Genomic DNA, 230,686 nt, shown 5'->3' with positions numbered 1-230,686 from the left:
AAAAATTCATGCCCTTTTCTCACAGAAATATATGGCTGATTCTTTTGCTCAAATTGGGCGTAAAGCGATTGATAAAGTCCTTTTTCATCTTCGAAAACGAGTACATGGTCAGCAAAAGGCTGAGCTGGACCGATATTCTCCTTAGCCCAAATGCGTTTAAAAAACCAATCTGGGAGTGTTTGTTCATTTTCAGAAGCAAGATCCAGTGCCTGTTCAATGTCACGGAAGCCTCCATCTTTTAGTGCTGCACCTAACTGGGCACGCTGGATTTTCCCACTCTCCGTCTTCGGAAATTGATCTTTTTTCACCGGAATGATGTGATCAGGCTCTATGCCGATTTTTCGAATGATGGCCTCTCTAATCTGTTGAATCATCGTGATTTGTTCCTCTATTGAATCCCTTTGTGAGACAAAAAAGACGGCAAGCGTGTCGTTGCTTGATTCTGGATTATAAATGCCGTATGCAGCGGCAAAGGTGACTTCAACCCCGTCCACCTCTTCTACAACCGCTTCAATTTCGTAATTTAAATAGTTTGCGCCGTTGATAACAATGATGTCTTTTTCTCGACCTGTCAGAACGAGACGCCCTTCGTGAATAAAGCCTAAATCCCCCGTGTGAAACCAGCCGTTTTCCGCAAATACTTCTTGATTGGCTTCTTCATTTTGATAGTAGCCCATCATAATTGTTGGGCTCTTCACCTGCAAGCGCCCAACCTGATCTTCTGGCAGCACCTCGTGATGCTCATCTACAATTCGAATCCATACAGACGGAATCGGTGTGCCGACTTCTGTAAACGTCATCTTGTTCGGATGATCGTGCGTCACATATACGATCTCACTTGTTAATGAATTTTGATCAATCGTCAGCTGCCCATCCTGTTCACCGTTCCGCATAAATTTCTTTGACTGAACAATGGCTGAGGATGTTTCTGACATGCCGTAAGCAGGTACCATCGCATGACGGCTTAATCTGTGCTGACCCATGATGTGCATGAAGCGCTGTGTGACTTTCGGGACAACTGCTTCGGCTGCATTCATGATATAAGTCAGAGTAGACAGGTCCCAGCTCCCTTTACGAATGTCCTCCTCATATTCATTCATCATGGCAAAAGCAAAGTTTGGCGCCCATGTTCTTGTCACACCGTAAGTTTCTACCCAATCCAGCCACACCATCGACCGCTCGATAAATTGATCGATGGAAGGACTAATCTGCTGGCAGCCAAGGTAGACGTCATGTACATGAAACATGACAATTCCACCAACATGATCAAGCGGCATCCAGTTAAGCGACACATCCTCATGTGTAAAGCCGTTTACCTGCTCAAAAGCCATAATTCTAGATAAAATGCTTTGATGATGATGACGGATACACTTTGGTACACCCGTACTCCCTGAAGACAGCAGCTGCAGCACAGGCTCATCCGGCTCAGGCTCATAATGCTGTTCATCTGGTTCATACGCCAGCAATGCTTCAATTGTTAAGATAGGCATGTTCTTTGCTTTAAATGTCTCACGCAGCCCAGCAATGTCCTCAGCACTTGCTTCATTCGTAATAATGAAAGGTTCGTTTTGCAGCTGAAACACGCCCTTCAGCTTATTTACACCTTGATTCATTTCATCATAAACAGGCGGCACAGAGACCGGGGTCGGAATGATTCCTCCGAGAATACAGCCCCAGAACACCGTGATAAAATCTTGATGATCTTTCAATTGAAGTAACACTTGATCACCGTTTGTCAGTCCTGCTGCCCTTAAACCGGACAGAACCCGTTCAGCGCTTGTTAGTAATTCAGGATAGGTTTGGGTCAACGTACGCCCGTCTTCTTTCAAATAAGTCACCCCGCGGTCTGGTGACATAAAAGCTGCTCGAATCAGCACCTCTGTCAGTGTGACAGGTGTGCCTGGCTTTTTGATCACATCTCCGCCATACACAAGTGCGGGCGGCTTCTCATGTACAGATGATTGCTTTGTCTCGCTCGCTTCCTTCTTCGAAAGCGATCCGTTCCCTTGAGTATGCTGTCGATTAGGAAACAGGTCATCTAAGTGATAGGGCGTTTGTTTTTCTGACTGACTTTCAATGAAAGCGGCCGCTTCCTCTACTCCATCTATAGCTTTGGTGCGCTCTTCTATCTTTCTTAATTCCTCTTGATCTATGATTTCAATTGAAAGCAGTGCCTCTGTGTCGACTGCTCCACTTTCTGTCTTTGGCAAAGAAGGTAATAAGACAAGAGCAGCTGGCACTTCATGAGGGTGAAGTGGACCTTTCATCAGGTCCTCCCTTGTCAGCGAAGGGTCCTTCGCCTGTGCAAATAGCACAAGCGATAGACTGCCTTCTTGATTTTTCTTCGGAATGATGGCACATTCCTTAAGCGGAAAATGAAGCATCATGACTTGCTCTAATGCTTTGAGATCCATCCGTTTTCCGTTGATTCTGACGATATGATTTGCTGCATGTCCTTTTCGTCTACTCACTAACATCGTTCTTCTCCTCCTACATCCAATCCAAAATCTGAATCTTATTTTTTTCAGTCCAAACGCCGACATCACCTGTCGGATAGAGGTATTCGCCAGTTTGATGTTTGAATGGATGCGGAATTTTATGCGTCTCCATCCAATCAGCAAGCTCCCCGCAAAGTGCTTTGATATCCTTTGCGCCGATAAAAATATCTCCAGGGAATCCTATCGGCATGAGCTGATGCTCTTCGCTCAGGACATATATTTCCGTCTCACAGGAAGGATCATGCACACCTGAATAGACCTCTTCTTGATCTAGGTACAGCACACTGACTTGTGCGTTTTTCGCCCAATCGGTGATCATCCGCTCTTTTTCTTCATTCGTCACGATTGTGAAGGAAGAAAGGGGTGTCTCCATTTGTTCTGTCATCGCTTCAAGTGTGTGGATCAGCTGCTGCATCAACGATTGTATTTGCTTTTCTGTATATTGATTGAGGCGATATGTGACCCGAAGCTCCAGCGTATCTCCCGGAACTGCCACAAGGGTCAGGTCATAGTTCGTTTCTTCATGACTCGCAATGTCTACAATACGCACTCCGTATGGCTCGATAGATTCAATCGGATAGTTTTCAAACACGACAATGCTGTTAAACAATGAATCTCCATTCGGGATGTGGGTCAGCTGCTGAATATCTGGCAGTACGGTATATTCGAATTCCCGCATCTGAAAAACTGTGTCCTGCGTATGTGCCAGCAGCTTGGAAATGGTCCACTCTGGCGTGATCGGCAAACGGAGCGGCAATGTGTTAATAAAGAGCCCTGTCATGCTTTCAACCTGTGGTAAATCCGCCGGCCGTCCTGATACTGTCACTCCGAACACGACATCATCAGATCCTGAATGAAGATGCAAAAGCAGCCCCCATGCTGTCTGAATCAGGGTGCTCATTGTCACCTTCTGCTTGCCTGTCATCTTTTCGAGTTTCTCCTGCATCTCGGGCGTTAGTTTGATACTTAGCTGATCAACACCTGCATCTTCATCTGAAGCATGCCCATCGTCTCCTGGAAGTGGCGTAGTCTCCTCTACTCCTGACATATAATGTTTCCAGAACGCTAGCGCCTTCTCTTGATCCTGCTTTTGCAGCCACTCGATAAAATCTTTATATGGACGGACAGCAGGAAGATCCACCTCCCGTTCATCCACAAGAGAGCGGTACAAAGAAAAGGATTCTTCAATAAAGCTGAACAAGCTCCAGCCATCGATTAAAATATGATGAAAGCTAAAAACAAACGTGCATGTGTTTTCATCACGATGGAATAAGGCAATACGAATCAGCGGTTCATCCATATCTTCTAGTTTGAAATCCTTTAAACGATCTGTTTGCAAATATTGCTGGATGGCTTCCTTCTGATCCGTTTCACTCAGGTGGCGCACATCGTGCTGAGTGAGATGAATGCTGCCTTCTGATTGAATCAACTGAACAGGCTCCTTTAGCCCTTCCCAAGCAAATGTTGTCCGCAAAATCGAATGACGTTCCACAAGCAGATTCCAGGCTTTTTCATAGGCTGCGCCGTCCGTTAAGCCTTCGAGCGTCATATGCACTTGACCAAAGTACGCCTGTGACGCTTGATCTAATAGAGCATGAAACAGCATCCCTTGCTGCATTGGAGATAGTGGATACACATCCACTACATTGTCTGGGAGATCATCGATTTGCTTTTGCGTCAGCTGAACCATTGGAAAATCAGATGGCGTAAAACCGCCTTTTGTCTCTACACAATGCGTCAGAATATCCTCCATTTTTTCTTTGAACCGTTCAGGTAACAGACGCACCTCTTCATACTGAAGCAGTTCACGATTGATCATAAAATTCATCTGAAGCTGACCGTTCACAACATATCCGTACACATCGATCAAATGCTGTCTTTCTGCTTTTGGATCATGTACATGTCCATTTCGTTCATCAGCTATATAAAGGTGTGTCTCACCGTCTATTTGATCTAACTGTCCAAGGTAATTAAAGCTCATCTGCGGCGCTGCCTTTTTGAGTAAACGAGTTGCTGTCATGTATTGAAGCAAGCCATAGCCGATTCCCTTTTGCGGCACAGCTCTTAAGGTTTCTTTGACATCTTTGATTTGTCTCTCAACATCGGTTTGAATAAAAGGAATAAAAATAGGATAAGAGCTTGTAAACCATCCGACTGTTCGTGACAAATCCATTTGTTCAAATAAATCCTCGCGTCCGTGCCCTTCTAACGTAATAAGTAGTGGCTTTCCAACGGCTTGCGTGAGTCCTGATAAAAGTAAATCGTTTACCTCTGTTCGGTACGCTTGAGATGCCTGTCTTAGTAAAATATCTGTTTGATCCTTCGTCAATTGAATAGACAGGATCTCTGCATGTTCTTCTATATTGAAAAGCGCAGGTGTTTGAAAAGGAGAACCCTCTTCCTCTTGACTGATGATATTTTGCCAAAAAGGAACCTGCTCTTGTAATTGATCGGTTTGTGCATATTCATAAAGAGCCTCTGCCCACTGCTGATAGGACGCAGTTTTCTTTGCAAGCGCGATTTCCTGCCCTGCCGCAAGCTGCTTCAGTCCATTTAATAGGTCTTCCTGTATGATGCGCCATGAGATTCCATCCATCACAAGATGATGGGCAGCGATAAAGAGTTCAGACATACCATCACTTATGTGAAAAAGAACGGCTTTGATGACTTCCCCTCGCTCTAATGACAACGTTCCTTGACAAGCGGCGGTCTCCATACGGATTTGTTCCAGCGCTTCCTCTTGAGAAACACTCGTTAGATCAAAGAAGGTGACACAAGGCGTGATGCCAGGCGCAAGAATGGTTTGAATCCACGAGCCATCTGCTGCTTTTGTATAAATCGCTCTCAGCATATCGTGATGATCGACAATTTTTGAGAGAACCTGTGTCAGCTGCTTGAGCTGTATGGATTGCTTGAATTCCATATGGGCAGATAAATTCCAGTAATCTTGGTTTATCAATGATTGCTCAAAGAACCATGATTGGATCGGAAGTAGACGAACTGCTCCTGTGACAGGCGACTGATCATAGAACGCAGCAGCATCTGACTTTTTCATAGCAAGTGCCAGCTGTGAAATCGTCTGTTTTTCAAATACATCTCTCGGCTGAATGACGTAGCCTTCCTGTGCTAAGCGCGCCACCATTTGTATGACAATAATCGAATCTCCGCCAAGCTCAAAGTAGTTATCATGTACGCCAATCGAAGGAGTGCCGAGCAGCTGAGTCCACACTTTTTCCAGTACACGTTCTTCCTCACTGAGTGCCTTGTCAGCCGGTTTGTCCACTTCTTCCTGTCTCCACTCTGGCGGCGGGAGACGTTTTTGGTCTACCTTGCCATTTGCCGTGAGCGGGAGTTCCTCCAGCTCTATTAATAGGCTTGGCACCATATAATCTGGCAGTATTTCTTTTAATTGATGGCGAATGTCTTGCGTGGTCACGCTGCCCTTTTGGACAAAATAACCGATCAACCGCTTGTGGCCACTCTCATGCTGATGCGGAATGACTGCACATTCTATGATGTCTTCAAAGCGCAGCATAGCGGCTTCAATTTCCCCGCATTCGACGCGGTGTCCGCGAATTTTCACCTGATGATCGATTCTTCCTAGGCAGTCGATGATGCCGTTTGGCAGCCAGCGGCCCAGATCGCCAGTTTTATATAAACGCGCTCCTTCTTGGAAAGGATGCGGGATAAATGATTGTGATGTTTTTTCTTCATCTCCAAGGTAACCGAGTGCAAGCCCTGTACCGCCTACATAGATCTCTCCAATGACACCTTGTGGAACCGGCTGCAGCTGGTCGTCTAGTACATAAGCTTGTGAATACGCAATTGGCTGACCGATAGGAACCGCCACCTGCCCCTCATCCACTGCCCGAATGTGATGCACACAGGAGAACGTCGTATTCTCAGTTGGTCCATAGCCGTTTAAAAGGCCTTCAGGTAAATACGGCAGCGCTTTACGGATATGAGCAGCTGACAAAGCATCACCACCGACCAATAAGGCATTGAATCCAGATAAAGCTTCTGGATGTTCCTCTGTTAATCGGTTAAACAGCGGCACTGTCAGAAATCCTGTTGTGATCTTGTAAGATGTCAGCGTGTCAGCCAGCGTATCCATTGATAAAATCGTATTTCGATCGGTCAGTATCAGCCTTCCTCCGTTGAGCAGGGCTCCCCATATTTCATACGTAAAGGCATCAAAGGAAAAGCTAGCGATTTGTAAAATACGCGTATGTTCGTCAAGGGTGACATAATCTGTTTCACATACAAGCCGGATGACCGCTTCATGCGGAATCAAAACCCCTTTTGGCTGTCCAGTTGACCCTGATGTGTAATTGATATAAGCGAGTCCATCAGGTTTTAAGGCAGCAGGTTTGAGTTCTCCCTCTGATAAAAACTCTTCATATCCCTGATCAAGACAAATGAGCTCGGTTTGACTGATTGAGACTTGTTTCAGCCATTCATTTTTTGTTAGTAACAGCTGAATACCTGTATCCCTCAGCATATAATCAATTCGTGCATCTGGATATTCAGGATCAATTGGGACATAGGCCCCGCCTGCTTTCACAATCGCCAGCACCCCAAAAATCATTTCAGGCGACCTGTCGATCAGCAGCCCTACTGGTTCATGCGGCTTCACTCCTCGCTGTTGCAGATAAGCGGCAAGCCGATCGACTTTTTCTTGTAACTCCTGATACGTCCACTGGTCTTCCCCAGATTCGAGGGCGATCGCATGAGGTGTCTTTTTCACCTGTGCTTCAAACCGTTCTGTGATGAGAAGCGGGCCTGCTGGTTGTTCTGTTTTTCCGCTCCATTCATAGAGCAGCTGCTGCTTCTCTTTCTCTGGCAGATAATTCATTTGTCTGATCGGCTGTGCTGGATTTTCACAAATACACATAAGCAGCTGTTTGTAGTAACGAAGGAACCGTTCCATCGTGTCGTCAGAAAATAAGTCTGCATCATACTCTAGTTTTAATTGAAGACCTTCCGCCCCTTCAAAAACAAACAGGGATAGATCAAACTTGGCCGTATCGTTATCTTCAATGGCTAAAACGGATGTCGCCTCACCCATCGGTGAAGCTTCAAGAGGCAGGTTTTGCAGAACGAACATGACCTGAAACAGCGGCTGCTTCCCAGCCTCACGAACAATATTCAGTTCATCTACGACCATCTCAAACGGCACATCCTGATGTGCATAGGCGCCCATTGTTGTTTCCTTCACTCGCTCTAATAGCTCTGTGAAAGCCGGATTCCCGCTATGATCGATTCGAAGTGCCAGCGTATTCACGAAAAATCCGATGAGCTGCTCCATCTCCGTCCGATTTCTCCCGGCAATGACGGATCCAATGACAAACTCATCCTGTGAAGACAATCGATGCAGCAAGGTAGAGAAAGCCGAAAGTAATGTCATATAAAGGGTGCTGTCTGTTTTCTTAGAAAGAACAGCCAGCTGTTCAGATAACGGCTTCGACAAGCGGAATTTTTTCGTTTTTCCCCTATAGGATTGAACGGCCGGACGCGTGTAGTCATACGGCAGCATCAACTCTTCCACAGGTACCGCAAATTGCTCCTTCCAATAGGAAAGTTGCTTCTGAAGTGTTTCTCCCGTCAAATACTCCTTCTGCCATAGTGCGTAATCTGCATATTGAATCGGCAGTGGTGAGAGATCAGGCTCCCTCCCCTCGATCATCGCTGTATACCATTCGGATAGCTCCCTTGCGGCAATGCCAATCGACCAGCCATCTGACACGATGTGGTGAATGGACATCAGCAGCAAATGATCTGTTTCTGACAGCCGAATTAATTTCGCGCGAAAAAGTGCATCTTGCTCTAAGCGGAAAGGTGTGCCAGCTTCTCTTTTCGCCCATTCAGCCGCTTTTTGTTCTTTTTCTTCCTGTGATACCAGTTCTGATACATCTACCACCTCAAGCGCTGGAAGAGTCATATGCTCATGTATGATCTGTACCGGTTCATCGCCGTTCATCGCAAAGGATGTTCTGAGCGATTCATGCCTTTGCATCATTTGCTGCAGGCTGTGCTGAAGCACCTTTACATCTAAAGGTCCATTCATCCGAAAGGAAATCGTATTATTGTATAATGGCAGATCGGGCTGTAATTGATAGAGAAACCACTGTCTTTGCTGAGCATAGGACATTGGAAGCTCCTGCCCCTTTTCTATTTTCCGTATCGGAATCGCTTCATCGGCTCTGGCATTTAAATCAATCCAGTCAGCTAACTCTCCAAGTCTCGTATGCTCAAAAAGAACGGCGAGCGGCACGTCAAATCCCGTTTTCTGCCTAACAGCTGACAGCATTTGCGTTGCCTTGAGCGAATGACCTCCGAGTAGAAAGAAATGATCACCACAGCTGATGTTTGAAACATCAAGCAGTTCGGACCAAATGCGCGCCAAGAGTTTTTCCGTCTCAGTTTGAGGTGCTCTGTCCTCTGAACCCTGTCCACTTTCCTTTATTAATTCATTGAAATGCACTTCGTCCGGCATCCCATCCTCTGTTTCTTTCCAGTATTCTTCAGGATAGAGATGTACGGAACATTCCCCAGATAGACGAGACTGTATACACGTATAAATGGACTGATACAGCCTTTCTTCAATAGCCGTTGTTTGATCAGTCTTGAAAAAGACATATACGGCCTGTTCTGTTTGAATATCCCCCTGTATCATTTCTTGAATATCCTGCTTCGATCGATCCAACCCGATATAAATGAGGGGAGCATCTGTCATCAAGCATGCAAGCATTGTTTGAATGCCTTCCCGCTTTGGAATCGGGAGGTAGCCTCTTTCTTTTAGCATGCCTTTGATTATTGAGCCTTCACTCATTCCCGTCTCATCCCACATACTAAAGCTAAAGCAATACGGCTTTACTGTAGAGGTGAGCCTCTGATAATGAGCAAATTGTTCAACGAACTCATTGGCCGCGCAATAAGCGCCAACGGTCATCCCGCCCTTTAACGTTCGAGCTGACGAGCTAGAAAGGAATAAGACATTCTGCCGTTTAGAAGCTGCTTCATGTAGCGCAATCGTGCCATATACCTTCGCTTCGTACATCGCATGTAATGACACAGACGTCATGTCACGAAGCAGCTCTTCTTGAATGATGCCAGCGAAATGAATAACGCCATGCAGCCTTTTGCCTAAAGCTGCCTCCTGTTTTGAGATCAAGGCTTCTATGGCTTTTGCGTCAGTGATGTCCACCTTTTCATAAAGAACTGTGCCGCCGCGCTTTTCCGCTAATTTCTCAAGTGAAATCAATACGTCTTGCTGCTCCACAGATAAAGCCTCTCTCGCCTTTCTTCCAACCAGCACAAGATGCGCTTGATAGGATGTCAGCAGGTGCTCACTCAGCAACCGCCCAATGCCGCCAAGCCCGCCTGTTATCACGTAAAGCCCGGATGATTCAAACGGCGGCTTCTTCCTCCTTTGTTCTTTTTCCAGATGAAGCGGCGTTAAAAGAGGAGTATAACGAACACCTTCGCGATAAGCGGCGATATGATGGCTTGTGTCATGTGTAAGCTCTGTCATAATCGATGATGCATGAGAACGACCAGCAGCTGATTCTGCTAGAGAAAAATCAAGACACCGCACCTTGATAAACGGCCATTCATGCTGAACAGCTGTCATCAATCCTGCTGTCGTTGCTTTCTCCACATCATGTGTTTGATCTTCCGGCAAATTCATCGCATGAGCAGAGACAAAGGTGATCTCTACTGGCTCCTCATAGGCAGCGATCGCTTTTGTTACATATAATGCACTCATGCTGCCAGTTTTCTGCGCTTCTTTTGCCAACGCTGCATGAAGTGTGTCTTCTTGAGTTGTGTAGTTCCAAAGGTGAATGATTTGTTTCACCGAAACGCCATACGAACGGAGCGTCTCAAAGAGTTGTTCGTAGTCAGACGGCCGATTCGGGTGGATGATGAAGTGTGTATGTGTGAGTTGTGTGAATGCTTGACCCGGTTCAACCGTAATAAAGGTTTGTTCATTGCTTGAAGGGGATCTCAATTGATCTGCCAGCCCTAAAGTATCTGCAAAGATCACCGTGTTCCCTAATGTTTGTTTTTTAGCTTCATGGAGCGGAGCAGGGATCCACTTCTTTTGTAAACTCCAATCAGGCAAGGTGTGTTCATTTTCAAGCCTGATGTCCAGCTCCTTGATGATTTCATCGAATTCGCCTTCCTGCCATCGCTTCTTAAGCTGTGCCCTCTCTATTTTTCCAGAGCTTGTTTTCGGAAAGGCATGCTTCTGGACAGGGATCACACGCGATGCAGATAGACCCATTTTTGTTGCAATATGGGATTTAATATTTTGACTTGCCCTCATGATATAAGAAGGTTCATACAGCTTCGGTGTAAAAAAGAGAATCAGCTCGTCGGATGCAGATGCTTCCATCCTAGCGGAACAAGCGGCTACAAAGCTCGTTTCGACGCCGGGTACTTCCTCTGCAATGACTTCAATTTCATAGTTGTGATAATTTTTCCCGTTGATGATGATCATGTCTTTTTCTCTACCGGTTAATGTCAGCCTTCCTTCGTGCAGGAAACCTAAATCCCCCGTGTGGAACCAGCCGTCTGTTTGAAAAACTTCTTGATTCGCTTCGTCATTCTTGTAATAGCCCTTCATTGTCGTCGGCCCTTTAATTTGCACACTGCCAATATGATCTTCGGGAAGAAGCTCATGCTGATGGTTAACGATACGAATCGTAATACCCGGAATTGGTCTTCCCAGCTCTGTAAAGCTGACGGTTCCTGTCTCCCGTGCCTCCGCTGGTCTTAGCTGCTCTGTGAGTGATGTTTCCTCAAAGGTTAGAACCCCGCTGCTTTCATCTCCCCGCTCTATCGCAAAAGAGAAGACAACGGCTGAAGAGATTTCAGACATGCCGAATGCTGGTCTAATGACGTCTCCCTTTAAGCCATGTGGAGCCAACAAGTGTAAAAATCGTTGAATCGTCTTCGGTACGACCGCTTCTGCCCCATTGATCATACAGGTCATAGCAGAAAGATCCCAAGATCCTGACGAGATGTCTTTCTCATAATCATTGATCATCGCAAATGCGAAGTTAGGCGCCCATGTCTTCGTTGCACGGTAGCGGTCCATCCAGTCAAGCCAGCGCAGCGGCTGAGCGATAAAATCATCTGTTCTTGCCCGAACCTGCTCACAGCCCGTGTACACATTGACAAGGTGAAACATCACAATACCGCCAATATGATCTAAAGGCATCCAGTCTAACGACACATCCTCTTGTGTAAACCCGTTGGCTGCCACTGTTCCTTTGACATTCGCCAGCACGCTTCGATGAGAATGTTCTACGCATTTGGGCATCCCTGTGCTTCCAGACGTTAAGATAAAAAAGACTGAATCATCCGGTGACGCTGGATAAGCTTCTCTATCTCTTTCTAAAGAAAGCATCGGCTCAACGGCTGCGACACGTAACTTGTCTGTATGCCACAATAAAGCTAAGCCTTGCACCTCATCAACCAGCGAGTCATCTGTTAAAATGAGCGGATGCTCCAGCAGGTTCCACGCATGATGAAGCTTCTTCACGGAGGCATTCATTTCCCGATAGGTCGGTGCGGCGGACACTAGTGTTGGAACAAATCCGCCTAACACACACGCCCAAAAGGCTGTTACCATCGCATGATTGGATGAAAACTGAAAGAATACAGGATCACCCGGTTCAAGTCCTAACGCCCTCAAACCTGTCAGAACCCGCTCGGCGTCCTCCTTTAACTGCGCGTAGGATTGTGTGAGTTCATTTTCACTATTGACGATATAAGTCAGACCATTTTTCGTTTTTGCCGCCTCTGTTAAGGCGTCCTGCAAGGTTTGGGCTCCTGCCTTAACATCTAGATCCCCTCCATAGGAAAGGGCGGGCGGCATGTCCGTTAAAGCAGGGGAAGCCGTTTGCGTCTGTATCGATTCAGCTGCGGCCTCCTGCTCCATGTGATTGTCGAGAAATAAATGAGAGAGGTGATATGGCCGCGGTCGAATGGTTTTTTCACGAGAAAAAACAGCGAAGCGTTCGATTTCGTTGGTTTGTAAAATCGTTCTCTGTACATCTTGTAAAATCGTATCCATTGATTCATGTACATTTGATTTATTTATAATTGATGGTTTCATATGAGTTCCTTTCCTTTTTTGTCAGGCAGGGCTGCCAATATGCACCCCTGCCTGAACTAAAGTTTACAAAACGGCTTCTCTATTTTTTTGATTCACGATCTTTTGGATCAGCTGGGCATTTTGGGCTGCACACTCTTTGTTTTTGAACATGTCAGCGTGTTGACCGTAGCCTTGATAATAGCGATAAGCACCGGTCGTCGCCTTTTCCCAATGATCCATCCAGTCTGGAATCTCAATTTGCTCTTTTGATTGGATGAAATCAATATCTGCTTGTATCTTTCCTTGATTCACCCCCTTAACAAATGTTTCATAATAAGCCCGCGTTTTTTGAGCAAGCGCTTCTTGAACGAGCTCTTCTTGGGCAAGTTCACTTTGCTTTGATTGATGAACAATCGCTGCGATATCGTCCTCGATGGATCGTCCTTCTAAATCACTTTCTCCAATTTTCTTATAGGAATCGATCATGATGACCTTTTCCACCGTCCGCCCTGCTTGTTCAAGCGTTTGAACGAGATCAAAGGCCAGATAGCACCCGCCAGAGTAACCCATCAAAGTCAGCGGCCCTTCAGGCTGAAGGTGCTGAATATGCTGAACGTATTGCGTCATGCGGTGATCAGCTTCAATAAAATCAAAGGCGATCAAACGAACGCTATCGAGCGTTTTGGCGGCTTCCTGATAGATAAAGCCATAGCCCGGTAATGGCGGAAGAGCAAAGACTGTTGGCGTTTGAGATTCATTGAATACAAGATAGCCGGCAGCTTCATGATCCTGCTGTTGAATATAACGGCTGATGGCTTCAATTGTAGGTGTCTCAAACAACAAGTGAATAGGCACCTGAACATCGAATTCCTTCGACACCTTTGATAAAAGCGACATCGCTTTTAAAGAATGTCCTCCAAGCTCAAAGAAATGGTCATCTGTACTGATATCATCTCGTTCAAGCACTTCACGCCACATGACAAGCAGCTTTTGTTCTACCTCATTTGCCGGAAGCTTCACATGGCGGTTTCCTTGAGGCGCTTCTGGCTTTGGCAGCTGACGTTTATCAACTTTTCCATTTGGTGTCAGCGGCATTTTCTCAAGTCTGATCAGCTCATGAGGCTGCATGTAAGCCGGAAGTTTCTCCTTCAGCCCTGACTTGATCACATCAACTTTGTCCTTCCACTTCTCCTCACATGTCATATAGGCGAGCAGTCTTGTATGCTGCGAGCCATGCTGATCCGTTATAAGGGCAGCTTGCTTTACGCCTGGATGCATGAGAAGGTGGGCTTCGATTTCTGTCAGCTCAATTCGGTGGCCGCGAATTTTCACTTGATCGTCCACTCTGCCTGCATACTCAATCAGACCATCTGCTCGAAAATAAGCCAAATCTCCCGTACGATACAGCCTTTCTCCCGCAGCAAATGGATGTGTGATAAAGGCTTCTTTTGTCAGATCAGTTCGATTCAAATACCCCTTCGCAAGCCCTTTGCCGCTGAGACAAAGTTCTCCAACCATTCCAATCGGCTGAAGCTGTCCTTGCTGGCTCAATATATAAGCACCCGTTTGGTTAATCGGCTTTCCGATTGGAATAGAATGCGCTTCTATCGGCGGAGCTTCATCTACAGGGTAATAGGTCGCAAAAACGGTTGATTCGGTTGGGCCGTAGACATTGATTAGTCTGCCTTTTCCCATGACAGCAAAGGCTTTTCTCACATGCTGTACAGATGCACGCTCCCCTCCGAACAACACCTTGCGCACACTGTGCATCCAATCGGTTTCTTCATCAACGAGAAGATTAAATAAAGCAGTTGGAACAAACATGACAGAAATGCTTTCTCTTTTAATGAGCTCCGTCAGCTCATGCATATCTAAAATGGTGTCTTTTTTCGGCAGGACAAGCTTTGCCCCATTTAAAAGCGCACCATATACATCAAAGGTAAAGCCATCAAATACGCTGTTGGATAGCGACAGCAGTGTATCTGTTTCTGAAATGGTTAAGTAGTTCGTATTTTTGACTACCCGGGCAATATTGGAATGGGTTGTCATGATGCCTTTTGGCTGACCCGTTGTGCCTGATGTATACATGATATATGCCGTATCGTGTAAACCTGCTTCTAGCGGCAGATTCTCTGAGCTCATAAGTGAAATTTCCTGATCATCTGCAAACAGATACGTACCAGTAAACCCGAGTCCCTTCGCCTGACCAATAAAGGATGAGTGAGTCAGGAGATGCGTCGCTCCGCTGTCTTTAAGCATGTATTGAATGCGGCTTTCTGGATAATCAGGATCAATTGGCACATAGGCTGCGCCTGCTTTTAAAACAGCAAGCAGACTGACAATGAGTTCAGGTGTTCGATCGGCTAAAATGGCGATGACCGTTCGATGTTCAGTCCCATTTTTTTGCAAATGCCTTGCCAATCGATTGGCCTGTTCATTCAGCTCGGCATATGTCATCGTTTGCTCTTCTGCTGATAGTGCCACTGCATTTGGCTGTTTGCCCACATTATGCTCAAACCATTTCGATAAATATAATTGGTCATGCTCAAGCTCAGGTGCATTCCATTCCTCAAGAATCAGATGTTTTTCCTGCTTCGTGACGAGCGGGAGTGTATGAACCGATTGATCGGGATGCTTGACCGCCTCATTTAACAATAGACTGAGCTGTTCCTTTAACTTATGAACAAATTGAGGATCAAACGCTCTTTTGTTAAAGGCCAGCTTCAATAGTAATTCTTCTCCAGGCGATGCGAGCAGATTGAGATCATAGTTTGATTTTTCATAGACATTCATGTTCTCCACCGTGAACCCTAACCGTGCCTCTTGCTCGTCCTTCTTTGCGGCTGGGACATTTTCAAACACGACAATATGATCAATGAGCTGCTGCTGACCTGTCTTTGCCTGAATATCATAAATGGGAATATATTGGTGCGGCTCGGCTGCCAGAGACTTCTGCTGTGTTTCTGACAGGAGTGCACGAAATGTCATGTAATCTGTCAGCTGAATTCTTCTTGGGATGACATTGATGAACAATCCAACCATCCTGTCAACGCCAGCCAAGTCTGCCGGGCGTCCTGACACAACTGTTCCAAACAGCACATCATTTGACCGCTGATACCTGCTCAGCAGAACCGACCAAACGGATTGAAGCGCACTGCTTAACGTCGCATTTTGCTGCAACGCTAACTCTGACAAAGCAGCCGTTTCTTCTTTGCTCATGGACCATTCAATTTCGCCTAATTCATGTTCATTCGTTTGTTTTCGCTGTTCTTTAAAGGTTGATTGTCCATCAAACCCTGCTAATGATTGCTGCCAATATTGAAGTGATGCTTGTTTATCTTGTTTTTCCAGCCACTTTATATATTCTTTATATGGTTTGACCGGTTCTAGCTTATAAGGAACGTCATGTAAAAGTGCATGGTAAATCGCAAACAACTCCTGCACCACAAGTCCAAAGCACCAGCCATCCAGAAGGATATGATGATAGCTCCATATCCAGCGATAGCTGGCAGAACCCGTTTGGAAAACAGATGCCCGCATGAGAGAATCCTTCGAGAGGTCAAATCCTCTCAGCTGATCCTGTTGTTTGAATTTCTCGATACGTTCAAGCTGTTCGTCTTCAGAAAGATCTTGCAAGTCCACAACATCAAGTGTAAAAGGACGCTCCTTTAGCACAACTTGGACAGGGCGCTTTACTTTTTCGTGGAGAAACACGGTACGAAAAATATCGTACCGCTCCACGATGATATTCATGCTTTTCTCAAGTAGGTCATGATGCAGTGTGCCCTTAACGTTCATATCCATTTGCTCTACATAGAAGCCCTTTTCTTGATGATGGAGGGTATGAAACAGCATTCCTTCTTGCATCGGTGACAGATAATACATGTCTTGAACTTGATCCCTTTTAAATTGACTCATCTATTTCATCCTCCCTTCCTATTTTTATGACTGATCTCGTGTGTTGTTAAGTCAATTTCTCCTCAAGCATGTCAAAAATGTCGTCCATTTCATCCATTTCAAGGTCAGCCGCAGAGAAGTCACTTGGCGTAAATTCCCGTTCGTGCTGCGCTAAGCAATGGGTGATGATGGATTGGATTTTTTCCTTCAACAATGCCATGAACTGCTGTATCGTCTGTTCTTCATATTCACTTGCACAATAGGAGCAAGACAAAATGAATCGATTGTGTTGAACAAGACCACTAAGGTTCAGCTTATAAACAGCTTCCGAATCAGGGCTTGCTTGTCGTCCCATATCATGGATGGACGGCCCAAAGAGTTCTGTCGTCACTTCCTGATCAATCTGTCCAAGATAGTTCAAGCTGATTTCAGGATGTACGTGGTGTCCTGACGGTTCAGTGGCTGTCATGTATTTTAAAATCCCATAGCCAATCCCTTTATTTGGCACACGGCGCAGCATTTCTTTCGTTTCTTTAATAGCTTCAGCTATGGTCTGATCTGGCTTCGCTTCAAGAACAACTGGATACATACTCGTAAACCAGCCAATTGTGCGAGAGACATCCAGCCCTGATAAAATATCCTCTCTTCCATGACCTTCAAGCTGCACATGTACATGGGACTCACCTGTCCACTCTTGAACAGCAAGACCAAGAGCACATAAAAGAATATCGTTCATTTCCGTTGTGTACGGCAGATGAATATCGGTCAAAAGATGCTCAGTTTCTGTTTCTGTCAGCTGCATTTGAACCGATTTGGTTTCGGCAACTCTTCTTTTCGTCACTTCATGATCAACAGGTAATGCGGTTAATGGTTTGCTTTCAATTTCTGCCCAATACTCCCGCTGACTTTTTAATGGCTGTGACTGTGCATAACGTTCAATGGCCTCTGCCCATTCTTTAAAGGAATGAGTTTTCAGCGGCAGGACAAGGGCTTGTCCCTGAGATGCCTGCCGATATAGAGACATAAAGTCCTCTAGTAAAATTCGGCATGAGACACCGTCAATAACTAAATGGTGTGTCACGATGAGTAAATGATCGCCATCTTCCGCATGGAAACAAATCACTTTCATCAATGGACCTGTTTCGAGGTTCAGCTGACGCTGATACTCATTGGCAAATGTGGAAATTGCCTTTTTCACATCGTGCTCTTTTGAGACATCATGAGAAATAATCGCTATCGGTTCCGGTAGCTCCCGCTGGTTGTATTGCAGGATGCCGCTATGTTCCTGCTTGTATACCATACGCAGTGCATCATGATGTGAAATTAATTTTTGCATGACTTGTTCTGTAATGGAAAGGTCAAATCCATTTGGCGCATGAAGCATCATCGAGAGATTCCAATGGTGCTGATCGCTGAATGCTCGTTCAAAGAAATAGCGCTGAATTGGTGTTAAAATGACTTCTCCTTCGACAGATGATTGGTCGGCTGTCATTTGATCAGCTTCTTCGATATATGGGCGCAGCTCTGCAATCGTCGGGTACTGGAATAGAAGTTTCATATCGAGCTTCCAGCCTGCTTGCGTGAGTCTGCTTGCCATTTGGATGCCTTTAATCGAATCTCCGCCAAGGAAAAAGAAGTGATCGTGAATGCCGACCTGGCTGACGCCAAGGACATCTTCCCAAATGCCGCAAAGAAGTGTCTCAACTTCGTCTCTTGGTGCTTCGTATACCGTTTGGTTCGCTTCGATATCAGGAGCTGGCAATGCTTTCAGATCAACTTTTCCATTTGCCGTCATTGGAATTTGGTCTAGCTTGATGATCCATGATGGCACCATGTATTCAGGCAGTGTGCGTTTTAGGCTTTCTTTCAGGGCTGTTGTTTCTTCAGCCGCGATGACATAAGCGATGAGTGCATCTTGATCACTCGCATCTTTGACCGTTGTCACGACGGCTTCTTTCACCGAATCCAGCGTTAGGAGCTGGGCTTCAATTTCTGACAGCTCAATACGGAAGCCGCGGATGTTGACCTGATGGTCTATTCTGCCGAGATAGATCAGCTCTCCATCCTCTGTCCATTTCACTAAATCGCCTGTACAGTACATGCGCTCGCCTGGATAGAATGGATCTGGGACAAATCGTTTGTCTGTTTCCTCTGGAAGATTCCAGTAGCCTCTTGCCAGTCCTTTTCCTGCAATCACGAGCTCACCCGGTACGCCTGGCGGCGACAGGTCATATGACGAACCCATAATGTAAAAACGAGTATTGGCAATCGCTGTTCCAATCGGAAGCGTGCCTTGTTCTGGATCGATGACTCCACTTGTCGCTACAACTGTATTTTCAGTTGGACCGTAGTTATTGACGAGTTCATATGGTACTGGCTTCACCTGTTTCAGCTTGTCTCCACCTGTTAGTAAATAGCGCAGAGAATGGTTGTCCATTGACATAAACTGCTCGCATAACTGCGTTGGCAGGAAGGCAATGGTGATCCCTTCTTCATTAAAATACGCATTAAGCTTGATCATATCGAGGCGAATTGCTTCGTCGATAATGTGCAGCTCTGCGCCGGCGATCCACGTCGGGAACATCTCCCAAATGGAGGCGTCAAAGCCAAAGCCGGCATATTTCGCAGTTCGATCCTCGTGCGTCACTTGGAACGCATCATTATGCCAGAATGCAAGATTCACAAGAGACTGGTGCTCGACCATGACACCCTTCGGCTGTCCCGTCGTCCCAGACGTGTAAATCATGTAGGCAAGATCCGTTGGTTTGATCTGAACCTGAATCTCGTGAGCTTCTCCCTCTACCGCATCTTCTATGAACAGGACATGACCTGTGAATGAAGGTGGTGCAGTAAGTCCTTTCTGCATCAGAAGTACCTCTGCCCCGCAGTCTTCCAGCATGTACGCGATACGCTGCGTTGGATAATCCGCATCAATTGGAACGAATGCCGCACCTGCCTTGAGGACACCAAGGACAGCGGCTGTCATGTCAAGAGATGGGCGGGTGAGAATGCCGACGCGGTCTCCTGGTTTTGTGCCGCTGGCGATGAGCCTTGAAGCGACTACATTCGCCCGGCTGTTCAACTCTTTATACGTCCAGCTCGTTCCGCAGAATGTTGCCGCTTTTTGATGCGGTGCTCCTTGTGCCTTCGCCTCAATCAGGGCATGAACAGTTTGATCTGATGGAACATCAAGGTCTGGTCCTGACCATTCATTGATCAGCTCTCGTTTTTCCTCTTCAGTTATGAGAGATATCGCTGAAATCGGCTGATTCAGCTTAGTCACCATATCGTCTATGATTTTTTCAATATATCGGCTCCAGCGCTGAATGGTGCTCTTTTTAAACAGAGCCGCTGCATACTCAAAGCGCAAGCCCACTTGATCATTTTCTTCAAATACACCAAGCGTTATATCAAATTTTGCATGAACGGTATCTTGCTGCTTTTGTGACAGCTTGATTCCATTCAAATCCGGTAACGTCAGGTCACGGTCATCTGTAGTCAGCATGACACTAAACAATGGATTGCGGCTCGGGTCTTTCGGAAGATCTAACTGAGCCACCAATTCCTCAAACGGGAATTCTTGATGTTCATAGGCTGATAGGCTGCGATCTTTCATTTTTTCAAGCAGCTGTGCTGTCGTTTCTTCTGGCTGCACTTCGTTTCGAAGAGCAAGCGTATTGACAAACATGCCTGGAACTCGTTCGATTGAAGCATGCGTACGTCCTGCGGTTACAGCGCCTATGACGATATCTGTCTGCCCAGTTAATTTGGAAAGGAAAATGGCAAATGCCGTTTGCATCACCATGTTCAAGCTCACACCTTTTTCCGCCATGAGCGTTTTGATGGATTGCACCTTTTCAGCAGACAACCATCTATCGACTCGCCCTCCTTCAAATGACTGAACTTGAGGACGCGGAAAATCAAGGGGCAGCGCTAAGTCTTCTGGCGGCTGTGCATATTGCTCCAGCCAATAGTGCCGCTGTTTCTCAAGCAGCGCCTGCTGATTTTCTTCCTGCTGCCATACCGCAAAATCCTTGTAATGCAGCTGAACTGGCGGTAACGTCTTTTTCTCATACAGCTCTGCCAGTTCTTGAATGAGCAGGCTACGTGTGACACCATCTGCAATGATATGGTGCATATCCATCATGAATACATATTTCTCATCAGAAAGCTTCGCCACTTTTGCCCTCATTAATGGTGCTTGATGTAATGAGAATGGTGTAATGAATGACTCGATGACAGACTGCTCCTGATCGCCCTCGATTTCATCAACCTCTAATGTAAACGGCACTTGGCGATAGACTTTTTGAACGGGTACGCCGTCAATTTCTACAAACGCTGTCCGCAACGATTCATGTCTGTCGATCAAGGCTTGAAGCGCTGCTTCTAGCTGCTTCACATCAAGGCTGCCTTCCATCATTAAAACGGCTGGCATATGATAAGTGACTGCTTCTGGATGCAGCTGCTGCAGTACATACATCCGCTTTTGAGCAGAAGAGACGGGATAGAAATCTTGCTTTTCCGCCGGCTCAATGGATGTAACCACCGAAGAATCCGTTTCGTCCAAGTAGGCAGCCATCGCTCGTATGGTTGGTTTTTCAAAAAGGACTTTGAGCGGCACATGCTTGTTCAGCTTTGCTTGCACCTTCGAAATGAGCACCATGCCCTTGAGGGAATGACCTCCTAATTCAAAGAAGTGGTCAAGAACACCCATTTGTTCCACCCCAAGAACTTCTGACCAAATGTCACACAGCGTCCGCTCAAGTTCCGTTTCTGGTGCCACATGCGCCGTACGGTTCATATGCACTTCATGCGGAAGCGGCAAAGACTTCGCATCCACCTTTCCATTTTGGGTAAGTGGAATGTGATCGACTTTCACAAAGTACGTTGGAATCATATAATCCGGCAGTGTCTCCGCAAGATTTTCTCTAAACGTCAATGTTCCAATGTGTTCAGGCGCTGTGTAATAGAGTACAAGCTCCGGCAAACCGGACAGGTGCAGAACTTTCACATAGACTTCTTGAATAGATGCCAGAGCACGTGCGGCATGCTCAATTTCCTGTTTCTCAATGCGATAGCCGCGGATTTTCACTTGATCATCGACTCTTCCAAGAAACTCAATATCTCCATTTGCATGCTGTCTGACCAAATCCCCTGTTCGATACATTCTCTCTTGAGGGTCATATGGATTTTCAAGAAAACGTTCCGCTGTTAACTCAGGCTGATTCAAATATCCTCTCGACACGCCTTCCCCAGATATATAAAGCTCTCCCGGCGCGCCATAAGGGACAAGACGCTGCTGCTGATTGCAAACAAGTGCTCTAGTGTGTGCAATTGGCTGCCCGATCAAAGATCGTTCCTTCAGAGCGTCCAGCTCTTGCGGTGTGATCAGCTTGGTCACTGTACCAATGGTAGTCTCAGTCGGACCGTAATGGTTCATTACTGCCACGCATGGATGCTGCTCCATAAATGTTTCAACATCCTCAGGAATGATCGATTCTCCTCCAAGTACCACTAGGCGTAAAGCGTTAAATGAATGTTCCTTAGAATCTGCCATCATATGAAATAAGGATGGTGTCATTTTGATATAAGTCAGCTCTTGTTCATCAATAAAACGCATCAGACGTACAGGGTCTGTATACACCTCTTCACGAGGAACATAGAGTGTCCCCCCTGCTTTTAAAACAGGGAAAATGCTTGTGTAACCAAGATCATATGCATAAGAAGAAAGCAGTGCTGTCCGATCACATTCTTGCAATGTCACCTCATTTGTCAGCCAGTTGACATAGTGTGATAGATTACGATGCGTGAGCTGTACTCCCTTCGGCTTCCCTGTTGTCCCAGATGTGTAAATCACATAAGCGAGCTGATCGACCGATACTTCTGGCAGTTCTAGTGAATAGCTTTGTTGCACTGCTTGTTCAACCTGCACCACTTGAATCGACTTGCGATTTTGATAGGAATCAGCAAGAGACCTATTTGTCACGATGACTTGTGCACCTGAATCCTCTAATGTGTAGCGGATTCGTTCAGCCGGAAAAGCTGGATCAATCGGGACAAACGCTCCTCCTGCTTTCATCACACCAAGCATGGAGACGATCACATAGACAGAGCGGTCAAGAATCAGTGCCACAGTTTTTTCTTTATCTACGCCTCGTTTCTTAAGTTCACAGCCAAGTGCATGTGACATGTCTTCCAGCTCACGGTAGGTGAGTTTTCTTTGATCATCCATGACGGCGATAGCATCCGGTGTTTCCTTAGCCTGACGTGAAAATTGGACATGGAATGGCTCATGACGATTCGTTGGCCCTTCGGCTTTTTTCTCCAGACGCTCTATTTGTTCATGCTGATCCAGTATACGGAGCAAGCCGATCTGTTCCTCTGGATGGCGAACCGCCTCACGAATAATCGCTAGGAGGTGAGTTCCGAACCGGCGGACGGTCTCTTCTTTAAATAATGCCGCTGCATAGTCAAAGCTCAGTTTTAATGCTCCCTCGCGTTCAAATGCTTCTAAAGATAAATCAAATTTGACCGAGTGATGCTGAATGGCATAAGGCGAAATGTGCAGATCGCCGAGCTTTAGCGCTGGAACCTCCATGTTCTGCATGTTAAATGACACGCTAAAAAGCGGGCTGCGAGTTGTATCACGGTCTAATGGAAGATGTGCAATTAACTCTTCGAGTGGATAGCTTTGATGTGCAAAAGCGTCAACACTTGTTTCTTTTATTTCTTCAAGCAGCTGCAAAAATGTTTTGGTTTGTTCTGGTTTTCCGCGCATTGCAATGGTGTTGATAAACATCCCCGGCATGTCCTGGATATCAGGGTGTGTCCGTCCAGCAACAGGCGAACCCACAATGATATCTTCCTGACCGCTATAGGAGGCAAGCAGCACTTGAAAGGCAGATAACAAGAACATATACATGGTCGTATCGGTTTTCTGAAGCAGTTCATGAATGCGCTGAGTCGTTGCTTGATCACAGCCAAACATGAATCGTTCTCCCGAAAAATCACGTTCTGCTGGACGCGGATAATCAGTTGGTAGCTCTAAAACCGGTAAATCTCCTTCAAATTGCTTCAGCCAATATGCTTCATGCTCCTTCAGTTTCTCCGTTTCTTCTTCACTTAGCTGCCAGACAGCGTAATCTTTATAATGAATGGCTCTTTCAGCAAGAGCTTCTCCATCATAGGCCTTCGCCAAATCTTGAATGAACGTCTTCATGGAGCTGCCATCTGTAATGAGATGATGTGCTTCCAAAACAAGAAGATGACGATTCTCACTGACCTTTAGCAGCTGAGCTCGTAAAAGAGGTGCCGCTGTTAAATCAAATGGCGATTGACGTTCAGCAAGAAATGCCTCAGCCTCTTCTTCCTTGATGTCATGAACAGGAAGGTCAAATGCAGACCATTCATGCACCCTTTGGACAATGTCTTCTCCATTCATATGAAAACTCGTTCTTAAGATTTCATGCGTTTGGATTAACTGATTAAATGCTGATTTGAGCCGCTCATATTCGAGTGTTCCTTCAAGCGTTAAGACGATCGGAATATGATAATTCGTGCTGTCAGGTTCAAGTGTCTGCAAAATGTATAAACGGCGCTGAGCTGGTGATACCGGATATTCGCCCGCCTGCTCTGCTGGTAAAATAGGATGTCCGGCATCTTCTTGACCATCCTGATCGATGTAAGCCGCTAATGAGCGAATCGTCGGCTTCTCAAAAATCATTTGAATCGGCACTTCCTTTTGAAGCGCTTCTTGAACCTTCGCAGACATCATCATCGCCTTGAGCGAGTGCCCGCCAGCCATGAAGAAATGCTCGTCTATCCCAATCGTTTTTCCAAGAAGCTCCTCCCAAATGTCAGCTAGTACCTTTTCTGTCTCGGTCTCAGGCGGCATGATTTTGATCTCTTCGCGATGCACTTCGTTCGGCTTTGGTAAAGCTTTTCGATCTACCTTCCCGTTCGTTGTCAGTGCAAAGGTATCCAGCTTCATCACATAGTGCGGCACCATATAAGCTGGCAGCTTTTGATTGAATACATCTCGCACCTCTTCTTCTGTGAGTCTCCCTGTGAAGTAGGCGATGATTTCCTTTTCTTCTGAAGAAAGCTGCTGAACAAGTACAACCGCATCATCGATACCCGTTTCTTGGCGAAGCACCGTTTCAATTTCTCCAAGCTCAATACGGAAGCCTCGAATTTTCACCTGATCATCTGCACGGCCAAGGAATTCGATCTGACCATCCGCACCATATCTAGCCAAGTCACCTGTTCGATACATCCGTCCTGACGGTTTAAAAGGATCTGCCATGAATACTTGATCAGTCAAATCTGGACGTTTGATGTACCCTCTTGAAACACCGTCCCCGCCTACATACAGCTCTCCTGGCGCTCCAATTGGCTGAAGTCTCTGATAGTCATCTAAAATATAAGCTGACGTATGATTGATCGGCTGACCAATTGGGATCGGACCCGTTTCATCTCCTCTTACTTCGTAAATGGTCGAGATGGTTGTATTTTCTGTTGGACCATAGACATTCAGTAAGGTAAGTGATGGATGATGCTTTTTCACAAGCTCCGCACTTTTCTCATTGATCACATCACCGCCGGTGAATAATGTTTTTAACCCTTTGAACATTTGCGGCCGCTGCTGAGCGAGCTGATTAAATAAACCAGTCGTTAAAAAGAGCGCCGTGATTTGATGTGTTTGGATAAATTGTTCGAATCGGTGTATATCCAATAAAGTATCACGGTCAACAGGATAAAGCGTCGCCCCATTCAGAAGCGTAGTGAAGATTTCAAGGGTAATCGCATCGAAGCTGACAGCTCCTGTATGCGCCATACGATCCGACGTGTTCAAGCCCAATTTCTCCTGAGAGCATGCTAACCTCACAATATGCTGATGCTCAATTTGCACTCCTTTGGGCCGTCCAGTTGATCCCGATGTGAACATGATATATGCCAATTGGGATGGAGACGTCTCGACTGATAACTCCGCTTGTGAGTGATGAGTCATGCCGGTCACATGAATTGCTTTGATGCTTTCATCAACCGGCGGCTGGCTGTCAGCATAGAGCAAAATGGCTGCGCCACTGTCTTCAAGCATCCAACGGATTCTCTCCTCAGGCTGAGCTGGATCAATCGGCACATAGGCAGCCCCTGCGTGTAAAATGGCTAAAATGGCGATCACCGCATCTGCCGATCGGTTCATATACACCGCGACAGCATCCTCCGGCTGAACGCCGTTTTCTACAAGGCTGCTGGCTAAACGACGAATTTCTTGTCCAAGCTCTTCGTATGTGAATGTTCGCTCGCCTTCGACTAATGCCAGGTGGTTTGGCTGCGCTTTGATACGTTCATTGAGCAGCTCGGGAATGGACAGGTGCTTCGGATAATCTCTCTCCGTCTGATTCCACGCTGCAATCTGCTGCTCTTCTTCTTCTGTGATACATGTCACTTCATGAAGATACATGTCAGGATTTTGAATGATTTGCTTTATGAGATTGGTCAGATGTTTCGATATATTTTCAATGACTTTTTCTTCAAACGCCACCGCATTGTATTTGATTTTCAATGTCCACGTTTCACCCGGATAGACAAGAAGATTCAGATCGAAATTCGTTTGTTCAAATCCGTCCTTTACATCAATGGCAAAACCGAGACGTGCAGACATGGTGTCACCAGACAGCTCCTGATCTAAAGGATAGTTTTCAAACCCAACCAAATGATCAAAGAGCTTTCCTCCAGCAGCTGTTTTCTGCTGAATGTCATAAAGCGGCATAAAATCATAGTTTTCCGCTTCCAGTGCATGCTGCTGAACCTTTTGAAACAGCTGTTTGAAGGTCTGTTCCTGATCCAATGTCACCCGAACAGGTATCGTATTGATAAACAGCCCTGCCATTCGCTCAATTCCAGACACACTTGGAGGTCTGCCCGATACGACTGTTCCGAATGTGACATCATCTGCTGCATGATAGGTGCTTAAAAGAACGGACCAGACAGCCTGAAAAAGGTTCGGTGCTGTCACTTGGCATTGTCTTGCCGCATCTTGAATGGCTTGTACCGTTTGTGCATCCCATGTAAACGTCCATTCCTGATGGTCATATTGTCCGTTCGCCTCTTTTTGCTGCAGCAGCCCTTGGTGCTGAACAGCGCCATCCAGCCGCTCCTTCCAATAGTCTTCCGCTTCTTGTTTGTTTTGCTTTCCAAGCCACTGGATATAGTCCGCATAAGGCTTACCTTGTGAGCGATCCGGGGTTCGGCCGTTCCGATAAGATTCATAGTAATGAAACAGTTTTTTCATCAAAACACCCATGGACCAACCATCCATGATGATGTGATGGTTGCTCCAAATCAGGTGCCAGTTTGTTTCATTTAATTGAAAAACAGCGACTTTCAACAACAGATCATTCGTTAAGTGAAATCCTTGCTTTCTCACTTGCTTTTTATATTGATCCAATACCTTTTTCTGCTCTTGATCATTCAGATGAGATAGATCTTCTCTATACACATCTAAATGACGTTCAGCCAGTACAACCTGACGAGGCTTTTGTAATTGCTGATAGACAAAGGCTGTACGCAGAATGTCATATGTCCGTACGAGTTCATTGAGGCTCTTTTCAAAAAGATCGAGATCAAAATCTCCGCTTATTCCAAGCTCAAGCTGTGTGAAATAAGAGGAGGAATCAGGGTCTAGCATGGCATGATACAGCATGCCCTCTTGCATTGGTGTTAAAGGATATACCTTTTGAATTTTCTGCTTGCTCATAAGTCCACCTCTTCATTTTGCTTAAAATAGATCCATTAGCTTTTCAAGTTCATCCATGGTAAGATCCTCATCCCCCACATCACTAGGTGTGATCTGACTCTCATCCTGTGATAGACAATGTGAGATCAATGTCTTCACATTCTTTTCTAGGAGTTCCTTGAACTGTTCCATCGTCCGCTCTTCGAATTCAAGGTGATGATAGGAAATCGTCACATGGAGCATTGCTTGTTCTACGAAACCAACAATATCTAGCGCATGAGGTTTCTCGGATTCAGGGCTCAGCGATTGTCCTGCATGCCATGCAGAGCGTCTCATTTCACCGCCACCGATCTGTTCATCAAACTGGCCAAGATAGTTAAAGCTGATATCTGGTGTGACTTGAAAATCAATATCGTCCTTCATCTTGTCAGGCGTTAAGTATTTTAAAACGCCATAGCCGATCCCCTTGTTCGGAATGTGTCTGAGTTCCTCTTTTAAATGCTTGATTTGATAAGAAAGATCGTCTGCATGCGACATATCCAGTAACACAGGATACATGCTAGTAAACCAGCCGATCGTCCTTGATACATTAACCGCAGGGAGGATGTCCTCTCTCCCGTGCCCTTCAAGATGAATAAAGTGCCTGTCTTCACCTGTCCACTCTTTCATGGACAATCCTAATGCCGTCAGCAAAATATCATTGATTTCTGTTTGGTAGGCTTCATGTACATCCGTCAGCAGCCTGTGCGTTTCCTCTTCAGACAATGTAAAACGAATGGTCTCTGTATGAAGCATTCGTTGATCCTCCGTGACATGATCCTTTTGAAGCGGAGGAACGGAATGCGCAAGTACCTTTTTCCAATACGCTCTTTCCGATAGCAGCTCATCTGACACAGCGTATTCAGTCAGCTTCTGGGCATATTCTTGGAAGGAGTGTGTTTTTTCAGGGAGGATAAGAGTTTCCCCGCGCTTCGACTGTTCATAAAGAGCCATGAAATCTTCAAGGAAAATGCGCCATGATACCCCATCAATGACAAGATGGTGTATAGCAAGCAATAAATGATCCCCTTGATCCGTTCGGAAAATAGCAGATCTCACTAAAGGCCCGTCTGCTAGCGATATACTCGCCTGCACTTCATTTGCCAGCTTTTCTACCTGCCTGATTTGCTGCGACAGCTCTCCTTTTACTTCCACCACGTCAATTGCCACATTGTTTTCCTCGATTCCTCGATGACGCTGGATGACGCGCCCTTCTTCGAGCGGATACACCAGTCGCAAGGCATCATGATGAATCATGAGCTGTTCCAGTACTTGCTGAACGACTTCCTCATCCAAACCATTTGGTGCTTGGAGCATAACCGATTGGTTCCAATGATGCTGATTCGTAAAGTTTCGTTCAAAGAACCAGCGTTGAATCGGTGTTAAAATGACTTCTCCTTCGACAGGTGATTGGTCGGCTGTGAGAAGATCGGCTTCCTCGATATATGGGCGGAGCTCCGCAATCGTCGGGTACTGGAATAGAAGTTTCATATCGAGCTTCCAGCCTGCTTGCGTGAGTCTGCTTGCCATTTGGATGCCTTTAATCGAATCTCCGCCAAGGAAGAAGAAGTGATCGTGAATGCCGACTTGGCTGACGCCAAGGACATCTTCCCAAATGCCGCAAAGCAGCGTTTCAACTTCGTCTCTTGGAGCTTCGTATATCGTTTGGTTCGCTTCGATATCAGGAGCTGGCAATGCTTTCAGATCAACTTTTCCATTTGCCGTCATTGGAAATTGGTCTAGCTTGATGATCCATGATGGCACCATGTATTCTGGCAACGTTCGTTTTAGGCTTTCTTTCAGGGCTGTTGTTTCTTCAGCCGTGATGACATAAGCGATAAGTGCATCTTGATCACTCGCATCTTTGACCGTTGTCACGACGGCTTCTTTCACCGAATCCAGCGTCAGAAGCTGGGCTTCAATTTCTGACAGCTCAATACGGAAGCCGCGGATGTTGACCTGATGGTCTATTCTGCCGAGATAGATCAGCTCGCCACCCTCTGTCCATTTCACTAAATCGCCTGTGCGGTACATGCGCTCGCCTGGATAAAATGGATCTGGGACAAATCGTTTATCTGTTTCCTCTGGAAGATTCCAGTAGCCTCTTGCCAGTCCTTTTCCTGCAATCACGAGCTCACCCGGTACGCCTGGCGGCGACAGGTCATATAACGAACCCATGATGTAAAAACGAGTATTCGCAATGGCTGTTCCAATCGGAATCGTGCTTTGATCTGGGTCGATGACTCCACTTGTCGCTACAACCGTATTTTCAGTTGGACCGTAGTTATTGACGAGTTGATATGGTACTGGCTTCACCTGTTTCAGCTTGTCTCCACCTGTTAGTAAATAGCGTAGAGAATGGTTGTCCATTGACATAAACTGCTCGCATAACTGCGTTGGCAGGAAGGCAATGGAGATGCCTTCTTCATTGAAATACGCATTGAGCTTGATCATATCGAGGCGAATTGCTTCGTCGATAATGTGCAGCTCTGCGCCGGCGATCCACGTCGGGAACATCTCCCAAATGGAGGCGTCAAAGCCAAAGCCGGCATATTTCGCAGTTCGATCTTCGTGCGTCACTTGGAACGCATCATTATGCCAAAATGCAAGATTCACAAGAGACTGGTGTTCGACCATGACACCCTTCGGCTGTCCCGTTGTCCCAGACGTGTAAATCATATAAGCGAGATCTGTCGGCTTCACATGAATCTGAATCTCGTGAGCTTCTCCCTCTACCGCATCTTCTATGAACAGGATATGACCTGTGAATGAAGGTGGTGCAGTAAGTCCTTTCTGCATCAGAAGTACCTCTGCCCCGCAGTCTTCCAGCATGTATGCAATACGCTGCGCTGGATAATCTGCATCAATCGGAACAAATGCCGCACCTGACTTGAGGACACCAAGGACAGCGGCTGTCATGTCAAGAGATGGACGGGTGAGAATGCCAACGCGGTCTCCTGGTTTTGTGCCGCTGGCGATGAGCCTTGAAGCGACTACATTCGCCCGGCTATTCAGCTCTTTATACGTCCAGCTCGTTCCGCAGAATGTCGCCGCTTTTTGATGCGGTGCTCCTTGTGCCTTCGCCTCAATCAGGGCATGAACGGTTTGATCTGACGGGACGTCTAGGACAGGTCCTGACCATTCGTTCAGCTGTTTTTGCTGCTGCTGCGGTGACAATAATTTCATTTGATCTAAAGATTGATCTGGCGCTGACACCATTTGTTCCAGCAAATGAAGGAAATATTCTTTCCACTTTTCAATTGACGTCTTTTGAAAGATAGAACAATTAAAATCAAACACGAGCTCAATTTGATCTGCGGATTCGTTTCCAGTTAAGGTCAAATCAAATTTGGCGATATTCTCCTCAAATGGCTGTGGAACAACGTGAAGCCCATCCATCGATAAATCACGAATATCCGCATTTTCCATTGAGAAGACCACATCAAAAATTGGATGACGGCTTGTGTCTCGAACCGTTTGCACCTGATCTACCAATTCTTCAAATGGGTACAGCTGATGCTCGTTTGCCTCTAACACAAGCTGATGGACATTTGACGCAAATTCAGCAGCAGTCTGATGTCCTGCTGGTCTTGTTCTAAGTGCCAGCGTGTTCACAAACATGCCAATCACAGATTGAATATCAGGATGGGTTCTACCCACAACCGGAGAACCAATGATGATATCCTCTTGTCTTGAAAGCTTGCTTAAAAGAATACTGTAGCCAGCAAGCAGGACTGTATAGGTCGTACTGTTGAGCGTTCTAACGAGTTCGTCCAATTTTGATTTAAGCGAACCTTCAATTGTAAATGAGACACGATCTCCAGCGAATGTTTGCACTTTTGGCCTTGGCAGGTCTTCCGGCAGTGCCAGTACAGGCAGCTCTCCTTGTAATTGATCCAGCCAGAATGCCTCTTCATCTGCTTTTTGCGCAGCAGATGCCTCACTTTTTGACCAAACTGCATAATCCTTATATTGAACAGGCAATTCCTCTAGTTTGTCTCCTCGATACAGGGCTGAAAGCTCCTCAATTAAAATGCCAACAGACGCCCCATCTGAAATGATATGATGCATATCAATCAGTAAATAATGGACATTTACGGAGACGGAAACTAGACCTATTCTGAGTAAAGGCGCTTTTTCTACATCAAATGGCCTGATAAAGTCATTCATCAATTGCTGTATGTCTCGGCCGTTCTGTTCAATTTTTTCAATGTTTATTGAGACATTTGTTTCAATACGTTGAACAGGTTCATTCTGAACAAAATCAAAGCTCGTTCGGAACGCTTCATGACGTTGGACTAGCTGATCAATTGCCTTTTCAAATCGTTTTTCATCAAAGACGCCTTCTAGCTTTAAGGCAGCCGGCATATGGTAGCTTTGCTCCGCATCAGTCATTTTCTCCAAAACAAACAGTCTTTTTTGAGCAGATGTCACTGGATAATAGGCCGCCTCTTTGGCAACTTCCACTCGCTTGATCTCCGTTTGATCCGCTTGATCTACCGCAAGCGCGAACGCTTCTAATGTTGGGGATTCAAATAAAGATTTCAAAGTGAGCTCCACCTGCATCTCTTCATACAACCTGTTCAGCATTTTCATGCCGCGCAGCGAATGGCCCCCGCATTCAAAGAAATGATCGTGTTTGCCGATTCGCGGTACTTCAAGAACTTCCTCCCAAATGTTCGCCAGCAGACGCTCTGTTTCTGATTGAGGAGAGGTGTATTCATTTGCCCCTTGCTCACTAAGATCAGGTGCCGGCAGCGCCCGCCTATCGACCTTGCCGTTATTTGTTAAAGGAAGCTCCTCTAATTGCATGAAAAATGCCGGCAGCATATACACGGGCAGTTCACGTCCTGCTTGCTCGCGCAAATCAGTTAATGAGACAGATCCTTCTGCTGTGAAATACGCACATAACGTGTCATTCGGAGCAGCAATCACGATAGCTTCCTTCACCTGAGGATGCTGCAGCAGTTGATGTTCAATTTCCCCAAGCTCGATACGCTGTCCGCGAATCTTCACTTGATGATCGATCCGTCCAATGAATTCAATATCTCCATTTGACAGCCAGCGTGCAAGATCGCCCGTTTTATACATGATCTCTCCAGGGCGGAAAGGATTTTTGACAAACTTTTCGCTCGTTAGTTCTGGCTGCTTATAATATCCTTTCACAAGTCCATCACCAGCGACACATAGCTCTCCTGCCACGCCCGGCGGCTGTACATGTCCAAATTCATCTACAATATAAACAGCCGTTTGACTCACTGGCTTTCCGATTGGGATGGATAACGCCTTCTTCTCAATGTGGTTCACAGGATAATATGTGGTGAAAATTGTGCTCTCAGAAGGGCCGTACATATGAACAAGCTTGTCTTTCCCCACTGTCTCAAGTGCAGTCACCACATGAGGCACGGAAGCACGTTCCCCGCCAAACAGCACTTTTCTTACGTTCTTCAGGCTGTCTTTTTTCATATCGATGAGTAAGTGAAAAAGAGCTGTAGTGATCATTAAAATACTGACTTTTTCCTTCTCAATCGCTCCAGAAAGCTCATTCATGTTTAAAATATGGTCCTTTGGCAGAACAATGAGTTTTGCTCCGTTCAATAAAGCACCAAACACATCAAACATAAAAGCATCAAATACATAGTTTGAGATGCTCATCACCGTATCTTCATGGTGAATGGTGAGATAATTCGATTGCTTCACCGTTCTCAAAATGTTCCGGTGTGTCACCATATTTCCTTTAGGTTTACCGGTTGTACCAGATGTATAGGTCAAATTCGCCAAGTCCTCAGGTAAAATATGAGCATCTATTGGGCTGTCTGACTGCTGAGCAATCGCTTGATTTTCTGTTTCTATGATGATTCCCTCAAATGCAGTGAGCACCGAGCGATGGCGCAGCACTTGATGTGTCAATAAGAATTGTGCACCGCTGTCTGTTAAAAAGTGCTTCACGCGCTCATCAGGGAAATCGGGATCAATTGGTACATAGACGCCCCCCGCCTTAAGCACAGCTAGAACAGAGAGCACCATTTCATTGGATCGTTCAAAGAATAAGGCTGCTTTCATTCCTTTTTCAAAACCATTTTTACGCAAATAATGTGCCAGCTGATTCACTCGGTCATTCAGCTCTTGATAAGAAAGGACCACATCTTCACATTGCAATGCAGGCTGATGACCAAGCTGCTGCACCTGTGCTTCAAACTGCGTCACAATGGTTTCTTCTGCTGGATAAGGCGCAGGTAACGGATTCCACCTATTTAGCTGAGCTTCTGCTTCTTGTTCAGACAATAATCGATAGGATTGGATAGCTTCCTGCGGCGTTTGAACCATCTGTTCCAGCAGATAAACATAATGTTTGAGCATCTGCTCTGCTGTACTTCGTTTAAATAGCGCCGTACTGTAATCGAGTACAAAGGATAAACCTTCATCTGACTCCATCGCTTGCAGTGTTAAATCAAACTTTGCAATATGGAAATTGGTTTCTTCGACTTCGACCAGCATGTCTCCAATATGCTGTGCTGTTGAATGACCCGGCGCAAGTGTAAAGACGGTATCAAACAATGGATGACGGCTAAAATCTCTTGGTACATTCAGTTTTTCAAGCAGCCGCTCAAACGGATATTGCTGATGCTCAAATGCCTGCATCGTCTTTTCCTTTACTTGCTCAATCAACTGAGACATGGTTCCATTCGGATCTACCTCTGACCGCAAAGCAAGTGTCTGGACAAACATACCGATCATGTCATTCAAATCTGTATGCACACGCCCTGCTGCCGGTGTTCCGACCACAAATTCCTTTTGACCCGTATATTTCGCAATCAATGTATAGTAAGCAGAAAGCAGCACCGTATACAGTGTCGTGTGATGGTTTGCTGCAATCTCCTGTAATTGATTCTTTAACGCCTCATCGATTTCTTTGATGACACGATCACCTGCGAAAGACTGGACAGCTGGACGCTGATAATCGGTCAGCAGCTGTAAAGCAGGGATATCCCCCGAAAATTCTTGCAGCCAGAATGCCTCTTCTTTTTGAAAGTCTTGGTGCTGTTGCCAAACAGCATAATCTTGATATTGAAGCTTCAATGGTTCTTTCACCGATCCCTCGTAAGCATCTGACAGCTCACGCAGTATTAAATCGATCGAAAGACCATCTGAAATCAGATGATGCATATCGAAAAAGAGCAAATGCTCCTGATCATGCAATGACTGCAATCCTATTCGAAGAAGTGGCGCACACTCAAGATCAAAAGGTCTGACAAAGTGCTGCATGTTTTCTTCCATCGTACCGCCTGTCAGCTGTTCTATTTCAAAGAAAACGGATGAAGCGATCCGCTGACGAGGGACACCTTTTATCGTATGAAAAGAAGTACGCAGCATATCATGACGTGAGATCAGTCTGTCAAAGGCTTCAGTCAGCTTCTCAAGCTGCAGAGCTCCTTTTAACCTCACAACAGCAGGCATATGATAGGCAGTGCTTTGCTCCAATTGACTCACCATATAGACGCGCTGCTGTGGAGGCGATAATGGATAATGATCTACAGCCGGCGCTTTTGGTATCTCCGTTGCTGTAGACTTTTCTGCTTGCTCAATATAAGTAGCAAGAGCAGCAATCGTCTGCTGTTCAAATAAAACAGAGAGCGGCACATCCACTTGAAAATCTCGCTGAACCTTTGTAAGTACAGTCATCGCTTTGAGCGAATGCCCGCCTCGATCGAAGAAAGAATCATATACACCGATTTGTTCTTGATCAAGAATGTCTTCCCACAAATGAACAAGCTTCGTTTCTATATCGTTTCTAGGTGCCGTATAAACAGCATGAACCGCTCTATCACCTTTTAAGGCAGCAAGTGCACGACGGTCGACTTTGCCGCTGACTGTGAGTGGAAAAGCATCGAGTTCTTTGAAATAAAGCGGCATCATGTAAGCTGGGAGCTGATGTTTGATAGCCGCTTGCAGCATGTCAACAGACACACCATCATGACGAGCTTGATAGTAAGCACTTAACGCCTTTTCCCCATCCGCTTCATCAACTACTAGCACGACAGCCTTATCAATTCCATCTACCTGCTCCATCACCGCTTCAATCTCACCTGTTTCTATGCGGTAACCCCTTATTTTCACTTGATCGTCCATTCTGCCAAGATAATCAATCGTGCCATCTGGAAGCCATCTGACTAGATCCCCTGTTCGATACATCCGCTCATTCGGAGAAAACGGATCTGCCGTGAATACCTTCTTCGTCAATTCAGGCTGATTCACATAGCCTCGCCCAACACCTATACCGGCAATGCAAAGTTCTCCTGCAGCCCCTGGCACCTGTAATTGATCATGTTCATTTAAAATATAAATACGATGATGACCAAGCGGTTTTCCAATCGACACATAGCGCTGTTCAGTTGATTCGCTCAGCTCACTGAGATTCAGGCGATGAACTGCCGCATCCACACACGTCTCAGTTGGACCATACACATTCCATAGAGTAAAATCAGGCTGACTCATACGAACCGCTTCGATAAGTGAACGTGCTGCTTTCGCAGGCAGCGCTTCTCCCCCAATCAACATGTGCGTCAATGACAGACCGTCCAAATCCGCTGCAAGTAAAAGCTGCACATGCGCCGGAGTTCCATCTGCCGCTTCAATTTGATGTTTTCTGTAATAAGCCGCTAGCTGCATGCCATTTCTCGTCGTTTCTCGAGGGATGATATGAAGCGTATGTCCAAATAAAAGGGCAGCAAATATTTGTTTCACCGATGCATCGAAATGGAATGGGGCTAGAAGCGCCATTTGAAGCTCATTCGCCCCTTGATACATCTCATGATGCAAAGCATGGACCAAATGATGAAGCTGAAGATGCTCAATCATGACGCCCTTCGGCTTTCCAGTCGTACCCGATGTATAAATCATGTAGGCTAAATCTTCGGGCGCCGTCTGATCGAGAAGCTCAGGCAGCCGTCCATCATCTAATAATAGTTGCTGCTGCACGATCAATTTTTCCGAGAGGGCTGGGTACTCTTGAATGAACGATTCCTCTGTTAACACGATAGAAGCACCTGAATCCTCCACAATAAATTGAATGCGCTCCTCAGGTAATGCTGGATCTATTGGTACATATGCCCCGCCAGCCTTTAGTATGCCGAAGACTGCTACCATGGCATCTACCTTCCGCTCCATCAAAACAGCAACAGGCACATCACGTGAGATACCTTTCATTTGTAGAAAACGTGCAAGCTTTTCTGCCTGTTGTTGCAGCTCTCCATAAGTAATTGTTCCATTTTCTGCTACAACGGCTGTTCGATCTGCATATTTGTTGGCTGTCTCATCAAACATGTGATGAACCGGTTTTGCTGCTGGTCTTTCAAACGGTTCTCCCTCAGATAATTGCAGCAGTTCCTCTTGTTCACCTGCTGAAAGTAAAGGCAGTGTCCCGATCAGCTGATCAGGCTGAGTGACCGCCGCTTCTAGTAAAATCAAGAATCGATCAAACATCTTACTCATTTCTTCTTCTGTGAATACATCTGTACGGTAATCCAAATCAATGGTCAATGTATCAGTATCCCAGCGGTCTTTCACATGTATTGAAATATCATTCATTCCGCTCCCGCTAAAAATCGGTTCAGTAATGAACGACAGGTTCTCTTTTTTCTGCCACTGCATGACCTGATATTCTAAAGAAATATCAAAAAGGCGTCCTGTAAATCCTTCTCTTTCCCGCAAATCATTCATGAGCAAATTGTAAGGGTATTTTTGGTGTCGCAAGATCTTCATTTGATCTGCCATGACCTGCTTTACGAAATCAACAAACGATTGCGACCCTTGAACAGATGCACGCATTGGAATCGTCGATACAAACATCCCAATCATCTTTTTTTCTTTGGCATTCGTCCGGTTACCCATAAAGGTTCCAAGAACGACATCCTCCATACCGCTAAAACGATGTAAGTAAATATAGACAGTGGACATAAACATCGAAAGCATACTGACTTTCTGTTCTTCACAAAAGACACGAAGCTTCTCCTTTAAAGAATCTGGAACATCCCCTGAAAATCGCTCCGCATGTAAACTCATCTCATATCCCTTATGCGGTTTTAAAGATGCGAAGTCTGGAATATGAGCAAATTGCTCATTCCAAAAAGCTTGATCTTTTTGAAAACGTTTAGAAGATTCATAGGTCTGCTCACTCATAATGTGATCAACGAAGGAAATCTCCTCAACTGGCGAGATGTCTACTCCTTGCAGCATGTCATGATATAAATCAATAATGCGATTTCCCATTAAAATGATAGAAATCCCATCCGCGACAATATGATGTGCTTTACAGAACAGCCAGCACTCTTGATCACTGATTTGAAATACCGTAAATTCAATCAAGGGGCTGTCAATCAATGGCATCGGCTCACGAATTTGCTCGTTCGCCCAAGCCCTTACTTCCTCTTCACTCCAGCCCTTTTCCATTCGAATCGGCTGTTTTTCATAAGGTTTGATATATTGAACAGGCTCCTCCTCTTCATCTCGATACACGAGTCTCAGCCGAAGAGAGTCAGTTTGTCGAATGTACGCTTGAAGCACATCGACGACCAAAGAAGGATTGAGACCAGATGCTGATCTCAACCTGGCGAATCCACCCAAATTAGAAATACTTGTACCTGGATAAAATCTTTCCGTGTAGAATACTCGCTTTTGCGCATGTGTTAAGGGGTAATAAACTGTATTCATTTTCATCCTCCGCCTCTTCTATGTTTTCTCCACCAATTTCACACTGCACCCTCTATATCAAAAGAACCAAGTCTATTTCATTAAAATAGACGCTTTAACAGAAAAGGAGCCCACCCCGAATAAAACGGAGGGACTCCCATTTTGATTCGGTAGCCTGCCGACCTTAGCAAAAAAAGAATCATTTACCTTAGGACATGGCTTTGCGTCTCTATGTTTCCATAGATTTGCCTTTTTCTTCTTTTAGATATTTTCTATTTACGTCCACTTTATATGAAAATATTGTTTTTTTCACCGAAAAATGGGTGTAAAGATTCATGCGTTATACCGAAGGGTTTACATGATAATTGACGATATTTACCGAAAATAACTAATAATAGTTGCGTTCAACCGAAAATAATCGACTAAATACCGCAAAAATTTCATATTTTCCCTTAAATATTGAAAATATGGCCGAAAATCTAGGATAGAGGTCTCCTTTCGTTTCCCGCAAATTCTTAAATCTTAAGAACTACATTCCCTAAAAAAATGAATTTTTTTACTGTAAAAACAACAAAAAAAAGAGCTGCCATTTCAAATGACAACTCCTTGTTTCTTCATTATATTTACATCACCTTAGACAGACCAATCGTTTTCTCAATAATGAGCAGCGCAATGATAGAAATGATAATAAATATGACAGATATCGCATTGACACTTGGATCAAAGGTCTGCTCAATGTAATTAAAGGTCCTGACCGGAATTGTGATGGTTTGAGGTGAGGAAACGAACAAACTGATCGATATTTCCCCAAATGACGTCACAGCTGAAAACACTCCGCCTGCAATGATTCCCGGCTTAATCAAAGGCAATGTGACTCGAAAAAACGTGCGAATGGGTCCTGCGCCAAGATTCATTGAAGCCAGCTCAAGACGCGGATCTAAATTCGAAACACTCACACCTACCGTTCGAACCACATAGGGAAAACCAATGATGACGTGACCAATGACGAGCGCCCACAAAGACCCTGTAAAGCCCATAGCCGTAAACAAGTAAAGCATAGCAATCCCTAACACCACTTGAGGAATCATGAGAGGTGACAGAATGAAAGCTTGGACAGCTTCCTTTCCCTTAAAGGAAAGCCTTGCTAAAGCATACGAAGCCATTGTCCCTAAAAGAACCGTGAGAGGCGTCACGATGAATAGCAGAATCACACTGATCCGAAGCGATTCCATCCATTCTGGATTTGACACGACCTCATGAAACCAACGAACAGAGAACGAAGTCGGTGGAAATTCAGGAAAGGCATTTGGACTAAAAGCAGATAGGACGATTACAAGAACAGGAATGGTTAAAAAAAGATAAACCAATGACCCAGCAGTCCAAATCAGGATAGAAAGCAAGCGGTCACCTATTGACTTTTTACGCATGCATCCTCGCCTCCCAACGCTTCAATAAATAGCTTAATAGACTGACCACCACAAGCACACAAACCAATAATGTAAAGGACATAGCTGCAGCAAGAGGCAGGTTATACACCTGCATCACCTGCTGATAAATTGACAGCGGCAGCAGCGGCTGCATCCGTCCGCCGACTAACAGCGGAGTGATATAGCTTCCTGCTGCCAGTGAGAAGACGATGATCGCGCCTGTCACCATGCCTGGAATGGTCAGTGGTAAGGTGACATGAAAAAAGGTTCGAATCCGGCCAGCTCCAAGACTCATAGAAGCCGGTTTTAAGTGACGATCCATATCGGTTAAACTTGTTGCGATCGGCAGTACTGCAAATGGCAGCATGACTTGGACATAGGCAATAATGACCGCATTCATATTCCACAGCATCGAGAGCGGCTTCTCAATCACATGTAAATCTAGTAACATACCATTGATCAGACCATTTTGCGAAAGAAGAACAATCCATGCAAACGTCCGAATCACAACACTTGTCAAAAGCGGCGACACAAGTAAGATATAGAAAAATGCCCGCAGACGCGGATTAGGTGCCTTGACGAGCACGTATGCTGCTGGGTATGCCATCAATAAACAAATCACCGTTGTCTGTAAAGCCACCCACACAGTACTTCCAATCGCCTTTACATATGCATCTGTCGTGAACACATGAATATATTGAGAAAAGCTATACGTTTGTAATGTATTCATCATCGAATCGACATCGCGAAAACTGAGAACGAGCATCATCACAAGCGGAGCTAGTAAAAATACAACAAGAAACAAACAGGCTGGCAGCAGCATAAACCAATGAAATCGTTGATTCTTTTTCTTGATTCGCATCACGTATGCACCTTCGAATCTAAGAAAACGATATCTTCAGGCTGCCAATGGATATGGACGGTTTCTCCAACTTCAGGCAGCTCGGGAAATGCAGCATCAGAAGCATGGACAATGATTTCACCATTTTCAAGCCCCACAACCAAACGTAATGAATGTCCAATATAACTCACATCTGACAGCACGCCAGATACATGGTTTGGCTGAACTTCCTCCTGCTCAGAAGAGATGCTGATTCTTTCAGGACGCAGCATAAGCAGTTGCTTTTCCCTTTTCTCTTGATGTGCCGCAGCCTGCAGCTGAAGATGCTGACCGTTTGAATGGGTTACATGCGGAACCGTAAATGCAGCATCAGCTTCATTGTACACGGCCTCAAAGATATTCACCTGTCCGATGAATTCAGCTACAAATCGATTGTTTGGCTGGCGGTACACCTCTAAAGGCGTCCCAATCTGCTGAATTCTACCCTCTCCTAAAATTCCAACTCGATCAGAAAGGCTTAAGGCCTCCTCTTGATCATGTGTCACAAGAATGGTTGTAATCCCAACATTTCTTTGAATATTTCGCAGCTCTGTCTGCATGTTTTTTCTTAGTTTGGCATCTAGGTTGCTGAGCGGTTCATCAAGAAGGAGAACAGACGGCTGAATCGCCAGCGCTCTTGCTATCGCTACCCGCTGCTGCTGACCACCGCTTAATTGGTGGGGCATCCGTTTCGCAAATGCCTCTAATTGAACAAGAGACAAGCTTTCCATCACTTTCTCTTTGATTTCCGCCTTCTTTTTCTTTTGAACCTTAAGCCCGTACGCCACATTATCAAATACAGTCAGATGCGGAAAGAGTGCATAGCTTTGAAAGACCATACCTGTTTTTCTTTGGTAAGGCGGCAAAGCTGTCACATCCTGATCACCAATATAGACGACGCCTTTTGTTGGTTCTAAAAAACCGCCAATGATGTTTAATAACGTTGATTTCCCGCAGCCGCTAGGACCGAGAAGGGAGAAAAACTCTCCCTCATTCACAGTAAGACTGACATCGTTGAGAGCAATCTGCTCACCGAAGTGCTGACTGATGTGTTCTAAATGAATTCCACTCATGCGATCACCTATTTTCCTCCGCCTAATACTTCGTTCCATCGATTTGTCCAATTGCCCAGCTCAGAGGTTGCTGTTTCATAATCTACCCAAGTCAGCTTGCTGTAATAATTTTCTCCAACTTTCACTTTCCCCTTAATCTTGTCATTGTACTTCACATCAGAATTCGACATGCCATAATAAGATTTTTCCGAGAAAGCCTCCTGAGCTTCTTTTCCACTCAAGTAGTTTAATAGTTTGTATGCCGCTTCTTCGTGCTGACTTCCTTTCGTTAAAGCCCAGCTCGCTACAGCTGCAACAGCGCCTTCTTTCGGATATGAGAAACCAATATCCATTCCTTCTTCTTCAAGTGCAAATACTCGCCCATCCCAATAGGGAACAGCTGCGACATCCCCACGTTCTAACAAGGTTTGAATCGATCCTGGGTTATCCGGAAAAGCAGCGACATGACCTTTTAATTGCGCGAGACTTTTAAATGCTTTATCAATATCCTTAGGATTTGATTCTGTCCCCCCTTGTGCATGAACAAGTGCAGAGAAAAATTGCAAACCAGCTGAATAAGTCGGAGATGAAATGGCTACCTTCCCTTTCAACTGACTGCTCCATAGGTCTGTCCAGCTGTTTGGTTCCTGCTTGACGAGATCTTTTCTATAAGCAATTCCAAGCTGCCCCATACTAAAGCCTGCTGCATATTGTTTTCCATTCACAGTAAGCTTCTTTTGGACAGAACGGTAAAGCTTTTTGACGTTCGGCGCTTGATCTTCATCGATAGGCGCAAGAACGTTTGCTGCAATACCTCTTTGAATCGTGTCAGGCTGTAAGATTAGTAAGTCATATGGTGGATTTTTCCCATTTGACGCTTTTAATTTTGTAAACCATTCAGAATCCGCTCCAGAGACGGTCTGCACTTTAATTCCCGTATCTTTTTCAAACTTTTCAAGGATTGGTTTGATATTCTTTTCCCAATCGCCTCCATATACGCCAACAATCACAGTCTGCTGCTGTTTGCCTTGATCCTTTCCATTTCCACCACAAGCGGTCAGCAGTACAACGATGGATAGGATGCCTGCAACAATAGCGATTAATCTTCTTTTCATGATTCATTTCCCCCTTTTTGTCCATTCATTTGACGAAGTGCTTGAGTAATATCTTCCTTTGTTAACGGCTCATTTCTATGACTGAAATATTGATGAACTGCATGTTTATAGTGCGTACGTTCATTAGCCGGATAGGAACGCAGCTGAACGGCTAGCTCACTGCTGGCTTCGTCCGTCCATACTTTCTCATAAGCTGCTCTTTGTTCTCCGAAATCCCACACGTCATTAGCTGCAGGATCACCAGCCTTTTCACGCACCTTGCTCGTCTGCTCCTCATCAATCTTCCATTCATTTTGCTCTAAATACACTTGAACACCATATTGCTGCAGCGCTCTTTCTTCACTTAATAGACCAGCTTCCACTTCCTGAAGGACTTTTTCTTTCTTTCTGGCAAATGGATTCCCCCAGCCGCCTCCACTTGGTGAAATCAATTGAACGATATCGCCTTTTTCAAGTCGCAGAACATCTATTTTGGGCTGGTCTTGTTTCTCACCATTAGCTGTGATCAGCTTGACCTCACCAACCGCTCCTGCTCGGCCGCCCATTAAACCCCAAGGCTGAAACTTCATCCGTTCCATTCCTCGTGCTGTCACCATCGATTCAGGCTTCATCATTTCAAATTCCAAACCAATCGCATGTCCGCCTCGATTTTCACCAGCTCCACCTGTATTCGGCAGAAGCTCATATCGGTGAACATGAATATCAATATGCTGTTCCAAACTCTCAATTGGGGTATTCTTCAAAAAGCCTGACGAATGATCAATACCGTCAACTCCATCAGTACCATTTTGAGCACCGCCGCCTCCGCCTAATGGTTCGACAACGGACATTTTCCTGCCACCCGTTTGATCATCAGGTACAGAGAGAACCACAATGGCAGATTGACCTGCACCTGCTGCCGGTACTGCTTCAGGCAGCAGCTTACCAATCGCACCTAGCACGACATTGTACAGCCTCATCGTAATCGAATGACGAATCCCGACAGAGGCTGGATATTCTGGATGCACCAGCGTTCCTTTAGGAGAGATCACATCGATTGGATACGTTATTCCACCATTAATCGGTATAAAAGGATCCTTACTAATGATGTAATTAATCAACCCTTGATAAAGAAAGGAATGCTTCTGACCATTGGTAACAAGGTTAAAGGCTGTTTTTACTTGCGGGTCACACTCAGAAAAATCGAGCGTCAGCCGTTTGCCTTTGATCGTTAGCTTGATTTTCAACCGAATAGGGACGTCTGAAATCATATCATCATCTAAATAATCAGCAAATTCACTCGTTCCATCCGGTATAGCTTCAATGACCTTTCCAGCACGATCCTCGGCTTGCTTCAGCAAGTCTATCATTCCTTGTTTCACTTCGTTTTTTCCAAATTTCTCAATCATTTCTTTTAACCGAATATCTGCTGTATTCACTGCAGCAATCATCGCATTGATATCACCATCGTTTAGATGACTAGCGCGGCTGTTAGCTCTCAAAAAAGTACGTACGACCTGATTCTCTTTCCCACCTTCATAAATTTTTACTGGCGGAATTCTTAATCCTTCTTGATGAACATCCGTTGCTGTCGGTGAAATACTCGAAGGCACAAGGCCACCCACATCACTGACATGAACAAAAGACCAAGCATAGCTTACGATTTCACCATCTACAAAAATCGGCTTAATGATATGGACATCTGGCAGGTGAGTCGCCAAACCATCTGTCGTATAAGGATCATTAGTGATGATAATGTCTCCTGGCTGCATCTGTCCGCTTTCTTCAATTGCTTTTTTTAGACTCAGCCCTAAAAAGATCGTCACACCCACTGTCTTCGGATAAACAAAGAAATCTCCAGAAGGTGTGGCTAGTGCTGTCGCAAAGTCAGCAGATTCTTTGACGAAGGTCGTAAACGACGTCCGTTCAATGACATGCCCCATACCTGATGCAATCGCATTAAAATAACTGCGCATCATCTCAAGCTTTGCTGGGTCAGTTCTCATGTAAAGCCGCCTCCTTTGAAATCACTAAGTTACCTGATGGATCAATACTGCCTGTCCAGTTTGGCAAAATTAATGTTGTCGTATCATCCTGCTCAATCACGGCAGGCCCATTTACAATAGAACCTACTGACAGCGTATCCCGATTATAAACCGATGCTTCGTATTCTTTTTCTTCTATAAAAATTCGTCTATATTCATTTGGTTTCAAAGACTGTCCCATGCTTTCTTGAACAGGTGAAAAAGGCAGCGGAGGCGTCTCACCTATGACTCGAACGCGTAAATGAGTAAACTCGATTTTTGCCTGATCATCCCTATGACCATATTGACGCTGATGCAATTTGTGAAAGGCTTCAATAAGTTGGTGGATGTCTTGTTCTTGCTTTAACCAATCAATCGATAATGGCAATTCAATCTCAAATGCCTGCCCTTGATATCGTGCGTCTGCTAATAAGAGAATGGATGTCTGATTGATATGCTGAATGTTCTGCTGGCTGACCCAATCAGTCGCTTTTCGTGACAGCTTCTCATAATCTTGTTTTAGTTGGTTGATCGAATAGTCTTGTAAACATATTTTCTTCGACAGCACCGCATCATGGATAAAATCAGCTGTTAAAGCACCTAACGCACATAATGTACCAGGACTTGGAGGAACAACTACATTTTTCGCATGAATTTCTCTTGCAAGGAAATTCGCCACAACCGGTCCTGCTCCGCCAAACGCCAGCAAACTAAAATCTCTAGGGTCAAATCCTTGCTGCTCCATCACATTGCTTAATTCTGTGTACATATTGGCTACGGCTACTTGAATGAGCTGGTCAGCCGCCTCTTCAAGCGTTTTGTTGAGCTGATCAGCAATTGGCTGAAAGGCCTTTTTCGCCGCAGACAGTTGTAAATGTAAATGTCCTCCGGCAAAACGTTCTTGATTGAGATAACCGCATATGAGAAACGCATCAGTTAAAGCTGCTTTTTCTCCCTTTCCATACGAAGCTGGTCCCGGGTTTGAGCCAACTGATTCCGGCCCCGCTTTGAGAAGTCCGCCCTGATCAATCCATGCTACCGAACCTCCTCCTGCTCCTATTGAATACATCGCAACAGATGGAAGAATGATTGGGAAGCCTGAAAGCTGATTGGATTGAGCCATTGTAGGCTGTCCATTTTGAATGATTGAGATATCTGCACTCGTCCCCCCAACATCAAAAGTGATCAGATTGGGTTCACTCGCTGATGCTGCAATTCTCGCCGCACCGATGACACCAGCTGCCGGACCAGAAAAGAGAGTCTTAACAGGCGAGGTTGCCGCACTTTCTGCATCCATTAAACCACCATTTGATTGTGTAATGTATGGAGAAATTGGTACACCTTCTTCCTTCAAACGGCTTTTCAATGTTTGCAAATACTGTTTCACCTTTGGCTGAATGTACAAATTAACAACAGACATCACTGTACGCTCGTATTCCCTCATTTGAGGCCATAATTCAGATGAGGTAAGGACTTCTAACTGTGGATAATGATGATTGATATAGGCTTTTGCCTGTAATTCATGAACTGGGTTTTGATAACTATGTAAAAATGAAATGACGATACCTGCTAGCTTTTTAGATATAACATGCTGGACCGCATCATCTAATTGCTGCAGATGGAGAGGTTTTTTGATCGTACCATCGTGTATCAACCTTTCAGAGATTGGATATACATGCTTCCGTGGTATCAATGGTTCTGGCAAACGAGAATTGAAGTCATAAGGAACGGGTAGTCGTAAACGTTGAAGTGACAATATATCTTGAAATCCTTCTGTCACAAAAAGGGCTAAATCTGCTCCTTTTCGCTGTAATAATGTATTCAGACCGATTGTCATTCCGTGAACGAGGTATTGGATGTTGGATAAATCAACACCTCTTTTTTTTAGAAGATTTAACCCATTGATAATTCCTTGGGCTGGGTCATCAGTCACTGTAGGCGTTTTGAGTTCAGTCAGCTCCCCTGTTGCTTCATTTATCAGCGATAAATCAGTAAATGTTCCGCCTATGTCTATTCCGAGCCGGTATGAGACATCCGCCATTTGTACTTCCCTCCTACAATGTAATTAGAATCATATTTTGATAAATTACGACATTTTTTGATATTTGACTCCATATTATTAAAGCAGATCGGTCTAGTCAATTTTATTTTTTTGAAATTTCTGTGTGTTAAATTCTTGAAATTAGCCAAAAAAGCAGTGATAAAGCCATTTTGGATGAGCATATTCGTTTTCTGACCCACAAAATTAAAATTTTTATGAATTTCTACAAAAATGAAAAGCAAGAAATCAGGTAAAAACTGTTTTTTGAATTTTAAAAGACGTTTTTTCAAAACCAGGAGAAATTGGTAAGTAATTCTGCTATACTTCTGTTTACAAAATACGCAAACAAGAAAGAGAGCCAGCATCTATGAAACTTCTTAAAATGATTCTCTTGCTTTTATTGATTGTCATTGGTGTAGCAACAGGCTATATCCAGCTAGAGCAAGGGAAACAAGAGACAGCGAATTCATCTTATGACAAAACCATTCATTTTCCATCAGACCGCTATCCAGAAACAGCCAAGCACATAGAAGAAGCCATTGATGAAGGTCATTCGTCCATTTGTACAATTGACCGTAAACATAGTGATGAGCAGAGAGATCGATCACTACATGGCATTCCAACAAAGCGCGGGTATGATCGGGACGAATGGCCAATGGCGATGTGCAAAGAAGGAGGCAGTGGAGCTTCTGTCAAATATGTACGCCCTTCTGATAATAGAGGCGCAGGCTCGTGGGTTAGTCATCAATTATCGGATGATCCTGACGGCACAAGAATTCAATTTATCATCGATTAGCCGCCTTTCCCTTTTCTATATTAAAAAAACTTTCACATGACTGCTTGCAGGTATTTTAAACACTTTTTTCATGCCGATAATCCTTAAGGAGGGATATCCTACCTTATACCTAAAGGAGTCAAAAATCATGAAGAAAAAGGGAAAACTGAGGCTAGGCGCCAAAATTTTGCTGATCTTTTTAAGTGTCCTCATCATCTTTTCTGCGGTTGTTGGTTATGTTGTGAATCGCGAAATGACAGAAAATATTAAGCAAATGGCAACTGAAAAAGCAAAAGGTGACTTAAAACTAGGCTACGCCTACCTAAATGAAAAAGTGTCAGGCTCGTGGCAGATTAAAGAAGACAAGCTATTCAAAGGAAATACGCAAATCAATGATCATGACACATTGGTTGACCAATTAGCCGAATATACCGGTGATACCATCACGATTTTTCAAGGAAATACCCGTGTTGCTACGAATGTCATGTTAAACGGGAAACGAGCTGTAGGTACTGAAGTCTCTCCTGAAGTGAAGACCACTGTTTTAGACAAAGGAGAAAATTATTACGGGACAGCAAATGTTGCTGGGAAAGACTATCAAACGGCTTATATGCCAATCAAAAATGAAGCAGGCGAAACAATTGGTATTTTTTATACTGGCGCTAATCAAAGCATGATTTCACAAATGCTTCAGTCATTCTATATACAATTTGTCATCGTCCTTTTGTTAAGTCTGATCGTTTCAGTCATCATTATTTCTATTTTCACTAAGCGGATTCAGGTACGTCTCAAGCATTTGGCTTCTGCCATTAAGAGTGCAGGCGAAGGTCATTTAACCATCAATGTGACGGATACTGCCGGAGATGAATTGTCTGATCTGGCTGGACATTTCAATAAGATGCGTGAAAAACTAAATCAAACCATTCTAAATGTCATGAACACGTCTGAATTAGTGGCCACATCCTCTGAACAGCTGTCAGCTAGCGCAGAAGAAACGAGTGCAGCATCAGAAAAAATCACCCACACGATCCAAGAAGTGGCACAATCTTCAGAAGAACAGTCCGCTCAAATGACAGCTAGTGAGCACAAGATGATTCAAGTATCAAACGAGCTGGCAAACATCACTGAAAATGCCGGACAAATGGCTTCAAGAAGTCACTTCGCACAAGAAATTGCCCAAAAAGGTGTACACAATATCGGTGAAGTTCATTCACAAATGACATCTATTGCAAAATCAATTGAAGAAAACGGTACAGCAATTCAAGCATTGGAAACACGTTCAGCTGAAATTGATCATATTTCCAAAGTCATTACAGATATCGCCAGCCAGACAAACCTGCTAGCTCTTAATGCAGCAATTGAAGCAGCACGGGCAGGTGAGCATGGAAAAGGGTTTGCTGTTGTCGCAGACGAAGTGAGAAAGCTCGCTGAAGAATCTCAAGCATCATCAAACATGATTTCCCATCTCATTTCTGAAATACAAAAAGAGATGACTCATTCGACGAATGCCATCAAACAAGTAAGAGAAGAAGCAGCTCAAGGGGCTGTCCTTATCTCTCATACAGAAGAATCTTTTCATGATATCCAGCAGTCCATGAGAGAAATGGCAGATGGCATTAAGCATTTATCGAGTGCATCACAAAAAATCGCAGCTTATACTAACGATGCGAAACAGTCTTTTGCGTCTATTACAGAAGGCGTTAAACGAACGAGTGAACATTCACAGCAAGTAGCAGGTTTAACAGAAGAACAATTTGCTGCAATGGAAGAAGTAACAGCTTCATCAGAAGCACTTGCCCATTTAGCAGGAGATTTAAAAGCAATGGTCTCGCAATTTCACATCTAGATCCCACAACAAATAGCGCAAGACGGCTGCAATCGTCTTGCTGCCTAACTTTCTCCTCAAGAATGACTCTTTCAACCATTTACGTTTCAACGAAAATCCATGAATAAAGGAGTTTTTTATATGAATCTCTTAAATCAAACCTATTCTCTATCTATCTCCTACCACCAAATCACGGTATACACCGGAAGCGAAACACCACCTATCATTGATTGGACAGATGAGGACATTCTTCAAGGATTCGCAACTGGAGATCAAGGAGTTTCCTTTGAAGGAATCAATAATGGAAAGGCGTCTATTATTGTGACATTAAATAGCGATGAGCCCCAAGTCTCTATTGATAGAGCTATAACAGTGCCCTTTACGCATACAAGGGATCAAGTTTATATCACAAGCGTCATGGCTCATGTACTGTCTTTCCCCATTCCAAAAGGAGACTATCAGCTTACCTGCTATACCTCACAGCAGCCTGATCAAGATGTTTATTATGTAAATTTCCAAACAGTGTAGATTACGACTGATCGTATAAATCAAGCCACTTTTCCGCATAGTCTACCGATTCTCTCACTGGCAATAAATATGAACTGGCAAGTCCGATTTGATTGTGCTGATGGAGGCCTCCTGATTGCAGAAAATCACGGCCAATCTGTTCAAATAGTTCTTCTCTTGTGATGATATCTTGGTACTCTTTCCATACTCTCCACCCATTTTCTAAAATAGGGGCTCCTCTTGTCATGAGGTCCTGCTGGGGGATTCGGTATTCAGCTAGATGAAAAGCTGTCATGCTTTCAAATGTTGTACCAAGCAGCAGCACTTGAGCATGAAGATCATACATGCGACCAAGAGGCGAATGCTCTCCTAATCCAAAGGAAAGTGCATGGTGTTTCAGAATTTCATGTTTTCTTTTCCCCCAGGCTGTGAATGAAAAATGGGGATGGTTGCTTCTCGCCACGCCTGGGTATTTCCAAAATGTTTCCGCTACCTTTCCCATTGCTGTTGGCGTCGTGTAAGCTGGATCAAATGCAGGCATTGTTTCTTTGATCGATTTCCACCATGAATAAGGAACAGGCGGATCAATCCAATCGGCAGGATCAGAAAGCTCTAACGTTTGTGCCGGCATAATGAGTGTCCCCTCTTCTGTTAAGGTTTCCATCAATGCTTGTATGACGGCTACAGCGCCTCCGTTTACCCAGCCGATGGATGATAAAGATGAGTGAACACATAAAATCATGCCCTTTTTCACACCAAGTTGTTCCAAGTCTGCTTTGATTGTTTCCTTTGTCATCGGTTCAGCTTGATTTTCGATTAATTTTTGCATCGTTCCTTTTCCTCCTGCGTCTCTTCGATTATTGATGAATGAGACGTTTAACCGCAATAGACAGTTTGTAATTTGCGTAATTTGTCAGCTCCGTTAAAAACTGATCAAGCTCATCATGACTCGAGAAATGTCCTTCAGCCATATAACAGCCCTCACCACTTATTTTGAACAAATTCTTGATTTCTTCCTTTTCATAAAGAAACGACAGAAGTGGTTCATGATGATGACTCCGGGTATAGAGCTGCAAAAATGTTTGAATCGTCTTTTGCGTCTGCCAATCAATTGAAATGGTATATGCTTCGATCACGCCTTCTTCTTCTAGCTTTAACACCCGATTTGCAACAGCTTGGCCGGTTAAATGAACTTTTTCACCTAGAGCTTTCATCGTTAATCGGCTATTCTTTGATAGTTCTTTTAAAATATTCATATCTGTTTGGTCTAGCATTGGCTCACCTCTTTCAAAAATCAAGCCCTTCCGATAAAAGACTTTCATGATCCTCTGTCACATAGAACTCTTTTAATATACTGTAAACTTAATCAGAAAAAAAGGAGGCCTTTTTATGAAAATTACACTCATTCGCAATGCTACTTTATACCTTCACTATGGTCATTCAACTTTTTTAATCGATCCCTTTTTGGCAGCAAAAGGAACATATCCACCGTTCCCTCATACAGCCAATCAACATTTGAACAACCCTATTGTGGAGCTTCCTGTAAATATAGATTTAGACAGTCTGTTACACCCAGATGCTGTCTTACTCTCTCATTTACATGTGGACCACTTTGACGACGAGGCCAAAAGGAAATTAGCTCAAGATGGGCCAATTTATACTCAATCGGAGAAGGATCGAAAAGAAGTTGAAGAAGCTGGATTTCAGCATGTCACATGCATTGAAGATGAAATGGACATTTGCGGCGTTCATATTAAACGTACAGGTGGACAGCATGGGACGGGAGAAACGGCGAAGCGAATGGGGCAGGTGAGCGGTTTTGTTTTCTCTCACCCTGATGAACCTACCCTTTATATTGCAGGTGATACCATTTGGTGTGATGAACCGAAAGAGGTTGTGAATACATGCAAGCCAGACGTCATTGTGGTCAATAGCGGAGCTGCTCAATTTTTAGAAGGCGATCCGATTACCATGACTAAGGAAGAAATTTTAGACATTCACCGTTCTCAGCCAAAAGCTCAAATTGTCGCCTGTCATCTTGAAGCTGTGAATCATTGCTTGTTAACAAGAGCTGCTTTGGAAGCTTACATTCAAGAGCATCATGCAGATCAAGCCATTTTTGTCCCTCAAGATGGGGAAAGTCTCACCTTCTGATCACAATAAAAAACCGGCACCTCGCTGCCGGTTTTATCATTATTATGGGCGATGGTGCTGTGGTTTTTTCAGCAATGGAACAAATCCGTTCTTTTTCAAATGATTGTAATGCTCATCCATTCGTTTCGTGATGTGTGTGCCTTGTTCCTTTGTTAACACGCCATACTGTACATATTTCTCAATGACTGCTTTTCGTTTAGAAAGAATTTGCTGCTCAAGGATTTCAATTTGTTTTTGTTGTTCTGCTGTTAATTTCACTTGGTGTGTCACCGGGCGCTTTTCCATTTGAGGTGTTTCTCCATGAGCCGTTTCTATCTGAAAACCAAATAACAGCATCATCGACAAGATGATCAAACCACTTATTTTTTTCATCATTGTTGTTCCCTCCTTTATTCGCCTTTATTTTGCGCTCATTTTCCTTTTTTATACATTATTTTAACACGCTAATTGCTTATAATATTCTTACTTTTTCACTTTTCTTCTGAAAACGTTGTCCTATCAGAAAAAGCGTGCTATGTTTTGTTTTGTATAAAAAATAGAGGAGGATTCTTAAATGAGTCGTTTTTATCATAAAAAATCTATATGGATCATGCTTGTTGTATCTGCTTGCATCCTTATCATGTCTGCTTGCAGTCAATCAGGCTCATCTCAATCTGGAGACACAAAGTGGGATGAGATTAAAAAGAAAGGAAAAATCGTGGTTGCAACTTCAGGCACCCTTTATCCAACTTCTTATCATGATACTTCTAATGGCAAGGATCGATTAACTGGCTATGAAGTAGAAGTTGTCAAAGAAGCGTTTAAACGTCTTGATGTGAAAGTAGAATTTAAAGAAATGGGTTATGACGGGATGCTGAGCGCCATTAATTCTGGTCAAGTGGATGCCGCTGCAAATGATATCGACATCACAGATGACAGAAAAGACAAGTTTGCCTTTTCAACCCCTTATAAGTATTCCTACGGAACGGCTATCGTACGGAAAGATGATTTATCTGGCATTAAAACTTTAAAAGATTTAAAAGGAAAGAAAGCAGCAGGTGCTGCCACGACGATTTACATGGATGTCGCTCGTAAGTACGGTGCAAAGGAAGTCATTTATGATAATGCGACAAACGAGCAATACTTAAAGGATGTTGCAAACGGCCGAACAGATGTCATTTTAAATGATTATTACTTGCAGACACTGGCTCTTGCTGCATTTCCTAAATTAAATATTACGATTCACCCTGACTTGAAATACATGCCGAATGAACAAGGATTTGTCATGAAGAAGGACAACAAAGAGCTTCAAAAAGAATTGAATCGTGTATTAAGCGACATGAAAAAAGACGGAACAATGAAAAAGATTTCTGAGAAATTCTTTAATCATGCAGACGTCTCAAAGAAAATTGATGCTGATGTCGAAGATGTCGACATTTCCAAATAAGGAGCCGCAATCGTGGGAGATATTCATTTAGAATATATATTTAATCCTGCACTGGCAAAGGCGTCATTTCCGTTTGTCATGAAAGGCATCTGGCTGACGCTGCTCATTTCCTTTGTGAGCATGTTTTTTGGTACCATTCTTGGTTTTTTTATCGCTCTTGCCAGGATGGCGAATTCATGGGTTCTTAAGCTGCCTGCACGGCTGTATATCTCATTCATGCGAGGCGTGCCCATTCTGGTGATTTTGTTTATTCTTTATTTTGGGTTCCCTTATATCGGCATTGAGTTTACAGCAGTCACTGCCGCCATTATTGGGTTCAGCTTCAATAGTGCTGCCTATATTGCAGAAATTAATCGGGCGGCCCTCTCCTCTGTTCCAAGTGGACAGGTGGAAGCCGCTAAATCATTAGGTCTCAGCTATTGGCAAACGATGCGCGGTGTCATTTTGCCTCAATCCGTCCGCATCGCCTTGCCGCCATTGACCAATGTCATGCTTGATTTAATCAAAGCTTCCTCACTGGCAGCGATGATTACTGTACCAGAGCTCTTCCAGCAAGCAAAAATTGTAGGCGGACGAGAATTTGATTATATGACCATGTATATTTTGGTCGCACTCATTTACTGGGGCATTTGCAGTGTCGTCTCATTGCTTCAGGACTTTTTAGAAAAACGCTATGCGAAATATCTGTAGCAAAAAAAGAGCGGATCTCATGGATCTGCTCTTTTCAGCATGATAGAAAACCTTTGCAGCCCTAAGCACCGGAGCGCAGACCTGCGGGCGAATGCGAGGGTTTGTTCTACACGATAATTAATGAATAAGCCATAACCACACATATAATCCGAGTAAAGTGAGGATCAAGGTTGGGATGGTCAGGATGATTCCGGCTTTCATGTAAGCCCCCCAAGAGATATGAACGCCTTTTTTCTTTAAGACATGAAGCCACAGCAATGTCGCCAATGAGCCGATTGGGGTCATTTTCGGTCCAAGGTTGGAGCCGATAACATTGGCATAAATCAGCCCGTCTCTCATGACACCTGCTGTATCTGTATGTCCAATGGCAATCGCATCAATTAAAACAGTCGGCAGATTGTTCATCACAGAGGACAGCACTGCGGCAAGTACACCCATAAACATCGTTCCTGCAAGCAAGCCATGTGATGCCCCTTGCTCGATCCATGCCGCCAATATTTCAGTAAGGCCAACATTTTTCAATCCATATACGACGACATACATACCGATCGAGAAAAACACAATGGACCACGGCGCTTCTTTGATCACTCGCTTTGTCGCCACTTGCGGACTTCTTCTCGCCAGCCACAAGAAAGCAAGGGCAATCCCGCCTACAATAATAGACACTGGAACACCGATCAGCTCGCCCGCAAAATAACCAACAAGCAGACAGCCGAGCACATACCAAGACAAACGGAACATACGGATATCTCGAATAGCTGATGCCGGCTCTTTCGCCTGTGACAGATCGTAGGTTTTTGGGATAAGTTTTCGGTAAAACACATACAGAACCAGCATGCTCGCTCCAAGCGACACAAGGTTTGGCACGAACATATTCGCTGTATATTCTAGAAAACCAATATGAAAATAGTCGGCTGATACGATATTGACCAGGTTACTAATGACAAATGGCAAGGAGGTTGTATCTGCAATAAAGCCGCTTGCCATCACAAAAGGTAGCACCATGCGCTCATCCAGCTTCAACGCTCTCACGACAGATAAGACGATTGGGGTCAAAATCAGTGCCGCTCCATCGTTTGCAAAAAAAGCAGCCACAACAGCGCCGAGCAATGTTAAATAAATAAACATGCGGACACCGTTGCCTCTTGCAGCTTTTGCCATATGCAGTGCAGCCCACTCAAAAAAACCGATCTCATCTAAAATTAACGAAATGATAATAATACCAATAAAAGCAAAGGTGGCGTTCCATACAATTTGCGTAACTTCCCATACATCGCCTAGATGAACGACGCCAAAGGCAAGCGCAAGAATGGCACCCCCACATGCTGACCATCCTATGGTGACACGTCCTGGCTGCCAAATGACAAGGACGAGGGTCATGATGAAAATCAAAATGGCTAAGGTGACTGAACCCAAAGGTGGCCCCCCTTTCATTTTTCTCATAAAATCTTTATCTATCATACAACGAAATACATCAGTTGTATGCCATTTTCGCATTTCACATGAAAATCCGCAGGTGATCCGTGCACCTGCGGATTCCATCATATATTATTGAACTTTTTTCATCAGCATCAATTCAATAAATAACTCACATCGCTGGCTAAAATGACTTAAGTCGATCGACGTCATGTCAAAAATTTGTTTCATTCGATAGTTTAATGTATTTTGATGAATAAACAACTGCTCCGCTGCTGGCTTTAACTTGCAGTTATTCAATAAGTAGACTTCAAGCGTTTTTAAAAACGAAGTTTGACTTTCGCGGTCTTTTTCCTTCAAACGTAACAAATCTGGATTGAAGTCGTTTTTCTTTTTTTGATGGCTGTAAATGGAGTCTAAAAACCGGAAGACCCCTAAATTCTCATAATCATATGGAATCAGGTCTTGTCCTCCAACAATTTTCACTGCCTTGACGACTTCTATCGCTTCAAATCGACTTGTACTCATTTTCATGACATCACGATACTCTCTTCCCATTCCGATATACAAAGGGGAGGGATGTGCATGCGTTTTCGATTGCAGATGTGCGATGACATCAGCGGCAGTCGCTTTCGGTGAGTGCCGATCTGACAGGCTGCCTAATATAACCACGATATCTGCTTGAACCGAATAGACGTGATTCACTTTATCCTCTAGCTGCAAATACGTTCGAATGACATCCTTCACATCTTCTGCCGTCTCACTTTTGTTATCGGCAGCGTGCACGACCATAACGGTAAATACGGCTGGCAGTGGAATGCTTAAGTTCTCAGCCTCCCATTTCAGCTCTTCTTCTGTATAAAAATGATCATCCATGACCTTTTTGAAAAACTCTTCAATCTTGCCTTCCTTTTTCTCAAGCTGTTTCTTATTCTTATAAATCACTTTTCCAACCTGAAAGGAAGCCTCGTGTAAAAATTGCAGCTCTTCCTGAGTGAGGGAATCCTCAATGTCCTGCACCCAAATAAAGCCTACTACCTCTTGTTTATGCTTGGCGCTCACAGCCACCCGCCGATTAAATCCAAGCTCGTCATGACCGCTCACATAAAAAGGCTTTGATTCCGCGAAAAGTCGCTCGATTACCCCTGTTTTCTTTAACCAATCGACCACAGATCCCGGGCATTCCTTTGAGAAAATCGTTTGCTGATTGACTGGGTCAAACTGCTGAATGCTGTAAGAATTATAAGCAAGGAGCTGACACTCTGTGCTTTCTAAAATGACTGGCTTCTTTAAATATCCGCTAATAAATGCAATTAATTTATCGACATCAAAAAATGTATGAAGCTTTTCTAATATCTCTTCCATCCCGATTGCTCCCTGATTAAGTGATACATTTATCATACTTCTTTCCAGTCAGATTTGTATAGAAACAAGTCGCAGACAGTCAAAAAAAGCATGAACCCATCAGTTCAGGTTCATGCTTTTTCCATATTAAAACATTTCACTAATCGTTTTTGCCTGCATGTGCAGAGCTAGGTAATCTGGACCGCCTGCTTTTGAATCCGTTCCTGACATTTTGAAGCCGCCGAATGGGTGGTAACCAACGATGGCCCCTGTGCAGTTACGGTTAAAGTAAAGGTTCCCCACATGGAACTCCTGCTTCGCACGGTTGATGTGATCACGATTATTCGTAATGACAGCACCTGTTAAACCGTATTCTGTGTTATTGGCTACCTCAAGTGCTTCATCAAAGCTTGAGACTTTCGAGAAAGCCAACACTGGTCCAAAGATTTCTTCTTGCATTAAACGAGAAGTCGGCTCAAGATCTGCAAAAATGGTCGGGTGGATAAAGTATCCTTCTGAATCATCACTCGTTCCGCCAGTGACTAAGCGGCCTTCCTGTTTGCCAACCTCGATATAATCCGTGATCTTGTCAAAGGACGCTTGATCAATGACAGGTCCCATGTAGACATCCGCAGAAAGCGGATTGGCTGTTGTTTTTGTTTCTGTGATTTCCTTCACTCGCTCAACCACTTGGTCATACAGCTTCTCGTGGACGACAGCCCGCGATCCAGCTGAACATTTCTGACCTGAAAACCCGAAGGCTGATGTGAAAATGGCATTAGCCGCTAATTCAACATCTGCATCCGCATCGACAACTACTGTATCCTTACCGCCCATTTCAGCAATGACACGTTTTAAATGCTGCTGGCCTGGCTGCACTTTTGCCGCGCGTTCAAAGATACGTGTCCCTACTTCTCTTGATCCAGTGAATGTAATCAGACTTGTTTTCGGATGATCTACTAAGTAATCCCCAACTTCTGCTCCGCTTCCTGGTACAAAGTTGACAACACCCTTTGGAAGTCCTGCTTGCTCAAGCTCTTCCACAAAACGGGCTGCAATGACAGGCGTCGCACTTGCTGGTTTTAAAACAACTGTATTCCCAGTGACGATTGGCGCTACTGTTGTTCCGGCCATGATGGCAAATAAGAAGTTCCACGGCGGAATGACGAGTGTCACGCCAGTTGGTGTGTACACATATTGATTGCGTTCCCCTTCGCGGCTGTTCACTGGTTTGCCTTTCGCCAGCTCCAGCATTTGACGAGCGTAATACTCTAGGAAATCAATCGCTTCTGCTGTATCTGCATCTGCTTCATTCCAAGGCTTTCCTGCTTCTTTTACAAGAAGGGCTGAATACTCGTGCTTTTTACGACGAATGCTTGCCGCAGCACGGAATAATACGCCTGCTCTTTCTTCAGGAGACGTATAGCGCCATGTTTCAAATGCTTTCGCTGCTGCTTGAACCGCTTGTTCTGCCTCTTCCTTCCCGGCCTTTGATACAGTTCCAACCACTTCATCCTTTTTCGCTGGATTGATTGAAACAATCTTGTCCTTCGTTTCAATTCTTTCTCCATTAATCACGAGCGGATAGGTTTGACCAAGTGATTCTGTTACTTTAGCTAATGCTTGTTCAAACGCTTTGCGGTTTTCTTCCTGGCTAAAATCCGTGAATGGTTCATGCTTGTAAGGTGTTGTCATTTTTGTCACGCTCCCGTTTCAAATTATTTTTTCGTCATTCCTTTTAAAGCAAAGGCAATGTTTGCCGGCCGTTCTGCAAGACGTCTCATGTAGTAGCCATACCACTCTCGTCCATACGGAGTATAGACCCTCATTTGATAGCCTTCTTTCACAAGTGCTTGCTGCGTTTCTGATCTCATGCCGTACAGCATTTGAAATTCGAACTGACTTGTCTGTATATTGTGTTTTTTCACAATATTTTTCGTGAACTCAATCATTCGATCGTCATGTGTCGCAATGGCTGTATAGTTCCCTGAGAGCAATTGCTTTTCGATCAGCTTTTGATAATTCTGATCGACGTCTTTTTTGTTTGGATACGCCACTTCGGCGGATTCCTTATAGGCACCCTTTACAAGTCTTAAAAATGGTTGCAGCTTATTTAGGTCATCAAGATCCTTTTCTGTTCTGTACAAATACGCCTGCAAGACCGTACTGACATACTCATATTGAGATTTCATCTCTTTAAAAATGTCCAGCGTTTTTTGACAGCGCTGTTCATCCTCCATATCAATTGTCACCATGATACGGTGTTTCTCTGCCGTATCTAAAATCCTTTTCATATTGCGATACACAAGGTCATCGTCAATATCCAGGCCAAGTGATGTCATTTTGAGTGACACGTGAGAATTGAGTCCCGCCTCTGCAATCCGCTGAATGGTTTGAATACACTCAATCGTCCGTTCATTTGCAATTTCTTCCTTTGTGACAAACTCACCAAGGTGATCAACTGTCACAGCCATTCCTTGGTCATTTAATCGCTTGATCACAGGGATCGCACTCTCAAAGTCCTTCCCTCCGATGATTTTCTTAGATGCAACAGCACTTCCCCAATTACGAGCAATATGGTTCAAGAGACTGCTCTTTGACAAAAACAAGAAGAAATTTCTTGTGACCGACTCCATAAAGGGCACCTCCCACTCTTTGTAAGCTATGTCTTTATTGTAAGGCTCATAAGCTGTCCGCTACAATATTTGAAGATGACAAAAATTCTGACTTTTTTTGTGGTTTTATCACAATAACAGATAAAAAAGAGCCTGCCGCGATCCGGCTGGCTCTTCCCTGCTTACGCCCACACCTCATCAAGGGTAGACTGCAGCAGCTCATTTAATTCTTGCATCAGGTTGTCTTTCGGCTGATTGTAGCTTTTCACCAATTCATCAAATCGCGCGAGCTCTTTGTCGATAAATGGATGGACATAAGCGAGGCGGTTCTCTACATCCATTTCTTCGCCGTCCATTTTACGTTTGAGCAGCTCATGGATTTCCGCTAAAAGCGGTCCTTCCTCCATTAGTTCCTCGAGCAGTTCATGAAAGTCCATCGGCGGAACCGTCCGGTAGCGTTCAATCCACTGACAGGCAAGCAGCGGACGAAGCACATAGAAATACTTCTTGATTCTTACCTGCTCTCCTCGTAAATGCCTGCTTTCATTCCGCTTCGCCATATTGAGGTAATGATACATCAATGCTGCAGGATAAAACGCTTGATCTTTTAATTCTCTTAGCTGCTTTGCCAACGAGAAGGATTCAGCATAGATGATGTCAGAAGACAGCCATTCCATGATGGACGGATTCGATTTATTGAATAAGCGAAGTGCCTTTCTAAGCTCCCAGCCGCTGATATCAAGCATGTCATCAATCGGCCGTTCAATGACATCACGATGCTCTTCCATCGCCCAATACCATTCTTTTCGAGGCACATATAAAAAACGAACATCGTAGTCACTATCAGTCGAAGGGAATCCCCATGCTCTGCTGCCTGATTCGACCGCGAGGCAAATCTTGACGTCATACGTTTCTTCGATGATTTTCAGCTCTTCCTTGATTCTCTCTCTCATCAACCATCAACTCTTTCTATAGAAATCTGCATGACTTCATCACGATTTGGTAAAATACGAATAAGACATATATGAAAAAGGAGTTGGATCTCATGTCTATATCTCGCATCATGAAATGGATCACCGGGATTTTTGAAGCCTGTCTTGCCATCCCTGTCATCGGAGGACTATTTATTATTAGCAATGGCTATTCACCGCTCATGGTCATGCTTATTCTGCATATTATCACACTCGTCTTATCGAAGCGAGACCAAGGACCAATGATTGGCAGCATCATTGGGATTATCACATCCTGCCTCGCCTGGATTCCGATACTCGGATTCATCCTGCATATCATCACAGCTCTTGCCCTCATTATCACAGCGTTAGTGCCTGATGAAAAAACGAGGCAGAATACGAGTTATTAAAAAAGAGGCCCTCCTAGAGCGGCCTCTTTGTTCTTTTATTTGAGCAAATGCTTTTGTAAGAAGGCGAGCTTCTCTGTTTGAAACGCCGGGATAAATTCGTGTCCAAAATAGCGATATATCTTCAGGTCTTTTTCTGTTTCTAAATGGTTGTATGCCGCAAACACAGTAGATGGCGGGGTTATTTTGTCAATCAGCCCGATCGCCATCAATGTTGGCTGTTTCACCCATCCAGCTAAATTGATTAAATCAAAATAGCTTAATGTCTCAAATGCCTTTTCCTCCACTTCTGGATCACTGTTTCTTCGAAAGTATGAATTGATTTCTAAATAAGGCTGCTCCAATGCAACGTCCACTGCACGCTCGAAGTTCGATAAATAAGGGTAATCTGCTGCTACGACCTTCGGAATGTCTGAAAGGGCTGCGGCGGCTACCGCTAATGCACCTCCTTGGCTTCCACCAATCACGCCGATTCGGTGTTCATCTACTTCGGGGAAGGATTGAACCACTTCAAGTGCACGGACGGCATCTAAATAAACGCCGCGATAATAGTAAGTCTCCTTGGATAAAATACCTTTTGTCATCCATCCCAAAGCGTGACCGCCTGGTGTCACTGACGTATCTTCACTGCCGCCTTGACCGCGGACGAGCATACCAAATGTCGCATAGCCATGCAGCGCCCAGTTGACAATGTCGTGAATGCCGCCATCATAGCTGGCATTATAGCCATGAAAACGAACGAGCGCTGGATGCGGACCTGATTGATCTGGTACCGCGTACCAGCCTTCAATTCGAGAATGCCCAAAGCTTTGATACGTCAGGCGGTACACCTTGACCCCTTTCACTGGATAGTCATAAGGTTCAAGCGCTGGATCTGCCTTCACTTGACGCAGTTCTTCAAGCGATGCCTTCCAAAAGTCTGAGAAATCAGGACGTGCTGTTTTCTTTGGTTTATATTTTTTTAGATCTTCTAATGATAAATCGAACAATTGCATATCCTACTATTCCCCTTTGTTTTATTAGTTATATATATCATACCACTCATTTCTTGATTGAGAAAGTCATTTAACAAAACCTTCTGACATTTCTATTGGCAAAGATGATGGAAACCTTTATGATAAAGAAACTGACCATAAAGACTAGATGTTCTCAGACAGAATCATCCTTTACTATATATTCATGAAGATGATCGATCGTTCATGAATTTTCACATGACATATAGCGAAAAAAGGAGGAATCCCTATGAAAATCGCCCTTGTCCAAATGGACGTACAAATTGGAGAACCTGAAGTGAATTTTAAAAAAGCAGAAGCGTTTTTAGAAGAAGCGGTCCGCGAGCAGCCGGATCTGATCATTTTACCCGAAATGTGGAATACCGGCTACGCCCTTGAACAAGCCGATCAACTTGCGGATGTAAACGGTGAACGCACAAAACAACTTTTCTCTTCCTTTGCCCACAAGCACCAAGTATATCTCATCGCAGGCAGTGTCTTAAATAAGCGAACAGAAGATGAAAACATCACCAACACGATGTATGTCTTTAACCGCCAAGGTGAGCTTCTGTTAGATTATGATAAAATTCACTTGTTCCGTCTAATGGATGAGCACAACTATTTAACCGCTGGTGATCAGCTTGGTTTATTTGACTATAGTGAAGATGTGAAAATTGGCGCGATGATCTGCTATGACCTCCGCTTCCCGCAGCTTTCTAGAACACTTGTGAACAAAGGGGCGAAGATCCTCGTCAATACAGCGCAATGGCCGTCAGCCAGAGTGGATCATTGGCGCAGCCTGCTCATTGCAAGAGCGATTGAAAACCAGTCATTTATGATTGCTGTAAACAGAACAGGCACAAGCAGAGACACAGAATTCCCTGGACACTCCATGGTGATTGACCCACTCGGCCGCATACTGCTTGAAACACGCGATGACGAAGACATTTATTATGCGGAAATTGATCTTCAGCTAGTGGATGAAGTCAGGCAGCAAATTCCGGTGATGACGGATCAGCGTCTGGACTTATATTAAAAAGCAGGGTGCTCCCCTGCTTTCAGCGTGTAGACAAACCCTCGCATTCTTTGTCAGGTCTGCGCGCCGGTACTCACGAATGTCCAATTCGCTCTGTTCCGGTGCTCGTCCTTCCTAGACTGCAAAGGTTTTCTATCACGCTGAAAAGAAGACAAAGGGCTAAAATCTAGATCATTTTAGCCCTTTGTCACCAATCTTAAAGCAGGGTGCTCCCCTGCTTTTTGCGTTTAATTAAACGTTTGTTTAAGCTTTCCCTTGATTCTGATATAGGTCCATGAAGGCTTGAGCGGCTTTCGTTAAATACCTTTCTTCCACATATGCAAACACAAGTGTGCGGGTTGGGCATGAATCAATGTTTAAATAAGTGACTTGGTTCCTATCCTCTTGTGCCACCATTTTCGGCACAACGGTCACCCCTAGTTCGTTTTTGACCAATGCCTGTGCTGTTTGAATATGACTTGTTTCAAAAGCCACTTTTGGCTGAAAACCGTGATGAAGACACAGTTCTGTGACCACTTGCCGAAAACCGTATCCCTCTTTCAACAAAATAAATGGGATACCTTCAAGAAGCCGAAAGGGAACGATTTCGTGACCGGTCTCTTTTTGCCCTGCCTGCTCAATGATCTCGTTCAATGCCTCTGATAACCAGGGCTGAGCAGCTTGCGGAACTGCAAGAAGGAGCGGCTCTGTCAGCATTTGTTTCGTTTTCAATGATTCGTGCTCGACAGGCATCGATAAAATAGCCAAATCCAGCTTTCCAGCCAATAGAAGTTTTTCGAGCTCACGCGGAGACTCTTCTATAAGTTGAACGTGAACATGAGGATACGTTTGACAAAAGGTTTTTAATAAACCGGGCAAGACATATACCCCTGTCACTGCTGGCGCTCCAATGTTCAGCTCTTTCCCGATTTCATAAGCTGCTTCTCCCATTTCACGCAGCAAATCATCTCTTTCCTTCAAAATATTCTCAGCCCTTTTAATGAATCGTCTCCCTTGAGGTGTGGGCGTTACTTGTCCATATTTTCGAATAAATAGTGGTGTGTCTAATTCCTCTTCCAGCTTCTTTATTTGCTGGCTTAGAGAAGGCTGTGCAATATGAAGTTGATCCGCTGCTTTTGTAAAACTTTGCTGCCGGTACACTTCTATGACATATTCCATCATTCGTATATCCACTTTCATCACCTCATAGGTTTTAACTATTCATGCCATATCTTTTATGTCTTAGACAAATAACAGAAGGAATTCTACGATAAAGAGACCACAAAGGGGGAAAAGAAATGAATCCATATGCTAAAGCAGAGAACCAATTCTCACAAAATGCCGAGAACTATCGAGATTCACCTATATTTGCAGCCGGAGAAGAGCTGGAATGGATGAAAACAGCAGCAAATGCGACGGGACATGAGCATTTACTTGATATTGGCTGTGCGGCAGGACATACCGTTTTTTCCTTTTCAGACGTCATCTCTAAAGGAATCGGTATTGATGTCACACAAAAGATGATCGAGGTTGCTGAAGCACTTGCTGAAGAACGCCAGCTGACCCACATTACTTTTGAGCAGGCAGCCGCAGAAGCATTGCCCTTCTCTGATGAATCATTTGATTTAGTGACGTGCCGATTTGCCGCTCACCATTTTCCAGACCTTCCGGCAGCCATGTCTGAAATCAGCCGAGTCTTAAAAAAAGGCGGCCAATTTCTGCTCGTCGATCATTATGCACCTGAAAACACTGCACAGGATTCATTTATTAATCACTTAAATAGACTGAGAGATCCCTCTCATGTGCGAGAAAGCTCGTTATCAGAATGGAAAGAGCTTTTCGTAGCAAACCAATTGACTCAAAACGAGATTCGTTACTGGGATCTGCACATTGATTATCAGGACTGGATTATACGTGGACGCACACCAGAGAACGTTCAAAAGGAGATCGTTTCCCACCTTCAAGCCGCAGACCCTGACACAAAGCAGCTGTTTCAGCTTCAATTCGATGCACAGCATCAGCCCATTTCTTTCTGTTTAAAAGCTGCATTGCTTCAAGGAATCAAGCATTAAACTGATAGAAAAAAGTCTACCCTAAACGGTAGACTTTTTTTATTTCGAATATAAATCCCAGCCAAGCTTGAGTGTGTCCACAATATAATTGGCGACTTCCTCAGCCTCTAAATGATCTGTTTCCACTCTGGAGTTATGAAGAGAATAAATTTCCCGGCGTTCTTCAAACAGCTCTTTCATCTCATCAAGCGTCCGGTTGTGAAGAACAGGGCGGTTTTCGATTAAAATATCCAGCCGCTGCTTCCAATTCTCCCAAGACAGGTCAAGGAAAAGAACGGTACAATGCTTCAAGCAGGCGCGTTTGATTTCTTCCTGTTTGAATGCACCGCCTCCAAGGGAGACGATCTTAAGCTGTGTATGTTCACATAAATCGACGATATAATCCTTTTCAGCCTGCCTGAAGAATGCTTCTCCTTTTTGCTGAAACATCTCTGGAATCGTCATGTTGTACTTTTTCTCAATCTCCTGATCGACATCAATAAAATCTCTATATAGCTTTTTGGCAACCAGCTGCCCAATGGTTGTTTTTCCAACACCCATAAAGCCAATGAGGACAATATTCCGCTGTCTTACAGGAATTTCTCTATTGATTTTCATGGTCGTGACACGTCCTCCCTACGACAAGGAATGCTACATAATGTTTCTATTATATGATAAATGGAGCGCGAAAAGATAGACCATCTTAAAAATTGTGTTTAACGACGTAGCCGAGCTGTTCAGAGAGCCTCTGTGCTTGTTCTTTCACTTTTTGCTGCAACTGGGGAATGACTTCTTCAGTAAACCGATGGGTTGGACCAGATATGGATAAACAAGCTTTCACTTCCCCATGAATATTAAAGATTGGTGCCGCTACTGCCGCAGATCCTACCTCTCGTTCATCGATACTGCAAGAAGTATACGTGTCAAGAATATGTTTACGTTCCTTTTTCCAGTCGTCTCCCATCACATGATCAGCCTCAGCCGCAAATACTTTTTGTTGAAATTCTTCACTTTGAAATGCCAATAATACCTTTCCGCCTGCACCTGCGTATAATGGCAGCTTCTCACCAATCTTGACAAGATGCCGAATCGATTGCAGCCCTTCCGCTTGTTCAATACAAACCCTGCTTGTTGAATCGAGTACATACAGGTTGACGGTTTCCTTTGTTTCATCACGAAGTGCGTACATGAGTGGTTTAGCCAGTTCTCTCAATTGAATGGACTTCCCTGCAATGTACCCGAGGAGATAAAGCCTTTGACCCAATCGGTATTTCATTGTTTCTTGATTCTTTTCCACAAAATGATTCATTTCAAGTGCCTTGAGCAGTCTCGTTGTCGTAGACATTGCTAAATTCATCTCTTTTGAAATATCCGTTAGCGTCAGCTCTTGACGTTCTTCACTAAAACAAGAAAGAATATCCAAAGCGCGCTGAACCGTACGCAGTCCTGATTCTTCTTTTGACTTCTTATCAGCCATGTTCACTTTCTCCTTTTCCTCTTTGATTTCTTATCGACATAAACGATCGATTTTGCTATAATCCATTTTAAATGTTCCACTAAAAGAAAACAAATTCTACTAGACGGAATAAAATCAATTGAAGATGTTTGATGGAGGAGATATTTGAATGTACCTGGTCGTTTTTACACTTCTGATTAGCTTATATATTGTTCATCAACTATTTCCTGCTCCCATACTCTCCTACTTTGTTGGTCTGCTGGCCGCTATCTCGCTCACCATTTCTTTTAAGAAAGCCAGTGGGCTTTATTTGAAAACAGGTGCTGTGTTTCTCATCATTGGTTTGTTCTTATTCTTCTTATCCGGCCAGCCATTGCATACGTTTGTTCTTCACTTTCATTCCATGCTAGGCCTGCTTTCTTTATTTTTCATGCTGCCTTTTATTCATTCTCTCATACATGTTGGACATTTCGATACACAATTAAATAAACTGCTCACACTGCATACAACGAGTCCAAACCAGCTTTATCGCAAGAGTTCATTTGTCACTCATATTCTTGGCATGTTTTTAAATATCGCGACGATCCCCTTACTATATACATCACTCAAACCGTCGCTGGAATCCCTAAAAAAACAGGTGCAGCAACATCTTTATACACGCAACCTCTTAAGGTCATATGCATTATGTTTAAGCTGGAGTCCTGTTGAAGTGCTAGTCAGCGTCACCATTGATGCAACCAAACTAAAATATTATCAAATTGCACCCATTACTTTTGGTTTAATGATCGTGGTGCTGGCGGCAGATTGGATGCTTTTTTCTCGGCAAAGCAAACGATTACCAAACATCATTCAGTCAGCACAAACAAACTCCAACCCTCATCGAATTAAGCGAAAAACCCTTCAGCTCGCTTTCATGCTGCTGAGTTTTATGACAGCCGTCTCACTTGTCGATGCATGGATTGGAAAAGGCTATTTATTTGCTGTTGTGCTGACAATTATTCCATTTGCTCTATTATTCTCATCTGTTATCAAAAAAAGAAAACAGTATATAGCTGTCTCTGTGCCACATTGGAAAGAAAGAACCAATCAGCTCTCCAACTATATGTGTCTATTTTTAAGTGCCGGCTTCTTTGTCGATATGCTGCTTGCCACAAACAGTATGCAGCCGATTCAAGCATTTATTGTCAGTATAGCAGACCATGCCATTTGGGTTTATTGTGTCATCGGGTTGTATTTTCTGATCACCGCTCTTTGCGGTTTTCACCCGCTCGTCTCGCTTGCTTTATTAGTCAGCATGATGACACCTGTCATTCATGAACTGCCTGCTCTTCCCATCGCCATCATGCTGATCGTTGCTGGCACATCCACTGTTATGTTTAGCCCTTTTAATGTTTCTGTCTCCTTATTGGCAGATTTGATGAAGGTCAACCCTTACCGTATCACTCGGTGGAATATATGGTTTGCTGGCTTTTATATCAGCATGGGTATCGCATGTGCAACAGTTATCACCGTTATTTTTTATTCATAAAAAAAGAGAACTCGTCTTGATATGAGTTCTCTTTTGCTTTCCCACTACGGTTTTAATTGGATACGTTCAATTTTACCTACAATGAAAATGTACGACAATGCCCCGCCTAATGCGACTAAACTGACGAATAAAATTCCCCCGTTGTAAGAGCCTGTCGCCGACACGATGAATCCGATAATCAGCGGAGTGATGATCCCAGCTAAATTAGCAAAAAAGTTAAATACGCCGCCAGCAAGCCCAACCATTTCCCTCGGTGCCACCTCGGACAGCATCGTCCAAGAGATATTAGACAGTCCTTGCGCAAATGAAGCGATGGATAAAATGGTCAGCACAAGCGGGATATTCGTTGTAAAGTTTGCTAAAACAATGGTACTCGTCATCAGCAAGCCAACCACTACCGGCAGCTTTCTCGCTACATTCACTGATACGCCCTTTTTAAGCAGCCAATCAGACACATAACCTCCAAACAAGACCCCAAAAAATGCAGCAATATAAGGAAGAGAAGCAGCAAAACCTACCTTGAGAAATGCCATGTTTTTCGCCTCTGCCAAATAGGTCGGAAACCACGTTAAAAAGAAAAAAAGTGTAGACGCAACAGAGAATTGGCCAATATAGAGCCCGATCAACTTACGATATTTCAGAAGGGCTGCAAAGTCTGCCCATTTCAGCTTCTCCTGTGATGCGACTGTCAGCCCTTCGCCTTGCCGGATTAATTCTAACTCATCTTCATTTATCTTCGGATGCTCTTTCGGTTCGTGATAATACTTGTACCAAAAGAAAGCAAATATGATACCGAGCGCACCTGCCGTAATAAAGACGGTTCTCCAATCGAAAGTCGTCATGATCCAAAAAAGAAGAGGTGTCGCAAATGCAAGACCCACATACTCTCCAGCTGTGTATACTCCTGTTGCAAAAGCCCGTTCCCGCCTTGGAAACCATGTAGTGACAATACGATTATTTGCAGGAAATGCGGGAGATTCTGTAATTCCAATAAACAAACGGCAGCCGAATAAAAAGGCAAAGCTATTCGCAAACGCCTGTAAGCCTGTAAAAATAGACCAGGTAACGAGTGATATCCCATACGTTACCTTTGAGCCAAATTTATCGAGAATAAAACCGCCTGGTATTTGCATCGCTGTATATGTCCAGCTAAATGCCGAAAAAATCAGACCTAATAAGGCAGGATTTAATTGCAATGAAGATTGAATAGCAGGCGCAACAATAGACACACTGGCTCGATCAATATAATTAATAGCGGTAATAAAAAACAACAGAATCAATATGCCAAAACGGGCTTTCGTTGGTTTCACATATGCGGGCTGCAATTCATTCCCCTTCAATTCTGAATGCACTTTCATAACCATCCTCCTTTGTTTCCGCAGCGTGCGGTTCGGTTGAACGTCTTAAATAACCCCTTTTTCTTCTAACTGCTTACACTCTTCTTTTGTTAGGCCAAGCATATTTGTTAAAATCTCATAATTATGTTCGCCTAAATCAGGTGCAATGTGACGGATACTTCCAGGTGTTTTTTCAAACTTCGGAATGATCCCAGGCACCTTCACTTTTCCAAGTCGAGGGTGATGCACTTCGACGATATTCTCTCTTGCTTTAAATTGTGGATGTTCAAAAATATCCCGAATACTTAAGATCGGGCTCACAGGGACACCGTGAGTATCTAGAATTTCTAATACGTCATCCCTTGTTTTCGACGCGATCCATTGCGAAACAATTGCATCCATTTCTTTGTTATGCTTCAGCCTGGATGCATTAACCGCGAATTTTTCATTCTCTAATAAATCTAATCGATTCATCGCCTCAGCCAATCGATTGAAGGTCGAATCTGTACTTGTCACAAGAACCAAATAATGCCCATCCTTTGTCTCATAGGTACCAGCAGGGCTTGAATGACCGCTTAGCCCCGGTGAACGCTCACGCACCTTCCCAAGCTTGTCATATTCTGCAACCAAAAACTCTAACATACGAAACACAGATTCATAGAGGGCCAAATCCACCATTTGCCCCGTTCCTTCTGGATGTGTATCCCTGTAATACATCGCTGTCACAGTAGCAAATGCCACATAGATGCCAGCAATATAATCAGTTAGAGAAAATGAAGGGCTGACTGGATGCCGGTCTGGAAACCCTTGAATATATGTAAAGCCACTAAACGCCGTCGCTGGCGTTCCAAATCCGGCCTTGTCCTTAAACGGGCCCGTTTGACCATAACCCGATACACGAATCATAATTAAACGAGGGTTGATTTCTTTTAACACATCGTACCCAACGCCCCATTTTTCGAGTGTTCCAGGACGGAAATTTTCGATCAGTACATCGACCTGAGCTGCAAGCTTTTTAAAAATGTCTTTTGCTTCGTCTTTGTGCAGATCCAGTGTAAGGGATTTCTTATTCCGTGAGAGACCTGACCATCTAAGTGGTTCCCCATCTGCAAAAGGGCCGACATGCCGCAGCGTATCGCCTTTACCAGGAATCTCGACTTTGATGACTTCTGCTCCAAAATCCCCTAGAAGCACCCCGCCATAGGGTGCAGCGATCATTGTAGAGACGTCTAATATTTTTATTCCTTCGAGCGGTGTATTCATATTCATTGCTTGACTCCCTTTCATTCAAGTGATGAAGGGCTAAAATCATTTCTAATTTAGCCCTTTTCATCTTTCTGATTGACCCGTAAGGCCCTGATGATTCAAAAGCAGGGCTCACCGGTGCAGGTTTTTAATCCTTCGGAAGCTGCCCTTGCGGCGTGTAGAGCCAAATGAGCCATAAAGGTTCATCGCCTGTATTCACATGCTGGTGCGGGACACCGTCAGGAATGAACATAAAATCATTTTGTTTAAAGGGCTGCCTTTCTCCATCACAAATGACTTCGCCGGACCCTTTAATCACAAAATCAAATTCCTCTGAACCCGGGTGATTGTGCACTGAACTTGCTTCCCCTGGTTCAAAAATGGTGAGACCCGCCATCATATGTTCTGATCCAACGGTATCTGGTGTAATCGTTTGAAATACCTTTCGAATCATTTGCTCCTCTGGACGATCTAAGCCTAACCATAATGGGTTCCCATCTTGAAACGGATTCAATACTTTAATTTTCATTGTTGATTCCTCCCTAGTAATGTTTAGTTCACACTGACATGTGAGCGTTTTGTATTTGGTGAATAAATGTCATTAATATTCCAATGTCCATCCGTAGGAACAGGATCATTTTTCATCGCTACATCAATGACGCAAGGCTCTTGAGAGGCAATGGCTTCAGCCAAGGCTTCTTTGAATTCAGACGCAGAAGTGATTTTAATCCCCTTCATTCCATAACCTCTCGCAATGGCAGCAAAATCCGGAGAATAGCTTTCTCCACCTTTTCTAAAAACAGTGCCGTACGTCGTTTCATAGTGCGCCATTTGCAAGCCGGCTATTGTGCCAAACGCACTGTTATTCATCACAATCCACACAACAGGAATATTTTCTTCAACGGCTGTTGCGAGAACGGATGGATTTTGACCGAATCCGCCGTCTCCAACGAGTGACACAACGACACGGTCAGGTTGGGCAATCTTTGCTCCAAGTGCAGCGGGAGCGCCAAATCCCATCGTCGCAAAACCACCTGGCGTTAAAATGGTCCCAGGAGTCAATACAGGAAATTGCTGTCCTACCCCATTTTTATTCCAGCCAACATCGGTTGTAATGAAAGCATCTGACGGCAATACTTCCCGCACTTCCTGCAAAATACGCTGCGGTTTCATTGGGAAAGACTCGTCTTGAATATTCGTCAAATTGCTCTTTTGAAATTCCTCACGATATGCCGCAATGTCCTTTTTCAGTTCAGGGCGATCGATACCTTCTGGCAGCCTTTCTTTCGCCACGCGATTGAGTACGGTCAGTGCCTGCTTGAGATCGGCTACCGCTCCAATTTCAACAGGGTAGTTCCGGCCAATTTCATTCGGATCAATGTCAATATGAATGAGCTTGGTTGATTGGAAATTGAACGTATACTCCGATTCCCACGAGCTCGCATCAGCTTCAGCAAAACGGGTGCCTAAAGCCAATATATAGTCCGCCTCTTTGCACTGATCATTAATAAATTTTGTCCCCCAAAATCCTGTCATTCCAAGGGTCATTGGGTGATCATCCGGCATGGCTCCTTTCCCCATCAAAGAGTGAGCAACAGGGATACTTAGATGGTCAGAAAATGCCTTTAATTCTTCAGCTGCATCAGCTAGTAAAATGCCTCCCCCTACATATAAGAGCGGCCTTTCTGCCTGCAGCAATCGGTCTAATATCCGATTGGCCGTTTGATCATCAATAGAAGGTTTTTCAATGGTGTGTGTATGATGGTTCATTTGTTCAAACAGGGACACATCTAGGTCTTTTGAGAACACGTCCATCGGAACAGAAATAAGCACCGGGCCAGGTCGGCCGCTTTCAGCTAACTGAAATGCTTTTGATAAAATCTCTGGAAATAATTCTGGAATATCGACTCGCCATGCTCTTTTCACAAACGGCCGGTAAATTTCGTATTGAGAGGCATCGGAATGAAGATTAATCTCTTGGTGTGGGTGCTTTCCGTAGTAATGACTTGGAACATCTCCTGCAATGACAACCATCGGAATGGAATCAAGTGCTGCATTCGCCACACCTGTTGCCGCATTGGTGAGTCCAGGACCTAGGTGACTGAGAACAACAGCCGTCTGTTTCTTTGCTCGCGCATAACCATCTGCTGCATGTGCTGCTATCTGTTCATGCCTGACATTTACAAATTGAATCGAGCTTTTTTCAAGCGCTGATAAAAAAGCAATATTCGTATGACCACAGAGACCGAAAATATGCTCGACTCCCCGATTTTCTAAGTACTGAATAACCTGTGTAGAAATATTCTTCTTCATGTTTCTCTCCTCTCACGTTGCAGCTATGAATCTGCTACTCACTTATTCTTTGAAAACACAATAGATAGAACATTGCTCAAATCCTGTATCGCGACTTGCCCGGGAGCTGAGCTTTCTTTCCCTACAGCAAAGGTCATGACAGATCCAAAAAGTCCGCCAACCATTCTTGTAAAAGCCCCGTATTCCCCCATTGCCATCGAAATCACGGGAATTGACAGCTGCTTTTTCGCATAGCTGGTCGCTGAGAGCAGTGTTAATGCATCGTCATAGGTATGCGGCATCACTGCGATCTTTGCGATGTCGGCGCCGACTGATTCTGCATTGACGAGTAGCTGCACGAGACGATCTATCTCAGGGGTGCGATAGAAATCGTGATACGACACAATCAAGGTGACGCCATTTCTTTTAGCTGCCTGACTGACTTGCTGTATATGTGCCACATCCTGCATCAATTCATAATCAACGGCATCCACAAGCTGTGTGGAACAAAGCTCGGCAAGCAAAGAAACTTTCTCAGTTTCGGAGAGTGATATACTTTCGCCGCCCTCCTTTTCAGAGCGAATGGTGAATAAAAATGGGATGCCCTTTGCCTTTTCTACCATTCCCTTAAGGGTTTCTATCACTTGTTCCTTGTCATGAAGGTGATGAAAAAAATCTGCCCGCCACTCGATCACATCAGGCTTCTTCTCTGTTAACACCTCGACCTCATGAAACAATTCTTCCTTTGTATGTCCGATGAGCGGCGTACAAATCATTGGTTGACCGCCTGTCTGCACACTTTTTACTTTTTGCTGAAATGCATTCACATCCCTCCGCCCCTTTCACAGACCATTTGGGAGCACGACCATTTTGGTTTCGGTCATCTCCTCGATGGCGAAACGCGGACCCTCTCTTCCAAGACCACTTCGCTTAATCCCACCATAAGGCCAATGATCCAGTCTAAAATTCGATGTCCCATTGATGACAACACCGCCAGTTTCAAGCTCTTTTGCTGCGTGTAATGCCACATCCAGCTGATTCGTAAAGATCCCTGCCTGCAACCCATATCGACTATCATTTGCTTTTTTGATTGCCTCCTCCAGCTCCTCATAAGGGAGAACGCTGACAACTGGGCCGAACACTTCCTCACAGACAACCTTGGCCTGTTTCGGAGGGTTTAACAAAATAGCCGGTGTGATGCTCGCTCCTTTTCTTTTTCCCCCATATAAAAGCTCAGCACCCATGCTCTCTGCCTCTTGTATCCAAGCCTCAACACGCTGCGCGGCCTGGACATCAACCATACAGCCGATATCACTCTCACTAGACAGCGGATCTCCAACGACAAGCTGCTCTACTTTTTGCTTTAATCCCTCAGTAAACAACGGCATGATTTCCTGGTGGACATAAATTCTTTGAACAGAAATACAGCTTTGACCGGAATTACTAAAGCCTGTTTTGGCACAAAGGGATGCGGCTTGTTCAATATCTGCATCGTGATGAACAATCGTCGCGCCATTCCCTCCAAGTTCGAGCAGTACCTTTTTTAATCCCGCAGAGGTTGTAATATGTTCGCCTCCGGCAGCCCCGCCGGTAAAAGAGATGAGATTCGTTCTTTCATCAGTGACTAACTGTTTCCCAGCCTCGACCCCGCCAATCACAAGCTGCAAACCAGCCTCAGGAAATCCTGCTTCGAGAAGAAGTTTGACAAACGCTGTGGCAACAGCTGATGTTTGCGGTGCGGGCTTCAAAATTATGACATTCCCTCCCGCAAAGGCCGGACCGACTTTGTGACAAATTAAGTTGAGCGGTGCATTAAAAGGGGTAATTGCCAGTACAACTCCGACTGGTACTTTAAATGTCATGGCCATTGCTCCCTGTCCACGCGATGATACATTGCCAGGAATGGTCTCACCTATTAATCGATTCGCTTCTTCCGCCGACTGCGCCAGCGTCTCGATTGATCGCGAAACTTCATCTCTTGTATTTTTAAGTGGTTTGCCTAGTTCTAGCGAAATCAGTTTTGCAAAATGGTCTTTTTGTTCTTCAAGTAAGGTGGCTGCTTTTGTTAGAAGCTTTGAGCGTTCGATTGCCGATATTCCCGCTATTTGTTTTTTAGCATGCTGCGCACTAGAAAGTGCCTGTTCTATGTCTTCTGATGAGGCGAGATAGGATGTACCGATCCTTTCTCCTGAGTAAGGATTGATGATATCAGTTTTGACACGATCGGTATCCAGCCACTCGCCGTTTATATATGACAACGCTTTGAAACCACTCAAATTTTTTCTCCCTCCTTCAAGTGCCGCGTTCCATGCCCTGCATAACGAACCAATCTTTCTTCATTCGGACAAGGTCCCTTCACGAGGGCTCCCTTTGTCAGCTCCTCATATGCATGCGCCACGATGCCCATTCCTCTGGATAAGGAAAAAATGCCTTTTGCTGCTTCTGCCGGAATGTTTAATTCACATTGGATGGCAGCAGATACACCATCTATATTCATCGTGATTTTCTTCCCTTTCAGCTGTTCAAGCTCATGTCTAATCGCTTCGGCTAACCGTAAATATGTCCCGCTGATAAGACCTTGCTGGACATATGTGTGACTCAGCTCATATAGACGCCTCACCCTCGGATCATCATCATGAAGCTGATGTCCGATTCCCGGGATTTTTTCCTTGCGAGTTAACCATGTTTGGCACACTTGCTTTGCCGCAGACTGTACATCCTTTTGATCATCGTAGATCGCTTTGGCTTCGTATAACATACGCATGGCCTTCTCTCCGGCTCCGCCATGAATGTCACCTAATAGATTCACCCCTGTTGCAACAGAGGAATTAAACGAAATACCGCAAGTCACCGCCATTCTGGCTGCTGCAATAGATGGCGCCCTTGGTCCATGGTCCGCACCTGCGACAAGAACACTTTCAAAAAGAGCTGCTTTTGAATCATCCAATAATTCACCAACAAGCAGTAAATAGAGCATTTGTGGATACGACAATTCACCAATCAGTTCTTCAATCGGATATCCTCGAAGTTCAATTGAATTTTTTTGAATATGACTAATCTCAGTCTCCCACCAAGCGCCTCCCTCTTTGTAAATTTCCAGTGCACTTCGATTTTTCATTGTGTCCATCATTCCTTTAGCTTCTTATTTGGAGGTGAACCACCCCTTTATTCCATTCAGTGGAATCTAATTTCACTTTTCGGAATGTGGTTTCATTGTAAGCGCATTCTTTTTCTTCGTCAATCATTTTTTCTGAAAATACTGTCAATAGAAACGGAATTAAGTGAATCGAACTAATTATGCTTGCTTTTTTTGATCAAAAAAACCGATATTTAGTGAAATGGACTTAAGTATATCGTTCTACTAATTTAATGAAATTTTGGTTATTTTGTCAAACCCACTTGAAATTCGACATAAAAAAACCTCTCCATCTGGAGAGGTCTCTGATTATTGACAAAGGGCTAAAATGATCTTTATTTTAGCCCTTTGTCTTCTTTTCAGCGTGATAGAAAACCTTTGCAGCCCTAGGAAGGACGAGTACCGGCGCGGAGCGAATGTGACATTCGTGAGTACCGGCGCGCAGACCTGACACCGAATGCGAGGGTTTGCCTACACGCTGAAACCTCTCCATCTTCTGGAGAGGTCTCTTTTTTATTTCCACCAATCATCAAACATGGAAGCGGGTACTTGGCGTTTATGCTCTGATTGAACATAGCGCTTTTCAATCGCTTCTGCTGCTTGATCTGACACTGGTTTGCCTTCTAAGTAATCATCAATTTCATTGTACGTAATGCCGAGTTCTGTTTCATCCGTTTGCTGAGGTTTGTCGTCCAGCAGATCGGCTGTTGGTTTCTTTAAATACAGGCGTTCCGGTGCTTCTAGCGCTTCGAGTAGCGCCCGGCCTTGGCGTTTTGTCAAGCCTGTGAGCGGAAGAACATCTGCACCGCCATCACCATACTTCGTGAAGAAGCCGGTTACTGCTTCAGCTGCATGATCTGTACCGATGACAAGCAATCCTTCCTCACCGCCGACAGCATATTGCGCGATCATTCTCATACGTGCTTTGACATTCCCTTTATTAAAGTCAGACAATGGGCCGCCTGTTTCTTTTTGATATTGATCACTGAATGCTGATACGGCAGGTGCAATATCATATTTCCACGACTTGTCTGGCTGAATAAATGATAGAGCAAGCTGTGCATCATCTTCATCCTGCTGCACACCATGCGGAAGGCGTACCGCAATAAAGACAGCATCCTCTTTTCCTTCTTGACGAAGCTCACTGACAGCAAGCTGTGCAAGACGTCCGGCAAGCGTTGAATCCTGCCCGCCGCTAATGCCGAGTACAAATCCTTTTGCCCCGGTTTTTTTCAAGTATTCCTTTAGAAATCCAACCCGTTTTTCGATCTCCTGCTTTGGGTCAATTGAGGGCTGCACATGCAACTCTTGGCTGATCTTTTTCTGCAAACTCATACACTTTTCCTCCTAAGCATCCTCTACATGAAGAGAACAGGTTTTACACACAATTCATTGATTTAACAACGTTTTTTGAATCTCCATTATACCATGTTTTCATCAAGAACATTTTGTTAGACGTTCCCCTATTTCTTAGATATCAAACATTCACAAGTGAAAAAGACCATGTCTTTATGGACTGGTCCTTTTCTTTTTTAATCGATTTCTACCCGTATAGATGTACAGCTTGAACCATTACACTTCCCAATATCAGCAGGACAAGCGGACACGGCCACAATGAGATCCATTTCAGCCCTCAGGCGAATGTAGTCACCTGGCAGCGATTTTGGCAGCTCGACAGACAGCTTTCCTTTTTCATCAATGACTGTATTCATAAAGGCATTAAAAGGATAGTACATATCCTCCTTTGGAATTCCAAAAGGCTCAAAGGCCGTCCGCAAATTGTCGTAGCATGTATGCATGACCTCTAAGTGCGTCCGTCCGTATAAAAGCTGATACATCTCTTGCCGGCAGGCGGGCATGTATAAATCATGGCATTCTACTGTATCTTCAATGATAGTAAACATCGGTTTATATAAATTAGAATAGAGCTTATCGCCTTTTTTTACTTTGGACGAGAACAAACTGTCCATCGTCGCACCTTGGTCAAATTTTTCATAAAAATCCTTTTCATGATAGGCCATTACATCTGCTACTTGCTGGCCTTCAATATCAACCACTCGCATACATTGGCCTTTCCCTAAACGAAAGCCGAGTCTACCCTTTGGCAAAATGACGTATTCTCCGTTCATCACATGCACTCCTTTCCATGACAGTATGCCCAAAATGTCCCCTTGATCATGTATAAAAAAAAGACGCGGTCACAAGCTAATGTCATTGAAATAGAAAGGTGTTGCACTTGCATTGAAAGAAGAACAATCTTTATCTTGGTGGCAGCTTTCTCTCATCGGAGTCGGCTGTACAATTGGCACTGGGTTCTTCCTTGGTTCCAGCATCGCCATTACAAAATCCGGTTATTCCGTCTGCATCTCCTTTTTGCTTGCTGCGGTCGGAACGTATCTCGTTTTTAAACATTTGGCTGCGATGACAGCCGATAATCCTGATAAAGGGTCATTTTGTTCCTATGCTCGTAAAGCATATGGACGCTGGGCAGGGTTTAGCAATGGCTGGGTGTATTGGTTTGCAGAAATGCTGATTACAGGAAGTCAGTTAACGGCCATTTCTCTATTTACCCGTCACTGGTTTCCTTCTGTTCCGCTTTGGGTGTTTTCTGCAATTTATTCCGCTCTTGCCCTGCTCGTCATTATCATTGGGCTTTCTTCTTTTCAAAAGACAGAAAATGTTCTTGCGGTACTGAAAACAGCGGCGATTTTTCTGTTTATGATTCTTGCGGTGCTTGTATTATTCGGCATTTTGACAGAACATAAACCGACCCTTCATCTGCCTAATAAGGATCACGAATGGATGCCTCTTGGTCCGCTTGGTCTTTGGAATGGTTTGATTTATGCGTTTTATGCTTTTGGGGGGATTGAAGTCATGGGGCTGATGGCGGTTCATTTAAAGGACCCGAAGGATGCGGCAAAGGCTGGGCGTGTCATGCTGATCATTCTAGCAGTCATCTATATCGTCTCAATCGGACTTGCTCTCTTGCTTGTCCCAGTGACAGCCTTTAATGAGAACAGCAGTCCATTTATTACTTCATTAGAGCCGTTTCATTTATCGATCTTTCTTCATATCTTTAATGGCATTTTTATCATTGCCGGTTTTTCGACATTGGTTGCCTCTCTCTATGCAGTCACAACGCTGCTCGGCACAATGTCAGAGCATCAGGATGCACCTGCTTGCTTTAAACAAAAAGATCCATCGCATGTGAGATGGTCTTCGATTATCTTAACTGCTGCTGGCTTAATTGTCTCGATTTTGCTAGCACTCTTTTTGTCCAAACACATCTACGAGCATCTCACAACAGCAGCCGGTCTTACTTTGCTGTATACATGGATCTTTATTCTGTTCTCAAGTAAAAAGCTATCCAAGCCATCCACTCGCCAAACGTGTGAAATGATTCTTGCGCTGCTCTTAATTGGAGCCGCCGTTTCAGGCACATTAACAGAGACAAGCGGACGACCTGGCTTTTTTATCAGCCTTGGGATCATTGCAGTGATTGCCGTCATGGTGCTATTTATGAGGAAAAAGTGGAAGCAGGATCAGACCGCATCATAATTTCATCATGTTTTTTAATGCAGTAAATGGACATTTGGCGGAGGCTGGTTTCTCCGCCTCTTCATCTGGGAGAAAGTACTGCTTCCATTCATGATTGGTCGGATCTCCGTACCATTTTAATGATGGATGAACACTGACCTCATCATATGCTTTGAGCCGCTTGCGAACGAGCTGGCTCATTTTTTGTCCAAACTTGGTCGATCCATTCAATTTCTCAAACACCCATCTAGGCTGAAATGCCATCATGACATAAGGGAAGTGGCGGCTTTTTCTGAGCTTGTGAGCAGGTGTGGAACATAAAATAAAATACGCTTCCCCATGGAAGCAATACTCCCACTCATGATGATGAGTATCTAGCGGAATCTCCTCAGGCCATGGTTCTTCATCTTTATGATGCAGCCGTTGAAGCAGCGACCAAAACTGCTGCTCAAACTCTTCCAGTGAACTTCCCTTTAAATCCTGCGGTGTTTCAAAAAAGCAGATAAATGAAGCATATTGACCGGTTTCTTTCGCACAGCCTTTGTATTCTCTAAGCAGCTGGGCTAATTCATCCACTGCTTCCTCTTCCCTCGGGTCACCAACAAACCCATAGCGTAAATGATCGAGAAAAAATCCCTGTCTCCCGGGTACACAAGGGAATGTATCTGCTTCATCTCCGACCATCTCGCCAAATTGTGTGAAAGCATCCTGCTTCCATTCTTCTAGTGATCGTAGATTTTGATCAAGGCAACTTTTTGCATACAGCTGGGCCATTTCCTTCCACCTCGTTTTAGCGTCTTCTCCACAGCCTATGAGGTGGAAATGGCTGTGGTGACTGTCCTTCCACGACTTTCCTTGCGCATGACAAGATGGGGTCTCCATTCAAATTGAGTAGGTATTTGTTTCTTTTATTCTATTATGTAGATGAACCTAGCGTTAGTTAATAGAGCGCCTTTCGTTATTTCTACGATCGGCTCTTCATCAAAAAGACGGAATCCAGCACCCAATAAATAAGGGCTGCGCAGAAGCTAAACAAATAAACTTTATAGCTGATGAACACAACAAGTCCATAATCAATCCATAAAGCCAAAGCCGAGCAAACCACCCATGCCGCAATAAAATAAATCAATAAATCACGGCTTCGAAATCTTTTAGGATGCCGGTGTAAAACAATCTGAATTGGTACAGCAAAAATGACATAAGCAAGCAAAATGAACAGACTGGTCATCTCCACATAACTGAAGCCCACTTCAGGCGGCATAAATAAAAACGTATAAACGAATGTTGCTGTGATGACTGATAAAATCAACATACACAAATAATTAAATACTGGCAGAAACATACGCATAGCAGAAGCTCCTTCAATCCATTTTCTATTCCACATTATTCAAGAATGTGTTATGTCTGTCAATCCTTACAAAAAAACAGACTGAATGTATCAGTCTGCTTCAGATTACTGACAAAGGGCTAAAATGATTTTTTATTTTAGTCCTTTGTCTTCTTTTCAGCGTGATAGAAAACCTTTGCAGCCCTAGAAAGGACGAGCATCGGAGCGGAGCGAATTTGACATTCGTGAGCACCGGCGCGCAGGACTGACACCGAATGCGAGGGTTTGTCTACACGCTGAAACAGACTGAATGTGTCAGTCTGTTTTTCTACCCAATCAACGCCATAATCCCTTGATACCCAAAATAGACGCCAAAACCAAGTAAAGATAGACCTGCAAGAACGGATAAGCCATGTAACACACGTTCACTTAAATAACGCCTAAACGAACTAGCTAGCAGTGCCATGCTGAAATCCCAGATCAGCATGCCGATAAAAATAGCCATACTATACATGAGCATTTGGGAAGCTCCATACTTTTCGATCGTATTGGCTAAAATGCTGCCATAGATGCCAAGCCAAAACAAAATACTGAGCGGATTAGATAGAGAAATGAAAAATCCGGTCATGAACGAATGGCCAATTGATGTGTTACCGCTGTCCTTTTTCGGACTCTCCTGCAAATTGATTTTACGCAGACTTTCAATGCCGGTATAGGTCAGAACGAAAAAGCCGAACAGCCACAAAAAGGTTTTTACAAGAGGTGCAGTCAAAAGCTGGGCTACACCAAAATAGATGAGAAGCATATAGACAATATCCGCAGCCATAGCCCCCACACCAAAAATCCAAGCATGCCAAAATCCACTTTTAATGCCTCTGTCGATTTGGGCTGCATTGACTGGCCCAACAGGCGCTGAAAGTGACAACCCTAAAAAGATATAACCAAAAAACACCGCCACATAGACGTCCTCCTTTTGATGCTGACTTGTACATGTTATTCAAACTTTCTGCGTTTTAGTACAAGTCCTTTGTCATCATTTCAGGCGGACCTTGGGGAGCGGCTTGATCATGTGCTTAGCGATCTGCTTTCAGTTCCGTCTGCTGCGCGTGTACCGTTTCTTTTTTCTTAGAACGATTCATTTGAATCGCAGCTGCAAACAGAAGAACAGCTAAGAAAGCAAATACAAAGACGGCACTTGCCGCTCCTGCCCATTCCAGACTAAATCCAATCAAAAAGGACAAGCAGGCTCCGCCTAAGCTCGCGGCTGCAATAAAATAACTCGTCGCCTCATCGATGGCATTTTCAATCATTAAGGCAGATGCTGTCAGTGCGATTGGGAACATGCCAGCTGCGCAAAGCCCGATGAAAAAGATGAGGATCAGCTGCGCAGTAATGTGGGTTGTTAGAGCGAATATCACAAGCAGCAAAATCATCAGTGATGCGCTTAGCTTTAAAAAACGCAGCGGGTGCAGCTGATCAGCTTTTCTCGCAATCACAGTCCTGCCAATGACGATCGCTGTCCAGAAAGTAGAGACCGCAAAGAGGCCCCAATTTTCTCCCCCCTTTTCCAGCATGATCGACGGCAAAAAGTTCGCAAAGTTCGTTTCAATCCCTGCGTAGAAAAAGGCAAAACAAATCATAATGACCACGATCATTCGATTATTTCGATCAAGAAGCAAGGACGGTTTCCTCATCCCTCCTGTGGAAGGAGCATCCATCTGTCCATGAGGCAGTTTGTTCATAAAAACAAGCCATAGCATGAGGAAAAATGTCAGCGCACCCACCTGAAATAAAAACACATACTGCCATGTCTGCTCTGTGACAGTCAGCAAAATCACTAGCGGAAATAACAGTGCACCTAATCCAAAAAAGACCTCCATGATACTGATTCGCTTAGCACTATTAGCCATCGAAATGACATACGCTCCGGCTGTTGTCTCAAGACTGCCTGCGCCGCTCCCAAGAAAAAAACCTGCCAGCACAAGCGTCGTCCAGCCTGGCACCAACAGCCCCAGCAGAAGTGACCCAATCATCAGCAAAAGACCCATCGTCAGCACAGCGCCATAGCCTTTTTTTCTCACTAGAATGGGGGATAGCAGAACACCTGTCAAAAAACCAATAAATTGAAAAAAAATTAAAGATGATAATTCCCCGGGACCCTTATCATAACTCGACAGCAAATAAGGCGTTAAGCTGCCAAAGAACACATGAATGGTCCCAATAAAAAAATAAAAGACACAGCCAAAATAAAATACCTTTTTCATCTTTTCACTTCCTCTAAAAAGGAGCGGAGTCATGACATCCTCCGCTCCACCTCTTTAATATGCCTGAGCAGAGACAACTGCCTCTTCCCTCTCAAAGCATGTATTGAGCGCAGCCTGCGCGCGATAACCATCTTCAAAATCAGCGACCTTCATATGAGTTGGGTATGGATCAGTATTCACCCAATGCATCAGCTGATCGCGGAATGTATCGGACCATCCGTAAAATTCATTCGGCGGATCTGTCAGCAAGGTTTGCGGCATTTGATGACGCTCCGCACACAATCCATCACTGATCTCATATTCGTTTTTCATGTTCGTATGGTATTTGAATACCTTGTCATGACCAACGACTTCTACACTAAATCCACATTCCTCAGGCTGCGTACTTTTGGATGTCACCAAATGAAAGAACACTTGATTCTCCATCTGCCCGAAAATTTCGGTATGATCATCCACCTGTACCTTTTTCTCTTCTTTTTCCTTTACACGTGTCAGCATCTTGGTGTTAAGTGATTCTTTCTTCATTTCACTGCCAAATAAGTACCACAGCATATCAATCAAATGAATGCCAAGATCTCCTAGCGCACCGCTCGTACGCAGACTTTCGCCGCTGTCTCTCCATGAAAATGTCTTTCTTCTGAGGGCACTGTTTTTCTTAAAATGAGTTCTGACGGTCAAAATACGGCCTAATTCTCCGTTGGCAATCAAGTTCTTCAATATATTCACAAAGGATAAATAACGATAGTTAAAGCCCATACTGGCTTGAACTTGGAACTGTTTGGCTGTCTCTACCATTTCCTTCGCTTCCTTCAGCGACACAGCCATCGGTTTTTCACATAAAATCGGCTGTCCTGCTCTTAGCGACTGAAGGGCATGGTCCTTATGACAAAAATTAGGGGAAGCAATGATCAACCCATCAGATGCATCTGCAAGTGTCTCGATACTTGAATACACACGTCCGCCGTACTGTTTAATGAATCCCTGTGCGACCGACTCATGCAAATCATAGACACCGGATAATTCTGCACCTTTGATCGTTGATAATGCTCTTGCATGTGCTTTTGCAATATTCCCTGCTCCAACAATTCCAATTTTCTTCATGAATGTGCCTCCTCATGTTTATACATCACTGTTTTCAGAGTTTCATAGATTCCTTTTGCATACCCATGATGACAAATTTGGTGATGGTGCCGTTTGGCTTCGCCTGTCGCATTTTGGACAAGGAAACCGTGCGTGACGGATTGAAGCATCCGCAAATCGTTCCCACTATCACCAAACGCAAAGCCTTGATCTTTCGATAGATCATATTGGTTCAGCATAAAGCGGACAATTTCATCCTTCCCTGTTCCTACTGGTAAAAAATCGACATCATAGCAATCCGCAGGATCTCCTGCAAGCGGGTTGCATTTGTTGATGTTGACCGCCACACCCCGCTCTTTAGCCAGTGTTTGGATAAATGATAGATGATGAAGATCCGTCCGTTCATCCTGCTCCTGATAATAGAAATTCTTTTTATACCCTGAGCTGCCCAGCTGCGTTTGCGGTCTAAGAGAAATGCCCTTTTCTCGGACAGTTTCCAGGATGTCTTCGATTTTTTCATCTGAAAAGCCCTGTGCATCCAGCCGCTTCATCCACTCTGCATCTGGCTGTCCAAAATGAACATCCGACGTATATACAATCTCAGTCCCTAAGTTCGACGCAATGAAATGCGGGAATTGATGAAACCCGCCTTTTTCCATTTTGCTCGTGACAGAATCGAGGCTGCTTCCCGTCACCCAGCCCAGCAAAAGCTGTCCCGCTTCACTCTTTTCTGCTACAAAGGCTTCCAGCCGCTTGACATCCTCTCTCTGCTCCTCTGTCATTTCGTGAGAATAATACGTTTCATCAAAATCACAGAAGACGATCCACTGCGGATTCTTCGGCTGATTCAGTAGTTTTTTATTGAATGGAAGACTTGATAACATGATGAACCCCCTCGATGACCTTCTCCTGATCTTGCAGCGGCATTCCTGGGTAAAGCGGCAGGTGAAGTAATTGCTGCGCTGCCTTTTCCGTGTGCGGTAGTATTGTTTGTCTATACTTTTGAGAAACAAGATTTGTTTGATGCTGATGCGATAGGATCGGGTAATAGACATCCGTCTCTATGCCCATTTCCAGCAATTTCGCTGCAAGTTCATCTCGGTCTCCCTTCAGTACTCTAATCGGGAATAGATGCCATACATGGTCATCCGTCAGCTTCGGAAGCTTCATGTATCCTTCATCCTCAAGCGTTTGCAGCTGGTCAATATATCGCTTGGCTAAGTAAAAACGTTTAAAGTTTTGCAGTCCTAAATACTTCATTCGTTCGAGTCCGATCGCTGCCTGCAAATTATCAATTTTGGAATTAAAGCCGTAGTCACTGCGTTTGACATTTTTCTTTCCAGATTCAAAGCCGTGATAGCTGATCTCCATGCATTTTTCCGCTAAGGCCTCATCGTTTGTAGCGATGGCGCCTGCCTTTCCGCAGACCCCAAGGTTTTTGTATGGATTAAAGCTGAGAACAAGTCCATCTCCATAAGCACCAAGGCCACTGCTGCCAATCGCTTGACAGCCATCTTCAATGATTTTCAAACCATGCTGTTTCGCAATCGCCGAAATAGCCTTCATATCCGCTTGCTTTCCATATAAATGAACCGGTAGAATGCATACCGTTTTATCTGTGATATGCTTCTCTATTTCACTCGCTGCGAGGCAGTAGGTTTCTGGATCAATATCGGCATAAACCGGAACAGCCCCAATGGCAAGCACTGCATTTTCTGTTGCAGCAAAGCTGTTGGCTGGCAAAATTACCTCGTCTCCCGGATGGACGCCTGCTGATATGAGACTGATCATCAAGGCATCTGTTCCGCTTGACGTGGCTATGACATATTTTTTCCCTAAGTACGCAGCAATCGCCTTTTCAAAGGTCGGAATATATGGCCCTGAAGTAAAACGGCCAGAGCTCAATACTTCCTTCAACACCAGCATAATATCATCGATTTCATCCTCTGAAATCAGTTTATCAACTGGCAGAAACGGTATCTTTTTTTCCTTATTTTGTTTATAATGGAAGAGAATTTTTTCCAAACCTGTGCGTTCTATATCTTGCTCAAGAAACGTCACTAGCTTTTCATTTGCTAGATGCTTTTCAACTGAATCGGCCTTTACTTGAACACCTTGATTGATCATATCCAGCAAAGGAAGATAATCCTTGCTTTTACCTGATATCTTCGTCAATATTTGCATTCCATTCCCTCCAATTAATCAATTCCTTTTGTTAATATTTAACTTGTTTCACATTGTAAATGATGTTATCGATTTCAGAACAATAACTTTGTGTAAAGGATTTGTTAATATGTGTACAATTTATGAAATTGCTAAACGCTGCGGGGTTTCAACCACCACCGTTTCCAGAGTGCTAAACCATCACCCATATGTGTCAGAAGAAAAGCGGCAGCTCATCTTACAGGTGATGAAAGAAATGGAATATACACCGAGTTCAGCAGCCCGCACACTAAGGTCACATCAGACAAAAACCATTGCTGTGTCTGTCCCAGCTGTGGACCATCCTTTTTTTGCACAATTGATTAAAGGCATTTCAAAAGAAGCCCTTGATCAAGGATATAAAGCCATCGTGCTTCAGACGTTTTATCAAGAGGCATTAGAGCTTGAAGGACTTCAATTATTAAAAAGAAGAGAAGTAGATGGGGTTATATTGGGGGCGTTAGAAAATACATGGGAGAAAATTGAGCCATTTTTAACGAACGGCCCCATTGTCATGGCAAATGAATATCATCAAACAGCAAATATCCCGATTATTGGATACGATGAACGGGAAGCCGCCTATAAAGCGGTCGACTACTTGATTCGGTCGGGGCGAAAATCGATTGGGTTTTGCTTTGATACAGAAAGCAGTGAAGCGCAGAAACAAAGAAAACAGGGCTATCTTGATGCACTCTCTGCTCACGGTTTACCGCTGCAAGATGATTGGCTGTTTGGAGAGGCTTTTACGATTGAAGACGGCTTTCGCTTAATGGAGGTCATTCATCACATGACGGATTCGCCTGATGCCATTTTCACCGGTAATGATCAAGTTGCAGCAGGGCTCATTAAACAGGCCATTTCATATGGCTATCAAATCCCCGAGGATCTAGCGGTCATCGGCTATGACAACCAAGACATATGCGAAGTGACAGCTCCAACGATCACCACGATTGACATACCGATCGTAGAGCTTGGCCAGCGGTCAGTACAGCAAATGATCGCACTTCTGCAAGACCAAAAACCATTACAGCGCGAACATATCCAGCTGCCTACCCAGCTCGTGACAAGAGAATCTACATAAAGAAAAAGACTGAGAGAAATCTCAGTCTTTTTTATACCTATATATCAACCTATAAAAATTGAGCAAGAATGAATGTCCATATACATACAATGCCGAGCAGAATGAAGCTGTACTTCACGGTCTTTTTGAAGAGCTCAGATTCTTTCCCTGTTTCTCCAACAGCTGCTGTAGCGATAGCGATAGATTGTGGAGAAATTAATTTCGCCATCACACCACCAGTCGTGTTCGCCCCAATTAACAAACCTGCCTGTGAGCCGATTTGAGAAGCAGTGACCGCTTGAAGGTTACCGAATAAGGCGTTGTTACTCACGACAGACCCCGTAATAAACACACCGATCCAGCCCAGCACTGGGCTGACAAGCGGGAACAAATCGCCTGTTTTGGCAAGAGCAAGTCCAATCGCAGAACTTAGTCCAGCAAAGTTCGCCAGGTTGGCAAAGCCCATCACAAAACAAATGGTAAGAACGGGGAGCCAAAGCTCTTTCACCGCTGCTTTTAAGCAGGCAGCGCCTTCTGTTAATGTAATATGTCTGCTAAACAGCCCTGTCAGCATCACCGCAATCAGAATGGCAGTACCCGTTGCACTGATGACATCAATTTTAAAGATCGCATCAATAGGTGTTTCCGTTTGTGCAATTGGTGGTAATTTCACAATTTGCTGATGTAAAAATGGCATTTTCACTAAAATGGTCGTCCAGTTAAGCGGTCCTCCTACAGCAAACAATGCTTTAAATGCTGGCAGGCTCCATATCGTAATAACAGCAGTTAAAATATAGAACGGAGACCATGCTTTCAGTATTTCAACGCCGCGATACGTTTGTTTCTGTTCAATATCTGGCGCTCCTTCTTCTCGATAAATGTGTTTTGGCTGCCATTTCCGAAGAAATAAAGCCAAAATACCCATACTTGCTAAGGCAGAAATAATATTGGCAAGCTCAGGACCCATCGTCACCATTGTAACAGCTTGCAAAATGGTATAGGTTCCACTCACAACAAGCAAGGCTGGCAGAGTTTCTTTGATTCCTTTGAATCCATCTACAATCAGAATGAGTAGGAACGGAATACAGAATGAAATAAACGGAATCGTATATACAAGGGTTTGAGATAACGCAAGCGGCGTCATATTGCCCATTTGCGCCCCTGTAATCACTGGGATTCCTACAGCACCAAATGCACCAGATGCAGCATTGGCAATTAAGCAGAGCATCGCAGCTTTCAGCGGTTTAAACCCAAGCTCTGTTAAGAGAGCGGCACTGATCGCAATCGGTACACCAAACCCAGCAGCACCTTCTAAAAATGCGTTAAAGCTAAAACCTATTAATAAGAGCTGAAGACGTTGATCTTGAGAGATTCCTGCAATACTAGAACGAATGACATCGAACTTACCAGATTTCACGGCAATTTTATAGAGCCATACCGCCATGATCACGATATATCCAATCGGCCACAGCCCATTAGATATACCGAGCAGCACAGCAGATAATGCCTTTTCAACTGGCATATGGAAGAAGAAAACAGCTGTTACAAAACTGACGATTAAGGTAAAACAAGCGGCTAAAACACCTTTTAACTTAAAAACGGTTAATGCAAGTAGGAAAAACAAGATTGGGAGCATTGCCACCAATGCACTGACGAATTCATTACCAAACGGATCATATATTTGCTGCCACATAGTGATTCATCCTTTTCTGCTCAGATAGGTTGCTTTTGATTGATTAAAAATGAGGAGCCAAAATCTCTTTTAACACATTCACACTGTGTGCAAATTTTTCTTTCTCTGTATCATCCAGAGCAAGCTCCATCACTTCTGTTGCACCATTTCGATTCACAAGGGCGGGTACACCAATGTAGACATCTTCTGCTCCGTACTCACCATCCAAGTAAGTGCTGACCGTTAAGATGCTGTTTTCATTGTGCAGGATCGCTCTTGTAATGCGGGCTAAACTCATTGCCACGCCGTAGTAAGTGGCGCCTTTTTTCTCAATGATTTGGTAAGCGGCATGACGGACATTTTCCATGATTTCATCTAAGTCTTCTTGTTTGTATTGATCATTTCTCTTCATTAATTCTGTAATTGGTACACTTCCGATATTCGCATGACTCCAAACAGCAAGCTCAGTATCCCCATGCTCGCCAATGATGTACGCATGCACATTGTGTGCCGCTGCTTCAAAATACTCACTGAGCATGTATCTAAATCTTGCCGTATCAAGCGTCGTACCACTGCCAATCACTCGTTCTTTTGGTAGTCCACTGAATTTCCAAGTCGCATATGTCAAAATATCAACTGGGTTCGTAGCAACTAAGAAAATGCCATCAAATCCGCTTTTCATCACATTGTCTACAATACCTTTAAATATATTTAAATTTTTCTCAACAAGGTCAAGTCTCGTTTCACCTGGCTTTTGGTTTGCGCCAGCACAGATACATACAATGTCTGCATCCTTACAATCCTCATAATCTCCATACCAAGTATTCACAGGATGCGGGGCAAATGCTTTTCCGTGGTTTAAATCCATCACGTCACCCATTGCTTTGTCTTGATTCAAATCGATAACAACCAATTCATCTGTGATCGCTTGATTTATTAATGTAAAGGCATAACTGCTGCCGACGAAACCTGCTCCAATAAGGGCTACTTTGTTTACTTTTTCGTTTGTCATTTATCTCATCCTCCTGAGTAAAACTAGGCTGTTTTTATTATGTGAAGTATTTCACATTATTATTGTGCAACACTTCACAAACTTTTGCAAGGGGGTTGCTCAAAAAAAATATGTAGCGAATTTGTGAACACATTTATTGTGCTTTCAAAGCGCTGGTTCCATACATATTTCCACAAGAAAAAAGCTGCCAAACGCTCTTCGGCAGCTTCATACATGTTTAATAAGGGCCCCAGTTGATCATGACCCCAATACAAATAAATACAAGACCAATGACAAACCAAATGAGGGCAAGCGGCACCATAAAACGCAGCCACTTTACATAAGGAATACCACTTGCAGCAAGCACAGCCATCAACACACCAGAAGTCGGATTGATACAGTTGACCACCCCTTCACCAAGCATTACCGCTTCTACAGCTACCTGTCTTGTGATGCCCATTAAATCAGCGAGCGGCGCAAGAATCGGGATAAAGACAACGGCTTCTCCTGATCCTGATGAAATCAAAAAGTGAAGAAGCGCACTCGCAATATACATCCCGATCGCACCAGCAATTGGACTAAAGCCTGTCAGCATACTCGCCAAGCCGTTGACCACTGTATCAAGCAGCTTCCCATTTTCTAAAATGACCGAAATACAGCGTGCCATCCCAACAATAAGTGCGCCGTATACAAGGCTTTGACAGCCTACAATAAACGTTTTCGCAATATCATTGGCCGCTAATCCTCCAAGCAAGCCAGCTACAATTGCCATAAAAATGAACACACCGGCCATTTCCTTATCGGTCCAGCCAAGCTGAAGTGCGCCATATAAGAAACCTCCAAGAGACAATCCGCACACCGCTAAAATCAGCTTATGTCTACCAGTGAATGCAGGCTTGTCCACAGATTCCGCATCTGCTCCGCCAAGCCCCTTAGCAGGAAACCATTGATCGCCAAGAATGCTTCCCTTTTCTTTATTCTTCAGACGTCTTGTATATAAATAGATGTACACAATACTAGAAATAAGGAAACAAAGATAAATGATGACACGCAGGCCAATGCCAGAAAAGATCGGCAGCTCTGCGATCGTTTGTGATAAACCTAATGGAGATGGAGATAAAATCGTTGCATTAAACCCTGCGTAACAGCCGATGTATATGACAGCCGCTCCTGCTACAGCATCCCATTTCAAGGATCGTGCCACAATGATGCCAATTGGAATAAATCCAATAACAGAGTTCACGACAATTCCGGTCGTTCCAAGGACTGAAAATAATCCCCCAACAATACAAATAAACAATAATTGCTTCGTTTGAAACCGGCTGATGACATGGTGAATCATCCCGTTAATAGCACCTGTCTTCTCCAAAATGGCAATGGTTCCGCCTGTAAATAGAATCAGAAAAATAATAGAAGCGGACCCTACCATTCCTTCTTGTATCGCAGTGAAAAAGCCAACTGGACTCACTGGTGATTGATCAATGCGGTGATAGCTGCCAGGAACGGCCGTTGTGATCTCCCCAGATGTCTTTCGATCAAACTCACCTGCTGGTACAAAATACGTTGCTATCGTACAAATCAGTGCAATCATAAATAAGAGAACATACGCATCCGGCATTTGAAGTTTTCGTTTCTGTTTCTCTGGTGCTGATACTGTCGCTGTTTTCATGTGTCAAAACCCCTTTGTCCCGATCGGAATTTCACTTAATTTTCAGAATAATCAAATGATGTGTTATATTATAAACACTGTTGATATTTAAGATCAATATTATTTCACTAAAATAATGTTTTGGCAGATTATCTGTCAGCAAGGAGGCTCTTCATGACAACTTTGACAAACGAAATGAAACAAACCGTGACAGACATCTTCGAACACTTGCATGCCCACCCAGAAATCAGCTGGGAAGAAACAGAAACGACTGCTTATATTGAAGGTATATTGAAAAAATTAGGCTGCAAAACTCAAACATTTGACGACTGTACAGGGGTGATCGGTGAAATTGGAGAAGGCGCACCAGTGGTCGCTGTGAGAGCCGATATTGATGCACTTTGGCAGGAAGTAGGTGGAGAGTTTCAAGCCAATCATTCATGTGGCCACGATGCACACATGACAATGGCTCTTGGCACCTTTATGGCATTAAAGGAAAAAGAACGCCCAAACGGCACAATTCGTTTCATCTTTCAGCCTGCCGAGGAAAGAGGCGGCGGTGCGCTGAAAATGATTGAAAAAGGTGTGCTGGCAGATGTCGATTACTTATATGGCGTACATGTGCGCCCAATTCAAGAAACATTAAACGGACGCTGCGCTCCTGCTATTTTGCACGGATCAAGTAATCATTATGTCGGCACCATTATCGGCGAGGAAGCGCACGGTGCACGTCCTCACCTTGGCATCAACGTAATAGAAGTGGCTTCAACCCTCGTGCAGAGACTCGCGCATATCCATGTCGATCCACGAGTCGCCCATTCTGTGAAAATGACCAATTTACATGCTGGCGGGGGCAGCTCAAACATCATCCCAGGCAAAGCTTCTTTTACATTAGATGTAAGGGCGCAAACAAACGAAGTAATGGATGAGCTAGAAAAAGAAATTGAAAGAGCAGTTCATTCTGTAGCGGATGCCTTTGGTGCTTCCATTACACTTTCAACAGACCATCGTCTGCCTGCCGCTACGTTAAATGAGGAAGCTGTCCAGATCATGTCTCATGCGATTGAACAGGTTTTAGGCCAAGAGCAGCTTGATCCCCCAATCGTCACAACAGGTGGAGAAGACTTTCACTTTTATGCAGCAAAGCTTCCGCATATCAAATCTACGATGCTCGGTTTAGGCTGTGATTTAAAGCCAGGTCTTCATCATCCGTACATGACCTTTGACCGCTCTGCAATCTTTACCGGCATTGAGATTTTGACTGAAGCTGTCTATCAAACGCTCCAGCAGCATTCATCATAAAATGAAAAAGCCACCCGCCTTCTCTTCAGGACGGGTGGTCGCTTTATATTATGCATTCAAATCTGCCATGGCTGGAACGTTGATTTCTTTCACACAAGATACCCTTGATAAGTGAATCACACATCTAGCAAGCTCCACAATATCCTGAACAGGGATTCTCGTTTCATCATATAGAGTAATGGCCTTTTCGGCTCCCTCTTCATACGGAACCTCTGCCGCCAGCTCTCCTGGATTGATACAGGTAACAGATATTTTATCTTTTCTCACATGCTCTCTCAGCGCATTCACAATTCCGCGCAGGCCAAATTTAGATGCAACAAACGAGACTTGCGGCAGGTTTGTATGATCGAGTCCAGCCGTTGAGCCAATCACGATGATTTTCCCATTCTCCGATTTCCTTACGTGCGGAAGCATTGCCTGGATGTACGTAATGGTTGAGGTGACATTCACATTAATTAAGTGCGCAATATCCTCTGGCTGATCGTGATCAAAGGAATAATCGTCTTCAAAGCCTCGTTTTTCCCATAAACCGACGTTATAAATAAGTACATCAATCGTCTTGTTCTCCAGTGCTTCGAGCATATAAGGGATATGTGTTTGGCTTGATAAGTCGATTTTCAGCCAAATTCTATGTACACCGTCATCTATGCTCAAACTGCTTGGTTCACTTCGCGACACAATCCAAACTGTATCTCCACTTGAAGGAAGACCCTTTACAAAAGCATCTCCTAATCCTTGACTTGCACCGAATATGATATAGTTTTTACTCATAGCTCCTCCTTCTATGGCACACAAACTGAAAGCGTTTTATACCTATATCATACAGATTCTAAGAGACCACCGCCTCTTTTATGCTTATCTTCACTTATTGATGGGCACGGCTACTGGATTTCCTTTAATTCCACTGGTAATGCACGTGCCTCTATAAAGCTTTTGATCATTTCTGTGAAAAGTTCTTTTTTCTCAAAAGTAAATGTATGTCCAATACCGGGAACGATGACACCTGCTGCCTTCGGATGTGAATTTGTTATTTTTTTTGCTGACCGTGTCATAATGCCTTTTTCTTTTTCTCCCACTGTGACAAGAATGCGTGCCTTTGCTTGCTGAAACGTGTCTGGGAGCCTGTAATGGAGGTTTTCTTGAAACATCGTAAGAAGGGTTTTCTTCTGCAGATGTTTCGATTCCGCCGCATAATGAGGCAGTACATGTTGCGGGAGCCCCATCTTTTCGGCTTGGAGCTGGATAAACCAATCTTTCTTTAATAATGGATACGTCAGTGGCAAGAGCGGTCTCACCATGAAATGGAGCCATGGCAGAGGCATCACGAGGGCGCTATTGATGACAGCGATGTCTACGATATCTGGCTCTCTTGATAACACATCAACGGCAATCTGTGCACCTAAAGAAAATCCAATCAGAATCACTTGACGGCCATTCGCGTTTTCCTTGATCCATGAGATGACTTCTTGGGCGCTTTCATTCATTGAAAATATCTGTTCTTTTGCTCTTGTCCCATGTCCAATGAGATCAGGGGCAAAGCATTCATACGTGTCCTTAAATATTTCAACCTGCTCCTGCCACATCCAGCTGCTTACTCCTCCACCATGCAGAAAAATCATGATTGACCTATCCATCATCGACGACAACTCCATCCTTCTATATAAGAAAAAAGCAGCCGCTTTTTGAGCAGACTGCTTTTTCCACATGCTCCCTTCTATTATAAGGGAACCATTACATCATTGACTATTTTTTCAAATCTTCAATGGAGTTTACGTTCTTCATATATTTCGGAACAACTAGCCCCATTCGAAGGCCTTTCATACTTGTACCAAGGTCATCATATTTTCCTTTAAACTTCGCTGCATACGTTTTATGCGTATTTGGCAGCCAAGCGGATAATGATGCATCCGCACTTCCGGTTGCAATTGCTGTCCACATTGGACCTGCTTCAACCTGAGTCAAAGTCACATTAAACCCGAGTTCACGCAATACTTCTGCCGCAACATTGGTACTTGCAATCTCACTATCCCAGGCAACGTAGGCAAGATTGACTTTTCCACCATTCGACTTTTTCACGCCTTTTGTCCATTTCGCTACTTGGTCTTTATGTTTTTTCACATATTTTATGGCAGCATCCTTTGGTTTCACACCATCTTGAATATCAATCATGACTTCGCCCATGTCATCTTGAGACCATTTAAACTGACTAAGCATTTTGGCTGCTTCCGGCTGATCCTTTGCAAAGCCTTTACGTGAAATCGTATGAATTTCTTCCGCTTCACCGTAAGATTTTTTTGGATCATCTAGATATTTTAAATCATAGCGGGAAAACATCCAGTGTGGATTCCAGCCAGTGATGATGATTGGCTTTTTACGGTCGTAAGATTTTTTGAGTGTTGCCGTCATAGCTGCACTTGATGCAGACACAACCGTCCAATCCTCTAAGCCGTAATCCTTTTTCGCTTGATCTGTCAGTGCCATAATCCCTGAACCTGGATCGATTCCGATAATGGTCTTATTCACCTGCTGTGCTGCACTCGCATTTGAATCTGTCTGCGCACCGCAAGCGGCTAGTAAAAAGACAAGCAGGGCGGTCATCCCAATGTAGAGAGACTTTTTCCACATTAAGCATTCCCCCTGGTTTTTTTCGTTTTAATGTTTTGTGTAATACGGTCAAGTGTAATCGCCACAATAACAATGGCAATACCTGCTTCAAAACCAATACCTGTTTTCAGCTGGGTTACCGCACTATATACTTCTGAACCAAGTCCTGGTGCACCCACCATTGCTGCAATAACGACCATTGATAGAGCCAGCATGATACTTTGGTTAATACCAGCTAAGATGGTTTTTGTTGCAAGTGGAAGCTGAACTTTGAATAAACGCTGGAATGTCGTTGAACCAAATGCTTCTGTTGCTTCAATTAAATCAGCTGGTACTTGTTTAATACCGAGAATGGTCATACGGATGGTTGGCGGCATGGAGAAGATAACCGATGCCACAACCCCAGGAACAACCCCAATATTAAAGAAGAAGATCGCTGGTAATAGATAAACGAATGCAGGCATTGTCTGCATTAAATCTAAAATAGGTGTCACAATTTTACGCACAGTTTCCTTCTGTGATGCCCAAATACCGATCGGAACCCCGATCACAATAGAAATGACCACAGCGGTCAAAACGAGCGCAAGTGTTTGAAGCATTGGATGCCAGTAGCCTAAATAGTCGATCAGTAAAAATCCAATAAGTGTGAAAAGAGCAACTCCTCTTGTACTGATCCACCAAGCAATGCCGGCAAAAATAAGGGTTAAAATAATGGATGGAATGACGCCAAGTGCAGCCACAATCCCATTTACTGTTCCTGCTAATCCATTTGTGATGCCATCAAAGAAACCACCAAACGTTAATGTTAACCAGTCAACAAATTGATCGATATATTCCGCAAACGGAATTCTAGGTAAATCACTCATACTAAACATCTTATTCTACCTCCTGTGCAGAAGGCTCTTGTGCTTTAATTTCCTCTAGCTTGTTAGAAGACATGTTGATATACTCATCATTTCCTGATAATGCACCAATCAATGCACCTCGGACCACAATGCCCTTCATTCTGTTTTTCTCATCGACAACGGCAATCGGAATGTTCGCATCAGACACCGCATCAAAGATCTCTGTCAAATACGTAGATTCCAACACTGTCGTAAATTCTTTATCGAGAACCGTTTCAAGCGACGCTCCCGTTTCTGCTGCTTTCTTCGCTGCTTGGGCAGAAATGACACCTAATAAATGCTTTTTCTTATCTACCGCATAGATAGACGAAATCCCTAGGTTTTTCATGAGCGTAAGCGCAACACGTGCCCCTTTGTCAATCTGAACTGTTTCTGCACGTTTCATAATATGACCAGCGGTTAATACTTTAGAAAGGTCAACATCTTCAACGAAACGTTCAACATATTCATTCGATGGGTTCATTAGAATTTCTTCTGGTGTTCCGATTTGAACGATATTTCCGTCCTTCATGAGCACAATGCGGTCGCCAATACGAAGCGCCTCATCTAAATCATGGGTAATGAAAATGATCGTTTTTCCTACAGATGTATGAAGCTCAAGCAATTCATCCTGCATATCTTTACGAATTAATGGGTCTAGTGCGCTGAATGCTTCATCCATTAATAAAATGTCAGGGTCATTTGCTAACGCACGTGCCAATCCAACACGCTGCTGCATCCCACCACTTAATTGATTTGGGTATTGCTCTTCAAAGCCTTCAAGTCCAACAAGCTTTAAAGATTCAAGCGCTTTTGGTCTGCGCTCTTCTTTATCTACACCTTGCAATTCAAGACCATACTCTGTGTTCTCAAGAATTGTACGGTGCGGGAACAATGCGAAGTTTTGGAAAACCATGCTGATCTTTTTCCGTCTGACTTCACGCAATTGATCCTTTGACATATTTGTTATCATATCCCCATCAATATAAATTTCACCGGAGGTTGGTTCGATTAACCTGTTTAGCATCCGCACAAGTGTGGACTTTCCGCTCCCTGATAGCCCCATGATGACAAATATCTCGCCGTCATAAACATCAAAATTTGCTCGATTGACACCAACTGTTGCGCCGGTCTCTTTTAGGATCTCTCTTTTTGTTTTCCCGTTTTCAAGCATTTGAGATGCTTTTTTAGCATTTTTACCGAAAATTTTAGATACATTATTTATCTTGATTTTGATATTTCTCTCTTCAGAATTCATATTTTCCCTCCAAATTAGCATCTTTATAACCGTAACATAAGCGTTATGATGCGAACAATCTTTAGAATTCGCTTATTTCCCCACAATATGTATGAATTCCATATAGAGGTCTGGTCATTAGAGTTTATACGCCGTATTACTCGTAAATCCTATAGAATGCTTCATAAACTACATATTTTACGGGGTATTTCCTCTCACCAGACAATATTTTACTGAAAATTCCTAATTGTGCTAAAAAATAAGTCGAATCCTCGTCATAGCAGTTTTTTTGAATCATGGGCGAACCATTCCCCTGAACATGATTTACCCGAAAATGGTCACATAAAAACCTTTTTTCTCAAATTTTATTTAAATTCACAAAAAAACTGCCTGCAACTTTAGTTACAGACAGCTCGTTTTTTTAGGACTCTAGGGCAGCCCGCTTAATATTATCTTGAAGCTCAAGCATACGTTTTGTTCCATCTTCACGTAATCGCTTGTTCTCTTCTTCGATCTGTTTCGTCTCTTTCATCCCTTGTACAATTGTATTAAAGGAAGATTCGATCGTTTCAATGTCGATGCTTGGACGGCCGGATAATTTGGCAATCTCCACACTTTGACTTGAAATGTTTTCAGCATTTCGTTTCAGCATTTCATTTGTTCTTCTATCCAGCTCACTCATGGAATCAGCGACAAGCTTTTGTCTCTTCGCTGTCACAGCTTGAATGATCCCATTTTTGAAGATTGGAATGGTGATAATGAAGGCAGAGTTGATTTTACCGATTAATTTTGTATTCCCACGCTGAAGCAAACGGATTTGCGGTGCCGTTTGAAGCGCGACCATTCTTGCCATATCAAGGTCATATACACGCTCTTCAAGCGCTTGAATCCCATTACGAAGCGTATCAAGTTCCATTTGTGCCAGCTGGTTTCCACTAGCTGCTTTTTCTTCATATGAAGGAACCAATTGCTTTAATTCTTCAATTTTCATTTGACCGGCTACGACATACTTTTCAAGCTCCATGTAGTATTGAATGTTATGCTCATACATTTCTTCAAGCGTCACAGTCGATTTGGTCATTTCATCTTTATATTTACTAATTTCTACATTAATTTTTTCAATCTCAGCACCGAGCGTTTGATATTTACTAAAAATCTTTTCAATCATGCTGCCGCCGCGTTTAAAGATTTTTGACAACAAACCACCCTTCGGCTCGTCAAAATCATTTTTATCAAAGCGATCCATAATCTTGCCAAGCTGCGTCAGCATTGTTCCTGAGTCAGTGACGCTTGTTGAACGCATCATTGAAAGGATACGATCAGAGAACTTAGAGATTTCAACGGCTGGCTGTTTTCCGTATTCAAGAAGCTCAAGCTGATTTTTCGCATCGATCTGTCTCGCAATATTTTGCACTTCTGGTTCGTTTCGAAGCTGAACGCGAATATCGTCTGCCTTCTCAATCGTGATTTCCTCTTTATCAATTGAAATGATGTCATTTCCGTTTGTATTTGTCATAAGCTTTGATCTCCTTATCGGTTTTTAATGGATTGAAATAACTTTCTAACGATGGACGGCTCTTTAAACTCCTGGTTCATGACCATCTCATCAAGCCAATGGGTATCAAATAATTGGTCATCGATATACCGTTCGATACACTGATATCCCGCCGGATGATATACGAAGAGATCCACACCCATTTCATTTAGGAAAATCAGGGCGGCCGCATCAGAACGAGTCAGCTCACCATTATATTCCGTATGGTATAAAATCACTTTCGGTACGGTTTGTGCATAATCAAAGGTTTGAATCAGTTCAATGAGATCCTGGCTCAAATGCAGAACCTGCTTGAATAAATAAATGCGGACATCTAATTCGGTTTCATTGCCTTCTTTTAATAGCTTCGGATGCTGACAGATTCGAGATATCGCCTCTGCTATCGCACGCTGCGCGCCCTCATATAGATGAGAAAACTGCCACACATTGCTTTTCATTAATAATTCAGGATCAATCTCTCCAGTAGCAGAAAGTGCATGCTGATAATGAAATTGATAATTCGAAGTCACTTCTTTTGTAAAAGGAAAATGGCGAATGGTCTTCGTCTCTTTCCCCTCCATTAACGTGTGAATGCGATCCCAGTATTCACGCTTGTCTCGTGTGACACCCATCATTTTCGCAAAAAGATTCGGAATCTGTATCGTGTCCCGGTCTGCTTTGAAATTCGGGCGGATAAAGGATCGTTCCTTTGCAATTAAAAACAGCTCATCATACGTTGTCTTCAGCGTAATAGAATGAGGAGCATGATCTCTGAATTGCCACGGCTTATACAGCATTGAATCTTCCGTGTGAAGCACCTCTTCAAGCTCTCTTGTCGAGCGGTACGCCACCGTTGATTTCCTCTCAGGCTTTTCAGTAGGGAACGGCTCAAGCTTTGAAGTCCCCGGGTACTGATCAATAAAAGTCAGCTTTTCTTCTGGATCTAATTCGCGAAACGAATCCTCGCCTTCTGGATGAAATAGCACAACATCACAGCCAATCAGCATGACATAGTAAAGAAAATAAAGCTGACTTTTATTCGCCTCTCCATACCAAATGACAGCCGGCATTTTTTCTTCTATATTGACTTCCTTCAGCCATGGACCTAGATGGTTATTTGAAAACTTCACGACATCCAGCAAGACCCGGCGGAAATCGGGATGCTGAAATCCACCCTCATGCAGCTGCTTGAAATGCTCAAACACCTTGATCAATGAAAGACGGATATGCCGGTTCATCACAGGGTTTGGATGGCGTACAATCAGCTGTTCACCATCTAAAAAAGCCACAAAGCGATTCACGGACAATCCCTTTTCTTCTTGGTTAATCAAATGAATACGCTGCAACGCTTGAAAATGCTCTGGCTCAATATGACGATTGAGCGTTTCACTTAAAATATGCATGCCTTCTGTTTCGTATAATTCATGTAAATAAATAAAATAATCGGTTGCATCATGCGGAGTTCCAAGGACCCGGGCGGCGAGACGCGGCAAGGACAACGTATGCTCGTCCTTTACATAACCGTCTCTTTCAGGGAGCGGCTTTTTCAGCACGTTTTTCCAGGCTTCCTGCTCCGCCCGTGTTTGGGTGACATTGATTTCTTTATAACTCACGCCGCTCCTTCCTTTCTCCTATATTTTCTAGAAAGCTACTACTATCATATCATTCAGCCTTCTACTTCTGCTATCGAATCGAAGGCTTTTTTGCCTTCGCCATCTGCTCGATGACAGAAGCGGTGATTTCATCCGCTGCGGCCATGCCAGATGCTGCTGTCGGCTCAAGTTCTGGGTCAAAGTCGAGAACTTCTCCATGCCTTGGGGCAAAGCCCTTATCTGATTGACGAATGAGCCCCACATCTAACAGGGAATCACCCGCACCATAGACGTATTCAAGCTGCAGCCTATCCTTTAGAAAAGCAACAGCATCCCACTTATTAAGCGGCTGTGGAATAAAATAAAGCTTCCGTCCCTGAAGAGAAACCTGCCAGCCTCTCTCCTCACCCCACAGCTTCAATTCAGCAAGCGGTATGTGAGATAAATACTCATCTTTCATAATCAAATAAAGAAATCTTCCCTCTGCTGTACGGGTACGCTTCACCCAAGCCGCAACCGGAAGTTCGGAGATCGCCCTCAGCATCTCTCTGACTGGCATACACTCCCTAAGTCTCTCATCAACAATGGCCTGCCAATCCTCAAGCGGCTTGCCATGGTGAAGAATACAGCCCCCGTTTGTTGTGACAGCATACTCCGGTTGAAGCTCTTGTTGAAAGAAGGTGATCCGTTCATACTGTGCAGTCGTTCTTGTCGTCACTGGAATGAACCAGCCTGATTGATGAATCGTCTGCAAGGATCTTTTCGTTTCAACAGACATATAGGAAAGCGGCCGTTCGTCCAGCACCTCAACTAAATCATACTCTCCTTCATACGCATACTGGTCAAGCACTCGATGTGAGTAAATCAGCGTTCGGTCTAAATCACTGGCAAATGCATATGTCTTCATGACGTTTGCTCCAGCGGGCGAATTAACCCGCAGCACGTGTAGGACATATTGGCATATTCAATGACAGGAACGCCTCTGTCCTCAGCCAAAAGCAAAATATGCTTCAGCTTTTCCTGAGATCCAGGCTGAATTAAGATTTTCCACGGGATTCTTCTAAGCAGCACGCGGGTCGTCTCACCAACACCCGGCTTAATCAAATGGGTATTTTTAATTTGAAACTCCTGACCGATTGCTTCAATGGATGCCATTCCGCGCCAATCTGCCGGCGTCCCTTGCGTAAGTATGGTTTCTGCTTTCTCTTGTACATTTGGTCCGAGGCTGGAAAATGCATCTTCAATCGTATCCACATACAGATTGGACACATCCTCATCAAGCAGCTCTTTATAATACTTTGCCCCATGGAAATCATCGGCATTGATCCAGCGGTTGTTTAATACCGTACGACTGACAAGCCCTGATACCGTCGAATTCAGGCAGGCACTTGGAATGAGAAAGTCCTCTCTCGTTCCATATACATGTGTACAATAGCCAGGGTCCGCCAGCACAGCCAGCTCACTCGAAAGACGCACGCCATATTTTTTTTCAAAATCAATCACAGCTTTTTCGAGCTCTTTCGAAATGGCACCTTTTCCAGTCCATCCATCGATAAAAGCAATTTCAAAGCCTGGATGTTCTTTCAGCATATGATGCAGTGCATTCTCGTCTATTCCGCGGTCGCGAATAATAGAGATGCTGTAATGAGGCAGATCGATACCATATGTCTTTCGAATATATCGTTTGATTAGCACCCCGATCGGTGTTCCTGCACGCGCCAAGCTGCAAAGCACGGTTTTGAAGCCTCGCTTTTTCACAATCTGTTCTGCTACAACAGCTACTGCTTCGGCTACCTTTTCCTTACTTTCTTCAAGAGATTGATAGAATAAAGTCATATAAGATTCAGTTGGTTTATATTCAATTGGCAGCATTTCTGAATAATGCGCACCACTCTGAATTGAACGCTCCCGCTCTTCTGTACTTTTCTCCATCTCAATAGAGGATAAATCTTTGAGTAAGAAGGTTACATCCTGCTCTGGATAGCTTCCCATCTTTGTATACACGTTAGCCATTCACCTTCACCTCGTCTGATAAAGTCACAATATGCACATGCTTCACATGCCGCTCGGCAAATAAATGAATAAGCGGAAGCAATGCCTCCTGAGAGACCTTTTTCTCAAAAAAGAGAAATACATCATCATATTCACCTTTTGGAATGTTGTACACGTAGTGCTGAATTCGGGCATCCTCTGGATTCATAAAGGTAAACCCATTTTGGACAGCGTATCCATCCTTTTCGACTGGGTGAATAGGACTTCTCGTTGTTGAATGAAAGCGAACGCCTTCACCCATATGTGCAGACAGTCTCATCGGTACATACATCAGCTCACCTGTCCCTAAGCAAAGTGTTTGCTTTCCTTTGCGTTCCTGCCGCAGCTTCAATCCCGCTTCAGCAGCTGCTTGGTCAAGCACTTCGGTATCTGCTGCGTTTAAACCAAAACGGCCCGTTTCATGTATATATGGCGAATGACCAGCCGAATTTGCTGCATGAGAAAGCGAATACGGCACTTGCTTAAAGAAAGATTGAAGAGAATGTAAAGAGAGACTTGGCCGCTTCTCTTGCTCCCCAATCTCATACGAATAAGCTGGTTCATCAAGCGTTTTGCCTCTAAAGACCATCTGCCCTTTTAATAAAGACAATGATGTGATGTGAATTCCGAGCTCCTCTTCAAGCTGGCACATGGCTTTCTCATGCTCCTCCGTCCGCCAGTCCAAGATGGAAAGAATGGTATAAGAATGCCGCGGGTACTTTGCATGAAGGTCACGAATGATGTTGATATTTGTACGGCCTGTCGTGACTTCATCATCTACTAACACGATGGGGCGGTCTGTGCGAAGTAATGCTTCATCTGCATAACAAAGCTGGTCTGTTGCATGCGAATGTTCTTCTTCAAATACCAATGACGGGTCAAGACCCAGCAGCTGTTCACGTGTCGTATGAATGTAAGATGCGCCTTCTAGCACATCATACACACCATGTCCAAGGGCTGTTGCCGTTTCCGCAAAGCCGATGACGACAGGCTCATTGCCAGCTGCTAGCTTTTCTTTTTTGAGTGTTTCATAGGCTGCCGTTAACGCCGCGTGATCATCCGTCTTGAGTGCCTCTACAAGAAAATCTTGGTACGGAGGCGTCTGTCCCGTTTGCTCTTTGGCATATGCCATCGCTAAAAGACCCGAGACAAGGAGCGGTTTCACTGGATGAACAGGAATATGCTTTCCAAGCACCTTACTAACGAATAAAAAGGCTCTTTTTTTGTTCACCCTTGCTGCCATCTCAAAAAGATGCTCTTTCTCCAGCTGGAGCGCACCTTCTTTGAGGTCAAGCTCAACCTCCATATGTTCCAAGATGTTCAGCGTATGTCGCTTCTGATTCTGTGAGTATGTCGATATAGCTTCTATTTTCATGAAACACCCCGTAAATGTCTGACTTAATTAATATCTGCTCTGCCCACCTGTAATGGGGCTTCGTTTCATTCATCTTATTAGAGAAGACACTCTTCATTACGCCAACTGTGCCGTCAGCATGTTCTAAAATACTTAATGCATCCATGTACTCTTCCTTTGTCACAACGTACATGCTTTGCACTGGCTTGAGATGTGTTGGATGGATCACTGTTTTCCCATGTATGCCGTTGGCTACATCGAGTTTTGTCTCCTTGAGTAAACCTTGTACGTCATCGAATTCAGATAAGGACAGCTCACCGCCCTTAGAAAGCGCACGGATGAATGGTTTTTGTTCCTTTCGTGCAGGGCCAAAATGCTCCCATACTGCACCTGAAACAACAAAGGAACGACCAAAATAATTGATCATATCTGTGATCAAATCAGCAATCAATCTGATTTCATAGATGGTGGTGTCACGATCACGGCGAATGCCATATAAGCCGCAAAGATCCGTTGCACCAATACGAATATTCAAAATATATTCTTCATCATTCAGCATGATCTGCTTTAACTCAGACAGCACCGTATATCTTGTTTCTTTTTCTAATAAATCGGGTGTTTCCAAAATGGGCATACCGTACAGCTTTGTCTTCGTTTGTGCTGAAACCTGTTTCAAGCTGTCCAAATAATCCTTCGCATTATGAATAGAACACTTCGGAAATACAAAACCCGTCAATAAATGAAGAGATGAACCTAGCAAATCTGCCATTTCAAGCAGCTGCTTCGGTGAACGAACCCGAATAAATAAAAGCGGCAATTGTTCAGCCGTTTCAGGCGTATGCGTCAATTTGTCCGACAGTTTGGCGAGTTGTACCACTAGATTCTGCTCAGCCATTTCCACTTCTTGATCACCGATGGCATCCTCTAAACAAAATACAACAGAGCAAAGCGCTTCATATTTCTGCGACAGCAGCATGTCTGCTATATCCTGTCTTGTTGCAGGCATATACAAAGTAGCACCTAATGCATGCGCAAGTATGTGCCTTGGCGTCATCAAATGCATCGCCACCGGCCTTTTGAAAAAAATATCGTGCTGCTTCGCCTCTGATAAAAACTGAAAATACCGCATGCTGTGCCACCTCCTGTTGTTGAGAGAAAATCGAACAAATGACTTGATGATTCAAAAAAGGATGGAGCCGCTAATCAACTCCATTCCTTTTTGATCGTCCTATTCTTCTTTTGAAGCCGCAGCTTCGTTTGTTACACCTTGATGTTTCTTCTTATTGATTTTATGAACAATAAACGTTCCGATAAATGCTAGGATAATAATTGCAAAGAATACAAGATGCGGGATTTCAATGTGAGCAGCACTCAAGCCCATTTTGATCGCAATGATCCCGATAAGAATAAACGCTGTATTCTCGAGCTCTGGGATACGGTCAATAAGAACAAGGAACAACTGTGCCACTGTACGCATCATGAGAATTCCAAGCATTCCGCCTAATAGAAGAATCCATACTTCCTCAGATACAGCGAATGCTGCAAGAATACTATCAACCGAGAAGGCAAGGTCCATAATTTCTACAGAGATAACGGTTGCCCAGAATATACCAAATACCCGAATCAACCAGCCTTCTTTTTTCAATTCCTTCGCTTCATCATCGCCATCACCTAACCAGAAGTGCTTAATGACAAGCCATGCTAAGTAAGCAGCTCCAAGAACCTTAATCCACCAGAATTTAATAAGCAGCATCCCTACGCCAATGAATAGAAAACGGAAGAAATAAGCGCCAATTAATCCGTAGGTTAATGCCTTTTTACGCTGCTTTTCCGGTAAATGTTTCACCATCACGGCTAATACAAGTGCGTTATCTGCTGATAACAATCCTTCAAGCACGACAAGCGTCCCAATAAGCCCCCAAGAGACAGGGTCTGTTAACACCTCTGCCCACATATGCCAATCAAAAAACGAGGCATATGTATCCAACATATGTTTCAAAATGTCCAACTGGTTTTCCTCCTATAAGTGTAGAAGCATCAGCAGGCTTTCGCCTGCTGCTATTCTTGATCGCTGTTTCTTTCTCACTTTGGAAAAGGCCCTCATATGAGTTTTTGACAGCACCTCTTGAATTGATTTGTTTCTCTTATTTACACTTCTAACCCATAATTTTGACAAAGAGCTGCAAGTCCGCCAGAGAATCCGCTTCCGATCGCGTTAAACTTCCAATCACTTCCGTGTCGGTACAATTCACATACCACAACAGCTGTTTCAATTGAGAAGTCTTCGCCTAAATCGAAGCGAATCAATTCTTCCCCGCCCTCTTCATTTACAACACGAACAAATGCATTAGAGACTTGTCCAAAATTTTGGCTGCGCGTCTCTGCATCATGGATCGTAACTGTAATTCCGATACGATCAATGTTAGCAGGAATTTTCGAGAAATCAACGAGAATTTGCTCGTCATCTCCATCTCCTTCACCCGTCCGGTTATCACCTGTATGAGTGACACTGCCGCTCGGATGCTGAAGGTTATTATAGAACACAAAATCTGTATCTTGCTGACAACGATTGTTTGCATCCACCAAGAAAGCCGAAGCGTCCAAATCAAATTCGGCTCCGCCAGAATATTTATTCGTATCCCAGCCAAGACCGATCATCACTTTCGTCAACCCTGGGTTGGTTTTAGTTAAATCGACACGTTGTCCTTTTGAAAGCTGAATCGCCATATTCGTATCTCTCCTGTCTTTGAAAATAGGAAGCTATCGTTATCCGATATCTAAGCCGAAGTCCGTTGCAATGCGTGCAAGACCGCCTTGATAGCCTGATCCGACAGCCGAGAATTTCCATTCCCCGCCATGACGGTATAATTCACCTACAATAATGGCTGTCTCAATTGAGAAATCCTCTGCCAAATCGTAGCGAATGAGTTCTTCATTCGAAGCCGCATTTAAAATACGTACATATGCGTTAGACACTTGTCCGAAGTTTTGACTGCGCGCTTCTGCATCATGAATGGTAATGACAAATGAAATCTTCTCAATACTTGCTGGTACAGCTGCAAGGTCAACATTGACCTGCTCGTCATCTCCGTCCCCTTCACCAGTGCGGTTATCGCCTGTATGTACGACACTGCCGCCTCCGCCAGTTGTTTGATTGTAAAAGACAAAGTCAGATGGAGAGCTTGCTTTACCTGATGCATCTAAAAGGAATACACTTGCGTCTAGATCAAAGTCATGTCCGCCGTCATACTTATTGACGTCCCAGCCAAGACCAACGACTACTTTTGTTAAACCCGGATTCGTTTTTGTTAAATCAATTTTTTGACCTTTCGCTAAAGAAATTCCCACTAGGAACCTCTCCCTTCTGTTTAAATGTAGTTTCTCGTAATATCGGCAAGCTTCGCATCATTTGTACCATTTCCAAGAGCCGCAAACTTCCACTCATTCTCTTGACGGTAAAGTTCTCCGACGATTAACGATGTTTTTCCTGCATAGTCATCTTTTAAATTATATTTCACTAATTCTTGATTGTTTGAACGATCAACGATGCGAATGTAAGCATTTTGAATCATACCAAAGTGTTGGTTTCTTCTAAGGGCATCATAAATGTTCACGACAAACACCAATTTATTCACATTACCCGGCACCTTGCTCAAGTTGACGAGGACTTGTTCATCATCTCCGTCTCCTTCACCAGTCAGGTTGTCACCTGTATGCTCAACACTGCCGCATTTGCTTTTTAGGTTGCCAAAATAAATCAAATCTTTATTTTCCGTAAACTTATCATTTTTCAGCATGAGCACTGAAGCATCACAATCAACATCAGCGCCGCCTCCGCCGCCAAACAGCTTTCCTAAAAACCCGCCGCCTTGTGATACAGGGTCCCAGCCAAGTCCAACAAGAATATTCGTTAGCCCTGCTTTCCCTTTTGTTAAATCAATACGTTGACCTTTTTCTAATGTAATCGCCAAATCAATCACTCCTCCAGCATAATAAAAATCTATTTATTAAGCGATGGACCCTATTAAAATCATCATACATGAAAATTCGACAAAATTCATGAAATGACATTGGAGCCTCTTACTCTTTTTTCTATTTACTAGTATATACGATCTATGTTCAAGATAGGTTTCAAACACTTTATATTTTTTTAAAGAAAGATGCATATTGAAAATAGTTCATGTCGTAAATGAAGTGTTTCATGTGAAACATTGTCGAAAGTTCCCGGTGAGCAGCTCTTGCTGATAAGGAGCGTAAGATGTGGTTTCATATGTTGATATAGAAAAGATAAAAGCATGTGTTCAAAGGATAAACCCTTTCGTTTCCTTCCACCCATTGATTTCTTTATACTTATATTCAGCATGTTGTTGAAAGGATGTTGATGATGCCATCACTTCATATATTAGATCAAGTCGCCATTCCTAAAGGTCAGTCTGCGCAGGAGACATTGATTCATACAACGCAGCTGGCTCAGCTGGCTGAAACGCTTGGGTATGAGCGCTATTGGTTCGCTGAACACCACAGCACAAGGGGGCTCGCTAGTACAGCGCCTGAAATATTAATGGCTCATATTGCGGCTCATACATCGACCTTGCGTACCGGATCTGGCGGCATTTTACTTCCTCAGTACAGTCCTTTTAAAGTAGCAGAGGTCACGCGGCAGCTTGAAGCCCTTTATCCTGGACGGATTGAGATCGGAGTCGGCAAATCCCCGGGCGGGATCGAAAGGACGAGACTCGCTTTGACGGACAGCGTGCATAAAGATCTGTCTCAGTTTGACCGCCAGCTGAAGGATCTTCTTTTTTACTTATCAGATAGCCTGCCTTCTGGTCATCCGCATGCAGGTGTGAAAGCTGCTCCGCTTGTTGATGCTCATCCGCCGGTTTGGCTGCTTGGACTAGGAGAAAATAGTGCCATACAGGCGGCGGAGCTTGGAATCAACTATATTTTTGGCCACTTTATTCATCCTGCACGCGGCAAACAAGCATTTGAGACGTATCGATCACACTTTTCTCCATCTGTCTTTTCTAGGCAGCCACAATCTATGTTTGCCGTCTTTGTCATCTGCGGTGACACAGATGAAGAAGCAGATCGGATCGCCAGCAGTACAGATTTATGGCTGCTTCGTGTTGAAAAAGGACTGGACAGCCGCGTTCCTTCTATAGAAGAAGCAAATGCCTATCACTACACCACGCAGGAAAAGAAAAAAGTGCTGCAAAACCGCCAGCGGATGATTGTCGGCTCGAAGGAAACGGTGAAAGAGCAATTACAGACCTTGATGGAACGCTATCAAACGGATGACATCATGATTCTGAACAATTCCTTTGATCCGATCGAAAAACAACGCTCCTACAAACGAATAGCAGAATTATTTTGAAGCCAGCTTTCCAGGCTTCTTTTTTTACATTGTCATAAAAAATGGGAAATGTAACATCAAGATGTCAAAATCCTTTCGTCTGTCATCTAATCGCAAATGTGTCTTCTAATCGTTAGCGAACTGTAAACGTATAAGAGGTGTACCTTTTATATAGTAGAGGTACATATTCAATGAACGGTTTACGACGCTGAGAAAAAGGAGATGACAGACATGAAAAAGAGACTCGATTGGGTAGATGCAGCTAAAGGAATCGGCATTCTGCTCGTGGTTATGGCGCATGTGCCCATTCCAGATTCGCTCAAGCAATTCATTTACTCTTTTCATATGCCGCTTTTCTTTTTACTATCAGGCATGATGTTTCGGTCATCCTCATCCCCTGCTTTGTCATTTATTCAGAAAAAAGCCAAAAGCTTACTCCTGCCCTATCTCTATTTCTCCATCATTACGTATGTATTTTGGTTCTCCGTTACTCGTTTTTTCGCATTCAAGGGACAAACGGATATCGACCCTTTCGTTCCGTTTACAGGTATTTTCATATCCAATGCAGATGAAGCAAGACTTACACATAACCCAGCGATTTGGTTTTTAACGACACTCTTTTTAGTGGAAATTTTATTTTTCTTTATGCATCGTCTTTCAAAAGGGAGACCTGCTGCCTTAATCTTGCTGACTATTCTTTGCGGAGGTGCTGGATATGCCTCTACCTTGCTTTTAGATCAAAGTCTTCCTTGGAATGCTAATGTTGCCTTGACGGCTGTTGTGTTTTATTCGATTGGATTTTTAGCAAAGCAGTGGTTTGTGGAATTAAAAACAGATCCAACCCTTCTTTTATGTACAGGTCTGCTTGTGCTGACGGCTTACATGCAGAGCTTTAATTCACGGATCGATATGCGCGTCAACGACTACGGTGATCTCTTTATTTTCTATGCATGTGCTCTGCTCGGTTCAGCTGCCGTGATTTATTTAAGCTTTAAATTGAAAACATCCCCTATTTTGACGTATCTAGGACGAAATTCTATTGTCATTCTTGTCTTGCAGTTTGCCGGCATTGATATCATGAAAGCATTTGTTTTTTATGGACTTGGTATCAATATTGCTGATACAGCGCAGCTCTCTTGGACACTTTTTTATACGATCGGCACATTGCTGCTCATGGTGCCATGTATCTCCTTCCTGAGCAAGTACCCGATGCTGCTCGGCAAACGAGCCAAAGCTACACAACGCTACGAACAAAAAACATCCGCCGGCTGAACAGGCGGATGTTTTTCGGATTAATCATTGATTTGAGAAGGATAAAGTGTCATTCCACCATCCACAAATAAGGTGGTGCCTGTGATATATGCCGCTTCCTTAGAAACGAGGAATGCCGCAGCGGACCCAATCTCCTTCGGTTCACCAAAGGTCCTCATCGGAATTTTCTCAAGCTGCTTTTGTTTTTTCTGTTCATCCTGCAAATCATCATTTGATTCGGTTGCCATGGTACCTGGCGCAATCGCATTGATTCGAATACCTGATTCTGCATAATCAAGAGCCAGCGTCTTTGTCATCATATTCATTCCGCCCTTTGAAGTGGAATAATGAACGTTGAATGGGCGCGGAATCTCCTGATGGACACTGGAAATATTTAAAATAGATCCTTTGATGTCATGCTCCATCATATAGGCAAGCGCAGCCTTTGCGCCTAAAAATGCACCTGTTATGTTCACATCGATGACGTTTTGCCATTGCTCCAGCGTCATCTCATGCGGCAGCGCTTCTTCGCCGTTGAAGCCTGAATTATTGACGAATACATCTACTGTACCGAAATGTTCCAATGCTGTATCCATGATGGCTTGGATGCCTTCCTCTTTGGAGACATCTGCGTGTACTTTCACCGCTTTGCCTCCGTGCTTCTGAATGGCTTGTACCGTCTCTTCAGCACCATCTTCATCTCCTTTATAGTTCACAACCACATTCATTTCCTCTTGTCCAAACCGCAATGCGATCGCTTGTCCAATTCCTTTTGAAGAACCTGTGACAATGGCTGTTTTCCCTTTTAAATCTTGATACATCTTCATTTCCTCCATTCACGTGCTTCATCTTGTTGATACACAATGGTTACCCATTTTGGAAAAAACAAAAACACAACCCTCTGCATTCGTACTCTAAGAGGGTTGTGCGTTTCATCAAGCTAAAAGGTGTTATAGACATTTTCACACGTTTCGGCGGTTGGCTGATAAAAGCAATGCGACTTATACCTTGCCACAAACGGCTGATTATACCATGTCGCTGGACAATTGCCAGGGGGTTTAAAATACCAAAGGCTGAATTTTGCCGGCCAAAAACGTTCTCCGTTAATATTTCTCCGCGCAAGTGTTTTTTCAGTTTCTCGTGCTCGTTGATAAAAGTACCCATGCGTGACCGCTTCGAATGCATGCTCCTGATAAATCATTTGTGGAATCGTACGCAGCCCTTTAAAGTCAGAGCAGTTGGCACGCAGCCGATTGATGCCCACATTTCCTACGAGCAGCATCCCTTGCTTCCCTTCACCTTCTGCCTCCGCTCTCAGCAGTCTGGCCATTAAATCAATATCAGAGCTTGTCGCTCTTACCACTGCCATACATCCACCTCCAGTTCGTTTCTCTTTTATTTTATGTAGCGTTTCTGTGTAGATGACTGCCATTTTGACATGAAAAAGCACGTTCAGTGTCGGCAGCCTGTCTAAATTTGCTGGACATGTGTCTTGCTGTCAACAACACACAAACCAAGTGATCATCCACATAGCAGGAAAAAATATTCATTACTATATACTCATTTACAAGTCATAAAAATCCTTCTAATTGCGACATCATCTTCAAAAACAGTCATTTGAACCTATTCAATAATCCGACTCAAAACCTTAAAATATAAAATGTTGAGTTTCTACAGGAGATATCAAATAATAAATTACAAGTTTCTCCTCTCAACTTAGTGTCATTTTTACTACTTGAAGCCAATCAACCTCGGAAACGCACTGAGGTATTGACAGTACTTTCGCTTCATTCTACAGTAAAAAACATACAGTATTTTTCTTTTTGTGCAAAAAGAACGATATGAACTACAGCTTTTCAATGAAATTCACCATAAACCCGAGGAGGAAAACACGACATGTTTAAAAAGAAATTATCCCTGTTTCTTCTGATCTTGTGTGTAACTGTTGTCGCTGCCGCTTGTAGTGGTGGTAAAGACAAAACAGCTGCGAAAGAAAACGATACCAAAAAATCTCTTGATGCAGCAGAAGTAAAGGTAGAAAGTGCTGAGTACACATTACCACCTCAATACGATACATCTGTACAGGATGATCAGTATGTACTAAAAGTGAATGTATCTGTAAAAAATATCAGCAAAGAGCCTCTCAATGTTGATAAAAGCAACTTCACACTTTACCAAGATGACGCACAGGTATCTACGATCTCTCCAGATGACTACAACGAAGTATTATCTTCAAGCTCTTTAAATGCAGACAAAGTAACAAAAGGCGGTCTATTCTTTGTTGTTGACAAAGACAAGGACTATCAGCTTGTTTACACAGAGCCAGGCAGTGGATCGAAAAAAGATGACAAAACACTAGAATTCGATATTAAAGGAAAAGACTTAATGAAAAAAGCAGATACACTACAAGCATCTGCAAAAGCTCTTTCTTCTTATATTGATGTGATGATTTTTGGTAAGAAAAACGACGATTTCGAAAAACTAACAGGTGATAACAAATCAACTGTTGTGAATGAATTCGATAAATCATTCAAACAAGGTTATATCACTTCATCAGGTATTTCTTCTAGCTCAGCGAAGGACGAAAACCTTGATAAGCTTTTAAAAGCAGTAAAAGAAACATTAGCTGAAAAATCAAAAGTATCAACAAAAACAAAAGCGATCAGTGGTGATAAAGCTGTCGTGACTGTGACTCTTACACCGATTGATGCAAGTCCGCTTGTCGATCGTTTGAAAGAGAAAGCGACTGAGTTCTACAGCAAAAACCGTTCAGCATCTTATGATGATGCACAGAAATATCTACTTTCTATCTATCCAGATGAATTTAAAAAATTAGGACCATCATCTTCTGAAGAAACAGTAGAAGTGAACATGAAGAAAAATGATATCGACCAATGGAAACTTGATTTGAACGACTACAAAACAAGCTCATTAGTTGAGAAATTCATCAAGAACTAAAGAAAAACCCCCGATTCCGGGGGTTTCAGATTGTTGACAAAGGGCTAAAATGATCTTTATTTTAGCCCTTTGTCTTCTTTTCAGCGTGATAGAAAACCTTTGCAGTCTAGGAAGGGCGAGCACCGGAGCGGAGCGAATTTGACATTCGTGAGCACCGGAGCGCAGAACTGACAAAGAATGCGAGGGTTTGTCTACACGCTGAAACCCCCGATCCCGGGGGTTTTTTTAATATGATGAACACAAGCGTATTGGTTGCGGTGTATATCAACATTTCTTATTTTAAGGGTGGGAGTCAATGCTAAAGTCTAATCAAAACATCACCTACACGGGTGATGAAATGTTAGAGGTATTAAAAGAAATGAATTTGATTCTTTTGTCTTTGCATAACATGGGTTCTTATTATGGTGAAAAATTTCATCAGTATGGTGAGGAAGCATATAGAGGAGAATATGAAACAGAAACCACACGATTTATAGATGAGTGGGAGGTCACTCAAAGACTCGCTAAAGTACGAAAGATACTATCTTCGAAATTTGATAGTACTTTAGGAATTGACGATATGGATGACATTGAAAGGGCATTGGAAGACATCAAGTACTGGACAAAACCCAATGACAAGCCAAATCCATAGACATTTGATTCACTAGCAAACGAGTTCACAAGCAGGGGAATCTCTTTATACGGAATTCCCCTTTTTAGCTTCATATTCTTTAATGATCTCAATTGGATCAACCGCATCTTCCTCTTGTACATATTCTTCGACATAAGGAGTTGTTAATTTCTCAAACCTTTGCTCCTCATCTACTAAAGCAACATAGACATCATATCCTTCATAATCAGACGGAAATAATGTTGAAGTAGAACAACCGGTTTCTAAAGCCTTGTCTATTGCATTTCTTAGTTCTAATAAGCCTTTCCTATTTCCCAAAATAAAGGCTTCAAAATGGTGTGTTTGCTGAGCATATATATTACATAGTCCTAACACATCATCGTCATCAGTTTGATAAGGCATATCCAATCCCCCTCTTTAGTAAAAATAGGATGATTATGTCATTCCCTCTTCCATTATGCCATAACAATTCTATCCCGATCCTTTTTTATATGAATCTCCGAATATAAAAAAACTTGTAGAAAAATCTACAAGTTTTCCTTTCTTTATTTCGCAAGCATCCATTTTTCTTTCATAAACAAGCTTCTGACGATGACAAACAGGATAACGACTGCCAAGGCTGAGGAGCCGAGTGTCAGAGTGACGGCCACCGGATCGATGATACCAAACATCAGTTGCTTACACAGCGCATGAATATTAAGGAATGGGATGGCAAAGTAATACGTATCTAGCTGCGTAGCACCTGCTCTCATGGTAAAGAACATTGGGAGCACACCTAGTGTAATGATCATGGACATGTACGACTGTGCTTCTTTGACTGAGCCCGAAATGACGCTGAGCAGCAATTCAATCATGGATACCATGAAGGAGAAGATGATTAACGCCGCAAACATGACGCCGATAATGCTCCACATTTGATCACCAAAGTTTAGAGCCTGCTTCAGCTTTTCTGTAAAGAGCAAAGTGGATAGAAGCAGCATACCGATCGCCACAATCCCACTTAAAATACCAAACATAGAGACAGCGAGCCATTTTCCGATGAGAATCTGGAGTCTGCTGGCAGGTGTCAGGAACAACGCTTCAATGGATTTCCGGTCTTTTTCACCTGCTACAATATCAAGCGCAGCCGGTAAAGCTCCTGAGATGACGGAGGTCACCAAAATCATCGGAAGGAGAATCGACAACAGCATAGCGGTCACTCCGTTTTCCCCTTCATCCCCTTCTTCTACATCAACGGACTGCACTTCAAACGGATGAATAACGGACGTGTCGATTTGATCTGCTGCTAAACGCTTCTCGACCACTTGGTTTTGATATTGCTCAAGCAATGATTGCAGCATTTGAACAGTAATGACCGAATCATCATCTGTCGTATATCCATGGATTTTAATAGCGAATGGCTTTTGGTGCTTGAGCATATCGCCTGCCTCTTTCGGCATTTCAAGGTAAGCATTTGCCTCTCCATCTTTGACCGCTTGCTGCGGATCATCAAATGTTTCAAGGTTTAGGTTTTTGACCTCTTTGATCATTTGGTTCATTTCGGCTGGAAGCTGTTCATTGATGGCGACTGTATAGGCTTCATCCCCTGGATCTGCAATCATGCTTTCATAAAAGAACACCAGTCCAAGCATGGTCAAAAGAGGAATCAGCACGGTTAAGAGCAACGTTTTTCGATCCCTTAGCGCATCTGTCATTTCTTTCAAAAAGACGGTTTTCCACATTATGAAATCCCCCTAGCGAGCTTCGACATAAAGATATAGTTCAAGTCATCACTTTGTTCCTGAGTATATAATTCTGAAAGTGTCCCTTTGTACACAAGCTCTCCTTGATGAATCATCATGACACTGTCACAAAGCTGGCTGACTTCTTCCATGATGTGGCTTGAAAAGAGGATCGTTTTATTTTGCTGCTTGAGCTGATGGATAAAATCTCTGAAAATATTACTCGACGTGATATCTAAGCCTGTTGTCGGCTCATCAAATAAGATAATGTCAGGATCATGAATTAACGTTCTGGCAATCGCCACCTTTTGTTTCATCCCTCTTGAGAATCCTTTCACCTTGCGATCCATATATTGTCTCATTCCAAAACGCTTTGCCAAATCCTCTATTCTTGCTTTGATTTCATGCTGATCTAAGCCATACAATTTGCCAAAGTATTCAAGGTTTTCTCGTGCCGTCAAACGATCGTAAAGCCCCGTCTCACCGCCAAACAAGACGCCAATTCGCTTTTTCACTTCCGTTGATTCTTTCACCGTATCAAAGCCTGCGACAGTGACTGACCCGTGCGTAGGCTCTAATAATGTGGCTACGGCGCGCAATAATGTCGTTTTCCCTGCACCATTTTCTCCTAGGATGCCAACGACTTCCCCTTCCTTTACGGAGAACGTCATGTGTTTCATCGCTTTTACGACTTTTTTCTTATCTTTAAACCAGCAGCTGCAATCGCTGAGAGTAATCATTTGGTTCGCCCCTTTCAACTTTACTTTCTAAGTCTATGATAGAAAAAATAATGCCTGCCTGATATAAAAATGTCGCGAAACGTCCTTTTTCTGTCTTGAAATGATCTATTTCAAAAAAACAAATGGTAAAATAGACAAATAATAAGAAGAGTCATAGGTGATTTTTATGATAAAAGTAGGTCTCGTCGATGATTACCGAGTAGATTTAGAAAAGCTGCACGCCATTGTGGGCAGAATGGAGGCTGTGGACATTGTCTTTGTCACGCAGTCAGCAGAGGATGCATATGACAAGGTCAAACAAGGAGACATTGATCTGTTGTTCGCTGACATTGAAATGCCTGGAATGTCCGGCTATGAATTAGCGGACCTCATTCACTCTCACGCACTGAATGTCGATGTAGTCTTTGTGACAGGAAACAGTGGATATGCGGTCCATGCGTTTGATTTGAATGTACATGATTATATTATGAAGCCCTACCAAGCTGATCGCATTGCCAAATGCTTAGAGCGCTATATGTCCACCAAGCAGGAGAAAAGCATTCATGGACGGCTTCTCATTAAACAGCAGTCAGATATTCATGTGCTGCAGAAAAAGGATGTCATTTTTGTTGAGCGAACGGGCCGCTCAACAACTATCGTGACAACATCAGGAGAAATCCAGACATATCAAACTTTAAACGAGTTAAAGGGTGATCTGGCTGAAAAGGATTTTATCCGCTCCCATCGATCGTTTATCATCAATATTCATTACATTAAGAATTTCTCGGCTTATGCTAAAAATTCGTTTATCGTGTCTTTTGAAGGGACAGATAAAAAAGCCATGATGACCAAGCAGCAATTAGAATTCTTTAAGAAATACTATTTTTAAGGAGAACGAACGTGAACGCTTTCTATCTTGGATTTCGCATTTATGCCCTCATATGGCTAGGTCTTGCGTTTCATACAGCTGCTGAAGCCTTTCTACCGCTATCATCAATTGTGTTGTGGATTCTTACCTTTTGCGCGATGTGTGTTTATACATTCTTCATGTACAAAAAATTTTTACCTCATACGAGTGGTTATGTGATGTTAGGTGCTTTTATGCTCATCACCTGTGCAGGCTTTTTGCTGTTTCTAACGCAAGAGAATGGGCTGAGCTGTCTTTTGGCGCTCATCATGATGGTGACAGTCGATATCCTCTCATTGAAGGTGATGCAGACAGAGAATCAGTTAAATGGACGGCTTCAAGAGCTTATAAACGCAGAAGCTAGAACCAACGAATTACTTCTTGAGCTGCGGAGTAAACATCATGAAACAGCCAGACATTTAAATGCCTTTTCGGCGTCGAACGACGAGTATGAGATTAAAGATTTGATTCAGCAATACGTCAAACATTTCCCATGGATGAAAGGAGAAAATGCCTATTTAGCCTCTACCCTTCACATCTTTTTGGAGCGGGCTGAGAAAGAGAACATTGCACTTTCACTAGACCTTCAAGCTCCCTTTTCATCGCTTCCCTTTTCAAAGGCGGATCAGGTTAGTTTTACTGGCAACCTGCTTGATAATGCCCTAGATGCAGCGATTGAAGCAAAGAAAGCTGGAAAAGAGGGCAGCATTTCGGTCACAACCTCTATTCGGAGCGGGCTATTTTTAATCCATTGTGAAAACAGCACAAAAGGTATGGAAAAACATGTGTTAGATCATTTATTCAAAACTTTTGGCCGCTCGACAAAAGGCGGCGATCATCAAGGCATGGGGACGTATATCATTCATCAGCTTGTTGAAAAGGCAGACGGTACACTGGATTTCACTTACCGTTCTCCAAATTTACGGCTCGTCATCAAAATCCCTCTTACAATGTCATAAAAAAAGGTGCATTACTGCACCTTTTTTTCGTGTTAAGAGAAAATCTTGTCGATTTGATTAATTTCCTCTTCAGTTAGTTGAACATCGTTTGTTTTTAAATTTTGCAGCACTTGGTCTGCTCGTTTTGCCCCTGGAATAATAGCATCAATACCATCCTGAGCTAAGAGCCAAGCGAGTGCGACGTGTGCCGTTTCTGCATTCTTTGATTGGGCAATCGCCTTCAGCTTGTCTACTTTTTCGAGATTTGAAAGGAATGCATCACCTTGGAAAAGTGGGTCTTTTGCTCGAATATCATCAAATGTCGCATCCTTTGTAAATTTCCCAGTCAACAAGCCTGATGCCAATGGGAAATAAGGAATAAAGGAAATACCATGCTCGACGCAGTATGGAAGAAGATCCTGCTCCGCCTGACGTTTCAGCAGAGAATACTCCGACTGAAGCACGTCTAAGTAGCCATCTTGGTTAAAGGCTTGAAGCTGTTCAAAATCAAGGTTGGATGCACCGATCGCCTTGATTTTCCCTTCGTCCTTCAATTCCTTTAATGTGCCTGCAACTTCCTCGAGCGGCGTGCGCCCATCCGGGAAATGCATATAGTACAAGTCAATATAATCTGTTTGCAGTCGTTTCAGGCTATTTTCGACCTGCTCTCTTAAGAAATCACGGCTGTTATCAAGTTCAATTTGCCCGTTTACTTCCTTATGAGCTCCTTTTGTCGCAAGGACAAGCTTTTCTCTGCCGCCTCTTTTGGCAATGATCTCACCGATTAATTCCTCTGAACGGCCCAGCCCATAAATAAAAGCAGAATCTAAGAAATTGACACCTTGATCAAGAGCCGTTTCCACAAGCTCCCGTCCAGCATCCTCACTAAGATTCGGGAATAAATTATGTCCACCTACTGCATTCGTACCAAGCCCTATCGGATTCACCTGTAAATCAGTTCGTCCAAGCGTTACCTTTTTCAAAAGCTCATCTCCCTTATCTACGTAATCATCCTTATTTTCCCATGAATCAATTCCAACATTCAAGTATCCCGCTCTCTGAAAATCAACCTGCAGGTGGACGCCGAGAAAATAGTAGATGCGTATGATGAAGATAGACTAAAACGAAAAGGAGATCTTGTTATGACCATTCAAATTGTCATCATTATCATTATTCTGCTTTTAAGAACAGGCAAGGAAAAAGAAATCCGCCCCATCAGGCTTCTCATAGGGCCGCTCATTTTATTAGGCACTCTCTCTTATTCCTTTACCCAGCATATTGAAATCACGGCGATGAGCCTGCTTGTGATGACTGGCTTTGCATTCGCAGGTTTTGCAATCGGGCTTTGGAGAGGTAAACTATACAAAGTAACATATGATCAACAGTCGGGACGTATCACCGCCGCCAGCTCACTCTATGGAACACTTTTTTTCATCGGAATCATTCTTATCCGGATGACAGTAGGTTCAGTTGTACAGGATGGCGGTCATTCCCTGATCATTTTCGCAAATGGCCTGACATTCCTTCCAATTGGCAGTATGATCGGATTACGTTTTATTCTTTTAAAAAGATATATGAACATCAAGGCATCTGCTGCTATTTAACTGATAGACAGGAGTTTTTGATATGAACCTTCAGCAGCCACTCAAGCTTTTAGGTCAAATAAGGCGAAAATTTGTATTAGGCCTTGTATTGACCTATATGTATATTCAAATGTATGAGCCCCTTTCAATAGGCGAATTGGTGTTTCGCACCTTCGTCTATTTGGTGTTTCTCCTTTGTCTTTTTCCAAAAAGCAAGCTGTCACCTAAAAAGCAAATTTCTATGCTCCTCTCGATGTGGATTCTGACACATCTCTTGTGGCTGGTGACAGGTCAGATTCAAGACAGTATTGGGCTGACCTTTTTTATGATTGGCTTTATCGCTTTTCGTTTTTCAGAGGCGCATCATCCCTATCTATTTGCTATCATCTTTTTCACTAGTGGGGTCAGTTATTATGTAAATGATTTTTCTTGGAACATGGTGATCACTCTCCCGCTATTCCAGCTGCTTGTGTATACACTTGTCTTGATCTCTAGAATGCGCCGGCGTGAACAGGAATTAAAGGAAGAACACTTCGGAGAACTGCAATTGGTTCACAAGGAATTATCAGATGCCCATGAACAATTAAAAAAGGCGCATATAGAGCTTGAAGAAGCGACCGTTCAGTCACTCCAATTTGCTGTGCTGGAGGAGCGGAGCAGAATTGCACGTGACCTGCATGACAGCATCGGTCACCAATTAACCTCAATGATTGTCCAGCTGCAGTCTTTGCCCTATCGTTTAAAACAGGAAGAACCAGAGCAGATGGCGCAGACGTTTCAGGAGCTGATCAATATTTCTAAAAATTGTCTCACCGAAGTTCGTTCTGTGGTTCATCATATGGCGTCAGATGATGCAGGTCTCGGACTTGCCGGACTTCGCAGTCTCATCAAGCAAGGAGAGATATCAGGAGAGCTAGATATTCAGTTTCATACAGAGCAGCTTACGTATAAAAAATGGCCGCTCTCCGTATCTGAACTGCTTTACCGCATTTTACAAGAAGCGATCACCAATACAATTCGCCATGCCAAGGCGACCGCGATGACCATTACACTCTATAACCACCAGCATGAGCTGATGATGAACATTGAAGACGATGGAAATTTGACCAGCGAAAAAGATATTTCATTTGGATTTGGACTGTCAGGCATGAAAGCACGGTGTGACGCAGCAGGCGGTTCCCTCAAGACGTCCATACGCGAGCCGCACGGCTTTTGTATCCATGTTCAAATTCCTATCAAGGAGGACTCTGAGACATGACAACCCCTATTAAGATTGGCATTATTGATGATCAGCCGCTGATCCGCCAAGGATTTCGTTATATTGCAAGCGCTCAAGAGGATATTGACGTCATATGGGAGGCGTCAGACGGTCAGGAGGCGGTTGAGCTTTGCTTGACTAACAAACCCGACGTACTGCTCATGGATGTACAAATGCCTGGAATGGATGGCATCACGGCAACAGAGCACATTTTAAAAAAGCACCCAGATGTAAAAGTTGTGATTCTCACGACCTTTGATACGGAAGAATACGTCTTTGACGGGATTCGTGCAGGGGCAGTCGGTTATTTGCTGAAGGATACAATGCCTGAGGAATTAATTCAGGCCATCCGCACCGCCTTTGCTGGTGAATCTGTCTTTCGAACGGCAGCCTCTGGGCACGAGCTCTTCAGCAAGCAAATGATACATATCACACTCATCTGCTTCACGAATCATTTACAGAACGTGAACGCGATGTTTTACAGCAAATGGCCTATGGTTTAAAGAATGAAGACATCGCTGATCAATTATTTATCAGCAAAAGTACAGTAAAAACGCATGTGCACCGTATATTACAAAAGCTCAATGCACAAGACCGCACACAGGCTGTCGTCTTCGCCATCCGGCACCGCCTCGTCAAATAAAAAACTACCTTTATTTCAAGATTTTTATACAAAAAACATTTAAAACCCAAAATAAATCTATAAATCAATACTTATTAACCAGTATATTATGCTTATTTAATTCCTTATTTTATAAGTAATTGTGTTAAAAACTATTAAAAATAGGGACTAAAACCTATTCCTCATCATGAATGAATTTCGATAGAATGAATAGTGCAAATCGTCATTAGGATATTTTCCCCTTTAACACCCGAATATACCATTCTATCTGTTTCTTTTTTCATAGTCAGATAGCGGGAATGAAATGACGAAAGAAAAGCAAAGGAGCATCAACTGTGAATCTTAAAAAAATAAGTGCCCTTCTCATGATTTCATTCGTGATGATCATCTCTGCAGCCTGCCAGAGCTCAGCCAAATCAACAGACACTGACCAAAAGTCAACGAAAACAGCAGAGGTAAAAGTCAATAGCTACGAATATACGTTACCAGAAGACTCAACAACTACCCTGAGAGACAATGAATTGGTACTAAAAGTCAACCTAACGATCACAAACAAAGGTGACAAAGCCCTTTCATTATATAACTCTGACTTCTCCCTTTATCAGGACGATGCCAAAGTATCTGATTTAAAATTCTACGGTAGTAAAGACCGTCTTGACCTTGGTTCATTGAACAAAGGCAAGTCACTTTCAGGAGCTCTTTATTTCCTAGTAGACAAAGGGAAAAAATATCAGTTCGTCTATCAGGACAGCATCAAGAAAAACAGTGATTCCATCCAAATCGATCTAGATGGAAACAAAATACTCGATTCAGCAAAAAAGCTGGATAACCCAGCAAAAGCGTTATCCGCTTATACCGATATTATTGTTTTTGACAAAAAGAACGATCAATTCGCAGATTTAACGGGTGACAACCAATCGGATGTCGTCAATAAATACCATGAAATGTTTGTTAAAGACTTCAAAAGAAGTGCAGGAATATACGGTAATGAAGTGAGTGACCGTGATATTTTGTCGATGTACAAACGCATTCAAAACACTATGAAGGATAAAGCCAAAGTAGAAACAAGTGTAAAAACCATCTCTGATGACGAAGCAAAGGTTGTCGCTCAAGTAACAGGCATTGATGCGTCTAACTTAAAAGACAAGCTAGACAAGAAAAGAGACGAGTTTTACAACGGAAAGATCCGTTCTAAAGAAGAATTGTATAAAAAAAGCTTAAACATGTACGCATCTGAATTCGAAAAGCTTCCTCCCGTCTCCAGCCCAGCTGAATATGAAGTGAAAATGAAACGTAATGGGGATGGTCAATGGAAAATCGACCTAAACGATTATAATACAGAGCAGTACATGAGTGGTTTTATTAAAACGAGATAATCTAAAAAAAAGACGCTGGCCTCTGAAGGTGCCGCGTCTTTTTTAGATTATACTGTCGCCTCTTGCTCTTCTTTCACCGCTTTTTCGATATCTTTAAAACGGCTCGATACAGTAGACGCACTAATGCCATACTTCTTCGCTACTTGTGCTTGAGAAAGTGGAGCATCGCTTGCAAATGAATGAATATAGTATTCGATTCCTGCAGCAAATGATGCTGCTTTACGGATCACAGGTGATTTCTGATCACAGTAGGCTTTCCAAACCGTTAAAGCACCATCTGTCAGGCTTTGGTCACCATGCTCCTTCATTCCGTCTTCAATCAGCTTAGCTGTTTCCAGCTGGACGTCACTTGCCCAGTCCATACGATCTGCTGATAGACCTGCATCGCCTTCTGTTTGAGCAGGTGTTTCTGATTCTTCTACTTCTTGCTTCGCAAACATACACTTCAGCACATCAGGGAATGATTCTCTCATAAATGTGCTGCGCGCTCCTCCATTTGCTTCATATGCGTCAACAAGCTGGCGGACCTGAAGAAGAAGAGTATCCGTGAACTCTTTCGCAAACATCGTATACTGAATGAAAAACTCTGCTTTTTCTTCAAATTGAACAGGAAAACCAAGCACGAGACTTCCCTTTTCAGGCAGTACCGTTTGATCCGGTTTTACATCTACTTCAACCTTCTCAGCTGTTACCATATCTTCAAAGTAAAGAGACTCGTCCGTTTTTTCATTTAATAAAAGCAAAGATGGCTCCATGTCTGTCCAAGATTGGACCACTTGTCTTGTTTTCGGACGGGTAATATCTTCTGCTTTCTTTGTCAGGAATTCTTGGAAAATGGTTTCTTTCTGATCAGTTAATGGACGGAAGAAGATGCCCCATACACTCAAATGAAAAACTGAGATTTGTTGCGTTTCTTTATCCATATCTGCAAGGAAAGAAAACTCATTAATGAATTGATTGATCGCTCTTTGATGTTTAGAAAAAGCATAATTCATTAAATCCTTTTGAACTTGTACAGCTTCCTTAAACACAAGCTCAGACGTTTGTTCTCCGCCTGATTTTTGACCACAGCAATGTTTATATTTTTTTCCGCTTCCGCATGGGCAGAGCGCATTTCGTTTAATTTTTCCCAAAATAAAACCTCCGACATTCTAGTCTAACCTCACTATTTTAACAAACGATTGCACAGGAGGGTTTTATTTTCAAGAAAAAAGAAAAATCAGAATGATCAGTTAAATTACAAAGACACCTGAAGATCAAGACAGATCATAGGAAAGACAGACTTTCTCTGTTTATTTTCTCCAATCATACCAACAGATTTTCCTCAGCTCATTTCTTCGAATAACTGCTTTGCTTCAAAATAAAAAATTTGAACAAATTTCTTTGTATTGACTCTGCCCGTCGATCCTGCGAGAGAAGATGTCTTCTGCATTTCTTTCATTCTTTGGCTGACATCGGTAAAATCGAAAAACTTCGACGCGTAGTGCTCGAACTTAGGATTTGAGAAATCTGTTAATCCTAGTGAGGCAAAATGATTCAAGGAATGATGAATAGCTCGTCTAATCCGCTGCTCCGCCGCTTTCACTTCCCGCATCACCTCTACATCGGTTGCACCATGATCCAGCTTTCTTTCTGCGGTTTTGATAAACAGCTGCTTTAGCGGCGGGAAATTGACCTCATGAGAATTGGCTGACTGAGTTTCATGTAAATAGAGAAGTATCTCCAGTAAATCCTTAGAGCCGTTCTCACCGACAATTCCCAGCTCAGATAAGAGGAATTCCCCAGCCTCTTTCATCGTTCTTCTCTTCGCTCCAGCGCCGGCACCTTGAGAAATCACAGGCTCTAATGGCAGTACGTGGCGAAGGGAGGCTTGTATATCATAAATCGATTTTTCCAGTTTGATACGCTCCATGACTTTTCGAATCACACTGACGATTTCAATGCGATTGACGGGCTTATGAATATAATATTCAATCCCTAGTTCATAGGCTTCTGCCATCATCTCTTTCGCCTCTACTTGGGAAATCATAATGACCTTGCCTTTGAATTCAGGGTGAATATGGCGAATGGTTTGAATGCCATCTCTAGCAGGCATTAAAAGATCAATCAAAAGGATGTCTACTTTCTTGAGGTTCAGTGAATGTGCCTCTAATCCAACTCCGTCACCCGCTTCATCTACGACCTCTCCCAAATCCTCATCCTCTATGATTTGACCTAAAATCGAGCGTATTGCACGATCATCATCTGCAATGAAGAATCGCATACACTCACCCTCTCTGTATTAAATTTTGTATAGGAAGGACAAGCAGAAAAGCTGTCCCTTTTGTTTCTTTTGGTTCGATTTGAATATGACCGCCTAGCTCTTGAACCAGCTCTCTCACATAGGATAAGCCTATCCCAGTAGACGGTGTTCCAAATGCATCAAATTTGGAGGTATAGCCTGGATCAAACACAATCTCTCTCATTTTTTTAGGAATCCCCTGTCCATCATCTTCAATCCGAATCTCTATTTTATCATGACTTCCTTTCAATTCGAGTGAGATCATGCCGGTATCCTTTATAGCTTCCACTGCATTGGCCATTAAATTATTAATCAGCGATAAGAAAATAAACACATGATAATCATGCAGATGAATGCCCCTTATATCAGAGGTAAAGGAGATGTTTTTCCCAAGAGATAGAGCATACTTCTCTTGAATCCGGATCACAATTTGAACGAGCTCTTCCGCCTTCATGTAATCTTGCATATTTTCCTTCGAAATCAGCTTTGAAAGCCCAGCATAAATGCGCTGATTGTCCTTTTTCACTTCATGAATTTCTCCCGCGAGCTTTAACAGCTCCTGACTCAATTTTTTCCCTGCTTCGAGTTCATGCAGCAGACGATAAAGCCGGTATGATTCCTGCGTAATATGCTCTGTATGTTTTAATGTTTTCTTTAAGTGCACCGTTTCTTCATATAAATTCGAAATGACCATCATCATATGCTCATTTTGTTTCATGATCTGCTTCTCTCTTGATTGCGCCTCATACAGCTTCATCATATTAAAAAAACTGATCACCACAAAGCTGTGAGCAAACGCAATGAGGAACATATCGCTCAGCTTTGATAAAGTCATCGTTGTATCAAACACTAGAAATTGTACAAACAGCTCGACAAAATCAGCAACTAATTCGATCATCAGACCGATGATCCCAATGAAAATAGAGCGCTGTTTAAAGCGACCCGTACGGACGGCAAAAAACAGGAACGCATACGTGAAATAGAAAAAGAAGCTTGGGAATTGCTGATAAAATGATGCAGTTAGATCAGCATTCTGCTGAATCAAATCTAAGCCTACCCGAAAAAGCACAATAGCTGCGCCTGTTAAAAATCCTGGCAATAGCGGTCTAGATTTTCTTAAGAGTAATAAACAAAAGAAAAACGCAGGCGCACCAAAGCTGATGCGAAACGTCTCATTCACAGGATAAAACTTCAGCTCTCCTGCAAGCGGCACAATGACCATCATAAAAATTAAAATGAATGCGTCCTTTTTGACAAGCTGATTTAAACTCAAATGACTGACATCCCTTCCCCTGTTTGCATAGCCACAGTATACAAGGAGACTCTTTTCTTCACAATGTACAAAAAAATAATTTTCACAGCTCTTTATTTCCCCAAAATCCTTTTTTATGACTATTCACCGAGATGGCATGGTGACCTTTCAGCTATTCAGCATTTTGATGATTGTCTACAATAATGGGAATTGTTTAGACAATCATCGACAAACCGATTTTTATTTGTAAGTTTTTCTGTAGATTTTCGTCAGATTGTGTAGTTTCCAAGATAAATTGAATAAATAATTTTAGTGAAACTATATGTAAGCGTTTTCTTATTTTTCACTAAAAACCCTTTTTGTTTTCTCGCCGACAATGCCTTCATTTGAACATATATTTAGGTGTAAAGGAGTGGTGCAAGCAGCGCATGACAAGTTCTTTGAAGATGTGTAACATGTTTTCGTGCCTATTTGATCGCATTTTTTGTCATCCGCCAATTCAATAGGGTACTTTTTGATTTTTGATTGGAGGAATCGTATGAAAACAGCAATTTCTAATAATACACAACACGCATGCCGGTCTTCTGTTGATCAATGGGCAGAAGAAATACGTCCGTATTACAAGAACGGGCAGAATGCTGGCTACATTCCAGCACTCGGAAAAGTGAATTCCTCTCAACTTGGTATCAGCGTGATAGGCCCAGATGGATCATCTGTACGATATGGTGATTGGGACGTTCCCTTTACCCTGCAAAGTATCTCAAAAGTCATCAGCTTTATAGCTGCCTGTTTAGGAAGAGGCGTACCTTACGTCTTGGATCGGGTAGATGTAGAGCCAACTGGTGATGCATTTAATTCCATCTACCGTCTTGAGATGCATAAACCAGGGAAGCCCTTTAATCCAATGATTAATGCTGGAGCTATTACCGTATCCTCCATCCTTCCCGGAAAGACTTCTACAGAAAAGCTAGCATATATTTTCGATTTAATCGAAAACTTAATAGGTAAGCGTCCTTCTGTTAATGAAGAGGTTTATCAATCAGAATGGGCAACTGCGCATCGCAACCGGGCACTTGCTTATTATTTAAAAGAAACCAATTATTTAGAATCGGATGTCGAGGACACGTTAGAAGTGTATTTAAAGCAATGTTCTATAGAGGTCACAACAGAGGACATCGCCTTGATTGGACTGATTATATCAAGTGATGGCTACCATCCCTTTAAACAAGTCCAAGTCATCCCAAAGGATATCGCCAGACTAACAAAGGCATTGATGCTGACATGCGGCATGTATAATGCGTCTGGGAATTTTGCTGCTTTCGTAGGCGTTCCAGCCAAAAGTGGTGTGTCTGGAGGAATTATGGCTTGCGTTCCGCCAAGCGCAAGAAGAGAGTTCCCGTTTCAGACAGGCTGTGGCATTGGCATTTACGGTCCTGCCATTGACGATTGTGGAAATAGTATTACCGGTGTCATGATGCTGAAAAAGCTCGCTAAAGAGTGGGATCTCAGTATTTTTTAAAAAGAACAGTGATGAATTCGAAGAGGTGATGTTATGAACGAAAAAGCTTTGCTATCTTATTTAACACATACAAATGATTTTATTTGGACTTATATTGTGATTGCTCTGTTACTTGGTGTTGGGGTGTACTTCACATATAGAACACGCTTCCTGCAAGTGAGAATGATCAAAGAAATGCTGCGTGTCCTGAAAGAAGGAAGAAAAGAAAAAGAGGGCATATCACCGTTCCAAGCATTTGCCATCAGTATGGCAGCACGTGTAGGGACAGGGAATATCACAGGGATTGCCATCGCTATTGCCATTGGTGGCCCTGGTGCCATCTTTTGGATGTGGATCGTAGCCATTATCGGATCTGCTTCAAGTTTCGTTGAAAGTACACTAGCTCAAGTATATAAAGTAAAAGACAAAACAGGCTTCCGCGGTGGACCTGCTTATTACATGGAAAAAGGGTTAAACAAGCGCTGGATGGGGATTTTATTTGCGATCCTGATCACGATTTCTTTTGGAATCGTCTTTAACGCGGTTCAATCCAATACGATCACTGTCGCTTTTAAAAATTCCTTTGGTTTAGACCGTTTAACCGTCGGTATTGTGATGGCAGTCATTTTTGCAGCGATCATTTTCAAAGGTATCCAAGCGATCGCAAAGGCTTCTGAATACATTGTGGTTGTGCTTGCAGTTGCTTACATCGGTATTGCGTTCTTTGTCATTGTCACAAATATCACGGAACTTCCTGGTGTCATCAGCACGATTGTGAAACACGCCTTCGGGTTTGAACAGTTCGCTGGCGGTACGCTAGGCGGTGCTTTATTACAAGGGATTAAACGCGGTCTCTTCTCAAATGAAGCTGGTATGGGTAGTGCACCTAACGCAGCAGCAACGGCTGTAACGAGCCACCCTGTTAAACAAGGATTAATCCAAGCATTCGGCGTGTTAACAGATACGTTAATTATTTGTACAAGCACAGCCTTCCTTGTCCTGTTTTCTGATGCGTATAAAACAACAAATTTGCAAGGAATTGAATTAACACAGGCTTCTCTCAGTCAGCACATTGGACCATGGGCATCTGGATTCCTTGCCATCATGATTTTCCTATTCGCGTTTAGTACATTGATTGGTAACTATTACTATGGGGAAACGAACATTGAATTCCTTGGAGCGAACAAAATTTGGCTTAACATCTATCGAATTGCCGTTATTGGAATGGTTCTGTTCGGTGCGGTTGCCACTGTTCCTCTTGTTTGGGGTCTAGCCGATCTCTTTATGGGACTCATGGTCATCGTCAACCTCATCGCCATTACCATGCTGTCTAAGGTCGCCTTCGCAGCACTGAAGGATTACACGAGACAGAAAAAAGAAGGCAAAGATCCTGTTTTCTATAAAAATGCCGTTCCAAACAATGAGAAAATTGAATGCTGGGACGACGAACCTGCTGCATTGAAAAAGAATCAAATTGGATAAATCAAAAAAAGCTCTGGTCCTCTGATCAGAGCTTTTTTCTTTATGTCAAGAATTCGAGTATGAGTTTGTTGACGACTTCTGGTTTTTCATGATTGATCCAATGAGAGGCATCATCGACAAAGATCAGCTGGCCATTTGGACAGATCTTAATCGTTTCCTTCGCCAGCTTTCTGCTTAAAAATTTGTCCTCCATCCCCCAGATCATGCGAACAGGAACGAGAATTCGTTTGGAAATTGGCTTTTCAAAGCCGCCTTTTTTAATGGCTCGGTACCAATTCAGCATTGAGGTCAAGGCGCCTGGCTGTGTCCAAGCGAGCTTGTAGCTTGAGACATCTTCCTTTGTGAACAACTGTGGTCTTGCAGTAAGCCCAATGGCTTCATCCAGCTTTTGAAAGTGATTTTCTTGAAGTGCTGCCTCAGGAACATTTGGGAGCTGAAAAAAAGCGATATAAGAGCTTTTCTTCCACTGCGGCGGATAAAAAGGAAGAACCCTCATCATCACCCGCGGATGCGGCATATTCACAATGATTAATTTCTCGACATATTGAGAACGGGTTGAAGCCAAATGCCAAGCAACAGCTCCGCCCCAGTCATGTCCGCCGACAATCGCCTTTTGGTTCGGGCTCAGCGTCTTAATCAGTCCTACAATATCATCTCTCAATTTATCTAATACGTAGGATTCGACTCCTTCTGGCTTGTCACTTAGATGGTAGCCTCTTTGATCAGGAACGACAACACGATAGCCCGCCTCAGCCAAGGGGATGATTTGATTTTTCCAGCCGTACCAAAACTCAGGAAACCCGTGGAGCAGTACAAGCAGCGGGCCATTTTCCGGTCCAGCCATTGCAGTATGAAGTGTTACACCATTTGTTTGGATTGATTGAAACTCAATTTGTTCCATTCCTTTGCCACCCTTCTCCTTGTCCTTTTATTCTTCCAACATAGCATATTTTCCATTTTTCAGAAAATAAAAACACTCACAAAAAAACCTTCACACTCGTGAAGGTCTTAGTCTATTTCATATAATTCAGAACCCAGATTAACCCGTTTTTCCGGTCCTGTACTTGTCCGTGAAGTGCGCCAAAGAAGGTATCCTGTAATTCAACCAGTACATCTCCATCAGCTTCCAGTGCTTCATAGACAGCTTTTAGTTCTTCTTCATTGTCAAACTGCATGATCAATCTGAGATTCTCTGGCTTTGGCGTGCGTCCAAACGTATCTGAAAAATGAAGCAGCGATTCCCCAAGATGCAATTCAGCATGCAGGACACGGTCTTGATGTTCATTTAAGATTTGAATATCCCCACCAAAAATCCCTTGATAATATTGAAGAGATTCTTTCACATCTTCTACAACAATATAAGGACTAACACTAATCATATCCCTCATCCTCCTCTTGTTCCGTCCATTATCTCTTTTATAGCTTATCCCAAATCGTATGAAAAAAGGCACAAATCGTCAACGGATTTGCACCTTTTTCTCATGAAGATTTCGCTAATTCACTGTGTTTGTTTGAATACGCTGCGTACATGACGACGCCGATTAACAGCCAAACCCCAAAGTAAAGCCATGTCCGGCCTGGTAAGTTGAGCATAAGGAACAAGCAGCAGCCCATTGATATAATCGGCAGAACCGGCACAAAAGGAACCCTGAAGCCCCTCTCAAGCTGCTGATGTGTCTTTCTCAAAATAAGCACAGATAAACTGACCATGGCAAACGTTAATAACGCACCGATATTCGCTAAGTTGGACAGATCCTTCAAATCAATAAAGCCTGAAATAACAGCTGTCATTCCGCCAATCATCCATATGCTAGCAACAGGCGTATCGCTTTTGTTTGTTTTTGAAAACACTTTAGGCAAAAGTCCGTCTCGGCCCATCGCATAGGCAATTCGAGTTGCCGCATAATTATTGGCGAAAATCACAGCCATCAATCCAATGACCGCACCAACAGAAATAATACCAGCCACGCTATTTTGATGTACACTTTGCAGGACATAGGACATAGCTTCTGTAACATTAAGCTTTGTATAATGCACCATGCCTGTCATGACCAAACAAACGACAATGTAAATGACCGTACAAATAAGTAATGAACCTATGATCCCAATTGGCAGGTTCCGCTGCGGATTTTTCACCTCTTCAGCTGAAGCAGAAATCGCATCAAATCCTAAAAAGGCAAAAAATACAGCAGCAGCACCGGCAATAACGCCTTCTGCGCCAAACGGCATAAATGGCTGCCAATTGGCTGGCTGTACATAAAAGCCGCCTACTACAATGAAAAGAACAATAATACCGAGTTTCACAAACACCATGATATTATTAAATTTTTTACTTTCCTTCGTTCCTCTAGATAAGATCCACGCAATCAGTAAAGCAATGATAATCGCCGGCAGATTCATATATCCGCCTTGCTCCGGCCCCGCTAAGAATTGATGCGGAATCGAAATTCCAAATCCCTCAAGCAGGCTGTTGAAATAACTTGACCAGCCGCTGGCGACAGCTGAAGCTGTCAGCATATAAACAGATAATAAGGTCCAGCCCATCAAATGGCCTACAAGCTCGCCCATAGTTGTATATGAATAAATGTATGCACTGCCGAATACAGGAAGCGCTGACGCCATTTCTGCATAGCAAAGTGCTGCCAAACTGCACACAATGGCTGCAATCGCAAAGGAGAAAATGACAGCCGGTCCTGCATCCTTAGCTGCTGTAATACCAGTTAATACCATAACCCCTGTACCAATCACTGCCCCTATACCAAGAAGCGTGAGATCAAGCCCGCCCAGCGTTTTCTTTACCTTTTGCTGTCTGCTCTGTTCCAACAAATCGTGAATGTGTTTCTTACGAAGAATATGTCGCAAACCCTTTCCCTCCAAAACGTTAGAAAAACAAAAAATCATTCAAATTTCATTATAGCAGAATAGGTACTAAGCATTCACAACCAATTCACGTAAATCTTTCTTCATGATTTTACCAAGCTTGTTTTTTGGCAGTTCACTGATGAAATGAATGGATGGCACTTTGTAATCGGCCAAACGTTCCTGACAATAGTTCACCACATCTTCTTCGCAGAAATCGGCTGATTCGTCTTTTACGATATATGCACTTGGCACTTCACCATATAATTCGTCCGGCACCCCGATGACAGCTGATTCAATCACACCCGGAATTTTTTCAATGACTTCTTCTACTTGATCAGGGTAGATATTATCTCCACCGTATAAAATCACATCTTTGTATCTGCCTGTGATAAATAGAAAACCGTCTTCGTCTAGATAGCCTGCATCTCCCATATGGAACCAGCCATCTTTGAGTACCTTCGCAGTAGCGTCTGGCTGATGATAATAGCCTAAGAAATAAAACGGACTTCTCATGACGACTTCGCCAATTTCTCCAGCTGGCAGTGTTTCCTCTGTCTCAGGATGAACGATTTTCACTTCTACATCTGGATCCACTTTACCAGCAGAGCCCATTTTATCCTCGCCCATCGCAGGATGCCACGCACTGACAACCCATGCTTCCGTGCTTCCGTAGCCATGCATCATCTGAATTCCTGCTTCTTTGTAGTCCTTAATCAAACGGACCGGCACCTTCGTACCGCCAGAAATCGCAATTTCAAAGGATGAAAGATCATACGAACCGCGCTTCATTTCTTCCAGCATGTACGTATAAGCTGATGGGAAAGCCATCATGAACGTAATTCTTTCTTTTTCAATTGTTTCTAAAATGCGCTTCGGTGTTGCATCATGTAAGAAGACAAGCGTATACCCTTCAATCGCAGCGGCGATCAGGTGATTAATTGAACTCATATGATACAGAGGGTGACTCGCTAAGTACCGCTTTCCTTTCAAGTCAAATCCTCGATTCCCACGTCTTGTTAAAAATTGATAGATTCGTCCATGTCCGACCATACAGCCTTTTGGATTACCCGTTGTCCCAGAGGTAAATAAGATCATCGCTAGATCCTCCTCTGATACCTCTTCTGCAAGATCACTGCCATCATTTGAAGCCAATATATCTTCAAACAGCTGCGTTGTTTTCGCATTCACACCAGATTCTACCATGAGACAGTTGTCTAAAGACACATCCACCGCAGCGATAATGTCACGGAATTCTCGATCAAAGAATAAAGCCTTTGGCTCTGCTTTTTTCAAAATCCCTTCCAGCTCAAAAGAAGTAAGCTGCCAGCTAAGCGGAACTGCGACTGCACCTGCTTTAATGGCTGCCAGCATAATCGTTGAAAAGTGATGATGGTTTTGACAAATAAAGCAAACGCGATCACCTTTTCGAATTCCTTTTTGATGTAAGTAATGAGCGAGCTGGTCAATGCGTTTTGCATATTCTTCAAATGTATAAGACACACCTCCGCCAGTTACCGCCTCAATTTGTGAAGAGCGTTCCATTCTGTCGTTTAGTAATGCCTGTAAAGTATTCAATATCTTCATCTCCAAACGTTTGATTTCCAATAGCCAATTTCCAGTGAATTGGGTTGGCAGATTTTATCTCATTCACATTCTAAAATAAAAACAGCTGAAAGTAAAATCATTTCATTTTGGAATTGTTCTTTTTATTAATTGATAATATAGGTAATTTTATAGCCGTCTTCCATTTTGGTTTAAATCATGATGATTATTATGATAAGATAGACCTAGTAATTGATCGGAAAATGCGAATGCAATAGGAAAAGAGGTATGGAGAATGCAACATTTCGAGCTAGAGGCAAGTTTGTTAGACCATGCACTGACAAAGTATTTAAAGGCGACGAAACAATTAGATGAAGAAAATATTCCAAAAAACGTCACGAATGTTAAAGGATTTATTTTACGTATCATCTACCGCCATCAATCATGTACTGTGAAAAATATTCTTCAGGAAGTTTCATTATCTCCCTCTGCAACAACCACCGCTCTCAATCACTTAGAAGACGAAGGGCTGATTATCCGCTCTCGAAATAATAATGACCGCCGGACTGTGTGGATTGAACTCTCTGAATTGGGTGAACAAATTGCTAAACAAATGATCGACAATCGCCAGCTGCTTGTGAATCAATTGTTCAACCACCTTTCAGAGGAAGATAAAAAAACATTTTTTGAATTAATCGAAAAAATGATGGACGAGCACACATTAAAGGCTTAGGAATACTCCTAAGCCTTCTTTTTATGGCTTTAAGACGACCTTTATACAATCATCCTGTTTGTCATTGAAGATGTGGTACGCATGAGCAGCTTCATCTAATGGCAGTTTGTGTGTGATAATGGCTCTTGGATCGATTTCACCGCTTGTCACTTTTTGATAGAGCTTTGACATGTATCCTCGAGCAGGGGCTTGGCCCATTTTCAAGGTGACGTTTCTTGCGAAAAAAGCACCTAATGGGAACATATTGTACAGGCCGCCGTACACACCCGTCATCTGCACTGTTCCGCACTTGCGAACGGCTTTTGTGGCAATTTGAATGGGTCCGATCGTTCCGCCTTGCAGCTTGAGCTTTTGCTCAATTTTTTCAAGCGGCGACTTCTTCCCGTCCATTCCCACACAATCAATCACAACATCGGCCCCGCCCTTGGTGAGCTCCTTTAACGTTTCTCCCATGTCGGGATCTTCTGTAAAGTCAAAAACCTCCACGCCGCTCATCCGTTTTGCATGCCGCAGGCGGTAATCGATGTAATCGACGGCTATCACACGTTCCGCCCCTTTTTGCCAAGCAAATTGCTGTGCCATTAACCCAACAGGTCCGCAGCCTAGCACGATGACCGTATCGCCTTTTTTCACACCTGCGTGCTCTACGCTCCAATAGGCGGTTGGCAGGACATCTGATAAGAACAGCAATTGTTCATCCTCCAGCTCACAATCCTCTGGAATCTTAAACGGGGTGTAATTTCCAAAAGGTACGCGTAAATACTCTGCCTGTCCTCCGGGATAATTCCCATATTTCTCACTATAGCCAAAAAGTCCACCCGAGTCGTAGTGCGGGTTTGAGTTGTCGCATTGGCTTTCTAAGTGATGATCGCAATATTGACATTTACCACATGCAACTGTAAATGGAATGACGACACGGTCTCCCTTTTTTACGGCTGTGACATCCGGGCCAACTTCCTCCACAATTCCCATTGGTTCATGCCCAATCACATAGCCGATTGGAAGCGGGAAATTCCCCTGATACAAATGTAAATCTGATCCACAAATTGATGTCGATGTAATCCGTATAATCACATCTTCTCGATCTTGAATCGACGGTGCATCTACTTTTTTCACTGCAATGCTATTTTTCCCTTGATAAGTAACGGCTCTCACATGCATTTCCTCCTTTAGCTCAAGTCATCTTTACATAGCTTCACCTTGAATGAATGCTTCATTCATCAAATGAGAAATTTATGTGGAGGAGGCAAAAAACAAAAAAAGCCTGTCGATTGTTTCGACAGACTCATAATGTTGTGTAACGCGTTACACACTTAATCCTTTTCGACAAAAAACAAATCATATTGAGTTGAAGTCTCCCGATTGAACATGAAATTCCCTTCTTGAATAAAATAGGGACATATACTTTGTCTTGGAGATTCTTCAAACTGCTCATACACCTGCTCAATTTCTCCTGGTAGCAGCAAAACCAACATTTTATTTGAATGAGACATAAATTCATAAGAGTGAATCGTATCAGGCGGGATATAGGCAAAGTCACCCGGCATCAAGCAAATATCTTCTCCATTCAAATGAAGGTTCATTTTCCCTTCAACACAATAGAGCGCTTCAGTATGAACTTGATGATAATGCGGCGGGAAATATTTCTCCTTCGCTCCTTCAATCACAAAATGACTGAATCCGCCCCCTGTTGTTTCTACTGTTGCAATCAGCTCATGGATCTGACCATCAATGATATATTGCTTCCCTTCACCAGCCTCTAATACATAGGACTTTATTTCGTGAGGGAGCTGACTATGAAATAAAACGGAGGGCCTCGTTGTATTGGACAGTTCTCTGATTCCATGCATCAGGATGATATCGCTTTCTTTTTCAGCCTGCTGAAAACTGGCTGCATCGAAAGCATGATTCATCATAGAACTTTCATTCTGAAAAAGCCTCTTCCCAATTTGCTGATAGACATCTGTCATTTTTCCGCCCAGCGTATATGAAATAAATCTTGTTTTATGACTATGCATTCTGTAGCCATGAATCGTTTTGGGCGGGATATGAATATAATCAAAGGCAGTTACCATGTATTTTTTACCGTCCAGCATCACTTCAAGCTTTCCTTCCAGCACAAAAATGGTTTCAAATAAGTGCTCATGACAGTGCAGCGGGAAATAAGCTCCTTTCCCACCTGTGATTAAGGCAAGCTCAAACAGCTGATTCGTTTGATTTGCTTCTGCCAGCATTTGAACAAGCTGATTCTCCAGCCCATACAGTTTTCCTGAACCAGACATGGTATAAAAAGAGGTACCTTCGGATTGCTTGATCGATTGCGGTTGCTCCGACATCCCATCACTCCTCATGACGAATTGACTATCTATATTATATAGACCAATTGATATAATAGATAGACAATATGCGAGAGATTTTACTCTTCTCGCATAAATAAGTGTCTAAGGTAACTTTTTACGTGTTCTAAAGGGGTCGTTTGTTTGAGTGCAGTGGTCATCGATAGACCACCGATTACCATTGAGTGAAGGAGAGAAGCCAGCTCATCCGCTTTGTTTTCTTCATACCCGCTGTTCATTAGCTTTTCTTTTACAAGCTCCTGCCAGCGGATCATTTCTTGTTTGCATGCGGCATGGAGCTGCGTGTTTTCCGGCTTTGACTCTGCCGCCAGCAAGACAATTGGAATCCCTCTTTCACTTTCTTTCTCCATAAATCCTCGAATGATGTTTGTCATAAAACGATCGATAGCAATATACGGATCATCCGAATAAGCAAAGCCTTCTTCAATTTGATTGATGACCTTTTGACTAATGTATTCAACAGATGCAATGGCCAGCTCTTCTTTTCCATTTGGAAAGTAATAATAAAGAGAGCCTTTAGGTGTGCCGCTCTCTCTGATAATTTGATTCAATCCTGTCGCATGGTATCCCTGTTTACGTAAAAGAAGTGCTGCCGTTTGAATGATTTTATCCTTCGTACTCACGTTTGACACTCTTTTCCCTCCATAGACCAAAGTCGCTTATCATGCGTTATCGATTTAATTGTCTAGTTCCTTTCCAAATCGAGGATGTCTCCATTTCCGCCGCAAGCCTGAGCAGCCAGTCCTCTTTCCCTTTAGGCGCTGTCACCTGTACCCCTAAAGGCATGCCCGCGCTAGTGAGATGAACCGGTACACTCATTGATGGCTGACCTGTTAAGTTGGCAAGCTGTGTAAATGGGGTGTAGGTCAAGCTCTTGAGGAACATATCATAAATAAGATCCTGCTGCGCTTGCATTGAAAGAGATGACACACGTAAAAGTTCGGCTGTTTCCTGATCTGAATGCATAAGCTCACCAACCTTTGGAGCTGAATAGGCAGTAGCTGGTGTCACATAGAGATCGTAGGTTTGATGAAATGACGCCATTTGTGCAGCAGCCCGATCCCACGCATCAAGACTTTCTGTATAAGCAGCTGCGGTCACATTCTTGCCAGCCTCCGCCAGCACCCATGCCACGATGTCCGTTTCCTCCGGCTTTACTGGACGCCCTAACGAACGAGCCAAGGAAGTGAATAACGCAGACATTTCTCCGCTGTTCATCACGTAATATTGCTGCATGAGATGAACCCCATCAATTTCCGGCTTGGCTTCTTCTACTTGATGACCTTGCTCACTCAGCCATTTCACTGTTTGCTGAACCGCCTGCTTCGCTTCCTCACTGACCTTCGTGCCAACTGGAGATTCTACACTGTAAGCAATTCGCATAGAAGATGTACGTTTCGCCAGATCCTCTTGGTAACTGCCAGCGTATAACGGAGTTTGGAAAGCAGCTTCGGGCTGAATGACTTGAAGAAGATCAAGAAGGGCTGCACTGTCCCGCACTGTTTTTGTGAGTGTAAAGTCGATGGAAGCCCCTTGCCACTGCCTTCCTGCGCCTGGGCCTACCGGCGTTCTTCCCCGCGTGGGCTTAAGACCGAACAAACCGGTAAAGGAGGCTGGAATCCGAATGGAACCACCGCCATCACTTGCTCCGCCAGCAGGTACAATGCCGCTTGCAACAGCTGCTGCTGTCCCGCCGCTTGAGCCGCCTGGAGAATAGTCCGTATTCCAAGGATTTCTCGTTGGCCCATGTAACGCAGGTTCCGTCACATTTCTTAAACCGAATTCCGGTGTATTTGTATGCCCAATCATGAGAAAACCAGCCTGCTTCAATCGATCAACAAAGTGAGAATCCGAGTTGGCTTTTACATCCTTTAACAGCAAAGCGCCTGCTGTCAGCGGTTCGTTTTTAATCCCTTGCGATATATTTTTCAGCACAAACGGAACGCCCGCAAATGGCTGATACTCGTGTAACTCCTTGATATCTTTTAAAACTTGAGCCTGTCTCGTCTGTATCACAGCGTTTAGTTCTGGATTGACCTCATTCAATCTATCAAATGCAGTCTGCATAAGCTCCTCGGGCGTTACCTGCTTATTCCGCACAAGTGCTGCTAAGCCAGTCGCATCATACGTCATATACTCTTTTACGTTCATCAGCATGTCCTTCTTTCTCTTATCTTGATGTCTCTATTGTCTACTAGAATTCTATGAATTTCAATTTCAGGTTACTAGTAAAAATAACTTTCTCAACAAGACGACAATTCTACTATCCCATCCCCCTGCTTTCTCCGATATAATAGAGAAAAAAAGACCGAGATCATCGGATGAGAGGAGCCACGCCTTGAAAAGGAAAATATTGATCGTCATCGCGTTTCTTCTTGCGCTGACAACTGCTTTGCCCTTCCATTCGCAGGCAGCTGCACCGTCAAAAGAAACAGATGTTATCATCGTCTATAAAAATCAAAAAGGGAAACAAACAGCTATTGAGGAAAGTGAGAAAGTGAACGCACAGTACATACATCTTCCCGCGGTCGCTGTGACAGCAGATGAACAAGCGGTCACCTCACTCAAAAAAGACCCAAACATCGCTTACGTCTCAAAAAACGTAAAGGTTAAACTCGCAGCTTCTACTGTGAAGAAAACAGCCGCTGCTACTAATCAGGATGCATTGGTACAAAAATCTTACAACCTGCAAAAACTCAATATAAAACAAGCAATAAAAGAAGGCGTCACTGGTAAAAATGTAAAAGTAGCCGTTTTAGATACTGGCATTTTCTCACACGAGGATTTAAAGGTAGCCGGCGGTAAATCATTCGTGAACTACACATCCTCTTATAAAGATGATGAAGGACATGGCACACATGTCGCCGGCACGATTGGTGCGCTTAATAACGATTATGGAACAGTTGGCGTCGCTTCTGGTGTGAAGCTGTATGCTGTGAAAGTGTTAGATAAAACGGGAGAAGGCGATCTATATAGTCTGCTTCGAGGCATCGATTGGGCGATTACCAACAAGATGGACATTATTAATTTAAGTTTAGGCTTTGAAGACAATATCCCCATCTTGCGTTCAGCAGTGGATGAAGCCTATAAAAAAGGACTACTTGTAGTCGCTGCAAGCGGAAATGATGGGAAAAAGAATCATATTAGCTACCCTGCCGCTTACAATAGCGTCATTGCCGTATCTGCAACGACTGACAAAGACAAACTCGCGTCTATCTCGAATACAGGGAAAGGGATTGAATTTTCTGCCCCTGGCCAGAACGTCATCAGCACTTATTTAAAAAATGAATATTGGTATGCAACGGGTACATCACAAGCTGCACCGCATGTCACAGGAATGCTGGCACTGTTAAAGCAGCTTCATCCGAAGAAAACAAATGCACAGCTTCGCACTTTATTGCGCAGCTATACAGTGGATCTTGGTGCAAAAGGGAGGGATCCACAATTCGGCTATGGCCGCGTGCAATATGTGCCGCAATCCTCCTTTTTAAAGGCTGCTGCCAGTGCTGTTAAAAAAGCCGAAACATCTAAAAAGCAGGAAGATGTCAATCAAGCCAAAACAAGAATTGGCCGGCTCACTGCAAGCAAACAAAAAACAGCACTCACAGAACGGGTGAAGAAAGTCCAAGCAGCCATTGATATCCGCTCGGCACGTGCAAAGGTCAAAACAGCCGAAAAAAACAAAACACAGGGCGCTATTAAAAGTGCTCAAACGGCCATCAAAAAACTAAACAAAGGCAAAGAAAAAACAAGCCTGCAAAACCGGCTCGACAAAGTCAAAAAACAAGTCGCTTATCAAAAGAAAGTGACAGACGCTAAACAAAAGGTCAAAAAAGCGGAAGCGAAACGAACAAAGAAAACAAAAGCAGCGGCCCAAAGCGCTGTCAAACAGCTAAAAGCCTCCAAAACAAAAACCAATTTACAAAAACGATTAAACCGTATTAAGGTTTAACAAAAAAACGATTCCTTTCAGCGAGGAATCGTTTTTTCTATTTCAACATCGGCTCAAACAAACTGTGATGATATTTTCCTTCGGCATCTGCCCTCACTTGATCGAGAATGCTTTCTAACGAAGCCATCACGCCCTTTAATGCCCGATGCACCGAACCGTGTTCAAAATCCGCTAAACTCTCCGGCAATTCATCTTCATCCAGCACAAAGACATCACCATTCGGAAGAACGAGGAGATCAATAATGAGGTCTTCAAACATGACCAGCTGGCCGTTGAATTGAGTGTCTCCCACCATATTAAGATAAGACCCTAGTTCCTTCCCTTGATCATCTCTCCAGAAATATATGTTGTAAGGACGATCCTTCCAATAATAAGCGGTCGTATAGCTCCCTTTTGGAATGGTCAGAGTACCATCACCTGCCCTCATCGTAAACGGGTCTTCAATCTTGTGAAACAGCACAGCCTGCTGCTTCTGTGCGTCTAACAGCTGACAGGTATGTTCCACAACTTTTTGATCGTATTTGATTTTTCTCTCGATGACTTCATCCCAACGATCCGCATGTAGCGAAAACAATATGTCACAACTCCCTCTAAACACTCGTTTCTTTCTAGTATACACCGATTTTTTTTGAAGAAATAAAGGATTGCGCTTTTACTTCTGGAAGATGAATGATGAGGTGAAAAAAAATGAACGGAATTACGATTCTTGAAAACTTTACACAGCTTGGACAAATCATCCTCATGATTTGCGGCTTTGCCCTTTATTGGCAGCTAGTGAAAACGAAGAGAGAACGAAAGCTGTCTCCTTATGAGCGCATGTTAAAATTCTTTGTCATGTTCGGTTTCATCTCATGGGGGGTATCATATTGGGCGCTGGCACTGTGGGCGTAAATTGAAAAAAGGAAGAGCTGCCCATGGACGTAAGCTCTTCCTTTTACTGCACGTTATATTATGAACCTGCCGGCTGTTCTTTCTTGATCACATATTGATAGCTCTTGACATGCGTCCCACTCGAGCTCACAAAATCTTTATCAAGCGCACGCTCAAAGCCCATTCTTTCATATAGGCGAATAGCGGCCTGCATTTTATCAGATGTATGCAGATACAGGACATTTTCGCCCCATGATTGCGTTAGTTCAATACTTTTACGCAGCAATGACTCTGCAATCCCTTTTCCCCTCACAGCGGGATCTACTCCTAAAAACCGGACGATGGCTGATGTAATGCCCATTTCTGGATTGTCATATGCTTGCTCTGATGATCGGAACATTTGAAGCGTCCCCACAACCTTGCCATCAAGCTCAGCCACCAGCATCAGCTCCATGTTCGGATTATCTACAGCTGCTGAAAGCGCGGCAGAATAATCTTGCCAGCCTTCCTCTGTAAATTGAGGCGCATACTGTGCATAGGATTTGATCAGCACGTTCCTGATGGCCTCATGATCTTCTTTGACTGCTTGACGAATGATCAGCTCTTGCTGCTTCATGTCAGCACCTCCTGCTCTCTATTAGTGGATATACGTATCATGCAATCACTGCATGTGATAGCCTTACTCTTTTCTCTACTCATTCAATGTAAAGAGTCTCATTCGAAAGATCAATCATTTTGCACGGAAACATCTTTGAAAATTTTTCATTGAAAAGGAACGCTTGATTCATTATGCTGTGTTGAGGAAGTATACGAGGAGTGTTGTCATCATATGAGTTCTTTATCTTATCCCCAAGAATCGAAAAAAAATCGATTTCTCCTTGCCGCATTGCTTGGATCTTTAACAGCCCTTGCTCCGCTGGCAATGGATATGTATTTACCTGCATTGCCTCATATTGCTCGTGATTTTGAGGCAAGTACGGCGCTGTCCCAATTAAGTCTCATGGCTTGTCTCATTGGACTGGCGCTTGGCCAGCTGATTGCAGGCCCGATCAGCGATACGATCGGCAGAAGAAAACCGCTGATGATTGGCTTGATTATCTTTATAGCGGCATCACTTCTTTGTACAGTGGTCACATCGATTTGGATGTTCATTCTTCTTAGATTGATTCAAGGACTTGCTGGTTCAGCAGGCATTGTGATTGCACGAGCTATCGTGCGAGATCATTATGAAGGATCAGAAATGACGAAATTCTTTGCACTGCTGATGTTAGTCAACGGGGTGGCTCCGGCAGCAGCACCTATTGCGGGCGGACAAATTTTACGATTCACGACATGGCAGGGTGTATTTGTCCTACTCGGAATTCTCGGGGCATTGATGCTGCTGAGATCCATCTTTTCACTGCAAGAAAGCTTACCTGCGGAGCGTAGACAGACCGGGGGCTTTCAACAGATTGCAGGCGCGATGAAAATTTTAGCCAGTGATCGTCTCTTTGTTGGATATGCACTCTCACAAGGTCTTGTATTCGCAGCGATGTTTGCGTATATTTCAGGTTCACCGTTTGTGCTCCAGGATATTTTTAACCTTTCTCCACAAGGCTTTAGTGCAGCATTTGCGGTAAATAGTCTTGGAATCATCACGGCTGGACAAGTATTTGCCCGAGTCGCTGCGAAAATCGGTGAAGAGAAAGTCCTTCGCATTGGATTGCTGACAGCTGCGTTAGGGGGAGTGACTTTATTTTTCATGATCTCGATTGATGCAGGATTGTACGGTATTCTCATTCCGCTGTTTTTTGTGGTATCAAGCGTTGGAATTGTCGGCACCTCTGCACCGTCTCTTGCGATGCAGCATCACGGGGCACATGCAGGAAGTGCTGCTGCACTGATCGGTGTGGCGCAAATGCTGCTAGGCGCTTGCATGACACCTCTTGTCGGACTAGCCGGAAGCCAAACAGCCTTTCCAATGGGTCTGATCATTATGCTTTGTGATCTAGGCGCACTTTGCTGTTATTTCTTCTTTGTGGCCCGAGCGAAAAAAAGACCCGCATAAGCGGGTTTTAGACTGTTGACAAAGGGCTAAAATGATCTTGATTTTAGCTCTTTGTCTTTTTTCATTTATTATGGCTTGCTCCAATTGATGGTGCGGAACACGTTGCTCTGGTCATTGTTGTGATATGCATCTAGATCAAAGCCTGATATGCCAAAACCAATTGCCATGACAATTCCTCCGACAACGGTGAGGATGATCCCCCATTTGATGACTTGTTTTTTTAAATCGTTCACGTTCATACTCTCACGACCTTCTTTTTAAACATTCCGATGAATGCCTTAGTGGTTTGAATAGTTATTTGCACAAATAGCTTTGTCAAATACGCCGTGGCTATGCCGCTTAATAATCCGACACCTAATAGAAAAATACCAACGCCAATCTGCGTCACCACCACATGCAAACCGTCCTGAAAGATAAATGGAGAACCAATGATGCTCCAAAAACCTCCGAGCAGACCAACCAGCGTCACTGTACCTGTCACGAGCGGAATGCACCATATCACCAAATACACAGAAAGAATCAACAGGAAGACTGTTGCTAGAATACTGCCCCATAACGGAAAGCCTAAAATGAGAATGGACAGTCTTGTGGCTTTTTCTCCAAACGTCGGCACCTGAACGGTTTTTATTCCTTGTTCCTTCATAATTCCTTCAGCGATCATAGCAGGCTGCCCGACTTGTTGAACCGCTTCCTGTTCACTGTAGCCATCTTCCTGATAATCCTCAATCATTTCATCGTAGTATTCGATAAACCGATCACTATCTTTGTCGCCTAGAAGATGCAGATGCTTCTTTAGGCTGCTTAAAAATTCTTTTTTATTCATTGCCCTGTCCTCCAGAAATAAAGTCGTAAATCGCCATCACCTGATCCCATTCCTCTAAAAACTGCGCCATATGCTCCCGCCCGCTTTCTGTCATGCGGTAGTATTTTCTTAATCGACTGTTATGTTCCTGGGAATAGGTCTCCACATAATTGTTTTGCTCTAAACGCTTTAAAATCGGATACAATGTCGATTCTGAAATCTCAATACAACGGGACATATCTTTAATGATTTGATAACCATAGGAATCGCCTTTCTTTAATACCGCCAGTACACAAAACTCCAGTAATCCTTTTTTTAATTGTGCATTCATGTTTACAACTCCTAACTCTTTATACTATACATTACATAGTATTGTGTGACAAGAGGTATAGAGAATAAAAAAAGACCCTTTTTCGGGTCTTTTCATTTTTATATATTCACAAATCCTTCTCCGAACACATCGCGCACGTCATGGACAACCACAAATGCGTCTCGATCAATTTTCTTAATAATTTTCTTGAGGCGCATGAGCTCTTGCTTTTGAATGACTGCGTAAAGAATTTCCTTCGATTCCTTTGAATAATGACCGCGTCCGTTTAAAATTGTTACGCCTCGGTCCAGGGTGTGATTGATTTCTTCCGCAATATCATCTTTGCATGAAGAAATAATCGTCACTGCCTTTTTCGTGTTAAGTCCTTCTATCACGAAGTCCATCACCTTTGTCGCCACGTACAGCATCACAATGGTAAACATTAATTTTTCCGCACCAATAATAAAGTAGGAAGCAAATACAACGATCAGATCAAAGAACAAGATGGCATAGCTCACGTTCCAGTCTAAATACTTGTTGGCAATTCTTCCGAGAATGGCAGAGCCCGCCGTTGTTCCGCCTGCTCTTAGCACTAGACCAATCCCAATACCGATAATAATTCCTGCAAAAATCGCTCCAATAATCAATTCATGAACATTCACGACCCATGTTGTGGTCAAGTGTAAAAATAGAGAGTTACTTGCGACGGCAACCACCGTATAAATCGTGGTCTTCTTGTCCAAGTATTTATATCCCACAAGTAATAAGATCGCATTCAACACAAGGTTCGTCAGCCACGGTGCAATCTCAAACAAATAATAAAAAATGATGGACAGCCCCGTTACGCCGCCTTCACCAAATTCAAGCGGAATGACAAACATGTTCACTGCTGCGGCAAATAAAAAAGAACCAACTAAAATCATCGCTATATCTTTTACACATTTTTTCAATTCTTCTTTCCTCCTTTTTTAAGCATATAAAAAACCCTCTTTCTGCACGAAAGAAGACAGTCGTTGGACAACATAAAAATCAAAAGACGGCGCCTTTTGATGAAGCTTTCTGAAATCAATCTTTCCATAATATATATCTCTTTTTAGAGGCTGTCAATGACTTGGTTTTCTATTATTTTGACTGCATTTTTATGCATCAAAACCCGCATGTTTTCAGGGTTTTCGCGCCCTAATATGCTTTTTCCTCTCCTTGACAAAAACGCTTTAGTCATTTAAACTACTGCCTCATATCATACCCATCAAATCCGATCTAAAAAGGAGGCTGTTTGATTCCGATGAATCCTATTCAAAGCCGTTTACAGGCTCACGCACCTTTGATTTTAGACGGTGCATTAGCAACAGAGCTTGAACGAAAGGGCTGTAACTTAAATGACAGTTTATGGTCAGCCAAAATACTTATTGAACAGCCACAATTGATTCAGCAAGTACACTTGGACTACTTCCAAGCAGGTGCTGACTGCGCCACAACTGCCAGCTACCAAACAACGATTGAAGGCTTTGCTGAAAAAGGCTATACAAAAGAAGAAGCGCTTGAACTCATGAAACGCTCTGTCACTTTAGCGAAAGAGGCACGCGATCTTTTTTGGCAGGATGAAGCGCGTCGTGAAGGGCGGACAAAACCATTTGTCGCTGGATCTGTGGGGCCATTCGGCGCTTATTTGTCTGATGGTTCAGAATATAAGGGAAATTACGGACTCTCTGAGCAGGCTCTCATTGATTTTCACAGACCAAGAATTCAGGCATTAGTAGAAGCGGGGGCAGATATTCTTGCATGTGAAACGATTCCTTGTCTGATTGAAGCAACAGCCATCGCAAAGCTGCTGCGGGATGAATTCAGCGGGGTATCTGCTTGGATCACATTCAGCGCAAAGGATGGCCTGCACATTAGTGAAGGTGACTCCATACGGGAATGTGTACAGGCGCTTGAGCCTTATGAACAAATTGCTGCTGTCGGCGTGAACTGTACTCCGCCGCAATTTATCACTTCTCTCATTCAAGAAATGAAAAAAGGAACAAGCAAACCGATTGTGGTGTATCCAAACTCAGGTGAAGTATATGATCCTGAAGAAAAGGTTTGGAGCGGTGATACGTCACATCTTACTTTCGGCGAATGTGCGTATCAATGGTACAAAGACGGCGCGCATATCATCGGCGGCTGCTGCCGCACGACTCCAGAAGATATCAATGACATCTTAAAACGAACCACATCATGAATCATCACACATACTTCTAAGCAAAAGGGCGGGAAGACATGGAACAAGCAAAAGATCAGTCACAACAATATCAACGAAAAATGACGAGCCGGCACCTGTTCATGCTTTCTCTAGGCGGCGTCATTGGGACAGGGCTCTTTTTAAGCTCTGGGTATACCATCAATCAGGCCGGACCTGCGGGAACCATTCTTGCCTATCTTGTGGGGGCATTAATTGTCTACCTCGTGATGCTTTGTTTAGGTGAGCTGTCTGTCGCTATGCCGGTCACAGGGGCTTTTCATACGTACGCAACAAAATACATTGGGCCTGGTACAGGCTATACGGTCGCTTGGCTATACTGGCTGACGTGGACAGTAGCACTCGGTTCGGAATTTACAGCGGCAGGATTATTAATGCAGCGCTGGTTTCCAGACACTTCGGTTTGGATGTGGAGTGGTGTTTTTGCTCTTCTCATTTTTTTACTGAATGCATTTACAGTCAAATTTTTTGCAGAATCAGAGTTTTGGTTTTCCAGTATTAAAGTGATGGCTATTATTCTCTTTATTATTCTTGGCGGAGCTGCAATGTTTGGTTTGATTCCATTAAAGGGCGGTGAGGCCGCTCCGTTCTTTTCTAATTTCACTGGCGAAGGCGGACTTTTCCCAAACGGCTTTTTACCGATTTTAATGACGATGCTTGCTGTCAATTTTGCTTTTTCAGGGACGGAGTTGATTGGGATTGCTGCGGGTGAAAGCGTCAATCCTGACGAGACCATCCCAAGAGCCATTCGCACAACTGTCCTGCGTCTCGTCCTGTTTTTCGTTGGAACGATTGTTGTTTTGGCTGGCTTGATTCCAGTAGAAGAAGCCGGGGTGATCAAAAGCCCATTTGTCGTGGTATTTGATCGTATCGGGATTCCTTATGCCGCAGATTTCATGAATTTTGTCATCCTGACCGCGATCTTATCTGCCGCAAACTCAGGATTATACGCGTCATCTCGTATGCTCTGGTCGCTTTCTGAAGAACGGACACTTCCTAAAAAACTGGCGAAGCTGACGTCAAAAGGAATTCCTTTGAATGCACTCATTTTAAGTATGATCGGTGGTATTCTTTCATTGCTATCGAGTGTGATCGCACCAGAAACGGTATATCTTGTTCTTGTGTCAATCTCTGGACTGGCCGTTGTGGTTGTATGGATGGGAATTGCTGCCTCACAGTTGATGTTTCGGAAAAGATTTTTACAGGAAGGCGGACAGCTTCAAGATTTATCCTTTCGAACCCCGCTCTATCCAGTGGTTCCGATTGCTGCCTTCCTCCTATGTCTAGCATCTGTCATCGGCATTGCCTTTGATCCAAATCAGCGGATTGCCCTCATCTGCGGCATTCCTTTCATTGCGCTCTGCTATGCTGCCTATTATGCGACAGCTTGGATTCAGAAAAAACGAGAAAAACCTGGTGTATAAACATCAGGTTTTTTCTATATAAAGCTGCTGACAAAAAAGGATATCACTAGTAAAAGAAACACACTTTGGTATATGATAGGAATCTATGATTTTCAGGATGAACCAAGGGAGTTGTCGTGAATATGGAAATGACCATTACAAGAGCATTAAGTGAACTGAAAATGTTAGATAGAAGAATCAACCGAACTGTTGATGACGCCGTACTTGGCGGATTGATGATCGGGAAACATATACAGCACGGATTTCAGAATCAAGAAGAAGTTGAAAAAAAGGCGAAGGCTGATGATCAATCGATTCAAGCTTTAATCAAACGCCGGAATGCCATCAAATCGGCCATCGTTGTATCAAATGCAACCACAATGATTGATGTAGCAGGTGTCCGTATGACGGTGGCAGAGGCGATTGAACGTAAGACGTCGATAGACTACGATATTCGTTATTTACAGAAAATGAAACAAGTGTACAAAGAGCTGGTCGACAAAGCAGAACAAACGAATGAAGATGTGAAAAGGAGACTTGATCAGCATTTAGAAACCTTGTTTGGGAAAGATGGAAAGACACAAGCGGCTGCCAACCAAGAGATCGTGAAGTCTTTTCTAGCTGAAAATGAGGCAGTGATCATCGATCCGCTTCGCCTTCGAGTAAAAATTGAACAGCTTTCGAAAGAAATTGAAGATTTCCAAATGGAAGTTGATTTTTCCTTGTCTGAAAGCAATACACTGACGAAAATACAGATCGATTAATTGATTTTGTTAGTGAGCCGAAAATCGATAGAACTAAACACCTCCGAGGGAAAGGTCATTCCCTCCTCATCTGATGATCATCTTAGGATGATCCTTGATAAAAGCTCAAAGCTGAACGTTCAAGGATCAAAGTTCAAGTGTAAAAGTTCTTATCCATCAAAGCTTAAGATTAAAAGTTAAACGCTCGATCGAATCTGGGAGTAACGGCTGATGAGTGTTTGTTTATCGACTCTTTCGGTTGCCGCCCAGCAGGTTTGCTAACAAAAAGAAAAGGATGTCACCTGATGACATCCTTTTTTTCTATGAGATTAGTAACGTGATGTATACGCCAAATGGTACACGCTTGTGACATTTGAAGATAGTTTGATGTCGTTTGACGTGAACGTCACTGGAACGATATCGTAGTAATGTGTAGACCAGCCTGCATTATTGTATGATTGGTAGCCTGCACCTGCAGGAACTTGAAACGTGAGTGAAAACTGTCCATTCTCATCTGTTGTGCCTGTCGCTGTTTGAGCATATGATTTGATTGCTGCTTCAAAATAAAGCTGGATCGGCTGATTAGGCATGAGGTTTCCGCTTGCATCTTTTAGTGTCCCTTTAAACGTAGCTGGATAATAAGAACCCACGCGATATTTACTGCCATAGCCGTAATTCACTATACCACTATCGGCTGCTGTGACACTTGTTACTTGTACGGATGCTGGTACTGCACCTGTTTCTTCAGCATGTGCAAAGCTTGGGAATACGAGAAGCAATGATAGAAAGAAAGCAAACATGATTTTTTTCATCGATAAATCCTCCTTTTATTTCCTACTATATTACTATCGACAGGAATTGGTATTTTTCCAGTATAAAACAAAAGAACTTCCCTTTTTTAGAAAGGGAAGTTCTTCTTTTATTTTTTCACAACCACTTTTACTGCTTTGCTTTCTCTTTTTCTCACATCTGAAGCAGTCACATACAAAACCGTTTTGGCTTTTTGTGGTTTTATTTGGGCAGTAAATGTGCCCTTGCTATTGGTTTTGACTGTTTTGATGACTTTCTTTGATTTGTTTTTCACTTTAATGGTCAAGCCCGCACCCGCAGTCCCTTTGACCGCTTTACTTTTGACTGTTACTTTGCTCACTTTCGGCTTAGCTGGTGCTTTGCCTTTTTTCACGACGGTTTTGAGCGTCGTAGAGGCCTTTCCTTTTGAAATTTTAATGTGAAGGACCTTGTTTTTGTTCTGATGTTTAATCTTCACACTAAAGGTTCCTTTTTTGCCTGCTATGCCTTTTCCAAGCAGGGTTTTTCCTCTATACACAGAAATAGCAGCGCCAGCTTTTGCTTTACCTGTCACCTTTTGATGCTGATCCTCCACTTTGCTCACAGATGCATTCAATTCGACAGCACTTAATGCAGCAAATGCATTCAGTCTGCCGTGTCCTGTCATCCAATCGACACCTGGAATTTTTGGATCAACAATTGGTTCATCGTTTTCATCATAGAAAACGTCGTCTTTTCCATCAATAGATTTAAATGAGATATCATCTGCTGTATTTTGCAAAAGATTTCTCACTTGATTTGGCTTCAAGGATGGATTTTTAGAAAGCAGTAATCCTGCTGCTGCTGCCACATATGGTGTCGCCATTGATGTCCCGCTAAGGTATGAGACGTTCCCATCAGGCATTAAGCTCGGAATATCAGAACCTGGTGCTGACATGCTCAGTCCTTTGCCATAACTTGAGAACTCAGCGGCAATATCCATACGGTTGCTTGCGCCAACCGCCATTGCGTATTTTGACGTCGCAGGGTAGCCCATTTCTGGTACGCCATCATTTCCACTTGCCACGACGACTAGTACATTTCTTTGTGCAGCATAATTCATTGCATATTCAATCACTCTGCTGTAGTAGCCGCCAAGGCTCATGTTGATCACCTTTGCGCCTTTGTCCACTGAATGCTTGATGCCAAGTGCAATATGCTCTGTATCTCCAAATCCATAAGCATCCAGCACCTTCACTGGAATGATACCCGTATGTTGGTTGAGACCTGCCATTGAGTAATGGTTATCGGATTTTGCGGCAATGATGCCTGCCACATGCGTACCGTGTCCATTGTCATCAATCGCATCTTTGTTTCGCCCAATGAGATTCGCACCTAAGTCTGTACGAACAGTCCCGCTTAAATCTGTCAAACGGCTGTCTACACCTGTATCCACAACAGCAATTAATGTTTGCTTCATTTTGCTTGTGCCAATTAGTGTATTCATTTGTTCAAATTTGACGTCAGCGCCTTTTTTCCCACTGTTTTGCGCACTGTTTTTCAACGGCCACTGATAACCATACTGCGCGTCGTTGCTTAGCGCACGATAGGTTTGAACAGGCTCTGCAAATTCAACATTCGGCATGCTGGAGAGCTTTCTTGCCGTGCTCTTGATGGCCGCTTTGCCTGCTTTTAGTGTCTTTCCAGCTGATTCTTGCCCTGCTGGTACATCATAGACATACATGCCTTTGAATAAAGGACTGACTGACTGTGATGTCACACGGTTTTCTTGGATACCGTAGCTTTTCATCTTCTTTTTCGCAGATTGAAGTGTTTGGCCATCCTTTAATTTAAAAATGATCTTATTCGTTTTAACCTTCTCTTCTTTTACAAGCTTTTGTTTCTCTAATACATAACCAGCTGATTTTCCTTCAAGCTGATCAATACCAATTTTTTGACTGACAGCTTCTAATTCCTTTTTTAAATAAGCCGGACTTGCTTCTTTGAGCATATCAAAAAGGGAACCGATCGCCTGCTGTTCTTTTTCTGTTACGATATGACCGCTAAATGCACCATTTTTCTCTACGTCACTTAGCAGCGTTTTTAATGTGAGCAGATGATTGTATACCTTTTGCTGCTCTTTTTGATGTTTGATGAGCTTCGATTTGAGAAACGGTTTTGTTTTTTGGAGCAGACGCGAAAGCTTCAGACCTTCTGAAGTCTCATTAAATCGTTTATCTTCGATTGTACGAATCGATTGAAGAATTTCACGCCCGTACTTTTTCTCAATAATGATGATTTCAGGCTCATCTTCTTCAGGGAAAACGGGTTCAGAAGGCGGAAGGTTAGCTCCTTTATATCCGATTGTATATGCCGCATCCTCTTCCTCATCACGGCTGTCTTCCTCTGACCCTAAATAGAGCACTTTGACATAATAGGGACCTGACCATGCATGCGGGAAGTTGATCTCTGTCTCTTCGCTTGCTGTGTCTACGCGATACCTTGAATAGGTGTCATCCTTCATCGCTCTGTCCTTACTTGGATAGACCGATACGGACAGCACTTGTTTACTTTTCACAGAAATTTGCATATGTGTATGTTTTGCCACTTCTTGTGCAGATGGCGTGATTTGATACCATGACTCTTCCTTTTCATTCTGTAATGTACCTGAGATGACTTCACCATTTTTTAACCCAATGGCTTCATTGACACTTGTTCCATGACTGGCAGCTGCTGCCTCGTATCCAGGTAATGCTGCCATACATAGAATGATGGCCATGAGTACGACCACACAGGATTTGACCTGCTTTTTGAACATGAAAAGACCCCCTTATCTTTTATGATACCTTGGAAGAATATCACAGAAATACATTTAGTAGAATCTGTTTTTTATATAATTAAACTCGTTTTAAGCTAGGATTTGAGATATTCAGTCAGCAAGACGGGTAGCTTCATAAACTTTTTGCCATTTCAAACGGAAAATGATGCTATTTAACCATGCTGAAAAGTACATTACAATCAACTTGTAAGCGCTTAACAAACAAGAGAGAAGGGATCAGCTTGTTCCAAAAAGATCATGTTTTCACACAAGTAAACGGACGATCAAAGAATGAGATTTTACAATACATTTCCGAGAAAGCTGAAGACCTTCAGATTACAAACGATCAAGCAGGGCTATTAACGGATTTATTGAAACGGGAAGACGAAGTCTCAACAGGACTTCAACAAGGCTTCGCCATTCCACATACAAAAAGCTCCGCTGTAAAAACGGCTTCACTTCTTTTTTTAGAACTTGAACAACCCATTGAATGGGGAAGCTTCGATGATTTGCCCACAAGCTATTTATTTACACTGCTCGTTCCACTAGAAGAAGCAAATGTCACACATCTGAAATTACTGTCAGGTATTGCGACAAGCCTAATGGAACCTGCTTTTATCGAAAAAATTCAACCTGGTCAAACAGCTGATTACTATTACGAAGTCATTGAACAACAATTGAAAGAGGGGATTACACAATGAAAATTGTCGGTGTCACTTCATGTCCAGCAGGGTTAGCTCATACTCCAATGGCAGCCAAAGCGTTAGAAAATGCGGGTAAACAACTCGGACACGAGATCAAAATCGAACAGCAAGGAATTATGGGACAGGTGAACGGCATTACAGCAGAAGAAGCAAAGCAGGCAGACCTCTGCATCATTGCCTCAAATCAGCATATCAACGATGCAGAACGCTTCTCAGGCATTCCCACTGTACGTGTCGAAATCGGACGTGCCTTAAAAAATGCTGAACAAATTATCACCAAAGCCGTAGCACTTGTAGAAAAGAAAAAGTCTGAATCTCAATAAACATGAGCAATGCCATATAGAAAGGAGCAAAGAAAATGAAAGCAAAATTAAAAGTCATTGAAGGCCATCTCATGACCGGTATTTCTTATATTCTTCCTGTAATCATCGGTGCTTCACTTATCGTTGGTTTAGCAAAATTGGTCGGTTTAGGGTTTGGTGTTTCAGATTTAAACACCTATAAGGATGCTGGCGGCATATTGCACGGTGCCTATTTAATGGAGCAGGTTGGCTGGACAGGCATTGGCTTAATGAACGTCCTGCTCGCTGGATTTATCGCCTATTCCATTGCAGATAAATCAGGTCTTGCGGCTGGTTTTATCGGCGGTGCCCTTGCCAGCTCAACAAATGCCGGATTTATAGGTGCCGTCATTGCAGGCTTCTTCGCAGGATATGTTGCTCTTTTTGTGAAAAGAAAAATTCAAATTCAAGGCTCTGCAGCTGGGCTCGTCCCTCTGCTCATCCTGCCGCTTATTACTGTTGGCTTAACCGGACTTCTTATGTCAGTTCTTCTAGGCGGACCATTAGGCGCTTTGAACACGGCATTAATTGAATGGATTAAAGGCATGGTCGCTGATGGAACAAGCACACTCGCGCTCGCTCTCATTTTAGGTGCGATGATTGGCTTCGATCTAGGCGGACCGGTGAATAAGTCAGCATGGATGGCTGGTAACGCGCTCTTCCTATCAGGCGTCTACCTCCCTGCCATTCTTGTCAATATTGCGATTGTCATTCCACCGCTTGGATACGGGCTTGCGACATTGATTCGAAAACGCAACTTCTCTCCAACCTTTAGAGAAGCCGGACGAGGCGGACTTGTTATGGGCATTATCGGTATTACGGAAGGGGCGATCCCTTTTACCCTCGTCAATCCTTTGAAATTGATTCCGCTCAATGTTGTCGCATGTGCTGTTGGAAGCGGGGTCGCAGCATTATTAGGAGTTCATGACATCATGCCGCCAATTGGCGGGCTATACGGCTTCTTCTCAGTCGGAAACTGGTGGGCTTATTTAATCGGAGCCCTTACTGGCGCACTCGTCATCGGTATTGGCGCCAACCTGCTTGTGAATTTCTCTGAGAAAAAAGAGCCAAAAACGCCAGAACATGATCAGAAGCAGAAAGAAGAAGACGATTTTGACCTTGTGCTAGAAGGATAATTTGAACGAAGAAAGGTGTCGTTGATCAATGACTGTCAATGTACATGTGATTCCACATACTCACTGGGACCGGGAATGGTATTTCACCACCTCCCGCTCCCGTATCTACTTAATGAAAAGCGTAATGGACATTTTAGATACCCTTGAAACAGATGAAAGGTTCCATTACTTCATGCTCGATGCCCAGGCTTCCTTATTAGATGATTATTTGAAATGGCGTCCAGAGGATGAGAATCGAATCAAGAAGCTCGTCACAGCGAAACGTCTCATCATCGGCCCATGGTATACCCAAACCGACCAGCTCGTCATTTCAGGTGAATCGATTGTGCGGAACCTGCAATATGGAATTGAACGCTGTCAGCAGTTCGGCCACGTGATGAAAGTCGGCTATGTCCCTGATTCCTTCGGTCAATCCGCACAAATGCCTCAAATTTATCGCGGCTTCGGCATTGTCGATACAGCATTTTGGCGCGGCGTTTCTGACCATATGACGAATCATACTGAATTCAATTGGCGCGGCGCTGACGGCAGTGAAGTCTTTGCTGTGAACCTGCCATTTGGCTACTACTACGGCGGAAATATTCCTGAGAAGGATGAGGACTTACAAGCCTTTTTATCTGAAAAAATCGGTGCGCTGCAAGCAAAGGCCACCACAAAGAATGTCTATTTCCCAAATGGCTTTGACCAGGCACCGATCCGTAAAAACCTGCCTGACCTATTAGAAAAAGCCAATGAGCTTGACGAGCATCACTATCAAATCAGTAGTTTAGAAGATTATATTGCAGCCGTGAAAAAAGAGCGGACATCTTTTGAGACGTTACAGGGAGAGCTTATTCACGCGAAGCATATGCGGATTCACAAATCTATTTTTTCAACACGAGCGGATTTAAAAATCTTAAACAATCAAATCGAAAACTATCTCGTGAATGTGATGGAGCCTATCCTAACGATCAGCTATTCGCTTGGACACGACTATCCGCATGATACGGTTCGCGATATTTGGTACCTTATGTTTGAAAATGCAGCGCATGACAGCATTGGCGGCTGTAATAGTGACACGACAAACCAAGATGTCTTCTTCCGCTACAAGCAGGCAAAGGAAATCGCTGAGAATCTTGTAGACTTGCACATGCGTCTCATCACTATTCGACTGCAAACAGAGCAGGAAATCACGTTCACGTTGTTCAATACACTGCCTTCAAAGCGTTCTGAAGTCATTGAAGTCGAGACCTTTATCACGGAACGTCCATTTACGCTAAAGGATGCAAATGGACGAACGCTTCAGTACACAGTGAAAAGCAAAACCGATGTCACAGATTATGTGCTGGCACAGCAAATTTCTCTTAACCCAAGTAAAGAAGTGTACATGCCAAAGCAAGTATGGAAAGCCGTGCTGCTAATTGAAGCCATCGACTTACCGTCAGTAGGCTATACACAAGTGAGCATGGTCTTCGATGAATCAAGCGAATCTGCGTGGGAACAAACAGAAGGACGCGTGATCGAAAATAAGCATTACCGCATTGCGGCAAATGACAACGGATCACTGGACATCACAGACAAACAAACAGGAAAGACCTTCTCTGAGCAAATGATCTTTGAAGACAACGGAGACGATGGGGATTCTTACAACTATTCACCACCGCGTGAGGATCTGTATGTGTCATCAAAAGATCTTTCATCAGCGGACATCTCAGTGTCTAAAAGCGGTCTGCAAGAGGAGCTGACCATCAAGCTTCAGCTCACTGTCCCTTATGACCTAGAGGCGCGCTCTCAGCAATCGGCTGCGACTTCACTTCCGATCACAGCGAAGGTGGCATTAAACAAAAACGATGCTGTCATCCGTTTTCATGTAGATGTCGATAACCATGCATTAGATCATCGCCTTCGTGTTCTTTTTGATACAGGCATTGCATCAAACGTATCACTAAGCGATCAACAGTTTGGTACAATCGAACGCCCAACAGAGCTCACGCAAGAGCTTGAATGGTGGAACAATGAACATTGGGAAGAAAAACCGATCACCATTGAACCGATGCAATCCTTTGTCGCACTTCGTGATGAAGCATATGGTGCCGCACTGTTGACCGACTGCGTGAGAGAATACCAAATCACAGGAGAAGGTTACACAACGATTGCGTATACGCTCTTCCGCTGTTTCGGAAAAATGGGGAAAGAAAATCTCCTTTATCGTCCAGGACGCGCATCTGGGGAAAAAATTGTGGAAACACCTGACGCTCAGCTGCAAGGTGCATTGTCATTCTCATTTGGTATGCACTATAGCAAGGATGCAGTCAGCGAGGGACACTTAGCGCAGCTTGCCAAACGGTATACCACCCCTGTTCAATGCTACGAGCGCGCAGATTTTTTAAACGGTCGTTTAATTTTCTCTTTCCGAGATGAAAAAGAAGACTTACAATCTACTTATAGCCTGCTTGACATCGAGACAGATGGAGCCATTCTAAGCGCTCTGAAAAAAGAGGAGCATGGAACAGGCATTGTCATTCGTCTCTTCAATCCATATTTAACGCGTCAAACAGCCGCTTCAATCAATAGTTCATCTCTACAACACGGAGAAACAGCGAATTTAGGAGAAACACCTGAAGGACAGATACTCAAAGCACAACATGGATCATTACACATTGAACCGCTTACACCTTGTCAGGTACAAACCTACATTGTAAAGAAAAAATGAACATGTAGGGGCGGGATCCATTGGATTCCGCCCCTCTTTAATGGAGGGCATTGATCATGCGAATTGGAGGCATTGAAGCAGGCGGAACGAAATTTGTCTGCGGCTACGGAACAACAGACGGAACGATTGAACACATGACTTCCTTTGCAACAGGGAATCCAGATGAAACATGCCGGCAAGTGATCGATTACTTTACAAAGAATCGTGTTGATGCAATTGGAATTGGGGCATTCGGTCCTGTCGATGTGAAAGAGCAAAGCCCAAGCTATGGGACGATTTTAGACACACCAAAAACAGCCTGGCGCCAATTTCCTTTCCTCTCTACCTTAAAACAAGCCCTCGGGATCCCGATGAAGCTTGATACCGATGTGAACTGTGCAGCACTCGGGGAAGCTCGTTTTTCAACTGAAGCAGAAAAACCTGCCTCCTTGGTCTATATTACTGTTGGGACTGGAATAGGCGGAGGTGCCTATATTGAACATCGCCTTATTCACGGATTGCTGCATCCAGAAATGGGTCATATCACCGTTCAGCGGCACCCTCATGACACATACGGAGGCTGCTGCCCTATACATCATGATTGTTTAGAGGGACTGGCATCTGGACCTGCCATAGAAGGACGCTATCATACACTGGCACCCATGCTGCCAGAGGATCATCCTGCCTGGTCACTTCATGCTTACTATCTCGGGCAGATGACTGCTAACCTGCTGCTCACCCTTTCACCAGAACGCATCATTTTAGGTGGAGGCGTGATGAAACAGACAGCTATGCTGCCACTTATTCTTGATGAAACAGACAAGCGGCTTCGCGGCTATTTGCAGCTGCCAAAGCCTTTACATGAAATTATCACAAAACCATCCTTTGATGGATTATCTGGTTTAATGGGCGCCATCGCTCTTGGTACGGATGCCTTACAGGCGCAAGGAGCCGCGCAATGATGATGACGGCAGATCCTCGAACCTATCAGCTGATTCAGCGGCTATTTGAAACGAAGGGGTTCGTGAAGCTGGAGGAGCTCACTGCCTCTTTTCGCTTATCTGACCGCTCTATCCGCAATTTGATCAAGGAAGCAAATGAGTATTTAAAGGAAGCTGGAGCCATGATTAAAACGATTCGCGGAAAGGGATATACTCTTTTAACGAGTGACCAAGACGCTTTTTTACTTTGGCTTCATCAACAAAAACTTCCTGCTCGCTCTCTTGTCCCCGTCATGCCAGAAGAGCGTGTACGATTTATGATGAGAAAGCTGCTGCTTCAATCAGATTACTTAAAAATTGACCAGCTGGCTGAAGAACTGTTTATCAGCCGCATGACGGTCAGCAGTGATTTGAAAAAAGGACGAGAGATGTTAGCCCGTTACGGCATGACCCTTGTATCAAAGCCTGGATTTGGCTTAAAAATTGAAGGAGACGAGCTGCAAAAAAGAACGTGCTATGCAGACTTACTTCTTGAAGAAGAGCCTGCTCTCTCTCATATCACTGAGCGGGAGCAGCTCCATTTTCCTGATATATCTCTTGAAACCATTCGATCTATTGTGTTGACGAACCTGCATCAAGAGTCATTGCTCATTAAAGACATTGCTTTAAAAAATTTAGTCATTCACTTAGCCATTGCGATTCAGCAAACACGAAAAAACCAGCGGGTATCCGCTAGTACTGCCCGCACACAAAGATCACCAGTTTTAATGAGAATTGCACAAAAAATCATACAGCAGGTGAGTGACACTTTTTATGTGACCTTATCAGAGGATGAAACAGATTACTTAGTCATGCATCTATTGGCGAATCAAACGTGGAAAGAAGCCGCGCAGCATCAGACGACAGTGGAAGTTCAACAGGCGGTTACAGTCTTTCTACAGCACATTGAAAAAACAAGCGGCCATCGTTTTGCTGATGACAGCATTCTGCAACAAGACTTAATGCTTCATATGAAGCCGCTATTAAATCGAATCCAATATGGCGTATCCTTACAAAATCCGCTTTTGCATGAGATCAAAACGTCCTATCCTTACCCGTTTGATTTGGCTGTCAGCGGACTCAATGCCTTACAGCTGGTGCGTACACCAAATGAAGACGAGGCCGCATATGTTGCCTTGCATATCGCTGCTTCATTTGAAAGAAGTCAGCTCGACACCTCGCAAAGAAAGAAAGCCATTATCGTGTGCGGGTCTGGACTAGGGACGGCAAGGCTCCTTGAAATTAAATTGAAGTCAGCCTTTCAGCACGAGCTTGACATCGTTGAGCTCTATTCCTATCAGGATTATCTCATGAGCTCCTCTTTGCCTTGTGACGTCATCATCACAACTGTTCCACTCACATCAAAGGGGAAACCAGTCATTCAGGTCAGTGCCTTTTTTGAACAGCATGATATACAGCGTGTGAATGAAGTCATTCATTTATTAAATGGACACGGGGCACCCTCAAAAGAGCTGATGGCGTTTTTTCAAGAGCGATTGACTTTAATGAATGCTGACCTAAGCAGCAAGGGTGAGGTATTAGATATATTATGCAGCCGTTTGGAGGCGCACCAGCTAGTATCGTCTTCATTTCGGCCCTCGGTGCTTGAGCGTGAGCAAATGTCGTCTACCTATCTTGGCAGCGGTATTGCAATGCCGCATCCGCTCATCACAAATGAAGGGACTTCCTCTGTAGCCATCGCACACTTAAAACAGCCGATTGACTGGCAGGGAGACCAAGTATCAATTGTCTTTTTACTAGCGATTCATAAGGATGACGCTGCCTGCATGAACCAATTCTTTGAACAGGCCGTCGATTTACTAGACAATCCAGACCGCATTCGCGCCCTCAAGCAAGCCAAAACATTTGATGAGCTGATGGATGCGTTGTTCCAATAAGATCAAATAAAAGGCCGCCCAGTTCATGAGGCGGCCTTTGTGTTATTTAAATATACGTAACATCAATCGTAGATGACATTTTTTCCTTCTTCACTTAATTTTTTCAAGGAGCTTAGCATATGATTGATTTCTTCATCGGAATGTCTTTCCCATGAACCTAATTCTGCGACTATTTTCAACGGAGATTTCGATCGATAAGAACGTGTTGGGTTGCCGGGAAATCTTTTGTCCGTCACATTTGGATCATTTTCAAACTCGCCTAACGGTTCTACAATATAAATTCTTTCTTTCGCATCAGACCTGGCTAACTCAGCACCCCATTTGGCTGCGTTTAGTGTTCCGGTGAAATAAATATGGTTCGATTTTTTATCCTGATAATTGGATAAATGCAGCGGTTCAAGCAGATCCCCAATCTTCAATTCTGCCTTTGTCCCATGAAAAAATGGACCTGGATCTAACACCTTTTGCTTGTCATTCATACAGCCACACCCCTTATCATTTTGACTTGCGTATAACAGTATACGGCTAGATATGGGCGAGAAACAGTCTATAAATTTCATTAAATTCGAGGTATAATGATAGTAGAGAGTTAGATGTGAACGGACATAAATACTGTAAATAAAGATGGAAATTTCGCATTCACACCAACAATGACGAAAACAAGAATACCTTCCACAGCTGAAAGAGTCACAATCACTCCATGGTTCATTGGATATTCCTTCGCAATTAATTTCTGTCCTATATAATTCAAACCATAAAAAATGAAAAACAATAGGAAGAACATATAAAGAATTGTCATCATATAAACAGCCCCTTTCTTATAATGGATATTTAACCAATTTTTACAATATATCATCAGACTATCATGTTAGAACAACTCGAACAATATGATCTTGCCAATAAAGTGAACAAAAAAAAGCCAAACACCCGCATAAGGTGATTGGTTTTTTTATCGTTATTTCCCGATGTTGTCTCCATTTTGCTGTATCAAGGTTTCATACCAATAAGAGCTCTTTTTGCGAATTCTCTTGAGGTCTTTTAGGTCAAATTCGTCGCGATTGACGTAGATGAACCCGTAGCGCTTGGAGCATCCTTGGTGTGTGCTGATTAAGTCGACAGCTGACCACGGGCAGTATCCGAATACCTCGACGCCATCTGTGATCGCCCATTTGATTTGTTCGATATGTTTTTCTAAATAATCAATTCGATAATCATCTTGGATTGAACCATCTTCTTCTAACTTGTCGAAAGCACCCAATCCGTTTTCCGTGATAATAAGCGGCAGCTGATAGCGGTCATAAATCTCGCGCATCGTTGAACGGAAGCCGACAGGGTCAATCTCCCAGCCAAACGCATTTTTGCTTAAGAATGGGTTGTTGCCGCCTTTGTAGACACCATCTTCACCGGATTTCAAATGCTGATCTCCGCCGCGTGCAAATTCGTCGTTGCCATCTCCTTTACTCGCTTCAACCGTTTGAGAGGTGTAGTAGTTAAAAGCAATAAAGTCTGGTTTCGCGCTTTTCAAAATATCCATATCTCCCTCTTCGATGACAGGAAGAATGTCTTTTTCTTTCATGTACGCCCAAGCAAGGTTGTTATAACGGCCAAAGACCGCCATATCAAGATAAAGCCAGTTGCGGATCGCATTGTAATTCGCCGCAGCAAGCACATCCTCAGGTTTTGGAGATGCTGGATATATGAGCGCAATGTTTGGCGCTGGTCCAATTTTCGCTTCAGGCAGCATTTGATGACAGAGCGTCATGGCTTTTGCCTGTGCAACGAGCATATGGTGATTCTGCTGATACAGTTCTTTTTTTGGGTTTTCTAAATTTGGATCAAGTGTACCAAGCGCTGATCCATGTAAGATCATCATGTTTTGTTCATTAATGGTCAGCCAATATTTCACCTTCTGACCATACTCCTTGAATAGCACCTCGGCATAGCGTTCAAATGCATCCACTGTCGCACGATTTGACCACCCGCCCTTTACTTGAAGCGCATGAGGCAGATCAAAATGATACATTGTCACGATTGGTTCAATGTCATAGCGGCGCAATTCATCGATGAGTGAATGATAGAATTCAATCCCCTTTTGATTGATCTCCCCATCTCCATCTGGAATGATCCGTGTCCATGCAATGGAAAAGCGATAAGCCTTCAAGCCCATTTCTGCAAACATCTTCACGTCCTCTTTATAGCGGTGATAGTGATCGCTTGCGACTTTAAAATCCGTTGTACCTTCAGGATAACTGGCTCTCATGTCAATGACAGAAGGCCCTTTGCCATCCTCATTCCACGCACCTTCTACTTGATAGGCGGAAGTCGATCCGCCCCAGAAAAAGTCCTTTGGAAATGGTGCTAGTGTTGAATATCTCATAATTTCTTCCTCCTCATAATTAAACTAGATGTAAAAATGACTGGCCCGGAGCAATTTGCTTCTCCTCTGTTTCAATAATATCGCTAAACTCACCGGAATTGGTAATAATCACTGGTGTTGTGACTAACAAACCGGCTGCTTGGATAGCTTCAATATCAAACTCAGCAAGCAGTTCACCTTCTGTTACGGTTTGCCCCTGAGTAACCTTCGGGGTAAAATGCTTTCCGCCTAATTGTACAGTATCCAGCCCAATGTGAATGAGTACTTCTGCTCCGCTTTCAGAGGTAAGACCGTACGCATGTCCCGTTGGGAACACCGTTGTCACAACTCCTGATACTGGTGCAAACAGCTTTCCTTCTGATGGAATGATGGCTGCGCCCTTTCCTAGTGCACCAGATGAGAATGCTTTATCCTGCACTTCCTCCAGCTTGATGACCTCGCCTTTTAAAGGACTTTTCACATGAGCTGCTTTGACCCCATGTTCGTTTTCAATTGCCGGTGCAGGAGCGGCTGCCGGCGTTTCATCTTCATCTACCGGATCTTTAAATCCAATCAAATAGGTTAGGATGATAGAAAGGACGAACGAGACCGAGATTCCGATGATGAACCCTGTAAAGCCTTGACCGTAGAAAATCGGAAGTGTCAGTAAACTTGGAAGACCTGACGCAATCGCAATACTTTGTGAATAACCGATGATTGCACCACCGACTCCGGCAGAGATAACAGCTGCAATAAATGGTTTTTTCAAACGAAGCGTGACCCCGTATACAGCTGGCTCTGTGATCCCAAACACGGCAGAAACTGCTGTTGATCCAGCCAATGATTTCAGCTTTTTATTCTTTGTTTTCAGCATAACACCGATGGAAGCACCGGCTTGTGAGAAGACAGCTGGCGCAGTTGCCGGCTTGATATGATCTTTCCCATGGACTGCGATATTATTTAAAATCACTGGCACAAGTCCCCAATGGATACCGAAGATGACAAGAATCTGCCAAGCCATCGCAATTAAAGCACCTGCAAGTGTAGGACTAAAGGAGAATACTTTCAGCAAAACAGCTGCAATGCCATTCCCTGCATACACACCAAATGGTCCAAATACGATGAGTGTCAGCGGAACAACCGTGACAAGTAAAATGAGTGGTGTAATAAAGTTTTTGACACTTTCATGAATGACTTTGTTAAAGAAACGTTCGATATATCCCATGACAAACACTGCCAAAATGATTGGGATGACCGTAGATGTATAAGACATTAAGACGACTGGAATTCCGAAGAAGGTCACATCTCCGCCGCCTTTTGACAATTCTTGAATAGTTGGGTAAATCAGTGCACCTGCAATCGTCACAGCGACAAACGGATTCGCTTTAAACTTCCTGGCAGAAGTGAATGCGAGCAATAATGGCAGGAAGTAGAACAAGCTGTCAGACGCAGCAAATAAAATTTGATACGACGTATCTTCAGGAGATAACCATTTCGCATTGATACAAATACCTAATAGACCTTTTAAAATACCTGCACCCGCCATGACACCGAGAAGTGGTGTGAAAATCCCCGATACAATGTCGACGAATTTTCCGAAAAGGCTTGTGCTCTCTTCACCTGATTTTGCAGATGAAGCAGAGGAATCCTCTAATAGATTTGTAAACTCTCCAATTTCTCGATAAACCTCAGGTACGGTATTACCAATGACCACTTGAAATTGGCCGCCGCTTTCCATGACTGTGACGACACCATTTAATTTTTCAATGGCCGCTTTATCTGCTTTTGATCTGTCATTTAAAGTGAAGCGAAGTCTTGTAGCGCAATGCACCAATGAATGAACGTTTTTCTCTGTGCCAATGTGTTTGATAATGTCTTCTGCTAATTGACGATGACTCATACAAAAACCCCCTTTTTTTGAAAAAAATACGTTTTTGGGCAAAATAAAAACCTAAACGGGCACCAAAAATAGTCGCAGCTTGCTGTTGCGCTTTTTTAGTGAACGTTTAGGTTTTGCCTGCCGAACAGTCACAATCCTCTAAGACGATCATTGTGAAACCGTATTCTTTTATGTTTATGAGCAAATAGTACCACTCACCTTTTCTCATGTCAACGCTTTCTTTTAAAATCTATCATTATTTTTCTCGTTTGATCAGTCGATTCAAATGAATTGATAGATACAGCATCTCCTCTGATGTGAGATCTCGGTGATAGGTTTGATAGACATATTCTGCGATTTTCTTTGCGCAATCGTATGCTTTCGGATATTTCACTTTGATCAGCTGATATAAGTCCTGATCTTCGCTGACAAGCAGTGTTTCATTGATCAGACGCTGGACGAAAAAGCGCAAATGCGTGAGAAAACGATAAAAGTTGAGTGAGTCTTCATCAAATTCCATGTTGAGATGATATTTCACAATGGTGAGAATGGCATTGACTTCCTTTGTAATATTGACCGTCGTATTCATATCCTCATTGAGCTCTGCGTTAATGATATGCATCGCAATAAAACCTGCTTCATCCTCAGGCAGTTCAATATGAAGACGCTCTTCAATCATCTCAAGACAGTCCTTTGCCACAAGAAATTCATCTTTGTATAAGCGTTTAATCTCCCAAATCAGCGAATTCTCAATCAGATGATTTTTCTTCAACCGTTCGATGGCGTAATGAATATGGTCTGCCAGCGATACATGCAGACTTTCATTTAATCTTCGGTTCAGCTTTGTATGTGCATATTGGATCATTTCCTCCGTCACCTTGACCACATCATACGGAACCTCTTGAAGCAGCATTTTCATCCGCTCGTGAACGGAATGATCCTCTAGGCGGAAGACTTTATCAATTAACGCTTCGTCCACCGGGTCCCCGGGACGTCGCTTGAAAGCGATGCCTCTGCCCATGACGACGATTTCTTTCCCTTGTTCATCTATGACACTAATGACATTATTGTTTAGAACCTTTTGAATCTGCATTTCCAAACACCTCCGTCTATCACCAACAACTTTACTCAAAATATGCTCTCATCTTAACACAACTGTCAAATCACTTGGTGATTTTATCTGACTTTTGCAATATAATTCATAAATTATTCTACCTCATCATTACTGGTCTGATCGTGCATCAGCCTGCATACATTACTCCAGAGGAGGTGACCTTCTATGAAGGCTTTTTTCTGGTCTGCATCATTTTTATTCTTGCTTATGTTCACCCTCATCATTCTAGGCATCGTGTTCTGGCTGAGTGGACAAGGCTTAGGTCAGCTTTGGAGATATGTGCTCATTTCACTTGTCACAGCTGCCGTTTTGCGCGGCGTCACCACTTGGCTGAAGCAGCATGTGATGCATCATTCATCCAAATAAAAACGGCTGCCCGCAATGTTCAGGCAGCCGTTTCTTTATTCTTTGGTTGCCGCAGCTTCTTTCTGAGAAGCACGCAGCTCATCATTAATTTTTTTCGCATCTTCTAAAAATTCTGTTTCATATCCACTTTTGAGTGCCCACATATAAAATAACAGAGCAACCACTGTAATCAGTGCCATGTCCCAGCCATAATGAATGACGTTATAGCCCCCGAATTTGTCACTGCCAAGGCAGGAAATCGTCATCATCACAAGCAGGTACACAACCATCCAAGCACCCGCCTTAAAGTTGCGGCCGAAGCCTTTCCACTTCGCTTTTGCTTGATAGTAAAAATAGATAGGGAGACCAATGAGAATAATGAACAGCACTTGACCTGTTAACGGCCATCTTGCCCAATACAGCGTCAATGAGGCAAAGACAAAACCGAGAGGAGCGATAATGCTGAGTCCTTTTATTCGAAGCGGTCGATATAAATCTGTCCCTGTCTTTCTCAGCGTCATGACGGTCACTGGTCCAGTCAAATAAGAAATGAGCGTTGCGACAGAGATAATTTCAGCAAGCACACCCCAGCCTCTAAATAAAAACAGAAAGATAAACGATACGGCTAAGTTAAAAAACATTGCTGGACGAGGCACGCCGTAAATAGGGTGCAGACGGCCAAGCACACTTGGCATGTATTTGTTTTTTTCCATTCCATAAATCATACGAGACGTCGTTGCGGTATACGTAATGCCTGTACCAGAAGGTGACACAAATGCATCCGCATATAAAATCAAAACAAGCCAGTTAATCCCAAGCGCAATGGCAAGGTCCGCAAATGGCGAGTTAAAATTCAAATGGCTCCATCCATTCACAATCATAGATGGATCAACAGCACCGATAAAGGCGACTTGTAAAAGGACATAAATCACAGTTGCAATGAAAATCGATCCGACAATGGCGATTGGAATCGACCGGCCTGGATTTTTTGCCTCACCGGCCATATTAATCGGGCTTTGGAAGCCATTGAAGGCAAACACAATCCCTGATGTCGCAACAGCCGTCAGCACACTCGCCCAGCCGTTAGGAGCAATGCTTGTTCCAGAAGTAAAATTCTCACTATGAAAACCTACGAATAAGAGCGCACCAATTGTTAATCCTGGAATGACAATTTTAAACACGGTAATGAATGTATTCGCTTTTGAAAATAACCCAACTGTCCAATAATTCAGCAGAAAGTAAATCACAAGAAGCACACTGGCAACCATAAGCCCTTCTGTCGTCAACACCCCTTTTGTAACCAAATGGGTTGTCCACTTTGCCCACTCCCAAGGCCACGAGCTCATGTACTGGACAGAAGCAACCGCCTCAACAGGAATGACAGAAACGATGGCAATCCAGTTCGCCCAAGCTGCAATAAACCCAATAAAAGATCCGTGTGAATATTGCGTATATTTCACCATTCCGCCTGCCTCTGGAAACATCGATCCGAGTTCACTATAAGACAAAGCGATAAATAAAATCACAACCATCCCAATCAGCCAGGATAAAATAGCAGCAGGGCCGGCGATTTGAGCCGCTCGCCAAGCACCGAAGAGCCATCCTGAACCAATGATTGAGCCAAGACCTACCATCATTAAAGCGAAAGTTCCCATCCTACGATGCAAATGATTCATGTTCATAACACCTTTCGATTAAAATACAGAGCATGTGTCAAGCAAGCATCTCTCTTTCAAAGCAGCTCACTCTTCATTTTACTGGCAAATATTTCTTCTAATGAACCTTTACCCTTGTTCATTTTTCGCCTGTTATATTATCTCTCAATTCTTCATTTTCTGAAATAGTCGAACATGCTTATTTCAAAAGAAAGCGCTTTTTCAACTGTTCAATCTATTAGACTGAATAACTACCTTTACCCTTATTTTGAAAAAAACAAAACAAAAAAGATAGAGGAAATGACTTCCTCTCCCTTCTAAATCCCGCCATGTATAGAAAAAAAGGATAGAGGGGGTTCCCTCTATCCTTGTGAAATCGCTTGTTCTTTTTCAATGACAGCTAGTCTTTCTTGAACTTCCTCTTCAGATAAATTGTGCTGTTTCACATACAGGTTCCGTTCGCTTGTGCGGCATTCATGACTGCAGCTGCGCATATATTTATGCTCACTCTCTTCAGTGGCAATCATCTTGCGGTTACATGCAGGATTCGCACAGTTCACATAACGCTCGCAAGGCTCACCAGTGAAGAAATCTTTTCCGACAACCACATGCTCTGTTTGATTCACTGGTACTGTTAAGCGATTATCAAACACATAGCATTGACCGTCCCATAGCTTTCCTTGTACTTCTGGGTCTTTTCCGTAAGTGACAATTCCGCCGTCAAGCTGAGAGACATCTTCAAAGCCTTCACGCTTTAACCAGCCGGAGAATTTTTCACAGCGTACGCCGCCTGTGCAATAAGTCAGGATTTTTTTCCCTTCAAGAATCTCTTTATTGTCACGAATCCACTCAGGTAATTCACGGAATGTCTCAATATCAGGACGGACTGCCCCTCTGAAGTGACCCACATCAAACTCGTAATCATTACGTGCATCAATCACAACAGTATCAGGTGATTGCATTTGCTCGTAAAATTCGACCGGGCTAAGATGTTTCCCCGTTAATTCTAACGGATTCACGTCATCCTCAAGGCTAAGGTTCACTAGTTCATTCCGATGGCGGACATGCATTTTCTTAAATGCATGACCATCTGCTTCGTCAATTTTGATCGGCATAGACGCAAAGCGCGGATCTTCTTTTAACGCTTGCATGTACTTGTCCGTTTGCTCAATGGTTCCAGAAACCGTTCCGTTCAAGCCTTCTGCTGACACGAGGATACGGCCTAACAAACCAAGCTCCTTACAGAATGCTAAATGCTCTGCTGTAAACGTCTCTGGATCCTCAATGGGGACATATTGATAGTAAAGTAAAACGCGATATTGTTTTTCCATCTATATAAACACCTCTTAAATTTAATCAAAACATACCATTCTTTATCATACAGGAAATACATACCTAAAGGCAATGTCGGCGGCTTAATTCCATAAAACGGAAGGGTCTTTCTTCTCATATTTATTTGACAGAACTTTCTGTAAAATGAGATGATTTATGAATAATATGATGTAGTAAAGGAGCAATGATGATCCATGATCCAGCCAGAGGATATTGTCAGAAGCGGTCCTAACCAATTTATTTCTCAAAAGGGAATATATCATGAACTAGATTCCCTTGTATCTGCGTTTCAGTCACCTGCTGTGGTGACAGGATATGATTCATACCAAGCTTTTTCACAATACACAAAGCTGCCGGCCGAGTGGCCTGTCATTCAGCACAAAGGATACAGTTCACCCAATGCGGTCACACGGATCGCAGAAGAGCTTAACGGGTCAGATGTGATTATTGGCATCGGAGGCGGAACGATTTTAGATACCGCCAAATCAGTTGCAGACGCTCTTCAAATCGAAGTTATCATGGTACCAACGATTCCCGGCACTTGTGCTGCCTCTACACCACTCAGCGTCATTTATGATGAAAAGGGTAATTTCATGAGAGTCGATTATCATAAACGATCCAGCTACCTCACCGTAATTGACCATACTTTTTTGCTTTCCTCTCCTCTTTCCTACCTTCAAAGCGGAATTGGTGATACGCTGGCAAAATGGTATGAAGCGGAAGCGATTATTCGTAACACAAAAGGCGTCTTGCCGCTCATGGTGCATGCTGCACTAAAGCAGGCGGTATATGTTCGAGACATTCTTCTTTCTCATAGTGAAGAAGCGGTCAACAGCTTAAAAACAGGTCAGTTTTCACAAGCATTTGCAGATGTAACAGATACGATTATTACGTTAGCCGGAACAGTCGGAGGCTATGGGGGACGTTATGGAAGAATGGCAGGAGCCCATGCCATTCATAATGGATTGACATTTATTGAAGAAACGCATCATGTGTTACATGGACAAAAAGTGGCTTATGGCATCCTTGTCCAGCTTGCCGCAGAAAACCGAATGTCCGAGGTAGAGGAATTACTTGAACTCTACCAAACACTTGGATTACCTAAAAATATGCGCGATCTTGGTATTACAACTCAGCTGGACGAGGCGGCACTTACAGTGGCAAACCATGCTGCACGTAAAGATGAAACCTTTTGTTTGATTGGAGACTATGCTAAAGAAAAGATTATCGACGCCATTCAAATCATTGAGACCTTTCAACCTCAAAAAATGTCTACACATGAAGGCAAATAAAAAAGCACAGGCATCGTACCTGTGCTTTTCTTTCGATTAAAAATTAAAGTTATCTGGATCTGGACCTGTGCGCTCATCTTCATTGAGCTGATCAATGACACCCATCTCATGTGTGGACAGCTCGAAATCGAAGACTTGTGTGTTTTCGATGATTCGGCTCTTCGTCACAGATTTTGGAATGGTGATAATGCCATGCTGCAAGTCCCAGCGAAGAATCACTTGCGCTACTGACTTATCATGTTTTTTCGCGATATCCTGAAGAACAGGATGGTTTAGAAGCTTCCCGCTGCCTAATGGCGACCACGCCTCTACATGAATTCCTTTCGATTTGCAGTAGTCTCGTAAAGGCTCCTGCGTCAGCTTCGGATGCAGCTCGATTTGATTCACCATTGGCACAACTTCTGCCTCTTCCAATAAATCCTCTAAATGATGCTGATGGAAATTACACACTCCGATCGCTCGAACGCGTCCATCCTTATATAGTTTTTCTAGCGCTTTCCATGTTTCTTTATATTTGCCTTCAACAGGCCAATGAATTAAATAAAGGTCTAATACATCTAGCCCCAGCTTGTTCATACTTGTTTCAAAGGCTTCGAGTGTTGATTCATAGCCTTGATCATTATTCCAGACCTTTGTCGTAATGAATAGATCATCGCGAGAGATGTCTGATTGCTGAATGGCTTTGCCTACCCCTTCTTCATTTTGATAGGCTGCTGCTGTATCAATGCTGCGGTAGCCCGCTTCAAGAGCGTCTTTGACGGCATTTACAGCCTCATCTCCATCTTTTACCTGCCATACACCAAAGCCTAGCTTCGGCATTTTTACTCCGTTTGCTAATGTGACTGTATCTGTTAATCCACTCATCAAACAAACCTCCGCTTCCTTTTTACTTACCAAGCACTATACCCGAATTTTCGATTGATCATGCATGACATTCTGACTGAGTTATTTGATATATTTTCCCATATCAACTTGATTGGCGTCAACGATTTGATATTCGCTGGTTTGATCTTTTGTTTTAGAAAAATCATATATCTCTAAAAAGCTTTGATCATAAAAGACAAATCCATAGATTTCTTTTTCGTTCTCATACACTCTAATCCAATAAGACTCTTTTGAGGCTTTTTTAACTTCATTCGTTTTCTTTAATTTCATACCTGAAAATTCCTTCAGTAGCTGTTGAATATCCTCTTTCTTTTCCACTTTAACGCGCTCATTATCATGCTCAATTTGAATCGAAGTCACCTTGTTTTGATCAATTGAGACCACATCATCAAAAGAGTATGTTTTTGCATTAATCATAAAATAAAGACCAATTCCTAATAAAATAATGACGACTAAACCAATGATCCACTTTTTCAATCTAACTCCTCCTTCTATTCACCACACCTATCAAAACAGCGAAATCCAATCATCCTCCTCAGAGAAAACCCGAATCCCATGCTGTTTTAGCAAGGCGGATGTCACACCATCCCCAGTTTTTGTCCTGCCGTTAAAATCACCGCGATAAATCATCCGGCTGCCGCAGGAAGGGCTGTACTCTTTTAACACAACTGCTGTCGCTTTCAGAGACTGAACCTGTTCCAGCGTGGCCGTCGCACCTTTTACATACATCTCCGTGACATCAGTTCCATGCACATCAATCACGGAGGCGAGACCCTGTAATACATCATGTCCGTCTCCGCCAATGATTTCCGCGGGAGGTCTTGGCGTGGAGAAACCGCCAAGCAGCTCAGGACAAACTGTGACTGCCTTTCCCTCTTGAACAAGCTCTTCAATACGCTGATCTAATCGATGGCTGCCATTATAACGAACCTTCATCCCAGCAAGACAAGCACTGACGACAATCATGTATGTTCCTCACTTTTTTTGCTGACTTTAAAATAAATACATACAGGCAAGAAACATATCGTATTCACTAAAAAGGGCAGAGCACAATACAAAGCAGCAGCCCAAATTGATCCTTCAACTCCTGTGATGCCAAAAAAGTAAACAAATAATAGCAAGCTGACAAACAATCCCACGAATGGCATGATGAATGCGTATTTTTTATAATTTTCTATCATTTCTTTCTCCAATGAGGCTCCCTCCCTTTCATCATGGCTAAGAACAACGTCAATATATGTTAATTTTACCATAAAAAAACCGAACCCATCATCTCCTTTTGTATGATGGTTTCGGTTTTTTATCTATATCTTTTCTTTCCAAGCCTTTAAGAAGCGCTCAATGATTTGTAATTCATCCTCATGAAACTGTTGGAGAAATTCTAAATAGGACGTGACTGCTTTATCATGTAGTTCATCATGCAGCGCAGCCAATTGCTGGCCTTCCTCTGTCAAAGAATAATAGACAGATTTCTTATCCCCTTGCCGGTGGCAATAGTCCACCATGCCTTTTTCAATTAGTTTTTTCACGGCCTTTGTAATTGCTGGCTTTGATAGTTTCAGTTGTTGAGATAGAAATGTATTATTTGATTCGTTTGGATTGGCTTGAATCATGGATAAAATGTGAAGCTGTGTGAGTGTCCATTCTTGTTTGAGTGTATCAGTCGTGGTAATCAGTGGGTCTGTTGGATCATTCCGTCTCTTTTCCCTATGCATAATCAGATCTTGAATCGCTTTTAATACAATCTGCTCTTTTGTTTCCATCTGAACCTCCACTCTTAACTGGTTAATAAAATGGTACTAATAATTAAGAAAGGAGTCAAAAGAAATGTCGACGCGAGTAAAATAATAGGTCAACAGACCCGAAAATTACATATGTACTTTTTTACTAAATTCCCCTCATCCTGTCACATGCTATAATCATGATATCATCCAATTTATCATAATGAAAAGGTGAGCTAAATGAAACCCGAACAACAAATGGCCATTCGCCAATTAGAAGAAAAGATACACCTGTTTTCTTCTTCTGTGAACGGAACCTTTCTCGCAACTGACGATTTCGTTCTATCCAATACTCATATATCGACTGACACGTTCAATTTGCTCTTACCCACATCAGCTCAAATCCAAGATCCGAAAAAAGTGAAAGCAGCCATTGAACACATGCGGTCACAGAAACTCATCTTCAGCACATGGATCGATCACCATTTACTCCATACTGATTGGGCTGACTTATTGAAGGAATATGAGCTTCAAGAGGTCGAACGCAATACCATCATGATGCTTGAGCATACAGGTGATATTGATCCAGTCACATCCTCATCACTTACAATCAAGGAAGTACTTGATGAGCAGACACTCTTTGATTACAAACATATCTTTATTGAACTATTCAAAGGGTCGACTGAGGCCGCCGCTTTAGAAGTTTATTTCCAGCGTTTTTCGATTGAAGCATTACACTCAAAAGCCCGCATGTTCGTGGGGTATGAACACCTCAAGCCGGTCACAACAGGCTTATTATTTGAGACAAACGACAGCTACGGTATTTATGATGTCATAACAAGGGCAGAACACCGCGGAAAAGGACTTGGCAGTGACATGTTTCATTACCTTCTAACCCAGACAGAGAATAAACAAAAGTGTGTCATCTTACAAGCATCAGCGGACGGCAAAAATATTTACCAACGTGCCGGCTTCCAACCAATCAGCGAAATGGCCGTTTTTGAATAGAATGGTATTTTGAATTTGAAATGAACATAAAAAAGCTGCCTATCTTTAGGCAGCCATAGATTGTTGACAAAGGGCTAAAATGATCTTGATTTTAGCCCTTTGTCTTCTATTCAGCATGATGCTGACGATCCATATAAAGCGGCGGTCTCTTAAGCGAAATTACCGCACAGCTAAAGGCAATCAGTACAAACACAGCACCGAATTTAGCCAGATCAACAGATGAACCGGTCATCGTAAACATGACTCCGCCAACCGCTGATCCAATCGAAATGCCGATTTGCAAGGCCGATGTATTTAAGCTCTGCTGAATATCCGACGTGACCGGATCTGTTTGAATCAAATAGCTCTGCAAAGCAGGCGTCAATGCCCAGCTGAGCGCACCCCAAAGGACAACCATCACCATAAAGAGCGCGAACACACCCGCTGTATAAGGAATGGTAAACATGACAACCGCAAACGCTATTGTCACAAGCAAAATGGCTTTCCCTGAACCCAGTCTATCACTCAGCCAGCCGCCAAACCCATTCCCGCCTATAGACGCAAGCCCAAAGACCAAATAACAAATACTAATCCAAAACGGGGTCATATGCAGAACTTCCATCAGAAATGGCGTGAAATAAGAATAAAGCATATAGTGACCTGCAAGCATAAACAAACTAATCAGGTGTGCACTAAAAATTTTCGGATGCCCTAAAGAACGAATCTGCTCTCTAAGAGGCGTGACTTTTTCAACAGGCATTTTTTCCAATAGAAAATAGATCAGCACCATCGATATGGCAGAAAGAATACTGATTCCTAAAAACATCACTCTCCAGCCAAAGCTCTCTGTAATAAAAATACCGATCGGTACACCGAGAACAAGTGAAGAACTAATTCCTATAAAAATCAGCCCTAAAGCCTTCGCGCGATGCGCTGGTTCCACTAATTTGGCAGTGATCGTCAAAGATAACACCACCACAAGCGCTGTGCTCATTGCGATCAATACCCGTGAGATCATCACAAGGGCAAAGGTCGAACTAAAATAAGTGAACACATTTCCTAATGTAAACACCAATAACGCGATTAAATAAAGACGCTTTCGTTCGATTTTGGCTGTGGCGGTCAGCAGCACGGGTGCTGAAATGGCATACACAATCGCAAATACCGTAATGAGCTGCCCCGCTGTTGCCAGAGACACATTCAAATCCTCCGCAAGGCTTGGCAGAATGCCCCCGACCACAAGCTCAACTAATCCAACCGCAAAAGTAGAAACGGCTAATAAATATACTCTCCAGTTCATGTCTAACATCCCTTCTCTATATCATCGCTTTCACTTTTGATACAGGGTGCAGACAAACAAAAAAACCCTGATTACAAAAAAGGAAAGCGCGCTTTTGTAATCAGGATTTATCGGATCCTGGTAGAAACCCTCAAACCATATTATTGAGGTTATACAAGTCTATTTTTTTCTTCAAATATATTAGCATAGCCTTTCATAACTCGCAAGCTGTAAAAATAGAAAAATACTGCCATTCCAATCCTTAAGCAAAAGGAGCCAAAAAGGGAATCAGAACAACTTGCTTTCTCCCCCATTTACAGGTAAACTGATGAAAAATCAACGAACAAGGATCAACGTAGATCTGGAATAGTAGCTTGAATCGATCTTTAACAGAGAGGGAACGGTGCTGAGAAGTTCCTACTGACATCTTCAAGTGAACCTGCCGATTTAGTTCTGTTTCATACAGCGGTTCATACCGTTATCATGAATTGAGTGTAAAGCTGTGCTTTAAATTAGGGTGGTACCACCAGGAATGGTCCCTAACTTAAAGTACAGCTTTTTTGTTTTTTAAAAAGGAGGAACCTGCAATGTCAAAGAAACAATTTGTTGAGAAAATTACAAGCATGGAAGACGACTTTGCCCAATGGTATACAGATGTTGTCACAAAGGCGCGGCTCGTCGATTATTCAAGCGTGAGAGGCAGTATGATCATTCAGCCGTACGGCTTTAAAATCTGGGAGAATATTCGCGACGAACTTGACCGCCAGATTAAAGAAACGGGTCATGAGAATGTCTATATGCCGCTCTTTATCCCAGAGAGCCTGCTGCAGCAGGAAAAGGATCATATCGAAGGCTTTGCTCCTGAAGTGGCGTGGGTCACACATGGCGGTGAATCCGAATTACAAGAAAGGCTCTGCGTCAGACCAACCTCTGAAGTGCTGTTCGCTGAGCATTATAAAAACATTATTCATTCCTACCGCGATTTACCAAAGCTATATAACCAATGGGCCAATGTCGTCCGCTGGGAAAAGACAACACGTCCCTTCCTTAGAACCCTTGAATTCCTATGGCAGGAAGGACACACGTGCCATGAGACTGAGCAAGAAGCGATTGAAGAAACAGAAAGAATGCTTCACACTTATGCTTCTCTTTGCGAAGATCTCCTTGCCATTCCTGTCATTAAAGGGAGAAAAACAGAGAAGGAAAAATTCGCCGGCGCTCGCTTCACCTATACGGTCGAAAGCTTGATGCATGATGGAAAAGCGCTCCAAACTGCCACTTCTCATTTCTTCGGGAACGAATTTGCAAAGGCGTTTGGTATTGAATTTTTAAACCGTGAAGGAAAACTAGAGCATGTCCAGCAGACTTCATGGGGCTTCACAACAAGAATTATCGGCGCTATGATCATGGTGCATGGCGACGACAGAGGGCTTGTCCTCCCGCCAAATATTGCGCCAACCCAAGTGCGTATCGTGCCAATCGCTTCTCATAAAGAAGGTGTCCTCGATCATGCCTATGAATTAAAGGATCGACTCGCCCGCATCGCACGCGCTGACATCGATGCAAGCGATAAACAGCCTGGCTGGAAATTCAACGAGTGTGAAATGCAGGGTATTCCGCTACGTGTAGAAGTAGGACCAAAGGACATCGAAAAAGGACAGGTGATGCTCGCACGACGAGACACTGGTGAAAAGCAAGCTGTCACGTTAGATGCACTTGAACAAACCATCACAGCAACGCTTGAAGACATCCAGCAGACCATGTACGAAAAGGCGAAGGAACGATTACATGAAAAAACATCACAAGCCCTCACAATCGAAGACATCGAGCAAATTCTTGCAGAAGAAAACCGATTGATTAAAGCCATGTGGTGCGGTGACGAAGCCTGTGAAAACGATATTAAAGAAAGAACAGGGGCGACTTCACGCTGTATCCCATTTGAACAGGAAACCATTTCTGACACATGTGTCTGCTGCGGAAAGCCTGCATCTGATATGGTGTTCTGGGCGAAAGCCTATTAAGAATATGAACGATAAAGAAGCATCTCAGGATGCTTCTTTTTTTGTTAAAAAGACCCAAACACCCATTGACCTCACCTGCATGATCCCCTATAATTCATATTAATATAATCGGTTTTTAAGACTTTAACTGGAGTGGTGATATATGAAACGCTGGCCCTCATTCTTTGCCGAACGCTGTCCTAAATGTAGAACAGCATTAGAAGTCTCAAAGTCCAATGCCCTGCAAGGCAAAGTCGTGAAAACATGTCCCAACCTTCATTATCAAAAAGAGTACCACCCCGCACTAGAAACGTATATCGAGCACGATGACGTCAAATAAAAAAGACCAACACGTTTGCTCTGTTGGTCTTTCTTTTATAAAATATCCAGCCAAATTTTGACCGCTGTCGCTGTAATCATTACAGCAAGTGCCCATTGCAAATAGACGGCGTTGATTTTCTGACCGACCTTAGCACCAAGCGGAGCGGCTGCCAAACTTGCGGCCATGAGTACAACAGCAGGAAGAAGCATAACTTGACCCGTCAATACCTTTCCAGTCGATGCACCTATAGCAGAAAGAAATGTAATCGCAAGTGACGACGCAATCGTCATCCGTACAGGAATTTTTAAAATAGACAGCATGACAGGCACTAAAATAAATGCACCGCCTGCGCCTAATACCCCGGAAACACTGCCAATTACAAAGGCAATACCTGATGCCAGTCCTTTATGAAAAGTGACTTCTCCCTCTGCGTCTGCACGCTGTCCTTTTTTCGGAATCAGCATGAGAATAACCGCCACAATGGCAAGTAACCCATAGACGAGGTTCATCCCTTTCTCTGGCATAAAATGTGATACATAACTGCCTAATAAGCTGCCCGCCAATATACTGCTTCCCATATATAAAATCAGCGAGCGATGTAAATATCCGCTTTTCCGATAAGCGAGTACACCACCCAGCGTCGAAAAAAGCACTTGAATGGCGCCAATCCCTGATACCTCGTGTGCTGATAGTGCCATCACACCGAGAAGAGGCGGGATATAAAGCAGCATGGGATAGTTGATCACAGATCCGCCGATCCCCACCATTCCTGATAAGAAGGAACCAATACATCCGATGATAAAAAGTGTAATCAAAAACGCAAAATCCACGCTGGTCTCCTCCTTTGCAAAAGGAAAAGGGGATCTTCAGCAGATACCCCTACATCCTTTAGGACCCTTTTCTCATCCAGAACTTCAGCACGTGACCTTCTTCTGTCTGCGTGATCAATTCATGTCCGCTTGACTTCGCCCATGCAGCTAAGTCAGCTTTAGCCCCTTTATCTGTTGCATGTATTTCTAAAACTTGACCTTCCGCCAAGTCGTTCATTTTTTTCTTCGTTCGAATAATCGGCATTGGGCATGCAAGCCCTGTTACGTCTAATAGTTGATCAGATGTCATTTGATCGTTCCTCTTTTCTTATTTTATTGGACATTACCGAATCGCACAACGGTTTGGACCAATTTCCATTACCCGCTGTTCTTCATCGTCTGGAGTCAATTTCCCCATATTGGTATACCGGATGTCTTGATAGGCATTTGGCTGTGCAGGAAGATTCTTCGTGACCATTTGTCTAAATGCATCTTCGTCTTCAATGTTCAGTCCATGATTTTCTTCAAATAGAACGCCAAGTTCCTTCCAAACGCTTCCGTCTTCATTCACTTCTTCCATGACCATGAAATGCGCAGGTAAAACAATTAATTCTTTCGAAAGCGCCATATATCGGTCATAAAGTGTTTCTCTCAAATCACCTACCCAGTCCTCCGCCAGTCCAGCGAGATCAGGTCTTCCGATGGAATCAACGAACAAAATATCACCTGAAAGAAGAAATTGATTGTCTACGATAAAAGATGTTGAGCCGATCGTATGTCCTGGGGAATAAATGGGTTGAATGTCGATGGAAGCTGTTCCAATCGTTATCCGCTGTCCTTCTTCAAGACGTTCATATTCAAAGGTTACCTCTTCTGCATCTTTTGGCGGCAGCCAGTAGGCAGCTCCTGTCTGATCAGCTAGTTTTTTCCCACCAGAAATATGATCCGCATGAAGGTGAGTATCCAACACATGCGCCACCGAAACATCATGCTTTTTCGCAAAATCGATATAGACCTCCGTCATTCGAGCAGCATCCACAACCGCAGCTTCTCCATTGGACATGATCATATAGGACAGACACCCTTTGCCCATCCGTACAAATTGATACAGCTCTCCACCGCCGCTTAAATCACCAATCTTCACTGGCTCGACATGCTCACTCCATGCCTTCATACCACCTTGTAAATAACTGACCGTTCTGCCCGCCTCTGCCAGCATCTCCGCCACCATAATAGAGGAGCCCTCTTTGGCACACACAACGAGCACTTCTCGGTCTGTTGGTACTTTCTCGATCATATCCTCTACGCCATCAAGAAGCTCAAAGTAAGGCACATTGATATAATCAACGGCTTTTCCTTCAATCTTCCAGTCCTGTACATCTGATTCGTTTCGTACATCTAACAAAAAGATGGGCTCTTTGTTGATAATCTTTTTTGTTAACTGTTCTGCTGTCATTGCTTTTACAGACATCGTTTTATTCAGCTCCTATTTTTCAATCTCTCCTGTCCAGCTGTTCATGCCTGGCACTATATTCACTAATTGTTGAAATCCTTTTTCTTTTAACTTTTGCGCGGCTAATTCACTTCTTCTGCCTGAATGACAGATGAGGTAAATAAGCGTATCCTGGCTCAATTCTTCTGCACGGTGTTCGACTTCTCCAAGAGGGATGTGAACAGCTCCTGGAATATGCCCCGCCTCGTATTCATCCAGTTCTCGTACATCTAAAATAAACAAAGATTGATCTTCTTTTACCTTCTGTTGGAACGTATTCAAAGGCATTTCCGAAATCATTGACTCCCCTTCTTTCTCTTGCACTCCACCCTTACGTATCAAATGATGAAGCACCTGTCCTTCTACTTTTGTTCCTAAAAATTCGTGGCCGGCACTCTTTGACCATGCCGCTAGATCCGCTGCTGATCCTTTATCGGTAGCTTGCACCTCAAGCACGTCTCCTGGTAATAGCTCATTCATTTGTTTTTTTGTTTTCACAATCGGCATCGGACATGCCAATCCTTTTGCATCTAAAATGACAGTTGGTTGCTGCACGTGATGTCCTCCTTTATATAGGGGTGGGGGTATATTTTTATACGTACTTAATGCCAAGCATTCATGCCACCCTTGATATTCGTAATTTGTGTAAATCCTTGCTTCTTCAATATTTTAGCTGCCTGCATACTTCTCATCCCGCTTTGGCATATCACATAGACCTCTTTGTCTTTCGCAAGCTGATTTGCTCGTTCTTTTAGCTGAGGTAATGGGATGTTGCGAAATCCTTTAATATGGTTTGTTTGAAATTCTACAGGAGACCGAACGTCAATCAGTTGTTGATGCTGCCTATGCAATTGAGGTTTCATATCGGCTGCATCCATTTGTTTTACACCCTTTACAGGAAGAAAACGGCTCACCAGCAAACCAATGACGATGATGATCAAAAGTGTTTGAATCATGTGTTAACACCTCACTAGATAAATAAATTCACATTCCCAATTTCAGCCTCAGCTAAATACGCCGCCACACCAGCATATTGAATATCATCTAATAATTCTTTCTCCTGCAGCCCTAAAAGGTCCATCGTCATTGTACATGCCACGAGGTTAATCTCCTGTTCCTTCGCCATATCAATGAGCTGCGGCAAGGTCATGGCATTGTGCTTTTTGATCACGTGCTTAATCATCTTTGGGCCCATTCCAGCAAAGTTCATCTTTGATATGCCCATTCGATCAGCCCCGCGCGGCATCATCTTGCCAAACATTTTTTCTAAAAAACCTTTTTTCATTGGCACCAACTCATCCTTGCGCAAGGCATTCAGCCCCCAAAACGTATGAAAAATCGTCACCTCATGATCATAGGCCGCTGCACCATTGGCAATAATGTAAGCCGCCATCGCTTTATCATAATCTCCACTGAATAGCACAATCGTCGTTCGTTTTTTCTGTTCTTCCATTCTGCTCCTCCTTTTTCAATTACCCTTGGGGGTATATATAAAATAAAAAATATATACATATACCGGTAAGGGTATATTATAACAAGTAAAAAAATCCGTCAACCTTCAAAGGCTGAAGAATTTCTTACCGGCTTTTCACCAATAGCTCAACCGCTTCTTTCACAAGACCCTCCGTATCCTTGCCTTGTTCAAGACTTTCACGGACACATTGCTCAAGATTTGTACTCACAATCACACCCATTGCACGATCAATGGCATTGCGTGATGCAGACAACTGCGTCACCACCTCGCGGCAATCCTTTCCCTGCTCCATCATCGCAAGAACCCCTTTAATCTGCCCCTCAATCCGGCGAAGACGATTCTTCATCTGCTGATTATATTCCATTCGCAAGAACCCCTTTCTATTAAATTCCTATGAACAGATAGTATACCCTAAGAGGTATTTAGTCAAACGACTTGTCCTTCTCTTTTGTAGAGAACGTATGTGAAAATAATTGCACATTCCACCATTTATTGATAAAAAGAAAATAATCAACGAACGAGAAATCATTGAAAGAAAAGAGGACAGCCCATGACTTTACAGCATTATATTGGATCAAACAAAGAACTGCCGCTTGGTACCATTGGTCAAAATCCTACCTATAAACCATTCTCTGAACTCAATATCAAATTGTTTGATCAAAAACAAAAAAAGCACAAAACCTATCAAAAAGAAGATCCTTTGATAGAAGTATTCGAAACAGAAGAGGATTTCGAAGGCATTCACATTGATTATTTAGATCCTTTCTATGAAACGGTAAGAAACAAATTCACACATCCTTTTGTTTATGAATTGGACATCATTCATTCTCTTCGTGCACTTTTTAAATTCATTGAAAAAGAGCTTTCAAAAGGAGAAACCATCGAAATCTATTCTTGTCTAAATGAACTCGAAACGAAAGAAAAGGATGATCGATTGGATGTAGAAATTGACCTAAGCAAAAAACGGTTTGGAAAACATATCTATTTTAAAGACATCAATGAACTGATTGATATGTTTGAGTTAGAAAACTTACAATATGTGTTGGTGAAGAAATAGACCTCCTGCGGTAAAAGTATAGAGAAAAGGGGACATTATCATGAACTTGACATGTGAATCTAAAAATTTTGATGATTATTTATGTGAACTAGCTGAAGTTGATTATTCTCATCCTCTTATTCGAGCAAAATCAAATGAACTTTTCAACCCTTTGCAGACAGAAATAGAAAAAGCAAAAGCAGCCTATGCGTTTGTTCGAGATGAAATTCCCCATACATGGGATATCCAATCCAAACGAGTGACTTGTCATGCATCAGAGGTATTAACTTATAAAGAGGGAATTTGCTACGCAAAATCGAACCTATTGGCTGCCCTGTTGCGCTCACAAGGAATACCCACAGGTTTTTGCTATCAGCGGTTAATGTTGTTCGATACGCCAGATAAAGGATATTGTATTCACGCATTAAATGCAGTATTTCTGCAATCACTTAATAAATGGATTCGATTAGACTCTCGCGGCAACAAAACAGGAATTGATGCTCAATTCTCACTTGATCATGAAAGATTAGCTTTTCATACCCAACAAGAATTAGATGAAGTCGACTATCCTTTGATATATGATAAACCACATCCAAAAACAATGAGCGTTTTAAAAGAACATACAGACGCGATTAAGATGTATAAACACCATTTACCAGAAACGATATAGGCTTAGGGGGACAAATAACTTCGACAAAGCCAAACGTGAAAATAAACCGGTGCTTATCAGCATCGGTTATGCCCACTTGTCGCTGACGGCATAGGATCTATTTTATATGTAATGGCCATCATAACTTCATCCAAACGAAAACTAGCCTTCAATTAAACGTTTCAACTTAAGCTCCGTATCAGTGTCCTCAACTGGAGTATAGACGCTGCATCTTAAATCAGTATCCCCATACACTTGTAATGAAGTGAGGTTAAACAACATTTTACCTGCCTTAGCATGACGAAATTCAATTAATACTTCAGGCGCATAGCTGATCTCATTTTCATTCCAAATTTTACGGAACTCAGGATATGCCTGCTCCATTTCTTCTATAAATTGCTCATACCAGTCATCAGCCACATACTGTCCATAATACGTTCTAAATATGGCGATATATCCTCTAACAAAATGCTCCCAATTCACGGCTAGACTTTTAAATTCCTTTCTTGCGAATAGTAAGCGTATGATATTCCTTTCTGCCGGGATGATTTGTTCAAAGTCCAAAAATACATTAGCTGCTGCTTGATTCCAGCCAACAATTTGACTTCTTCTATCAGATATAATCGTTGGGCAATAACGAAGCTCCTGCAACATTTTCACTAAAGCCGGACTGATTTCCTTCTCATTCTCAATGATAAAGGATTGTTTCACTCCTTCCTCTAACGCTAAAGCGTACAAATATCTCCTTTCATCGTTATTTAATTGTAATGCTCGAGAAATCGCATCTAATACCGAAGTAGATACTTTTATATCTCTGCCTTGCTCTAACCATGTATACCAAGTAAGACTCACACCGGCTAGTTGAGCCACTTCTTCTCTTCTTAATCCTGGTGTTCTTCTACGGGTTCCTACAGGTAAACCAACCATTTGGGGCGTAATTTTCGAACGTTGGTTTTTTAGAAATTCTGATAATGCTTGAAGTCTTGTTTCAGGTTTCATGAAGATCTCCCTTTAAAATATTATTAATTATACTAGGATAAACAACAACTTGTAATAGGATAACACAATGGCTAAAGTTAATAAAAACAAGGAGGGAATGATCATGAAAAGAGTTGTCATTACTGGAATGGGAATTATTTCTCCACTTGGAAATGATGTAAATAGCTTTTGGAATCAACTAATGAAAGGACAATCGGGAATATCTCTCATTGATTCTTTTGATACAACTGATTATAAAACAAAAATAGCTGGAATCGTTCGTGATTTCGATGCAGATAAAATATTGGGAAGAAAAGAAGCAAAACGTTTAGATCGCTTTAGTCAGTTTGCCTTAGCAGCAGCCGAACAAGCATTAGAAAATTCACAATTACAGTTAGATCAAGTTGATCTTGAACGTTTAGGCGTATATGTTGGTTCAGGAATCGGGGGTATCCAATCGCTTGTTGATCAAGTGAATGTATTAGATAAACGAGGTCCCTCAAGAGTAAGCCCCAGCCTTGTCCCCATGATGATTTCAAATGCGGCTGCGGCCCAAATCAGCATAAGATTAGGGGCACAAGGGCCATCATTGTCACCAGTCACAGCTTGTTCTATTGGGAACACCTCTATTGGTGAAGCTTTCAATGCGATCCGAAATGATGATGCAGATATTATATTTGCCGGTGGAGCAGAAGCTGCCGTCTCACAAATATCTTTGGCCAGTTTTGGAAACGCACATGCACTATCTACTAGAAACCAAGACCCAAGTCGAGCCAGCCGTCCATTCGATACAGATAGAGATGGTTTTGTGATGAGTGAAGGCGCAGGTATCTTAGTATTAGAATCATTAGAAAACGCAATTCTTAGAGATGCACCGATATTATGTGAAGTAGTGGGATACGGAGCTAGTTCAGACGCTCATCATATGGTAGCATCACACCCAGAAGGTAAGGGTGCCTACTTAGCCATGAAAAAAGCATTGAGAAGTGCAAACATATCAACAGATGAAATTGATGTTATTAGTGCTCATGCAACAAGTACACAAGTAGGTGATCGTTCAGAAGTTCTAGCTATTAAGAAATTATTTGGTGAACGTTCAGGTGAAATTCCAACAACGGCAAACAAATCAATGACGGGGCACATGTTTGGTGCTGCCGGCGGAGTAGAAGCCATTGCTTTAGTGGAAAGTTTGAGACGAGGAATGATTCCGCCAACTATTAATGTAGAGAATCAAGATCCAGACTGCAACTTAGATGTTGTATTAGAAGCAAGACAGCTTCCATTGAAATATGGGCTATCCAATTCTTTTGGTTTTGGAGGACATAATTCAGCCATCTTGTTAAAACATTACGATTGATGTAGCTATCAAGGGTTTATAGCCCTTGATTTTTTCATTTTGGGAATACCTCACAGACAAATGATGACGGGCAACAGCAATCTGATATATTAAATAGAGAAAAGAGAATACTAAAAAACATATAGAAAGGAAGGTGATCCCATGCCAAACAACCAAACACCCAATCCACTCATCCATGAAAAATCACCATATCTCCTTCAGCACGCTCACAATCCAGTACACTGGTACCCATGGGGGCAAGAAGCATTCGATAAAGCCAAACGTGAAAATAAACCTGTGCTTGTCAGCATCGGTTATGCCACTTGTCACTGGTGCCACGTCATGGCACACGAAAGCTTTGAAGATCAACAAGTCGCTGACATCTTAAATGAGCATTTTATTTCGATCAAAGTCGATCGTGAGGAGCGTCCAGACATCGACTCTATGTATATGTCTGTTTGTCAGATGATGACGGGGCAAGGCGGCTGGCCGTTGAACGTGTTTGTCACGCCGGATCAAAAGCCTTTTTATGCGGGGACGTACTTTCCAAAGAGAAGTGCATACGGGCGCCCTGGCTTTATCGAGGCACTGACACAATTGCTGGATGCGTATCATAACGACCGAGATCATATTGAATCATTGGCAGAGAAAGCGACAAATAATCTGCGGATTAAAGCAGCAGGGCAGACAGAAAATACGCTTTCTCAAGAGGCAGTTCACAAAGCCTATTACCAGCTCATGAGCAGCTTTGATACGCTGTATGGCGGATTCGGCTCCGCGCCGAAATTTCCTGCACCTCATATGCTCTCATTTCTGATGCGCTATTACGAATGGACAGGGCAGGAGAACGCATTATATGCAGTCACGAAAACGTTAGACGGCATGGCAAATGGCGGTATATACGACCATATTGGGTCGGGCTTTTCACGTTATTCGACGGATGAAAAATGGCTTGTGCCGCATTTTGAAAAAATGCTGTATGATAACGCCTTGCTGATGGAAGCTTACACAGAAGCGTATCAGCTCACCTCAAAACCTGAGTATGAAAAGCTTGTCCAACGTCTGATTCAATTTATTAAACAAGATATGATGAATCCGGATGGCTCCTTTTATTCAGCGATAGATGCAGATTCCGAAGGAAAAGAAGGACAATATTACGTCTGGTCAAAGGATGAAATTATCACTCATTTAGGAGAGGAGCTTGGCGTTTTATTTTGCGAAGTCTATCACATCACAGAAGAGGGGAATTTTGAAGGGGCGAACATTCCCCATACGATTTCCACCTCATTTGAGAACATCAAGGCCTCTTTTTCGATCGACGATAAAAACCTTCAATCCAAACTGCAAGAAGCCCGACACATTTTAAAATCCGTCAGACAGCAACGACCTGCGCCGCTTGTCGATGACAAAGTGCTGACATCCTGGAATGCGCTGATGATCGCAGCACTCGCCAAAGCAGGAAGGGTCTTTGATGCAGAGGAAGCGATTCTTATGGCGCAGCAGGCGATGTCTTTTCTAGAAACACATCTTGTTCAACATGAGCGGCTCATGGTCCGCTACAGAGAAGGTGACGTGAAGCATCTCGGCTTTATCGAGGATTATGCGCATATGCTAAAAGCGTATATGTCTTTATATGAAGCGACCTTTGAATTAGATTGGCTGGAAAAAGCCACAGCCATTGCGGAGAACATGTTTGAGCTGTTTTGGGACAAGGAAAAAGGGGGCTTTTTCTTCTCAGGTTCAGATGCGGAAGCGCTCCTTGTTCGAGAAAAAGAAGTGTACGACGGTGCCATGCCTTCTGGCAACAGCACTGCACTCAAGCACCTTCTCATGCTAAGCAGACTGACCGGACGTCAGGATTGGCTAGACACATTAGATCAGATGTTCCAAGCCTTTTATGTCGATGTCTCGTCCTATCCAAGCGGTCATACAGCGTTTCTGCAAGGGCTCTTAAGTCAATATGCAACGAAAAGAGAAATCATCATTCTCGGAAAAAACGGCGACCCTCAAAAAGAACAGCTTTTACAGGCTCTTCAAAAACGCTTCGTGCCATTTGATATCATATTGACTGCCGAAACAGGGAAAGAATTAGCGGAGCTCGCGCCCTTTACAAAAGATTACAAAACAATCGATGGCAAAACCACCGTGTATATTTGTGAAAACTACAGCTGCCGCCAGCCGATCACCCAAATCGACGAAGTGATGGAACAGTTATTCCACGATTAAGTTTGTCATATGATGACTATGAGAAGACAAAATGAGGACAAACAGATAAAAAACATGTCAATCCGCTAACAAATCGTCTGTACGGTTTTATTTTTCCTAAAAAACGGTTAGAATGCGCACTAGACGTTCTCATACCGAAGGGAGAGAAAATGATGAAAAAGGTATCATACACACTCATCGCTTGTTTGTTATCTGTTGGACTTGCAGCCTGCTCGTCAAACGATGCCAAACAAGATAAGCAAAACGATTCAGCCAAAAACAAGGAAACAACACAGGCTGATCAAAAAGAACAGCAAAAGCAAATGGAAGAAATGCAAAAGAAATTAGACGCACAAAAAATCGATGATCAAAAGGTCGTTGCGACCGTCAACAAAGACAAAATCACAGGCAGTGAATACAATAGCGCCTTATCTACCATCCAAGGCCAGCTTCAGCAGTCCGGGCAAGACCCAACTTCTAAAGAAGGCGAGAAAGCAGTCAAGAAACAAACCATTGATGCGCTCGTAGGCCAAGAGCTCATCCTGCAAGATGCTGAGAAGAAGGGCTTCAAAGCCTCTGACAAAGAAGTAGATAAGCAGCTAAAGGAAGAAAAGAAACAGTTTAAAGACAACGCTCAATTCGAAGAAGCACTGAAAAAGAGCGGACTTACATTGGATCAGCTGAAAAGTGACATTGCCGACAGCATCAAGTACAGCCAATATGTCGACAAAGAAATCCAATCAGCCTCCGTCTCTGAGAAAGACGTCAAAGCGTACTATGACCAATACGCAGACCAAATGAAAAAACAAAAGCAAAAAGCACCAGAATACAAAGAGGTTAAATCACAAATTAAAAAACAGCTAGAATCTCAAGAAAAGCAGAAAGAAGTACAAAAAGAAATTGAAAAACTAAAGAAATCTGCGAAAATTAATGTGTCTCTGTAACAGCTAAGAAAAAATCCGCCATTGTGCGGATTTTTTTGTTACTTCACGAACCATTTTTCCAAATTTATGACAAAAGCCTCATCATAAACGTCTCTTCCATCCGATATGATGGGAGTACAAAAGAAAGCGCTAACAATTCTTTTGTCTCTGAAAAGGTACAGGATCAAAAGCAGTTCTCGTACTTTTGCTTCAGTCAATCGGACATCTACAAAAGGAGGATCTTTATGTTCAAATGGTTTAAACCTGCTCCGCATATCGACAGGCTTGATGATGCCAAAACAGACGAGACCTATAAGCGGCTGCGGCTGCAAGTCTTTCTAGGCATCTTTATCGGGTATGCGGGCTACTATTTGCTGCGCAAAAATTTCGCTTTTGCCATTCCATATCTACAGGAAGAGGGGTTCACGAAAAGTGAATTAGGCTTTGTACTCGCAGCCGTATCTATCGCTTATGGCTTTAGTAAATTCATCATGGGGATGATCTCAGACCGCTGTAATCCCAGGTACTTTTTAGCTGCCGGACTCTTTTTATCAGCTCTTATCAATATCCTATTTGTCTCATTTCCATGGGTCACATCCAGTGTATGGATCATGTTTTTGTTCATGTTCTTAAATGGCTGGTTTCAAGGCATGGGATGGCCGCCATGCGGACGTACGATGGCGCACTGGTTTTCGGTTAGTGAACGTGGTACGAAAATGTCCATTTGGAACGTCGCTCACAATATCGGCGGGGGGATTCTTGCACCGCTTATCACATTAGGAATTGTACTGTTTGCGACGTGGAAAAGTATCTTTTTCTTCCCTGCCATCATTGCCATTATCGTCTCCTTCGTGATCATTCTTCTCGTACGGGATACCCCGCAATCCACTGGTCTTCCGCCAATCGAGGAATATCGAAATGACTATCCGGCACAGAATTATGAGGATCAAGAAAAAGAATTAACAGTGAAAGAGATTTTATTTAAATATGTACTCAACAATAAATTCCTATGGTATATCGCCATTGCCAACGTGTTTGTGTACTTCGTCCGTTACGGTGTCGTTGACTGGGCGCCGACCTACTTAACAGAAGCAAAGGGCTTTTCACCAGAGCATTCACGCTGGTCTTATTTTCTTTATGAATATGCAGGCATTCCCGGTACATTATTGTGCGGATGGATCAGTGACCGCTTCTTTAGAAGCCGCCGCGCACCAGCTGGCGTCATCTTTATGGTCGGGGTGTTAATTGCTGTTCTCGTTTACTGGCTAAATCCTGCTGGCAATCCAATGGTCGATAACATTGCCCTCATCAGCATCGGCTTTTTGATTTACGGACCTGTTATGCTCATTGGACTTCAAGCCATTGATCTCGCTCCGAAAAAAGCAGCTGGCACTGCTGCCGGACTGACAGGCTTCTTCGGCTACATTGGCGGCTCTGCCTTTGCCAATGCCATGATGGGTGTCGTCGTCGATCACTATGACTGGACAGGAGGCTTCATTTTACTGGTTGGTTCTTGTGTGCTTGCGATTGTTTTCCTCGCGATGACATGGAATACAGGAAAACGCGTAGAGCAAGCTTAATGAAAATCACATAAAAGATTCATATCCGCCCAACATGCTCTTTACATCTATTTCTTATGATGAAGGCAGTTACCGTAAAAGGAGGTTAAAATATGAAGAAAAGTAGATTACTTGCTTTCGTGTTGCTCTCTTTTGCTTTACTGTCTTTTGCGTGGGTGCCGGCCACCATGTCGGCTCATGAACATCTTTTATCTCCAGATCGCATCTTAACCGTTGCACACCGCGGAGCATCAGGGTATGCACCAGAGCATACCCTGGCTTCCTATAAACTAGCCACAAAGATGAATGCAGATTACCTCGAACTCGATCTTCAAATGACAAAGGATGGACATCTCATCGTGATGCACGACGAAACCGTTGACCGGACCACAAACGGAACAGGCTGGGTCAAAGACCTCACACTTGCCGAAATCAAACAGCTTGATGCGGGCACATGGTTTAACGAAGCCAATCCCGACAGACAAAATGCCAACTATATCGGACAGAGAGTCCTTACATTAGATGAGGTGCTGCGCTATTTCGGAAAACGAGAGAATTATTATATTGAAACAAAAAAACCAGACCTTTATCCGCAAATGGAAGAAAAACTATTGGCCGCCTTAAAGAAACATCATCTTCTTGGGAAACACACAAGAAAAGGGCAGGTTATCATACAATCCTTTAGTCAAGACAGCCTGCTAAAGCTGCAGAAATTAGCTCCACGCCTGCCAAAAGTACAGCTATTAGACAGAGCCCAAATGACATCCATCACAGACGATCAGCTCGACTTTATTAAAACGTACGCCGTGGGAGTCGGACCGAATTTTAGAGCTTTAACACCTGAAAACGTCCAGCAGGTCAGAAGCCACGGACTGCTCCTTCATCCATATACGGTCAACAGCGAAGCAGACATGACACGTCTTCTGCAATACGGCGTCACCGGTCTTTTCACCAACTATCCAGATGTCTTTCAGCGTGTCAAAGCTTCTCTGTAAACGACAAAAGCCTCGCGGTCCACTCCGCAAGGCTTTTGATTATTTCACCGTTTGATCAGTAGAAGCTGTTTCAATCGGTTTTCGTTTTCCAATTCCAAATACAAAAAAGCTAAGTGCTACAACAATCAAGAAGACAATCCCCACAATAAGAGAAATACGTGTATCCTGATTAATGAGCATAAACACAAGAACCATCAATAAGAAACCAATAGTGAGATAATTAGAAACTGGTGCTAGCGGCATCTTGAACGGATGCTTTTCAAGCGCTGCCCCTTTCGCCTTTCTGAAGCCAATATGACTAATCAAAATGACAAACCAAGGCACCATCCCAGGAAGAACACTCGCACTATACACATAGACGAAAATGTTTGGCGGAGAAACATAATTCAGAACAACTCCTATCGCTAGACCAATCAGCACAGCGAATGTCCCAAAATACGGTACACCATTCTTCGAAATTTTTGTAAAGAAAGCAGGCGCCTGACCATTTACACCTAATGTATAAAGCATACGTCCCGCACTGAAAATACCACTATTACAGCCTGACATCGCTGCTGTAATCACAACAAAGTTAATAATACCAGCCGCTGCTGTAATTCCGATCTTCGCAAACGTCGCCACAAATGGACTGCCAAGCGTATTCAGCTGATCCCACGGATAAACAGTCACAATGACAAAGATCGCACCAATATAGAAAATCAAAATACGCCAGATGATACTTTTGATGGCATTGGTCAGCGTCTTTTGGGGATTTTGCGCCTCACCCGCTGTAATCCCAATCAGCTCGACACCTTGATAAGCAGCAATGACTAGAGACAACGCAAACAGGAATCCGCTAAATCCACCTGTAAAGAACCCGCCGTGCGCCCACAGATTAGACAAGCCAATAGGCGTCCCGCCATTTCCAAATCCGAAGAAAATAATGCCTAGACCTGCAACAATCATCAAGATAATCGTCACAATTTTGATCATCGCAAACCAAAATTCAAATTCACCGAATGACTTAACCGAAATCAAGTTGGCCGCTCCTAAAATGATCATCGCAATTAACCCTGGAATCCACGCAGGCAGCTCTGGGAACCAATATTTCATATAAGCCCCAACAGCAATAATTTCAGACATTCCGACAATGACCCACTGGAACCAGTTACTCCAAGCCGTCATATACCCTGCAAGCGGATGAATATATTGATGTCCGAATGTAGCAAACGACCCTGTACTCGGCTCAAGATACAACATTTCTCCCATCGCTCGCATAATAAAAAAGATAAAAATACCACACACTGCGTAAGCTAGAAGAACCGATGGACCTGTCCATTGAATGGCCTTCGCTGACCCCATAAATAAGCCAACACCGATTGTGCCGCCAAGAGCGATCATTTGAATATGACGGGCACTTAACCCTCTCTTTAATTCCTTTTGAGCCACTTTTCTTCCCCCTCATCAACAAACAACATAAAAAATAAAAATCAGAATTTTCATTCTGATTGAGAAACATCAATCTTTCGATGTATATTATCATAATAAATCTACCCTTAAAAAACAATTGTTTTTTTGAGGAAAACACTATTAACAAAATATTCTGACATAAAAATAGTTTCAAATTGTTTTATATTGATATATTGAATCAAGGGAAGAAAGTTACTTCAATGCTGATGACTTAATAGAAAATGACCACCTCTTATATCAACCTCAAAGGATCTTTGACCATTCTTATGCACCAAGTTCTCCTTCTCTCGGTGACAAGAAAAGTCATTTCGAAAAGTGCCAGATCTTTTCTTTACATAACAAGTAAACCCATCATTTTCTGGAATCGCCACTTTGACATATGCTCCAGTTGAAATAGACTTAAGTGAATGTAACATGCTTGTAGAATGAATTTGTATCCTTCTACCTGTTACATGCAGATCAACATCTGAGAAAGCACCCATCAACTCACCTTTTGACGATGTGGCGTGCAATGACAATGTCTGCGCGGCCAGCTGCCGGCTAGAAATAAGTCCACCAACTGTCTCTAAATGGAGACGCTTGATTTCACTTGCTAGCAACGTCTTTCCAGAAGTTAAATGAACATAGGCATTTTCCACATTCAGTTCTTCTGCCTGAAGATTTGCTCCTTTACAACGAATGGACATAGACTGTATTTGATTTTTCGGAAGATAAATAGTGAGATCTGTTTGATAAAGGTGCAGTCCTAAGCTGAATATTCTTTTTCGTCTATCTTGAATGACCAGCCGCCCACCTTTTACCTGATGATGCAGCAAATAGCGCTTTGGAAAGACTTGATTGGTCGTTTGACGAATGATGAGATAAGGATGATCATGGTGATGGATACGCACCTCTCCGAGCAGCCAATCAAGCGATAATTCTACGACCAATTCTTCAATTTGAACCGTATGCTCCACATGTCTCCCTCCTTTTTCATCGTGGCTTATCTCGCTTGAAGCCGGGTGAATACTGGCCCACAATTCCAACATTACAATCAGAACAGCTGCGACCATGACTCCTGACAAAATGACATTCATTTGATCATTTCCATCAACTGCAATACATACGTTTCCTAAAACAGCACATAGAACAATCGCAGTCATGATCGTCATGAAGGTAGATTTCTTCATTAATCCCACTCTCATCGCAATCATGCCAATACCATTGATACAGCAAGTAAATACTAGGTACGTTTTGATCACATTGAACATCACATCAGCAGTCAGCGCATCCTGTACAATAGGAAAGAACGTTTCAGTAACACTAAACACAACAAATGAAGGAATGATGCTACACAGCGTAGCAATCGTAGAAAAACACAGCATCCAGACCATTCTCGGAAGGAGTGATGCTTTCAAACTTGGTGAATAAGCTTCATGTTCTTTCAATGTATTCACCACTACTCGACAATACATCCATGATGTGACGATCGAAAAAAAGATCATCCATACTATACTGGTCAACAAATAGATATTCGGATATTGCTGAAAACCTATTTCCTGTTCAACCCGTGCAGCAAACGCTGCAAAATAGATAAACACCAGCAGTACAAAGCTTGCGATCATACTAGCTTGAATGTAATTTTTCATATGATTTTTTCTTAGCTCTAGTTTTATGAAGTGAAGCATAAGGCATCCTCCTATGAAATAAATTCTCCTTTTGTCTCTTATTTGACCAGTTAGATTTCAGGCTGATCATATCCACCAATCCCAGCATAATGCGCTGTGACCTTTTGAATGAATAGATCACTCACCACATCCACTCCAAGCCCTTTCATCATCTGTTGTAAAAACAGCAAACGCTGACTAGTTTCCTTCTGATCACGAGCAAATAGTGTTGGGTTCAGCCATATATTCACGAGAAGCATAAACACTTCTGCCACTTCACCAGGAAAAGCAGTCGTTATCGAACCATCCTCAATCCCTTCAAGAATCAGCTGTTTGATTTTAAGCGCATCCTCATTTACGCCTGCCTTCATTCCCTCCACCACAAATTGCGGGTTTTTGATCTGATCAACCAAGATCCCATCAATCGAATGAGATTGCGGATCTGCCACCAGCTGCTCTAAAATACGCTGCAGCTTCTCTTTCGCATGCGATGCCTCTGTATGCTCAATCAAATCTTCAAGCTTCTCAGTCGCATGGCGAAATTGCCTCTCCATCACGGCACGTAATATTTCTTCCTTCGATTTGAAATGATGATAAATAGCCCCTTTAGACATGTTCAACTCATGCATGATATCCTGCAAACTTGTCTTTTCGAATCCTTTTTCCTGAAACAGCTTCGTCGACACATCTAAAATTTGCTTGATCGTCTTTTCTGGATATTTATTTCTGGCCAATTAAAACGCCTCCTTTTACATACCGACCGTTGGTATGTATTTTAATCTACTTGATAATAAACTGTCAATATCGGTTCTTTATATAAAATAAAAAAAGACCGCTCACACGGTCTTCTCAAGTTCAAACTGAACATCGACGATGCCGAAGCCCCACCAGAATCCATCACTATCGGTGACTCTCGTTGATAGATAGAAATTCTCTAAAATCAGCTGCTATTTCCTTAGATTTCGTATGATGCAAATAATGGCCGCCTTTGAAAGTAACAACTTTTCCGTGATCTACTTTTTTCAGAAGATCTTCATGCATCGGTTTCCAGCTTGGTGTTTCTTCCTCCGTTTCATCCGCTAAGTAGAAAACAACGGGGAGATTCTTAGGGAAATGTAAGCGTTGAGCGTTTTTAAAATTATTTCTAAAATTTTCCGCCTCACTAGCTTGGCTTTCATCCAAGAAATTGCGGAAGGTCAGCATTTTAATCTGATCTTTCGTTTGATCATCCACGTTAGGCATCACGAGTTGATCTGGATTCATTTTCACTATCAATCTGTAAAAACCGGATTGATGAAGCAGCTGCAAGCTGGAAACCGGCAATTCATCCGTTTCCTGCTTCGGAACACTATTATCAATTCCAACAAATGCTTTCACTTCTTTTTCATATTGATTTACATATTCTAATCCATAAATGCCAAAAATCGAATGCCCCATCAACGTATAATTTTTAATGTTGAGCTTCTGCAAACATTCATGAATCTCATCTACAATGTTTTGACTTGTGCGTACTTTATCTGTATCGTCACTTAAACCATATCCAAATGGTTCAATCACTACGACTCTATAATATGGTGATAATTCATTTACTAGCGGCATAAAATCCAGCACGGGTGAAGCAGTTCCATAGCCCGGGAGAAGTACAATCGTTTCTTTCCCATCGCCTTGAATGAGCACATTCATCTGCTTCCCGTCCACCAAAACCTTTTGCCCATAAACTTCTATTTTCCCCTTCTCCCTTTCATTACTAATGAGGTTTACAAAGTAAACAGTAGCTAGAAAAACAACCATGACCGTGATAAGAGTACATATAGATATCAACATGATTCTCAATATTTTTTTCATTGGTTTTTCTCTTCCCTTCATGATGAAGAACTCTAGCTTACATTCAGCGATGAATTAATATTTCCTTTCACAATAGATGATACCAATTGTATTTGCGCAAACACTTGATACATACATAAACGTAATCGCTATATAAAACCATTCTCTTGGAGATGAGAATTGATGGACCGAAGCTTGGATAACAGCAACCAATATATAGGCTAAGGCAATACCTATAATAGAAAAACTTCCTGCTTTCGCTAAAATAAATTGACCTCGTTCATCATGTTTATATTCACGACTTTTCTTAAATTGAAAGGCCGTGCTTATAACAGAAAGGAAAATCAAAGAATAAAGAATGATCGTCGTCATCATTGTTGTTCCTCCTTGTCGACCTCTTGAAATACATCATACAAATCAACTTCAAATGTTCTAGCAATTTGAAATGCTAGTTTTAAAGACAAAGAATATTTACCATTTTCAATCGCTGCCACCGTTTGACGAGTCACACCTAACTTCTCTGCCAAATCCTTTTGTGTCCAGTCTTTTTCAGCGCGTAACACCTTGATTCTATTTTTAATCTCCATTTCAGATTCCTTTCTTGAAGGATACTTTACTTAACATGATGTTAAAAATAATTAACATTATGTTAAGTAATCATAACCTCTTTTCAAATGTATGTCAATTTCCCATGATTCAAAAAAAGAAGAATCATCCATTTTGAAAGTCCTGCCTCAAAATGAATGATTCTCGATAAATGATATGATCATCTGAATTAAAACACTTTCCTCTGGTAAATCGCAGTAGAAAGCCCCCAAGACAGCAGGTAGAAAAGCATAATCAGCACAGCTGACCCCGTATATAAAATAGGGATCGACAAATTCATAATAAAATCAGTGATCCCACTGAATTGCTCTGCTAAATAGAGAACAACAGGCGGTCCCATAGCAGATAATACGATAAAGCCAATGATCACTGCCGTTGTGATATAACCGGGCTTTAAGATATAAAACAATGGAAACGTACACGCCGCAAACAATAAAAACAACCCGCTACCAATCGCAATATCTGACAGCGAAAACAGCTTCCCAAACACAAATAATGAAGCACTTGTCAGCACGATCGCAATACTCATATAGAAAATGGCGCCAAGATAACGTGATGCGATAATTTCTTTACGTGTATAGGGCAAGGAGTTTAATAGAATATTTGTTTCTGCCTTTTCATCATATGCATATGTGTTAAATGGAATGAAGACACTAGCGACTAGAAACGTCAATACTGGATGGACATCCATGAAAATAAAAAATAAGATAAACGGAATAAAAATAAGTAACTGTTTCTTTTGCAAAATCACATCACGCTTAATTAAATGAAACATGCGCAACCCCGCCTTTCAAATAAAACATGATATCCTCAAGCGACGCCGGTTCAATCACAACAGCATCCCCAAAAATGAGTTTCACTTCATCAATCCGATCGGTTAATGCTTCAAATCCGGCTGCTGTACGCTGGATATGGACAAAGGCCTTTTCTGTGTCTCGATCCAATAACTCTAGGCTTCCTTTCACAAGCGCATAACTTTCTGCCACTTCATGAATCGACTGTTGAAAGACCAATCTTCCATTTTGTATAAACGCAATATAATCCGCAATCCGGTCTAAATCAGTCGTCACATGCGTCGAGAAAAAGATCGTCCGATTTCCATCAATCATCAATTCTTGTAACGTGCCAAGCAGCTCTCTTCTAAAAACCGGATCTAAACCAGCAGTTGGCTCATCCATGATAATCAGCTCTGCATGATGTGACAGCGCAATCGCAAGCGACGCCTTCATCTGCATCCCTTTTGAGAATGTTTTGATCGCTTTATTCAGCGGCAGACCAAACTGCTCAATATATTGCTCAAAAAGCTGGTCATCCCAGCGTTTATAGGCAGGTGCCACAATTCGTTTGATGTCTTTTAAATTCAATCCTGGGAAAAAAACATTAGCATCGTAAACAAAACCGATTCGTTCCTTAATCTCTTTTTCATGAGTATGATAATCCAATCCAAAAACCTTGATGTCACCTGAATCGGGTTTTAACAAATTCATGATCATTTTAATGGTGGTCGACTTACCCGCTCCATTCTCTCCAATAAACCCTGTAACAAAGCCTTTCTTAACTTGTAAATCGAGATTCTGAACTGAAAAATCCTTGAATCGTTTCGAAACTCCTTTGAATTCAATCACATGCTCCACTCATCTCACTCCTCATATAAGAACTTTAATAACTGCTGCAATTCATCAAAAGATAAGCCTAATTCTTTCCCGTTTGTGACAACCGCTCCAAGCTGTTCCTCGATCACCTTCAATTTCTTCTCTCTCATCACTTCTACGTTTTGTTCCGCAACAAAAGATCCCTTGCCTACAATTGAATAAATAAATCCTGCCTTCTCTAACTCTTCATACGCTCGCTTTGTTGTAATCACGCTAATTTGTAGATCCTTCGCCAGCTTGCGAATAGACGGCAGTGCTGCGCCTTCTGCAAGCTCACCCGTTAAAATCATCGATTTGATTTGATTCGTAATTTGCTCATAGATGGGCTCCTTAGAATGGTTTGAAATCGTAATTTGCATATAAAAACCTCTTTTTTCAGATAGTTGGAACGAAATAATGTATATATACTATATATACTATATATACACACTAGAAGAATATTCAACCATTTTAAAATAAAATACACGAAAAAACCGCACAGCCTGAAGCCATACGGTTCTTTAACAAAATGCTTTATTTCCAATATACCCATTTTCCCATAAGCCACTCCACAGGACCTCTTCTCCATTTTTTCAAATAGAGATAGCTGATGAACAGCTGTGCTGTGTACAGTCCGACAGCAAGAAGCAGCCCAAACATTGACCCCAATTGTCCAAATAAACCAAGTCCATAAGAATAGAAAATCGTTGTACAAATAATCGACTGTGCTAAATAGTTTGATAGAGACAAACGGCCAAGCCCTGCAAGCAGACGTTTAAGGCCTTCGGCTGCCTTTGAATAGTAGAAAACAATAAAAGCCTGAATATAACCGATCGCGAGCACATAACCACCAAGAATCATCACCAATTCACTCCAAGGCGCATCAATGAACGTCGCACATTTTAGTGCAAGGCCGACGACAATGACCCAGACCCAGCCTTTGCGATAGGCCATCCCTCGATCTTCTTCTGTGAGATGCCCTCGTTTACCAATCACCATGCCTAGCAAGATGAACGGTCCCACCATCATAGTACCGAAAAGAAACCCTAGTATTGGCATGAACATAATGGTCACGATCGCCAGAATAATAGTCACAATCATCATATCGTCCTCAACCGTAATCCGGCTGAGCAAAATATCCCCATAAGCACCCTTCGCATACACATCAGTTAAAAGTTCATCGTTCCCATAAACGAGGTTCATCATATATGGCACAACGACTAAAGATAACGCCCCTAACACACCAGACCAAATAAGCATTGTTTTAATCCGGCTTCTCAAAAACATCATTAAGAAAAACGTACAAGCTCCATAATAAAGAAGAATGTCACCATTCCAAATAAAGATATAATGCAGCATCCCAAGCACAATCAGACCAAAACCACGGCGAACGACAATGGCATTCGTATTTAGCCCCTTGGCCTTCGTCGATTCAATCAGCTTGATAAAAGAATACCCAAACAAAAAGGAAAAGATCGGATAAAAAGACCCTTGGAACAAAATTTCCGTCACATATACACCGAATTCCTGCCCCCAAAAACTCGAATCAAACATTTTCTCAAAATCATAATCATATTGAAAATTAAGCATATTCACGATCAAAATACCTAATAAACTAAAACCACGTAAACTATCAATAAACTCAACCCTAGATCCCTTCAACTCGACAGCTCCTTCGGAAAATATAAAGATAAAGCATATTTATCCTACCACACTTTTAAAAAATTGGTTCATATCCCCATGTGAAAAAGGTGTGTTTTAAGGTAAATTTAATAAAAAAACCTAGAATATACATTCTAGGTATCATACTGAATAATTATGACTTATGACTTTCTTCTTTCCGCAGCATTCGCTCCAAATAAAACAACATTCCCAAACCGAATAAAATCAACGCCATTTCCCAGTCTGCAGAAATCGGCAACCATTTCAGCATCATTAAAATCAGCAAAACCGCTCCAACACCTGCGAAAAAAATGACGTTTCTTTTTAATTCTTTGTTTGATTGCAACAACACTCTCTCCTCCACTTATCCAATTGAATGTTTTTCTAACTTTTTCAAAATTCTTTCCCAGCCGGTATCTCCCATTTTCCGATCTATTAACTGCCCATCTTGATCAAAGAGGCAAAAGCTAGGTAATCCTTGAATCTTATACTTTGCAACAATCTCATAATCTTGATCCAATACAATAGGAGCGGTTATATTCTTTTCCTCTACATACTCTGAAACAACATCTTCCGATTTTTCCTCTTCTGTATATGGAACATGGACACAGGTTAAATGAATACCCAGCTCATTCACACGTTGTAGAATATGATTGGTTAATTCTTCACAATGAGGACAGCTGACTGACCAAAAATAAAGAAGCTGATGCTGTCCCTTAGGTACACTCCTTTGATCTGAAGGGTAAATCCAAGGAAGATGCTCGGGCCAGTTGAGTTTTTGCGTGCCCACTATTCATCACCCTTTTCCTTTAGCTGAAAAGCGATAATTTTCCCTAAAGCTTCCTCTGCAGCAAAAGGCGCAACGTTTCCTGAAGGATTTTCTTGTTCTTGTTTTAAGCACTCGTACATGTTTTTTTCTATTTTTGATGGATCAATCCAAGAGATACACCATGATGCCCAAAAACATGTAGGTCCCTCATAACGTTTCGCTAATGGTAGAAGGAATGGCAAGCTGGACTGGCCAATCCTCATGAGTGAGATAGCAGCTGCCATTCTTGTCTCCTCTTCGTCACTCTCTAAGAGATGAGCTAAGGACTCAGCTGCATCCTCTGCATCCACTCCAAATTCACCCAGTACAGCTGCTGCAATATTTCGCAGAGACCCCTTTTCTTTTAAAGCTTCAACAAGCACGGGCACTGCATCTTTTCCTGATTTTCTCAACTCCCCCATTGCTTGAACGATCGTTACTTCATTTGTATTGGCCAATTGTTGAACGGATTGAGACAGCTTATTTTCTGGTTTCATTTACAATCAACTCCTCTTTTTAATGAACCGCACGGTATCGATAACAAAGCACATAAAATCCAGCTCCAGCCACTAGGGATACAATTGTAGTCAACAAGCCATCAGTGATGAGATGAATGCTAATTATGACCATAGCACTGATCACAGACGCAAATACCAATGATCGATAATAGGCGGTCAAAGCAAAACTCCTTTCTCGTCTAAAAGGCTGCATAAAGGCAAAGAACCGTATGGCTAAAAACCATATATAAACTCCTCCACCAAATAAGGTCCAATACAAAACATCCTGAATCTCGACCAAATAAAGAGAAATCAAGTAGAAAGCATACAGCCAAAAGGTTTGAAACACCTCTAACAGAATGATTTTTTGATATAAAACGCCTGGAAAAAGGTAAAGCGCTCCTGTTTGCGCATGTCTTACAATCCCTGCATAATATGAACTAAAAAGAACAGATACCGCGATGACGATCAAGAATAGATTCAGCCAATCTGAAAAATAAGTAAAGACAACATAGTAAGTACCAATTAACAGCATAGTAGATAGTACATGGAAAATCATATACTTTTTTATCAGCAATAATTCAATCCAAAGAAAAGCCCAAACGCCCGTTAATGCTGGAAGTCCCCACCATGTCCTGCTCTTTTTTTGAACGATTGGACTTGATTGAATATGTTTCCCCTCAAATTCCTCCCAAAATACTGCCTCCTTGACTAAAGACTCCTTCATTTCTAAACGATGACTAGCCTTGTACATCATCATGAAAGATAGAAACATCACTCCAATAAAAATGAAGACAGAAAGAATGGAGAACTCTTCGATCATACGTCCAGCTTGAAACATCAAAGAATCAGCAATGTTCATCAATGAAGGCTGTTTCATCACCAATTGATTCAAAACAAGCAGTGCAAAGCTGAAAAACATCAAGACAAAACCGAGTAAGAGCAAACGCTTGTATACTCGAATGGTTCTAGCACAAGAAACCGCAATCATCCAAGTTTCGACCAAACATAACAGCCCTGTCAGAATGAGTGATTTTCCAAGCAGAAACGGGTACTGCTGCGTCATAAAAAACAGGAGTAGATCGGCAGCTACAGCAGAGAAAATGAGAAGAGCCCCTCTCCAGAAAATGTGATACATCCACACACTGATAACAACCGTCCATAAAGAAGTGCCATTTCCATAGAACCAAATGATATCGTTCATCTGACTAGGCAGCCGATTCGTAAACAAACCAAAACCCGTATAAAGAACAAACAAACAGACAATGATCCACCCTGCTGCACTTGTATCCCAATCACCCATACTTGAAACTGCGCTTAGCTGAAAACCAATTGCCGCTATGAAAAGAAGTAAGATCAGAAAAGGCATTTTCTTTTCTTGATTTTTACTGATCAAGCGCCTTTGAGATTTCATCCATAAAAGGGAGAGTGTGTTATTCACTTGACCACTCCCCCAAAAGTTGAATAACTTCTGCCCTCCACTCAACCTGTTCTTCCTTTAATTGAGGAACATCCATACTCTTCATGATGGCACCGTCTCGAATCAATACAACCCTGCTAGCCGTATCAAGGACAAACTCCAGACTATGAGTCGACACAAAGACCGACCCACCTTGACTGCTTTTTTGTCTCAGCCAATCCGACAGCCACTGTTTAGACGGAATATCTAACCCGACAGTCGGTTCATCTAATATAAAAAGGGAGGCATCTTGAACAATGGCTCCTGCTAAGACGACACGCTGCTTTTGGCCTCTTGAAAGCCTTCCACACAGTTCATTCATCTTCTTTTCCATATGTACTTCTTTCAACGCTTCATGTACCTTTTCCTTGATCTGTTTTAAGCCTTTATGATATCCACGTGCCCGGAATTGAACATGTTCAGCAGCCGTTAAGTCTGGATACAAATACGGCTGATCAGGAATAAGAGCTACTTGTTTTTGGACATGGGAATGACCAGGCGGGAAACCCTCTATGAGAATTTCCCCTCCATCTGGTTTATATAGACCTGTTAAACACCGAATCGTTGTCGTCTTCCCGGCACCATTAGGCCCAAGCAGCGCCACAACCTCCCCTGGTTCGATGGAAAATGACAGATCCTCTATCCCATCACCATTTCTATATCGTTTGCTTACATTCTGAACCTCCATGAATGGCATCAAATCTCTCCCTTTTATTAGAGTGATGTATGCTGAGGCTTCTTGGTATGTATATATCTTTGAAGTTTAAATTGCCATAAGGGCATACAAACGAGCACCAAATTGTGAATGAAATGTGCCGTCAGTACACAAATAAATCCATAATTCACAAAAAGAAAACCTAGGAAACATCCAAAAATGAAAAGATGCGCCCAACGAATCCATCTTGGATCATATCCTGTCACCTGATGCATAATTGCCCACAGTAAAGATGATATTAAAATGGACAATATCATACTCCCACTTAACCAAAATATTAAAGAAATCATTAAGAGTCGGTAAATGACTTCTTCTCCAATAGAACTTTGCAGGCTCATATTAAGCCCTTGTCTTAAGGTAAAGCCTGATAAAAACATACTCCTATTTGATAATTCTGGTGATATACGTAATCGATTCATTCTCTCTAAAAAATAAAAAACAAGTGATGTCATACCTAAACTAATTATTCCAGCGCTAAGACCGATATATATCTGGACAATGCTTTGATCTAGAAATTTTAGTCCTAATTCATTCACAAGAGCACCTCCTGCCAATGAACATATAAATACTACAAATCCTGTCAATAATCCTGCAAACAAAGTAGATAGAATGCCAAGTAATTGAACAGTATGAACACTCATCCTAGCATCGTAAGCATTTACTATCGTTAGTTGTATATCTTCCTTTATTGTGAGAGATTGCACTAGTACAATAATCAAACCCAGTATAAGACTTAATGTGATTTGAACTTGGACATTCATTAAGACTAAAACTAATATAGCCATGATCATTGCAGCGGCTGATCCTAACATACCCGAGATGCCAAAAGTAGACTCAACTTGTTCATCTCTTATTACTTTGTTCATTTGATCTGTGAGAATCTCTGTATCTGTGCCTATATAAGTGATCACCCCAGATTGCATTTCAACTGTTACCTTAAGTCGAATATCTTCCTTTTCAGCAAGATACCAATACGTTTTGATTTCACGAAAATCCTCTTCTTTTGAACCCGAACCAGTTGGTTTGGTCTTAGCCCATAATCCCTTTGAAGAATAAGTTAATTGTTCTTTTAATCCTTCTAATGATATTTGAGCACCTCTATTAGGTAATGAAGTTTGCCTTACATCGGCGAAAAAAAAAGTAACTTCGCGTTTTGCATTTACTCCTATGACGAATGATTGATTTTGATGAACAAAGCGAACACGCCATGACTCAACCAATCCCATTTCGTGAAGAATATGTCTATTTTTTTTCAACAAGCCTAAATGATGTAGCTTATTCACTGTTTCATGATCATACCAATAGACTGAATATACATCCCATTCCTCTACATCTATACCCACGAATTCTCTAATAAAGTCAATACTGACTTTTCTTGCCTCACTTCTATCTAGAAGATTTGATTCTATGGTTGATACTCTATACTTCGTAAACAGAAAAAGCCCTATCAATCCAAGACCTGCCCACAAAATAAAAGTTATACTATCCATGAGTAATTCCTGCTCTCATATCATTTTCAAAAGGAAGGTCTGGCTCGGAGAGTTCAACTTTTCCTATACATTTACAATTTTTCGCTTCACATTTCAATTTCAACAGCCTTGCTGGCGATCCAATTTCAGAAAAAGAATCTGTTAGAATATGACCTAAAGAGATATCCTCTAACTGACAAGGTGTCACATAACCATCCGCCCTTATATACCAAGCCAAATAACCAGGTGTACAAAAATCGGTTGTAAAAGAATTTTCTTCATTTTCCCAATCAATTATATTCAATTGGTGCCCCCACTTATGCCGTGCCTGTTGCAACTGGCTTTGAACAAGCTTTTCAAACGACGTTTCTAACGCTTTAAAATTTCTAGTAGCACGTCCCACGGATAAAGTTTTACCAGCACGGAAAATAGATGCATTTGCTTTTGCACAATGATCTACTACCTCTGCTACTTGATCTGCGTTCATTTCATTGATCGTCATTGCAACAATCACTGGAACGTTTGCTTCTGATAATCGTTGGATCGTTGCCATACTCTCTTGAAAAGCACCTTTCCTTCCTCTTAATGCATCGTGAGTATCACTCGTACCATCAATGCTAATTTGTACAGATACATTTCCTAAATGACTAAGCAATTCTATTTCTTCTTGCCTCCAGTTTAAACCATTGCTAAACACATTTACGTTAGTGAATAATGAACTGGCAGCCATTACAATTTCTTTAAAACCTTTAATCAGCTTGGCTTCACCTCCAGTTAAAGTGACATCAGCGACGCCTTGTGCTGCTAACTTCTGCATTACATCAATCCACTGTGAACTTGTTAACTCTTCAGGGTAAGGCTTACCAGAACTGGCATAACAAAAGGAACATCCCAAGTTACAAGCGTTTGTTAATTGGAGAGTACAACTAATAGGCAAATAGGAATTTAAAGATCCAGAGAATTGAATAGGTTGATCCAGTAATCCTTGCATCCAAGCTTCAGTAAAAGGATGAGCACTCAATTCTTCTCGAAGTTGATCAGCTGTTAGCTCTTCTTTTTTAACGATTTCCCAGATACGAGCTGTTTTACTTAAGTCTTTATTCTTAGATAATAAAAATGCGAGCTGTGCCCCTCTTCCACTCAATCTAAAATAATACATTGATTTTCTATCTATCATGACAGCTCCATGAGGCTGTAAATGGATCGCTAATTCAGGTAAATCATACTCTACTAGTCGATTATTTGACATAAATAGACACCCCTTTTGTAGAATAAGGAGTTAGCAATATATGCTTAACTCCCTATGTTTTCCCTTAAATAGCCCGCATAGCAGGATGCGGTAGCGCACACACACGTGTCATTGCAATACTTTTTGAGGCCCAACATCCCATACATCCAGCAGCCTTTACAATCGAAGTACCCCCTGGACGCTTAAGGCTTTTTTTACTCACAGATTCCCATTTTTTTTGGTTTCGTGCCATAAGTAAAACCTCCTCTTAAATTTTGCATAGTGTCAATAGGCCCATCTCCTATGCACCCTGATATTACCATATGAAAAATGTCGAAGTAAGGGGAATTGTGTAAAATATTCTAAAATTATACTTAAAAGTAATTTTAATGTAGATGATAATTAAAAAAAGATTGGATTTGATCATCCAATCTTTTTTCGCATTTTCTATATATAGTGATTTCTGAACTAACCCATTCCATCTTCAAACCATATGCAAACTAATCGTTCACCCTATACCATCTCCTGACACGCCCAAGCATCCACCTCTACCTTTAAAGCAGGGGAAGCCAATGCCACCACATAAATCATCGTCATACAAGGCAGATGATCGCCTAAAAACTGTCCCATGATTTGTTTCCTGCTCTCTGCATCGAACTCTCCAACGAGATAAAATACTAGTTTCGTTATATCTTCCACAGCCATATCTGCCGCTTCAACGTTTCGCTTCACATTCTCTAACGCTAGTTCGAGCTGCTCCAACGGGCTCTCTGGGATTGTCCCATCCGCTTCCATCCCCACCTGACCTGATAGGGTTAACCACCGCTGAGGTCCTGTTGTTTCTATTTGATGGGTATATGGTGCGACTGGCGGATGAATGGTCTCAGGATTACGTGATGTTCTCATAAATAAAAACCTCTTTTCTGAAAATACAGTCAATTTTTATCATCATATCAAACTTTCTACCATATTCAGATTTTTATGCTCAAAGTAAACCTGAAGAAACAATCGCAACAGCCTGCTATAATTCTTGTCTTCTAAAAAGAAACCATCCGATGAGAAAAAAGAAAACAATCAATATCGATACACCTAGAAGACTTGTAAATGCCTGATCCGAATAAGTCCCCTTATGAATCATCTCTTCGGCTGCACTTGTCACGCCTTTAGGCGCAAACTTCCCTAATGTCTCTTCATAAAATAAAGGTACGGTAAACAGAATAAGATTGATCAAAAGCGACACACCGCCAGCTGTGACGGAACGTTGAAAGAACGCCGAAGCACAAATGGTCGATACTACAATCAGCAATAAATTTGGATAATAAAGAATTGTTCCTTTTAACACATTCACCCAATCCACATGCCCAAATTGAATGTCCACATAATAAACAGAGGCAAGCACCGCCACCACCAAACTAAACAAAGTCAAACAGGCATAAGCACATATTTTCGAGACATAGTAACTCGTTCGACTGATCGGTTTCACCATAATCATCGCGGTCACTCCAGAGGCACGCTCTCCTGCGATCGTCCCCATCACGATCATAATCAGGATAAACACACCTAGCGAATCAAATTTACTCAATGCACTCGCCAAAGCCTCTCCTGCACTAGGTTCTGGTATATAAAATGTAGACCCTTCAGGTAAATTAGCTGATTTCGATAGAAGATCTGGCAGCATTTTGAGCGTAATAGGCTGCGTAATCATTAAAATCGTAAAAATGATTGGCACAAACAACATTTTATAACTAGTGAATAACTCCCTAAATTCCTTTTTCAACATCATCATGCATTCACAACCTTCATGAAAATATCTTCAAGCGTCAGCTTAGATAGTCGATAATGGAGGAGAACACCGCCAGCTTCAGTGATCAGACGAGGCAGCTCCTTCAATGCCGTTTGTTGATCTTTGACTCGCACCTGATAAGCATTTTCTGTCTCAATGCATTCCTCCACCCAATTCCGCTCTTTTAGCACAGCCACTAATTTCGTATTCTGTTGTTCTAATTGAAATTCAATCACTGGCTGGATATAGTCTTTTTTAATCTGTTTTATGGAAGAAGACATCTCAATTTTGCCACTGTTGATCATGATAATATGATCTGCCACACGTTCAATGTCATCTAAAATATGGGTCGACATAAAGATCAACATCTCTTGTTTCAGACGCTCAATCAATGTCAGAACGTCTTTTCTTCCCATGGGATCAAGTGCAGACACAGGTTCATCTAGGATGAGGACCTTCGGGCTATTGATAAGTGCCTGCGCAATGGCAAGCCTCTGCTTCATGCCTCCGCTATAGCTGCCAATAGCACGATCCTTCGCCTCATACATACCACAAAGCTTCAACAGCTCCTCTGTTTTTGAGCGAATGATGTTTTTCTCTAAATGAAATAACCCGCTAACCCAATGCATCCACTCCTGCCCCGTCATATCCTGATAAAATGCAGGATGCTGCGGACAATACCCAATCACATGACTGATTTGGTCCATCTCCTTTGTGACATCCAAACCAGCCACCTTTACGACACCAGACGTAGGACGAGCAAGTCCTGTGAGAATCCGGATCGTTGTTGTCTTCCCCGATCCATTGGCCCCTAAAAAGCCAACACATCCAACCTCCCCAACAGAAAACGAAACATCTTTTAACACTTCATTCGGGCCATACGATTTCGTCAGCCCATGACACTCCAGCATATTCAAGCGAATCCCCCCTATTAAGATTGTTTACGACCAAAAATGAAATACACAATAGGACCGGCACTCGCCACAAACACAATCACCAAAGCCCAAACCCACTTCACCTCTCCCCTGATCCTTGATGGATCTCTTTTCAACAAATCAAACAAACCAATCACCATCAAAATCGCTTGCAGCAAAATAAGAGGTAAAATCATCTTCATATCCATCCACGCCACTCCCTACGCCAATTTGTTTTAGTATTACTTCTTTTGACGACATGAAGAGAGAATTCGTTCAAATTTGATTTTATTTTTATTGGTCGAATGATCTATAAATATAAAAAAGCCCAGTGAAGGTTATTCACTGGGCTTGATTATGATGATCATGACGAATCTCGCAAAATCTTTTCCATTTTCTTTCCCTTGGCTAACTCATCAATCAGCTTATCTAGATACCGAATATTTTTCATCGTTTCTTCCTCAATGTCCTCTACTCGAACACCACAGATGACTCCTTTGATTAAACTGCGGGAAGGATGAAGCTCAGGAGCCTCAGCAAAAAAGGTTTCAATGTCTATCTGTTTATCTACCTGTTTCTGCAGCTCTTCTTGACTGTACCCTGTTAACCAACAAATAATCGTATCGACTTCAGCCTTCGTTCGTCCCTTTCTCTCTGCCTTTGCGATGTAGAGAGGATAGACTTTTGCAAAACTCATTGTGTAGATTTTATGTTTGGTCATATGTCTGCACTCTTTCTTCGTTAAATATTTAACTTGTCATGCTTTCTCAAGGGGCCGCTCTCTCATTATGCCTGTTTTTTTTATGTTCAAACCTTTCTATTTAATGCACTTAGTATACATGTCCATCTAAATGAAAATGTACTATAAAATACAACTTATAAACGATGATATATGCCTTTATTATTTCTTTCATCTTTTTTGAAAACTCTATATTTAAGAAATTGAACAATACAAAACCCAAGGAATACACCTATTGGTCCTCCACTTGAGACAGGACCACCAATTAAACAATAAGAAATGATAAACAATGCAATATAACCAATTATGAAAAAAACAATTCCCCATTTTTCTTTTTTTACGTATCGAATAAAAATAATATTTCCCCCTTAAAATACGTATCTATATTTATGATGACAGCAAGTGGAGATATTGTCCATTAATCAAAGTTCAGCTTAAATCTTTATAATACTAGTTCTTTTAACATAAAAATACCCCTTTAGAAAACGATATCTAAAGGGGTATCAAAAATCCGATCTTATTTAATCCCTACTCCACCGTCACACTCTTCGCAAGGTTACGTGGTTTATCCACATCACACCCGCGGTGAAGTGCTGCGTAGTAAGCGATCAGCTGTAATGGGACAACAGATGCAAGTGGTGCAAGTGCTGGGTGTACAGCTGGAAGGACGAAACGGTCGCCTTCGTCTTCTAGGCCTTTTAGTGAGATGACACATGGGTTTGCTCCGCGTGCAACGACTTCTTTGACGTTACCGCGAATGCTGAGGTTCACGTGCTCTTGCGTTGCAAGGGCAATGACCGGTGTGCCTTCTTCAATTAAAGCAATCGTGCCGTGTTTGAGTTCTCCCCCAGCAAAGCCTTCTGCTTGGATGTAAGAGATCTCTTTTAGCTTCAGTGAACCTTCAAGGCATACATAGTAGTCAAGTCCTCTTCCGATAAAGAATGCGTTACGTGTCACTGTGAAGAAATCACGAGCGATTTGTTCCATTTCATCCTTTTGATCGACAAGGGCTTCCATTGCGTTTGCTACAATACCAAGTTCTTTCACAAGATCAAAGTCAAGAGATTGACCGTTTAATTCAGCTGCAACGGATGCAAGAATTGCAAGTACAGCGATTTGTGCTGTGTAGGCTTTTGTTGAAGCCACTGCAATTTCTGGTCCTGCATGAAGGAGCAATGTGAAGTCCGCTTCACGAGAAAGCGTAGATCCTGGTACGTTTGTGATCGTTAATGCTTTATGGCCAAGCTCTTTTACTTGAACAAGTACAGCACGGCTGTCCGCAGTCTCCCCAGATTGAGAAAGGAAGATGAACAACGGCTTTTTCGATAGAAGCGGCATGTTGTAAGAGAATTCACTTGCTACATGGACTTCTACAGGTACTTTTGCCCAGTCTTCAATGTATTGTTTACCGACAAGTCCAGCATGGTAGCTTGTTCCACAAGCCACAATGTAAATGCGGTCTGCTTCTGCTACTGCGCTTGCGATATCGCCAGCGACTGACAGCTTGCCGTTTTCGTCTTGATATTCTTGGATGATTTTACGCATAACAAGCGGCTGTTCATCCGTTTCTTTTAACATGTAGTGAGGATATGTGCCTTTCTCAATGTCGCTTGCATCAAGCTCAGCGATATAAGAAGGACGTGTCATGATATCACCGTCAAGGTTTTTAATAATAACCTCGTCTTTAGTAACAATGACCATTTCTTTATCCATTAATTCCGCATATTCGTTTGTTACTTGAAGCATCGCCATTGCGTCAGAAGCCACAACGTTGAATCCTTCGCCGAAACCAACCAATAATGGGCTTTTGTTTTTCGCCACATAGATTGTTTCTTTGTTTTCGTTATCGAAAAGGGCAATCGCGTAAGAGCCTTTTAGTTGAAGAAGCGTTTGACGGAAAGCTTCCTCTGTATCAAGACCTCTGCTGACAAATTGTTCGATGACTTGAACAACAACCTCTGTATCTGTGTCGCTTTTTAGTGTGACGTCTTGTAAATATTCGCGTGTCAATTGTACATAGTTCTCAATGACACCGTTATGAACAAGCGTAAAACGGCCAGAAGCACTTTGATGCGGATGCGCATTTAGATGGCTTGGTACACCGTGAGTTGCCCAGCGTGTATGTCCGATTCCTGCTGAAGATGCTACGTCTGCATCCACGACTTCACGAAGCTCAGCGATACGTCCTTTTTCTTTGAACACATGCACGCCTTCTTCGTTTGCCACAGCGATACCTGCTGAATCATACCCGCGGTACTCAAGCTTCTCTAAACCTTTTAATAAGATTTCCTTCGCATCATTCTGACCAATATAACCTACGATTCCACACATAAATATTCTTCCTCCCGATCATGTGAAAGGGACAAAGAAAGCCTACTAAAATAGAAGGGACATTTCTTCGTCCCTCTCTACATGTTTATTTTGGGAGATCATGTGTATTCCCTTTGTACAAAGAGTCACCTCTTTGGTTTAAAGAAACACTTACGGCTGTGATCTCTTTTTTTGATCAGCCGGGAGGCATCCGCCGAAAATTCGATAACCTCCATCCTCGTCAACTAAGCATCTTTCGTCCGATCGCTTAGTTCGGGCGCTATAATTATAAGAGAGTTTCTGAACATCTACCCTGCCTTTCCTGATAGAATAAAAATCCAGTAACACAAGGATGATTGTACTATAAGGTCTGACCTCCGTCAATCACAATTTAGCAGGTGATTGCCTTCATTTGAGAAAGTGAGACCTCCATACACTATATGCGATGAGGCTTGTCACGTTCTACCTTTGATGTGCTCTCCTATGTATGAAGGCAGCTTCAAGTTGCCCTCACTTATATGATTCGTACAGATCCATCCAATTATGTCGTTTATTCGAAAAAAAAAAGCAAACCGCTGCTAGCGATTTGCTTTCATCTATTACTCAATACCCATTTCTTCTTTCACAACAGCCGTAATTCGAGCTACATATTCATCACACAGCTCTTTTGTTTTTGCCTCAGCCATAACACGTACAAGCGGTTCTGTTCCAGATGGACGAACAAGGATACGGCCGTCACCATTCATCTCTTTTTCGACCTCTTGGATCACCGCTTTTACTTTTTCATTTTCTTCTACTTTATATTTATCAGACACTTTCACATTCACTAAAAGCTGCGGGAACTTTTCCATTTCCGCTGCAAGCTCTGATAATGTTTTCCCTGTCGCTTTGAGCGTATTCACAAGCATGATCGCAGAAAGCATGCCATCACCTGTCGTATTATAATCAAGGAAAATCAAATGGCCTGATTGCTCACCGCCGACATTATAGCCGTCCTTTTTCATCGCTTCGACCACATAGCGGTCACCAACAGCAGTTTGAATGCTCTTAATGCCTTGCTTTTCAAGCGCTTTATAGAAACCTAGGTTACTCATGACCGTAGACACCACAGTGTCATCCTTTAATCGGCCTTCACCCTTCAAATAACGTGCACATATGTACATAATTTGATCGCCGTCTACGATATCACCTTTTTCATCGACAGCAATCAAACGGTCACCGTCACCATCAAACGCAAGACCAATATCTGCACCCTTCTCCTTCACAAAAGCAGAAAGTGCCTCTGGATGAGTGGAGCCTACACCATCATTGATATTCAGTCCATTTGGTGATGTTCCCATTGTAGACACATCAGCATCTAAATCTGCAAATAAATGTGTCGCTAGAGAAGAGGTTGCACCGTGTGCACAGTCAAGCGCCACGTGAATACCTGTGAAATCCTCATCCGCTGTCTGCTTCAAGAATTGCAAGTATTTCTGACCGCCTTCAAAATAGTCATTGACCGTTCCAAGATCCGCTCCAACCGGGCGTGGCAATTGATCGACTGGCTGATCCATCAGCTGCTCAATTTCATTCTCCTGTTCATCTGACAGCTTAAAGCCGTCACCGCCGAAGAATTTAATGCCGTTGTCTTGAACTGGATTGTGTGAAGCAGAAATCATGACACCCGCTTCAGCATCCATTGCCTTCGTTAAATAAGACACACCAGGTGTTGAGATCACACCTAGACGCATCACTTCAGCTCCAATTGAAAGTAAGCCTGCAACGAGCGCTCCTTCCAGCATATGACCGGATATACGTGTGTCTCGTCCAACGAGTACCTTTGGACGTTCTTTATCCTTTGTGAGCACATAGCCGCCAAATCTCCCAATTTTAAATGCGAGCTCTGGCGTTAATTCGCTATTTGCTACACCCCTTACACCGTCAGTTCCAAAGTACTTGCCCATGTTTCAATCGCTCCTTTTTTCCATTCAAGAGGACGCTTCGTCCTCTTTTTTATCTTCTTTGACCGGCTGTCTTTGACTTGATTCTTTCTTTGCTTTATCTTGCGTGGATTCTTCTTTACTCTTCTCATCCTGATCATCATCATCAGTTGATTGATCTTTTTGATCCTTTCGATCATTCGTCGACGCCGGCTGATCCTCTGTATCAGTAGAAGTGAGTTTCACTTTGACCTTTGATCTTGATAATGTCCATGTCACATTTTGAGGACCATTCACTTGAACTTTGACCTCATGGGTTCCTTCGTTCAAGTCCCCTGCATTGATATAGGCTTCAACATCTGAAGCCTTTAGTTTATCAATCGCACTCTTCGACCCCTTTGCTGTTAACGTGATCCGTCCAGAAGATGGGCTCACAAAATCAGATGTGAGATCCTTGCTCAAACCCACGACAGAAATCGGTACATTATCGATCTTTTTTTCTTCAGCTGTTGCAACCTTCACTTTGATCTTAACAGTTTCGGGTGATACCTTTTTCACACCATCTGGCAGCGGAATATCGGCATCAATCTCCGTATCATCTTTGATCTTACTTAGGTCCAGCTTGACGCCATCAATAAAATCAAGTGCATCCAGTGCCTTTTGAGAGCCGTACACTGTGACCTCACTCGGGCTTGTCTCAATGCTTGAAATGCTGATCCCTTCTGGCAAGCTGCCCGTCCGCTCAAGTTTAAACGGAACCTTTTTGCTCGGACTCGAGATTGGAACCGTAATATCCACCACGGACGGACTTACTTCGACTGGCAGCTCATTCCCGCTGCTATCATACACAGTGAGCTTCGCTTCTTTTTCAATTTGCTGATCGACATCCTCTAAATTCACAAAAGCTTTAATGACAGAAATTTTGTCGATGACGTCCTTTGATCCAGTAACTGTGACCTTTTTCGGATTCACAATGGGCTGTTCAGGTGAATAGCCGTCTTTGATTTTATTTTGATTATAAAATTCAGTTTCAACAGGAAATTCAGCTGTCGTTTTTTCTTGTATCGTCACAGTCGTCACAGATGGATTAATCGATAGTGTGAGTCCCTTCGATACATCTCTTGCCTTCAGCTCCACTTTATGTGTACCTGTCGATAAGTTCTGCATGTCTGCGTAAATTTCAAAATTCTTTGTTTGTCTTGCTGTTTTCACAGCACTTGTTGATCCTTTAATCGTGACATTGACTGTCTGCGGCACACCGGTGACAACGTATTTCTCGTCATCATAATACGCTTTAACAGGAATGTCAGTTAAAGTTGCTTCATCTGTCGTCGATGTTGGGAAAAAGGATTCACCGATTTTTTTCGGCGTGGGCGCTTGCGCTGAATTGACTGCACCATACAGCAATAAAGCGAAGACCAATGCAAGAAGCTTAACGGCCCAGCGATTATTCAAAATCTTATCCATTTTTCTTGCCCCTCCAATACCATTTGGTCGAGGAAGCATCTTTGCTGTTCTTACTAAATTCAGCAATCAGCATTTCTTCAAGCGCTTCTTCTGTCAATTCTCGGTGAAGATCACCATTCCTTGCGACAGAAATGCCGCCAGTTTCCTCAGAAACGATGACAGTTAAGCTGTCTGTCACTTCACTAATTCCGACTGCCGCCCTATGACGCGTCCCAAGCTCCTTAGAGATAAAAGGGCTTTCTGACAGCGGTAAATAGCAAGCTGCAGCTGCAATCTCATCCCGCTTCATAATGACAGCACCGTCATGAAGCGGTGTATTCGGAATGAAAATATTAATGAGCAGCTCTGAACTCACCTTTGCATTCAAAGGAATTCCTGTCTCTATGTAATCATTCATTCCGGTATCGCGCTCAATTGTCAGCAGCGCGCCGATTCTGCGTTTCGCCATATAGTTAATTGCTTTTGTAATTGCCTCGATCGTTTTCTGCTGCTGTTCCTCTACAGGTGTCCCGCTTCTTGAGAAGAAACGGCCGCGCCCAAGCTGCTCAAGCGCTCTCCTTAGCTCTGGCTGAAAAATAATAATGATCGCAAGGAATCCCCACGTAATCGCTTGATCCATCAGCCATTGAAGTGTGTTAAGACCGAGATACGCACTTCCCATCCTGACGAGAACAATGACCACAATTCCCTTTAAAAGCTGAACCGCTTTTGTTCCGCGGATGACCATCATTAATTTATATATCACATACCAAACAACGAGAATATCAACAGCATTACCGAGGTACTGCAAAAAAGGAATATCCCCTAAAGCCATTTCCTCGTCCTCCAGAATTTTCAGTTATTCTTCGTTTGATGCATTTTTTTAATATAAAAAGAGCCTATGTATCAATACATAGCGTGGCTATTATACCACATTTTGTTTCAGCAAGGAAAATAGTTGCCATATCTGGCTGACTTGTTAGTATGCGTGAATCTCACCAATGTATAGAAAAAAGAGCAGCCCCCTTAGAGACTGCTCTTAAGCCGATTGAGTTACTTTTGCTCCTCTGGCCCAATGACCCGCATTACGTTTTGTGCTGTTGATTTCATTTTGTACCAGATCCAATCAAACACTTCATTAATTTCATTAATTTGACCAGTGACTTGTCCGGCAGAAGCAGTCAACTGTTCCCCATTGACGACGGTGACATTTCCATCAACCTTGCCTTCTACAATCAACTTGCCATTTTTGACAGTGACATCACCCTTTACGGTTTCCCCTTTAGGTACGGTCACTGTATCATTTTCAACGACGAGATTCGGCTGCTTTGACACACTGAAATTATGATCGGTATTCCAGCTCGTGAACAGACTACCTCCCATTAAAATGAGAAAGAGGGCAGCGGCTACCATCAGCGGGTGAGCTTTGATCCATCTTTGAACCGACACACGCTTTTTCTCCTTTGGAAGACCTGCCATCACCTTTGCAGTGAAATCAGATGGTGCTTCTATATGAGATGTACTCTGCACTAGCGCGATGGATTTCTCAATTTGTTGAAAATGAGTACGGCACTCCTCACACGATTGCAGATGGCTTTTTAATTCTTTTTCGTCTTGGGGCTCAATGTCCCCGTCTAAATACTGATGCATAAGCTGGACGATTCTATCCTGACAGCTCATCAAAATCACCTCACTCAAAGGTCTCTCAACTGTTTCCGGAGAGCCTCTCTACCCCTGTGTATTCTCGTTTTCACCGTACCAACTGGTATATTCAGAATCTCACTAATCTCTTTTAACGAGAGTTCATCAATATACTTTAATACGATGACCGAACGATATTTGTCGGGTAATCTTAGAATTTTTTGCTGAATGGTACTCGATAATTCAAGAGACACCACCTCATCCTCTGGCAAAATGCCATCAGCAGCAATTTGAGAATACATATTTAATCCTTCTGTTCCTGCCACCTCTGCATCTAAATAGTAATCCGGCTTTTTTTTGCGAATACGGTCGATGGTCAGGTTGGTTGCAATGCGGTACAGCCACGTGGAAAACTTACGATTCACATCAAAGCTTTCGATATTCACATAAGCACGAATAAACGCCTCCTGCGCAATATCCTCCGCTTCATGTGCATTCCCAAGCATACGGTAGCACAGCTGATAAATTTTGTCTTTATACAGGTCTACGATGTCTGCAAATGCGTTCTGGTCGCCTTTTTTCACTTGCTTAATTCTCTTTTTAATCATTGTGTCCATAGTATATTCAACCTCTGCCTTCACCGGTCTTTATGTATACGAACCTCTTTCCAAAAGGTTTCATTCTCCTCTAAAAAATAGTGTAACAAATTTTTGACAGTGTGTTACGCTTATCAACCGGTAAAAACCTTAACATATCCTTAAATTTTCCCAAAACAAAAAAGAACGGGAACAAGTCCCGCTCTACAATAGCTTTTCACCCATTAACGATCCAATTAATGCCACAGCCGCTTCTGCTGTTTTGTTTTTCTCATCTAAAACCGGATTTACTTCAACAAATTCAGCAGACGTTAAAATACCCGCCTCCTCTAAAAGCTCCATTGCAAGATGACTCTCCCGGTAACTAATGCCGCCTGCTACCGGAGTGCCTACACCAGGGCATTCCGCTGGGTCTAGCCCGTCTAAATCAAGCGAGAGATGGACACCATCTGTTCTTTCCTTTAGATAAGCAATAGCTTCCTCCATCACCCTTGTCATCCCTAAACGATCAATTTCATGCATCGTATAGACTTTAATGCCTTTCTCTCGAATCAATGCCCGCTCTCCTTCATCTAAAGATCGAGCACCAATTATAACGACATTTTCAGGTTTCAATTTAGGTGAATAACCGCCAATGTTCGTTAAATCTGCATGCCCAAAACCGAGACTGACAGCAAGCGGCATGCCATGAATATTTCCAGAAGGAGAGGTTTCCTCCGTATTCAAATCCCCGTGTGCATCATACCAAATGACTCCTAAGTTTTCATAATGCTTGGCTACCCCAGCAAGTGTGCCAATCGCAATACTGTGATCACCACCTAAAATGAGCGGAAACGAACCTGATTGCACAATACTGTCAACCTTCTCAGCAAGCAGCTGATTCGCACCAGCATTCTCCGTTAAATTTTTCAGCTTTTCACTTGTATATAAACCTTTCTCATCATCTCTTTGTTCAACTGGAATATCTCCGAGATCCTCCACATCAAATGAGAGCGTTTCCAATTTTTCTTTTACGCCTGCACAACGAATCGCACTCGGCCCCATATCGACGCCCCTTCTCGTTTGCCCCAAGTCCATCGGAACTCCAACAATCGTGACCTTCTTTTGCTCTCCCATATGTACATCCCCTTTCCGTTCATGCTTATATTTTACTTTCTTGATGCCTTCTGACTCAACTCGACAACATTTTGAATAGTTATACATTCTCTCTGCCAACATAAAAAAAGACACCTTTTTGAAAAAGGTGTCTTAACTGGGCTAGCTGGATTCGAACCAACGCATGACGGAGTCAAAGTCCGTTGCCTTACCGCTTGGCTATAGCCCAAAAATGGTGGAGGGGGACGGATTCGAACCGCCGAACCCGGAGGGAGCGGATTTACAGTCCGCCGCGTTTAGCCACTTCGCTACCCCTCCACATATGGAATTGATAAAGAAAAAACAGTGCCGGCAAGAGGACTTGAACCCCCAACCTACTGATTACAAGTCAGTTGCTCTACCAGTTGAGCTACACCGGCATATGGTGGAGGATGACGGGCTCGAACCGCCGACCCTCTGCTTGTAAGGCAGATGCTCTCCCAGCTGAGCTAATCCTCCACATCATGGTGACCCGTACGGGATTCGAACCCGTGTTACCGCCGTGAAAGGGCGGTGTCTTAACCGCTTGACCAACGGGCCAGTTTGTCAAGTTTGTTGTTTCCGTGAAGCTGACAAAAGTTATTATATACAGGTTGTCCCCCTTTTGTAAAGGGGATTTTTATTTTTTTTATTTTCTAACTATTTACTCCCTATTTATTCAACATTTCGACTGAAATATAATTTCAATATTCAAATATAATATTGAAATTTCATATCATACTCAATATACTGAAAATGAAGAAATAAGGAGGTATGTCACATGCAGCCATCTCAACTGCGTTCTTTGACAACAGAATCAAGAAACCCCAACACAATGGGAATTTCTCAAGCAGATCCGCTTGAAATACTCCAGATGATTAATAAAGAAGATATGAAGGTCGCTCAAGCAGTCAACCTTGTACTTCCCCATGTCAAAACAGCAAGTGACTTTGCCTATGAATCCATCTCAAATGGAGGCAGACTCGTTTATTTAGGCGCCGGAACAAGCGGCAGAATTGGCGTAATGGATGCTGTCGAATGTCCCCCAACCTATAGCGTCTCACCTGATGTCATTGTAGGCATCATGGCAGGCGGAGACTCAGCTTTTTCTCAAGCTGCCGAAGATGTGGAAGATAGTGAAGAAGCCGGCAAACAGGATTTAGTACACATCCACCTGACATCAAAAGATACAGTCGTCGGAATTGCCGCAAGCGGTAGGACCCCTTATATCATCGGCGCTTTAAACTATGCAAAGTCAATTGGAGCTAAAACAGTAGCACTCAGCTGCAATGAACAAGCAGAAATTAGCGAGCTTGCAGATTGCGCCATTGAGGTCATTGTAGGACCAGAGGCCATTACTGGGTCAACAAGAATGAAAGCCGCATCCGCTCATAAAATGATTTTAAATATGCTTTCCACCTCAGTCATGGTCAGACAAGGCAAAGTATATGAAAACCTGATGGTTGATGTAAAAGTCAGCAATCATAAATTAAAAGAACGCGCCATCACCATCATTCAACATGTGACAAATGCTTCCTACGAACAAGCCGTAAAGACTCTCGAAGCAGCAGACTTAGAAGTCAAAACTGCCATCGTCATGCTCCAAACAAACACAGACAAGAAAACAGCCAAAGATTTACTGAGCAAAACGAATGGCCACATCGACAAAGCGATCTCACGTTATCAATCCTAAAGGAGGCAGAGCTCATGTCAGCAGGTGGACTTACCCTACTACACACAATCAAATCAAAGCTCCCCCAATCTGAAAAAATCATTGCAGACTATATCCTTGCCCATCCTGACAAAGTCATTAAAAGTACAGTACACGAAATCAGTCAGGCAGCCGGCGCAAGCAGCTCTGCAGTCATCCGTCTTTGTAAATCTCTCGGGCTGGATGGCTATCAAGATTTAAAAATGCGGATCGCTGGAGACTTGATGCATGACGATAAACAAGGCTACAGAGATATCGAACAAGATGAACCGCTTCAATCCATTATTCAAAAAACAGCAGGAAACTCGATTCAATCGATTAAGGACACCGCTTCTATTTTAAATGCAGATGCTTTAGAAAAGGCTGTTCAATTACTGCTGAATGCAAACCAAATTCATTTTATCGGTGTTGGTGCATCTGGCATCGTCGCAGCTGATGCCCAGCAGAAATTTCTCAGAATTAACTATGCAGCGACAGCCTTCACTGACATGCACATTGCATCTACGGTCATTGCAAATGCAGGAGAGAATGACATTGTGTTTGGTATCTCCTTTTCAGGAGAAACGTTAGACATCATTCAAGCCCTTCAGCTCGCAAAAGACAACCAAGTGAAAACCATTGCTTTAACACATCCAGGTCATACTAGCGTTTCTGCTTTATGTGATGTTCACCTATCGACGTCCGGTTCCAATGAAGCACCTTTTCGCAGTGCTGCCACTTCCTCTAGAATGGCACAGCTCTACTTAATTGATGTCTTGTTCCTCAGTTTAGCTTCTCGTCAATATGAAGAGACAGCGCAATATATTGACAAGACAAGGCATGCCATCCGCTCCATGAAACGAAAAACAAAGGGGGATTCAACATGAGTCATCAAAAGAAATATCAGCAGTTGGCGAAAGACATTCTTTCACTCTGTGGTGGTTCTGAAAATATCTCTTCCCATACACATTGTATGACACGTCTTCGAATTACACCGATCGATAATGAAAAAGTTCACATCACAGCAATCAAAGAACTCGATGGCGTTATTGGCGTCGTCGAAGCAGAAACGCTTCAAATCATTTTAGGTACCGGTGTTGTCAACCAAGTATCAAGTGCGTTTGAACAGCTTCTAAATGCGTCTGGCTCTTATGATTTAAACAACGAAGCACAAAAAAACAAGCAAGCCATTTCACAAAAAAACCGCACACCGTTCAAGCTGTTCTTACGGCGGATTGCCAGCATTTTCATTCCAATCATTCCGGCACTTGTTGCTTCAGGGCTTATTACTGGGATTACAAAAGCGATCGTGCAAGCAGGCTGGCTTGACGAAAAATCTCAAGCCGCAGTTATTTTAACAGTTATAGGTTCTGGCCTTTTCGCCTACCTAGGGATATTAGTCGGAACAAACGCCGCAAAGGAATTTGGAGGCTCTCCTGCATTAGGCGCATTAGCTGGTATTCTCATTATTAACCCAGCCTCCGCAGACATTATGTTATTTGGCACAAATATTCTACCAGGCAGAGGCGGACTCATCGGTGTTCTTCTAGCCGCCATCTTTATGGCACTTGTGGAAACCCGAATTAGACGCTTCGTCCCGCAATCTCTTGATATCATCGTCACACCAACCATCACACTACTCATTACAGGCATTTTCACATATGTTGTCTTCATGCCAGTCGGCGGATTTATATCTGATGCCATCACCTCAGGACTGACTTACTTATTAAATATGGGCGGAATCTTCGCAGGATTTGTTCTTGGTGCGACCTTCCTTCCACTTGTTGTAACAGGACTTCATCAAGGGCTGACACCGATTCATATGGAACTCATCAATTCAATTGGAGATGACCCGCTTCTGCCAATTCTCGCTATGGGCGGTGCAGGACAGGTAGGCGCTGCATTCGCCATATATATGAAAACAAAAAAGAAAAAGCTCAAAAGAGCCATTGCTGGTGGACTTCCTTCTGGGATGCTGGGCATTGGTGAACCACTCATTTTTGGTGTCACACTCCCGCTAGGACGACCATTTCTCACCGCTTGTCTTGGTGCAGGAATCGGCGGCGCTTTTCAAGCCTACTTCCAAATCGCGACGAAAGCCATCGGTGTATCTGGTCTTCCATTAACCTTTATTGTTCACACACATCAAATGCTTCTTTACTTAATTGGACTATTTATCGCATATGTTGCTGGATTTTTCTTCACATACTTATTTGGATTTCATGATGATATGGCTGTTGAATTCGAGGATCACAATCAATAAGGAGGTCTAGACCTTGAAGAAATGTTTTCTCTTGATCACATGTCTGCTCATGCTCCTTGGGTTACCAGTACAAACATTTGCAACTAGCTCCCATCCTGTATCGTCTTTGTCTAAAACAGCACCTGAAGAATATCCCGTCTTAAAAAAAGCAAAACGACCGGAACAAGTAGGTTTTTCTTCCAGGCAGCTGAGGAAGGTTGATCAAATGATTCAAAATGACATCAAAGCAGGATTTCCAGGAGCCGCTCTCATCATTATCAAGGACGGAAAGATCGTCCATCAAAAAGCCTATGGCTACCGGCAAAAATACGATGGTACAACAGCGCTCAAATCATATAAAAAAATGAAAAAGGATACACTATTCGATTTGGCATCCAATACAAAAATGTATGCGACCAACTATGCCCTGCAAAAGCTTGTCTACGAGAAAAAACTTGATGTCAACGAAAAAATACAGACCATCCTTCCAGATTTTCAGGATGAACCTGATGCAAAGGTAACCGGTAAAGACCAGCTCCGGGTAAAGGATCTTCTCACCCATTCTGCCGGTCTCCCTTCTAGTGTCTTATTTTATAGCAAAGAATCAGCTGGCTCTTTTTATTCTCAAGATAGAAAAACAACGATGAAATGGCTGCCAAAAGTACCGCTGCAATACAAGCCAGGTACCCAGCACATTTATAGTGATATTGATTACATGCTGCTGGGCATGATCATCGAGAAGAAAACAGGCATGCCTCTTGATCAATATGTCGAGTCAACCATTTATCGGCCGTTAGGTCTCAAACACACAATGTTCAATCCGCTGCAAAAAGGCTTCAAGCCGAAGCATTTTGCAGCAACAGAACGTTTAGGCAATTCACGAGACGGTGTAATCGATTTTGAAAACATCCGACGGTACACCCTGCTAGGTGAAGTACACGACGAGAAAGCATATTACTCAATGGCAGGTATCTCCGGCCACGCTGGACTTTTCTCGAATACCTCAGATATGGCCGTGCTGCTTCAGCTGATGCTTAACAAAGGAGGCTATGGAAAAACAACCATCTTTGATCAAGCTTCCATCGATCTCTTTACAGCCTCCTCTGATACGAACCCAACTTACGGGCTAGGCTGGAGAAAAAACGGTCATACTGACATGGAATGGATGTTTGGAAAATATGCAAGTAACGAAGCCTATGGACATACTGGCTGGACCGGCACAATGACGTTGATTGATCCTAAACACAATTTAGGTGTCGTCTTGCTGACGAATAAGAAACATTCACCCGTTGTTTCACCAGAAACCAATCCTAATCAATTTGAAGGTGACCTGTTCCCAACTGGTACTTATGGAAGCATCATGACTGCAATCTACGAATCTTTTAAGTAAAAGGAGGAATTCGATGTTGAAAGCTCTCTTTCCCGCTGCACTAGTTTTAGCCCTGCTAACCTCTTCCATTCCAACGGAAAAGGTTAGCTCTGCCTCTCTGCCCACCGCTAAACAAATGGTTCAAGACATGTCACTGGATGAAAAGATAGGTCAAATGCTCATGCCGGACTTTCGCAATTGGCAAACAAAAGATGAATCCGCACCTACAGGCTTCACAAAGATGAATAACGAAGTATCTCACCTTGTAGAAAAATATCATCTAGGTGGTGTCATCTTATTTGCGGAGAATGTCGTTGATACGGAACAAACCGTGAAACTCACCCACGAATTTCAAAAAGCATCACCAAACATTCCTTTACTCATTTCTATTGATCAAGAAGGCGGAATCGTCACAAGGTTACAAAAGGGAACACATTTCCCAGGAAATATGTCGATTGGTGCCTCTAGAAGCAAAAAAAATGCATATGACACAGGAAAAATCATCGGAAAAGAATTAAACGCCTTGGGGATTAATACAAACTTCTCTCCTGTGCTTGATGTGAATAACAACCCAAACAACCCCGTCATTGGTGTCCGTTCCTTTAGCTCTGATCCTGCTCTTGTCTCTAGACTTGGCCTTCAAACCATGAAAGGACTTCAAAAGGAAAAGACCATTTCCACACTAAAACATTTCCCGGGACATGGTGATACAGCGGTCGACAGTCACTATGGCTTGCCGCTCGTAGAGCATGACCTAGATCGTTTAAAAAAGGTTGAGCTGTATCCGTTCCAACAAGCGATCAATGCTGGTGCAGATATGGTCATGACCGCTCATGTGCAATTTCCTGCCATTGATGACACAACGTATCGAAGCAAGAAAGATGGCGAGGACATCATGGTTCCAGCAACCTTATCAAAAAAAGTCATCACACACTTATTAAAAGAAGAGATGGGCTTTCAAGGTGTTGTTGTGACAGACGCCCTAAACATGAAAGCGATTGCAGAAAATTTTGGACAGGAAGAAGCCGTAGTGATGGCCATTAAAGCAGGCGTCGACATCGCTCTCATGCCAGCACCAGTTACCTCATTAAAAACAGAGAAAAACCTGGAGAATGTATTTAATGCGGTCAAACAAGCGATTTTAAAGAAAGAAATTCCGATGTCGCAGATTAACGAATCCGTCGAAAAAATTCTTCAATTGAAAATCAAACGCGGCATTATTTCCTCCAAAAAACCAATCAGTCTTGAGAAAAAAATCAAAAAAGCCACTCAAGTCGTCGGGAAAAAATCGCACCGTCAAGCAGAACAAAAAATGGCACGTGAAGGAATCACCCTGCTTAAAAACAACAAAAAAACCTTACCTTTCAAGCCTAAAAAGAATGACAAAATCGTGGTCATGGCACCTTACGAAGATCAGACAAAAGCAATGTCTGTCACAGTCGAATCTCTCATAAAACAAAAAAAGATCAAGCCTGTACGCATCCAGTCATATGCTTTTGCGGATAAAACGTTCACCAAAGACTCTGCCAAACTAATTCAAGAAGCTGACTATGTCATCACTGGCTCTTACGTTGTCCAAAATGACCCAGCTGTAAATGATGGCGTAATTGATGACAATGTCCAGGACCCAAAAAAATGGGCAACTGCCTTCCCTCGTGCTGTCATGAAAGAAGCAGGAGCACAAAATAAAAAAATGGTCATCATGAGTCTTAGAAACCCTTATGATGCGGCAAATTTTGAAGAAGCTGATGCCTTACTAGCTGTGTACGGTTTTAAAGGCTACTCAAACGGACAATTCAATCAGCCAAATATTCCTGCTGGACTAGAAGTGATATTTGGAGCTGCATCACCTAAAGGGAAACTGCCAGTTGATATCCCATCTGTCACTCATCCAAATCAAACCCTTTACCCATTCGGCTATGGACTCAATTTGAAAGGGAAACAGATCAAATAGGAGGGATTCTCTTGAAGAAAACAGCAAGTTTCATACTCGCAAGCATTCTCATGATGAGCACATTGACCGCCGCCTCTCCCGCAGATCAAGAACGAACAGACACAAAAGGAAAAAAAGCAGCAGTCAAAACAGGGATCGAAACACTACTCTCAAGCAATCTTTCATGGCTAAAAGGGAAAAGGGTCGGTCTCATTACCAACCCGACTGGCATTGATGCAAATATGAAAAGCAGTGTCGACCTCCTATTTGAACATCCAGATATCAAGCTCACTGCTTTATATGGGCCTGAACACGGCGTGCGCGGCGATGCACAAGCAGGAGAAGGCGTCGAATCCTATACCGATGAAAAAACAGGTCTTCCTGTTTACTCTCTTTATGGCAAAACAAGAAAACCAACTCCTGAAATGCTAAAAAATGTAGATGTCCTGCTGTTTGATATTCAAGACGTTGGTACTCGTTATTACACCTATATTTATACAATGGCCTATGCGATGGAAGCCGCTAAAGAAAACAACATTCCCTTTGTTGTCCTAGACCGCCCAAATCCCATTGGCGGACTAAAAGTAGAAGGACCTGTTTTAGAGCCTGAACACGCCTCATTTGTAGGGCTCTATCCAATCCCGCTAAGACATGGAATGACTACTGGTGAGCTTGCAAAACTGTTTAACAAAGAGTTTCATATCAATGCTGATGTAACAGTCATCAAAATGAAAAATTGGAAACGGTCCATGACATTTGATGACACGAAGCTGCCGTTCGTCCTTCCTTCCCCTAACATGCCAACAGTGGATAGTACCTTTGTATATCCTGCCACAGGATTAATTGAAGGCACAAATGTCTCTGAAGGCAGAGGAACGACAAAACCATTCGAGCTCATTGGTGCACCATATATCAATAGCAGCGAGCTGGCAGATCATTTAAATCAGCTAAAACTAAAAGGCGTTCAATTTAGACCTGTGTCATTCACCCCCACATTTTCTAAACATGCCGGTACACTATCTCACGGTGTGCAGTTATACGTCACAGACCGCTCATCCTTCGAAGCGGTGAAAACGGGGTTATCCATCATCACAGCAATACATGATTTATATCCTAACGACTTTCAGTTCCTTCAAACAGGCAGTTTTGACAAACTCATCGGGAATGGCTGGATGAAAGAAGAAATCAAAAAAGGAACTTCCGTCAAACACATCATGAAACGTTATCATCATGACCTCAAAACATTCGAAAAGAAGCGAAAAAAATATCTCATCTATTAAATCACCAAAAAACCTCCATCTATCAAAGGATGGAGGTTTTTTTCATGAGAAAGACTTGGTCACAGCAGGTGCTTTCAGCTCAAAACGATTGAGTAAGAAGCCAAATAAGGCAGCAAGCACTTGCTGAAACAGCATGCCAATCACCACAGGAACAGCGACAGCAGGCGGGAAAAAGCTAATGGCAAGCACAGCCCCCGCACTAATGTTTCTCATACCGCCCGTATACACGATGGCCACAATCTCTTCTTGAGTACATTTCATCGCCTTCCCAATCAACCATGCAAACGCATATCCGCTCATCGCAATGAGAAACACCGTTGCTGCTTTGCTAAAAAATGCGGCATCCAGTTCACGTAAGTAAGGCGCAACAACAGAACTGTTAATCGACACCACTACAAACAAGCCTATTTTTGAAAAAGGTGACAGTGTCTGACTGATCTTTTTCGTCACATCAGGCTTTGCATAGTGACGAACAAGCATACCTAAAATAGATGGAAGCACCACCATCCCAAACAGCCCTTTCATGATCGCCACCATGTCCATATGAACTTGTGTACCGGCCAAAAGTGACAAACTGGCTGGCACAATTAATGGCGAAAGCATTGTATCAATTAAAATAATGGATAACGTTAATCCAACATTCCCTTTATACATTGCCGCCCATATTAAACTAGAGACTCCTGTGGGAATCACCATTGCAAGTGTCAAACCAGTGATCGTCATGGCATCTCCCGCAAATATGAGATGTCCCGCTGACCAAGCATAAAGAGGCATCAACACATGCAAAATCATAAACGATAAAATCAAAGGCAATGGGTGCATCACCGTATGCTTTAAAGCCGAAAAAGTAGAAGACAAACTCCCTGCAAAGGTCATCACAGCAAATACCCATGGCACTAAAAACGTATAATCCTTTAAGTAAGCCGCCAATAAAACACCGAGTAACACACTAAAAGGTGTAATGAGCGGCATCATCCGGCCGAGCACTTGATTCAAACGCAAAAGCATGCCGGCCACCTCCATCCTTCACTTTCTTACCTTTTCTATTGTAACAGACAGAAAGGCCTTTTTAAGAACCATTCACTTGTTTCACAAGCTTTTGACTTGATGTATCCATTCCAACTACGTCCACCTGGACGCCATTTGCTTGATACCTTTCCTTTATACGTTCTATCGCTGCTACGCCTGATTCATCCCATATACGTGCTTCAGACAAATCAATTACAACAGATTGGATTTCTTTCCCCTGATGGAAAGCTTGGATCAAGTCAGTGACAGAAGCAAAGAAAATTTGCCCTTTAACTCGATATACCCAAGTACCTGCCTGGCTTTCTTTAGACGTAATATGGAGCTTCGATATCTTTGCGACAAAGAATATCGCACTAAGCAGTACACCTGCAAAAACACCTTTTGATAAATCATGAGTCAACACCACCGTCATGACCGTGACAACCATCACAATAGAATCTGTTTTCGGATTCTTTTTTAGCTGCTGAAAGGAACTCCAATCAAATGTGCCAATGGAAACCATGAACATCACAGCCACTAGAGCAGCCATCGGAATTTGAACCACGACATCACCTAGTACAAAAATCAACACCATTAAAAAAGCACCCGCTACAAAGGTAGAAAGCCGGCCTCGTCCTCCTGCCTTCGTATTAATCACAGATTGGCCAATCATCGCACAGCCAGCCATACCACCAAAGAATCCCGCAACCACATTGGCAATCCCTTGACCTCTCGCTTCCTTGTTCTTATTACTAGACGTCTCTGTCATATCATCGACAATCTGTGCGGTTAAAAGAGACTCAAGTAAACCAACCATCGCAAGTGCTAAAGAATAAGGAAAAATGATAGCAAGTGTTTCCCAGTTAAACGGAACTTGAGGTATCAGAAAAACAGGCAAAGAACTAGGAAGCTCTCCCATATCTCCAACGGTTCTAACATCAATATGTCCAAATACAGCAATTATCGTCATTACAATAATGGCTATGAGTGGGGAAGGTATCACCTTTATCACCATAGGCAATAAATAAATGATCAGCAAGGCACCACCTGTCATCATATACATGGCCATTGATTCCCCAACGAAATGTGGAAGCTGAGCCATGAGAATCATAATAGCCAACGCATTGACAAAACCAACCATGACGGACCTCGGAATAAATTTCATCAAACGAGACACTCGGCACAATCCAAACACAATTTGAATCAAACCCGTCAAAATCGTAGCTGCAAACAAATATTGCAACCCATAATCAGCGACCAAGTTAACCATGACGAGAGCCATAGCCCCTGTTGCAGCCGAAATCATGCCTGGGCGTCCACCAACAAACGAAATCACAATCGCGATACAAAATGATGCATACAAGCCGACCTTCGGATCAACGCCCGCAATAATCGAAAACGCAATTGCCTCAGGAATTAAAGCCAGTGCGACTAATATACCCGCAAGCACGTCCTGACGTACATGTCCAAACCATTCTTGCTTTACAAATAAATCTTTCAAACCATCTACTCCTTTTTATATACATACCGTACATGGAAAAAGAAGATCAACTATACCTGGAGATAAAGAAAGGGAAAACAAACGATACTTCACTTTCGGGGGAAAAGAGGAACGTACAGAGTCTTTTGATATAGAGGATATCACTTTAGTAAGAATAAAAGAAAGAGAATGAAGAATCAAGAACAAAAAGAAGGAAAAAGCGATGCAACAATACTGTGCAAGCCGTTTTATTCGCTTTCCTAATGTCATCAGTCTACTGATCATTGAGCAATTCAGTATATATGTAAACAAACAAAAAAAGCCTTCTCATCATCGAGAAACCTTGTCATATCAACATATAGAGGAAAGCTTCCAAGCGGGCTCGAACCGCTGACCTCTTCCTTACCATGGAAGTGCTCTACCTACTGAGCTATGGAAGCATGGCTCCGCAGGTAGGACTCGAACCTACGACCGATCGGTTAACAGCCGATAGCTCTACCACTGAGCTACTGCGGAATGATAAAGTAACTTCTTCCATTGGAAGGATATAAACAAAAAGCTTGGCGGCGTCCTACTCTCACAGGGGGAAACCCCCAACTACCATCGGCGCTGAAGAGCTTAACTTCCGTGTTCGGTATGGGAACG

Annotated in this window: 190 protein-coding genes, 7 tRNA genes, 1 rRNA gene, 1 pseudogene, 2 riboswitches and 1 other annotated feature (1 of these 202 cut by a window edge); of the genes and pseudogenes, 56 read left to right on the top strand and 143 right to left on the bottom strand. The window is 43.0% G+C overall.

Going from position 1 to position 230,686, the window contains the following annotated elements:
- The 11 genes from AC3WTB_RS14000 to AC3WTB_RS13950 form a co-directional block, all read right to left on the bottom strand.
- Positions 1-2,477, bottom strand: partial view of an amino acid adenylation domain-containing protein gene (locus AC3WTB_RS14000; protein ID WP_492333862.1) — the 5' end (the start) only. 5,719 nt of this gene lie to the left of the window's left edge; 2,477 of the gene's 8,196 nt are visible here — the first part of the coding sequence; its start codon is at positions 2,475-2,477; its stop codon lies off the left edge, out of view.
- Between the two features lie 13 nt (positions 2,478-2,490).
- Complete coding sequence (locus AC3WTB_RS13995; RefSeq protein WP_492333861.1) at positions 2,491-12,624, bottom strand: amino acid adenylation domain-containing protein; 10,134 nt, start codon at positions 12,622-12,624, stop codon at positions 2,491-2,493.
- Positions 12,625-12,687: 63 nt separating this feature from the next.
- On the bottom strand, positions 12,688-16,521 hold the full coding sequence (locus tag AC3WTB_RS13990; protein ID WP_492333860.1) for a non-ribosomal peptide synthetase: 3,834 nt from the start codon (positions 16,519-16,521) through the stop codon (positions 12,688-12,690).
- Between the two features lie 46 nt (positions 16,522-16,567).
- The gene (locus tag AC3WTB_RS13985; protein WP_492333859.1) at positions 16,568-27,262 is read right to left on the bottom strand and encodes a non-ribosomal peptide synthetase; all 10,695 of its coding nucleotides are present in this window, start codon (positions 27,260-27,262) and stop codon (positions 16,568-16,570) included.
- A 21-nt stretch (positions 27,263-27,283) separates the two neighbouring features.
- The gene (locus AC3WTB_RS13980) at positions 27,284-37,990 is read right to left on the bottom strand and encodes a non-ribosomal peptide synthetase (protein ID WP_492333858.1); all 10,707 of its coding nucleotides are present in this window, start codon (positions 37,988-37,990) and stop codon (positions 27,284-27,286) included.
- Positions 37,991-38,135: 145 nt separating this feature from the next.
- Positions 38,136-38,229: riboswitch (cyclic di-GMP riboswitch) on the bottom strand.
- Between the two features lie 363 nt (positions 38,230-38,592).
- Complete coding sequence (locus AC3WTB_RS13975; protein WP_024424298.1) at positions 38,593-39,396, bottom strand: ABC transporter permease; 804 nt, start codon at positions 39,394-39,396, stop codon at positions 38,593-38,595.
- The gene (locus tag AC3WTB_RS13970; protein ID WP_039176427.1) at positions 39,389-40,258 is read right to left on the bottom strand and encodes an ABC transporter permease; all 870 of its coding nucleotides are present in this window, start codon (positions 40,256-40,258) and stop codon (positions 39,389-39,391) included. The genes AC3WTB_RS13975 and AC3WTB_RS13970 overlap by 8 nt, the downstream gene beginning before the upstream one ends.
- Positions 40,258-41,349, bottom strand: a complete 1,092-nt coding sequence (locus tag AC3WTB_RS13965) for an ABC transporter ATP-binding protein (RefSeq protein WP_039176424.1) — start codon at positions 41,347-41,349, stop codon at positions 40,258-40,260. The genes AC3WTB_RS13970 and AC3WTB_RS13965 overlap by 1 nt, the downstream gene beginning before the upstream one ends.
- Positions 41,350-41,357: 8 nt before the next feature.
- A complete protein-coding gene (locus AC3WTB_RS13960; protein ID WP_058837302.1) occupies positions 41,358-42,443 on the bottom strand; it encodes an ABC transporter substrate-binding protein in 1,086 nt (361 codons plus the stop codon).
- Positions 42,440-44,428 (bottom strand): hydantoinase B/oxoprolinase family protein, encoded by a 1,989-nt coding sequence (locus tag AC3WTB_RS13955; protein ID WP_059374409.1) that lies wholly within the window; start codon positions 44,426-44,428, stop codon positions 42,440-42,442. Before AC3WTB_RS13955 ends, AC3WTB_RS13960 begins: the two co-directional genes overlap by 4 nt.
- Entirely contained in the window at positions 44,418-46,487 is a 2,070-nt protein-coding gene (locus tag AC3WTB_RS13950; RefSeq protein WP_058837300.1) for a hydantoinase/oxoprolinase family protein, read from the bottom strand. The genes AC3WTB_RS13955 and AC3WTB_RS13950 overlap by 11 nt, the downstream gene beginning before the upstream one ends.
- A 367-nt stretch (positions 46,488-46,854) precedes the next feature.
- Between AC3WTB_RS13950 and AC3WTB_RS13945 the strand changes: the two genes are divergently transcribed.
- The 3 genes from AC3WTB_RS13945 to AC3WTB_RS13935 all read left to right on the top strand — a co-directional run bounded on the left by AC3WTB_RS13945 (position 46,855) and on the right by AC3WTB_RS13935 (position 49,615).
- Complete coding sequence (locus AC3WTB_RS13945; protein ID WP_039176411.1) at positions 46,855-47,283, top strand: NucA/NucB deoxyribonuclease domain-containing protein; 429 nt, start codon at positions 46,855-46,857, stop codon at positions 47,281-47,283.
- A gap of 127 nt (positions 47,284-47,410) precedes the next feature.
- A complete protein-coding gene (locus tag AC3WTB_RS13940) occupies positions 47,411-49,108 on the top strand; it encodes a methyl-accepting chemotaxis protein (protein WP_126682175.1) in 1,698 nt (565 codons plus the stop codon).
- 120 nt (positions 49,109-49,228) lie between these two features.
- Positions 49,229-49,615, top strand: coding sequence for a competence protein ComJ (locus AC3WTB_RS13935; protein ID WP_064498646.1), 387 nt, complete (start codon positions 49,229-49,231; stop codon positions 49,613-49,615).
- Between the two features lies 1 nt (position 49,616).
- On the opposite strand, the gene AC3WTB_RS13930 is transcribed toward AC3WTB_RS13935, so the two are convergent.
- Positions 49,617-50,423, bottom strand: a complete 807-nt coding sequence (locus AC3WTB_RS13930; protein WP_064498645.1) for an AAC(3) family N-acetyltransferase — start codon at positions 50,421-50,423, stop codon at positions 49,617-49,619.
- Positions 50,424-50,451: 28 nt separating this feature from the next.
- Positions 50,452-50,868 carry an Lrp/AsnC family transcriptional regulator gene (locus tag AC3WTB_RS13925; protein ID WP_039176401.1) on the bottom strand — a complete coding sequence of 139 codons (417 nt, stop codon included), beginning with the start codon at positions 50,866-50,868 and terminating at the stop codon, positions 50,452-50,454.
- 115 nt (positions 50,869-50,983) lie between these two features.
- Between AC3WTB_RS13925 and AC3WTB_RS13920 the strand changes: the two genes are divergently transcribed.
- Positions 50,984-51,748 carry an MBL fold metallo-hydrolase gene (locus AC3WTB_RS13920; protein WP_058837296.1) on the top strand — a complete coding sequence of 255 codons (765 nt, stop codon included), beginning with the start codon at positions 50,984-50,986 and terminating at the stop codon, positions 51,746-51,748.
- A 42-nt stretch (positions 51,749-51,790) separates the two neighbouring features.
- Here the strand turns inward: AC3WTB_RS13920 and AC3WTB_RS13915 are convergent, their stop codons facing one another.
- Positions 51,791-52,120, bottom strand: a complete 330-nt coding sequence (locus AC3WTB_RS13915) for a YckD family protein (protein ID WP_039182972.1) — start codon at positions 52,118-52,120, stop codon at positions 51,791-51,793.
- A 181-nt stretch (positions 52,121-52,301) separates the two neighbouring features.
- Here AC3WTB_RS13915 and AC3WTB_RS13910 point away from each other — a divergent pair, with 181 nt between their 5' ends.
- Both AC3WTB_RS13910 and AC3WTB_RS13905 read left to right on the top strand, forming a co-directional pair.
- On the top strand, positions 52,302-53,174 hold the full coding sequence (locus AC3WTB_RS13910; protein ID WP_039176396.1) for a transporter substrate-binding domain-containing protein: 873 nt from the start codon (positions 52,302-52,304) through the stop codon (positions 53,172-53,174).
- A gap of 12 nt (positions 53,175-53,186) precedes the next feature.
- Positions 53,187-53,864, top strand: a complete 678-nt coding sequence (locus tag AC3WTB_RS13905; protein ID WP_064498644.1) for an amino acid ABC transporter permease — start codon at positions 53,187-53,189, stop codon at positions 53,862-53,864.
- Positions 53,865-53,981: 117 nt separating this feature from the next.
- Here the strand turns inward: AC3WTB_RS13905 and AC3WTB_RS13900 are convergent, their stop codons facing one another.
- From AC3WTB_RS13900 to AC3WTB_RS13880, 5 genes are all read right to left on the bottom strand, one after another.
- On the bottom strand, positions 53,982-55,280 hold the full coding sequence (locus tag AC3WTB_RS13900) for an arsenic transporter (protein ID WP_039176390.1): 1,299 nt from the start codon (positions 55,278-55,280) through the stop codon (positions 53,982-53,984).
- Between the two features lie 132 nt (positions 55,281-55,412).
- Entirely contained in the window at positions 55,413-56,645 is a 1,233-nt protein-coding gene (locus AC3WTB_RS13895; RefSeq protein WP_492333857.1) for a PucR family transcriptional regulator, read from the bottom strand.
- 126 nt (positions 56,646-56,771) lie between these two features.
- Positions 56,772-58,319: an L-glutamate gamma-semialdehyde dehydrogenase gene (pruA, locus tag AC3WTB_RS13890; protein ID WP_047202099.1), complete on the bottom strand. Its 1,548-nt coding sequence runs from the start codon at positions 58,317-58,319 to the stop codon at positions 56,772-56,774.
- A 23-nt stretch (positions 58,320-58,342) separates the two neighbouring features.
- Positions 58,343-59,260, bottom strand: coding sequence for a proline dehydrogenase family protein (locus AC3WTB_RS13885; protein WP_047202098.1), 918 nt, complete (start codon positions 59,258-59,260; stop codon positions 58,343-58,345).
- Positions 59,261-59,421: 161 nt separating this feature from the next.
- Positions 59,422-60,192 carry a nucleotidyltransferase domain-containing protein gene (locus AC3WTB_RS13880; protein WP_106025717.1) on the bottom strand — a complete coding sequence of 257 codons (771 nt, stop codon included), beginning with the start codon at positions 60,190-60,192 and terminating at the stop codon, positions 59,422-59,424.
- 92 nt (positions 60,193-60,284) lie between these two features.
- On the opposite strand from AC3WTB_RS13880, the gene AC3WTB_RS13875 reads away from it, so the two are divergent.
- Positions 60,285-60,599 carry a hypothetical protein gene (locus tag AC3WTB_RS13875; RefSeq protein WP_024424319.1) on the top strand — a complete coding sequence of 105 codons (315 nt, stop codon included), beginning with the start codon at positions 60,285-60,287 and terminating at the stop codon, positions 60,597-60,599.
- A 35-nt stretch (positions 60,600-60,634) separates the two neighbouring features.
- Here the strand turns inward: AC3WTB_RS13875 and AC3WTB_RS13870 are convergent, their stop codons facing one another.
- On the bottom strand, positions 60,635-61,591 hold the full coding sequence (locus AC3WTB_RS13870) for an acetylxylan esterase (RefSeq protein ID WP_106025718.1): 957 nt from the start codon (positions 61,589-61,591) through the stop codon (positions 60,635-60,637).
- A 247-nt stretch (positions 61,592-61,838) separates the two neighbouring features.
- On the opposite strand from AC3WTB_RS13870, the gene AC3WTB_RS13865 reads away from it, so the two are divergent.
- Entirely contained in the window at positions 61,839-62,624 is a 786-nt protein-coding gene (locus tag AC3WTB_RS13865) for a carbon-nitrogen family hydrolase (RefSeq protein ID WP_106025719.1), read from the top strand.
- Positions 62,625-62,867: 243 nt separating this feature from the next.
- Here the strand turns inward: AC3WTB_RS13865 and AC3WTB_RS13860 are convergent, their stop codons facing one another.
- Positions 62,868-63,785, bottom strand: coding sequence for a LysR family transcriptional regulator (locus AC3WTB_RS13860; RefSeq protein WP_492333923.1), 918 nt, complete (start codon positions 63,783-63,785; stop codon positions 62,868-62,870).
- A gap of 116 nt (positions 63,786-63,901) precedes the next feature.
- Between AC3WTB_RS13860 and AC3WTB_RS13855 the strand changes: the two genes are divergently transcribed.
- Positions 63,902-64,675, top strand: a complete 774-nt coding sequence (locus AC3WTB_RS13855; RefSeq protein ID WP_198457118.1) for a class I SAM-dependent methyltransferase — start codon at positions 63,902-63,904, stop codon at positions 64,673-64,675.
- Between the two features lie 39 nt (positions 64,676-64,714).
- On the opposite strand, the gene AC3WTB_RS13850 is transcribed toward AC3WTB_RS13855, so the two are convergent.
- Both AC3WTB_RS13850 and AC3WTB_RS13845 read right to left on the bottom strand, forming a co-directional pair.
- Positions 64,715-65,272 carry a shikimate kinase gene (locus tag AC3WTB_RS13850; RefSeq protein ID WP_003214270.1) on the bottom strand — a complete coding sequence of 186 codons (558 nt, stop codon included), beginning with the start codon at positions 65,270-65,272 and terminating at the stop codon, positions 64,715-64,717.
- A gap of 85 nt (positions 65,273-65,357) precedes the next feature.
- Positions 65,358-66,131, bottom strand: a complete 774-nt coding sequence (locus tag AC3WTB_RS13845) for an IclR family transcriptional regulator (RefSeq protein ID WP_039176354.1) — start codon at positions 66,129-66,131, stop codon at positions 65,358-65,360.
- Positions 66,132-66,279: 148 nt separating this feature from the next.
- Between AC3WTB_RS13845 and AC3WTB_RS13840 the strand changes: the two genes are divergently transcribed.
- Complete coding sequence (locus AC3WTB_RS13840) at positions 66,280-67,638, top strand: hypothetical protein (RefSeq protein ID WP_059374385.1); 1,359 nt, start codon at positions 66,280-66,282, stop codon at positions 67,636-67,638.
- 44 nt (positions 67,639-67,682) lie between these two features.
- Here AC3WTB_RS13840 and AC3WTB_RS13835 read toward each other — a convergent pair whose 3' ends face one another.
- The 9 genes from AC3WTB_RS13835 to AC3WTB_RS13795 all read right to left on the bottom strand — a co-directional run bounded on the left by AC3WTB_RS13835 (position 67,683) and on the right by AC3WTB_RS13795 (position 77,777).
- A complete protein-coding gene (locus AC3WTB_RS13835; RefSeq protein WP_039176349.1) occupies positions 67,683-68,996 on the bottom strand; it encodes an MFS transporter in 1,314 nt (437 codons plus the stop codon).
- A gap of 45 nt (positions 68,997-69,041) precedes the next feature.
- Positions 69,042-70,244, bottom strand: a complete 1,203-nt coding sequence (locus tag AC3WTB_RS13830; RefSeq protein WP_492333856.1) for a CaiB/BaiF CoA transferase family protein — start codon at positions 70,242-70,244, stop codon at positions 69,042-69,044.
- A gap of 124 nt (positions 70,245-70,368) precedes the next feature.
- The gene (locus tag AC3WTB_RS13825; RefSeq protein WP_039176346.1) at positions 70,369-70,749 is read right to left on the bottom strand and encodes a cupin domain-containing protein; all 381 of its coding nucleotides are present in this window, start codon (positions 70,747-70,749) and stop codon (positions 70,369-70,371) included.
- Between the two features lie 23 nt (positions 70,750-70,772).
- The gene (locus AC3WTB_RS13820) at positions 70,773-72,533 is read right to left on the bottom strand and encodes a thiamine pyrophosphate-binding protein (RefSeq protein ID WP_144490699.1); all 1,761 of its coding nucleotides are present in this window, start codon (positions 72,531-72,533) and stop codon (positions 70,773-70,775) included.
- 38 nt (positions 72,534-72,571) lie between these two features.
- Positions 72,572-73,288 carry a type I 3-dehydroquinate dehydratase gene (gene aroD / locus AC3WTB_RS13815; RefSeq protein WP_327842395.1) on the bottom strand — a complete coding sequence of 239 codons (717 nt, stop codon included), beginning with the start codon at positions 73,286-73,288 and terminating at the stop codon, positions 72,572-72,574.
- 66 nt (positions 73,289-73,354) lie between these two features.
- Positions 73,355-74,788: an aldehyde dehydrogenase family protein gene (locus AC3WTB_RS13810; protein WP_492333855.1), complete on the bottom strand. Its 1,434-nt coding sequence runs from the start codon at positions 74,786-74,788 to the stop codon at positions 73,355-73,357.
- Complete coding sequence (locus tag AC3WTB_RS13805; RefSeq protein WP_492333854.1) at positions 74,785-75,642, bottom strand: citryl-CoA lyase; 858 nt, start codon at positions 75,640-75,642, stop codon at positions 74,785-74,787. The genes AC3WTB_RS13810 and AC3WTB_RS13805 overlap by 4 nt, the downstream gene beginning before the upstream one ends.
- 519 nt (positions 75,643-76,161) lie before the next feature.
- A complete protein-coding gene (gene nadE / locus AC3WTB_RS13800) occupies positions 76,162-76,983 on the bottom strand; it encodes an NAD(+) synthase (protein WP_024424335.1) in 822 nt (273 codons plus the stop codon).
- Positions 76,984-77,180: 197 nt separating this feature from the next.
- Positions 77,181-77,777 carry a DUF1989 domain-containing protein gene (locus tag AC3WTB_RS13795; RefSeq protein WP_106025724.1) on the bottom strand — a complete coding sequence of 199 codons (597 nt, stop codon included), beginning with the start codon at positions 77,775-77,777 and terminating at the stop codon, positions 77,181-77,183.
- Positions 77,778-77,889: 112 nt separating this feature from the next.
- On the opposite strand from AC3WTB_RS13795, the gene AC3WTB_RS13790 reads away from it, so the two are divergent.
- On the top strand, positions 77,890-79,206 hold the full coding sequence (locus tag AC3WTB_RS13790) for an amino acid permease (RefSeq protein WP_268473131.1): 1,317 nt from the start codon (positions 77,890-77,892) through the stop codon (positions 79,204-79,206).
- Here the strand turns inward: AC3WTB_RS13790 and AC3WTB_RS13785 are convergent.
- The 7 genes from AC3WTB_RS13785 to AC3WTB_RS13755 form a co-directional block, all read right to left on the bottom strand.
- Positions 79,201-79,959, bottom strand: coding sequence for a YqcI/YcgG family protein (locus AC3WTB_RS13785; protein ID WP_410558868.1), 759 nt, complete (start codon positions 79,957-79,959; stop codon positions 79,201-79,203). The genes AC3WTB_RS13790 and AC3WTB_RS13785 overlap by 6 nt on opposite strands.
- Before the next feature lie 190 nt (positions 79,960-80,149).
- A complete protein-coding gene (locus AC3WTB_RS13780) occupies positions 80,150-80,533 on the bottom strand; it encodes a UPF0715 family protein (RefSeq protein ID WP_410558867.1) in 384 nt (127 codons plus the stop codon).
- Between the two features lie 307 nt (positions 80,534-80,840).
- Positions 80,841-81,470 (bottom strand): LysE family translocator, encoded by a 630-nt coding sequence (locus AC3WTB_RS13775; RefSeq protein WP_099662870.1) that lies wholly within the window; start codon positions 81,468-81,470, stop codon positions 80,841-80,843.
- Between the two features lie 115 nt (positions 81,471-81,585).
- Positions 81,586-82,776, bottom strand: coding sequence for an MFS transporter (locus tag AC3WTB_RS13770; RefSeq protein ID WP_492333853.1), 1,191 nt, complete (start codon positions 82,774-82,776; stop codon positions 81,586-81,588).
- A gap of 54 nt (positions 82,777-82,830) precedes the next feature.
- The gene (locus AC3WTB_RS13765) at positions 82,831-83,877 is read right to left on the bottom strand and encodes a Gfo/Idh/MocA family protein (protein ID WP_492333852.1); all 1,047 of its coding nucleotides are present in this window, start codon (positions 83,875-83,877) and stop codon (positions 82,831-82,833) included.
- Positions 83,874-84,740, bottom strand: a complete 867-nt coding sequence (locus AC3WTB_RS13760) for an HAD-IIB family hydrolase (RefSeq protein ID WP_039176316.1) — start codon at positions 84,738-84,740, stop codon at positions 83,874-83,876. The genes AC3WTB_RS13765 and AC3WTB_RS13760 overlap by 4 nt, the downstream gene beginning before the upstream one ends.
- Positions 84,715-86,040: a DegT/DnrJ/EryC1/StrS family aminotransferase gene (locus tag AC3WTB_RS13755; RefSeq protein ID WP_341083145.1), complete on the bottom strand. Its 1,326-nt coding sequence runs from the start codon at positions 86,038-86,040 to the stop codon at positions 84,715-84,717. Before AC3WTB_RS13755 ends, AC3WTB_RS13760 begins: the two co-directional genes overlap by 26 nt.
- 109 nt (positions 86,041-86,149) lie before the next feature.
- Between AC3WTB_RS13755 and AC3WTB_RS13750 the strand changes: the two genes are divergently transcribed.
- Positions 86,150-87,139 (top strand): LacI family DNA-binding transcriptional regulator, encoded by a 990-nt coding sequence (locus AC3WTB_RS13750; protein ID WP_492333851.1) that lies wholly within the window; start codon positions 86,150-86,152, stop codon positions 87,137-87,139.
- A 49-nt stretch (positions 87,140-87,188) separates the two neighbouring features.
- Here AC3WTB_RS13750 and AC3WTB_RS13745 read toward each other — a convergent pair whose 3' ends face one another.
- The 3 genes from AC3WTB_RS13745 to AC3WTB_RS13735 form a co-directional block, all read right to left on the bottom strand.
- Complete coding sequence (locus tag AC3WTB_RS13745; RefSeq protein WP_064498610.1) at positions 87,189-88,811, bottom strand: L-lactate permease; 1,623 nt, start codon at positions 88,809-88,811, stop codon at positions 87,189-87,191.
- Between the two features lie 43 nt (positions 88,812-88,854).
- Positions 88,855-89,802, bottom strand: a complete 948-nt coding sequence (locus AC3WTB_RS13740; RefSeq protein WP_064498609.1) for an L-lactate dehydrogenase — start codon at positions 89,800-89,802, stop codon at positions 88,855-88,857.
- Between the two features lie 217 nt (positions 89,803-90,019).
- The gene (locus tag AC3WTB_RS13735) at positions 90,020-91,450 is read right to left on the bottom strand and encodes a YfcC family protein (RefSeq protein WP_492333850.1); all 1,431 of its coding nucleotides are present in this window, start codon (positions 91,448-91,450) and stop codon (positions 90,020-90,022) included.
- A gap of 153 nt (positions 91,451-91,603) precedes the next feature.
- Here AC3WTB_RS13735 and AC3WTB_RS13730 point away from each other — a divergent pair, with 153 nt between their 5' ends.
- Entirely contained in the window at positions 91,604-92,731 is a 1,128-nt protein-coding gene (locus AC3WTB_RS13730; protein WP_440601736.1) for a M20 peptidase aminoacylase family protein, read from the top strand.
- 48 nt (positions 92,732-92,779) lie between these two features.
- On the opposite strand, the gene AC3WTB_RS13725 is transcribed toward AC3WTB_RS13730, so the two are convergent.
- From AC3WTB_RS13725 to AC3WTB_RS13655, 15 genes are all read right to left on the bottom strand, one after another.
- Positions 92,780-93,502, bottom strand: a complete 723-nt coding sequence (locus tag AC3WTB_RS13725; protein ID WP_492333849.1) for an SDR family oxidoreductase — start codon at positions 93,500-93,502, stop codon at positions 92,780-92,782.
- Positions 93,503-93,612: 110 nt separating this feature from the next.
- A complete protein-coding gene (locus AC3WTB_RS13720; RefSeq protein ID WP_247544624.1) occupies positions 93,613-94,368 on the bottom strand; it encodes an alpha/beta fold hydrolase in 756 nt (251 codons plus the stop codon).
- A gap of 106 nt (positions 94,369-94,474) precedes the next feature.
- Entirely contained in the window at positions 94,475-95,356 is an 882-nt protein-coding gene (locus AC3WTB_RS13715; RefSeq protein WP_039176296.1) for a glycine betaine ABC transporter substrate-binding protein, read from the bottom strand.
- Positions 95,356-96,201 (bottom strand): glycine/proline betaine ABC transporter permease subunit OpuAB, encoded by an 846-nt coding sequence (gene opuAB, locus AC3WTB_RS13710; protein ID WP_039182966.1) that lies wholly within the window; start codon positions 96,199-96,201, stop codon positions 95,356-95,358. The genes AC3WTB_RS13715 and opuAB overlap by 1 nt, the downstream gene beginning before the upstream one ends.
- A gap of 10 nt (positions 96,202-96,211) precedes the next feature.
- Entirely contained in the window at positions 96,212-97,477 is a 1,266-nt protein-coding gene (gene opuAA / locus AC3WTB_RS13705; protein ID WP_039176292.1) for a glycine/proline betaine ABC transporter ATP-binding protein OpuAA, read from the bottom strand.
- Positions 97,478-97,877: 400 nt separating this feature from the next.
- Positions 97,878-98,972 carry a toxic anion resistance protein gene (locus tag AC3WTB_RS13700; RefSeq protein ID WP_034283225.1) on the bottom strand — a complete coding sequence of 365 codons (1,095 nt, stop codon included), beginning with the start codon at positions 98,970-98,972 and terminating at the stop codon, positions 97,878-97,880.
- 14 nt (positions 98,973-98,986) lie between these two features.
- Positions 98,987-100,603: a YceG family protein gene (locus tag AC3WTB_RS13695; RefSeq protein WP_492333848.1), complete on the bottom strand. Its 1,617-nt coding sequence runs from the start codon at positions 100,601-100,603 to the stop codon at positions 98,987-98,989.
- Between the two features lie 70 nt (positions 100,604-100,673).
- Positions 100,674-101,489 (bottom strand): HAD family hydrolase, encoded by an 816-nt coding sequence (locus tag AC3WTB_RS13690; protein WP_058837270.1) that lies wholly within the window; start codon positions 101,487-101,489, stop codon positions 100,674-100,676.
- Positions 101,486-102,595, bottom strand: coding sequence for a cysteine protease StiP family protein (locus AC3WTB_RS13685; RefSeq protein WP_492333847.1), 1,110 nt, complete (start codon positions 102,593-102,595; stop codon positions 101,486-101,488). Before AC3WTB_RS13685 ends, AC3WTB_RS13690 begins: the two co-directional genes overlap by 4 nt.
- Positions 102,588-103,919, bottom strand: coding sequence for a phosphoribosyltransferase family protein (locus AC3WTB_RS13680; RefSeq protein WP_492333922.1), 1,332 nt, complete (start codon positions 103,917-103,919; stop codon positions 102,588-102,590). Before AC3WTB_RS13680 ends, AC3WTB_RS13685 begins: the two co-directional genes overlap by 8 nt.
- The gene (locus AC3WTB_RS13675; RefSeq protein WP_247544626.1) at positions 103,909-105,096 is read right to left on the bottom strand and encodes an HpcH/HpaI aldolase/citrate lyase family protein; all 1,188 of its coding nucleotides are present in this window, start codon (positions 105,094-105,096) and stop codon (positions 103,909-103,911) included. Before AC3WTB_RS13675 ends, AC3WTB_RS13680 begins: the two co-directional genes overlap by 11 nt.
- Positions 105,097-105,195: 99 nt before the next feature.
- A complete protein-coding gene (locus AC3WTB_RS13670; RefSeq protein ID WP_039176272.1) occupies positions 105,196-105,975 on the bottom strand; it encodes a TerC family protein in 780 nt (259 codons plus the stop codon).
- 140 nt (positions 105,976-106,115) lie between these two features.
- Positions 106,116-106,694: a TerD family protein gene (locus tag AC3WTB_RS13665; protein WP_034664245.1), complete on the bottom strand. Its 579-nt coding sequence runs from the start codon at positions 106,692-106,694 to the stop codon at positions 106,116-106,118.
- A gap of 39 nt (positions 106,695-106,733) precedes the next feature.
- A complete protein-coding gene (locus AC3WTB_RS13660) occupies positions 106,734-107,315 on the bottom strand; it encodes a TerD family protein (RefSeq protein ID WP_044333579.1) in 582 nt (193 codons plus the stop codon).
- 20 nt (positions 107,316-107,335) lie between these two features.
- On the bottom strand, positions 107,336-107,938 hold the full coding sequence (locus AC3WTB_RS13655) for a TerD family protein (RefSeq protein WP_039176264.1): 603 nt from the start codon (positions 107,936-107,938) through the stop codon (positions 107,336-107,338).
- Positions 107,939-108,351: 413 nt separating this feature from the next.
- Between AC3WTB_RS13655 and AC3WTB_RS13650 the strand changes: the two genes are divergently transcribed.
- Both AC3WTB_RS13650 and AC3WTB_RS13645 read left to right on the top strand, forming a co-directional pair.
- On the top strand, positions 108,352-109,344 hold the full coding sequence (locus tag AC3WTB_RS13650) for an LLM class flavin-dependent oxidoreductase (protein WP_492333846.1): 993 nt from the start codon (positions 108,352-108,354) through the stop codon (positions 109,342-109,344).
- 210 nt (positions 109,345-109,554) lie between these two features.
- Positions 109,555-110,595 carry an acyltransferase family protein gene (locus AC3WTB_RS13645; protein WP_039176257.1) on the top strand — a complete coding sequence of 347 codons (1,041 nt, stop codon included), beginning with the start codon at positions 109,555-109,557 and terminating at the stop codon, positions 110,593-110,595.
- 20 nt (positions 110,596-110,615) lie between these two features.
- Here the strand turns inward: AC3WTB_RS13645 and AC3WTB_RS13640 are convergent, their stop codons facing one another.
- Both AC3WTB_RS13640 and AC3WTB_RS13635 read right to left on the bottom strand, forming a co-directional pair.
- Positions 110,616-111,395, bottom strand: a complete 780-nt coding sequence (locus tag AC3WTB_RS13640; RefSeq protein ID WP_058837265.1) for a glucose 1-dehydrogenase — start codon at positions 111,393-111,395, stop codon at positions 110,616-110,618.
- 119 nt (positions 111,396-111,514) lie between these two features.
- On the bottom strand, positions 111,515-111,943 hold the full coding sequence (locus tag AC3WTB_RS13635; RefSeq protein ID WP_039176249.1) for a cell wall hydrolase: 429 nt from the start codon (positions 111,941-111,943) through the stop codon (positions 111,515-111,517).
- Positions 111,944-112,470: 527 nt separating this feature from the next.
- Between AC3WTB_RS13635 and AC3WTB_RS13630 the strand changes: the two genes are divergently transcribed.
- Entirely contained in the window at positions 112,471-113,532 is a 1,062-nt protein-coding gene (locus tag AC3WTB_RS13630) for a DUF4352 domain-containing protein (RefSeq protein ID WP_039176247.1), read from the top strand.
- Between the two features lie 295 nt (positions 113,533-113,827).
- A complete protein-coding gene (locus AC3WTB_RS13625; protein WP_064498775.1) occupies positions 113,828-114,163 on the top strand; it encodes a hypothetical protein in 336 nt (111 codons plus the stop codon).
- A 45-nt stretch (positions 114,164-114,208) separates the two neighbouring features.
- Here the strand turns inward: AC3WTB_RS13625 and AC3WTB_RS13620 are convergent, their stop codons facing one another.
- From AC3WTB_RS13620 to AC3WTB_RS13610, 3 genes are all read right to left on the bottom strand, one after another.
- Positions 114,209-114,544, bottom strand: a complete 336-nt coding sequence (locus tag AC3WTB_RS13620; protein WP_492333845.1) for a hypothetical protein — start codon at positions 114,542-114,544, stop codon at positions 114,209-114,211.
- Between the two features lie 143 nt (positions 114,545-114,687).
- Complete coding sequence (locus tag AC3WTB_RS13615; protein ID WP_492333844.1) at positions 114,688-115,863, bottom strand: ABC transporter permease; 1,176 nt, start codon at positions 115,861-115,863, stop codon at positions 114,688-114,690.
- Complete coding sequence (locus AC3WTB_RS13610) at positions 115,863-116,603, bottom strand: ATP-binding cassette domain-containing protein (protein WP_039176238.1); 741 nt, start codon at positions 116,601-116,603, stop codon at positions 115,863-115,865. The genes AC3WTB_RS13615 and AC3WTB_RS13610 overlap by 1 nt, the downstream gene beginning before the upstream one ends.
- A 166-nt stretch (positions 116,604-116,769) precedes the next feature.
- Here AC3WTB_RS13610 and AC3WTB_RS13605 point away from each other — a divergent pair, with 166 nt between their 5' ends.
- Both AC3WTB_RS13605 and AC3WTB_RS13600 read left to right on the top strand, forming a co-directional pair.
- Complete coding sequence (locus AC3WTB_RS13605; protein ID WP_492333843.1) at positions 116,770-117,471, top strand: LytR/AlgR family response regulator transcription factor; 702 nt, start codon at positions 116,770-116,772, stop codon at positions 117,469-117,471.
- Positions 117,472-117,482: 11 nt separating this feature from the next.
- Positions 117,483-118,448, top strand: coding sequence for a sensor histidine kinase (locus AC3WTB_RS13600; RefSeq protein WP_492333842.1), 966 nt, complete (start codon positions 117,483-117,485; stop codon positions 118,446-118,448).
- Between the two features lie 32 nt (positions 118,449-118,480).
- Here AC3WTB_RS13600 and AC3WTB_RS13595 read toward each other — a convergent pair whose 3' ends face one another.
- Positions 118,481-119,410, bottom strand: a complete 930-nt coding sequence (locus AC3WTB_RS13595; RefSeq protein ID WP_212044186.1) for an aldo/keto reductase — start codon at positions 119,408-119,410, stop codon at positions 118,481-118,483.
- A gap of 159 nt (positions 119,411-119,569) precedes the next feature.
- On the opposite strand from AC3WTB_RS13595, the gene AC3WTB_RS13590 reads away from it, so the two are divergent.
- The 4 genes and pseudogenes from AC3WTB_RS13590 (at position 119,570) to AC3WTB_RS13575 (ending at position 123,266) form a co-directional block, all read left to right on the top strand.
- Complete coding sequence (locus tag AC3WTB_RS13590) at positions 119,570-120,031, top strand: DUF1453 domain-containing protein (protein WP_260981899.1); 462 nt, start codon at positions 119,570-119,572, stop codon at positions 120,029-120,031.
- Positions 120,032-120,053: 22 nt separating this feature from the next.
- A complete protein-coding gene (locus AC3WTB_RS13585; RefSeq protein WP_492333841.1) occupies positions 120,054-121,268 on the top strand; it encodes a sensor histidine kinase in 1,215 nt (404 codons plus the stop codon).
- Positions 121,265-121,911, top strand: a pseudogene (locus AC3WTB_RS13580) (response regulator transcription factor). Before AC3WTB_RS13585 ends, AC3WTB_RS13580 begins: the two are co-directional and overlap by 4 nt.
- Before the next feature lie 314 nt (positions 121,912-122,225).
- Positions 122,226-123,266 carry a DUF4352 domain-containing protein gene (locus tag AC3WTB_RS13575; protein WP_492333840.1) on the top strand — a complete coding sequence of 347 codons (1,041 nt, stop codon included), beginning with the start codon at positions 122,226-122,228 and terminating at the stop codon, positions 123,264-123,266.
- Between the two features lie 47 nt (positions 123,267-123,313).
- On the opposite strand, the gene AC3WTB_RS13570 is transcribed toward AC3WTB_RS13575, so the two are convergent.
- The 3 genes from AC3WTB_RS13570 to AC3WTB_RS13560 form a co-directional block, all read right to left on the bottom strand.
- Positions 123,314-124,399 carry an SEC-C metal-binding domain-containing protein gene (locus tag AC3WTB_RS13570; RefSeq protein ID WP_492333839.1) on the bottom strand — a complete coding sequence of 362 codons (1,086 nt, stop codon included), beginning with the start codon at positions 124,397-124,399 and terminating at the stop codon, positions 123,314-123,316.
- Between the two features lie 191 nt (positions 124,400-124,590).
- Positions 124,591-125,529: a response regulator gene (locus tag AC3WTB_RS13565; protein ID WP_268473092.1), complete on the bottom strand. Its 939-nt coding sequence runs from the start codon at positions 125,527-125,529 to the stop codon at positions 124,591-124,593.
- A gap of 4 nt (positions 125,530-125,533) precedes the next feature.
- The gene (locus AC3WTB_RS13560; RefSeq protein WP_492333838.1) at positions 125,534-126,820 is read right to left on the bottom strand and encodes an ATP-binding protein; all 1,287 of its coding nucleotides are present in this window, start codon (positions 126,818-126,820) and stop codon (positions 125,534-125,536) included.
- A 517-nt stretch (positions 126,821-127,337) separates the two neighbouring features.
- Between AC3WTB_RS13560 and AC3WTB_RS13555 the strand changes: the two genes are divergently transcribed.
- Together AC3WTB_RS13555 and AC3WTB_RS13550 are read left to right on the top strand one after the other, a co-directional pair.
- Complete coding sequence (locus AC3WTB_RS13555) at positions 127,338-128,318, top strand: glutaminase (protein WP_492333837.1); 981 nt, start codon at positions 127,338-127,340, stop codon at positions 128,316-128,318.
- Positions 128,319-128,351: 33 nt separating this feature from the next.
- Positions 128,352-129,779, top strand: a complete 1,428-nt coding sequence (locus AC3WTB_RS13550) for an alanine/glycine:cation symporter family protein (RefSeq protein WP_024427211.1) — start codon at positions 128,352-128,354, stop codon at positions 129,777-129,779.
- 40 nt (positions 129,780-129,819) lie between these two features.
- On the opposite strand, the gene AC3WTB_RS13545 is transcribed toward AC3WTB_RS13550, so the two are convergent.
- The 4 genes from AC3WTB_RS13545 to AC3WTB_RS13530 form a co-directional block, all read right to left on the bottom strand.
- Positions 129,820-130,680 (bottom strand): alpha/beta fold hydrolase, encoded by an 861-nt coding sequence (locus tag AC3WTB_RS13545; protein ID WP_492333836.1) that lies wholly within the window; start codon positions 130,678-130,680, stop codon positions 129,820-129,822.
- Between the two features lie 112 nt (positions 130,681-130,792).
- Positions 130,793-131,158, bottom strand: coding sequence for a VOC family protein (locus tag AC3WTB_RS13540; RefSeq protein WP_025092526.1), 366 nt, complete (start codon positions 131,156-131,158; stop codon positions 130,793-130,795).
- A gap of 100 nt (positions 131,159-131,258) precedes the next feature.
- Positions 131,259-132,641, bottom strand: a complete 1,383-nt coding sequence (locus tag AC3WTB_RS13535) for an amino acid permease (protein WP_039176209.1) — start codon at positions 132,639-132,641, stop codon at positions 131,259-131,261.
- A gap of 66 nt (positions 132,642-132,707) precedes the next feature.
- Positions 132,708-134,216, bottom strand: a complete 1,509-nt coding sequence (locus AC3WTB_RS13530) for a class I adenylate-forming enzyme family protein (protein ID WP_047203436.1) — start codon at positions 134,214-134,216, stop codon at positions 132,708-132,710.
- Between the two features lie 262 nt (positions 134,217-134,478).
- Here AC3WTB_RS13530 and AC3WTB_RS13525 point away from each other — a divergent pair, with 262 nt between their 5' ends.
- Positions 134,479-134,916, top strand: coding sequence for a MarR family winged helix-turn-helix transcriptional regulator (locus tag AC3WTB_RS13525; protein WP_039176203.1), 438 nt, complete (start codon positions 134,479-134,481; stop codon positions 134,914-134,916).
- Between the two features lie 21 nt (positions 134,917-134,937).
- On the opposite strand, the gene AC3WTB_RS13520 is transcribed toward AC3WTB_RS13525, so the two are convergent.
- From AC3WTB_RS13520 to AC3WTB_RS13505, 4 genes are all read right to left on the bottom strand, one after another.
- Entirely contained in the window at positions 134,938-136,071 is a 1,134-nt protein-coding gene (locus AC3WTB_RS13520; RefSeq protein ID WP_047203435.1) for a zinc-dependent alcohol dehydrogenase, read from the bottom strand.
- A gap of 158 nt (positions 136,072-136,229) precedes the next feature.
- The gene (locus tag AC3WTB_RS13515) at positions 136,230-137,252 is read right to left on the bottom strand and encodes a quercetin 2,3-dioxygenase (RefSeq protein WP_492333835.1); all 1,023 of its coding nucleotides are present in this window, start codon (positions 137,250-137,252) and stop codon (positions 136,230-136,232) included.
- Between the two features lie 80 nt (positions 137,253-137,332).
- Positions 137,333-137,905 (bottom strand): TetR/AcrR family transcriptional regulator, encoded by a 573-nt coding sequence (locus AC3WTB_RS13510; RefSeq protein ID WP_492333834.1) that lies wholly within the window; start codon positions 137,903-137,905, stop codon positions 137,333-137,335.
- Positions 137,906-137,942: 37 nt separating this feature from the next.
- Complete coding sequence (locus AC3WTB_RS13505; protein ID WP_492333833.1) at positions 137,943-139,424, bottom strand: amidase; 1,482 nt, start codon at positions 139,422-139,424, stop codon at positions 137,943-137,945.
- Between the two features lie 187 nt (positions 139,425-139,611).
- Between AC3WTB_RS13505 and AC3WTB_RS13500 the strand changes: the two genes are divergently transcribed.
- A complete protein-coding gene (locus AC3WTB_RS13500; protein WP_039176194.1) occupies positions 139,612-141,225 on the top strand; it encodes a S8 family peptidase in 1,614 nt (537 codons plus the stop codon).
- Between the two features lie 37 nt (positions 141,226-141,262).
- Here AC3WTB_RS13500 and AC3WTB_RS13495 read toward each other — a convergent pair whose 3' ends face one another.
- The gene (locus AC3WTB_RS13495) at positions 141,263-141,799 is read right to left on the bottom strand and encodes a DUF402 domain-containing protein (RefSeq protein ID WP_492333832.1); all 537 of its coding nucleotides are present in this window, start codon (positions 141,797-141,799) and stop codon (positions 141,263-141,265) included.
- A 113-nt stretch (positions 141,800-141,912) separates the two neighbouring features.
- On the opposite strand from AC3WTB_RS13495, the gene AC3WTB_RS13490 reads away from it, so the two are divergent.
- Positions 141,913-142,116 (top strand): hypothetical protein, encoded by a 204-nt coding sequence (locus tag AC3WTB_RS13490; RefSeq protein WP_039176190.1) that lies wholly within the window; start codon positions 141,913-141,915, stop codon positions 142,114-142,116.
- Positions 142,117-142,174: 58 nt separating this feature from the next.
- Here AC3WTB_RS13490 and AC3WTB_RS13485 read toward each other — a convergent pair whose 3' ends face one another.
- Positions 142,175-142,711, bottom strand: coding sequence for a GNAT family N-acetyltransferase (locus tag AC3WTB_RS13485; RefSeq protein WP_144491688.1), 537 nt, complete (start codon positions 142,709-142,711; stop codon positions 142,175-142,177).
- A 213-nt stretch (positions 142,712-142,924) separates the two neighbouring features.
- On the opposite strand from AC3WTB_RS13485, the gene AC3WTB_RS13480 reads away from it, so the two are divergent.
- Positions 142,925-144,142 carry a multidrug effflux MFS transporter gene (locus AC3WTB_RS13480; protein ID WP_058837249.1) on the top strand — a complete coding sequence of 406 codons (1,218 nt, stop codon included), beginning with the start codon at positions 142,925-142,927 and terminating at the stop codon, positions 144,140-144,142.
- Between the two features lie 68 nt (positions 144,143-144,210).
- Here AC3WTB_RS13480 and AC3WTB_RS13475 read toward each other — a convergent pair whose 3' ends face one another.
- The 4 genes from AC3WTB_RS13475 to AC3WTB_RS13460 form a co-directional block, all read right to left on the bottom strand.
- Entirely contained in the window at positions 144,211-144,381 is a 171-nt protein-coding gene (locus AC3WTB_RS13475; protein ID WP_268502385.1) for a hypothetical protein, read from the bottom strand.
- On the bottom strand, positions 144,378-144,965 hold the full coding sequence (locus AC3WTB_RS13470) for a DUF1700 domain-containing protein (protein ID WP_268473072.1): 588 nt from the start codon (positions 144,963-144,965) through the stop codon (positions 144,378-144,380). Before AC3WTB_RS13470 ends, AC3WTB_RS13475 begins: the two co-directional genes overlap by 4 nt.
- A complete protein-coding gene (locus AC3WTB_RS13465) occupies positions 144,958-145,275 on the bottom strand; it encodes a PadR family transcriptional regulator (protein ID WP_039176181.1) in 318 nt (105 codons plus the stop codon). The genes AC3WTB_RS13470 and AC3WTB_RS13465 overlap by 8 nt, the downstream gene beginning before the upstream one ends.
- A 98-nt stretch (positions 145,276-145,373) precedes the next feature.
- Positions 145,374-146,204 (bottom strand): YitT family protein, encoded by an 831-nt coding sequence (locus AC3WTB_RS13460; RefSeq protein WP_024424393.1) that lies wholly within the window; start codon positions 146,202-146,204, stop codon positions 145,374-145,376.
- 335 nt (positions 146,205-146,539) lie between these two features.
- On the opposite strand from AC3WTB_RS13460, the gene mmuM reads away from it, so the two are divergent.
- The 3 genes from mmuM to AC3WTB_RS13445 all read left to right on the top strand — a co-directional run bounded on the left by mmuM (position 146,540) and on the right by AC3WTB_RS13445 (position 149,663).
- Positions 146,540-147,478, top strand: coding sequence for a homocysteine S-methyltransferase (gene mmuM, locus AC3WTB_RS13455; protein WP_106025767.1), 939 nt, complete (start codon positions 146,540-146,542; stop codon positions 147,476-147,478).
- Positions 147,479-147,516: 38 nt separating this feature from the next.
- Positions 147,517-148,920: an S-methylmethionine permease gene (mmuP, locus tag AC3WTB_RS13450; RefSeq protein ID WP_047203047.1), complete on the top strand. Its 1,404-nt coding sequence runs from the start codon at positions 147,517-147,519 to the stop codon at positions 148,918-148,920.
- A gap of 122 nt (positions 148,921-149,042) precedes the next feature.
- A complete protein-coding gene (locus AC3WTB_RS13445) occupies positions 149,043-149,663 on the top strand; it encodes a hypothetical protein (RefSeq protein ID WP_492333831.1) in 621 nt (206 codons plus the stop codon).
- 308 nt (positions 149,664-149,971) lie between these two features.
- Here AC3WTB_RS13445 and AC3WTB_RS13440 read toward each other — a convergent pair whose 3' ends face one another.
- Both AC3WTB_RS13440 and AC3WTB_RS13435 read right to left on the bottom strand, forming a co-directional pair.
- Complete coding sequence (locus AC3WTB_RS13440) at positions 149,972-150,454, bottom strand: Ig-like domain-containing protein (RefSeq protein ID WP_058837247.1); 483 nt, start codon at positions 150,452-150,454, stop codon at positions 149,972-149,974.
- Between the two features lie 107 nt (positions 150,455-150,561).
- Positions 150,562-153,228: a S8 family peptidase gene (locus tag AC3WTB_RS13435; protein ID WP_492333830.1), complete on the bottom strand. Its 2,667-nt coding sequence runs from the start codon at positions 153,226-153,228 to the stop codon at positions 150,562-150,564.
- 242 nt (positions 153,229-153,470) lie between these two features.
- On the opposite strand from AC3WTB_RS13435, the gene AC3WTB_RS13430 reads away from it, so the two are divergent.
- The 6 genes from AC3WTB_RS13430 to AC3WTB_RS13405 are packed head-to-tail and all read left to right on the top strand — an operon-like array spanning position 153,471 to position 160,958.
- Positions 153,471-153,929: a PTS sugar transporter subunit IIA gene (locus tag AC3WTB_RS13430; protein WP_213404993.1), complete on the top strand. Its 459-nt coding sequence runs from the start codon at positions 153,471-153,473 to the stop codon at positions 153,927-153,929.
- Complete coding sequence (locus tag AC3WTB_RS13425) at positions 153,926-154,255, top strand: PTS fructose transporter subunit IIB (RefSeq protein WP_007498438.1); 330 nt, start codon at positions 153,926-153,928, stop codon at positions 154,253-154,255. Before AC3WTB_RS13430 ends, AC3WTB_RS13425 begins: the two co-directional genes overlap by 4 nt.
- A 35-nt stretch (positions 154,256-154,290) precedes the next feature.
- Positions 154,291-155,409 (top strand): PTS fructose transporter subunit IIC, encoded by a 1,119-nt coding sequence (locus tag AC3WTB_RS13420; RefSeq protein WP_024424401.1) that lies wholly within the window; start codon positions 154,291-154,293, stop codon positions 155,407-155,409.
- A gap of 28 nt (positions 155,410-155,437) precedes the next feature.
- On the top strand, positions 155,438-158,101 hold the full coding sequence (gene mngB, locus AC3WTB_RS13415) for a mannosylglycerate hydrolase (protein ID WP_369879055.1): 2,664 nt from the start codon (positions 155,438-155,440) through the stop codon (positions 158,099-158,101).
- A gap of 56 nt (positions 158,102-158,157) precedes the next feature.
- On the top strand, positions 158,158-159,042 hold the full coding sequence (locus AC3WTB_RS13410) for an ROK family protein (RefSeq protein WP_366204359.1): 885 nt from the start codon (positions 158,158-158,160) through the stop codon (positions 159,040-159,042).
- Positions 159,039-160,958, top strand: coding sequence for a BglG family transcription antiterminator (locus AC3WTB_RS13405; RefSeq protein ID WP_492333829.1), 1,920 nt, complete (start codon positions 159,039-159,041; stop codon positions 160,956-160,958). Before AC3WTB_RS13410 ends, AC3WTB_RS13405 begins: the two co-directional genes overlap by 4 nt.
- Positions 160,959-161,020: 62 nt before the next feature.
- Here the strand turns inward: AC3WTB_RS13405 and arr are convergent, their stop codons facing one another.
- The 5 genes from arr to licT form a co-directional block, all read right to left on the bottom strand.
- Positions 161,021-161,437 carry an NAD(+)--rifampin ADP-ribosyltransferase gene (gene arr / locus AC3WTB_RS13400; protein ID WP_024424404.1) on the bottom strand — a complete coding sequence of 139 codons (417 nt, stop codon included), beginning with the start codon at positions 161,435-161,437 and terminating at the stop codon, positions 161,021-161,023.
- Positions 161,438-161,547: 110 nt separating this feature from the next.
- Positions 161,548-161,760 carry a hypothetical protein gene (locus AC3WTB_RS13395; RefSeq protein WP_039176159.1) on the bottom strand — a complete coding sequence of 71 codons (213 nt, stop codon included), beginning with the start codon at positions 161,758-161,760 and terminating at the stop codon, positions 161,548-161,550.
- Between the two features lie 153 nt (positions 161,761-161,913).
- A complete protein-coding gene (locus AC3WTB_RS13390; RefSeq protein WP_411210551.1) occupies positions 161,914-163,335 on the bottom strand; it encodes a glycoside hydrolase family 1 protein in 1,422 nt (473 codons plus the stop codon).
- Positions 163,336-163,354: 19 nt separating this feature from the next.
- Positions 163,355-165,214, bottom strand: coding sequence for a beta-glucoside-specific PTS transporter subunit IIABC (locus AC3WTB_RS13385; RefSeq protein WP_039176155.1), 1,860 nt, complete (start codon positions 165,212-165,214; stop codon positions 163,355-163,357).
- 235 nt (positions 165,215-165,449) lie between these two features.
- Entirely contained in the window at positions 165,450-166,286 is an 837-nt protein-coding gene (gene licT / locus AC3WTB_RS13380) for a BglG family transcription antiterminator LicT (RefSeq protein ID WP_048238207.1), read from the bottom strand.
- A gap of 186 nt (positions 166,287-166,472) precedes the next feature.
- Here licT and AC3WTB_RS13375 point away from each other — a divergent pair, with 186 nt between their 5' ends.
- Complete coding sequence (locus AC3WTB_RS13375; RefSeq protein WP_039176151.1) at positions 166,473-166,673, top strand: hypothetical protein; 201 nt, start codon at positions 166,473-166,475, stop codon at positions 166,671-166,673.
- A gap of 35 nt (positions 166,674-166,708) precedes the next feature.
- On the opposite strand, the gene aimA is transcribed toward AC3WTB_RS13375, so the two are convergent.
- Together aimA and trhO are read right to left on the bottom strand one after the other, a co-directional pair.
- Positions 166,709-168,328 carry a glutamate/serine transporter AimA gene (aimA, locus tag AC3WTB_RS13370; protein ID WP_151283960.1) on the bottom strand — a complete coding sequence of 540 codons (1,620 nt, stop codon included), beginning with the start codon at positions 168,326-168,328 and terminating at the stop codon, positions 166,709-166,711.
- 341 nt (positions 168,329-168,669) lie between these two features.
- The gene (trhO, locus tag AC3WTB_RS13365; RefSeq protein ID WP_039176148.1) at positions 168,670-169,638 is read right to left on the bottom strand and encodes an oxygen-dependent tRNA uridine(34) hydroxylase TrhO; all 969 of its coding nucleotides are present in this window, start codon (positions 169,636-169,638) and stop codon (positions 168,670-168,672) included.
- Positions 169,639-169,833: 195 nt separating this feature from the next.
- On the opposite strand from trhO, the gene AC3WTB_RS13360 reads away from it, so the two are divergent.
- The gene (locus AC3WTB_RS13360) at positions 169,834-170,931 is read left to right on the top strand and encodes an iron-containing alcohol dehydrogenase family protein (RefSeq protein ID WP_492333828.1); all 1,098 of its coding nucleotides are present in this window, start codon (positions 169,834-169,836) and stop codon (positions 170,929-170,931) included.
- Between the two features lie 36 nt (positions 170,932-170,967).
- On the opposite strand, the gene AC3WTB_RS13355 is transcribed toward AC3WTB_RS13360, so the two are convergent.
- From AC3WTB_RS13355 to AC3WTB_RS13335, 5 genes are all read right to left on the bottom strand, one after another.
- A complete protein-coding gene (locus tag AC3WTB_RS13355) occupies positions 170,968-171,795 on the bottom strand; it encodes an aldo/keto reductase (protein WP_492333827.1) in 828 nt (275 codons plus the stop codon).
- 81 nt (positions 171,796-171,876) lie between these two features.
- Complete coding sequence (locus AC3WTB_RS13350) at positions 171,877-172,293, bottom strand: DUF5301 domain-containing protein (RefSeq protein WP_492333826.1); 417 nt, start codon at positions 172,291-172,293, stop codon at positions 171,877-171,879.
- Between the two features lie 30 nt (positions 172,294-172,323).
- A complete protein-coding gene (locus AC3WTB_RS13345) occupies positions 172,324-172,782 on the bottom strand; it encodes a 2-thiouracil desulfurase family protein (RefSeq protein ID WP_330545886.1) in 459 nt (152 codons plus the stop codon).
- The gene (locus tag AC3WTB_RS13340; protein ID WP_052468281.1) at positions 172,779-173,009 is read right to left on the bottom strand and encodes a hypothetical protein; all 231 of its coding nucleotides are present in this window, start codon (positions 173,007-173,009) and stop codon (positions 172,779-172,781) included. Before AC3WTB_RS13340 ends, AC3WTB_RS13345 begins: the two co-directional genes overlap by 4 nt.
- 111 nt (positions 173,010-173,120) lie before the next feature.
- On the bottom strand, positions 173,121-173,579 hold the full coding sequence (locus tag AC3WTB_RS13335) for a MarR family transcriptional regulator (RefSeq protein WP_107163916.1): 459 nt from the start codon (positions 173,577-173,579) through the stop codon (positions 173,121-173,123).
- A gap of 198 nt (positions 173,580-173,777) precedes the next feature.
- Here AC3WTB_RS13335 and AC3WTB_RS13330 point away from each other — a divergent pair, with 198 nt between their 5' ends.
- Positions 173,778-174,545: a GNAT family N-acetyltransferase gene (locus AC3WTB_RS13330; RefSeq protein WP_492333825.1), complete on the top strand. Its 768-nt coding sequence runs from the start codon at positions 173,778-173,780 to the stop codon at positions 174,543-174,545.
- A gap of 106 nt (positions 174,546-174,651) precedes the next feature.
- Here the strand turns inward: AC3WTB_RS13330 and AC3WTB_RS13325 are convergent, their stop codons facing one another.
- A complete protein-coding gene (locus tag AC3WTB_RS13325) occupies positions 174,652-175,824 on the bottom strand; it encodes an MFS transporter (protein WP_039176133.1) in 1,173 nt (390 codons plus the stop codon).
- 77 nt (positions 175,825-175,901) lie between these two features.
- Positions 175,902-176,001, bottom strand: a riboswitch (purine riboswitch).
- A gap of 149 nt (positions 176,002-176,150) precedes the next feature.
- Positions 176,151-176,347: a binding site (T-box leader), on the top strand.
- 43 nt (positions 176,348-176,390) lie between these two features.
- Between AC3WTB_RS13325 and proS the strand changes: the two genes are divergently transcribed.
- Both proS and AC3WTB_RS13315 read left to right on the top strand, forming a co-directional pair.
- The gene (gene proS / locus AC3WTB_RS13320) at positions 176,391-177,824 is read left to right on the top strand and encodes a proline--tRNA ligase (protein WP_492333824.1); all 1,434 of its coding nucleotides are present in this window, start codon (positions 176,391-176,393) and stop codon (positions 177,822-177,824) included.
- Between the two features lie 142 nt (positions 177,825-177,966).
- On the top strand, positions 177,967-178,143 hold the full coding sequence (locus AC3WTB_RS13315; RefSeq protein ID WP_164512187.1) for a hypothetical protein: 177 nt from the start codon (positions 177,967-177,969) through the stop codon (positions 178,141-178,143).
- 35 nt (positions 178,144-178,178) lie between these two features.
- On the opposite strand, the gene AC3WTB_RS13310 is transcribed toward AC3WTB_RS13315, so the two are convergent.
- The 7 genes from AC3WTB_RS13310 to AC3WTB_RS13280 form a co-directional block, all read right to left on the bottom strand.
- Positions 178,179-178,955 carry a sulfite exporter TauE/SafE family protein gene (locus AC3WTB_RS13310; protein WP_251181470.1) on the bottom strand — a complete coding sequence of 259 codons (777 nt, stop codon included), beginning with the start codon at positions 178,953-178,955 and terminating at the stop codon, positions 178,179-178,181.
- 58 nt (positions 178,956-179,013) lie between these two features.
- The gene (locus AC3WTB_RS13305) at positions 179,014-179,244 is read right to left on the bottom strand and encodes a sulfurtransferase TusA family protein (RefSeq protein WP_024427452.1); all 231 of its coding nucleotides are present in this window, start codon (positions 179,242-179,244) and stop codon (positions 179,014-179,016) included.
- A 33-nt stretch (positions 179,245-179,277) separates the two neighbouring features.
- Positions 179,278-180,405 (bottom strand): MBL fold metallo-hydrolase, encoded by a 1,128-nt coding sequence (locus AC3WTB_RS13300; RefSeq protein WP_492333823.1) that lies wholly within the window; start codon positions 180,403-180,405, stop codon positions 179,278-179,280.
- 15 nt (positions 180,406-180,420) lie between these two features.
- On the bottom strand, positions 180,421-180,981 hold the full coding sequence (locus tag AC3WTB_RS13295; protein WP_106025747.1) for a sulfurtransferase TusA family protein: 561 nt from the start codon (positions 180,979-180,981) through the stop codon (positions 180,421-180,423).
- Between the two features lie 47 nt (positions 180,982-181,028).
- Positions 181,029-181,382 carry a rhodanese-like domain-containing protein gene (locus tag AC3WTB_RS13290; RefSeq protein ID WP_492333822.1) on the bottom strand — a complete coding sequence of 118 codons (354 nt, stop codon included), beginning with the start codon at positions 181,380-181,382 and terminating at the stop codon, positions 181,029-181,031.
- Positions 181,383-181,396: 14 nt separating this feature from the next.
- Positions 181,397-181,879: a DsrE/DsrF/DrsH-like family protein gene (locus AC3WTB_RS13285; protein ID WP_039176122.1), complete on the bottom strand. Its 483-nt coding sequence runs from the start codon at positions 181,877-181,879 to the stop codon at positions 181,397-181,399.
- Between the two features lie 124 nt (positions 181,880-182,003).
- A complete protein-coding gene (locus AC3WTB_RS13280) occupies positions 182,004-182,264 on the bottom strand; it encodes a metal-sensitive transcriptional regulator (RefSeq protein WP_003217059.1) in 261 nt (86 codons plus the stop codon).
- 186 nt (positions 182,265-182,450) lie between these two features.
- Here AC3WTB_RS13280 and AC3WTB_RS13275 point away from each other — a divergent pair, with 186 nt between their 5' ends.
- On the top strand, positions 182,451-182,957 hold the full coding sequence (locus tag AC3WTB_RS13275; protein ID WP_492333821.1) for a hypothetical protein: 507 nt from the start codon (positions 182,451-182,453) through the stop codon (positions 182,955-182,957).
- A 40-nt stretch (positions 182,958-182,997) separates the two neighbouring features.
- Complete coding sequence (locus tag AC3WTB_RS13270) at positions 182,998-183,606, top strand: transglutaminase-like domain-containing protein (protein WP_366204346.1); 609 nt, start codon at positions 182,998-183,000, stop codon at positions 183,604-183,606.
- Positions 183,607-183,747: 141 nt separating this feature from the next.
- Here AC3WTB_RS13270 and AC3WTB_RS13265 read toward each other — a convergent pair whose 3' ends face one another.
- Positions 183,748-184,584, bottom strand: coding sequence for a helix-turn-helix transcriptional regulator (locus tag AC3WTB_RS13265; RefSeq protein WP_047204154.1), 837 nt, complete (start codon positions 184,582-184,584; stop codon positions 183,748-183,750).
- A gap of 103 nt (positions 184,585-184,687) precedes the next feature.
- Here AC3WTB_RS13265 and fabF point away from each other — a divergent pair, with 103 nt between their 5' ends.
- The 5 genes from fabF to AC3WTB_RS13240 all read left to right on the top strand — a co-directional run bounded on the left by fabF (position 184,688) and on the right by AC3WTB_RS13240 (position 191,581).
- On the top strand, positions 184,688-185,920 hold the full coding sequence (gene fabF / locus AC3WTB_RS13260; RefSeq protein WP_492333820.1) for a beta-ketoacyl-ACP synthase II: 1,233 nt from the start codon (positions 184,688-184,690) through the stop codon (positions 185,918-185,920).
- Positions 185,921-186,061: 141 nt separating this feature from the next.
- Entirely contained in the window at positions 186,062-188,125 is a 2,064-nt protein-coding gene (locus AC3WTB_RS13255) for a thioredoxin domain-containing protein (RefSeq protein WP_492333819.1), read from the top strand.
- A 152-nt stretch (positions 188,126-188,277) separates the two neighbouring features.
- Positions 188,278-189,048: a SurA N-terminal domain-containing protein gene (locus tag AC3WTB_RS13250; protein ID WP_492333818.1), complete on the top strand. Its 771-nt coding sequence runs from the start codon at positions 188,278-188,280 to the stop codon at positions 189,046-189,048.
- A 224-nt stretch (positions 189,049-189,272) separates the two neighbouring features.
- Entirely contained in the window at positions 189,273-190,607 is a 1,335-nt protein-coding gene (glpT, locus tag AC3WTB_RS13245) for a glycerol-3-phosphate transporter (RefSeq protein WP_268473041.1), read from the top strand.
- Between the two features lie 92 nt (positions 190,608-190,699).
- A complete protein-coding gene (locus AC3WTB_RS13240) occupies positions 190,700-191,581 on the top strand; it encodes a glycerophosphodiester phosphodiesterase (RefSeq protein ID WP_268473040.1) in 882 nt (293 codons plus the stop codon).
- Positions 191,582-191,620: 39 nt separating this feature from the next.
- Here the strand turns inward: AC3WTB_RS13240 and AC3WTB_RS13235 are convergent, their stop codons facing one another.
- The 35 genes from AC3WTB_RS13235 to AC3WTB_RS13065 all read right to left on the bottom strand — a co-directional run bounded on the left by AC3WTB_RS13235 (position 191,621) and on the right by AC3WTB_RS13065 (position 219,600).
- Positions 191,621-193,009 carry an amino acid permease gene (locus AC3WTB_RS13235; protein ID WP_492333817.1) on the bottom strand — a complete coding sequence of 463 codons (1,389 nt, stop codon included), beginning with the start codon at positions 193,007-193,009 and terminating at the stop codon, positions 191,621-191,623.
- A 218-nt stretch (positions 193,010-193,227) separates the two neighbouring features.
- Positions 193,228-194,697 (bottom strand): DUF4097 family beta strand repeat-containing protein, encoded by a 1,470-nt coding sequence (locus AC3WTB_RS13230; RefSeq protein ID WP_492333816.1) that lies wholly within the window; start codon positions 194,695-194,697, stop codon positions 193,228-193,230.
- A 50-nt stretch (positions 194,698-194,747) separates the two neighbouring features.
- Positions 194,748-195,380, bottom strand: a complete 633-nt coding sequence (locus tag AC3WTB_RS13225) for a TetR/AcrR family transcriptional regulator (protein WP_492333921.1) — start codon at positions 195,378-195,380, stop codon at positions 194,748-194,750.
- Positions 195,381-195,576: 196 nt separating this feature from the next.
- Positions 195,577-196,521: an alpha/beta fold hydrolase gene (locus AC3WTB_RS13220; RefSeq protein ID WP_492333815.1), complete on the bottom strand. Its 945-nt coding sequence runs from the start codon at positions 196,519-196,521 to the stop codon at positions 195,577-195,579.
- Between the two features lie 54 nt (positions 196,522-196,575).
- Positions 196,576-196,875, bottom strand: a complete 300-nt coding sequence (locus tag AC3WTB_RS13215; RefSeq protein ID WP_047204161.1) for a hypothetical protein — start codon at positions 196,873-196,875, stop codon at positions 196,576-196,578.
- Entirely contained in the window at positions 196,872-197,087 is a 216-nt protein-coding gene (locus tag AC3WTB_RS13210) for a helix-turn-helix transcriptional regulator (RefSeq protein WP_039176085.1), read from the bottom strand. The genes AC3WTB_RS13215 and AC3WTB_RS13210 overlap by 4 nt, the downstream gene beginning before the upstream one ends.
- A gap of 188 nt (positions 197,088-197,275) precedes the next feature.
- A complete protein-coding gene (locus tag AC3WTB_RS13205; RefSeq protein ID WP_492333814.1) occupies positions 197,276-197,881 on the bottom strand; it encodes an ABC-2 transporter permease in 606 nt (201 codons plus the stop codon).
- A complete protein-coding gene (locus tag AC3WTB_RS13200) occupies positions 197,865-198,740 on the bottom strand; it encodes an ABC transporter ATP-binding protein (RefSeq protein ID WP_492333813.1) in 876 nt (291 codons plus the stop codon). Before AC3WTB_RS13200 ends, AC3WTB_RS13205 begins: the two co-directional genes overlap by 17 nt.
- Positions 198,741-198,745: 5 nt before the next feature.
- Complete coding sequence (locus AC3WTB_RS13195) at positions 198,746-199,117, bottom strand: GntR family transcriptional regulator (protein ID WP_039176077.1); 372 nt, start codon at positions 199,115-199,117, stop codon at positions 198,746-198,748.
- A 154-nt stretch (positions 199,118-199,271) separates the two neighbouring features.
- Positions 199,272-200,399, bottom strand: coding sequence for a DUF418 domain-containing protein (locus AC3WTB_RS13190; RefSeq protein WP_492333812.1), 1,128 nt, complete (start codon positions 200,397-200,399; stop codon positions 199,272-199,274).
- Between the two features lie 154 nt (positions 200,400-200,553).
- Positions 200,554-200,751: a hypothetical protein gene (locus AC3WTB_RS13185; protein ID WP_099662841.1), complete on the bottom strand. Its 198-nt coding sequence runs from the start codon at positions 200,749-200,751 to the stop codon at positions 200,554-200,556.
- A gap of 12 nt (positions 200,752-200,763) precedes the next feature.
- Positions 200,764-201,189, bottom strand: coding sequence for a TlpA family protein disulfide reductase (locus AC3WTB_RS13180; protein WP_492333811.1), 426 nt, complete (start codon positions 201,187-201,189; stop codon positions 200,764-200,766).
- Positions 201,189-201,704, bottom strand: coding sequence for a HEAT repeat domain-containing protein (locus tag AC3WTB_RS13175; RefSeq protein WP_058837207.1), 516 nt, complete (start codon positions 201,702-201,704; stop codon positions 201,189-201,191). The genes AC3WTB_RS13180 and AC3WTB_RS13175 overlap by 1 nt, the downstream gene beginning before the upstream one ends.
- Before the next feature lie 19 nt (positions 201,705-201,723).
- Positions 201,724-203,145 (bottom strand): sporulation killing factor system integral membrane protein, encoded by a 1,422-nt coding sequence (gene skfF / locus AC3WTB_RS13170; protein ID WP_492333810.1) that lies wholly within the window; start codon positions 203,143-203,145, stop codon positions 201,724-201,726.
- Entirely contained in the window at positions 203,138-203,860 is a 723-nt protein-coding gene (locus tag AC3WTB_RS13165) for an ABC transporter ATP-binding protein (RefSeq protein WP_492333809.1), read from the bottom strand. Before AC3WTB_RS13165 ends, skfF begins: the two co-directional genes overlap by 8 nt.
- Before the next feature lie 17 nt (positions 203,861-203,877).
- Positions 203,878-205,368 carry a CPBP family intramembrane glutamic endopeptidase gene (locus AC3WTB_RS13160; RefSeq protein ID WP_492333808.1) on the bottom strand — a complete coding sequence of 497 codons (1,491 nt, stop codon included), beginning with the start codon at positions 205,366-205,368 and terminating at the stop codon, positions 203,878-203,880.
- Positions 205,361-206,596 carry a sporulation killing factor system radical SAM maturase gene (gene skfB, locus AC3WTB_RS13155; protein ID WP_492333807.1) on the bottom strand — a complete coding sequence of 412 codons (1,236 nt, stop codon included), beginning with the start codon at positions 206,594-206,596 and terminating at the stop codon, positions 205,361-205,363. Before skfB ends, AC3WTB_RS13160 begins: the two co-directional genes overlap by 8 nt.
- A gap of 64 nt (positions 206,597-206,660) precedes the next feature.
- Entirely contained in the window at positions 206,661-206,828 is a 168-nt protein-coding gene (gene skfA, locus AC3WTB_RS13150) for a sporulation killing factor (RefSeq protein WP_492333806.1), read from the bottom strand.
- Positions 206,829-207,088: 260 nt separating this feature from the next.
- Positions 207,089-207,481, bottom strand: coding sequence for a RidA family protein (locus AC3WTB_RS13145; protein ID WP_056768497.1), 393 nt, complete (start codon positions 207,479-207,481; stop codon positions 207,089-207,091).
- Positions 207,482-207,596: 115 nt separating this feature from the next.
- Positions 207,597-208,361, bottom strand: coding sequence for an ABC transporter permease (locus tag AC3WTB_RS13140; RefSeq protein ID WP_366204331.1), 765 nt, complete (start codon positions 208,359-208,361; stop codon positions 207,597-207,599).
- Complete coding sequence (locus tag AC3WTB_RS13135) at positions 208,358-209,275, bottom strand: ABC transporter ATP-binding protein (RefSeq protein WP_492333805.1); 918 nt, start codon at positions 209,273-209,275, stop codon at positions 208,358-208,360. Before AC3WTB_RS13135 ends, AC3WTB_RS13140 begins: the two co-directional genes overlap by 4 nt.
- Before the next feature lie 14 nt (positions 209,276-209,289).
- Positions 209,290-209,481: a PLD nuclease N-terminal domain-containing protein gene (locus AC3WTB_RS13130; RefSeq protein ID WP_039176060.1), complete on the bottom strand. Its 192-nt coding sequence runs from the start codon at positions 209,479-209,481 to the stop codon at positions 209,290-209,292.
- A gap of 155 nt (positions 209,482-209,636) precedes the next feature.
- Positions 209,637-209,993: a DUF2200 domain-containing protein gene (locus AC3WTB_RS13125; protein ID WP_492333804.1), complete on the bottom strand. Its 357-nt coding sequence runs from the start codon at positions 209,991-209,993 to the stop codon at positions 209,637-209,639.
- A gap of 546 nt (positions 209,994-210,539) precedes the next feature.
- Positions 210,540-212,342, bottom strand: a complete 1,803-nt coding sequence (gene glmS / locus AC3WTB_RS13120; protein WP_144495599.1) for a glutamine--fructose-6-phosphate transaminase (isomerizing) — start codon at positions 212,340-212,342, stop codon at positions 210,540-210,542.
- A 578-nt stretch (positions 212,343-212,920) separates the two neighbouring features.
- Positions 212,921-214,267 carry a phosphoglucosamine mutase gene (gene glmM, locus AC3WTB_RS13115; RefSeq protein ID WP_492333803.1) on the bottom strand — a complete coding sequence of 449 codons (1,347 nt, stop codon included), beginning with the start codon at positions 214,265-214,267 and terminating at the stop codon, positions 212,921-212,923.
- A 24-nt stretch (positions 214,268-214,291) separates the two neighbouring features.
- Positions 214,292-215,710, bottom strand: coding sequence for a CdaR family protein (locus AC3WTB_RS13110; protein WP_492333802.1), 1,419 nt, complete (start codon positions 215,708-215,710; stop codon positions 214,292-214,294).
- Positions 215,703-216,524: a diadenylate cyclase CdaA gene (gene cdaA, locus AC3WTB_RS13105; RefSeq protein WP_008344027.1), complete on the bottom strand. Its 822-nt coding sequence runs from the start codon at positions 216,522-216,524 to the stop codon at positions 215,703-215,705. The genes AC3WTB_RS13110 and cdaA overlap by 8 nt, the downstream gene beginning before the upstream one ends.
- 218 nt (positions 216,525-216,742) lie before the next feature.
- Positions 216,743-217,369: an anti-sigma-W factor RsiW gene (gene rsiW, locus AC3WTB_RS13100; RefSeq protein WP_024424448.1), complete on the bottom strand. Its 627-nt coding sequence runs from the start codon at positions 217,367-217,369 to the stop codon at positions 216,743-216,745.
- 14 nt (positions 217,370-217,383) lie between these two features.
- Entirely contained in the window at positions 217,384-217,947 is a 564-nt protein-coding gene (gene sigW, locus AC3WTB_RS13095; RefSeq protein ID WP_024424449.1) for an RNA polymerase sigma factor SigW, read from the bottom strand.
- 183 nt (positions 217,948-218,130) lie between these two features.
- Positions 218,131-219,042 (bottom strand): arginase, encoded by a 912-nt coding sequence (gene rocF / locus AC3WTB_RS13090; protein ID WP_039176043.1) that lies wholly within the window; start codon positions 219,040-219,042, stop codon positions 218,131-218,133.
- A 136-nt stretch (positions 219,043-219,178) separates the two neighbouring features.
- A tRNA-Gln gene (locus tag AC3WTB_RS13085) sits at positions 219,179-219,250 on the bottom strand.
- Positions 219,251-219,254: 4 nt separating this feature from the next.
- Positions 219,255-219,339: transfer RNA gene (locus AC3WTB_RS13080), tRNA-Tyr, on the bottom strand.
- Positions 219,340-219,367: 28 nt separating this feature from the next.
- Positions 219,368-219,440: transfer RNA gene (locus AC3WTB_RS13075), tRNA-Thr, on the bottom strand.
- Positions 219,441-219,443: 3 nt separating this feature from the next.
- Positions 219,444-219,519: transfer RNA gene (locus AC3WTB_RS13070), tRNA-Val, on the bottom strand.
- A gap of 6 nt (positions 219,520-219,525) precedes the next feature.
- Positions 219,526-219,600: transfer RNA gene (locus tag AC3WTB_RS13065), tRNA-Glu, on the bottom strand.
- Between the two features lie 220 nt (positions 219,601-219,820).
- On the opposite strand from AC3WTB_RS13065, the gene murQ reads away from it, so the two are divergent.
- Genes murQ through AC3WTB_RS13035 form a run of 6 tightly spaced genes read left to right on the top strand, consistent with a single transcriptional unit; the run spans position 219,821 to position 227,553 of the window.
- Entirely contained in the window at positions 219,821-220,732 is a 912-nt protein-coding gene (gene murQ / locus AC3WTB_RS13060) for an N-acetylmuramic acid 6-phosphate etherase (RefSeq protein WP_492333801.1), read from the top strand.
- A gap of 14 nt (positions 220,733-220,746) precedes the next feature.
- On the top strand, positions 220,747-221,616 hold the full coding sequence (locus AC3WTB_RS13055) for a MurR/RpiR family transcriptional regulator (RefSeq protein ID WP_058837196.1): 870 nt from the start codon (positions 220,747-220,749) through the stop codon (positions 221,614-221,616).
- The gene (locus AC3WTB_RS13050; protein ID WP_064498206.1) at positions 221,613-222,992 is read left to right on the top strand and encodes a PTS transporter subunit EIIC; all 1,380 of its coding nucleotides are present in this window, start codon (positions 221,613-221,615) and stop codon (positions 222,990-222,992) included. Before AC3WTB_RS13055 ends, AC3WTB_RS13050 begins: the two co-directional genes overlap by 4 nt.
- 13 nt (positions 222,993-223,005) lie before the next feature.
- Positions 223,006-224,361, top strand: a complete 1,356-nt coding sequence (pbp4b, locus tag AC3WTB_RS13045; protein WP_126682112.1) for a penicillin binding protein PBP4B — start codon at positions 223,006-223,008, stop codon at positions 224,359-224,361.
- 13 nt (positions 224,362-224,374) lie between these two features.
- Positions 224,375-226,294 (top strand): glycoside hydrolase family 3 protein, encoded by a 1,920-nt coding sequence (locus AC3WTB_RS13040; RefSeq protein WP_487269066.1) that lies wholly within the window; start codon positions 224,375-224,377, stop codon positions 226,292-226,294.
- A gap of 50 nt (positions 226,295-226,344) precedes the next feature.
- The gene (locus tag AC3WTB_RS13035) at positions 226,345-227,553 is read left to right on the top strand and encodes an exo-beta-N-acetylmuramidase NamZ family protein (RefSeq protein WP_371412175.1); all 1,209 of its coding nucleotides are present in this window, start codon (positions 226,345-226,347) and stop codon (positions 227,551-227,553) included.
- Positions 227,554-227,595: 42 nt separating this feature from the next.
- On the opposite strand, the gene AC3WTB_RS13030 is transcribed toward AC3WTB_RS13035, so the two are convergent.
- The 5 genes from AC3WTB_RS13030 to rrf form a co-directional block, all read right to left on the bottom strand.
- Positions 227,596-228,561, bottom strand: a complete 966-nt coding sequence (locus AC3WTB_RS13030; protein WP_059374457.1) for a bile acid:sodium symporter family protein — start codon at positions 228,559-228,561, stop codon at positions 227,596-227,598.
- 61 nt (positions 228,562-228,622) lie between these two features.
- A complete protein-coding gene (locus tag AC3WTB_RS13025) occupies positions 228,623-230,062 on the bottom strand; it encodes a SulP family inorganic anion transporter (RefSeq protein ID WP_099662833.1) in 1,440 nt (479 codons plus the stop codon).
- A gap of 346 nt (positions 230,063-230,408) precedes the next feature.
- Positions 230,409-230,481 (bottom strand) — tRNA-Thr (locus AC3WTB_RS13020).
- 1 nt (position 230,482) lies between these two features.
- Positions 230,483-230,557 (bottom strand) — tRNA-Asn (locus AC3WTB_RS13015).
- Between the two features lie 42 nt (positions 230,558-230,599).
- Positions 230,600-230,686 (bottom strand): 5S ribosomal RNA (gene rrf / locus AC3WTB_RS13010); the annotation flags it as partial.

The organism is Bacillus sp. EB106-04-04-XG123, from assembly GCF_058791855.1.
The sequence above is the reverse complement of the archived record's forward strand: the minus strand, read 5'-3'. Positions and strand labels throughout refer to the sequence as shown.

Bases quoted from the DNA above. Each gene is read 5' to 3' on its own strand.
- AC3WTB_RS13995 (WP_492333861.1), bottom strand. From the start codon at position 12,624: ATGAAACCATCAATTATAAATAAATCAAATGTACATGAATCAATGGAT.
- AC3WTB_RS13990 (WP_492333860.1), bottom strand. From the start codon at position 16,521: ATGAGTCAATTTAAAAGGGATCAAGTTCAAGACATGTATTATCTGTCA.
- AC3WTB_RS13985 (WP_492333859.1), bottom strand. From the start codon at position 27,262: ATGAGCAAGCAGAAAATTCAAAAGGTATATCCTTTAACACCAATGCAA.
- AC3WTB_RS13980 (WP_492333858.1), bottom strand. From the start codon at position 37,990: ATGAATACAGTTTATTACCCCTTAACACATGCGCAAAAGCGAGTATTC.
- AC3WTB_RS13975 (WP_024424298.1), bottom strand. From the start codon at position 39,396: ATGCGTAAAAAGTCAATAGGTGACCGCTTGCTTTCTATCCTGATTTGG.
- AC3WTB_RS13970 (WP_039176427.1), bottom strand. From the start codon at position 40,258: ATGCGAATCAAGAAAAAGAATCAACGATTTCATTGGTTTATGCTGCTG.
- AC3WTB_RS13965 (WP_039176424.1), bottom strand. From the start codon at position 41,349: ATGAGTGGAATTCATTTAGAACACATCAGTCAGCACTTCGGTGAGCAG.
- AC3WTB_RS13960 (WP_058837302.1), bottom strand. From the start codon at position 42,443: ATGAAAAGAAGATTAATCGCTATTGTTGCAGGCATCCTATCCATCGTT.
- AC3WTB_RS13955 (WP_059374409.1), bottom strand. From the start codon at position 44,428: ATGAGAACTGACCCAGCAAAGCTTGAGATGATGCGCAGTTATTTTAAT.
- AC3WTB_RS13950 (WP_058837300.1), bottom strand. From the start codon at position 46,487: ATGGCGGATGTCTCATACCGGCTCGGAATAGACATAGGCGGAACATTT.
- AC3WTB_RS13945 (WP_039176411.1), top strand. From the start codon at position 46,855: ATGAAACTTCTTAAAATGATTCTCTTGCTTTTATTGATTGTCATTGGT.
- AC3WTB_RS13940 (WP_126682175.1), top strand. From the start codon at position 47,411: ATGAAGAAAAAGGGAAAACTGAGGCTAGGCGCCAAAATTTTGCTGATC.
- AC3WTB_RS13935 (WP_064498646.1), top strand. From the start codon at position 49,229: ATGAATCTCTTAAATCAAACCTATTCTCTATCTATCTCCTACCACCAA.
- AC3WTB_RS13930 (WP_064498645.1), bottom strand. From the start codon at position 50,423: ATGCAAAAATTAATCGAAAATCAAGCTGAACCGATGACAAAGGAAACA.
- AC3WTB_RS13925 (WP_039176401.1), bottom strand. From the start codon at position 50,868: ATGCTAGACCAAACAGATATGAATATTTTAAAAGAACTATCAAAGAAT.
- AC3WTB_RS13920 (WP_058837296.1), top strand. From the start codon at position 50,984: ATGAAAATTACACTCATTCGCAATGCTACTTTATACCTTCACTATGGT.
- AC3WTB_RS13915 (WP_039182972.1), bottom strand. From the start codon at position 52,120: ATGAAAAAAATAAGTGGTTTGATCATCTTGTCGATGATGCTGTTATTT.
- AC3WTB_RS13910 (WP_039176396.1), top strand. From the start codon at position 52,302: ATGAGTCGTTTTTATCATAAAAAATCTATATGGATCATGCTTGTTGTA.
- AC3WTB_RS13895 (WP_492333857.1), bottom strand. From the start codon at position 56,645: ATGGAAGAGATATTAGAAAAGCTTCATACATTTTTTGATGTCGATAAA.
- pruA (WP_047202099.1), bottom strand. From the start codon at position 58,319: ATGACAACACCTTACAAGCATGAACCATTCACGGATTTTAGCCAGGAA.
- AC3WTB_RS13885 (WP_047202098.1), bottom strand. From the start codon at position 59,260: ATGGAGTCGGTCACAAGAAATTTCTTCTTGTTTTTGTCAAAGAGCAGT.
- AC3WTB_RS13880 (WP_106025717.1), bottom strand. From the start codon at position 60,192: ATGAGAGAGAGAATCAAGGAAGAGCTGAAAATCATCGAAGAAACGTAT.
- AC3WTB_RS13875 (WP_024424319.1), top strand. From the start codon at position 60,285: ATGTCTATATCTCGCATCATGAAATGGATCACCGGGATTTTTGAAGCC.
- AC3WTB_RS13870 (WP_106025718.1), bottom strand. From the start codon at position 61,591: ATGCAATTGTTCGATTTATCATTAGAAGATCTAAAAAAATATAAACCA.
- AC3WTB_RS13865 (WP_106025719.1), top strand. From the start codon at position 61,839: ATGAAAATCGCCCTTGTCCAAATGGACGTACAAATTGGAGAACCTGAA.
- AC3WTB_RS13860 (WP_492333923.1), bottom strand. From the start codon at position 63,785: ATGATGGAATATGTCATAGAAGTGTACCGGCAGCAAAGTTTTACAAAA.
- AC3WTB_RS13855 (WP_198457118.1), top strand. From the start codon at position 63,902: ATGAATCCATATGCTAAAGCAGAGAACCAATTCTCACAAAATGCCGAG.
- AC3WTB_RS13850 (WP_003214270.1), bottom strand. From the start codon at position 65,272: ATGAAAATCAATAGAGAAATTCCTGTAAGACAGCGGAATATTGTCCTC.
- AC3WTB_RS13845 (WP_039176354.1), bottom strand. From the start codon at position 66,131: ATGGCTGATAAGAAGTCAAAAGAAGAATCAGGACTGCGTACGGTTCAG.
- AC3WTB_RS13840 (WP_059374385.1), top strand. From the start codon at position 66,280: ATGTACCTGGTCGTTTTTACACTTCTGATTAGCTTATATATTGTTCAT.
- AC3WTB_RS13835 (WP_039176349.1), bottom strand. From the start codon at position 68,996: ATGAAAGTGCATTCAGAATTGAAGGGGAATGAATTGCAGCCCGCATAT.
- AC3WTB_RS13830 (WP_492333856.1), bottom strand. From the start codon at position 70,244: ATGAATATGAATACACCGCTCGAAGGAATAAAAATATTAGACGTCTCT.
- AC3WTB_RS13825 (WP_039176346.1), bottom strand. From the start codon at position 70,749: ATGAAAATTAAAGTATTGAATCCGTTTCAAGATGGGAACCCATTATGG.
- AC3WTB_RS13820 (WP_144490699.1), bottom strand. From the start codon at position 72,533: ATGAAGAAGAATATTTCTACACAGGTTATTCAGTACTTAGAAAATCGG.
- aroD (WP_327842395.1), bottom strand. From the start codon at position 73,288: ATGATTTGTACGCCGCTCATCGGACATACAAAGGAAGAATTGTTTCAT.
- AC3WTB_RS13805 (WP_492333854.1), bottom strand. From the start codon at position 75,642: ATGATGGACACAATGAAAAATCGAAGTGCACTGGAAATTTACAAAGAG.
- nadE (WP_024424335.1), bottom strand. From the start codon at position 76,983: ATGAGTTTGCAGAAAAAGATCAGCCAAGAGTTGCATGTGCAGCCCTCA.
- AC3WTB_RS13795 (WP_106025724.1), bottom strand. From the start codon at position 77,777: ATGAACGGAGAATACGTCATTTTGCCAAAGGGTAGACTCGGCTTTCGT.
- AC3WTB_RS13785 (WP_410558868.1), bottom strand. From the start codon at position 79,959: ATGGCCCAGCTGTATGCAAAAAGTTGCCTTGATCAAAATCTACGATCA.
- AC3WTB_RS13780 (WP_410558867.1), bottom strand. From the start codon at position 80,533: ATGCGTATGTTTCTGCCAGTATTTAATTATTTGTGTATGTTGATTTTA.
- AC3WTB_RS13770 (WP_492333853.1), bottom strand. From the start codon at position 82,776: ATGAAAAAGGTATTTTATTTTGGCTGTGTCTTTTATTTTTTTATTGGG.
- AC3WTB_RS13765 (WP_492333852.1), bottom strand. From the start codon at position 83,877: ATGAAGAAAATTGGAATTGTTGGAGCAGGGAATATTGCAAAAGCACAT.
- AC3WTB_RS13760 (WP_039176316.1), bottom strand. From the start codon at position 84,740: ATGTTATCAAGTCTTCCATTCAATAAAAAACTACTGAATCAGCCGAAG.
- AC3WTB_RS13755 (WP_341083145.1), bottom strand. From the start codon at position 86,040: ATGCAAATATTGACGAAGATATCAGGTAAAAGCAAGGATTATCTTCCT.
- AC3WTB_RS13750 (WP_492333851.1), top strand. From the start codon at position 86,150: ATGTGTACAATTTATGAAATTGCTAAACGCTGCGGGGTTTCAACCACC.
- AC3WTB_RS13745 (WP_064498610.1), bottom strand. From the start codon at position 88,811: ATGTGGCAGCAAATATATGATCCGTTTGGTAATGAATTCGTCAGTGCA.
- AC3WTB_RS13740 (WP_064498609.1), bottom strand. From the start codon at position 89,802: ATGACAAACGAAAAAGTAAACAAAGTAGCCCTTATTGGAGCAGGTTTC.
- AC3WTB_RS13735 (WP_492333850.1), bottom strand. From the start codon at position 91,450: ATGAAAACAGCGACAGTATCAGCACCAGAGAAACAGAAACGAAAACTT.
- AC3WTB_RS13730 (WP_440601736.1), top strand. From the start codon at position 91,604: ATGACAACTTTGACAAACGAAATGAAACAAACCGTGACAGACATCTTC.
- AC3WTB_RS13725 (WP_492333849.1), bottom strand. From the start codon at position 93,502: ATGAGTAAAAACTATATCATATTCGGTGCAAGTCAAGGATTAGGAGAT.
- AC3WTB_RS13720 (WP_247544624.1), bottom strand. From the start codon at position 94,368: ATGATGGATAGGTCAATCATGATTTTTCTGCATGGTGGAGGAGTAAGC.
- AC3WTB_RS13715 (WP_039176296.1), bottom strand. From the start codon at position 95,356: ATGTGGAAAAAGTCTCTCTACATTGGGATGACCGCCCTGCTTGTCTTT.
- opuAB (WP_039182966.1), bottom strand. From the start codon at position 96,201: ATGAGTGATTTACCTAGAATTCCGTTTGCGGAATATATCGATCAATTT.
- opuAA (WP_039176292.1), bottom strand. From the start codon at position 97,477: ATGAATTCTGAAGAGAGAAATATCAAAATCAAGATAAATAATGTATCT.
- AC3WTB_RS13700 (WP_034283225.1), bottom strand. From the start codon at position 98,972: ATGACAAATACAAACGGAAATGACATCATTTCAATTGATAAAGAGGAA.
- AC3WTB_RS13690 (WP_058837270.1), bottom strand. From the start codon at position 101,489: ATGAAGACATATGCATTTGCCAGTGATTTAGACCGAACGCTGATTTAC.
- AC3WTB_RS13685 (WP_492333847.1), bottom strand. From the start codon at position 102,595: ATGGCTAACGTGTATACAAAGATGGGAAGCTATCCAGAGCAGGATGTA.
- AC3WTB_RS13680 (WP_492333922.1), bottom strand. From the start codon at position 103,919: ATGGAGGTTGAGCTTGACCTCAAAGAAGGTGCGCTCCAGCTGGAGAAA.
- AC3WTB_RS13675 (WP_247544626.1), bottom strand. From the start codon at position 105,096: ATGCGGTATTTTCAGTTTTTATCAGAGGCGAAGCAGCACGATATTTTT.
- AC3WTB_RS13665 (WP_034664245.1), bottom strand. From the start codon at position 106,694: ATGGCGATTCAGCTTTCAAAAGGACAACGTGTCGATTTAACTAAAACC.
- AC3WTB_RS13650 (WP_492333846.1), top strand. From the start codon at position 108,352: ATGCCATCACTTCATATATTAGATCAAGTCGCCATTCCTAAAGGTCAG.
- AC3WTB_RS13645 (WP_039176257.1), top strand. From the start codon at position 109,555: ATGAAAAAGAGACTCGATTGGGTAGATGCAGCTAAAGGAATCGGCATT.
- AC3WTB_RS13640 (WP_058837265.1), bottom strand. From the start codon at position 111,395: ATGTATCAAGATTTAAAAGGGAAAACAGCCATTGTCACAGGTTCTTCA.
- AC3WTB_RS13635 (WP_039176249.1), bottom strand. From the start codon at position 111,943: ATGGCAGTGGTAAGAGCGACAAGCTCTGATATTGATTTAATGGCCAGA.
- AC3WTB_RS13630 (WP_039176247.1), top strand. From the start codon at position 112,471: ATGTTTAAAAAGAAATTATCCCTGTTTCTTCTGATCTTGTGTGTAACT.
- AC3WTB_RS13625 (WP_064498775.1), top strand. From the start codon at position 113,828: ATGCTAAAGTCTAATCAAAACATCACCTACACGGGTGATGAAATGTTA.
- AC3WTB_RS13620 (WP_492333845.1), bottom strand. From the start codon at position 114,544: ATGCCTTATCAAACTGATGACGATGATGTGTTAGGACTATGTAATATA.
- AC3WTB_RS13615 (WP_492333844.1), bottom strand. From the start codon at position 115,863: ATGTGGAAAACCGTCTTTTTGAAAGAAATGACAGATGCGCTAAGGGAT.
- AC3WTB_RS13610 (WP_039176238.1), bottom strand. From the start codon at position 116,603: ATGATTACTCTCAGCGATTGCAGCTGCTGGTTTAAAGATAAGAAAAAA.
- AC3WTB_RS13605 (WP_492333843.1), top strand. From the start codon at position 116,770: ATGATAAAAGTAGGTCTCGTCGATGATTACCGAGTAGATTTAGAAAAG.
- AC3WTB_RS13590 (WP_260981899.1), top strand. From the start codon at position 119,570: ATGACCATTCAAATTGTCATCATTATCATTATTCTGCTTTTAAGAACA.
- AC3WTB_RS13585 (WP_492333841.1), top strand. From the start codon at position 120,054: ATGAACCTTCAGCAGCCACTCAAGCTTTTAGGTCAAATAAGGCGAAAA.
- AC3WTB_RS13565 (WP_268473092.1), bottom strand. From the start codon at position 125,529: ATGCGATTCTTCATTGCAGATGATGATCGTGCAATACGCTCGATTTTA.
- AC3WTB_RS13555 (WP_492333837.1), top strand. From the start codon at position 127,338: ATGAAAACAGCAATTTCTAATAATACACAACACGCATGCCGGTCTTCT.
- AC3WTB_RS13550 (WP_024427211.1), top strand. From the start codon at position 128,352: ATGAACGAAAAAGCTTTGCTATCTTATTTAACACATACAAATGATTTT.
- AC3WTB_RS13545 (WP_492333836.1), bottom strand. From the start codon at position 130,680: ATGGAACAAATTGAGTTTCAATCAATCCAAACAAATGGTGTAACACTT.
- AC3WTB_RS13540 (WP_025092526.1), bottom strand. From the start codon at position 131,158: ATGATTAGTGTTAGTCCTTATATTGTTGTAGAAGATGTGAAAGAATCT.
- AC3WTB_RS13525 (WP_039176203.1), top strand. From the start codon at position 134,479: ATGCAACATTTCGAGCTAGAGGCAAGTTTGTTAGACCATGCACTGACA.
- AC3WTB_RS13515 (WP_492333835.1), bottom strand. From the start codon at position 137,252: ATGTCGGAGCAACCGCAATCGATCAAGCAATCCGAAGGTACCTCTTTT.
- AC3WTB_RS13505 (WP_492333833.1), bottom strand. From the start codon at position 139,424: ATGAACGTAAAAGAGTATATGACGTATGATGCGACTGGCTTAGCAGCA.
- AC3WTB_RS13490 (WP_039176190.1), top strand. From the start codon at position 141,913: ATGAACGGAATTACGATTCTTGAAAACTTTACACAGCTTGGACAAATC.
- AC3WTB_RS13485 (WP_144491688.1), bottom strand. From the start codon at position 142,711: ATGAAGCAGCAAGAGCTGATCATTCGTCAAGCAGTCAAAGAAGATCAT.
- AC3WTB_RS13480 (WP_058837249.1), top strand. From the start codon at position 142,925: ATGAGTTCTTTATCTTATCCCCAAGAATCGAAAAAAAATCGATTTCTC.
- AC3WTB_RS13475 (WP_268502385.1), bottom strand. From the start codon at position 144,381: ATGAACGTGAACGATTTAAAAAAACAAGTCATCAAATGGGGGATCATC.
- AC3WTB_RS13470 (WP_268473072.1), bottom strand. From the start codon at position 144,965: ATGAATAAAAAAGAATTTTTAAGCAGCCTAAAGAAGCATCTGCATCTT.
- AC3WTB_RS13465 (WP_039176181.1), bottom strand. From the start codon at position 145,275: ATGAATGCACAATTAAAAAAAGGATTACTGGAGTTTTGTGTACTGGCG.
- mmuM (WP_106025767.1), top strand. From the start codon at position 146,540: ATGAATCCTATTCAAAGCCGTTTACAGGCTCACGCACCTTTGATTTTA.
- mmuP (WP_047203047.1), top strand. From the start codon at position 147,517: ATGGAACAAGCAAAAGATCAGTCACAACAATATCAACGAAAAATGACG.
- AC3WTB_RS13445 (WP_492333831.1), top strand. From the start codon at position 149,043: ATGGAAATGACCATTACAAGAGCATTAAGTGAACTGAAAATGTTAGAT.
- AC3WTB_RS13440 (WP_058837247.1), bottom strand. From the start codon at position 150,454: ATGAAAAAAATCATGTTTGCTTTCTTTCTATCATTGCTTCTCGTATTC.
- AC3WTB_RS13435 (WP_492333830.1), bottom strand. From the start codon at position 153,228: ATGTTCAAAAAGCAGGTCAAATCCTGTGTGGTCGTACTCATGGCCATC.
- AC3WTB_RS13425 (WP_007498438.1), top strand. From the start codon at position 153,926: ATGAAAATTGTCGGTGTCACTTCATGTCCAGCAGGGTTAGCTCATACT.
- AC3WTB_RS13420 (WP_024424401.1), top strand. From the start codon at position 154,291: ATGAAAGCAAAATTAAAAGTCATTGAAGGCCATCTCATGACCGGTATT.
- mngB (WP_369879055.1), top strand. From the start codon at position 155,438: ATGACTGTCAATGTACATGTGATTCCACATACTCACTGGGACCGGGAA.
- AC3WTB_RS13410 (WP_366204359.1), top strand. From the start codon at position 158,158: ATGCGAATTGGAGGCATTGAAGCAGGCGGAACGAAATTTGTCTGCGGC.
- AC3WTB_RS13405 (WP_492333829.1), top strand. From the start codon at position 159,039: ATGATGATGACGGCAGATCCTCGAACCTATCAGCTGATTCAGCGGCTA.
- arr (WP_024424404.1), bottom strand. From the start codon at position 161,437: ATGAATGACAAGCAAAAGGTGTTAGATCCAGGTCCATTTTTTCATGGG.
- AC3WTB_RS13395 (WP_039176159.1), bottom strand. From the start codon at position 161,760: ATGATGACAATTCTTTATATGTTCTTCCTATTGTTTTTCATTTTTTAT.
- AC3WTB_RS13390 (WP_411210551.1), bottom strand. From the start codon at position 163,335: ATGAGATATTCAACACTAGCACCATTTCCAAAGGACTTTTTCTGGGGC.
- AC3WTB_RS13385 (WP_039176155.1), bottom strand. From the start codon at position 165,214: ATGAGTCATCGTCAATTAGCAGAAGACATTATCAAACACATTGGCACA.
- licT (WP_048238207.1), bottom strand. From the start codon at position 166,286: ATGCAGATTCAAAAGGTTCTAAACAATAATGTCATTAGTGTCATAGAT.
- AC3WTB_RS13375 (WP_039176151.1), top strand. From the start codon at position 166,473: ATGAAGGCTTTTTTCTGGTCTGCATCATTTTTATTCTTGCTTATGTTC.
- aimA (WP_151283960.1), bottom strand. From the start codon at position 168,328: ATGAATCATTTGCATCGTAGGATGGGAACTTTCGCTTTAATGATGGTA.
- trhO (WP_039176148.1), bottom strand. From the start codon at position 169,638: ATGGAAAAACAATATCGCGTTTTACTTTACTATCAATATGTCCCCATT.
- AC3WTB_RS13360 (WP_492333828.1), top strand. From the start codon at position 169,834: ATGATCCAGCCAGAGGATATTGTCAGAAGCGGTCCTAACCAATTTATT.
- AC3WTB_RS13355 (WP_492333827.1), bottom strand. From the start codon at position 171,795: ATGAGTGGATTAACAGATACAGTCACATTAGCAAACGGAGTAAAAATG.
- AC3WTB_RS13345 (WP_330545886.1), bottom strand. From the start codon at position 172,782: ATGATTGTCGTCAGTGCTTGTCTTGCTGGGATGAAGGTTCGTTATAAT.
- AC3WTB_RS13335 (WP_107163916.1), bottom strand. From the start codon at position 173,579: ATGGAAACAAAAGAGCAGATTGTATTAAAAGCGATTCAAGATCTGATT.
- AC3WTB_RS13330 (WP_492333825.1), top strand. From the start codon at position 173,778: ATGAAACCCGAACAACAAATGGCCATTCGCCAATTAGAAGAAAAGATA.
- AC3WTB_RS13325 (WP_039176133.1), bottom strand. From the start codon at position 175,824: ATGAACTGGAGAGTATATTTATTAGCCGTTTCTACTTTTGCGGTTGGA.
- proS (WP_492333824.1), top strand. From the start codon at position 176,391: ATGTCAAAGAAACAATTTGTTGAGAAAATTACAAGCATGGAAGACGAC.
- AC3WTB_RS13315 (WP_164512187.1), top strand. From the start codon at position 177,967: ATGAAACGCTGGCCCTCATTCTTTGCCGAACGCTGTCCTAAATGTAGA.
- AC3WTB_RS13305 (WP_024427452.1), bottom strand. From the start codon at position 179,244: ATGACATCTGATCAACTATTAGACGTAACAGGGCTTGCATGCCCAATG.
- AC3WTB_RS13300 (WP_492333823.1), bottom strand. From the start codon at position 180,405: ATGTCTGTAAAAGCAATGACAGCAGAACAGTTAACAAAAAAGATTATC.
- AC3WTB_RS13290 (WP_492333822.1), bottom strand. From the start codon at position 181,382: ATGATTCAAACACTTTTGATCATCATCGTCATTGGTTTGCTGGTGAGC.
- AC3WTB_RS13285 (WP_039176122.1), bottom strand. From the start codon at position 181,879: ATGGAAGAACAGAAAAAACGAACGACGATTGTGCTATTCAGTGGAGAT.
- AC3WTB_RS13280 (WP_003217059.1), bottom strand. From the start codon at position 182,264: ATGGAATATAATCAGCAGATGAAGAATCGTCTTCGCCGGATTGAGGGG.
- AC3WTB_RS13275 (WP_492333821.1), top strand. From the start codon at position 182,451: ATGACTTTACAGCATTATATTGGATCAAACAAAGAACTGCCGCTTGGT.
- AC3WTB_RS13270 (WP_366204346.1), top strand. From the start codon at position 182,998: ATGAACTTGACATGTGAATCTAAAAATTTTGATGATTATTTATGTGAA.
- AC3WTB_RS13265 (WP_047204154.1), bottom strand. From the start codon at position 184,584: ATGAAACCTGAAACAAGACTTCAAGCATTATCAGAATTTCTAAAAAAC.
- fabF (WP_492333820.1), top strand. From the start codon at position 184,688: ATGAAAAGAGTTGTCATTACTGGAATGGGAATTATTTCTCCACTTGGA.
- AC3WTB_RS13255 (WP_492333819.1), top strand. From the start codon at position 186,062: ATGCCAAACAACCAAACACCCAATCCACTCATCCATGAAAAATCACCA.
- AC3WTB_RS13250 (WP_492333818.1), top strand. From the start codon at position 188,278: ATGAAAAAGGTATCATACACACTCATCGCTTGTTTGTTATCTGTTGGA.
- glpT (WP_268473041.1), top strand. From the start codon at position 189,273: ATGTTCAAATGGTTTAAACCTGCTCCGCATATCGACAGGCTTGATGAT.
- AC3WTB_RS13240 (WP_268473040.1), top strand. From the start codon at position 190,700: ATGAAGAAAAGTAGATTACTTGCTTTCGTGTTGCTCTCTTTTGCTTTA.
- AC3WTB_RS13230 (WP_492333816.1), bottom strand. From the start codon at position 194,697: ATGCTTCACTTCATAAAACTAGAGCTAAGAAAAAATCATATGAAAAAT.
- AC3WTB_RS13220 (WP_492333815.1), bottom strand. From the start codon at position 196,521: ATGAAAAAAATATTGAGAATCATGTTGATATCTATATGTACTCTTATC.
- AC3WTB_RS13215 (WP_047204161.1), bottom strand. From the start codon at position 196,875: ATGATGACGACGATCATTCTTTATTCTTTGATTTTCCTTTCTGTTATA.
- AC3WTB_RS13210 (WP_039176085.1), bottom strand. From the start codon at position 197,087: ATGGAGATTAAAAATAGAATCAAGGTGTTACGCGCTGAAAAAGACTGG.
- AC3WTB_RS13205 (WP_492333814.1), bottom strand. From the start codon at position 197,881: ATGTTTCATTTAATTAAGCGTGATGTGATTTTGCAAAAGAAACAGTTA.
- AC3WTB_RS13195 (WP_039176077.1), bottom strand. From the start codon at position 199,117: ATGCAAATTACGATTTCAAACCATTCTAAGGAGCCCATCTATGAGCAA.
- AC3WTB_RS13175 (WP_058837207.1), bottom strand. From the start codon at position 201,704: ATGAAACCAGAAAATAAGCTGTCTCAATCCGTTCAACAATTGGCCAAT.
- AC3WTB_RS13165 (WP_492333809.1), bottom strand. From the start codon at position 203,860: ATGCCATTCATGGAGGTTCAGAATGTAAGCAAACGATATAGAAATGGT.
- AC3WTB_RS13160 (WP_492333808.1), bottom strand. From the start codon at position 205,368: ATGGATAGTATAACTTTTATTTTGTGGGCAGGTCTTGGATTGATAGGG.
- skfB (WP_492333807.1), bottom strand. From the start codon at position 206,596: ATGTCAAATAATCGACTAGTAGAGTATGATTTACCTGAATTAGCGATC.
- skfA (WP_492333806.1), bottom strand. From the start codon at position 206,828: ATGGCACGAAACCAAAAAAAATGGGAATCTGTGAGTAAAAAAAGCCTT.
- AC3WTB_RS13145 (WP_056768497.1), bottom strand. From the start codon at position 207,481: ATGAGAACATCACGTAATCCTGAGACCATTCATCCGCCAGTCGCACCA.
- AC3WTB_RS13140 (WP_366204331.1), bottom strand. From the start codon at position 208,361: ATGATGATGTTGAAAAAGGAATTTAGGGAGTTATTCACTAGTTATAAA.
- AC3WTB_RS13130 (WP_039176060.1), bottom strand. From the start codon at position 209,481: ATGGATATGAAGATGATTTTACCTCTTATTTTGCTGCAAGCGATTTTG.
- AC3WTB_RS13125 (WP_492333804.1), bottom strand. From the start codon at position 209,993: ATGACCAAACATAAAATCTACACAATGAGTTTTGCAAAAGTCTATCCT.
- glmS (WP_144495599.1), bottom strand. From the start codon at position 212,342: ATGTGTGGAATCGTAGGTTATATTGGTCAGAATGATGCGAAGGAAATC.
- glmM (WP_492333803.1), bottom strand. From the start codon at position 214,267: ATGGGCAAGTACTTTGGAACTGACGGTGTAAGGGGTGTAGCAAATAGC.
- AC3WTB_RS13110 (WP_492333802.1), bottom strand. From the start codon at position 215,710: ATGGATAAGATTTTGAATAATCGCTGGGCCGTTAAGCTTCTTGCATTG.
- cdaA (WP_008344027.1), bottom strand. From the start codon at position 216,524: ATGGCTTTAGGGGATATTCCTTTTTTGCAGTACCTCGGTAATGCTGTT.
- rsiW (WP_024424448.1), bottom strand. From the start codon at position 217,369: ATGAGCTGTCAGGATAGAATCGTCCAGCTTATGCATCAGTATTTAGAC.
- sigW (WP_024424449.1), bottom strand. From the start codon at position 217,947: ATGGACACAATGATTAAAAAGAGAATTAAGCAAGTGAAAAAAGGCGAC.
- rocF (WP_039176043.1), bottom strand. From the start codon at position 219,042: ATGGGAGAGCAAAAGAAGGTCACGATTGTTGGAGTTCCGATGGACTTG.
- murQ (WP_492333801.1), top strand. From the start codon at position 219,821: ATGCAGCCATCTCAACTGCGTTCTTTGACAACAGAATCAAGAAACCCC.
- AC3WTB_RS13055 (WP_058837196.1), top strand. From the start codon at position 220,747: ATGTCAGCAGGTGGACTTACCCTACTACACACAATCAAATCAAAGCTC.
- AC3WTB_RS13050 (WP_064498206.1), top strand. From the start codon at position 221,613: ATGAGTCATCAAAAGAAATATCAGCAGTTGGCGAAAGACATTCTTTCA.
- AC3WTB_RS13040 (WP_487269066.1), top strand. From the start codon at position 224,375: ATGTTGAAAGCTCTCTTTCCCGCTGCACTAGTTTTAGCCCTGCTAACC.
- AC3WTB_RS13035 (WP_371412175.1), top strand. From the start codon at position 226,345: ATGATGAGCACATTGACCGCCGCCTCTCCCGCAGATCAAGAACGAACA.
- AC3WTB_RS13030 (WP_059374457.1), bottom strand. From the start codon at position 228,561: ATGCTTTTGCGTTTGAATCAAGTGCTCGGCCGGATGATGCCGCTCATT.